At 65.7% G+C, this 221,288-nt stretch carries 225 protein-coding genes and 3 tRNA genes (1 of these 228 running past the window's edge); 124 read left to right on the top strand and 104 right to left on the bottom strand.

The annotated features are described in order from the left end of the window. Positions 1-823, bottom strand: partial view of an aldehyde dehydrogenase gene (gene adh / locus ACYQOP_RS01890; RefSeq protein ID WP_374766856.1) — the 5' portion only. It extends 698 nt beyond the left edge of the window; the window shows 823 of its 1,521 coding nt (coding positions 1-823); the start codon lies at positions 821-823; its stop codon lies beyond the left edge, outside the window. 480 nt (positions 824-1,303) lie between these two features. Beyond that, on the bottom strand, positions 1,304-2,743 hold the full coding sequence (locus ACYQOP_RS01885) for a serine hydrolase (RefSeq protein WP_461220896.1): 1,440 nt from the start codon (positions 2,741-2,743) through the stop codon (positions 1,304-1,306). A gap of 260 nt (positions 2,744-3,003) precedes the next feature. Between ACYQOP_RS01885 and ACYQOP_RS01880 the strand changes: the two genes are divergently transcribed. From ACYQOP_RS01880 to ACYQOP_RS01850, 7 genes are all read left to right on the top strand, one after another. Continuing rightward, the gene (locus ACYQOP_RS01880; RefSeq protein WP_056432306.1) at positions 3,004-3,597 is read left to right on the top strand and encodes a hypothetical protein; all 594 of its coding nucleotides are present in this window, start codon (positions 3,004-3,006) and stop codon (positions 3,595-3,597) included. Between the two features lie 319 nt (positions 3,598-3,916). Further along, positions 3,917-5,083, top strand: a complete 1,167-nt coding sequence (locus ACYQOP_RS01875) for a multidrug effflux MFS transporter (RefSeq protein WP_461225154.1) — start codon at positions 3,917-3,919, stop codon at positions 5,081-5,083. Between the two features lie 30 nt (positions 5,084-5,113). Then, positions 5,114-5,401, top strand: coding sequence for a hypothetical protein (locus ACYQOP_RS01870; RefSeq protein ID WP_419951910.1), 288 nt, complete (start codon positions 5,114-5,116; stop codon positions 5,399-5,401). Then, positions 5,398-5,523 (top strand): hypothetical protein, encoded by a 126-nt coding sequence (locus ACYQOP_RS01865; RefSeq protein ID WP_280136575.1) that lies wholly within the window; start codon positions 5,398-5,400, stop codon positions 5,521-5,523. Before ACYQOP_RS01870 ends, ACYQOP_RS01865 begins: the two co-directional genes overlap by 4 nt. 158 nt (positions 5,524-5,681) lie before the next feature. After that, positions 5,682-5,945, top strand: a complete 264-nt coding sequence (locus tag ACYQOP_RS01860) for a type II toxin-antitoxin system ParD family antitoxin (protein WP_207413206.1) — start codon at positions 5,682-5,684, stop codon at positions 5,943-5,945. Beyond that, positions 5,942-6,241, top strand: a complete 300-nt coding sequence (locus ACYQOP_RS01855) for a type II toxin-antitoxin system RelE/ParE family toxin (protein WP_461220895.1) — start codon at positions 5,942-5,944, stop codon at positions 6,239-6,241. The genes ACYQOP_RS01860 and ACYQOP_RS01855 overlap by 4 nt, the downstream gene beginning before the upstream one ends. A 118-nt stretch (positions 6,242-6,359) precedes the next feature. Then, positions 6,360-6,884: a DoxX family protein gene (locus ACYQOP_RS01850; RefSeq protein WP_461220894.1), complete on the top strand. Its 525-nt coding sequence runs from the start codon at positions 6,360-6,362 to the stop codon at positions 6,882-6,884. Here ACYQOP_RS01850 and ACYQOP_RS01845 read toward each other — a convergent pair. Further along, positions 6,881-8,281 carry a DHA2 family efflux MFS transporter permease subunit gene (locus tag ACYQOP_RS01845; RefSeq protein ID WP_461220892.1) on the bottom strand — a complete coding sequence of 467 codons (1,401 nt, stop codon included), beginning with the start codon at positions 8,279-8,281 and terminating at the stop codon, positions 6,881-6,883. The genes ACYQOP_RS01850 and ACYQOP_RS01845 overlap by 4 nt on opposite strands. A gap of 298 nt (positions 8,282-8,579) precedes the next feature. Here ACYQOP_RS01845 and ACYQOP_RS01840 point away from each other — a divergent pair, with 298 nt between their 5' ends. From ACYQOP_RS01840 to panE, 4 genes are all read left to right on the top strand, one after another. Further along, the gene (locus ACYQOP_RS01840; RefSeq protein ID WP_461220891.1) at positions 8,580-9,464 is read left to right on the top strand and encodes a DUF3313 domain-containing protein; all 885 of its coding nucleotides are present in this window, start codon (positions 8,580-8,582) and stop codon (positions 9,462-9,464) included. Positions 9,465-9,594: 130 nt separating this feature from the next. Continuing rightward, positions 9,595-11,088, top strand: a complete 1,494-nt coding sequence (guaB, locus tag ACYQOP_RS01835; protein WP_461220890.1) for an IMP dehydrogenase — start codon at positions 9,595-9,597, stop codon at positions 11,086-11,088. Positions 11,089-11,315: 227 nt separating this feature from the next. Next, positions 11,316-11,747 (top strand): MAPEG family protein, encoded by a 432-nt coding sequence (locus ACYQOP_RS01830; protein WP_461220889.1) that lies wholly within the window; start codon positions 11,316-11,318, stop codon positions 11,745-11,747. Positions 11,748-11,830: 83 nt separating this feature from the next. Continuing rightward, positions 11,831-12,769, top strand: a complete 939-nt coding sequence (gene panE, locus ACYQOP_RS01825) for a 2-dehydropantoate 2-reductase (RefSeq protein ID WP_461220887.1) — start codon at positions 11,831-11,833, stop codon at positions 12,767-12,769. Between the two features lie 24 nt (positions 12,770-12,793). Here the strand turns inward: panE and ACYQOP_RS01820 are convergent, their stop codons facing one another. Next, complete coding sequence (locus tag ACYQOP_RS01820; RefSeq protein WP_207413194.1) at positions 12,794-12,964, bottom strand: hypothetical protein; 171 nt, start codon at positions 12,962-12,964, stop codon at positions 12,794-12,796. A gap of 198 nt (positions 12,965-13,162) precedes the next feature. On the opposite strand from ACYQOP_RS01820, the gene ACYQOP_RS01815 reads away from it, so the two are divergent. Further along, positions 13,163-14,464, top strand: a complete 1,302-nt coding sequence (locus ACYQOP_RS01815; RefSeq protein ID WP_461225152.1) for an RsmB/NOP family class I SAM-dependent RNA methyltransferase — start codon at positions 13,163-13,165, stop codon at positions 14,462-14,464. A gap of 87 nt (positions 14,465-14,551) precedes the next feature. On the opposite strand, the gene ACYQOP_RS01810 is transcribed toward ACYQOP_RS01815, so the two are convergent. Beyond that, the gene (locus ACYQOP_RS01810; RefSeq protein ID WP_056432338.1) at positions 14,552-14,779 is read right to left on the bottom strand and encodes a hypothetical protein; all 228 of its coding nucleotides are present in this window, start codon (positions 14,777-14,779) and stop codon (positions 14,552-14,554) included. 180 nt (positions 14,780-14,959) lie between these two features. On the opposite strand from ACYQOP_RS01810, the gene guaA reads away from it, so the two are divergent. Then, on the top strand, positions 14,960-16,516 hold the full coding sequence (gene guaA, locus ACYQOP_RS01805) for a glutamine-hydrolyzing GMP synthase (RefSeq protein ID WP_056432343.1): 1,557 nt from the start codon (positions 14,960-14,962) through the stop codon (positions 16,514-16,516). Positions 16,517-16,574: 58 nt separating this feature from the next. Here guaA and ACYQOP_RS01800 read toward each other — a convergent pair whose 3' ends face one another. Beyond that, positions 16,575-17,558, bottom strand: coding sequence for an aldo/keto reductase (locus ACYQOP_RS01800; protein ID WP_461220886.1), 984 nt, complete (start codon positions 17,556-17,558; stop codon positions 16,575-16,577). 98 nt (positions 17,559-17,656) lie between these two features. Between ACYQOP_RS01800 and ACYQOP_RS01795 the strand changes: the two genes are divergently transcribed. After that, entirely contained in the window at positions 17,657-18,559 is a 903-nt protein-coding gene (locus ACYQOP_RS01795) for a LysR family transcriptional regulator (RefSeq protein WP_461220885.1), read from the top strand. A 202-nt stretch (positions 18,560-18,761) separates the two neighbouring features. Then, the gene (locus ACYQOP_RS01790) at positions 18,762-19,772 is read left to right on the top strand and encodes an OmpA family protein (protein WP_461220884.1); all 1,011 of its coding nucleotides are present in this window, start codon (positions 18,762-18,764) and stop codon (positions 19,770-19,772) included. A gap of 116 nt (positions 19,773-19,888) precedes the next feature. On the opposite strand, the gene ACYQOP_RS01785 is transcribed toward ACYQOP_RS01790, so the two are convergent. Next, positions 19,889-21,058 carry a hypothetical protein gene (locus ACYQOP_RS01785; protein WP_461220883.1) on the bottom strand — a complete coding sequence of 390 codons (1,170 nt, stop codon included), beginning with the start codon at positions 21,056-21,058 and terminating at the stop codon, positions 19,889-19,891. Positions 21,059-21,166: 108 nt separating this feature from the next. Here ACYQOP_RS01785 and ACYQOP_RS01780 point away from each other — a divergent pair, with 108 nt between their 5' ends. The 3 genes from ACYQOP_RS01780 to der all read left to right on the top strand — a co-directional run bounded on the left by ACYQOP_RS01780 (position 21,167) and on the right by der (position 24,036). Next, the gene (locus ACYQOP_RS01780; protein WP_461220882.1) at positions 21,167-21,772 is read left to right on the top strand and encodes an NnrU family protein; all 606 of its coding nucleotides are present in this window, start codon (positions 21,167-21,169) and stop codon (positions 21,770-21,772) included. Between the two features lie 127 nt (positions 21,773-21,899). Continuing rightward, positions 21,900-22,613 (top strand): tetratricopeptide repeat protein, encoded by a 714-nt coding sequence (locus tag ACYQOP_RS01775; RefSeq protein WP_311274113.1) that lies wholly within the window; start codon positions 21,900-21,902, stop codon positions 22,611-22,613. 64 nt (positions 22,614-22,677) lie between these two features. Next, complete coding sequence (der, locus tag ACYQOP_RS01770) at positions 22,678-24,036, top strand: ribosome biogenesis GTPase Der (protein ID WP_056432361.1); 1,359 nt, start codon at positions 22,678-22,680, stop codon at positions 24,034-24,036. 3 nt (positions 24,037-24,039) lie between these two features. On the opposite strand, the gene ACYQOP_RS01765 is transcribed toward der, so the two are convergent. From ACYQOP_RS01765 to rpsF, 12 genes are all read right to left on the bottom strand, one after another. Further along, the gene (locus tag ACYQOP_RS01765; protein WP_461220880.1) at positions 24,040-25,164 is read right to left on the bottom strand and encodes a carboxylate-amine ligase; all 1,125 of its coding nucleotides are present in this window, start codon (positions 25,162-25,164) and stop codon (positions 24,040-24,042) included. A 55-nt stretch (positions 25,165-25,219) separates the two neighbouring features. After that, a complete protein-coding gene (locus tag ACYQOP_RS01760) occupies positions 25,220-25,627 on the bottom strand; it encodes a dihydrofolate reductase (protein ID WP_056432367.1) in 408 nt (135 codons plus the stop codon). A 180-nt stretch (positions 25,628-25,807) separates the two neighbouring features. Next, positions 25,808-26,548 carry an SDR family NAD(P)-dependent oxidoreductase gene (locus tag ACYQOP_RS01755; protein ID WP_461220879.1) on the bottom strand — a complete coding sequence of 247 codons (741 nt, stop codon included), beginning with the start codon at positions 26,546-26,548 and terminating at the stop codon, positions 25,808-25,810. An 8-nt stretch (positions 26,549-26,556) separates the two neighbouring features. After that, a complete protein-coding gene (purF, locus tag ACYQOP_RS01750; RefSeq protein ID WP_207413181.1) occupies positions 26,557-28,047 on the bottom strand; it encodes an amidophosphoribosyltransferase in 1,491 nt (496 codons plus the stop codon). 180 nt (positions 28,048-28,227) lie between these two features. Then, entirely contained in the window at positions 28,228-28,827 is a 600-nt protein-coding gene (locus ACYQOP_RS01745; RefSeq protein ID WP_419951895.1) for a CvpA family protein, read from the bottom strand. 130 nt (positions 28,828-28,957) lie between these two features. Further along, the gene (radA, locus tag ACYQOP_RS01740) at positions 28,958-30,394 is read right to left on the bottom strand and encodes a DNA repair protein RadA (RefSeq protein ID WP_461220878.1); all 1,437 of its coding nucleotides are present in this window, start codon (positions 30,392-30,394) and stop codon (positions 28,958-28,960) included. A gap of 188 nt (positions 30,395-30,582) precedes the next feature. Next, on the bottom strand, positions 30,583-31,692 hold the full coding sequence (gene alr, locus ACYQOP_RS01735; protein WP_461220877.1) for an alanine racemase: 1,110 nt from the start codon (positions 31,690-31,692) through the stop codon (positions 30,583-30,585). Between the two features lie 323 nt (positions 31,693-32,015). Beyond that, positions 32,016-33,503 (bottom strand): replicative DNA helicase, encoded by a 1,488-nt coding sequence (locus ACYQOP_RS01730; protein ID WP_056254796.1) that lies wholly within the window; start codon positions 33,501-33,503, stop codon positions 32,016-32,018. A gap of 404 nt (positions 33,504-33,907) precedes the next feature. Further along, complete coding sequence (gene rplI / locus ACYQOP_RS01725) at positions 33,908-34,471, bottom strand: 50S ribosomal protein L9 (RefSeq protein WP_056140488.1); 564 nt, start codon at positions 34,469-34,471, stop codon at positions 33,908-33,910. Between the two features lie 67 nt (positions 34,472-34,538). Further along, positions 34,539-35,603: a hypothetical protein gene (locus tag ACYQOP_RS01720; RefSeq protein ID WP_461220876.1), complete on the bottom strand. Its 1,065-nt coding sequence runs from the start codon at positions 35,601-35,603 to the stop codon at positions 34,539-34,541. 197 nt (positions 35,604-35,800) lie between these two features. After that, the gene (gene rpsR, locus ACYQOP_RS01715) at positions 35,801-36,085 is read right to left on the bottom strand and encodes a 30S ribosomal protein S18 (protein WP_056253899.1); all 285 of its coding nucleotides are present in this window, start codon (positions 36,083-36,085) and stop codon (positions 35,801-35,803) included. A gap of 3 nt (positions 36,086-36,088) precedes the next feature. Continuing rightward, a complete protein-coding gene (gene rpsF, locus ACYQOP_RS01710; protein WP_018045048.1) occupies positions 36,089-36,556 on the bottom strand; it encodes a 30S ribosomal protein S6 in 468 nt (155 codons plus the stop codon). A gap of 364 nt (positions 36,557-36,920) precedes the next feature. Between rpsF and xoxF5 the strand changes: the two genes are divergently transcribed. Next, entirely contained in the window at positions 36,921-38,699 is a 1,779-nt protein-coding gene (gene xoxF5, locus ACYQOP_RS01705) for a lanthanide-dependent methanol dehydrogenase XoxF5 (RefSeq protein ID WP_461220875.1), read from the top strand. A 4-nt stretch (positions 38,700-38,703) separates the two neighbouring features. Here xoxF5 and ACYQOP_RS01700 read toward each other — a convergent pair whose 3' ends face one another. The 3 genes from ACYQOP_RS01700 to ACYQOP_RS01690 all read right to left on the bottom strand — a co-directional run bounded on the left by ACYQOP_RS01700 (position 38,704) and on the right by ACYQOP_RS01690 (position 40,220). After that, positions 38,704-39,369: an MgtC/SapB family protein gene (locus ACYQOP_RS01700; protein WP_461220874.1), complete on the bottom strand. Its 666-nt coding sequence runs from the start codon at positions 39,367-39,369 to the stop codon at positions 38,704-38,706. Positions 39,370-39,464: 95 nt separating this feature from the next. After that, positions 39,465-39,728 carry a PepSY domain-containing protein gene (locus ACYQOP_RS01695; RefSeq protein WP_461220873.1) on the bottom strand — a complete coding sequence of 88 codons (264 nt, stop codon included), beginning with the start codon at positions 39,726-39,728 and terminating at the stop codon, positions 39,465-39,467. A gap of 117 nt (positions 39,729-39,845) precedes the next feature. Continuing rightward, positions 39,846-40,220 (bottom strand): PH domain-containing protein, encoded by a 375-nt coding sequence (locus tag ACYQOP_RS01690; RefSeq protein ID WP_056431548.1) that lies wholly within the window; start codon positions 40,218-40,220, stop codon positions 39,846-39,848. A gap of 115 nt (positions 40,221-40,335) precedes the next feature. On the opposite strand from ACYQOP_RS01690, the gene ACYQOP_RS01685 reads away from it, so the two are divergent. From ACYQOP_RS01685 to dxr, 15 genes are all read left to right on the top strand, one after another. Beyond that, positions 40,336-41,103, top strand: a complete 768-nt coding sequence (locus tag ACYQOP_RS01685; protein WP_461220871.1) for a pyridoxine 5'-phosphate synthase — start codon at positions 40,336-40,338, stop codon at positions 41,101-41,103. After that, positions 41,100-41,567, top strand: a complete 468-nt coding sequence (gene acpS / locus ACYQOP_RS01680) for a holo-ACP synthase (RefSeq protein ID WP_461220870.1) — start codon at positions 41,100-41,102, stop codon at positions 41,565-41,567. Before ACYQOP_RS01685 ends, acpS begins: the two co-directional genes overlap by 4 nt. Positions 41,568-41,627: 60 nt before the next feature. Beyond that, on the top strand, positions 41,628-42,428 hold the full coding sequence (gene lepB, locus ACYQOP_RS01675) for a signal peptidase I (RefSeq protein ID WP_056431539.1): 801 nt from the start codon (positions 41,628-41,630) through the stop codon (positions 42,426-42,428). An 11-nt stretch (positions 42,429-42,439) separates the two neighbouring features. Continuing rightward, positions 42,440-43,252, top strand: a complete 813-nt coding sequence (gene rnc, locus ACYQOP_RS01670) for a ribonuclease III (RefSeq protein WP_461220869.1) — start codon at positions 42,440-42,442, stop codon at positions 43,250-43,252. 49 nt (positions 43,253-43,301) lie between these two features. After that, positions 43,302-44,231: a GTPase Era gene (gene era / locus ACYQOP_RS01665; protein WP_156467881.1), complete on the top strand. Its 930-nt coding sequence runs from the start codon at positions 43,302-43,304 to the stop codon at positions 44,229-44,231. Positions 44,232-44,590: 359 nt separating this feature from the next. After that, positions 44,591-45,514, top strand: a complete 924-nt coding sequence (locus ACYQOP_RS01660; RefSeq protein ID WP_156467874.1) for a class I SAM-dependent methyltransferase — start codon at positions 44,591-44,593, stop codon at positions 45,512-45,514. Positions 45,515-45,545: 31 nt separating this feature from the next. Then, on the top strand, positions 45,546-46,295 hold the full coding sequence (locus ACYQOP_RS01655) for a pseudouridine synthase (protein WP_461220868.1): 750 nt from the start codon (positions 45,546-45,548) through the stop codon (positions 46,293-46,295). 177 nt (positions 46,296-46,472) lie between these two features. Beyond that, on the top strand, positions 46,473-47,537 hold the full coding sequence (locus ACYQOP_RS01650; protein WP_461220866.1) for a 30S ribosomal protein S2: 1,065 nt from the start codon (positions 46,473-46,475) through the stop codon (positions 47,535-47,537). Positions 47,538-47,656: 119 nt separating this feature from the next. Then, positions 47,657-48,580 carry a translation elongation factor Ts gene (gene tsf / locus ACYQOP_RS01645; RefSeq protein ID WP_056431526.1) on the top strand — a complete coding sequence of 308 codons (924 nt, stop codon included), beginning with the start codon at positions 47,657-47,659 and terminating at the stop codon, positions 48,578-48,580. Between the two features lie 244 nt (positions 48,581-48,824). Continuing rightward, entirely contained in the window at positions 48,825-49,547 is a 723-nt protein-coding gene (gene pyrH, locus ACYQOP_RS01640; protein WP_056431523.1) for a UMP kinase, read from the top strand. 161 nt (positions 49,548-49,708) lie between these two features. Continuing rightward, complete coding sequence (locus ACYQOP_RS01635) at positions 49,709-50,194, top strand: BLUF domain-containing protein (RefSeq protein WP_419951888.1); 486 nt, start codon at positions 49,709-49,711, stop codon at positions 50,192-50,194. A gap of 150 nt (positions 50,195-50,344) precedes the next feature. Continuing rightward, a complete protein-coding gene (gene frr, locus ACYQOP_RS01630; RefSeq protein ID WP_056431517.1) occupies positions 50,345-50,908 on the top strand; it encodes a ribosome recycling factor in 564 nt (187 codons plus the stop codon). Positions 50,909-50,957: 49 nt separating this feature from the next. Next, positions 50,958-51,803, top strand: a complete 846-nt coding sequence (locus ACYQOP_RS01625) for an isoprenyl transferase (RefSeq protein ID WP_056431515.1) — start codon at positions 50,958-50,960, stop codon at positions 51,801-51,803. Next, on the top strand, positions 51,803-52,669 hold the full coding sequence (locus ACYQOP_RS01620; protein ID WP_419951887.1) for a phosphatidate cytidylyltransferase: 867 nt from the start codon (positions 51,803-51,805) through the stop codon (positions 52,667-52,669). The genes ACYQOP_RS01625 and ACYQOP_RS01620 overlap by 1 nt, the downstream gene beginning before the upstream one ends. Before the next feature lie 13 nt (positions 52,670-52,682). After that, a complete protein-coding gene (gene dxr, locus ACYQOP_RS01615) occupies positions 52,683-53,852 on the top strand; it encodes a 1-deoxy-D-xylulose-5-phosphate reductoisomerase (RefSeq protein ID WP_461220865.1) in 1,170 nt (389 codons plus the stop codon). A gap of 7 nt (positions 53,853-53,859) precedes the next feature. On the opposite strand, the gene ACYQOP_RS01610 is transcribed toward dxr, so the two are convergent. The 3 genes from ACYQOP_RS01610 to ACYQOP_RS01600 all read right to left on the bottom strand — a co-directional run bounded on the left by ACYQOP_RS01610 (position 53,860) and on the right by ACYQOP_RS01600 (position 56,390). Then, a complete protein-coding gene (locus tag ACYQOP_RS01610; protein WP_461220864.1) occupies positions 53,860-54,339 on the bottom strand; it encodes a DUF2269 family protein in 480 nt (159 codons plus the stop codon). 5 nt (positions 54,340-54,344) lie between these two features. Continuing rightward, the gene (locus tag ACYQOP_RS01605; RefSeq protein ID WP_461220862.1) at positions 54,345-55,643 is read right to left on the bottom strand and encodes an SDR family oxidoreductase; all 1,299 of its coding nucleotides are present in this window, start codon (positions 55,641-55,643) and stop codon (positions 54,345-54,347) included. Between the two features lie 90 nt (positions 55,644-55,733). Continuing rightward, positions 55,734-56,390, bottom strand: a complete 657-nt coding sequence (locus tag ACYQOP_RS01600) for a TetR/AcrR family transcriptional regulator C-terminal domain-containing protein (protein WP_207411510.1) — start codon at positions 56,388-56,390, stop codon at positions 55,734-55,736. Positions 56,391-56,512: 122 nt separating this feature from the next. Here ACYQOP_RS01600 and ACYQOP_RS01595 point away from each other — a divergent pair, with 122 nt between their 5' ends. The 9 genes from ACYQOP_RS01595 (at position 56,513) to lpxB (ending at position 68,217) form a co-directional block, all read left to right on the top strand. Further along, complete coding sequence (locus ACYQOP_RS01595; RefSeq protein WP_461220861.1) at positions 56,513-57,715, top strand: HlyD family secretion protein; 1,203 nt, start codon at positions 56,513-56,515, stop codon at positions 57,713-57,715. Positions 57,716-57,724: 9 nt separating this feature from the next. Next, the gene (locus ACYQOP_RS01590) at positions 57,725-59,302 is read left to right on the top strand and encodes a DHA2 family efflux MFS transporter permease subunit (protein WP_461220859.1); all 1,578 of its coding nucleotides are present in this window, start codon (positions 57,725-57,727) and stop codon (positions 59,300-59,302) included. A 164-nt stretch (positions 59,303-59,466) separates the two neighbouring features. Next, positions 59,467-60,627, top strand: coding sequence for an RIP metalloprotease RseP (gene rseP / locus ACYQOP_RS01585; protein ID WP_056431493.1), 1,161 nt, complete (start codon positions 59,467-59,469; stop codon positions 60,625-60,627). A 353-nt stretch (positions 60,628-60,980) separates the two neighbouring features. Further along, positions 60,981-63,566: an outer membrane protein assembly factor BamA gene (bamA, locus tag ACYQOP_RS01580; RefSeq protein ID WP_461220856.1), complete on the top strand. Its 2,586-nt coding sequence runs from the start codon at positions 60,981-60,983 to the stop codon at positions 63,564-63,566. Positions 63,567-63,613: 47 nt separating this feature from the next. Then, the gene (lpxD, locus tag ACYQOP_RS01575) at positions 63,614-64,678 is read left to right on the top strand and encodes a UDP-3-O-(3-hydroxymyristoyl)glucosamine N-acyltransferase (protein ID WP_207411515.1); all 1,065 of its coding nucleotides are present in this window, start codon (positions 63,614-63,616) and stop codon (positions 64,676-64,678) included. 194 nt (positions 64,679-64,872) lie between these two features. After that, on the top strand, positions 64,873-65,328 hold the full coding sequence (gene fabZ / locus ACYQOP_RS01570; RefSeq protein WP_405030585.1) for a 3-hydroxyacyl-ACP dehydratase FabZ: 456 nt from the start codon (positions 64,873-64,875) through the stop codon (positions 65,326-65,328). Then, entirely contained in the window at positions 65,325-66,137 is an 813-nt protein-coding gene (gene lpxA, locus ACYQOP_RS01565) for an acyl-ACP--UDP-N-acetylglucosamine O-acyltransferase (protein WP_405030586.1), read from the top strand. Before fabZ ends, lpxA begins: the two co-directional genes overlap by 4 nt. After that, a complete protein-coding gene (locus ACYQOP_RS01560; RefSeq protein WP_461220853.1) occupies positions 66,134-67,018 on the top strand; it encodes an LpxI family protein in 885 nt (294 codons plus the stop codon). The genes lpxA and ACYQOP_RS01560 overlap by 4 nt, the downstream gene beginning before the upstream one ends. A gap of 8 nt (positions 67,019-67,026) precedes the next feature. Further along, positions 67,027-68,217, top strand: a complete 1,191-nt coding sequence (gene lpxB / locus ACYQOP_RS01555; protein ID WP_461220851.1) for a lipid-A-disaccharide synthase — start codon at positions 67,027-67,029, stop codon at positions 68,215-68,217. Here the strand turns inward: lpxB and ACYQOP_RS01550 are convergent. Together ACYQOP_RS01550 and ACYQOP_RS01545 are read right to left on the bottom strand one after the other, a co-directional pair. Further along, on the bottom strand, positions 68,195-68,461 hold the full coding sequence (locus ACYQOP_RS01550) for a hypothetical protein (protein WP_207411517.1): 267 nt from the start codon (positions 68,459-68,461) through the stop codon (positions 68,195-68,197). The genes lpxB and ACYQOP_RS01550 overlap by 23 nt on opposite strands. A 172-nt stretch (positions 68,462-68,633) precedes the next feature. Next, positions 68,634-69,398: a cold-shock protein gene (locus tag ACYQOP_RS01545; protein WP_056431479.1), complete on the bottom strand. Its 765-nt coding sequence runs from the start codon at positions 69,396-69,398 to the stop codon at positions 68,634-68,636. A 392-nt stretch (positions 69,399-69,790) separates the two neighbouring features. Here ACYQOP_RS01545 and ACYQOP_RS01540 point away from each other — a divergent pair, with 392 nt between their 5' ends. The 3 genes from ACYQOP_RS01540 (at position 69,791) to ACYQOP_RS01530 (ending at position 72,187) form a co-directional block, all read left to right on the top strand. Beyond that, positions 69,791-70,261: a response regulator gene (locus tag ACYQOP_RS01540; RefSeq protein ID WP_207411518.1), complete on the top strand. Its 471-nt coding sequence runs from the start codon at positions 69,791-69,793 to the stop codon at positions 70,259-70,261. Positions 70,262-70,445: 184 nt separating this feature from the next. Continuing rightward, positions 70,446-71,480 (top strand): Ppx/GppA phosphatase family protein, encoded by a 1,035-nt coding sequence (locus ACYQOP_RS01535; RefSeq protein WP_461225149.1) that lies wholly within the window; start codon positions 70,446-70,448, stop codon positions 71,478-71,480. Continuing rightward, positions 71,477-72,187 carry an RlmE family RNA methyltransferase gene (locus ACYQOP_RS01530; RefSeq protein ID WP_461220849.1) on the top strand — a complete coding sequence of 237 codons (711 nt, stop codon included), beginning with the start codon at positions 71,477-71,479 and terminating at the stop codon, positions 72,185-72,187. Before ACYQOP_RS01535 ends, ACYQOP_RS01530 begins: the two co-directional genes overlap by 4 nt. Before the next feature lie 101 nt (positions 72,188-72,288). On the opposite strand, the gene ACYQOP_RS01525 is transcribed toward ACYQOP_RS01530, so the two are convergent. From ACYQOP_RS01525 to coxB, 14 genes are all read right to left on the bottom strand, one after another. After that, entirely contained in the window at positions 72,289-73,245 is a 957-nt protein-coding gene (locus ACYQOP_RS01525) for a ferredoxin reductase domain-containing protein (protein ID WP_461220847.1), read from the bottom strand. 76 nt (positions 73,246-73,321) lie between these two features. Next, on the bottom strand, positions 73,322-73,699 hold the full coding sequence (locus ACYQOP_RS01520) for a hypothetical protein (protein WP_461220845.1): 378 nt from the start codon (positions 73,697-73,699) through the stop codon (positions 73,322-73,324). Between the two features lie 114 nt (positions 73,700-73,813). Then, positions 73,814-76,699 (bottom strand): EAL domain-containing protein, encoded by a 2,886-nt coding sequence (locus tag ACYQOP_RS01515; RefSeq protein ID WP_461220844.1) that lies wholly within the window; start codon positions 76,697-76,699, stop codon positions 73,814-73,816. A gap of 321 nt (positions 76,700-77,020) precedes the next feature. After that, positions 77,021-78,316 (bottom strand): M16 family metallopeptidase, encoded by a 1,296-nt coding sequence (locus ACYQOP_RS01510; RefSeq protein ID WP_056431456.1) that lies wholly within the window; start codon positions 78,314-78,316, stop codon positions 77,021-77,023. A 6-nt stretch (positions 78,317-78,322) separates the two neighbouring features. Next, complete coding sequence (thrC, locus tag ACYQOP_RS01505; RefSeq protein WP_056431453.1) at positions 78,323-79,735, bottom strand: threonine synthase; 1,413 nt, start codon at positions 79,733-79,735, stop codon at positions 78,323-78,325. Positions 79,736-79,938: 203 nt separating this feature from the next. Further along, entirely contained in the window at positions 79,939-80,373 is a 435-nt protein-coding gene (locus ACYQOP_RS01500) for a DUF4864 domain-containing protein (RefSeq protein WP_461220841.1), read from the bottom strand. Between the two features lie 94 nt (positions 80,374-80,467). Beyond that, the gene (locus ACYQOP_RS01495; RefSeq protein WP_461220840.1) at positions 80,468-81,244 is read right to left on the bottom strand and encodes an SURF1 family protein; all 777 of its coding nucleotides are present in this window, start codon (positions 81,242-81,244) and stop codon (positions 80,468-80,470) included. After that, entirely contained in the window at positions 81,244-81,612 is a 369-nt protein-coding gene (locus tag ACYQOP_RS01490; protein ID WP_207411527.1) for a DUF983 domain-containing protein, read from the bottom strand. Before ACYQOP_RS01490 ends, ACYQOP_RS01495 begins: the two co-directional genes overlap by 1 nt. 151 nt (positions 81,613-81,763) lie before the next feature. Next, positions 81,764-82,615, bottom strand: a complete 852-nt coding sequence (locus ACYQOP_RS01485) for a cytochrome c oxidase subunit 3 (RefSeq protein WP_056431442.1) — start codon at positions 82,613-82,615, stop codon at positions 81,764-81,766. Between the two features lie 164 nt (positions 82,616-82,779). Next, complete coding sequence (locus tag ACYQOP_RS01480) at positions 82,780-83,394, bottom strand: cytochrome c oxidase assembly protein (protein WP_056431440.1); 615 nt, start codon at positions 83,392-83,394, stop codon at positions 82,780-82,782. A 43-nt stretch (positions 83,395-83,437) separates the two neighbouring features. Further along, positions 83,438-83,611 (bottom strand): hypothetical protein, encoded by a 174-nt coding sequence (locus ACYQOP_RS01475; protein ID WP_056431437.1) that lies wholly within the window; start codon positions 83,609-83,611, stop codon positions 83,438-83,440. Further along, positions 83,608-84,570 (bottom strand): heme o synthase, encoded by a 963-nt coding sequence (locus ACYQOP_RS01470; protein WP_311275014.1) that lies wholly within the window; start codon positions 84,568-84,570, stop codon positions 83,608-83,610. Before ACYQOP_RS01470 ends, ACYQOP_RS01475 begins: the two co-directional genes overlap by 4 nt. 154 nt (positions 84,571-84,724) lie before the next feature. Continuing rightward, on the bottom strand, positions 84,725-86,353 hold the full coding sequence (gene ctaD, locus ACYQOP_RS01465; RefSeq protein WP_056452074.1) for a cytochrome c oxidase subunit I: 1,629 nt from the start codon (positions 86,351-86,353) through the stop codon (positions 84,725-84,727). Between the two features lie 107 nt (positions 86,354-86,460). Continuing rightward, the gene (gene coxB, locus ACYQOP_RS01460; protein ID WP_207411529.1) at positions 86,461-87,312 is read right to left on the bottom strand and encodes a cytochrome c oxidase subunit II; all 852 of its coding nucleotides are present in this window, start codon (positions 87,310-87,312) and stop codon (positions 86,461-86,463) included. A 410-nt stretch (positions 87,313-87,722) separates the two neighbouring features. On the opposite strand from coxB, the gene ACYQOP_RS01455 reads away from it, so the two are divergent. The 6 genes from ACYQOP_RS01455 to ACYQOP_RS01430 all read left to right on the top strand — a co-directional run bounded on the left by ACYQOP_RS01455 (position 87,723) and on the right by ACYQOP_RS01430 (position 94,840). Further along, complete coding sequence (locus ACYQOP_RS01455) at positions 87,723-88,631, top strand: LysR family transcriptional regulator (protein WP_056431607.1); 909 nt, start codon at positions 87,723-87,725, stop codon at positions 88,629-88,631. Positions 88,632-88,754: 123 nt separating this feature from the next. Next, a complete protein-coding gene (locus tag ACYQOP_RS01450) occupies positions 88,755-89,228 on the top strand; it encodes a formate dehydrogenase subunit gamma (protein WP_018044994.1) in 474 nt (157 codons plus the stop codon). After that, positions 89,225-90,784: a formate dehydrogenase beta subunit gene (locus ACYQOP_RS01445; protein WP_461220836.1), complete on the top strand. Its 1,560-nt coding sequence runs from the start codon at positions 89,225-89,227 to the stop codon at positions 90,782-90,784. The genes ACYQOP_RS01450 and ACYQOP_RS01445 overlap by 4 nt, the downstream gene beginning before the upstream one ends. A gap of 13 nt (positions 90,785-90,797) precedes the next feature. After that, complete coding sequence (gene fdhF, locus ACYQOP_RS01440) at positions 90,798-93,659, top strand: formate dehydrogenase subunit alpha (RefSeq protein WP_461220834.1); 2,862 nt, start codon at positions 90,798-90,800, stop codon at positions 93,657-93,659. Further along, positions 93,646-94,503: a formate dehydrogenase accessory sulfurtransferase FdhD gene (gene fdhD / locus ACYQOP_RS01435; protein WP_461220832.1), complete on the top strand. Its 858-nt coding sequence runs from the start codon at positions 93,646-93,648 to the stop codon at positions 94,501-94,503. The genes fdhF and fdhD overlap by 14 nt, the downstream gene beginning before the upstream one ends. Before the next feature lie 43 nt (positions 94,504-94,546). Continuing rightward, positions 94,547-94,840, top strand: a complete 294-nt coding sequence (locus ACYQOP_RS01430) for a formate dehydrogenase subunit delta (protein ID WP_207411533.1) — start codon at positions 94,547-94,549, stop codon at positions 94,838-94,840. An 85-nt stretch (positions 94,841-94,925) separates the two neighbouring features. Here ACYQOP_RS01430 and ACYQOP_RS01425 read toward each other — a convergent pair whose 3' ends face one another. Then, positions 94,926-95,855 (bottom strand): hypothetical protein, encoded by a 930-nt coding sequence (locus ACYQOP_RS01425; RefSeq protein WP_461220830.1) that lies wholly within the window; start codon positions 95,853-95,855, stop codon positions 94,926-94,928. 652 nt (positions 95,856-96,507) lie between these two features. Between ACYQOP_RS01425 and gltB the strand changes: the two genes are divergently transcribed. From gltB to ACYQOP_RS01410, 3 genes are all read left to right on the top strand, one after another. After that, a complete protein-coding gene (gltB, locus tag ACYQOP_RS01420; protein WP_461220828.1) occupies positions 96,508-101,220 on the top strand; it encodes a glutamate synthase large subunit in 4,713 nt (1,570 codons plus the stop codon). Positions 101,221-101,227: 7 nt separating this feature from the next. Then, on the top strand, positions 101,228-101,830 hold the full coding sequence (locus ACYQOP_RS01415) for a glutathione S-transferase family protein (RefSeq protein ID WP_461220826.1): 603 nt from the start codon (positions 101,228-101,230) through the stop codon (positions 101,828-101,830). 101 nt (positions 101,831-101,931) lie between these two features. After that, the gene (locus ACYQOP_RS01410; protein WP_056431403.1) at positions 101,932-103,365 is read left to right on the top strand and encodes a glutamate synthase subunit beta; all 1,434 of its coding nucleotides are present in this window, start codon (positions 101,932-101,934) and stop codon (positions 103,363-103,365) included. A 79-nt stretch (positions 103,366-103,444) separates the two neighbouring features. Here ACYQOP_RS01410 and ACYQOP_RS01405 read toward each other — a convergent pair whose 3' ends face one another. From ACYQOP_RS01405 to galE, 3 genes are all read right to left on the bottom strand, one after another. After that, the gene (locus tag ACYQOP_RS01405) at positions 103,445-104,779 is read right to left on the bottom strand and encodes an SGNH/GDSL hydrolase family protein (RefSeq protein ID WP_461220824.1); all 1,335 of its coding nucleotides are present in this window, start codon (positions 104,777-104,779) and stop codon (positions 103,445-103,447) included. Positions 104,780-104,963: 184 nt separating this feature from the next. Further along, positions 104,964-106,190, bottom strand: a complete 1,227-nt coding sequence (locus tag ACYQOP_RS01400) for a lytic murein transglycosylase (protein ID WP_461220822.1) — start codon at positions 106,188-106,190, stop codon at positions 104,964-104,966. Continuing rightward, complete coding sequence (gene galE, locus ACYQOP_RS01395; protein ID WP_056431395.1) at positions 106,187-107,179, bottom strand: UDP-glucose 4-epimerase GalE; 993 nt, start codon at positions 107,177-107,179, stop codon at positions 106,187-106,189. The genes ACYQOP_RS01400 and galE overlap by 4 nt, the downstream gene beginning before the upstream one ends. 188 nt (positions 107,180-107,367) lie before the next feature. On the opposite strand from galE, the gene galU reads away from it, so the two are divergent. After that, positions 107,368-108,234: a UTP--glucose-1-phosphate uridylyltransferase GalU gene (gene galU, locus ACYQOP_RS01390; protein ID WP_461220819.1), complete on the top strand. Its 867-nt coding sequence runs from the start codon at positions 107,368-107,370 to the stop codon at positions 108,232-108,234. Positions 108,235-108,570: 336 nt separating this feature from the next. On the opposite strand, the gene ACYQOP_RS01385 is transcribed toward galU, so the two are convergent. Continuing rightward, positions 108,571-109,479 (bottom strand): N-formylglutamate amidohydrolase, encoded by a 909-nt coding sequence (locus ACYQOP_RS01385; protein ID WP_207411539.1) that lies wholly within the window; start codon positions 109,477-109,479, stop codon positions 108,571-108,573. A 208-nt stretch (positions 109,480-109,687) separates the two neighbouring features. Here ACYQOP_RS01385 and cpdR point away from each other — a divergent pair, with 208 nt between their 5' ends. From cpdR to ACYQOP_RS01365, 4 genes are all read left to right on the top strand, one after another. Next, positions 109,688-110,044, top strand: coding sequence for a cell cycle two-component system response regulator CpdR (cpdR, locus tag ACYQOP_RS01380; protein ID WP_003603128.1), 357 nt, complete (start codon positions 109,688-109,690; stop codon positions 110,042-110,044). 98 nt (positions 110,045-110,142) lie between these two features. Beyond that, positions 110,143-110,415: a glutaredoxin 3 gene (gene grxC, locus ACYQOP_RS01375; RefSeq protein ID WP_207411540.1), complete on the top strand. Its 273-nt coding sequence runs from the start codon at positions 110,143-110,145 to the stop codon at positions 110,413-110,415. Beyond that, positions 110,412-111,287 carry a carbon-nitrogen hydrolase family protein gene (locus ACYQOP_RS01370; protein WP_461220817.1) on the top strand — a complete coding sequence of 292 codons (876 nt, stop codon included), beginning with the start codon at positions 110,412-110,414 and terminating at the stop codon, positions 111,285-111,287. Before grxC ends, ACYQOP_RS01370 begins: the two co-directional genes overlap by 4 nt. A 25-nt stretch (positions 111,288-111,312) precedes the next feature. Continuing rightward, positions 111,313-111,798 carry a DUF1178 family protein gene (locus tag ACYQOP_RS01365; protein ID WP_311275023.1) on the top strand — a complete coding sequence of 162 codons (486 nt, stop codon included), beginning with the start codon at positions 111,313-111,315 and terminating at the stop codon, positions 111,796-111,798. A gap of 18 nt (positions 111,799-111,816) precedes the next feature. On the opposite strand, the gene ACYQOP_RS01360 is transcribed toward ACYQOP_RS01365, so the two are convergent. Together ACYQOP_RS01360 and ACYQOP_RS01355 are read right to left on the bottom strand one after the other, a co-directional pair. Further along, positions 111,817-112,308 carry a disulfide bond formation protein B gene (locus ACYQOP_RS01360; protein ID WP_311275024.1) on the bottom strand — a complete coding sequence of 164 codons (492 nt, stop codon included), beginning with the start codon at positions 112,306-112,308 and terminating at the stop codon, positions 111,817-111,819. Then, complete coding sequence (locus tag ACYQOP_RS01355) at positions 112,305-112,886, bottom strand: YqaA family protein (protein WP_227436446.1); 582 nt, start codon at positions 112,884-112,886, stop codon at positions 112,305-112,307. Before ACYQOP_RS01355 ends, ACYQOP_RS01360 begins: the two co-directional genes overlap by 4 nt. A gap of 143 nt (positions 112,887-113,029) precedes the next feature. Here ACYQOP_RS01355 and ACYQOP_RS01350 point away from each other — a divergent pair. Continuing rightward, positions 113,030-113,116, top strand: a tRNA-Leu gene (locus ACYQOP_RS01350). Between the two features lie 43 nt (positions 113,117-113,159). Here ACYQOP_RS01350 and ACYQOP_RS01345 read toward each other — a convergent pair. The 3 genes from ACYQOP_RS01345 to ACYQOP_RS01335 all read right to left on the bottom strand — a co-directional run bounded on the left by ACYQOP_RS01345 (position 113,160) and on the right by ACYQOP_RS01335 (position 116,786). Further along, the gene (locus ACYQOP_RS01345) at positions 113,160-113,858 is read right to left on the bottom strand and encodes a glutamine amidotransferase-related protein (RefSeq protein WP_461220814.1); all 699 of its coding nucleotides are present in this window, start codon (positions 113,856-113,858) and stop codon (positions 113,160-113,162) included. A gap of 46 nt (positions 113,859-113,904) precedes the next feature. Next, complete coding sequence (gene eat, locus ACYQOP_RS01340; RefSeq protein WP_461220813.1) at positions 113,905-115,281, bottom strand: ethanolamine permease; 1,377 nt, start codon at positions 115,279-115,281, stop codon at positions 113,905-113,907. Between the two features lie 344 nt (positions 115,282-115,625). Then, positions 115,626-116,786, bottom strand: a complete 1,161-nt coding sequence (locus tag ACYQOP_RS01335; RefSeq protein WP_461220811.1) for a ceramide glucosyltransferase — start codon at positions 116,784-116,786, stop codon at positions 115,626-115,628. A 196-nt stretch (positions 116,787-116,982) separates the two neighbouring features. Here ACYQOP_RS01335 and ACYQOP_RS01330 point away from each other — a divergent pair, with 196 nt between their 5' ends. After that, positions 116,983-117,882: a histone deacetylase family protein gene (locus ACYQOP_RS01330; protein ID WP_461220810.1), complete on the top strand. Its 900-nt coding sequence runs from the start codon at positions 116,983-116,985 to the stop codon at positions 117,880-117,882. A gap of 6 nt (positions 117,883-117,888) precedes the next feature. Here ACYQOP_RS01330 and ACYQOP_RS01325 read toward each other — a convergent pair whose 3' ends face one another. Then, positions 117,889-118,482, bottom strand: a complete 594-nt coding sequence (locus tag ACYQOP_RS01325) for a TetR/AcrR family transcriptional regulator (protein WP_461220808.1) — start codon at positions 118,480-118,482, stop codon at positions 117,889-117,891. 88 nt (positions 118,483-118,570) lie between these two features. Here ACYQOP_RS01325 and ACYQOP_RS01320 point away from each other — a divergent pair, with 88 nt between their 5' ends. From ACYQOP_RS01320 to ACYQOP_RS01310, 3 genes are read left to right on the top strand one after another with little or no spacing between them, the layout of a single operon-like run. Beyond that, on the top strand, positions 118,571-119,704 hold the full coding sequence (locus ACYQOP_RS01320; protein WP_461220806.1) for an efflux RND transporter periplasmic adaptor subunit: 1,134 nt from the start codon (positions 118,571-118,573) through the stop codon (positions 119,702-119,704). Continuing rightward, the gene (locus tag ACYQOP_RS01315; protein ID WP_461220805.1) at positions 119,701-120,786 is read left to right on the top strand and encodes an efflux RND transporter periplasmic adaptor subunit; all 1,086 of its coding nucleotides are present in this window, start codon (positions 119,701-119,703) and stop codon (positions 120,784-120,786) included. The genes ACYQOP_RS01320 and ACYQOP_RS01315 overlap by 4 nt, the downstream gene beginning before the upstream one ends. Before the next feature lie 38 nt (positions 120,787-120,824). Next, on the top strand, positions 120,825-123,923 hold the full coding sequence (locus ACYQOP_RS01310) for an efflux RND transporter permease subunit (RefSeq protein ID WP_311275031.1): 3,099 nt from the start codon (positions 120,825-120,827) through the stop codon (positions 123,921-123,923). On the opposite strand, the gene ACYQOP_RS01305 is transcribed toward ACYQOP_RS01310, so the two are convergent. Further along, the gene (locus ACYQOP_RS01305; RefSeq protein ID WP_461220803.1) at positions 123,924-124,619 is read right to left on the bottom strand and encodes an SGNH/GDSL hydrolase family protein; all 696 of its coding nucleotides are present in this window, start codon (positions 124,617-124,619) and stop codon (positions 123,924-123,926) included. Next, positions 124,616-125,137: a tRNA (N6-threonylcarbamoyladenosine(37)-N6)-methyltransferase TrmO gene (gene tsaA / locus ACYQOP_RS01300; protein WP_207411552.1), complete on the bottom strand. Its 522-nt coding sequence runs from the start codon at positions 125,135-125,137 to the stop codon at positions 124,616-124,618. Before tsaA ends, ACYQOP_RS01305 begins: the two co-directional genes overlap by 4 nt. Before the next feature lie 238 nt (positions 125,138-125,375). Here tsaA and ACYQOP_RS01295 point away from each other — a divergent pair, with 238 nt between their 5' ends. Continuing rightward, positions 125,376-126,845 carry an AMP nucleosidase gene (locus ACYQOP_RS01295; protein WP_461225147.1) on the top strand — a complete coding sequence of 490 codons (1,470 nt, stop codon included), beginning with the start codon at positions 125,376-125,378 and terminating at the stop codon, positions 126,843-126,845. A 37-nt stretch (positions 126,846-126,882) separates the two neighbouring features. Here ACYQOP_RS01295 and ACYQOP_RS01290 read toward each other — a convergent pair whose 3' ends face one another. Together ACYQOP_RS01290 and ACYQOP_RS01285 are read right to left on the bottom strand one after the other, a co-directional pair. Beyond that, positions 126,883-129,357 carry a PBP1A family penicillin-binding protein gene (locus ACYQOP_RS01290; protein WP_461220801.1) on the bottom strand — a complete coding sequence of 825 codons (2,475 nt, stop codon included), beginning with the start codon at positions 129,355-129,357 and terminating at the stop codon, positions 126,883-126,885. A 436-nt stretch (positions 129,358-129,793) separates the two neighbouring features. Continuing rightward, entirely contained in the window at positions 129,794-130,984 is a 1,191-nt protein-coding gene (locus tag ACYQOP_RS01285) for a transglycosylase SLT domain-containing protein (protein WP_461220800.1), read from the bottom strand. Between the two features lie 316 nt (positions 130,985-131,300). On the opposite strand from ACYQOP_RS01285, the gene ACYQOP_RS01280 reads away from it, so the two are divergent. From ACYQOP_RS01280 to ACYQOP_RS01230, 11 genes are all read left to right on the top strand, one after another. Continuing rightward, positions 131,301-132,494, top strand: coding sequence for an inositol-3-phosphate synthase (locus tag ACYQOP_RS01280; protein ID WP_461220798.1), 1,194 nt, complete (start codon positions 131,301-131,303; stop codon positions 132,492-132,494). Between the two features lie 23 nt (positions 132,495-132,517). Beyond that, complete coding sequence (locus ACYQOP_RS01275; RefSeq protein ID WP_461225145.1) at positions 132,518-133,414, top strand: hypothetical protein; 897 nt, start codon at positions 132,518-132,520, stop codon at positions 133,412-133,414. Between the two features lie 31 nt (positions 133,415-133,445). Then, on the top strand, positions 133,446-134,630 hold the full coding sequence (locus tag ACYQOP_RS01270; protein ID WP_461220796.1) for a class I SAM-dependent methyltransferase: 1,185 nt from the start codon (positions 133,446-133,448) through the stop codon (positions 134,628-134,630). Next, positions 134,630-135,655: a Gfo/Idh/MocA family protein gene (locus ACYQOP_RS01265; RefSeq protein WP_461220794.1), complete on the top strand. Its 1,026-nt coding sequence runs from the start codon at positions 134,630-134,632 to the stop codon at positions 135,653-135,655. Before ACYQOP_RS01270 ends, ACYQOP_RS01265 begins: the two co-directional genes overlap by 1 nt. A 180-nt stretch (positions 135,656-135,835) precedes the next feature. Then, on the top strand, positions 135,836-137,422 hold the full coding sequence (locus ACYQOP_RS01260; protein WP_461220792.1) for a YcaO-like family protein: 1,587 nt from the start codon (positions 135,836-135,838) through the stop codon (positions 137,420-137,422). Then, positions 137,419-138,264 carry a sugar phosphate isomerase/epimerase family protein gene (locus tag ACYQOP_RS01255; protein WP_056431334.1) on the top strand — a complete coding sequence of 282 codons (846 nt, stop codon included), beginning with the start codon at positions 137,419-137,421 and terminating at the stop codon, positions 138,262-138,264. Before ACYQOP_RS01260 ends, ACYQOP_RS01255 begins: the two co-directional genes overlap by 4 nt. After that, the gene (locus ACYQOP_RS01250) at positions 138,261-139,484 is read left to right on the top strand and encodes a glycosyltransferase family 4 protein (RefSeq protein WP_461220791.1); all 1,224 of its coding nucleotides are present in this window, start codon (positions 138,261-138,263) and stop codon (positions 139,482-139,484) included. Before ACYQOP_RS01255 ends, ACYQOP_RS01250 begins: the two co-directional genes overlap by 4 nt. Before the next feature lie 2 nt (positions 139,485-139,486). Next, positions 139,487-140,260, top strand: a complete 774-nt coding sequence (locus ACYQOP_RS01245) for a PIG-L deacetylase family protein (protein ID WP_461220790.1) — start codon at positions 139,487-139,489, stop codon at positions 140,258-140,260. Next, the gene (locus ACYQOP_RS01240; protein ID WP_461220789.1) at positions 140,244-140,900 is read left to right on the top strand and encodes a uracil-DNA glycosylase; all 657 of its coding nucleotides are present in this window, start codon (positions 140,244-140,246) and stop codon (positions 140,898-140,900) included. Before ACYQOP_RS01245 ends, ACYQOP_RS01240 begins: the two co-directional genes overlap by 17 nt. A gap of 125 nt (positions 140,901-141,025) precedes the next feature. Continuing rightward, positions 141,026-142,084 carry a lysylphosphatidylglycerol synthase domain-containing protein gene (locus ACYQOP_RS01235; RefSeq protein WP_207411564.1) on the top strand — a complete coding sequence of 353 codons (1,059 nt, stop codon included), beginning with the start codon at positions 141,026-141,028 and terminating at the stop codon, positions 142,082-142,084. A 30-nt stretch (positions 142,085-142,114) separates the two neighbouring features. Further along, positions 142,115-143,383, top strand: a complete 1,269-nt coding sequence (locus tag ACYQOP_RS01230) for an ATP-binding protein (RefSeq protein ID WP_461220788.1) — start codon at positions 142,115-142,117, stop codon at positions 143,381-143,383. 10 nt (positions 143,384-143,393) lie between these two features. Here the strand turns inward: ACYQOP_RS01230 and ACYQOP_RS01225 are convergent, their stop codons facing one another. After that, entirely contained in the window at positions 143,394-143,624 is a 231-nt protein-coding gene (locus ACYQOP_RS01225) for a hypothetical protein (RefSeq protein WP_246747866.1), read from the bottom strand. Positions 143,625-143,756: 132 nt separating this feature from the next. Between ACYQOP_RS01225 and ACYQOP_RS01220 the strand changes: the two genes are divergently transcribed. From ACYQOP_RS01220 to ACYQOP_RS01210, 3 genes are all read left to right on the top strand, one after another. Then, positions 143,757-146,234 (top strand): heavy metal translocating P-type ATPase, encoded by a 2,478-nt coding sequence (locus ACYQOP_RS01220; RefSeq protein WP_461220787.1) that lies wholly within the window; start codon positions 143,757-143,759, stop codon positions 146,232-146,234. After that, a complete protein-coding gene (gene cueR, locus ACYQOP_RS01215) occupies positions 146,231-146,680 on the top strand; it encodes a Cu(I)-responsive transcriptional regulator (protein ID WP_461220786.1) in 450 nt (149 codons plus the stop codon). The genes ACYQOP_RS01220 and cueR overlap by 4 nt, the downstream gene beginning before the upstream one ends. A gap of 140 nt (positions 146,681-146,820) precedes the next feature. Then, positions 146,821-147,990, top strand: a complete 1,170-nt coding sequence (locus ACYQOP_RS01210; RefSeq protein WP_461220785.1) for a M20 aminoacylase family protein — start codon at positions 146,821-146,823, stop codon at positions 147,988-147,990. Positions 147,991-148,042: 52 nt separating this feature from the next. On the opposite strand, the gene ACYQOP_RS01205 is transcribed toward ACYQOP_RS01210, so the two are convergent. The 9 genes from ACYQOP_RS01205 to rimP form a co-directional block, all read right to left on the bottom strand. Further along, positions 148,043-148,594, bottom strand: a complete 552-nt coding sequence (locus ACYQOP_RS01205) for a TadE/TadG family type IV pilus assembly protein (RefSeq protein WP_461220784.1) — start codon at positions 148,592-148,594, stop codon at positions 148,043-148,045. Positions 148,595-148,620: 26 nt separating this feature from the next. After that, positions 148,621-149,205, bottom strand: a complete 585-nt coding sequence (locus ACYQOP_RS01200; protein WP_311275047.1) for a TadE/TadG family type IV pilus assembly protein — start codon at positions 149,203-149,205, stop codon at positions 148,621-148,623. Next, positions 149,202-150,743: a TadE/TadG family type IV pilus assembly protein gene (locus ACYQOP_RS01195; RefSeq protein ID WP_461220783.1), complete on the bottom strand. Its 1,542-nt coding sequence runs from the start codon at positions 150,741-150,743 to the stop codon at positions 149,202-149,204. Before ACYQOP_RS01195 ends, ACYQOP_RS01200 begins: the two co-directional genes overlap by 4 nt. Positions 150,744-150,924: 181 nt before the next feature. Further along, positions 150,925-151,950 (bottom strand): tRNA pseudouridine(55) synthase TruB, encoded by a 1,026-nt coding sequence (gene truB, locus ACYQOP_RS01190; RefSeq protein ID WP_311275049.1) that lies wholly within the window; start codon positions 151,948-151,950, stop codon positions 150,925-150,927. 141 nt (positions 151,951-152,091) lie between these two features. Next, complete coding sequence (rbfA, locus tag ACYQOP_RS01185; protein WP_056431290.1) at positions 152,092-152,517, bottom strand: 30S ribosome-binding factor RbfA; 426 nt, start codon at positions 152,515-152,517, stop codon at positions 152,092-152,094. Positions 152,518-152,659: 142 nt separating this feature from the next. After that, positions 152,660-155,575, bottom strand: a complete 2,916-nt coding sequence (gene infB / locus ACYQOP_RS01180) for a translation initiation factor IF-2 (protein ID WP_461220780.1) — start codon at positions 155,573-155,575, stop codon at positions 152,660-152,662. Next, the gene (locus ACYQOP_RS01175) at positions 155,576-156,394 is read right to left on the bottom strand and encodes an RNA-binding protein (RefSeq protein WP_207411574.1); all 819 of its coding nucleotides are present in this window, start codon (positions 156,392-156,394) and stop codon (positions 155,576-155,578) included. Between the two features lie 178 nt (positions 156,395-156,572). Further along, a complete protein-coding gene (gene nusA / locus ACYQOP_RS01170) occupies positions 156,573-158,174 on the bottom strand; it encodes a transcription termination factor NusA (RefSeq protein ID WP_207411575.1) in 1,602 nt (533 codons plus the stop codon). An 86-nt stretch (positions 158,175-158,260) separates the two neighbouring features. Then, the gene (gene rimP / locus ACYQOP_RS01165) at positions 158,261-159,034 is read right to left on the bottom strand and encodes a ribosome maturation factor RimP (RefSeq protein WP_311275050.1); all 774 of its coding nucleotides are present in this window, start codon (positions 159,032-159,034) and stop codon (positions 158,261-158,263) included. Between the two features lie 238 nt (positions 159,035-159,272). Here rimP and ACYQOP_RS01160 point away from each other — a divergent pair, with 238 nt between their 5' ends. Next, positions 159,273-159,920 (top strand): CatB-related O-acetyltransferase, encoded by a 648-nt coding sequence (locus ACYQOP_RS01160; protein WP_461220779.1) that lies wholly within the window; start codon positions 159,273-159,275, stop codon positions 159,918-159,920. Between the two features lie 36 nt (positions 159,921-159,956). Here ACYQOP_RS01160 and ACYQOP_RS01155 read toward each other — a convergent pair whose 3' ends face one another. From ACYQOP_RS01155 to ACYQOP_RS01145, 3 genes are all read right to left on the bottom strand, one after another. Further along, positions 159,957-160,712 carry a hypothetical protein gene (locus tag ACYQOP_RS01155; RefSeq protein ID WP_461220778.1) on the bottom strand — a complete coding sequence of 252 codons (756 nt, stop codon included), beginning with the start codon at positions 160,710-160,712 and terminating at the stop codon, positions 159,957-159,959. Continuing rightward, the gene (locus ACYQOP_RS01150; protein ID WP_461220776.1) at positions 160,661-161,752 is read right to left on the bottom strand and encodes a PD-(D/E)XK nuclease family protein; all 1,092 of its coding nucleotides are present in this window, start codon (positions 161,750-161,752) and stop codon (positions 160,661-160,663) included. Before ACYQOP_RS01150 ends, ACYQOP_RS01155 begins: the two co-directional genes overlap by 52 nt. A 190-nt stretch (positions 161,753-161,942) precedes the next feature. Continuing rightward, complete coding sequence (locus ACYQOP_RS01145) at positions 161,943-162,974, bottom strand: aspartate-semialdehyde dehydrogenase (RefSeq protein WP_018044930.1); 1,032 nt, start codon at positions 162,972-162,974, stop codon at positions 161,943-161,945. Positions 162,975-163,446: 472 nt separating this feature from the next. Here ACYQOP_RS01145 and ACYQOP_RS01140 point away from each other — a divergent pair, with 472 nt between their 5' ends. After that, entirely contained in the window at positions 163,447-164,340 is an 894-nt protein-coding gene (locus tag ACYQOP_RS01140) for a hypothetical protein (RefSeq protein WP_461220774.1), read from the top strand. A 101-nt stretch (positions 164,341-164,441) separates the two neighbouring features. Then, positions 164,442-164,846 carry a hypothetical protein gene (locus ACYQOP_RS01135; protein ID WP_056431263.1) on the top strand — a complete coding sequence of 135 codons (405 nt, stop codon included), beginning with the start codon at positions 164,442-164,444 and terminating at the stop codon, positions 164,844-164,846. 89 nt (positions 164,847-164,935) lie between these two features. Here the strand turns inward: ACYQOP_RS01135 and leuB are convergent, their stop codons facing one another. The 3 genes from leuB to ACYQOP_RS01120 form a co-directional block, all read right to left on the bottom strand. Continuing rightward, the gene (leuB, locus tag ACYQOP_RS01130; protein ID WP_461220773.1) at positions 164,936-166,045 is read right to left on the bottom strand and encodes a 3-isopropylmalate dehydrogenase; all 1,110 of its coding nucleotides are present in this window, start codon (positions 166,043-166,045) and stop codon (positions 164,936-164,938) included. Between the two features lie 97 nt (positions 166,046-166,142). Beyond that, on the bottom strand, positions 166,143-167,627 hold the full coding sequence (locus ACYQOP_RS01125; protein ID WP_461220772.1) for a SulP family inorganic anion transporter: 1,485 nt from the start codon (positions 167,625-167,627) through the stop codon (positions 166,143-166,145). 229 nt (positions 167,628-167,856) lie between these two features. After that, positions 167,857-168,816: a polyprenyl synthetase family protein gene (locus ACYQOP_RS01120; protein WP_419951835.1), complete on the bottom strand. Its 960-nt coding sequence runs from the start codon at positions 168,814-168,816 to the stop codon at positions 167,857-167,859. Between the two features lie 13 nt (positions 168,817-168,829). Here ACYQOP_RS01120 and mtgA point away from each other — a divergent pair, with 13 nt between their 5' ends. Continuing rightward, positions 168,830-169,627, top strand: a complete 798-nt coding sequence (mtgA, locus tag ACYQOP_RS01115; RefSeq protein ID WP_461220771.1) for a monofunctional biosynthetic peptidoglycan transglycosylase — start codon at positions 168,830-168,832, stop codon at positions 169,625-169,627. Between the two features lie 129 nt (positions 169,628-169,756). Further along, on the top strand, positions 169,757-170,326 hold the full coding sequence (locus ACYQOP_RS01110; protein WP_461220769.1) for a hypothetical protein: 570 nt from the start codon (positions 169,757-169,759) through the stop codon (positions 170,324-170,326). 49 nt (positions 170,327-170,375) lie between these two features. On the opposite strand, the gene ACYQOP_RS01105 is transcribed toward ACYQOP_RS01110, so the two are convergent. Further along, positions 170,376-171,617, bottom strand: a complete 1,242-nt coding sequence (locus ACYQOP_RS01105) for an argininosuccinate synthase (RefSeq protein ID WP_056431252.1) — start codon at positions 171,615-171,617, stop codon at positions 170,376-170,378. A 205-nt stretch (positions 171,618-171,822) separates the two neighbouring features. Between ACYQOP_RS01105 and ACYQOP_RS01100 the strand changes: the two genes are divergently transcribed. Next, on the top strand, positions 171,823-172,449 hold the full coding sequence (locus ACYQOP_RS01100) for a 2-hydroxychromene-2-carboxylate isomerase (protein ID WP_056431249.1): 627 nt from the start codon (positions 171,823-171,825) through the stop codon (positions 172,447-172,449). A gap of 72 nt (positions 172,450-172,521) precedes the next feature. Here ACYQOP_RS01100 and ACYQOP_RS01095 read toward each other — a convergent pair whose 3' ends face one another. Beyond that, the gene (locus ACYQOP_RS01095; protein ID WP_461220768.1) at positions 172,522-174,000 is read right to left on the bottom strand and encodes a methyl-accepting chemotaxis protein; all 1,479 of its coding nucleotides are present in this window, start codon (positions 173,998-174,000) and stop codon (positions 172,522-172,524) included. 504 nt (positions 174,001-174,504) lie between these two features. Between ACYQOP_RS01095 and ACYQOP_RS01090 the strand changes: the two genes are divergently transcribed. The 6 genes from ACYQOP_RS01090 (at position 174,505) to atpC (ending at position 180,714) form a co-directional block, all read left to right on the top strand. Beyond that, the gene (locus ACYQOP_RS01090) at positions 174,505-175,200 is read left to right on the top strand and encodes a DsbA family protein (protein ID WP_207411588.1); all 696 of its coding nucleotides are present in this window, start codon (positions 174,505-174,507) and stop codon (positions 175,198-175,200) included. Between the two features lie 273 nt (positions 175,201-175,473). Continuing rightward, a complete protein-coding gene (locus tag ACYQOP_RS01085) occupies positions 175,474-176,043 on the top strand; it encodes a F0F1 ATP synthase subunit delta (protein WP_056431239.1) in 570 nt (189 codons plus the stop codon). Between the two features lie 72 nt (positions 176,044-176,115). Then, positions 176,116-177,645, top strand: coding sequence for a F0F1 ATP synthase subunit alpha (gene atpA / locus ACYQOP_RS01080; RefSeq protein ID WP_056452095.1), 1,530 nt, complete (start codon positions 176,116-176,118; stop codon positions 177,643-177,645). A gap of 161 nt (positions 177,646-177,806) precedes the next feature. Continuing rightward, on the top strand, positions 177,807-178,682 hold the full coding sequence (locus ACYQOP_RS01075) for a F0F1 ATP synthase subunit gamma (RefSeq protein ID WP_018044915.1): 876 nt from the start codon (positions 177,807-177,809) through the stop codon (positions 178,680-178,682). A gap of 46 nt (positions 178,683-178,728) precedes the next feature. Beyond that, entirely contained in the window at positions 178,729-180,189 is a 1,461-nt protein-coding gene (gene atpD / locus ACYQOP_RS01070; RefSeq protein ID WP_018044914.1) for a F0F1 ATP synthase subunit beta, read from the top strand. 123 nt (positions 180,190-180,312) lie between these two features. Next, entirely contained in the window at positions 180,313-180,714 is a 402-nt protein-coding gene (gene atpC / locus ACYQOP_RS01065; protein WP_056431232.1) for an ATP synthase F1 subunit epsilon, read from the top strand. Between the two features lie 9 nt (positions 180,715-180,723). Here atpC and ACYQOP_RS01060 read toward each other — a convergent pair whose 3' ends face one another. Genes ACYQOP_RS01060 through ACYQOP_RS01045 form a run of 4 tightly spaced genes read right to left on the bottom strand, consistent with a single transcriptional unit; the run spans position 180,724 to position 183,511 of the window. After that, a complete protein-coding gene (locus tag ACYQOP_RS01060; RefSeq protein WP_461220766.1) occupies positions 180,724-181,998 on the bottom strand; it encodes a CCA tRNA nucleotidyltransferase in 1,275 nt (424 codons plus the stop codon). Beyond that, positions 181,995-182,252, bottom strand: a complete 258-nt coding sequence (locus tag ACYQOP_RS01055) for a DUF6111 family protein (RefSeq protein WP_056431227.1) — start codon at positions 182,250-182,252, stop codon at positions 181,995-181,997. Before ACYQOP_RS01055 ends, ACYQOP_RS01060 begins: the two co-directional genes overlap by 4 nt. Before the next feature lie 33 nt (positions 182,253-182,285). Next, positions 182,286-182,924, bottom strand: a complete 639-nt coding sequence (locus ACYQOP_RS01050) for a CoA pyrophosphatase (RefSeq protein ID WP_461220764.1) — start codon at positions 182,922-182,924, stop codon at positions 182,286-182,288. Continuing rightward, positions 182,921-183,511, bottom strand: a complete 591-nt coding sequence (locus ACYQOP_RS01045) for a DUF1285 domain-containing protein (RefSeq protein WP_461220762.1) — start codon at positions 183,509-183,511, stop codon at positions 182,921-182,923. The genes ACYQOP_RS01050 and ACYQOP_RS01045 overlap by 4 nt, the downstream gene beginning before the upstream one ends. A gap of 339 nt (positions 183,512-183,850) precedes the next feature. On the opposite strand from ACYQOP_RS01045, the gene ACYQOP_RS01040 reads away from it, so the two are divergent. The 3 genes from ACYQOP_RS01040 to ACYQOP_RS01030 all read left to right on the top strand — a co-directional run bounded on the left by ACYQOP_RS01040 (position 183,851) and on the right by ACYQOP_RS01030 (position 188,087). Further along, positions 183,851-185,998, top strand: coding sequence for a sodium-translocating pyrophosphatase (locus tag ACYQOP_RS01040; RefSeq protein ID WP_207411592.1), 2,148 nt, complete (start codon positions 183,851-183,853; stop codon positions 185,996-185,998). Between the two features lie 224 nt (positions 185,999-186,222). Then, positions 186,223-187,314 carry an alkene reductase gene (locus ACYQOP_RS01035; protein WP_461220761.1) on the top strand — a complete coding sequence of 364 codons (1,092 nt, stop codon included), beginning with the start codon at positions 186,223-186,225 and terminating at the stop codon, positions 187,312-187,314. Between the two features lie 134 nt (positions 187,315-187,448). Further along, the gene (locus ACYQOP_RS01030; RefSeq protein ID WP_461220760.1) at positions 187,449-188,087 is read left to right on the top strand and encodes an HAD hydrolase-like protein; all 639 of its coding nucleotides are present in this window, start codon (positions 187,449-187,451) and stop codon (positions 188,085-188,087) included. Positions 188,088-189,103: 1,016 nt separating this feature from the next. On the opposite strand, the gene ACYQOP_RS01025 is transcribed toward ACYQOP_RS01030, so the two are convergent. The 20 genes from ACYQOP_RS01025 to ACYQOP_RS00930 all read right to left on the bottom strand — a co-directional run bounded on the left by ACYQOP_RS01025 (position 189,104) and on the right by ACYQOP_RS00930 (position 198,704). Then, positions 189,104-190,387: a tyrosine-type recombinase/integrase gene (locus tag ACYQOP_RS01025; protein ID WP_461220759.1), complete on the bottom strand. Its 1,284-nt coding sequence runs from the start codon at positions 190,385-190,387 to the stop codon at positions 189,104-189,106. 187 nt (positions 190,388-190,574) lie between these two features. Further along, positions 190,575-191,105 (bottom strand): GIY-YIG nuclease family protein, encoded by a 531-nt coding sequence (locus tag ACYQOP_RS01020; RefSeq protein ID WP_461220756.1) that lies wholly within the window; start codon positions 191,103-191,105, stop codon positions 190,575-190,577. Next, on the bottom strand, positions 191,092-191,304 hold the full coding sequence (locus ACYQOP_RS01015) for a hypothetical protein (protein ID WP_461220754.1): 213 nt from the start codon (positions 191,302-191,304) through the stop codon (positions 191,092-191,094). The genes ACYQOP_RS01020 and ACYQOP_RS01015 overlap by 14 nt, the downstream gene beginning before the upstream one ends. Then, complete coding sequence (locus ACYQOP_RS01010; protein WP_461220752.1) at positions 191,297-191,617, bottom strand: HhH-GDP family DNA glycosylase; 321 nt, start codon at positions 191,615-191,617, stop codon at positions 191,297-191,299. Before ACYQOP_RS01010 ends, ACYQOP_RS01015 begins: the two co-directional genes overlap by 8 nt. Then, the gene (locus tag ACYQOP_RS01005) at positions 191,617-192,156 is read right to left on the bottom strand and encodes a hypothetical protein (protein WP_461220751.1); all 540 of its coding nucleotides are present in this window, start codon (positions 192,154-192,156) and stop codon (positions 191,617-191,619) included. The genes ACYQOP_RS01010 and ACYQOP_RS01005 overlap by 1 nt, the downstream gene beginning before the upstream one ends. After that, entirely contained in the window at positions 192,143-192,358 is a 216-nt protein-coding gene (locus ACYQOP_RS01000) for a hypothetical protein (protein ID WP_461220750.1), read from the bottom strand. Before ACYQOP_RS01000 ends, ACYQOP_RS01005 begins: the two co-directional genes overlap by 14 nt. Then, positions 192,355-192,915 carry a hypothetical protein gene (locus ACYQOP_RS00995; protein ID WP_461220749.1) on the bottom strand — a complete coding sequence of 187 codons (561 nt, stop codon included), beginning with the start codon at positions 192,913-192,915 and terminating at the stop codon, positions 192,355-192,357. The genes ACYQOP_RS01000 and ACYQOP_RS00995 overlap by 4 nt, the downstream gene beginning before the upstream one ends. Continuing rightward, complete coding sequence (locus ACYQOP_RS00990) at positions 192,905-193,441, bottom strand: hypothetical protein (protein WP_461220748.1); 537 nt, start codon at positions 193,439-193,441, stop codon at positions 192,905-192,907. The genes ACYQOP_RS00995 and ACYQOP_RS00990 overlap by 11 nt, the downstream gene beginning before the upstream one ends. After that, positions 193,438-195,036, bottom strand: a complete 1,599-nt coding sequence (locus ACYQOP_RS00985) for a DNA cytosine methyltransferase (RefSeq protein ID WP_461220747.1) — start codon at positions 195,034-195,036, stop codon at positions 193,438-193,440. Before ACYQOP_RS00985 ends, ACYQOP_RS00990 begins: the two co-directional genes overlap by 4 nt. Next, on the bottom strand, positions 195,036-195,425 hold the full coding sequence (locus ACYQOP_RS00980; protein WP_461220745.1) for a hypothetical protein: 390 nt from the start codon (positions 195,423-195,425) through the stop codon (positions 195,036-195,038). The genes ACYQOP_RS00985 and ACYQOP_RS00980 overlap by 1 nt, the downstream gene beginning before the upstream one ends. Next, the gene (locus ACYQOP_RS00975; RefSeq protein WP_461220744.1) at positions 195,422-195,559 is read right to left on the bottom strand and encodes a hypothetical protein; all 138 of its coding nucleotides are present in this window, start codon (positions 195,557-195,559) and stop codon (positions 195,422-195,424) included. The genes ACYQOP_RS00980 and ACYQOP_RS00975 overlap by 4 nt, the downstream gene beginning before the upstream one ends. Beyond that, on the bottom strand, positions 195,556-195,939 hold the full coding sequence (locus ACYQOP_RS00970) for a hypothetical protein (RefSeq protein ID WP_461220743.1): 384 nt from the start codon (positions 195,937-195,939) through the stop codon (positions 195,556-195,558). Before ACYQOP_RS00970 ends, ACYQOP_RS00975 begins: the two co-directional genes overlap by 4 nt. Next, positions 195,933-196,286 carry a helix-turn-helix domain-containing protein gene (locus ACYQOP_RS00965; RefSeq protein WP_461220741.1) on the bottom strand — a complete coding sequence of 118 codons (354 nt, stop codon included), beginning with the start codon at positions 196,284-196,286 and terminating at the stop codon, positions 195,933-195,935. Before ACYQOP_RS00965 ends, ACYQOP_RS00970 begins: the two co-directional genes overlap by 7 nt. A gap of 1 nt (position 196,287) precedes the next feature. Continuing rightward, complete coding sequence (locus ACYQOP_RS00960; RefSeq protein ID WP_461220740.1) at positions 196,288-196,677, bottom strand: HNH endonuclease signature motif containing protein; 390 nt, start codon at positions 196,675-196,677, stop codon at positions 196,288-196,290. Further along, a complete protein-coding gene (locus ACYQOP_RS00955; protein ID WP_461220738.1) occupies positions 196,674-196,952 on the bottom strand; it encodes a hypothetical protein in 279 nt (92 codons plus the stop codon). Before ACYQOP_RS00955 ends, ACYQOP_RS00960 begins: the two co-directional genes overlap by 4 nt. Beyond that, a complete protein-coding gene (locus ACYQOP_RS00950) occupies positions 196,949-197,236 on the bottom strand; it encodes a hypothetical protein (RefSeq protein ID WP_461220737.1) in 288 nt (95 codons plus the stop codon). The genes ACYQOP_RS00955 and ACYQOP_RS00950 overlap by 4 nt, the downstream gene beginning before the upstream one ends. Positions 197,237-197,253: 17 nt before the next feature. Then, a complete protein-coding gene (locus tag ACYQOP_RS00945) occupies positions 197,254-197,376 on the bottom strand; it encodes a hypothetical protein (protein WP_461220735.1) in 123 nt (40 codons plus the stop codon). Positions 197,377-197,379: 3 nt separating this feature from the next. After that, the gene (locus ACYQOP_RS00940) at positions 197,380-197,829 is read right to left on the bottom strand and encodes a hypothetical protein (protein ID WP_461220733.1); all 450 of its coding nucleotides are present in this window, start codon (positions 197,827-197,829) and stop codon (positions 197,380-197,382) included. Between the two features lie 57 nt (positions 197,830-197,886). After that, positions 197,887-198,546: a hypothetical protein gene (locus ACYQOP_RS00935; RefSeq protein WP_461220732.1), complete on the bottom strand. Its 660-nt coding sequence runs from the start codon at positions 198,544-198,546 to the stop codon at positions 197,887-197,889. Next, the gene (locus ACYQOP_RS00930; RefSeq protein ID WP_461220731.1) at positions 198,546-198,704 is read right to left on the bottom strand and encodes a hypothetical protein; all 159 of its coding nucleotides are present in this window, start codon (positions 198,702-198,704) and stop codon (positions 198,546-198,548) included. The genes ACYQOP_RS00935 and ACYQOP_RS00930 overlap by 1 nt, the downstream gene beginning before the upstream one ends. A 489-nt stretch (positions 198,705-199,193) precedes the next feature. Here ACYQOP_RS00930 and ACYQOP_RS00925 point away from each other — a divergent pair, with 489 nt between their 5' ends. Beyond that, a complete protein-coding gene (locus ACYQOP_RS00925) occupies positions 199,194-199,457 on the top strand; it encodes a hypothetical protein (RefSeq protein ID WP_461220730.1) in 264 nt (87 codons plus the stop codon). Positions 199,458-199,750: 293 nt separating this feature from the next. Here ACYQOP_RS00925 and ACYQOP_RS00920 read toward each other — a convergent pair whose 3' ends face one another. The 3 genes from ACYQOP_RS00920 to ACYQOP_RS00910 all read right to left on the bottom strand — a co-directional run bounded on the left by ACYQOP_RS00920 (position 199,751) and on the right by ACYQOP_RS00910 (position 202,343). Next, positions 199,751-201,232: an ATP-dependent nuclease gene (locus ACYQOP_RS00920; protein WP_461220729.1), complete on the bottom strand. Its 1,482-nt coding sequence runs from the start codon at positions 201,230-201,232 to the stop codon at positions 199,751-199,753. Positions 201,233-201,368: 136 nt separating this feature from the next. Further along, a complete protein-coding gene (locus ACYQOP_RS00915; protein WP_461220727.1) occupies positions 201,369-201,629 on the bottom strand; it encodes a hypothetical protein in 261 nt (86 codons plus the stop codon). Positions 201,630-201,656: 27 nt separating this feature from the next. After that, complete coding sequence (locus ACYQOP_RS00910) at positions 201,657-202,343, bottom strand: S24/S26 family peptidase (protein ID WP_461220725.1); 687 nt, start codon at positions 202,341-202,343, stop codon at positions 201,657-201,659. A 73-nt stretch (positions 202,344-202,416) separates the two neighbouring features. On the opposite strand from ACYQOP_RS00910, the gene ACYQOP_RS00905 reads away from it, so the two are divergent. After that, positions 202,417-202,680, top strand: coding sequence for a hypothetical protein (locus tag ACYQOP_RS00905; RefSeq protein WP_461220724.1), 264 nt, complete (start codon positions 202,417-202,419; stop codon positions 202,678-202,680). Further along, positions 202,677-202,802 (top strand): hypothetical protein, encoded by a 126-nt coding sequence (locus ACYQOP_RS00900; protein WP_461220723.1) that lies wholly within the window; start codon positions 202,677-202,679, stop codon positions 202,800-202,802. Before ACYQOP_RS00905 ends, ACYQOP_RS00900 begins: the two co-directional genes overlap by 4 nt. A gap of 82 nt (positions 202,803-202,884) precedes the next feature. On the opposite strand, the gene ACYQOP_RS00895 is transcribed toward ACYQOP_RS00900, so the two are convergent. Next, positions 202,885-203,130 (bottom strand): hypothetical protein, encoded by a 246-nt coding sequence (locus ACYQOP_RS00895; protein WP_461220722.1) that lies wholly within the window; start codon positions 203,128-203,130, stop codon positions 202,885-202,887. A gap of 290 nt (positions 203,131-203,420) precedes the next feature. On the opposite strand from ACYQOP_RS00895, the gene ACYQOP_RS00890 reads away from it, so the two are divergent. The 14 genes from ACYQOP_RS00890 to nusG all read left to right on the top strand — a co-directional run bounded on the left by ACYQOP_RS00890 (position 203,421) and on the right by nusG (position 210,252). Then, entirely contained in the window at positions 203,421-203,834 is a 414-nt protein-coding gene (locus tag ACYQOP_RS00890; protein ID WP_461220721.1) for a hypothetical protein, read from the top strand. Then, positions 203,831-204,100 (top strand): hypothetical protein, encoded by a 270-nt coding sequence (locus ACYQOP_RS00885; protein WP_461220719.1) that lies wholly within the window; start codon positions 203,831-203,833, stop codon positions 204,098-204,100. The genes ACYQOP_RS00890 and ACYQOP_RS00885 overlap by 4 nt, the downstream gene beginning before the upstream one ends. A gap of 45 nt (positions 204,101-204,145) precedes the next feature. After that, the gene (locus ACYQOP_RS00880; RefSeq protein WP_461220717.1) at positions 204,146-204,418 is read left to right on the top strand and encodes a hypothetical protein; all 273 of its coding nucleotides are present in this window, start codon (positions 204,146-204,148) and stop codon (positions 204,416-204,418) included. Positions 204,419-204,503: 85 nt separating this feature from the next. After that, positions 204,504-204,782, top strand: coding sequence for a DUF2312 domain-containing protein (locus tag ACYQOP_RS00875; protein ID WP_461220716.1), 279 nt, complete (start codon positions 204,504-204,506; stop codon positions 204,780-204,782). Positions 204,783-204,787: 5 nt separating this feature from the next. Beyond that, the gene (locus ACYQOP_RS00870) at positions 204,788-205,354 is read left to right on the top strand and encodes a RusA family crossover junction endodeoxyribonuclease (protein WP_461220715.1); all 567 of its coding nucleotides are present in this window, start codon (positions 204,788-204,790) and stop codon (positions 205,352-205,354) included. Further along, complete coding sequence (locus ACYQOP_RS00865) at positions 205,351-205,530, top strand: hypothetical protein (RefSeq protein ID WP_461220713.1); 180 nt, start codon at positions 205,351-205,353, stop codon at positions 205,528-205,530. Before ACYQOP_RS00870 ends, ACYQOP_RS00865 begins: the two co-directional genes overlap by 4 nt. Then, positions 205,527-205,784 (top strand): hypothetical protein, encoded by a 258-nt coding sequence (locus ACYQOP_RS00860; RefSeq protein ID WP_461220712.1) that lies wholly within the window; start codon positions 205,527-205,529, stop codon positions 205,782-205,784. The genes ACYQOP_RS00865 and ACYQOP_RS00860 overlap by 4 nt, the downstream gene beginning before the upstream one ends. A 173-nt stretch (positions 205,785-205,957) precedes the next feature. Next, positions 205,958-206,533 (top strand): SAM-dependent DNA methyltransferase, encoded by a 576-nt coding sequence (locus tag ACYQOP_RS00855; protein ID WP_461220711.1) that lies wholly within the window; start codon positions 205,958-205,960, stop codon positions 206,531-206,533. A gap of 5 nt (positions 206,534-206,538) precedes the next feature. Further along, on the top strand, positions 206,539-207,345 hold the full coding sequence (locus ACYQOP_RS00850) for a hypothetical protein (RefSeq protein WP_461220710.1): 807 nt from the start codon (positions 206,539-206,541) through the stop codon (positions 207,343-207,345). Continuing rightward, positions 207,275-207,952 carry a hypothetical protein gene (locus ACYQOP_RS00845; protein ID WP_461220709.1) on the top strand — a complete coding sequence of 226 codons (678 nt, stop codon included), beginning with the start codon at positions 207,275-207,277 and terminating at the stop codon, positions 207,950-207,952. The genes ACYQOP_RS00850 and ACYQOP_RS00845 overlap by 71 nt, the downstream gene beginning before the upstream one ends. A gap of 194 nt (positions 207,953-208,146) precedes the next feature. After that, the gene (locus ACYQOP_RS00840) at positions 208,147-208,908 is read left to right on the top strand and encodes a Rha family transcriptional regulator (RefSeq protein ID WP_461220708.1); all 762 of its coding nucleotides are present in this window, start codon (positions 208,147-208,149) and stop codon (positions 208,906-208,908) included. Continuing rightward, entirely contained in the window at positions 208,905-209,255 is a 351-nt protein-coding gene (locus ACYQOP_RS00835; RefSeq protein ID WP_461220707.1) for a hypothetical protein, read from the top strand. Before ACYQOP_RS00840 ends, ACYQOP_RS00835 begins: the two co-directional genes overlap by 4 nt. Next, a complete protein-coding gene (locus ACYQOP_RS00830) occupies positions 209,255-209,518 on the top strand; it encodes a hypothetical protein (RefSeq protein WP_461220706.1) in 264 nt (87 codons plus the stop codon). The genes ACYQOP_RS00835 and ACYQOP_RS00830 overlap by 1 nt, the downstream gene beginning before the upstream one ends. 41 nt (positions 209,519-209,559) lie before the next feature. Next, the gene (nusG, locus tag ACYQOP_RS00825) at positions 209,560-210,252 is read left to right on the top strand and encodes a transcription termination/antitermination protein NusG (protein ID WP_461220704.1); all 693 of its coding nucleotides are present in this window, start codon (positions 209,560-209,562) and stop codon (positions 210,250-210,252) included. A 139-nt stretch (positions 210,253-210,391) separates the two neighbouring features. Here the strand turns inward: nusG and ACYQOP_RS00820 are convergent, their stop codons facing one another. Continuing rightward, positions 210,392-210,670 carry a hypothetical protein gene (locus ACYQOP_RS00820; protein ID WP_461220703.1) on the bottom strand — a complete coding sequence of 93 codons (279 nt, stop codon included), beginning with the start codon at positions 210,668-210,670 and terminating at the stop codon, positions 210,392-210,394. Positions 210,671-210,721: 51 nt separating this feature from the next. Between ACYQOP_RS00820 and ACYQOP_RS00815 the strand changes: the two genes are divergently transcribed. Then, a tRNA-Met gene (locus ACYQOP_RS00815) sits at positions 210,722-210,798 on the top strand. Positions 210,799-210,807: 9 nt separating this feature from the next. Continuing rightward, a tRNA-OTHER gene (locus ACYQOP_RS00810) sits at positions 210,808-210,878 on the top strand. Between the two features lie 279 nt (positions 210,879-211,157). Here ACYQOP_RS00810 and ACYQOP_RS00805 read toward each other — a convergent pair. Further along, complete coding sequence (locus ACYQOP_RS00805) at positions 211,158-212,036, bottom strand: exonuclease domain-containing protein (RefSeq protein WP_461220701.1); 879 nt, start codon at positions 212,034-212,036, stop codon at positions 211,158-211,160. 67 nt (positions 212,037-212,103) lie between these two features. On the opposite strand from ACYQOP_RS00805, the gene ACYQOP_RS00800 reads away from it, so the two are divergent. The 10 genes from ACYQOP_RS00800 to ACYQOP_RS00755 all read left to right on the top strand — a co-directional run bounded on the left by ACYQOP_RS00800 (position 212,104) and on the right by ACYQOP_RS00755 (position 220,948). Then, entirely contained in the window at positions 212,104-212,439 is a 336-nt protein-coding gene (locus ACYQOP_RS00800; protein ID WP_461220700.1) for an HNH endonuclease signature motif containing protein, read from the top strand. A 181-nt stretch (positions 212,440-212,620) separates the two neighbouring features. After that, on the top strand, positions 212,621-213,217 hold the full coding sequence (locus tag ACYQOP_RS00795; RefSeq protein ID WP_461220699.1) for a hypothetical protein: 597 nt from the start codon (positions 212,621-212,623) through the stop codon (positions 213,215-213,217). Then, a complete protein-coding gene (locus tag ACYQOP_RS00790) occupies positions 213,214-214,953 on the top strand; it encodes a terminase large subunit (RefSeq protein ID WP_461220697.1) in 1,740 nt (579 codons plus the stop codon). Before ACYQOP_RS00795 ends, ACYQOP_RS00790 begins: the two co-directional genes overlap by 4 nt. Positions 214,954-214,962: 9 nt before the next feature. Further along, on the top strand, positions 214,963-215,160 hold the full coding sequence (locus tag ACYQOP_RS00785) for a hypothetical protein (RefSeq protein WP_461220696.1): 198 nt from the start codon (positions 214,963-214,965) through the stop codon (positions 215,158-215,160). Positions 215,161-215,195: 35 nt separating this feature from the next. Beyond that, positions 215,196-216,494 carry a phage portal protein gene (locus ACYQOP_RS00780; RefSeq protein ID WP_461220695.1) on the top strand — a complete coding sequence of 433 codons (1,299 nt, stop codon included), beginning with the start codon at positions 215,196-215,198 and terminating at the stop codon, positions 216,492-216,494. 50 nt (positions 216,495-216,544) lie between these two features. Beyond that, positions 216,545-217,693: a S49 family peptidase gene (locus ACYQOP_RS00775; RefSeq protein WP_461220694.1), complete on the top strand. Its 1,149-nt coding sequence runs from the start codon at positions 216,545-216,547 to the stop codon at positions 217,691-217,693. A gap of 97 nt (positions 217,694-217,790) precedes the next feature. Continuing rightward, positions 217,791-219,137 carry a phage major capsid protein gene (locus tag ACYQOP_RS00770; protein WP_461220692.1) on the top strand — a complete coding sequence of 449 codons (1,347 nt, stop codon included), beginning with the start codon at positions 217,791-217,793 and terminating at the stop codon, positions 219,135-219,137. 77 nt (positions 219,138-219,214) lie between these two features. Continuing rightward, complete coding sequence (locus tag ACYQOP_RS00765) at positions 219,215-219,700, top strand: hypothetical protein (RefSeq protein WP_461220691.1); 486 nt, start codon at positions 219,215-219,217, stop codon at positions 219,698-219,700. A 73-nt stretch (positions 219,701-219,773) separates the two neighbouring features. Beyond that, positions 219,774-220,481 (top strand): hypothetical protein, encoded by a 708-nt coding sequence (locus ACYQOP_RS00760; RefSeq protein ID WP_461220690.1) that lies wholly within the window; start codon positions 219,774-219,776, stop codon positions 220,479-220,481. 38 nt (positions 220,482-220,519) lie between these two features. Continuing rightward, on the top strand, positions 220,520-220,948 hold the full coding sequence (locus ACYQOP_RS00755; protein ID WP_461220689.1) for a hypothetical protein: 429 nt from the start codon (positions 220,520-220,522) through the stop codon (positions 220,946-220,948). Positions 220,949-221,288: the final 340 nt, after the last annotated feature.

Genomic DNA, 221,288 nt, shown 5'->3' with positions numbered 1-221,288 from the left:
CATCGGCGAAGAAGATGTTCGGCGACTTGCCGCCGAGTTCCAGCGTCACCGGGATGAGGTTCTGCGAGGCGTATTGCATGATCAGGCGGCCCGTCGTCGTCTCGCCGGTGAAGGCGATCTTGGCGATGCGGGGCGAGGAAGCGAGCGGCTTGCCGCATTCCAGGCCGAAGCCGTTGACGATGTTGAGAGTGCCCGGCGGCAGCAGGTCGGCGATGAGCTCGGCCACGACGAGGATCGAGGCTGGGGTCTGCTCGGCGGGCTTGAGCACCACGCAGTTGCCGGCAGCGAGCGCGGGCGCCAGCTTCCACACCGCCATCAGGATGGGAAAATTCCACGGGATGATCTGGCCGACGACGCCGAGCGGCTCGTGGAAATGGTAGGCGACGGTGTCGTGGTCGATCTCGGAGATCGAGCCTTCCTGGGCACGGACACAGCCGGCGAAGTAGCGGAAATGGTCAATGGCCAGCGGGATGTCGGCGTTGGTCGTCTCGCGGATCGGCTTGCCGTTGTCCCAGGTCTCGGCGAGGGCGATCAGGTCGAGATTCTCCTCCATCCGGTCGGCGATGCGGTTGAGGATGAGGGCGCGCTCGCCCGGCGAGGTGCGGCCCCAGGCCTCCTTGGCGGCATGGGCCGCATCGAGGGCCTTCTCCACGTCCTGCGCGTCCGAACGGGCGACCTCGCAGATGACGCGGCCGGTGACCGGGGAGGTGTTCTCGAAATACCGGCCGGCGACGGGGGCGACCCACTGGCCGCCGATGAAGTTCTCGTAACGGGCCGAGAACGGCGCCTTGGTACCTGACGACAGGAATTCGGGCTTGTTCATGTGCGTTTCCTCCGTGTTGTTCTTGTGTGCGCCAGCAGAAGCCGGGCGGATTGACAAATCAAGATAGACTTTTGGCCTAACCGGCTGGAGCAGCGTCCTCGCCCGGTTCGGTACGTGGTCCTGATTCTATGGCAGGTGACCGACGCGCCCGGTCAGTCTAGCGCCGATCCGGCGGGCTGGCGATGCCGCCGGAGCGGCGCGGAGACCTTCGAACTCGGGTCGATAGGGTTCGGCATGACAATGAGCGGGACGTGCCGTCATCCCGGGGCCGTGTAGCGGAGCCCGGGATCCAGATCCGCCACGAGTCTCGAGGACGGCTCGATCATGCGACCGACCCAGCGACGATGCTGGCATCCGTAGCGGTTCTGGATTCCGGGCTCGCCTTCGGCGACCCGGAATGACGGTCAGGGTGTCGGAACCGGCGTGAAAGTCCCCACAAACCGGACGGTATCAACCCGAGTTTGGGGTCAGGCAAGACACTCACCGTCCCGACGGCAGCCGGGTGAAGCGGCGTGCGGTGATCCGCCGGGCGATGGCCCGATCGATCCTGGGACCGGCCCGTTCGATGCCGTCGCGGTGGATCATCACGCCCGTGGCGCGTCCGTCAGGTTCGATGTCGAAAGCCACGCGGATCGCGCCGTTCTCCGCCACGAAGGCCCTGTCGCTCTCGGCGACGAGGGTGATGCGGGACTCGGCCGATCCCTGACTGACCGCCAGTGCCGTCAGGCGGTCGCCGTCGCGGGTGATGCCCAGGACCGAGCGCGGTCCGGTCCGGTAGAAGCCGACATAGCGGTCGAGAACGGTCTGGCCGACGCTGATCTCAGTGCGCGCCGGCTCGCCCAGATAGAGGGCCGCGAGTTGTCGCGAGAGGGCCTGGGCCGGCACGATCTCGGAATTGCCGAGTACCACGATGGTGAGGCCGAGATCGGGATAGAAATCCTTGATCGCGCTGAACCCGCTGATGAACCCGCCATGCGACCACAGGCGCTGCCCGTAGGCGGTGCCGATATACAAACCGAGGCCGTAGCCGTGGCCGTAATCCGTCACCATGGCCCGGCGCGACGCCTCCGACAGCACACGGCCGGAGAACAGCGCCCTGTCCCAGGCGACGAGATCGTCGAGGGTCGAGGCCAGCATGCCGGCACCCGACGGGGCGCTGGCGGCCAGGGGCAGGGCGTGGCGCCATTCGCCAGAGACGCGGCGGTAACCGTTGGCGCGCCGGGGGAGGATGGCGCCGGGATCGGCGTCCCGGGTCGAGGCCAATCCAGCCGGCGCCAGGATTGCGTCGTTGAGGTAGCGCGCGAAACTCTGGCCGGTGATCCGCTCGATCAAGCCGGCGAGGAGGATGTAGCCGGTATTGCTGTATTCGTGGCCGCTCCCCGGCGGAAACAGCAGGTCCTCGCGGTAGAGGAGGGCCACCGTCTCCATCGGCGAGCGCTCGATCCGCCCGAGTTGCGTCGCGTAGCCCGGCAGGGCGGTGACGTTGGGCAGGCCGGAACTGTGGTTGAGCAGCATCCGGATCGTCATCGCAGCCCAGGCCTGCGGCAGTTCCGGCAGGTAGCGGATAGCGGGATCGTCGAGGGAGAGGGAACCGGCCTCGGCGAGTTTCAGGATCGCCGCCGCGGTGAACTGCTTCGTGATGGAGCCGATGCGAAACACCGTGTCCGGCGTGTTGGGGATCGCCCATTCGCGGTCGGCCATGCCGTAGGCGTGGCGGAACAGAGGGATGCCGTCCCGCGCCACGATCACGGCACCCGAGAAGACGCCGCCCTCCGCATGGGATTCCATCAAAGCGGCGGCCTTGCGTGAGAACGCCTCCGTTTCGCCGTCGATGGCCGTGCCGGGAGCCGGCTCCTGCGCGGTCGCCGCGCCGAGCAGCATCAACATGGCGCAAGCGCCGGCGAGGAAGCGTGAGAGCATAGGGCGCGGTGATCCGTCGGCTGCGATCCTGCCAAGGTTGCGCGGGAATGTGGCGTGGTTGCGCGGGAGCGCCACCCCCCGGTCGACATCGCCGGCATTCCCGCGAAACCGTGATCGGCCTCGGCGCCGAGATCACTGTTTCGCCCCGAAGCTCGGCAACATGGCCCGCCTTCGTGCCGACGGACGAAGCCATCCGTCACGGTCGGACCCGCTCCGCCGATGACGGCCCTTCCCCAACCACGTAACAGGAAGAGACATCCATGAGCCGCACCACTCGCGCCCTGCTGGCAGCGTCCCTCGCCTTCGGTACCTCCGCCCTGGTCTCGCAGGTCAGCTTCGCCCAGGCGCCGCAGAAGGCACCGGCACCCGCCAAAGCCGCCCCAGCCCCCGCCGCTCCCGCTCAGGCCCCCGAGGCCGAGGAGCAGAAGGAGGTCGCCCTGACCCAGGCACTGATCGACGGCCTCGTGGCCGCGCAGCCCGAACTGGCGAAGCTCCCTGGCGGCAACGCGGACAAGCCCGATCCGAAGGTTCAGGCCCAGGCCGTGGCGATCGCGAAGAAGAATGGCTTTGCCAGCGTCGACGACCTGCAGGACGCGGCCGACAGCGTCGAGGCGGTGCTGGAAGGCATCGACCCCGAGACGAAGACCTATGTCGGCGTCGTGCCCCTGCTGAAGAAGCAGCTTACCGCCGTCGAAGCCGACAAGAAGATGAAGCCGAAGGACAAGGCAGCCGCGCTGAAGGACATCAACGAGGCGATCGCCGCCGGTGAGCCGAAGAAGCCGTCCGATGGCAACATCGCCCTCGTCACCCAGAACATCGACAAGCTCGGTCAAGTGGCGGGCGGAAGCCAGTAACGCCACTCGGCATGGCGGGCGACGATGCCGGGCAACCGGGATGCGATCGGGTGACCATCGTCGCCGCCGGCACGGAGACTCGTCTCGAACGCGCATCCCAGCGAAGGGGCGCGCAACCGAAGGTCCGGCCGCGCACTTTCCACCATGATATCGCCGGCCCGGGAGCCGGCGATCGCAAAGAGGCTCAAGACGAGTGACTGTACCCTCGAGGCCGGTTCCGCCGGGCGATCAGCCGGGATCGGCACGGGCTCTCCCGCCCGTCGGACCGGTTTGGAACGGTCCGGGCTTCGGCGAATTCGTCGGCATTGTCGCCCTGATGATGGCGGTGACCGCCATCTCCATCGACAACCTGCTGCCGGCCTTTCCGGCGATCCAGGCGCGGTTCTCGGTCGCCGATCCGAATGCGCTGCAGCTTCTCGTCTATGTCTACATGATCGGGTTTGGCGTGGCCCAGATCGTCTACGGGCCGGTCTCGGATGCGCTGGGGCGCCGGCGGGTGCTGCTCGGGAGTCTGGCGGTCTACGGGGCGGGCACGGGCCTCGCCATGGTCGCGCCGTCCTTCGAATGGCTGCTGGCCGCCCGCGTCATCCAGGGGATCGGGGCGGCGGGTGGGCGCGTCCTCTCCACCGCCATCGTTCGCGACCGTTATTCGGGGCGCGAAATGGCCAGCGTCATGTCGCTGATCATGATGGTGTTCCTCATCGTGCCGATGATCGCGCCCGCCATCGGCGGGGCGATGCTGCTGCTCGGCTCCTGGCACTATGTCTTCGTGTCCATGCTGGCCCTGGCCGGCATCCTCACCCTCTGGTTCTCCTGGCGCATGCCGGAGACGCTGCACCCGGAATACCGGCGTCCGCTCTCGCTGCGCTCCATCGGTCAGGCGGTCGCCCTGACCTTCCGCACCCGCGTGGCGGTCGGCTACGCCACCGCCCTCGGGCTACTGACCGGCTGTATCATGGGCTATGTCGGCTCGGCCCAGCAGGTCTTCGATACCGGGCTCTACCAGCTCGGCGGGCTGTTCCCGCTCGCCTTCGCCCTCGTGGCCGGGGCCATGGGGGCGGCGACCCTCGTCAATGCCCGCCTGGTGCGGCGGCTCGGGATGCGGCCGCTCTCGCATGTGGGCCTCACCCTGTTCGTGGCGGTGGCGCTGGCCCAGGTCGCAATCGGGCTCGCCTATGCCGGGCATCCGCCGCTGTGGCTGTTCCTGACGGTGCTCGCCTGCAACCAGTTCATGATCAGCTTCGCCATGCCGAACTTCAACGCGCTGGCCCTGCAGCCCCTCGGCGAGATCGCCGGCACGGCTTCGTCCTTCCTCGGCTTCTACACGACGATCCTCGGCGCTTTCTGCGGTTTCGTCATCGGTCAGGCCTTCGACGGCACCGTGCTTCCCCTCGGCATCGGCTATGCCGGACTCGGAGGCTCCGCGCTTCTCGTCGTCGCCTGGACCGAGCGCGGGCGGTTGTTCCGGGGTGGGGTGTCGGGGTGAGAATCGCGCCGGTTCGACGGCGACCATAAGTTGAACTTCGAGTCTGCCACGCTTATCGTTGATGGAAAAGCGGGCGATCCGATGAAGCCATCTATGATCGAGCAGACGAAGCTGCTCGCCAACGCGTTGGACCGGGCCTCGACGGCGTGCTTCACGGTCGGGATCGCCACGCCGGTCGCGGGCTTCCTGTACAATGTAGGAAATTTTCGAGCCCTGTCTGGGCCGTTCGAGATGATCGGCGGCGTCCTCGTTTGGATTCTCGGCGCCGGAGGCCTACATCTGGCTGCACGCCGTGTCCTGAAAGGGCTCGATCAATGAGCACCTCCTACGCGATCGCCTTCGTCTTCACGCCGTTACTCGCCGTCGGCGTCGGCTGGCTCGCAGTTCTGCTGCATGAGCGCTCGCTGGCGAAGGCGGAGCGTCGCTCCCCGGGCGAGTGAGCGCCGGCTCCAAGCTTTAACGCCGTCTTCAGCCGGTTTCGTCGGGGGGAGCGGCGCGTCGGCGAAATGTCCTTCGCCGCATAGGGGATACCTGATAGCGATGATCGGGCGATGACCGGTCCTAGACCATGACCTCCGGTAGACAGGGAGCGGCGGCGATGCCGACAAGTGCCGACCTCGGCCCCAGGATCGAGAGCTACGTTTCAACACTCGTGGAGAACGGGCGCTTCCAATCCCGTAGCGACGTGTTGCGCGAGGGCGTGCGCCTCTTGGAGGAGCGGGAGAATCGACTGGCGGCGCTCGACGCTGCCATCGAGCGCGGACTTGCCGATGCCGATGAAGGCCGGCTCAACCCGGCAAGCGAAGTCGCCGCGCGTCTGGCGACGCGGTACGGCAACCGGTCGACCGTCACCGAGGCATGATCGTCGTCTTCGCCGAAACCGCAGAAGCGGATCTGGAACGGATCGGCGATTACATTTCCGGCGACAATCCGGCTCGCGTCGCCGCTTTCGTCCAGGCGTTGATCGCCTGTTGCGAACGTCTGGCCGATGCGCCTCTCGGTTTCCCCGTTGTGCGGCGATACGAGCGCAGGGGCATCCGCGTCCGGACGTATGGAAACTATCTCATCTTCTATCGTGTCGGTGCCGCGACGATCGACATCGTCCACATCCTGCATGGCGCCCAGGATTACGGGCCGATCTTGTTCCCCTCTCCATAGCCATGTCCGATTCGCCTGTTTCCCCAGGTGAATGAGCCCGGTTGACACCCCTTAACGCCGTCTTCAGCCGGTCTCACGCATTCTCCCGATCTCGATGGGTCAGGGACGGAGTTCGCGCGTGTTCGGTCGGAGCCAGGACGGAATCCTCCTTGCGTCGCGCCTGTTGCTGGCGGCGGCGCTGCTGCCCACCGGCATCGCGCGTGCGCTCAACGTCTCGGGCTTCGCGCTGGCGCTGGCCGGGGCCGGGATGCCGTCTCCCAATGCCGTCGCCACGGCGGCCGTGGTGGTTCAGGTCTTCGGGCCGCTGGCGCTGATCCTCGGTGTCCTGCCGCGTATCACCGGTTTCGCCCTGGCGGGGTTCGCCGTCGCGATGGCGGTGCTGCTGCACGGGTTCTGGGCCTATTCCGGCGCGGCGGCGATGACCGAGCGCACCCTGTTCCTGGCCGATCTCGGCCTCGCCGGCGGCTTCCTCATCTACGCCCTCACCGGTCCGGGGGCTTGGAGCTGGCAGGGTTGGCGCCAATCCAGCCGCGAAGCGCCCGTGCGCGCGCCTGCCCGGCCGCAATCCGCCAATGCCAACACGAAATCCGCGAAGGGACCGAAGCGCAGCCCCGCCCGGCCGTCGAGCCGCGCGGCGGCCTAAACGCCCTTCGATGCGAGACGCTGACCCGACACCTCCGCGCCCGCATCCGGCTTCAGCCGCAGGAAGGCGAAGAGGGAAGCGGACGAGATCAGCGCGACGGTAAGGAAGGCGGGCCAGAAATCGCCGGCCTCGATGGCGGTGCGGCCATGCTGCGCGGCGGCCGTCTCAAGGGCCAGGGCTCCGATGGAGACGCCGAGGCTGAGGGACAATTGCTGCGCCACGCTCGCCAGGCTCGTCGCCGAACTCATCTCCCGCTTGTCGAGATCGGCATACGCGATGGCGTTGACGCAGGTGAATTGCAGCGACCTGACGCAGCCGCCGACCAGCAGGATGCCGATGATGAGCCAATGCGGCGTCTGCGCCGTGAACAGGCCGTTCACCGCGAGGAAGCAAGAGGCCACGACGGCGTTGAACAGCATCACCCGGCGGAAGCCGTAGGCTCGCAGGATGCGCGGCCCGATGATCTTGATGAGGAGCGCGCCTGCCGCCGCGGCGAAAGTGAGAAGGCCCGATTGCAGCGGATCGAGGCCGAAGCCGATCTGCAGCATCAGCGGCAGCAGGAACGGGATCGCACCGGTGCCGATGCGGAACAGGCTGCCACCGGTCACCGCCGCGCGGAAGGTCGGGTATCTCAGCAGGTCGAGGCGGATCACCGGATGCTCGACCCGGCGGGAATGGGCGAGGTAGAGCGCGAGCAAGATGGCGCCGCCGCCGAGGCAGCCCCAGGACACGTAATCCGGCAGGAGGTGGCGCCCGAGGGAGGCGAGGCCGAGCATCAGCGTGGCGAGTCCTGTTCCGGATAGCAGGAACCCGAGGACGTCGAGGGGCGGCCGAGTCGGCTCGCGGATGTTCTCGAAATAGATCGTGGACAGCACGATTCCGGCCAAGCCGATCGGGATGTTGATGAAGAAGATCCAGCGCCAGTCGAGATAGGTGGTGATCAGCCCACCCAGCGGCGGCCCCATGATCGGGCCGATCAGGGCCGGGATCGTGAGGTAGGCGAGGGCGCTGACGAGTTCACTCTTCGGCACCGCCCGGAGGATGAGGAGACGGCCGACCGGCACCATCATCGCCCCGCCAATGCCCTGGAACGCGCGCGCCGCGACGAAGGCGCCGAGCGAATCGGACGCGGCGCAGGCCAGCGACCCCGCCATGAACACCACGAGGGCGGCGCGAAAGATCGTGCGCGCGCCATAGCGGTCGGCCATCCAGCCGCTGATCGGGATGAAGATCGCGAGGCTGACGAGATACGCCGTGAGCGCGAGCTTGAGGGCGATCGGATCCTCGTTGAGGCTGCGGGCGATGGCCGGCAGGGCCGTGGCGATCACCGTGGAATCGGTGTTCTCCATGAACAGGGCCGTGGCGACGACGAGGGGGACGATTTGGGATGGGCGCATGGGGATCGCGTAGGTAGCGCGGCTAAAGCCGCCCGGTTCCGTCACGGCGTCGAGGGGGCGCAACTCGGCTCTTGAACGAACATCCACACAAATGATGGTGGCTGTGGATGAGGCGTGCGGTGTCGCACGTGGTGGACGACCGTGACCCACGAGCCACAGGTGCGGGCTTCAAGTCGTCAGGCCGGCATGGCCCGCTTTCGGGGGCGTCGATACGGCCTTAAGCTCAGCAACAATTCGGCTGTCTCGTATCACGTCGGTCGAGCGAGCCACCGCCGCCATTTTGCGCGAAAGATATTGAATGCCCTCGCGGTTCGAAACCTGTCGACGCTCGCCCCTCATCGGTGGGGTTCTGGGCCTGCTGCTCATGGTCGCCGGTTGCGGCACCGTCATTCTCAATGAAAGCGGGTCGCTCACCCGCTACGACCGCCTCAATGGAAGCACCGAAGTGGCGACCGGGGCGAAACTCTATGCAGATCAGCCGACCCTCGCGGCGACGCGGACGGTCCGCATCATCCCGGCGGCATTTCCGGAATCGATCTCCGGGCCCGGTCTCAACAGCGTCGAGCGCCGCCTGATCGCCAACGCGGCCGACCGTGCGCTCTGCTACGAGTTGTCGCTGCGCTACGACGTGGTCTCCACCAAGAAGGCCGATCTCACGATCCGGTCCGCCGTCACCCGTGTGGAACTCACCAACGTCCCGGCCGCCGGCGCGACCATCGCCACCTCGGCGGGAATCACCGTCGCGTCCCAGCTCGGCGTCGGCTTCGCCACTGCTGTCGGCCGCGTGCCGATCCCGCGTATTCCCATCGGCCTCGGCAGCATCACCATCGAGGCCGAAGCCCTCGATAGCCGTCATCAGCAGCGGGCGGCGATGATCTGGGGTGGTGGCGCCAACGCCTTCACCAACCAGGCCCGCTTCTCGGCGGCCGGGGACGCCTACGATCTGGCGGGTGAATTCGGCCAGGATTTCGGCACGCTCCTCGTGACCGGACGCGACCCGTTCAAGGAGCCGCTGTCTATCCCGAGCTGGAATCGCATCCGCATCACCACCCTCGGCGAGGCTCCGCTCGATCCGGATTGCGAGCAGTTCGGCCGCGCGCCCGGCATCGACGGTATGGTCGGCGACTATATCGGCCTGCCGCCGGAATGGACCGACAAGGGCCCCCGCGACCCGATCAACTGAGTTTTCCATTGCGATGCCGCGATCCTGCCTTTGCGCAGGGTCCGGCCCCATGATACTGCGCCGTGCCAACGCATTCGGCGCCGACAGCTGTTTCCAGTCCGGCGCCTCTCACCGTTTCGGGAGTTGGCACATGGCTCGTATCACCGCGGATTCCATCATCGAGGGCCTGACCTTCGACGACGTGCTTCTCCGCCCCGCCGCATCCTCGGTGATGCCCACCGAGGTCAGCATCGCGTCGCGGCTGACCCGCACGATCCACCTCAACATGCCGATCCTGGCCTCGGCCATGGACACCGTCACCGAGGCGCCGATGGCCATCGCCATGGCCCAGAACGGCGGCATGGGCGTGATCCACCGCAATCTCGAGCCGGCCGAGCAGGCCGAGCAGGTCCGCCTCGTCAAGAAGTACGAATCGGGCATGGTGCTCAACCCGATCACCATCCATCCCGACGAGACCCTGGCGGACGCGTTCTCGCTGATGAAGCAGAACCGCATCTCCGGCATTCCGGTGGTGGAGCGCGGCCCCAACGGCTCGCGCGGCAAGCTCGTCGGCATCCTCACCAACCGCGACGTGCGCTTCGCGACGAACCCCTCCGAGACCGTCGCCGAGCTGATGACCCGCGACCGGCTCATCACCGTGCGCGAGGGCGTGAACCAGGAGGAGGCCAAGCGCCTGCTTCACCAGTTCCGCATCGAGAAGCTTCTCGTGGTCGACGACCATTACCGCTGCATCGGCCTGATCACGGTGAAGGATATCGAGAAGCAGGTGGCCTATCCGGGCGCGGTGAAGGACGAGCAGGGCCGCCTCCGGGTCGCCGCCGCCACCACCACCGGCGATAACGGTTTCGAGCGGGCCGAGCGCCTCATCGATGCGGGCTGCGACGTGATCGTGGTCGACACCGCCCACGGCCACTCCATCAAGGTGCTCGACGCCGTGCGCCGGGTGAAGCAGCTCTCCAACACCGTGCAGATCGTGGCCGGCAACGTCGCCACCCGCGACGGCGCCCAGGCGCTGATCGATGCCGGTGCGGATGCGATCAAGGTCGGTATCGGCCCGGGTTCGATCTGCACCACCCGCATCGTGGCCGGCGTCGGCGTGCCCCAGCTCACCGCCCTGATGGAAGCGGTTGAGGCGGCCGACCGCGCCGATGTGCCGGTCATCGCCGATGGCGGCATCAAGTTCTCGGGCGATCTCGCCAAGGCGATCGCGGCCGGCGCGTCGGTGGCGATGCTGGGCTCGCTGCTCGCCGGAACCGACGAGGCGCCGGGGGAGGTGTTCCTGCACCAGGGCCGCTCCTACAAGAGCTACCGGGGCATGGGCTCCGTGGGCGCCATGGCGCGCGGCTCGGCCGACCGCTACTTCCAGGCCGAGGTCAGCGACACCCACAAGCTCGTCCCTGAGGGGATCGAAGGGCAGGTGCCCTACAAGGGACCGGTGGCGGCGGTGCTGCATCAGCTCGCCGGTGGCCTGCGTGCGGCCATGGGCTATGTCGGCGCGCCGACCATCCCCGAGTTCCAGGACAAGGCGCAGTTCGTCCGCATCACCAATGCGGGCCTGCGCGAGAGCCACGTCCATGACGTGACCATCACCCGCGAGAGCCCGAACTACCCCAGCCGCGCCTGACCGCGATACGCAGTCCGATCCGTCCCGTCACCCGGCTTTGGCCGGTGCCGGCGCGGATCGGACTGGCACTCGGCCTCGATGGCGTGCTGATCGGGTCAGACGCATGGCCGAGTGTCACGGGCCTCATCCACCGATCGTCCAACCCGTTCGAACCTCCCGCCATCGTCCTCCCCTGCGCCGGTCCGCTTGCCGCCCTCGGCCGGTGATGCGGACCAACAGGCTTCATCATGACCGTCCAGGCCATTCTCGCCCCCGTCTTCGCGCAGGTTCTGTTGATCTTCGTACTGATGTTTTGGCTCGGCCGCGTGCGCCTGGCGGAGGTCAGGACCGGCTCGGTGAAGGCCGGCGAGGTCTCGATGGGCCAGCGCAACTGGCCGCCCCGCGCGCAGCAGGCAGCCAACGCGTTCTCGAATCAGTTCGAACTGCCGGTGCTGTTCTTCGCCCTGGTGCCGCTCGCCCTCTACACGAAGAAGGCCGATCTTCTCTTCGTAGTCCTGGCCTGGATCTTCGTCGCGTCCCGCGCCGTGCATGCGGGCGTCTACATCACCTCGAACCACGTCCCCTACCGCTTCCAGGCCTATACGCTCGGGGCGCTGGTGCTTTTGGTGATGTGGATCGTCTTCGCGGTGCGCGTCTTCCTCGCTCCGATCGGGGTCTGAGGTTCGGAATTTCCGTTCACGCCTGGAAAGTCGCCGCCCTCGTCCGGTAAAGAGGGAGACTTATCGAGGTTGAGGATCGTCCCATGCGCGTGCTCGTCGTCGGCGCCGGTGCAACCGGCGGATATTTCGGAGCGCGCCTCGTCGAGGCGGGCAAGGACGTCACTTTCCTCGTGCGGCCGGCCCGGGCCGAGGCTCTGGCCGCGTCGGGGCTCCGGGTGAAAAGCCCGGTGGGCGACGTCCACATCGCCGAACCGGCGACGCTCACGGCCGCCGATCTCGCGGCGGGGAAGGGCGGTGGCTTCGATCTCGTCCTCCTCAGCTGCAAGGCCTACGACCTCGACGCCGCCATCGCCGACGTGGCACCGGCCGTCGGTCCCACGACGCTTGTGCTGCCCGTCCTCAACGGCTTGCGCCATCTCGACATCCTCGACGCCGCTTTCGGGCCGGAGCGGGTTCTCGGCGGCTCCTGCGCCATCGCTGCGACGGTGACGGCGGATGGCGAGATCCGCATGATGAGCCCGCTCCATAGCCTCACCTATGGCGAGCGGGCCGGCGGCCGTTCCGAGCGGGTGGAGCGGATCGAAGCCTTGATGCAGGGCGTCGCGTTCCAGGCCCGTCTGAGCGAGGCGATGGTTCTCGAAATGTGGGAGAAGTGGACGTTCCTGGCGACGCTCGCCGGGGCGACCTGCCTGATGCGGGCGACGGTCGGCGACATCGTCGCCGCGCCGGGCGGTCTCGCCTTCATCGAGGCGCTGATGGAGGAATGTCGTGGGATCGCCGAGGATGCCGGCTATGCGCCACGGGACAAGGTGATGCGGAACACGCAGGCGACGCTGACCGCGCAGGGGTCGGCCTTCACCGCCTCGATGCTGCGTGACATCGAAAACCAGGCGCGGATCGAGGCCGATCACATCATCGGCGATCTCATCTCCCGCGGGCGAGAGGGCGCGCACCCGATGCTCGACCGGGTCTACACGCATCTGAAGGCCTACGAGAACCGCCGCGCCCGTGAGGCGTCCTGAGCGGCGGCCCCGAAAGTCGGTCGCTCAGTAGCGCGGGGCCGGCGGGGGCGGGGGCGGGTTGCCGTATTCCAGCTGAGTTTTTGCATCGTAGGGGCGCTGGGGCGGAGGCGTCAGATCGACGGCGGGGGCGGTGGAGCAGGCGGCGACGCTCGTGAGGACGATGCCCGCGAGGGTCAGGGGAATGATGGGCGACATGACGTTTGCGAAGCTCCGTACGTTGACGCAGTGGGCTCTGGCGCAGCAAGGCCACGAGACAGATCCGCCACCCTGCCTGTCTGAGGGCTGATCTCGCCGGAAGCTCGGCTGTAATGTGTCCAACCCCGGCTCAAAGCGTGACCGTATCGCGGCGACGATCGACCGCGGTCACCCTTCCCTAACCTTGAGGATTTCGTCCTGACCCCTCCCGCCCGTCTCTCCGCCGCCATCGAAGTGCTCGCCGACATTGCCGGGCGACGCCGTCCGGCCGCGGATGCCCTCAAGGATTGGGGCCTCGCCCATCGCTTCGCCGGTTCCGGCGACCGCGCGGCCATCGCGAGCCTCGTCTACGACGCCCTGCGCCGCCGGGCTTCATCCGCCTGGATCATGGGGGACGAGGCCCCGCGCGCCATCCTCATCGGCATGCTGCGGCTACAGCACGGACTCGCGGCGCCCACCATCGCCGAGTTGTTCTCCGGCGAGCGCTTCGCGCCCGACCCCCTGACCGACGCCGAGCGCACGGCCATCGCCGAGGGCTCGCTCGCCGATGCACCGCCCCACGTGGCCGGCGACGTGCCGGACTGGATCCTACCCTCCCTCGGCCACCTGTTCGGCGATACCTTGCTCGATGAGCTGCGCGCGCTGGCCCGCCGCGCGCCCCTCGATATCCGGATCAACACCCTCAAGCGCGATCGCGAGACGGCCCTGGCCGGGCTCGCGCATCTGACGCCGGCGGTGACGCCGCATGCCCCGAATGGCCTGCGCATTCCCATCGGCGAGGATGGTCGAGGTCCCGCCCTGCATGTGGAGCCGGAGTTCCTCGACGGCTGGTACGAGATCCAGGACGAGGGCTCCCAGATCGCTGGCGCCCTGACCGGCGCGCGCGCCGGCGAGACCGTGGTCGATCTCTGCGCGGGCGGCGGCGGCAAGACCCTCGCCCTCGCGGCGATGATGCGGAACCAGGGACGGCTCATCGCCACCGACGACGATCCGCGCCGGCTCGCGCCGATCCATGACCGGCTGCGCCGGTCGGGTGCCGAGGCCGAGATCCGCACTCCGCGCGCCGGACGCGCGCGGGCCGATGTGCTCGGCGACCTCGACGGTACCGTGGACCGGGTGGTGGTCGACGCGCCCTGCACCGGTTCGGGGACATGGAGGCGCAACCCCGACACCAAGTGGCGGCTGCGCCCCGGCTCCCTCAGTGCGCGTGTCACGGACCAGGCCGAGGTGCTCGACCGGGCGTCGCGCCTGGTGCGGCCGGGCGGGCGGATCACCTACATCACCTGCTCCCTGCTGCGGGAGGAGAACGACGCGGCCATCGACGGTATCCTCGCACGGGCGAATGGCGGGCTGACGGTCCTGCCGGCCGAGCGGGTGGCTGCCGAGCATGCGCCGGGCCTCGCAGGGGTGGTGCGGTTCACCGAGCACGGCCTGCAGATGAGTCCGGCCCTCACGGGCACGGACGGCTTCTACGTCGCCACCCTGGAACGACGCGGCTGACGCGCCTCGACCGCCGGCCCTCCTTGCCGGGCGGCCGACGACACCGTCGCCTTCGCGCCACCGAGTCGATGGCGCGAAGGTCGGTGCTCAGAAGCAGCGGCGCGTACGCACCATCGTCACCCGGCCATACGGACCCCGACGCTTCGTCACGACCGTCCGGCAGCGGGGGCCCCTGACGACGGTGCGCGAGACGACCCGCGCCTGCTCGATCGCGGTGGCGGGGGCGGAAAGGGTCATGCCGGCGAGCGGCAGAGCCGATGCCGAGCCGATGCCGGCGAGGGTGATGGCTGCCAATCCGAAGAGGGTTGCTCTCATTGCGTAAGCTCCTGTCTGTTGGAAGGGCGGGATGAATCGCGCAGATTGTGTGAATCCTTTGTTAATTGTCCCGCCTTCCGTCCTTCGCTAGGCAGAGGCCACGCCCGATGCATGTGGGCGACGTGTGCCCTGCGGACGCTGCGCGTTGCACCATGGCGGGGCCTCGTCTAACTCCGATCCATGAATACCGACCACGACAAGATCCTCATCGTCGATTTCGGCTCCCAGGTGACCCAGCTCATCGCACGGCGCGTGCGTGAGGAGGGGGTCTATTGCGAGATCGTCCCCTTCACCAAGGCGGCTGAGGCCTTCGCCGAATCGAAGCCGAAGGGCGTGATCCTCTCCGGCGGCCCCGAATCGGTGACGACCGAGGCCTCGCCCCGCACGCCCCAGGTGGTGTTCGATTCGGGCGTGCCGGTCTTCGGCATCTGTTACGGCCAGCAGACAATGGCGGCCCAGCTCGGCGGCGAGGTCGAGGGCGGGCACCATGCCGAGTTCGGCCGCGCCGAGATCGAGATCATTTCGGACTGTCCCCTGTTTAAGGGCGTCTGGCATGTGGGCGAGCATTATCCGGTCTGGATGAGCCACGGCGACCGGGTGACCAAGCTCCCCGACGGTTTCACCACCGTCGCCCTGTCGAAGAACGCGCCCTTCGCGGCGGTGGCCGACGAGTCGCGCAACTACTACGCGGTCCAGTTCCACCCGGAGGTGGCCCATACCCCGCACGGCGCCCTGCTGATCCGCAACTTCGTGCGCGACATCGCCGGCTGCACCGGTGACTGGACCATGGGCGCCTACCGCGAGGAGGCCATCGCCAAGATCCGCGAGCAGGTCGGCAAGGAGCGGGTGATCTGCGGCCTGTCGGGCGGCGTCGATTCCTCGGTCGCGGCGGTGCTGATCCACGAGGCGATCGGCGATCAGCTGACCTGCGTCTTCGTCGATCACGGCCTGCTCCGCATGGGCGAGGCCGATGAGGTCGTGCGGCTGTTCCGCGACCATTACAACATCCCCCTGGTGCATGTTCAGGCGCAGGAGCTGTTCCTCGGCGAGCTCGAAGGCGTCAGCGACCCGGAGATCAAGCGCAAGACCATCGGCCGCCTGTTCATCGACGTATTCGACGAGGAGGCGAAGAAGATCGGCGGCGCCGCCTTCCTGGCCCAGGGGACGCTCTACCCGGACGTGATCGAGAGCGTGTCCTTCACCGGCGGCCCCTCGGTGACGATCAAGAGCCACCACAATGTCGGCGGCCTGCCCGAGCGCATGAACATGCAACTCGTGGAGCCCCTGCGCGAACTGTTCAAGGACGAGGTCCGGGTGCTCGGCAAGGAGCTCGGCCTGCCCGAGGCTTTCGTCGGCCGCCACCCGTTCCCCGGCCCCGGCCTCGCCATCCGCTGCCCCGGCACCATCACGGCCGAGAAGCTGGAGGCTTTGCGGAAAGCCGATGCGATCTATCTCGACGAGATCCGCAAGGCCGGCCTCTATGACACGATCTGGCAGGCCTTCGCGGTGATCCTGCCGGTGAAGACCGTGGGCGTGATGGGCGACGGCCGCACCTACGACCATGTCTGTGCGCTCCGCGCGGTCACCTCGGTCGACGGCATGACGGCGGATTTCTACCCCTTCGACATGGCCTTCCTCGGCCGCGTCGCCACCCGCATCATCAACGAGGTGAAGGGCATCAACCGGGTGACCTACGACATCACCTCGAAGCCGCCCGGCACGATCGAGTGGGAGTGAGGGGCGCGCCGTCGGTTCGATGGGGGCGGGCGCCGGCGAGCGCCCGCGTGCATCCGGGTCAGATGACCTCGATGCCGGCGGTTCCGCCGGCCGCGTAGCGCGCGCCTGCCACAGCGTCCCTGGCGAATAGCGCATCGAGTTCCGCGATCTCCTCCCTCGACAGAGCGAGGTCGACGCCTGCCGCATTCTCTACGAGCCGCGTCGCACGACGGGCGCCGGGGATCGGCACCACGTTGGGCGCCTTGGCCACCAGCCAGGCCAGGGCAACCTGTGCCGCGGTGACGCCGCGCGTCGCGGCGAAGGCGCCGAGCGCCTCGGCGAGGCGCCGGTTTTGCGCGAGGGCTTCTCCCTGAAAACGCGGATTGCCCTTGCGAAAATCACCCTCGCTCAGGGTCTTCGGATCGATGGCGCCCGTGAGGAAGCCGCGCCCCAGGGGCGAATAGGCCACGAAGGTCACGCCAAGTTCGGCGCAGGTCGCCAGCATCCCGTCCTCAGGCGTGCGGCTCCACAGCGAATACTCGCTCTGGACGGCGGCAATGGGATAAATGGCATGGGCGGCCCGCAAGGTCGCCGGGGACACTTCCGACAGGCCGAGCGCCCGGACCTTGCCCGTCTCGACGAGCTTCGCCATGGAGCCGATGGTCTCCTCCAGCGGTGTCTCGGGATTGCGGCGGTGGCAGTAGTAGAGATCGATCGTCCCGACGCGCAAGCGCTTCAGCGAAGCGTCGCAAGCCGCCGCGATATAGGCGGGTGTATTGTCGATCCGGCGCGACCCGGCCGCATCGCGCACGATGCCGAACTTGGTGGCGAGCACCACCCGGTCGCGGCGCTCCTCAAGGAAGCGGCCGAGCAATTCCTCGTTGTGGCCGAGCCCGTAGGTGTCGGCGGTGTCCAGGAAATCGTAGCCGATATCGAGCGCAGCGTTCAGTGTCTCCAGGGACTCGGCCTCATCCGCGGGGCCGTAGAATTCGGACATGCCCATGCAGCCGAGACCAGGGGCGGAGAGGGTGAGGCCTGTGCTGCCGAGGGGACGCTTCTGCATGGGACATTTCCTGTTCGAGGTCGAAGCGAAACCTGACAGGGCCGGGTCCATCCGATAATCTGGACAATCCCGTATGAGCTGCTGAGCGAGTTTCACCAATGCAGCGCGCCGACCTGTCGGATCTCGCCGCCTTCGCGTCCGTGGCGAGCCATCGCAGCTTTCGCAAAGGCGCCACGGAGCTTGGCGTTTCGCCCTCGGCCCTGAGCCATGCCCTGCGTGGCCTTGAGGCGCGGATGGGAGTGCGCCTGCTCCATCGCACCACGCGCAGCGTCGCCGTGACGGAAGCGGGCGCGATTCTCCTGGCGCGGCTGGGTCCGGCTCTCGCGGAGATCGGCGAGGCGGTGGATGCAGCGCGTCTGCTCAGTGCTGAGGTCAGCGGCAGCCTCAGAATCAATGCGCCTCACGTGGCCTGCCGCCTCATTCTCATGCCGCTGGTGACGCGCCTCCTCGTGCGCCACCCGAAGATCGCCGTCGAGATCATCGGCGACAACGCCATGACCGACGTGGTGGCGGACGGTTTCGATGCGGGGATCCGCATGGGCGATCGCGTGGCGAAGGACATGATCGCCCTGCCAATCGGCGGACCGCAGCGTTTCGCCGTCATCGGCTCGCCCTCCTATCTCGACGGGCGCGGGATACCGCGCCGCCCGCAGGATCTCGCTGGCCATGCCTGCATCCGTCAGCGTTTTCCCGATGGCCGCCTGTTCAAATGGGAGTTCGAGCGAGACGGCTCCGCCTGCGACATCGAGGTGGAGGGACCGCTGACCTTCGGGGACCAGGAACTCATGGTCGAGGCGGCGGTCCAAGGTGTCGGCCTTGCCTTCGTCTTCGAGGGCTATGCGGCAGAGGCCCTCGCGCAGGGCCGGGTGAGGCGGCTGATGGAGGAATGGTGCCCGGCCTTTCCGGGTTTCCATCTCTACTATTCCGGGCGTCGGCACGTGCCTTCGACCCTGCGGGCTTTCATTGCGGTGATGCGGGAGGCACCCTCGGGCGAAGCGTGAATGACGGACGCGAGCCCACGCGTTTCGCCCTTCGCCGTCAGCCGGCTCATGGCGTCTTCCCCGGTGGCCTGCCGGCATGCCCGCCTTTTTCCGACGAACCCTCAAGGCCGTCCATCGGACATCCGTCCGACTCGACACCGTGCGCTGGCGTGGCATCTCTTGCCGCCCCCTGAAGGCCCGCCTGCCCGTGAGTCCGTCTAAGATGGCCCGGTCTGTCGGCGCCGTCATCGTGCCGGAGTGGATGATGAACGCATTGAAGCTGGTCTGGATTCTGTTGGCGCTCACCTATGCTGTGAGCGAAAGCAGGGCCGAGCCGGTCGCGGGTCCATCGTCTCCCGGGGGAGGGACCATACCGGGCGCCGTGGCGCTCGACGACATTCCCGTCTCGACCGTGCCCCTCGGCGGCTTTCCCTATTTCGCGCTGCCCGCGGGCTACCAGCCGGTGAACCCGCCAGAGTCCCGCGAATTCGGGCATTTTCCGTTCTGGACGGGCACCGCGCTCCACGACGTCGACGGCAAGGTTTTCCTGTCCCTCATCGGCGCCAAGGACGGCAAGACCTACTCGTCCTATGAGCTGAAGAAGAACATCGAGGCCGTGCTGACCCAGGCAGGTGCTCGAAAGCTCACCGACAGCCAGATGTCCGCGTCAGTGACCGATACCCTGCCGGAGGAGGTCAAGATGGGCATGTATGAAGGCCTCGGTAACGTCTACTCCGAACGGACGCAGACATGGGTGATCCGCCGCCCGGACCGGCAGATCTGGGTGCATTTCGTGCCCGGCAGCAACAACGCGAGCTGGACCATCCTCGAAACAAAGCCCTTCGCGCAGACCGCTGGACTGCTGCCCGCAGACCAATTGAAACAGGACATCGACAAGACCGGGCGGGCGGTGATCCATGTCAATTTCGCCACCGACAAGACCGCGATCCTGCCGGATTCCGCGGCTCAGATCGAAGCGGTGACGAGCCTGCTGAAGACGAATCCCGGTCTCAAGCTGGCGATCAACGGCTACACCGACGAGACCGGGTCCGCCGGGCACAACCAGTCGCTCTCCGATGGCCGCGCCAGGGCGGTGATGGCCAGGCTCATCGCGTCGGGCGTCGCGAAGGAGAGGCTGAGAGCCAAGGGCTTCGGGGCCGCCAGCCCGGTCGCCGCCAATGGCAGCGAGGAGGGCAGGGCGAAGAACCGGCGCGTGGAACTGGTGAAGTTCTGACACGGAGACGTGCGATGCCGCCGGGCCGGCAGGTTCGTCTCCACCGGCACGGTCTCGGTAACGAAGTCCGCCTCATGCCGGATAGGGGCCGGCCGTGATGACGATCCGCTTCCGCCTTACGGCCAGACCTTGAGCGCCAATGGTCTGCGGACGAGGTCCCGGTCCGAGGTCACCTGGCAGCCCTCCCGGCGCAGCGTCACGTAGGTGAGGAGGGCGGTGTCGCCCACATCGTCGAAGTTGCGGCCGGTCGCCTGTGGATCGAGAATCGACGGATAAGCGATGAGGTCGCCCTTGGCCGTGCAGGGATCGTCGTAGAGCGTGGCGCCGGCGAGGAGCAGGCGCGGCTGATCCCAGGTGAGGAGGTCGCGTGACGTCGTCCAGTAGAAGCCGGATTGCGGAACCTTGGCGCCGGCCGCGGCCATGAAGACGGCGATCCAGGCCCCCGTACCGCGATGGCGCACCACCGCGCCCACGGGCAGGCCGAACGGCTCCAGCGGCTTGCATGGTTCGGTGAGCAGGGTCGGCTTGGTGTAGGGATCGGGGAAGGCGGCGGTGAAGCCGAGCCCGGTCCAGGCCCGCCAGCGCGTCGGATCGGACGGCCTGTCGGTGCGGAACAGGCAGGCCCCGGCGGATTGCTCGCTGCCGCCGGAAGACCAGCCGGTGGTGGCGATGAGCACAAAGCGCCAGCGCCCGTCCGCCACGATGTTCGACGGATTGAAGAAGCCCCGCTGCCGGCCCTGGCCGACCTCCTGGCGGAACGGCGCCGCGGCCACAATAGCGGGCGGCTTGGCGCGGGTGAAGCTGCGCCCGCCATCGCCGGAAGAAGCGGCGACGATCGTGTTGTACCAGCACTCGATATAGACCTTCGAGCGGCAGCGGCCCTCGTGCTCGTTGGCCTGGTACTCGTGGTGGAGGAGGGCCGAGACGGCCTTGCCGCCCTCCGTCCATGTGGCCGTGATCCAGGAGCGGTCGTCATAGGCCGCCGGATCGGCCTTCTCGCCGGAATCGAGCACCACGGCGCAGTCGAGCTTCAACTGGTCGAGGCTCGGTCCGCGCAGGGCCCGGTTGTGGTAATGCATGCCGAACAGGGCGATGCCGCCCGCTGAGTCGCGGAAGGCTCGGGCGGAGGCGTCCGGCACGTCCGCCCCGTCGCAGGCATCACGGCCGGCCTTGAAGATCGTCGTCGGCGCTCCGACCAGGGTGAGGGCGGAAAGCGGCGGTTCGGACCGCGCCGCGACCTCTTGAGGAAGCAGGACGAGCAGGAGGAGCGCGAGAAGCCGCGTCATCGGATGAGCCTGGACATCCGCGCCGGTTTGGGTTTTGAACCGTTACAGTCTGCTTCACCCGGCCTGGCGCGGCTCCCGCGATCCACAGGCTCGATTCGAAGGCCCTTCATGCTCATCCTCATCCTCGGTCTCGTGCTGTTCCTCGGCACGCATGCCTTTTCCATGTTGAGGACGAAGCGCGCGGGCGTCATCGACGAGGTGGGCGAGAGCCGGTTCAAGCTCGGCTATACCGTGCTGTCGATCGTCGGCATCGTGCTCATCGCCTATGGTTTCGGACAATACCGCGCGGATGGCTACATCCAGGTCTGGAACCCGCCGGTCTGGACGCGCCATCTCGCGCTGCTGCTGACGCTCCTCGCCTTCATCGCTCTGGCCTCCGCCTACCTGCCCGGTCACATCCGGGCGCGGGCCAAGCACCCGATGCTGCTGGCGGTGAAGATCTGGGCGACGGCCCATCTCCTCGCCAATGGCGACCTCGGCTCGATCCTGCTGTTCGGGAGCTTCCTCGCCTGGGCAGTTATCGCCCGGATCAATGCCAAGCGCCGCGCCCTGTCGGCTGGCGCGGTGGCCGCCCAGCACGGCGCCGTCGCGGCCCCGGCCGGCTGGCGCAACGACGCGATCGCGGTGGCGGTCGGCTTCGTCGTCTGGTTCGCCTTCGCCAAATATCTCCACCCGTTGCTCATCGGCGTGGCGGCCTGGCCGGGGCAGGCCTGAGACCGGCCGCACTCACCGCTCGCCGCTCTCCAAGCTATCCAGTCGCCAAGCCGGCTGCGCTGTGCTACGCGCCGGGCTTGGATTTTCCTCAAGGCCGTCGATCGTATCGCGGTCGGCGTGAGACGATATGGCCGAGAACAACGAGTTCATCCGCGAGGTCAACGAAGACTATCGCCGCGATCAGGTCGCCCGGATCTGGAAGCGCTACAGTGGTCTGATCATCGCTGTTGCGATTCTCGTCGTGGCCGGCGTCGGGGGCTATCGCTACTGGCAGCACGATCAGCGCGTTCGTGCGGAAGCGGCGTCGGAGAAGTTCGAGGCCGCCAATCGTCTCGCCAAGGATGGCAAGGGTACGGAGGCCGACAAGGCCTTTGAGGCGCTGGAAGCCGATGCACCGGGCGGCTACCGGATGCTGGCCCGGTTCCGCTCCGCCACCGAGACCACCAAGCGCGACGCCGCCGCCGGCGCGACCGAGTACGATGCGCTGGCCGCCGACACCAAGCTCAGCGATGGCCTGCGCGACCTCGCCCGCCTGCGCGCCGCCCTGATCCGACTCGACCAGCAGAATCCCGATACCGCGCTCGCCAGTCTCCAGGGGCTCGCCGCCCCGACCGGCGCGTTCCGCCACACCGCTCGCGAAATGCTCGGACTCGTGGCGCTGAAGCGCGGCGAATACGATGCCGCCGGGCGCTGGTTCGACCAGATCGTCGCCGATCCGCAGACGCCGGCGAACCTGCGCCAGCGTATCGAGGTCTATGCTGCCCTCGTGGCCGGCGGTCCGGTCACGGTGACCGCGGCTCCCGCTTCCGAGCCGGCCGCACCCCCGCCCGTGACGCGCTGAGCCGAATTTCGGCACGACGCCTGCACGACGAATTTCTCCGTACGACGACTGAATCGAGACCACCATGGACATGCCGACCGTCGCTATCGTCGGACGGCCGAATGTCGGCAAGTCGACCCTCTTCAACCGTCTGGTGGGCAAGAAGCTCGCCCTCGTGGACGATCGCCCCGGCGTGACCCGCGACCGGCGCGAGGGCGACGTCAACTTCGGCGGATTGGTGTTTCGCATCATCGACACGGCGGGGCTCGAACAGGCCGATGCCGATTCGTTGCTCGGCCGCATGCGCGCACAGACCGAAGCCGCGATCCTCGAAGCCGACGTCGTGCTGTTCGTCATCGATGCCCGCGCCGGCATCCTCCCCGCCGACCAGCCCTTCGCCGAACTGGTGCGCCGGGCCGGGTGCCCGGTGGTGCTCGTCGCCAACAAGGCCGAGGGCGGCACCGGCCTGTCCGGCGCCTACGAGGCGTTCTCGCTCGGCCTCGGCGACCCGATCCCGTTCTCGGCCGAACATGGCGAGGGCATCGGCGAGCTGCATGACGCACTCACCGAGGCTCTGCCCAAGCTCGACGACGAGGAGGAGGGATACGACGACGACCCGTCGAATCGCTCGTTGAAGGTCGCCATCGTCGGCCGCCCCAATGCCGGCAAGTCCACCCTCATCAACCGGATGCTCGGCGAGGAGCGCCTGCTCGTCGGCCCCGAGGCCGGCATCACGCGGGATTCGATCTCCCTCGACTGGGAATGGCGCGGGCGCCGCATCAAGCTCCACGATACCGCCGGCATGCGCCGCAAGGCCCGCATCGACGACAAGCTCGAAAAGCTCGCCGTGTCGGACGGCCTGCGCGCCGTGCGCTTCGCCGAGGTGGTGGTGGTGCTCCTCGATGCCACGATCCCGTTCGAGAAGCAGGACCTGACCATCATCGATCTCATCGAGAGCGAGGGCAGGGCCGTGGTCATCGGCCTCAACAAGTGGGATCTCGTGGCGGACCAGCCCGGCCTGCTGAAGAAGCTGCGGGAGGATTGCACCCGCCTGCTACCGCAGGTGCGCGGTGTCTCCGTGGTTCCGTTGTCGGGGCTTGCCGGTGACGGCATCGACGCGCTGATGAAGGCCGTGACCGAGACCTTCGAGGTCTGGAACCGCCGCGTCTCCACCTCCAAGATCAACGATTGGCTCAGCGCGGCGACCCAGCGCAACCCGCCGCCGGCGGTGGCCGGCCGCCGCATCAAGATCCGCTACGCCACCCAGGTGAAGAGCCGCCCGCCGCACTTCGCCCTGTTCGGCAACCAGCTCGACGGCCTGCCGAAATCCTACACGCGCTATCTCGTCAACAACCTGCGCGAGGCTTTCGACCTGCCCGGCGTGCCGATCCGGCTGTCCCTGCGCACCTCGAAGAACCCGTTCGACAAGGACAACAAGGGCTGAGCCTCACGACCCGCAGGTCGTTTCGCTCAGCCAGTCCACCACGTCGTCCAGTCCCTGGCGGTTGGTGCGGCCCTTCTCGCGCGCGGCCTCGAAAACGGCGATCTGGCGGTCGGCGCTGGTGCCCTTCGCCACGATGGTGCGGGCGCGCTCCACCTCCGCGCCGCAGCCGAGCGCATCGGCATCCGCATCGATGAGAGCCAGAACCTTGTCGAGGGCGTCGGCGAAGGGAAGGGCATCCTCACTGGTTTCGTCGATGATCTCGGCCTCGGTGCCGCTGCGCTGGGTGCGCCAGAGGTTTTCCTCGGCCAGGGCGAGAGAGACACCGTCGAGATCGGCGTTGAGGTCCGGCTGGCGCACGACGCAGCGCACGAGGCAGCGGAAGAGTGCCGCCACCGTGAGAGCATCCTCGAGCCGGGTGCAAGAATCCGCTACGCGAAGCTCCAGCGTGGGAAACTTGATCGACGGACGAAGCGACCACCACAGGAAGCTGGCATCCTGGATCGAGCCGGCCTTGGTCATGATCCGCAGGTAGCGCTCATATGCCTCCGGACCGGAGAAGAGCTGCGGCAACCCCGTTCTGGGCAATTCGCCGAAGGCACTCAGGCGGTAGGCGGTGAGCCCCGTCGGCTTGCCCTGCCAGAACGGGGACGAGGCCGAGAGCGCGAAGAGCAGGGGCTGGAACGGCAGCAGCCGGTTCATCAGGTCGATCCGGGCCGCGGGATCGGGCACTTCCACATGGACATGCATGCCACAGATCAGGCTGCGGCGGCCGGCGAGACCCACATCCTTGAGGATGCCGCGATAGCGCTCGCCCTTCGTCGGTAATTGCCGCGCCCAATCCGCCACCGGATGGGTGCCGGCGGCGAAGACCATAAGCTCGTGTTTTCTGGCCAGACGGCCGAGGGCATCGCGCTGCCCGGCCAGGATCTCTCGCGCCTCGCTGAACTCCGTGGAGGGCGGGGTGCAGACCTCCACCTGACACTGCAACATCTCGCGCCCGATCTCGGGCAGGCGCTCGCTCGCTTCGGTATGGAACGGCTTCACCGACCGCCGCGGCGTCCCTCGCGTCTCGGCATCGGCCAGGAAGTATTCCTCCTCGATGCCGAAACGGTAGCTATGCGCGGTCATGCCATCATCCTGCGAGCGACCTCCATCAACTCGTAGGGCGAAAGGTCGTTGCTCCTCAGCTTCGCAATGCGCCACCCACCAGCCAGGCCGGATCGAACCAGCGGTCGGCCTCGCCATCATAGGGCAGGCGGGTGATGTCCCAGTTCTGGATGTACTTGGCGTAAACGTTCCAGACCGTGATGCCGCCGCCGACGAAGATGCGCCGGCCCGGATAGCGCTTGAGCACCTCTTCCGGGTCCTCGTGGCTGCGGATGACGTCGATGGTGCGGTCCTTGAAGGCGAAGTCCGGCACGGAGGCCACGGTCTTCGGCCCGGCGATCAGCACGTGCCCCATGGTCAGCGCGAAGAAGCGCGTCACGTCCTCGACGAAGAGCGGATCGGTGTTGCCCTCCCAGGGCAGGTGCCCGTTGAGGCCCAACTGGCCGCGCAGGCCGATGGCGCAGATGCAGCGAACGTCGATCATGATGGAAACCTCGATGAAGGCGGGTCACTCCCGCCACCGACCTCATCCTGAGGTGCCGCAAAGCGGCCTCGAAGGAGGGCTCCAGACCGCACTGCGAGTCCTGGAGCCCTCCTTCGAGGCCTTCGCTTCGCTCCAGCACCTCAGGATGAGGTCGCGGGCAGGTTATGGGTGACAGAAAAGCTAAGCCGCCATCTGCGGCGTCAGCACCCGGTCGCTGGGGAAATCGTAGATCTTGCCCGATTGATCCCAATCCGGGCTCGCGAGACGCACGAAATGCGGTGCGAGGTCGTCCGGGGTCTTCAGTGTGGTCTCGTCTTCGCCCGGCATCGCCGCCTTGCGCATGGAGGTGCGCAGGGGGCCGGGATTAAGCAGCATGGCCTTGATCGGCGTGGTCTCGGTCTCCGCCGCGTAGGTGCGCACGAGGGCGTCGAGAGCGGCCTTCGAGACCGAGTACGGCCCCCAATAAGCCTTGCATTTCTGCGCGGCGCCGGAGGTGACGAAGATGGCGCGGCCCGCATCCGACCTCCGCAGCAGCGGGTCGACGGAGCGGAGCAAGCGCCAGTTGGCGGTGACGTTGATGTCCATCACCTGCGTCCAGGTCTTGGGCGTGACGTGGCCGAGGGGCGTCAGATTACCGAGGATGCCGGCATTGCCCACGACCACGTCGAGTTTCTGCCAGCGCTCGTAGATGCTCTGGCCGAGCCGGTCGATCGCGTCGAAATCAGTCAGGTCGAGGGGCACGAGCGTCGCGCTCGATCCCGCCTGCCGGATTGCGTCGTCCAGCTCTTCCAGCGCCCCTTGCGTCCTGGCGACGGCCACGATGTGCGCGCCGGCCTCTGCGAGGGCCAGAGCCGCCGCCCGGCCGATGCCGCGCGAGCAGCCGGTGACGAGGGCGATGCGGCCGTCGAGGAGCTTCGTCATGGGTCGGATCAATCCGCTTCGGCGAGCATCGCGAGACGCTTCGGCCCGGCGATGGCGAGGTCGGTCAGGCCGGTCGGGTAGTCGCCCGTGAAGCAGTGATCGGTATATTGCGGGCAGGATTCATTCCGGCTCTCCTCGCCCATGGCCTTGTACAGCCCCTCGATCGACAGGAAGGCCAGGGAGTCCGCGCCGATATAGCGGCGCATGCCTTCGAGGTCGTGGGTGGCGGCGAGCAGCTTCTCGCGCTCGGGCGTGTCGATGCCGTAGAAATCCGGATAGGTGATCGGCGGCGAGGCGATGCGGAAATGCACCTCCTTGGCACCGGCCTCGCGCATCATCCGCACGATCTTCACCGATGTGGTCCCGCGCACGAGGCTGTCGTCCACGAGGACGATGCGCTTGCCTTCCACCACGGCGCGGTTGGCCGAATGCTTCATCCGTACGCCGAGTTCACGCACCGACTGGGTCGGCTGGATGAAGGTGCGCCCGACATAATGGTTGCGGATGATCCCCATCTCGAAGGGCAGGCCGGTCTCCTGCGCGAAGCCGAGGGCTGCCGGCACGCCGGAATCCGGCACCGGGATCACCACATCGGCGGCGGTGGCGGATTCGCGGGCCAGTTCGTGGCCGATATTCTTGCGGACGGAATAGACGCTCTTGCCGTTCACTACGGAATCCGGCCGGGCGAAGTAGATGTACTCGAAGATACAGGGGCGCATCGGCTGCGACGGCGCGAACCGGATCGATTCGATGCCCTCTTCGGAGATGACGACGATCTCGCCGTTCTCCACGTCGCGGATGAACTTCGCGCCGATGATGTCCAAGGCACAAGTTTCCGAGGCGAGGATGTAGCGGCCGTCGAGTTCGCCGATGACCAGCGGGCGGATGCCGAGGGGGTCGCGGGCGCCGATGAGCTTCTTGTTGGTGAGCGCGACGATGGCGTAGGCGCCCTGGACCTGCCGCAGGGCTTCGGTGAAGCGCTCGACGATGAGGGGCGCGCGGCTGCGGGCGGCGAGGTGCAGGATCACTTCCGTGTCGGAGGTCGACTGCGTGATCGCGCCGTCGCGGACGAGGTCGCGGCGGATGGAGAGGGCATTGGTGAGGTTGCCGTTATGGGCCACCGCGAGGCCGCCGCTGGCGAGTTCGGCGAAGAGCGGCTGGACGTTGCGGAGGATCGTGCCTCCGGTCGTCGAGTAGCGCACGTGGCCGATGGCGGCCGAGCCTTCGAGGTGCTCGATGGTGGAGCGGTCGGAGAACGAATCGCCGACGAGGCCGGGCCGGCGTTCGGAATGGAAGATGTGCCCGTCGAAGGAGACGATGCCTGCCGCCTCCTGGCCCCGGTGCTGGAGGGCGTGGAGGCCGAGCGCCACGATGGCGGAGGCGTCCGGATGGCCGAAAATGCCGAAGACGCCGCACTCCTCGCGCAGCGTGTCCCCGTCCCGGTCCAGCCCATCCACCACGTCGACCGAATGGCGGGCGCTCGCGCTGCGTGCTGACATCTGGTTCTGCGATCCTAAGGTGGCCCGCCGCTGCCGGTTTCGGCACCGTCCACGGACCGGCTTGCATCCTGCGACCGTTTTATGACGACGGCCGCTTCCTGCAAGAAGCCGTCATTTAGTCGGCCTTGGTTCCGCAACCAAGCGGCTTGCCACGCAGATCAGACGCGCTGCGTGAGAAGGTCAGCGTCGTGCGGGCGACTCCGTCCGGCGTTGCGCGGGCGCCGTATCGCCCTCACCGGCCGGCTCGACCGGGTCCGCCGTGCCGTCGCCCTTGGCTTTCTTGAACTGCTTCAGGAACCCTTCCGGGTTCTCCGGCAACTGGGCCACCAGCGCGTCGCCCGATTTCTCGAGCATCGGGCGGCTGCGAGCCTGCGCCGCCCAATCGGGCATCTTGCCCTGAACCAGCCAGGCCAGGAACACCCAGCCGATCACGCAGATGAGGAATCCGCGCCCCGCGCCAAAGACGAAGCCGAGGGACCGGTCGATCGCGCCGATGCGCGAATCGAGGATCATGTCGGAGACCTTCACCGTGATGATCGACACGATGACGAGGGTAAGGAGGAAGATGGTGGCGATGGAAGCCACCAGCGCCACGGTGGCATTGGAGACGTGCTGGCTCACCGTGGGCAGCAGCAGGGGATAGAGCTTCCACGCCACTGCGGCGGCGGCGACCCAGGCGACGATGGCGAGAACCTCGCGCGTCGCGCCGCGGACGGCGGCCAGAAGGGCCGAGATGACGACGATGCCGAGAACGGCCAGATCGAGAACGGAAAACGGCATTGATTGGTATGGTCGCACGGGGCAGAGGGGCTGACGATGGCCTGCTCGTGCGGCTCCCCCTCGCCGCCGCGCCTGTATATCGTGCGGAAACTCGGCCGTCACCCTCCGGTACGCCCTCCCTTCGCGGGCCTCACTCGTCGTCTTCGTATTCGTATCGCGCTGGGTTGCGCTCGGGCCGGCCGCGTTTGGGCGCGCCGCTGGCGATGCCGGCCACGAGATCCGCAATGTGGCGCAGGGCTTCCGTGGGTAGGGAATTGTCGCCGACCTCGTTGCGCCCCTGTGGCGTGACGGCTTTGGCGAAGCCGAGCTTCACCGCTTCCTTCAACCGCGACGGTGCCTGCGCCACCGGGCGGATCGCTCCCGAGAGACCGATCTCGCCGAAATAGACGGTCTCGCCCGGCAGGGCCGCGCCCGACAGCGACGACACCAGGGCGGCTGCCACCGCGAGATCCGCCGCCGGTTCGGTGATGCGCAGGCCCCCTGCGACATTGAGATAGACGTCGTGGGTGCCGAGCCGGATGCCGCCATGAGCCTCCAGCACGGCGAGCACCATGGACAAGCGGTTGGGATCCCATCCCACCACGGCGCGGCGCGGCGTGCCGAGGGAGGAAGGCGCCACCAGGGCCTGGATCTCCACCAGCAGGGGCCGCGTGCCCTCCATGCCGGCGAAGACCGCGGTGCCCGGTGCCGCATGGTCGCGTCCCGCGAGGAAGAGCGCCGACGGGTTGGGCACTTCCGCGAGGCCCCGATCGGTCATCTCGAACACGCCGATCTCGTCGGTGGGGCCGAAGCGGTTCTTCACCGCGCGCAGGATACGGAAGTGATGGCCTTGGTCGCCCTCGAACGAGGCGACGGCATCGACCATGTGCTCCACCACGCGGGGCCCGGCGATCTGACCGTCCTTCGTCACATGGCCGACGAGGATCACCGCCGTCCCGGTGGTCTTGGCGAAGCGGATCAGCGATTGGGCCGAGGATCGGACCTGGGTCACCGTGCCGGGGGCGGATTCCACCGTCTCCGTCCACATGGTCTGGATCGAATCGATGATGGCTAGGGCCGGTGGGCGCCCCTGGCTCAGGGTCTCGACGATATCCTCGACATTGGTCTCGGCGGCGAGATCCACCGACGAGCTCGACAGGCCGAGGCGCTCGGCCCGCAGCCGCACCTGCGCCACCGCCTCCTCGCCGGAGATGTAGACCACGCGCTCACCCGTCCGCGCCATGGCGGCGGTGGCCTGCATCAGCAGGGTCGACTTGCCGATTCCGGGATCGCCGCCGAGCAGGATCACCGAGCCGCGCACGAAGCCGCCGCCGGTGACCCGGTCGAGTTCGCCGATGCCGGAGGGAATGCGCGGGGCCTCGCGGGCCTCGCCGGTGAGCCCTTCCAGAGGAAACACGCGTCCCCGCGCCCGGCTCGGCCGCGTCTTGACCGGCCCGGCCTGCGGGCCGCTCGCGCCCGTTTCCTCGACGATCGTGTTCCAGCCGTTGCAGGCTTCGCAGCGCCCGCGCCAGCGATTGTAGACGGCGCCGCAGGATTGGCAGACGAAGGTCTGGTGGATCTTGGCCATGATCGCCTTTTGAGGAAGCACGGACGACAGTCTGCGGCCATCCAACCCGCGCCCTCATCCTGAGTTGACCGCGCCAGCGGGCCTCGAAGGAGACCTCCAGGGCCGGCGGCGCCATCTGGAGTTCTCCTTCGAGGCCTACGCTTCGCTTCGGCACCTCAGGATGAGGCGGTGGATTTGGAATCGCCGGATCAGTCGGTAGACTCTACATAACGACGAACATATCGTGAACCAAGGCCGGTCAGGATTTCGTAGCCGATGGTGCCGGCGGCGTGGCCTACACTGTCCACATCGAGGGAATCACCGATGAGAACCGCCTGTTCGCCGCGCCGGGCGCTGGGCGCATCGGTGACGTCGAGGATGATGAGGTCCATTGAGATCAGGCCGACGATGGGGCAGGGCACCCCGCCGACGAGGGCATGGCCGCGACCGCTCGCCGAGCGCGGATACCCGTCGGCATAGCCGATGGAGAGGGTGGCGAGCCGTCGCGGACCGGGAGCGGTCCAGCGGGAATTGTACCCGGCGCTGTCCCCCGTCTCCACGTCGCGGATCTGGGCGATCCGCGCGTCGAGGCGGACGACCGGCCGCATCGGGTTCGGGCGTCCCGGCATCGGGTTGCCGCCGAACAAGGCGTAGCCCGGCCGGAGCATGTCGTTCGCGATGCCTGCGCCGAGATAGCAACCGGAAGAATTGGCGAGCGAACCCGGAATGCCCGGAAAGGCGCGGCGTACCGTGTCGAAGTCCTCGCACTGGCGTCGGTTGATCGCCTCGTCCGGCCGTTCGGCGCTGACGAGATGGCTCATCAGCAGGTCGATCCCCGCCGCTGGGATGATCGGGTCTCCGGCGAGAGCCAGGGCTTCGGGGACTGTCAGGCCGAGGCGGTTCATGCCCGTATCGATGTGAAGGGCCGCGGCGAGCGGTCTCCCCGCCTCTGCACCCAGCGCCGCCCATTCCTCGAGTTCCTCGCGCGACCCGAGGACCGGGCGCAGGGTATGTGCGGCGAGGATGGGGCCGCTGCCGGGAGCCAGGCCGTTGAGGACATAGATCGTCGCTTCCGGCAGGAGCGACCGCGCGATGATCGCCTCGCTCGCATGCGCGACGAAGAACGTCCGGCAGCCGGCCTGCCACAGGACCGGTGCGACCAAGGCCAGGCCGCAGCCATAGGCGTCGGCCTTCACCACGGCGGCGCAGGGGATATGCGGGGCCTGCGCGCCGAGCCGGCGCCAGTTCTCGGCGATGGCCGCGAGGTCGATGGTGAGGCGTGCGCCGTGGATGGCGGCCTCCGGATGAGCGATCGACATTGCAGGATCTCGTTCGAGCGCGGTGATGGGGCAGTCTCCGCTGCCTGCAAATCTCATGTGAGGAAGCGGAGTCTACCGTCTCTCGCAGGGTGGACCATAGAGTCGACGGTCTCTGTAGCGCCCTTCGCTCCTCAGGGCGGCGCTAAAGGATTTACATCCGCTCTTTCAAGCGGGCCGCGTCCATCTCAGCCTTGTGGCGAGAGGTTAGGAGCGGGGGTGATTGGGGGTCCCTCGATTGGCTGAGGCTAGGGGACCGATCCCCGCCTCCAACTCCTCCCCACAAGAAGGAGGAGGGTCACCCTCACTCGGCGGTATGGAACCGATTACATGCGCTCCGGCATCCGGTCTTCGCTGGCCAGATCCGAGAAGCGCGTGATGTTGGCGTCGAACTGCAGCTCCACCGTGCCGGTGGGGCCGTGGCGCTGCTTGCCGAGGATGACTTCGGCCTTGCCGTGGACGCGGTTCATCTCCGCCTCCCAGGCGAAGAATTCCTCGGTGCCTTCGCGCGGCTTCTTGTTGTTGACGTAATATTCCTCGCGGAACACGAACATCACCACATCGGCGTCCTGCTCGATCGAGCCCGATTCGCGAAGGTCGGAGAGCTGCGGGCGCTTGTCGTCGCGATTCTCCACCTGACGCGAGAGCTGCGACAGGCCGATGATCGGCACCGCGAGTTCCTTGGCCAGCGCCTTCATGCCGGTGGTGATCTCGGTCATCTCCTGCACGCGGTTGTCGCTGCGCTTACCCGAACCGGAGAGCAGCTGCAGATAGTCGATGATGAGGAGGTCGAGACCCTTCTGGCGCTTCAGGCGGCGGGCGCGGGCGGCGAGCTGCGCGATGGAGATGCCGCCGGTCTGGTCGATGTAGAACGGGATCGTCTGCATGTCCCGGGCGGCATCGGTGATCTTGTAGAAGTCCTCCGGCCGGATGTCGCCGCGGCGGATCTTGTAGGACGGCACGCCCGATTGCTCGGCGATGATGCGGGTCGCCAGCTGCTCGGCCGACATTTCGAGGGAGAAGAACCCGACGATGCCGCCGTTCTTGGTCTCGATCCGCCCGTCGGGCTGCTTCTCGCCCCGATAGGCCTTTGCGACGTTGAAGGCGATGTTGGTCACCAGCGAGGTCTTGCCCATGGCCGGGCGGCCGGCGAGGATGATCAAGTCGGAGGATTGCAGACCGCCCATCTTGGCGTCGAGATCCGACAGGCCGGTGGCGATGCCCGAGAGCTTGCCGTCGCGCTGGTAGGCCTTGGCGGCCATGTCCACGGCGGCAGTCAGCGCATCGGAGAATTTCTGGAAGCCGCCATCGTACTTGCCCGATTCGGCGAGCTCGTAGAGCCGGCGCTCGGTGCCCTCGATCTGGTCGCGGGGCGAGGATTCCACCGGCGCCTCATAGGCGCCGTTGACCAGATCCTCGCCGATGGTGATCAGCCGGCGGCGGATGGCGAGATCGTAGATGGTGCGGCCGTAATCGCCCGCATTGATGACGGTGGTCGCTTCGGCGGCGAGGCGGGCGAGATACTGCATCACCGTCTGGCCACCGAGATCGGCGTCACCGAGATAGGTCTTGAGCGTGATCGGGGTCGCGAGCTTGCCGACCTTGATCAGCGAGGCGGCGACCTCGAAGATCTTGCGGTGGACGTCCTCCATGAAATGCTCGGGCAGGAGGAAGTCCGAGATCCGGTAATAGGCGTCGTTGTTGACGAGGATCGCGCCGAGCAGCGCCTGTTCCGCATCGATGTTGTGGGGCGCGACGCGGAACTCCTGCGTGACGCTCTGTAGGTTTGCCGTCAGGGCGTTGGGCAGGGCCATGGGCTGACTCGAGGCTCCGACTTCTTCGACACCGCGCGGCGATTCCGTCGCCGCATCATTCCGCTACCGCACGACCATGGCCCAGGCATGGTTAGCCGAACCTTAGCCGAATCGCGCGACGCGCCTTTCGCGCCACCCTCTCACCTCATCCTGAGGTGCCCGCTTCAGCGGGCCTCGAAGGAGGGCTCCAGAACCCACCGCGCGAACTGGAGGCCTCCTTCGAGGCCTCCGCTGCGCTCCGGCACCTCAGGATGAGGTGGCCGGGTGGGACGGAGTGCGTGTGACCGAACACGAAAAACGCCTGCCACCCCTTTCGGGATGACAGGCGCTATGCTGGAACAAATCAGGAACCAGTCAACCCCTTCGGGCGACGATCCCCGTTCTCCACCGGTCGTCGAGGCAGCTTACTCGCGGTCGTCGCCGGCCTCGGCGAGAGCGGCGCCGACTTCGAGGCCGAGGTCGTCGAGGTTGAACGCCTCACGCTCGGTGGTCGATTCGCCGCGGGCCTGACGCTCGGCCTCTTCCGGCGAACGGGCGACGTTGACGGTGACGGTCACCTCGACCTCGGGGTGCAGCACCACCGGCACGTTGTGCAGGCCCAGCGTCTTGATCGGCTGGTTGAGGGCGAACTGATCGCGGCCGACGGTGAAGCCCTCGGCGGTGACGACTTCGGCGAGATCGCGGGTGGAGACCGAACCGTAGAGCACGCCGGTCTCGCCCGACTGGCGGATCAGCACGAAGCTCTTGCCCTCGAGGGTCTCGGCGACGGACTGGGCCTCGGTCTTGCGCTCCAGGTTGCGGGCTTCGAGCTGCGCGCGCTGGGTCTCGAAGTGCTTCTTGTTGCCGGCGGTGGCGCGCAGGGCCTTGCCGCGGGCGAGAAGGAAGTTGCGGGCGTAGCCCGGCTTCACGTTCACGGTCTCGCCCATCTGGCCGAGTTTGGCGACGCGCTCGAGGAGGATGACTTCCATGATCTTGGTCCTTGCTGGGGTTGGGTGTGTCGAGAGAGATCCGGCCGCGTGACGCGGGAGACGGGCCTCAGGTTCGTCCGGCGTCTTCCTTGGGACGGCGCCGGTTGAAGGCGGTGTCGGCGAGGCCGAACAGCGTCAGGGCGAAAAGGGCGACGCCCTGCGTGAAGAACAGGATCAGATAGAGCCCGAACAGGAGGGCCATGCGTCCGGGCCGGCCACGGCTGCGGTCGTGGAAGGCGGCGAGGCCCTGCATGGCGAAGGCGGCGGTCAGCGCACCGATGAGGCAGACGCCGAGGACGCCCGGATAGCCGGGCACCAGGGCCAGCACGAAGGCCGCTCCCAGGATGCCGAGGACGGAGCGCGGCATCGCGGTGGAGGGGATGTCGGGCCAGGGCCGAGGCAGGCGGCCGGAAATGCGCACGATCCGGCCCGCGGCCCAGAGATAGAAGGTGAGCAGCACGGCAAGACCCTGCGTCGCCAGTCCGGGGGCGATCGTCGCCAGGGCATCGGCCACCGCGTTCTGCTGGTCGGTGCCGGGTTCGGCGGAGGGCGTCGTCTTCGCATCCGATTCTGGCTGAGTCGCTGGCGTCTCCGTGGGCGGGGCATTCTCTACCGGCGCGGGATTCTCCGTCGTCGAAGGGGTTCCTGCAGGTGCAGCGGCGGGGGGCGTCGCACGGGTCTTGCCCTGCATCGTCACCAGCGTGCGCGTCATCCCGCGCAATTGGGTCTGGAAAGTCTCGAAGTTCGGCGACGCGATGACCGCGATGGCGACGAAGGCGAGCCCGGCCGTGCCGGCGGTCCAGGCGAGAAGCCGCCCGGTCGGGTACCATTCCATGGTGCCGCCGGCATTCGGGCGGCCGAGCAGGGCGAGATAGGCCAGCCACCAGGCCGGCAGCGCCAGATAGGCGAGGAAGCCGAGGCCGAGGAAGGGCTGCAGAAAGGAGAGCGCGATGGCGCCCGTGATCGCAGCGACGAGGGCTGCCTTGTGGCTCCAGCCGAGGCCCACGATCAGGATCGGGAGCGGGGCGAGCAGATAGAGAAGGATCGACAGCAAAGTGCCCTTCAGCAGGACGCCGAAGAGGAGTGCGGAGACGAGGCCCGCGCCGATGCCGATACCGAGAAACTGTGTCATCGATCCCGCTGTCCCGCTGTCCCGGAAAAGGGCAGGGTTAGAGGCGTTTCATTTCGCCCCAACGACGTCCGGCAGCGCGCATGCGGCCGATACGAAGAATGTTTCCGCCGACCTGTGGCAGCGGAAGTGAAGATTCTGCGCCGCCGCGCGGGCGGCAGGCGTCCTGGCCCGGATCGAACCGAGCCAGGACGATGGTCTTACTTGATCACGTAGGGGAGGAAGCCGAGGAAGCGGGCGCGCTTGATCGCCTGGGCGAGTTCACGCTGCTTCTTGGCCGACACCGCCGTGATGCGCGACGGCACGATCTTGCCGCGCTCGGAAACGTAGCGCGACAGGAGCTTGACGTCCTTGTAGTCGATCTTGGGAGCGTTCGCGCCCGAGAACGGGCAGGTCTTGCGACGACGGAAGAAGGGACGACGTCCGCCGCCCGCACCACCACCACCAGCGGCAGGAGCCGCACCAGGTCCAGCACCGAAACCCATGGCTTAGTTCTCCCCGCCGAAGCTGCGCTCGGGACGGTCGCCGCGATCACCGCGGTCGCCACGATCCCGGTCGCCACCGAATCCACCACCACCGAAGCCTTCGTCGTCACGACGACGGCCGCGCTCACGATCCTTGCGGTCGTCGCGGTCGCGCTTCTGCATCATCGCCGACGGCTCGGACTCGAGCTCTTCGACGCGGACGGTCATGAAGCGCAGGACGTCCTCGGAGATCTGCATCTGGCGCTCCATCTCGGCGAGAGCCGCCGGGGGGGCGTCGACGTTGAGGAGCGTGAAATGCGCCTTGCGGTTCTTCTTGATGCGGTAGGCGAGGGACTTCACGCCCCACATCTCGATCTTCTCGACCTTGCCGCCATTGGCTTCGATGACGCCCTTGTAGGTCTCGACCATGGTCTCGACCTGCTGGGCCGTCACGTCCTGGCGCGCCAGGAAGACGTGTTCGTAGAGAGGCATAACGGGCCCTTCATAGCAAAAGGGGCCCGACGGCACGGATGTGCGGATGTCGATCGTCGGGCCGGTTCAACGCGTTTCACCCGGCGCCAAGCCCTTCGAGCCGTTTGAAGGCCCGAGCGGTTGATCGAAGGCGGAGACACGGGACGATGGAGCGAACTCCGCATGCCGGACAAGCCGGCACCGTCCGTTCAGCCCCCAGCCGGAGCGAACGCGAGTTGCGGCGCATAGACGAGTTCGGGCGGGATGGCAAGGATGACGGTACACATGATCGCCCCGATCCCAGCGGCAAGGAAGCCCGCGAATCGATCCGCATCCGATGATAGAGGAGCCGCCGGAACGCGCACGCCATGTTCGAGGATCGCCCATGCGGGACAGCTACCGAGCCGCCGCCCTCCTGTTCTGCATCTCAGCGTCGGGCCAGGCTCTCGCCGACGAGCCCGTGCTGCAGACGGTTGATTACGCCAATACGCGCTATTCGAAGCTCGACCAGATCAATGCCAGCAACGTTAAGCAGCTGCAGGTGGCCTGGACGTTCTCGACCGGCGTCCTGCGCGGCCACGAAGGCTCGCCGCTCGTCATCGGCAACATGATGTACGTGCACACCCCCTTCCCGAACATCGTCTACGCCCTGGACCTCGACAAGGACGGCGTGATCGTCTGGAAGTACGAGCCCAAGCAGGACCCGAGCGTCATCCCGGTGATGTGCTGTGACACGGTCAATCGTGGCCTGGCCTATGCCGACGGCGCGATCATCCTGCACCAGGCCGACACCACCGTCGTCTCGCTCGACGCCAAGTCCGGCAAGGTGAACTGGTCCGTCGTCAACGGCGACCCCAAGAAGGGTGAGACCAACACCGCGACGGTTCTGCCGGTCAAGGACAAGATCATCGTCGGCATTTCCGGCGGCGAGTTCGGCGTGAACTGCCACGTCACCGCCTACGACTCGAAGTCGGGCAAGAAGGTGTGGCGCGGCTACTCGCAGGGCCCCGATGCCGACATGATCATGGACCCGGAGAAGACGACGTCTCTCGGCAAGCCGGTCGGCAAGGATTCCTCGCTGAAGACCTGGGAAGGCGATCAGTGGAAGACGGGCGGCGGCTGCACCTGGGGCTGGTTCTCCTACGATCCCAAGCTCGACCTGATGTATTACGGCTCGGGCAACCCCTCGACCTGGAACCCCAAGCAGCGTCCGGGCGACAACAAGTGGTCGATGACCATCTGGGCGCGTAACCCCGACACGGGTGCGGCCAAGTGGGTCTACCAGATGACCCCGCACGACGAGTGGGACTACGACGGCATCAACGAGATGATCCTCACGGATCAGAAGATCGACGGTAAGGATCGTCCGCTCCTCACCCACTTCGATCGTAACGGCTTCGGCTACACCCTCGATCGCGCCACCGGCGAGCTCCTGGTCGCCGAGAGGTTCGATCCGGTGGTGAACTGGGCTTCCAAGGTCGACATGGACAAGGGCTCCAAGACCTACGGTCGTCCCCTGGTCGATCCGCGCTACTCGCCGGAAGCCAAGGGCGAGGACGAGACCACCGTGGGGATCTGCCCCGGTGCCATCGGCGCCAAGAACGAGCAGCCCGCCGCCTATTCGCCCGACACGCACCTGTTCTACGTGCCTACCAACCACATCTGCATGAGCTACGAGCCGTTCCAGGTGAGCTACACCCCCGGCATTCCCTATGTCGGCGCCACCGTCACGCTCCAGCCGCATGAGAGCGGTCCGGAGACCGGGCGTTTCATCGCCTGGGACGGCACCGGGGGAAAGGTCGTCTGGTCGAACACCGAGCCGTTCTCGGTCTGGTCGGGTGCCCTCGCCACGGCCGGCGACGTGGTGTTCTATGGAACGCTGGAGGGATACCTGAAGGCCGTCGATGCGCGCACGGGCCGCGAACTCTACCGGTTCAAGACGCCGTCGGGCATCATCGGCAACGTGACGACCTACCTCCATCGCGGCAGGCAATACGTCGCCGTGCTCTCGGGCGTCGGCGGCTGGGCAGGGATCGGGCTCGCTGCCGGCCTCACCGATCCGGCGGACGGAGCCGGCGCGGTGGGCGGCTATGCCGGCCTGTCGCGCTACACCGCACTGGGCGGCCAGCTCATGGTCTTCGCCCTGCCCGAATCGCGGGGCTGACGTCTCACGAGACGCTCGTCACGCCCTCGCGTGCCCGGAGCGCGGTCACGATCTCGTCGAAGCTCTTATCCGGGATATGCACGTAGGACACCTCGATCGTATCGATGCCGTCCTCCTCCGTCGGCTGCGCCACGAATTGTACGAGGCGGGAGGCGAAGGGGCTGGACATCGTTCGCAGGGACTCGATGGTGATCACCCCGCGCTTGGCCGTGATGGTGAGGGTCCGCGTCTGCGCCCGCTCGCGGTAGCGCTTCTCCAGGGGCTTCATTCCAGCGAGGATCAGAAGCACGATGACGGTCGTGGCGGTCGCCGCCACATAGAGGCCGGTTCCCGCAGCGAGGCCGATGGCGGCCACGGCCCAGAGTCCGGCCGCAGTGGTGAGACCCTTCACCATCTCCCCGCGCAGCATGATCGTCCCGGCGCCGAGGAAGCCGATGCCGGATACGACCTGCGCCGCCATGCGGGAGGGATCGAGGTTGACGTTCGGGGTGCCAAGGATGTCGGAGAAGCCGAAGGCCGAGACGATGACGATCAGGCAGGAGCCGACGCAGACGAGCATATGCGTCCGCATACCCGCCGCCCAGACGTGGCGCTCACGCTCGAAACCCACGGCGCTGCCGAGCAGCGCCGCGAGGAGGAGACGGCCCAGGATCTCGAAATTGCCGATCACGCGCTGTCCATCCGCTCAGAGCCAGTCGGTCGCTCCTAAGCAGAGACAAGGACGGCGACAATCCTGCCGCCGTCCCTATTCACCTGTCGAAAGACCTATTTGTCGGGCTTCTCGGAGATGATGGCGCCAGTCTTCGGATCCGCGTGGAATTCCATCTTCACGCCGTTCTTCATGCCCTCGCCCTCCCAATGGCCGTCATCCGCCTCGAACTCGGTGATGTCGGTATAGCCGGCCGCCATCAGCTTCTGCTTGACCTGCTCGGCCGGCATCCAGTCCGCGCCGGGCTTGTCCGCAAGGGCAATGCCGGTGGATCCGGCGGTCAGGAGAAGTGCGAGGAGTGCGGATTTCAGGGCTCTCATGGGTTCCTCCGGGGTTTCTTCTGTGCGGTTTTGTTTGCCGTCTAAGGGCAAACACCCACACGGGTTTCCCGGTTCCGGAGAAGAATCGCCTGCGGGAGAGATCAGCCGAGGGAGGAATCACCTGAGGGAGGCGGCGATGGCCTGCTGGATGCCGAGGATGTCGGCGCCGCGCTTGAGCGTCTTCCGGATCGGCTCGGGCCTTCCTGAAACCCAGATCGCCAGTTCCGAATCGAAGTCGAAACTGCCCGCCGTCTCCACCGAGAAACAGGTGATCGCCCGGTAGGGCACGGTCATGTAGGTGACCTTGCGCCCGGTCATGCCCTGCTTGTCCACCAGGATCAGCCGCCGGTCGGTGAAGACGATGAGGTCGCGGATCACCCGGAACGCCACCTGCACCGTCTCGCCCTGGGTGAGAACGCCGCCGAGCGCCTCGTGCACCTCCTGCGGGGAGAGGTCGCTGCCATGGCCGAAGAGCCCGTCGAGAATTCCCATTGCGCCGCCTATCCCGAAAATGCCGCCTTACCCCTATCTAGGGACGAAACGGCCGTGCGCATCGCCTGCCGGTCGTCCTTCGTCGCGGGACGTGCCTGCCGTCCGGAGTTACCTGATGTCCGCCAAAGCACCTGTTCCCCTTCGCCTCGGCGTGAACATCGACCACGTCGCCACCGTGCGTAACGCTCGCGGCGGCATCCATCCCGATCCCGTCGCTGCCGCCCTACTGGCCGTGGAAGCCGGGGCGGACGGCATCACCGCGCATCTGCGCGAGGACCGCCGGCATATCCGCGACGCCGATATCGAGGCGCTGATGGCGCGGCTCTCGGTGCCGCTCAATTTCGAGATGGCGGCCACCGACGAGATGGTGGGGATCGCTACCCGCCTGCGGCCGCACGCCTCCTGCCTCGTTCCAGAGAAGCGCGAAGAGCGCACCACCGAGGGCGGCCTCGACATCGTCGGGCAGGCGGCCCATCTCGCGCCCCGAATCGCCGCCCTGTCGAGTGCCGGGATCTGCGTTTCGCTCTTCGTCGAGCCCGACGAGGCGGTGATGGACGCGGCACTCCGTCTGGAGGCGCCGGTGGTCGAGCTTCATACGGGAAGCTATTGCGAAGCGGTCGCCGAGGGTGACGGCGCACGGGTCGCGCATGAGCTTGCCCGCATCGCGCGGGCCGCCGCCTATGGCTCCGGAATCGGCCTCGAAGTCCATGCGGGTCATGGTCTCGCTCTCGACAGCGTCGGTCCGGTGGCGGCCCTGCCGCAACTCGCCGAGCTCAATATCGGCCACTCGCTCATCGGCGAGGCGATCTTTCACGGGCTGGGTCAGGCGATCCGCGACATGCGCGCCGCCATGGATCGGGCCCGGACGGGGATCGCGGCATGATCGTCGGCATCGGCTCGGACCTCTGCGACATCCGCCGGATCGAACGGTCCCTCGAGCGCTACGGCGAGCGCTTCACCCATCGGGTCTATACCGATGGCGAGCGCGCCAAGTCGGACCGTCGCGCCGCCCGCGCCCCGTCCTATGCGAGGCGCTTCGCCGCCAAGGAGGCCTGTGCCAAGGCACTTGGCACCGGCTTGAGCCACGGCGTTTTCTGGCGCGACATGGAGGTGGTGAGCCTGCCGGGAGGGGCACCGACCCTGCGCCTCACCGGGGGCGCTGCGGAGCGTCTGAGGGCACTGATTCCCGCCGGGCACACGGCCAAGATCCACGTGACGCTCACCGACGATCCGCCCATAGCGCAAGCATTCGTGATCATCGAGGCCTTGCCCTCTTCCCTGCCGTCGCCGATGGCGGATGCTGAGCCGGCCACTGCTCGCGTTGCGGCTCCCGACGGCATGGTCTAGACCGCCGGTCATCACCGACAGTCGATCGGGTTCGCGCGTCGAGCCGGAGATTGCAGACAGATGGAACGAGCGCGCGTGGATCACCAGACGAAGCGAGACCTGAGGGCGGCCGATACGGGCGCCTGGGCGAGCATCAAGGAAACGGTCAAGGTCGGCGTCCAGGCGCTACTGATCGCCCTCGTTGTGCGCACGCTGCTCTTCCAGCCATTCAACATTCCTTCGGGATCGCTGGTTCCGACGCTTCTCGTGGGCGACTACCTGTTCGTGTCCAAGTACTCCTACGGATATTCCAAATACTCGCTGCCCTTGAGCGAGTACCTGCCCTTCAAGGCCGATGGCCGGATCTGGGCGGCCGAGCCCAAGCGCGGCGACATCGCCGTATTCAAACTGCCGAAGGACAATGCCACCGACTACATCAAGCGCGTCATCGGCCTGCCCGGCGACAAGATCCAGATGAAGGCCGGCATTCTCTACATCAACGATGTGGCGGTGAAGCGTGAGCGTATCGCCCCCTACGAGACCACCGGTCCGTACGGCGAGGAGACGAAGGTCGAGCAATATACCGAGACCCTGCCGAATGGCGTGGTGCATCAGGTGATCGAGCGCGAGGGCGATAACGGCTACTGGGACAACACCGAGCCCTATCTCGTGCCGCCCGGCCGTTACTTCATGATGGGCGACAACCGCGACAATTCCACGGATTCGCGCGACCTCGCCAATGTCGGCTTCGTCCCGTTCGAGAATTTCGTCGGCCGTGCCGAGATGATCTTCTTCTCCATCGACGAGGGCACCCCGGCCTGGCAGATTTGGCAATGGCCGGCGAAGGTGCGGTGGGGCCGCATCTTCAGCAGCATCCATTAGGACGATCGACCGTGAGTGAGGAGACGCGTCCTTCCAGCCGGGCGCGTCGCGCACCGCGACCCAAGCCCGGCCTGAACGTGCTCGAAGAGCGGATCGGCCACGTCTTCGCCGACCGTAGCCTTCTGTCGCTGGCCCTGACCCATGTCAGCAAGGCCGGCGGTGGCGGACGGGTGGGAAGCTACCAGCGCCTCGAATTTCTCGGCGACCGGGTGCTCGGCCTCGCCATCGCGGACCTCCTCTACGAAGCCTTCCCGCAGGCCGATGAAGGCGACCTGTCGCGGCGTCTCGCCGGGCTCGTGCGCCGGGAGACCTGTGCCTCGGTCGCCACGGCCTGGGATGTCGGGCCCCATCTCGCCCTCGGCCCGGGGGAGATCCAGAGCGGCGGCCGCCGCAACCAGACGATCCTGGCCGATGCCTGCGAATCGATCCTCGGCGCGGTTTTCCTCGACGCCGGATACGAGACGGCGAAGGCCATCGTGGCCACGGCTTTCGCGCCCGGCACCGACACGGCGGCACCGCGCGGACGCGACGCGAAATCTGCCTTGCAGGAATGGGCGATGGGGCGCGCCCTGCCGATCCCGGTCTACGAGGTCGTGGAGCGGTCCGGCCCGGATCACGCCCCCGTCTTCAGGATCGCCGCGCGTGTCGAGGGCCTCGAGCCCGGATACGGCACCGGCCCCTCGAAACGCCTCGCCGAGCAGGAGGCCGCCCGCCTCGTGCTCGAGCGCGAGGTTCACGGCACGGGCCCTCAGGCCGGCGTCACCCCACGGAACGGAATGGAGACGTCGGCGGACGTCGGTGAAGAGAGCGACCCCGATGCCTGACGATCACAACGATTTCGACGACGAAGACGACCTGCCCCGGCAGGCTCCAATGCCCGAGATCAAGCCGCTACCGGTCATCCCGGCCGATTCGAGCGCCGGCTTCGTCGCCCTGATCGGCGTACCCAATGCCGGCAAGTCGACCCTGCTCAACAGCCTCGTGGGCACCAAGGTCTCCATCGTCTCACGCAAGGTCCAGACGACCCGGGCACTCGTGCGCGGCATCGTCATGGAGGGCAGTGCCCAGATCATCCTGGTGGACACGCCCGGCATCTTCGCGCCCAAGCGCCGCCTCGACCGGGCGATGGTGCATTCCGCCTGGAGCGGTGCCGCCGATGCCGACGCGGTCTGCCTGCTGGTCGATGCCCGCAAGGGCGTCACCGAGGAGGTCGAGGCGATCCTCGCCCGTCTGCCCGAGGTGCGCCAACCCAAGGCTCTGATCCTCAACAAGATCGACCTGATCCCGCGCGACCGGCTGCTGGCCCTGGCCGCCTCGCTCAACGAGCGCATCGCCTTCGCGCATACGTTCATGATCTCCGCGCTCAACGGCGACGGGATCGACACGCTGAGGAAGACCCTGGCCGGGATGATGCAACCCGGCCCCTGGCTCTACCCGGAGGATCAGGTTTCGGACGCTCCGCTCCGGATGCTCGCCGCCGAGATCACGCGCGAGAAGCTCTATGACCGGCTCCACGAGGAGCTGCCCTACCGCTCCACCGTCGAGACCGACCAATGGGTGGTGAAGACCGATGGTTCGGTGCGGATCGAGCAGACGATCTTCGTGGAGCGCGAGAGCCAGCGCTCCATCGTGCTCGGCAAGGGCGGCCAGACCATCAAGGCGATCGGGCAGGCGGCCCGGCGCGAGATCGCCGAGGCGGCCGATCAACCCGTCCACCTGTTCCTGCATGTGAAGGTGCGCGAGAACTGGGCCGATGATCCGGCACGCTATCGGGAGATGGGTCTCGAATTCCCGCGCGGATAGGTGATGGGCTGGTGCGTCACGATACGGTTCGAGGTATCCAGAGCCGCTTCGTGCTGCATTGCCGCATAACTTGCAGTAACGTTCCGCACAGCGTCGCCGTTTTTGAAACGCAGGTTAAAGAACGAGGCCTGTTTGGGATGTTTATGCATGGAAGAGCTTGGCAATGACTTGACACGGTGTTGCCAACCGATTCGCTCGATTTTGTAAATTTATCGGATCTGGCGAAGATAACCTTTTCTTCGGGGCCATCGCCGGCTACCAATCGCGAAGCCGGACTCGATTCCGAGTCGTGGCGCCCAATATCCTTCCTCTTAACGCCCAACTCTCGAGGCGCGCGCGCTGTCGCGCCGGATCCATGAATGATGCCTGCTCCCACCGTCCCGGATGCTGTCTATGGGTCTCCTCCTCCCGAATTGGCCGACGTGTCCGCAGGGGCGGCCCAACTTTCGCCGCTGATCCCCGGTTCTGTCCGCCTCGAAGACATCGCCGAGGGTAGCCTCGAGAGCGTGACCATGCTGGCCCCGGCGGGGACGATCGAGCGTCGCTATGCCTTGTCCCTATCTCTGCGCGCCTTGCGTCCGGGTGGGCGCCTGCGCGCGCTTGCGCCGAAGGATAAGGGTGGGGCCCGTCTCGGCCGCGAGCTGAAGGAATTCGGCTGTGAGCCGGCCGAGACGGCCAAGCGGCATCATCGGATCTGCGAGGTCGCCCGACCCGCCGCGATCATCGACCTCGACGAGGTGATCCAGGAAGGCGCGCCGCGCCACATCGACAACCTCGCCCTATGCACGCAGCCCGGCGTCTTCTCCTGGGACCGGCTCGACCCGGGCACCGCTTTGCTCCTGGCCAACCTGCCGTCGCTTTCGGGCCGGGGGGCGGATTTCGGCTGCGGGATCGGCGTCCTTGCCCGCGCCGTCCTGGCCTCCCAGGGCGTGACCGCACTGACCCTCATCGACATCGACCGGCGCGCCGTGGAGATGGCCCGCCGCAATGTCGGCGACCCGCGCGCGGATATCCGCTGGGCCGATATCCGTTCGGCCGACGTGGTGCTGGAGCGCCTCGACTTCGTCGTCATGAACCCTCCCTTCCACGATGGCGGGATCGAGGACCGTTTCCTCGGCGAGGTCTTCATCCGCCGCGCCGCCGAGACCTTGAGGCCCGGCGGCACGCTCTGGCTCACCGCCAACGCGCATCTGCCCTACGAGGCGCCGCTGAACGCCGCCTTCCGGAACGTCACGCTCAAGGCCTCGGCCGGCGGCTACAAGATTTACGAAGCGCGCAAGTGAAACCACGGGACGTGAAAGTGAGCACCGGTCGTTGAGCAAGAGCCCGAGCCTCAGGCTCGATCGCCTGCTGGCGAATCTCGGATACGGCTCGCGCAGGGAGATCGGCCTTCTCGCCAAAGCCGGCCTCGTCGTGCTCGACGGTGCGCCGCTGCGCGATGCCAGTCAGCGCATCACCGCGACGCCTGATCTGTCACAGCGCATGGTCGTGGACGGCGATCCCCTGGATCCGCCGCCGGGCCTCGTCCTGATGATGAACAAGCCGCTCGGCGTGACATGCTCCCACAAGGAGGCCGGTCCCCTTGTCTATGGGCTCCTTCCCGAGCGCTGGCGCCGGCGTGACCCGGCCCTCTCCACCATCGGCCGCCTCGACAAGGAAACCTCTGGTCTCCTGTTGCTCACCGATGACGGGCCGTTCCTGCACAAGGTGATCTCGCCGAAATCGAAGGTCGCCAAGCGCTACCGCGTCGCCCTCGACCGTCCGCTCAAGGGCGACGAGGTCATGGTGCTGGGGAGCGGATCGATGCTGCTCGAAGGAGAGGACAAGCCCCTCCTGCCGGTGGAGATGGAGGTGGAGGACGAGACCCATGTGGTCGTGACCCTTCACGAGGGCCGCTATCATCAGGTCCGACGCATGTTCGCGGCGCTCGGCAACCATGTCACCGCCCTGCATCGAGACCGGATTGGCGGTTTGACCCTGCCTGCCGACCTGGAGGCCGGAGCGTACCGCATCCTCAGCGAGGCGGATGTCGCGGCCTTGTTCGGTGAGGCGCCGGCTGCCTGATTCGATACCTGCGATGTCCTTCGCATAGCCTTGCCTCGGCGGATATCCTCTGCTAAGGCCCCGCCCATTCCACACGCGGAGCCGGCCTCATGCCTGAATGAGGCGTTTCCGGTGATCGTCCCTTTCGAGGGTCGGTCGCTTCCTCCGCGGCGGCATCAACCGGAAGAGAAAACGATCATGGCCGTTGATTTCACGATGCGTCAGCTCCTCGAAGCGGGCGCCCATTTCGGACACCAGTCCCACCGCTGGAACCCGAAGATGCAGACCTACATCTTCGGTACCCGCAACAACATCCACATCATCGATCTCGCCCAGACCGTGCCGGCCCTTCACCAGGCCCTGCAGGCCGTGAGCGACACAGTCGCCAAGGGCGGCCGTGTGCTGTTCGTCGGCACCAAGCGTCAGGCCGCCGACACGATCGCGGAAGCCGCCAAGCGTTCGGCGCAGTACTACGTCAATTCCCGCTGGCTCGGCGGCATGCTGACCAACTGGAAGACCATTTCGGGCTCGATCGCCCGTCTGCGCAAGGTCGACGAGACCCTCGAAGGCGGCGGTCAGGGCCTCACCAAGAAGGAGCGCCTGATGCTGTCCCGTGAGAAGGACAAGCTCGAGAAGGCTCTCGGCGGCATCAAGGACATGGGCGGCGTGCCCGATCTGCTGTTCGTGATCGACACCAACAAGGAGCAGCTCGCGATCAAGGAGGCCCAGCGCCTCGGGATCCCGGTGGCGGCCATCGTCGACACCAACTGCAACCCCGACGGCATCACCTACGTCGTTCCCGCCAACGACGATGCCGGCCGCGCGATCTCGCTCTATTGCGACCTCATCGCCCGCGCCGCCATCGACGGTATCTCCCGCGGCCAGGGCTCCAGCGGCATCGACCTCGGTGCCTCCGAGGCTCCGACTGCCGAAGAGCTTCCCGAGGAAGAGGCTGCTCTCTCGGTCGAGTCCGGCGCTCTCGATCCGGCCGACGTGGCCGCTCTGGTGGAATCCACCGAGCATTTCGAACTGCTCTCGGCTCCCCGCGGCGCTCCGGACGACCTGTCCAAGCTCCATGGTGCCGGACCGCAGATCGTCCAGAAGCTCAACGATGCCGGCGTCTACCATTACTGGCAGATCGCCGCGATGACCGATGCCGAGGTCGCCAAGGTCGATGCCGATCTGAAGCTCAACGGCCGCATCAGCCGCGATGGCTGGGTCGAGCAAGCCCGTGGCTTCGCCGAGGCTGCTGCCGCCGCCTGATCGCTCAGGCATCCCGGTGACGGGATGCCGCCGATGACGTCGAACCAATCCACGAAGCCCGGCGCTCCTAGCGCCGGGCTCCTTTATCATTTGAGACAGACCCGAAGAGAGGACTCGCCATGGCCAACATCACCGCCGCATTGGTGAAAGAGCTCCGCGAAAAGACCGGCGCGGGCATGATGGACTGCAAGGGCGCGCTGAACGAGACGGATGGCGACATCGAAGCCGCCGTCGACTGGCTGCGCAAAAAGGGCCTGGCCAAGGCCGCCAAGAAGGCCGGCCGCGTCGCCGCCGAGGGCCTCGTGGCCGTCGAATCGTCGGGCCATCACGCCGCCATCGTCGAAGTGAATTCCGAGACCGACTTCGTTGCGCGCAACGACAGCTTCCAGGCCTTCGCCCGTGAAGCCGCCAAGCTCGCCCTCGACACCGACGGTTCGCTCGAAGGCCTCGAGGCCGCTCACTTCCCCGGCGGTTCGACCACGGTCAAGGAGTCGCTCTCCAGCCTCATCGCCACGATCGGCGAGAACATGACCCTGCGCCGCGTGGCCAAGCTCGACGTGACCAAGGGCGTGATCGCGTCCTACGTCCACGCTCAGGTCGCCGACGGCCTCGGCAAGATCGGCGTACTGGTGGCTCTCGAATCGGAGGGCGACGTGGAGGTTCTCTCCACCCTCGGCCGTCAGATCGCCATGCACGTCGCCGCGACGAACCCGGTGGCGCTGGATGCCGCTGGCGTCGATCAGGCCGTGCTCGAGCGCGAGAGCAACATCCTGCGCGAGAAGAATGCCGGCAAGCCGGACCACGTCCTCGCCAAGATCGTCGAGAGCGGCCTGAAGAGCTACTACAAGGAGGTCACCCTCCTGGAGCAGCCCTTCGTCCATGATGGCTCCAAGACGATCACGCAGGTGCTGAAGGAAGCCGAGGGCAAGGCCGGTGCGCCGGTCAAGCTCACCGCTTTCGTGCGCTACGCGCTCGGTGAGGGCATCGAAAAGGAAGAGGCTCCCGATTTCGCCACCGAAGTCGCGGCTGCCGCGCGCGGCTGACGCCGCCATCCTTCTGGATCGACAACTGTTTCCTGGAACGGGCGGTGGCAGCGATGCCGCCGCCCGTTCCGCGTTTTCCGACCGTCGATCCCGCCTCGTCTCTCCACAGGTCCGGCGACCGATCACCGAGATGACATACTAAGACGGTCCTGCCCCTCGACCTTCGCGACCGCCTTGCGATAGACAGCGGGCGCTTCCGATTGAATCGTTCGGCCTTGCGCCGGTGCTTGAGGGGACTGGCGCCATGCCGGAGACCAAACCGTTTCGCCGCGTCCTCGTGAAGCTGTCGGGCGAGGCCCTGGCCGCCCCGGACGGGTACTGGCTGCATCCCCCGCTCCTGGCGGCCCTGGCGGACGATATCGCCAAGACCCTGGAAGCCGGCTTCCAGGTCGCTCTCGTGGTCGGGGGCGGTAACATGATCCGAGGCGCGCGCATCTCGTCGGCGGGGTGGATCGATCGCGCCACCGGCGACTCGCTGGGCATGATCGCCACGGTGATGAACTCCCTCGCCCTTGAGACGGCCCTCAATGCCGCTGGCGTGCCCGCCCGGACGATGTCCGCGGTGTCGATGCCGACGATCTGCGAGACTTATGCGCGTCAGCCGGCTCTGCACCATCTCGACAAGGGCCAGGTGGTGGTGCTGGCCGGAGGCACCGGCAACCCGTATTTTACCACCGATACCGCCGCCGTGCTCCGCGCGGCCGAGCTGCGCTGCGGCGCCGTGCTCAAGGCGACCCAGGTCGATGGCGTCTATTCGGCCGATCCGAAGAAAGATCCCTCGGCGGTGCGCTACGACCGCCTGACCCATGACGATGCCATCGCGCGCGACCTCAAGATCATGGATACCGCCGCGTTCGCGCTGGCCCGCGAGAGCCGCATCTCCATCGTCGTCGGCTCTGTTCATGCCCCCAGTTCGGTCACGGCGATCCTCACGGGGAACGCTCCTTCGACGCACGTCGTGCCCTGACGACATAGTATCTCAAGTATCGGGTTCGTCGTTACGAGTTGATGCGTAGCGGCCTCCCAGTTGCTCGCTCGATTTCGGCATCAGGGTTTATTGAGGATTTTCGCTCTTCCTGTGAAAGGGAACGCCTGCCGCCTGCCCGATGCGGCTGCCGAGCATAGTCGATGCCCTTGTCGCAGTTCGTTTTCTATAGCCGGAATCTCGTCAAGCTGACGGGTGGTTCGATGCGTGACATGGTCAGGGACATCCTGGCCTCCTGCAACCGCTACGATCATGCGTCGGGCATGACGGGCGCCCTCGTGTTCAACGAGGATTTCTTCCTCCAGGCCATGGAGGGCGAGACGTCGACGATCTCGGAGCAGCTCTGGGCTCTGGCGGCGGACAGCCGTCACAGCGGCATGGTTCTCGTCTCTGCCGTTCCATTACAGCAGCGTGCGTTGCGGGGATGGATGGTCGGTTATGCAGGCCGCTCGGAGGCCCTCAACGCCCTCTATCTCCAATACGGTCCCACTGCGAAGTTCGACCCTACGGAGATGTCGGCGGGAGCCATCATCGCGCTGCTCCAGGCGTTCACGGAGCTCGATGCAAACCATTTCGTCCAGCGCTCCGGCCCGCCGGGACTAGCGGAGAGGAAGCCGGTCGCGCGATAGGCAGATCGCGAAGCCGCCTCGCATGGTCAATTTGATCCGCCGCGCGCGCGAACGCCATTTGCGACCTGTCGGATTTTGGTTCATTGAGGCCGCACGCACGGGCCCCGGCGGCCCAAGGCCTTTTCTCTCATTCTCGTCGGGACACACAGTATGGCGACCCCAGAGTTCGACCTGAACGATATCAAGCGCCGGATGCAGGGCGCCGTCAGCGCGCTGTCGAAGGATCTCGGTTCCCTGCGCACCGGACGCGCGACCCCGAGCATTCTCGACCCGATCAATGTCGATGCCTATGGGTCGTCCATGCCGATGGCCCAGGTCGCCACGGTGAGCGTGCCCGAGCCGCGCCTCCTGTCGATCTCGGTCTGGGACCGCAGCATGGTCGCCGCCGTGGAGAAGGCGATTCGTGAATCCGATCTCGGCCTGAACCCTCAGACCGAGGGTCAGACCATCCGCCTGCGCGTTCCGGAGATGAACGAGCAGCGCCGCAAGGAAATGGTCAAGGTCGCTCACAAATATACCGAGGAGGCCCGCGTCGCGGTCCGCCACGTCCGCCGCGATGCGCTCGATCATCTCAAGAAGCTCGAGAAGGAAAGCGCCATCAGCGAGGACGACGAGAAGCGTCAGGCCACCGAAGTGCAGAAGGTGACCGACCAGCACATCGCCGACATCGACGGCGTTCTCGCTTCCAAGGAAAAGGAAATCATGCAGGTCTAAGTTGTGGACTGGTATGGAATCGACGGAATCGGGGACGGGGAGAAGCGCGTTGGGTCGCTCAGAGGGCGCGCGTCAGATCGAGGTATCTGCGGCCGGGGATAGGGACACCGCCAGCGTCGCGGTCGGCCTCGCCTCGCGCGATACCGAGACTTCGGGGTCAGGCCCGTCTCCCGTCACCCGTCCGGCGGCGCCGGCTCATGTCGCCATCATCATGGATGGCAACGGCCGCTGGGCTGCGCGCCGTGGTCTTCCGCGGGTGGAGGGGCATCGCCGCGGCGTCGAGGCGGTGCGCCGCGCGGTCCGCTCCGCGATCGAACTCGGCGTCTCCTATCTGACGATCTACAGCTTCTCCTCCGAGAACTGGCGCCGGCCGCCGGCCGAAATCGCCGATCTCATGGGCCTGCTGAAGCTGTTCGTGCGCCGCGACCTCGCCGAGCTCCACGGCAACAACGTGCGCGTCAAGATTATCGGCGCCCGCGAAGGCCTGAGCACCGATATCGCCGCGCTGCTCGACGAGGCCGAGTCGCGGACCCGCGGCAATACCGGCCTCACTTTGGTGATCGCCTTCAATTACGGCGGGCGCCAGGAGATCCTGCGGGCGGTCCGGACCCTGGCCCAGGCGGTGGCCGACGGGCGGATGAGCCCCGCAGAAATTGGCCTCGAGGCCATCGCTCAAGCCCTCGATACCACCGGCATCCCCGATCCCGACCTCGTCATCCGGACCTCGGGCGAGCAGCGTTTGTCGAACTTCCTCACATGGCAGACGGCCTACGCCGAATACGTGATCGTGCCGGAATTCTGGCCGGATTTCGATCACGCCTGCTTCCATGCGGCCATCGATGAGTATCATCGCCGCGATCGCCGCTTCGGTGGCCTCAGCGGCAAGGCCGGGTGATGGCCTCACCCGGCGACGCGGCATCCGCGCCGAGGCGCGGCCCCCTGGGCGGCCGCGAATTCCAGCTTCGAACGGCGTCCGCCATCGTACTGGCGACCATCGTGCTGACCACGCTGTTCCTCGGCGGCTGGGCCTTCGCCGCCATCTGGCTCATCGCCGGCATCGTCTTCGCGGGCGAATGGATCACAATCAGCCGGATCGCGCCGCTCAGGCCTACCGTTGCGATTACGGGCCTGGGGCTGTTCGCCCTCGCCCTCTGCCTGCGCCTGGATGCTCCGGCACTGGTCTGGCTCGCGGTCGCGGTTCTGACCCTCGTCTCGCTGGTCGTGATCGTCCGGGATTCGGGCGGACGGGGCCGCGTCGTGATCGGCTTTCTCAGTGCCGCGGTGCTGGCCCTGGTACCCCCGGCTTTGCGTGACGACCCGGCCATCGGCATTTTCGGGCCGGCCTGGATGTTCGCCGTGGTCTGGTCCACCGACATCGTCGCCTACATCACAGGCCGTACTTTCGGCGGGCCGAAGCTGATGCCTTCGGTGAGCCCCAAGAAGACGTGGTCCGGCTCACTCGGCGGTCTCGCGGCGGGCATCGCCGCCGGCACCCTGCTGGTGATGGCCGCGCGCTCGCAGGGGTGGAGCAGTCTGGCGAACGCACCCCTCGTCGCGGTCGCCATTACCAGCGCCCTCGCGTCCATCCTGAGCCAGGCCGGCGACCTCGCCGAATCGGGGCTCAAGCGGCATTACGGCGTGAAGGATTCGGGCCGTTCGATCCCGGGCCATGGCGGTGTCATGGATCGGCTCGACGGCTTCTTCGCCGTGGCGGTGCTCGCCGGCCTTTATCTCGTTGCCCACCGCTTGGCGGTGGTCTGAAGGAATCGATCCGTTGACCCATACCGTCACCATCCTCGGCGCCACCGGGTCCATCGGTCGTTCCACCACCGACCTGCTGGCGCAGCATCCCAAGCGCTTCCGGATAGGCGCCCTCGTCGGTGGCCGCGATGCCGCCGCTTTGGCAAAGCTCGCCCGTGAGATCGGCGCGGATTTCGCCGCGCTCGCCGACGAGAGCCAGGGACCCGCCCTGCGCGAGGCGCTGTCCGGCACCGGCATCGCCAACGGGGCAGGCGACAGCGCCGTCCTCGAAGCCGTGGCCCGTGACGCCGATATCGTCGTGGCGGCGGTGAGCGGTGCGGCGGGGCTGCGCCCCACCCATGCGGCCTTGCGCCTCGGCCGTACCGTCGCCCTTGCCAACAAGGAGAGCCTCGTCTGCGCCGGCGACGCCTTCATGCGCGATGCCGCGCGGTTCAAGGCGACGCTGCTGCCGGTCGATTCCGAGCACAACGCCCTGGCCCAGGCGCTCGGGGACGGTCGCGTCTCGGACGTGACCAAGATGACCATCACCGCTTCCGGCGGCCCGTTCCGCACTTGGACGAAGGAACGCATCGCCGCGGCTTCGCCCACCGAGGCGGCGGCTCATCCGACCTGGTCGATGGGAATGAAGATCAACATCGATTCGGCCTCGCTGATGAACAAGGGCCTCGAACTCATCGAGGCGCATCACCTGTTCGCGATCGAGGCCGAGCGCCTCGACGTGATCGTGCATCCGCAATCGATCGTGCACGGCCTCATCACCTGGCGCGACGGCGCCGTGACGGCGGGCCTCGCCATGCCGGACATGCGCGTTCCCATCGCCCATTGTCTCGGCCTCGGCGACCGCCTGACCATCGAGCGGGGACGCTCCCTCGATCTCGCCGCCGTCGGTAGCCTCACCTTCGAGGCGGCGGACGAGGCGCGCTTCCCCTGCCTGCGCATCGCCCGCGCCGCGCTCGCGGAGGGCGGCGCCGCGCCGACGGTGATGAACGCCGCCAACGAGATCGCGGTGGCCGCCTTCATCCGCGGCGAGATCGGCTTCTACGGGATCGCCGAACTGGTGGAGCGCGCCTGCGAGCATTTCGCCCCCGAGTATCGCAGCGCGCCGGCCGACGTGGACGAGGCTCTGGCCATCGACGCCCATGTCCGCGCCTGGAGCGCCAAGTCGCTGCCATCGGCCGCCTGAGGTCCGCTCAGAACAGGGCGAATCGCGGTTTCGCCGTCATCAGCCACACGATGCCGAGCATGGCGGCGAAGGCTGGAAAACCGCAGGCGAACCAGATCCGGTAGAGAGCATGGTAGCGCGGTGGGAGGGGTATCCCCGATCGGGCCGCAGCCATGGCGAGGTCGCGCAGGATCATCTGGATTCTGACCACCGGCAGCCAGAACAAGCCGATGACGACGTAGAGAATCAACGACAGGGCGATCCATCCCTCCGAGAGGGGCCAGCCCACCGCGCGCGCCAGGAGCCAGCCCGTCACCGGTTGGATCACCGCGGCTGTCGCCGTGAAGAGCATGTCGGCGATGACCACCGTCCCCGCCACATGGGCGATCAGGTCGGGCCGCCTCGTGCGATGCGCCATCGTCATGAAGAAGGCGATGCCGGTTCCGGTGCCGAGCAGGATCGTCGCGCCGATGACGTGCAGCCAGCGCAGGAGATCGACGTACTCCATCGGGGTCAGCGCTCGTCGGCCAGCGCATAGGCCACGAGGGCCAGCATCGCCCCGGGCAGGGTCTTGAGATAGGCGCCTAGGGGATCGAGCCAGAGGCCGGCGGCGATGGCCGAGCCGAAGAAGAGGTAGACTCCAGTCATCGCCACCATGCCGAGGGCGGCGAGCGGCATGGTGCGCCTGACAAGGATCGCTCCCCCCAGCGCCAGGTCGACGAGGATGCCGGCGAGCACCGTGACACGCGCGGTCGCCGCATCGATGCCGTGGGCGGTCATCGCCGCCATCGCGGCGTCGAGATGCGTCAGGGCGATCAACCCCGAGAGCAGCCAGAACAGCGAAAGCGTGGCGAGGATGGCCGGCTTCAGCAGCCAGAGCCGGCCGAACCAGCGTTCCTGCACGCCAAATGGCATCCGGCGAAGGCTGTCCGACAGCGAGGAAAGCGGAGCTCCGGTGACCTGCATCCAGGCGGTCGGGTCTCCGGTCACGCCGGCCTCGATCTGGATCAACGCCGTGGTGCGGATGGGCGTCCGCCAGCCGAGACGGCCGACGAGGTCCCCGATGCGGAACCCGAGGCGAAGGAGCGGGGAGGGCATCGGCAATGCGAATGCGGCGGTGGGGCGTCCGAGCCGGGCGCGAAAGGCCGCGACGATCTCCGCGAGGGAGTGGCTCCGCTCTTCGACGAGGTCGTAGCTCGCGCGCGGACCGATCCGGCCCTCTACCGCTAGCAGGACCGCCTCCGCCACATCGTCCACATGGACGGTCTGGATCGGCTGCAGATCGGACATGCCGGTGAAGGCGACCGGGAGCGATGCCAACGCACGGATGAGACCGGTCGCCCCGTACGAGATTGGCGACAGGACCAGTCCCGGTCTCAGGATCACCCAATCGAGATCAAGGGAGGCCAGGTTCGAATCGGCTTCCGCCTTGCTGCGCATGAATTCGGTGGCGGCGTTCAGAGCGGCTCCCGCCGCCGAGACCTGGACGACGCGCACGGTGCCCAGCTGATGGCAACGGGCAAACAGGGCGCACATGGCGGTCGCCTGAAGAGCGCGGACATCGTCGCGCGGGCCGTCCTGCAGGGCGCCCGCGCAATTCACCACGGCATCGATGCCCCGCAGCGTGTCGCTCCAATCCTCCGGCGCGACGAGCCGGGCGATGTCGTGCTCGATCCAATCTGCTTCGGGACGGTGCAGGCGCGCCGCCCGGACGTCTCGCCCGAGACCCGTTACCGCATGCCCGGCGGCGAGGCAGCGGGAGACCACGGCCGAGCCGATGAGGCCGTAGCCTCCGAGAACCAGGATTCGCATAAGGGGTGACCTGCCGTTCCGGTCGCGTCGCGGGCCGACCTTGCCCGGATCGCCTGAATCAAGCGTGACCTCTCGTCATGCGGCGGGTCGTCAATCCTCGGGTCCATAGGCCGCGAAGAACACACGGATGGCTTCGGTCACGCGGGTCCCGATTTCGGCTTCGGTCACCGGACCGCCCGCCGCGAAGAGCAGCCGCGTGAGTAAGCCCGCCTGGCACAGATGCAGGAAGTGCTTGGCCGCGAGTTCCGTATCGGCGCGGCGCAGGCGGCCCGCCGCGACATGACGGTCGAGATAGGCGGTGAGCCTCGCGACGCCCTGCGCCGGTCCCGCTTCGTAGAAGGCCTGGCCGAAGCGTGGAAACTTCTCTGTCGCGCCGATCACCATGCGGATGATCGCCACGTGGTCCGGGCGTATCATGTGGACGAGGTAGCTCTGCCCCAGGCGGGTGAGCGCGCCGCGTACATCCGGATCGTCGGCATCGAACTGGAACAGAGCCTCGGCGAGGCAGCGCTTTTCCTCCAGCGTCAGGGCCTCGAACAGAGCCTCCTTGCTGTCGAAATAGACGTAGAGCGTGCCTTTCGAGACGCTGGCCGCCTTCGCGATCTCGCCCATGCTGGCACCGTCGAAACCAGAGGCCATGAAGACCGAGCGTGCGCCGTCGAGGATCTGCCGACGTTTATCCGTCTCCGGCGCGGAGCGGGTGCTCGCCTTCTCGACCGTCGGGCGCTCTGCCTGGACTGCACTCACCGCTCACCCCAATTGACCGAACCGTTCAGTCATCATACCTAAGGGAAACTCGCGGCGTCGGTCAACCTGATGCCGATAATGACCGAACGGTTCGGTCAATTCGTTGATCCTGGGACCAGACCATGTCTCTCCGTGACGAAGGCAGTCATCCTGCCGCCCCTGGCAGCGGTGAGCAGCGGAACGACGCAGCACCACTGGCGACTTCGGTCGTTGCGCATTCCCCGGTGCCGGTCGCCGCCACGGTGGCAACGCCGCCGAAGCCGCGGTTGCTCCGCAAGGCCATGATACTGACCGTGCTCACGCTCGCGCTCGCGGGCGGCGGCTACAAGGGCTACGAATGGTGGACAGTCGGGCGCTTCTTCGTCTCCACCGACGATGCCTACGTCCAGGCCGACATCTCGATCCTGGCGGCCAAGGTTCCCGGCTACCTCGCCGCGGTTCCGGTAAAGAACGGGCAGGCGATGCGGAAGGGCGACGTGATCGCCCGCCTCGACGACGGCGATTATCGCCTCGCCGCCCAAGCCGCGCATGACAAGCTCCTGACTCAGCAGGCTACCATCGCCCGCATCGGCCGGCAGGTGGAGGCCGCACAGGCGCAGCTCCTCCAGAGCGCGGCGCAGATCGATGCGGCCAAGGCCGATTCCATCCGCGCCGCCGCCGATTACGCCCGGCAGCAGCAGCTGGAGAAGGTCGATTTCGTCGCCAAATCGCGGATCGAGCAGGCCCTGGCCGATCGCAACCGCACCGAGGCCACGGTGAAAGGAGCCGAGGCGAACCTCGCCATGATGAAGGCCAATGTCGAGGTCCTGCGAGCTCAGGGCCGGGAGGCGGAAGGGCTCGCAGCCGAGTTGAGGACCGCCGAGGACAGGGCCGACCGCGACCTCGCCTTCACGGTGATCCATGCGCCCTTCGACGGTGTCGTCGGCAACAAGGCGGTGGAGGCGGGCGCCTATGTTGCGCCGGGCTCGCGCATCGCCGCCCTGGTCCCCCTGGAGAGCGTGCGGGTCGACGCGAACTTCAAGGAGACGCAGGTCGAGCGGATGCATGCCGGCCAGCAGGTCCACATCGCGGTGGATGCCTATCCGGGCCGTGACATCGTCGGCGAGGTCGAATCGCTATCCCCGGCCTCGGGCTCCGTCTTCAGCCTGCTGCCGCCCGACAACGCCACCGGCAACTTCACCAAGATCGTGCAACGCCTACCGGTGCGCATCCATGTGCCGGCGGACGTGGCGCGGGAAGGGCTCCTGCGTCCCGGCCTCTCCGTCACCGTGCGCGTCGATACCCGTGGCGAGGACGAACCCGTCCGCACGGCGTGGCGGCATTAGGGGCCGATCATGGCCGATACCGCCACCATCGCGCCCGCACCCGCCGCCGAGCCGCCCCTCGATCGCCGCCGCATGGTGGCCTTCGTCTGCATGGTGTTCGGGATGTTCATGGCCATCCTGGACATCCAGATCGTCTCGGCATCGTTGGCCGAGATCCAGGCCGGGCTCTCGGCCTCGGGAGACGAGATCCCCTGGGTCCAGACCAGCTACCTCATCGCCGAGGTCATCGCGATTCCCCTGTCGGGCTTCCTGTCGCGGGTGATCTCGACCCGGTGGATGTTCGTGGTCTCGGCCGGCGGCTTCACCCTGATGAGCCTGATGTGCGCGACCTCGACCTCGATCAACGAGATGATCCTGTGGCGCGCGCTGCAAGGCTTCATCGGCGGCGGCATGATCCCCACCGTCTTCGCCTCGGCCTTCACGATCTTCCCGCCCTCCAAGCGTCCCATCGTCTCACCGATGATCGGCCTTGTGGCGACGCTCGCCCCTACGATCGGTCCGACGGTGGGCGGCTACCTGACGGATGCGTTCGACTGGCACTGGCTGTTTCTCATCAACGTGGTGCCGGGCATCGTCGTCACCGTCTCGACCTATCTGCTCGTGGATTTCGACGAGCCCAACCTCGACCTGTTCAAGCGCTTCGACTGGTTCGGTCTCGCCTTCATGGCCGCCTTCCTCGGCTGCCTCGAATACGTGCTGGAGGAGGGACCGAATCACGATTGGCTCCAGGACGAGGCGGTCTTCGCCTGCGCCATCACCTGCGTCGCCGGCGGTATCGCCTTCTTCTGGCGCGCGCTCACGGCGGCTGAGCCCATCGTCGACCTGCGCGCCTTCTCCGACCGCAACTTCGCGGCGGGCTGCATCTTCAGCTTCGTCCTCGGCATCGGGCTCTATGGCCTGACCTATCTCTACCCCGTCTATCTCGGACGCGTGCGCGGCTACTCCGCCTTGCAGATCGGTGAGACGATGTTCGTCTCCGGTCTGTGCATGTTCGCCACCGCGCCCATCGCCGGCCGGTTCTCGGGCAAGGTCGATCCGCGCATCCTGATGGGGATCGGCTTCACCGGCTTCGCCGCCGGCACCTGGATCGTCACCGGGCTGACCAAGGACTGGGATTTCTGGGAATTGCTGCTGCCGCAGGTCCTGCGCGGCTGCTCGCTGATGCTATGCATGATCCCGATCAACAACATCGCGCTCGGCACGCTTCCGCCTGCGCGGATGAAGAACGCGTCCGGGCTCTACAACCTCACCCGCAACCTCGGCGGGGCGGTGGGCCTCGCCCTCATCAACACCGTGTTGAACGACCGATGGGATCTGCACCTCGCCCGGCTACACGAACGCTTCACCTGGACGAACAATTCCGTGCTGGAACGGCTCGACATGACCCGCCGGCAGTTCGATGCGCTGGGCCTCGACGGCAACGCCATGGCCCTCAAGACGATGATGAACACGGTGCGGATGCAGGGGCTGGTGATGGGCTTCACCGACGTCTTCCTGGTTCTGACCTTCCTTTTCCTCGCCATGGCCTGCGCGACCCCGTTGATCCGCCGGCCGCGTGCCGCCGCGCCAGCGGGAGGCGGGCATTGATGCGGTCGTCATCGCCCGGCCCTTAACCGTCCACCGAGGAAAGCGGGGACGGGAGAGCCGCATGCGACGATCTCACCGGCCCCGCCCGGTTTGCGTTCGCTCGTCCGCGATCCGATCTGCTATGGACGTGTGTTGGCCCCTCGCGAGGCCCTGAGGATCGACGAATGGACTTTCTAGCTTCGATGGGGGGAACCGCCTCCGGCTTCTTCGGGTCGGTGATCCCCTTCGTCATCGTGCTCAGCATCGTGGTCTTCGTCCACGAGATGGGCCATTTCCTCGTCGGTCGCTGGTGCGGCGTCGGCGTTCACGCCTTCTCCATCGGCTTCGGTCCCGAGCTCTTCGGCTTCAACGACCGGCACGGCACACGCTGGAAGGTGTCGGCGATCCCGCTAGGCGGCTACGTCAAGTTTCATGGCGACGCCAATGGCGCCAGCGTGGCCGATCCCGCCGCCCTGGCGCGGATGACGCCCCAGGAGCGTGCGACGAGCTTTCCCACGCAGAGCCTGGGTAAGCGGGCGGCGATCGTGGCTGCCGGCCCCATCGCCAACTTCCTCCTCGCCATCGCGCTTTTCGCCGGGGCGATTTACTTCGTCGGTCGCTACGAGCTTCCGCCGCGCATCGATGGCGTAATGCCAGGCAGCGCCGCGGAGCGTGCCGGATTCCAGCCCGGCGACGTGGTCACGTCCATCGACGGGGCGAGTGTCACCAACTTTCTCGACATGCAGCGCACCGTTTCCGGAAGCGCCGGCGCCAGCCTCGCCGTCACCGTGGATCGCGGCGGCGAGACCAAGACCCTGACCGCCGTGCCCGACGCGGTGGAAGAGCGGACCCCGTTCGGTAAGCATCGCCTCGGCCGCCTCGGCATCAAGGGGCCGAACGGTGCCGATGCCCAGGTTCGGCATTACGGCCTGTTCCAATCCCTCGGGCTCGGCGTGTCGGAGACCTATTTCGTCGTCGACCGCACGATGAACTACCTCGGCAAGCTGGTGACGGGCCGCGAATCCGCCGATCAGCTCTCCGGTCCAATCGGGATCGCGCGCGTCTCGGGCGAGGTCGCCAAGGTCGGTGGCGTCGGGGGGCTCATCGGCCTCGTGGCGCTTCTCTCCGTCTCGATCGGCCTGCTTAACCTTTTTCCGGTTCCCCTCCTCGATGGCGGGCACCTGTTGTTCTACGCGTTCGAGGCCGTTCGCGGCCGCCCGCTGAGCGAGAAGACCCAGGAGATCGGGTTCCGGATCGGGCTCGCACTGGTCCTGTTCCTCATGCTGTTCGCCGCCTGGAACGATATCCTGAACCTCGGTGCGTCCTGGTCCGGCCGGGGCTCCTGACCGGACGACGCCGTCTCGGCGGCCGCTCGGAGCAGGCCTCTCGCAAGGTTGTGGATTTCTCCACAACATATTGATTGCACTCGATATTCGAAAAGCCCGCCCGGTCACCGGAGCGGGCTTTTTGCTGCAAATTGACGATTGATTCACCTTATCGAGCGATGAACGGGAACCGTTAAGTGACCGGAAGGCCACGTCTCCCCAAAATCCCCCCTACAGCCCAGGTCCGAGCGTTTGCTTCGCTCGGGAAACTCGGTAGAAGCTGAGCTTGGGACCAGGTGACGGGACGGTCGGATAACGACCGCCTGTCTGCGGGTGCAAACCCGGACTGTTAATAAATAGAGACGGGCGATTACATGATGTCGATGACGGGGAAGCGCCGGCGTAAGTCGGCCGAACGGACCATCGTCCTAGTCGCTGCCGCGGCCGCAGGGCTGGTTCTGGGCGGCACGGCTCAGGCGCAGCAGATCGTCGTCCAGGGTAACAAGCGCGTCGATGCCGACACGATCCGGTCCTACGTGACCGGTACGGCCTCCGGATCTCCCGAAGAGGCCCGCCGCAACCTGCTGGCGAGCGGCATGTTCTCCGACGTCAAGGTCTCGCGCAGCGGCGCCGGGACGGTGGTGACGGTTCGCGAGAACAACCTGATCAACCGGGTCGTGTTCGAGGGGAACAAGAAGGTCGAGAAGGGGACGCTCGAAGCCGAGGTCGAGGCGAAGGCCCGCGGCGGTTTCAGCGAGGGCATCGTCCAGGCCGATCTTCAGCGCATCCGCGAAATCTACCGCCGCGCCGGCCGTGGCACCGCCAAGGTCAGCTTCCGCACCGTCGATCTGCCGAATGGCCGTATCGACCTGATCTACGTGATCGAGGAAGGCGACAAGACCGGCATCAAGGCGATCAACTTCGTCGGGAACAGCGCTTATTCCGAGAGCAAGCTGCGCGAGCTGATGAGCTCGTCGGAGATGAACTTCCTCTCGTTCATCAAGACATCCGACGTCTATGATCCCGACCGGATCACCAACGATCTCGACCTCGTGCGCCGCTATTACCTGAAGAACGGCTATGCCGACTTCCGCGTGGTGAATGCCGATGCGCGCTACGTCGAAGGCGAAGGCGATGCCGGCTGGGTCATCACCGTGACGGTGGATGAGGGCCAGCAATACACCGTCGGCGCGGTGGCCATCGATTCGCGTCTGCCGGGTGTCGACACCCAGATCCTCGACGGCGAGGTCCGCGCTGCCGTGGGCGACGTCTACAATGCCGAGGATGTGGAGAAGACTCTCTCCGGCGTGACCAACCAGGTTGCCCGCCAGGGCTTCCCCTTCGCCCAGGTTCGCCCGACCGGCCAGCGCGACCGCGCCACCCACACCGTGGCGCTCGGCTTCGTCGTCGAAGACGGCCCGCGCGTCTATGTCGAGCGCATCAACATCCGCGGCAACACTCGTACCCGCGACTATGTCATCCGCCGCGAGCTCGATATCACCGAGGGCGACGCCTATAACCGCGTCCTGACCGATCGTGCCGAGCGTCGCCTCAACGGCCTCGGCTTCTTCAAGAAGGTCCGATTCTCCAACGAGCCGGGCTCTTCCGCCGACCGCGTGATCATCAACATCGATGTCGAGGATCAGCCCACGGGTTCGTTCTCGGTGGCAGGCGGCTACTCCACCCAGGACGGCATCATCGGCGAAGTCTCGGTCTCCGAGTCGAACTTCCTCGGTCGTGGTCAGTACGTTCGTGTCGCCGGCACCGGCGGCCAGTACTCGCGCGGCGTCGATTTCTCGTTCACCGAGCCATACTTCCTCGGCTACCGTCTCGCCGCCGGCTTCGACGCCTTCTACAAGTACAGCGATCTGACCCGCTACTCGCGCTATGAGACCACCGTCTATGGCGGTCAGATCCGCGTCGGCCTGCCGATCACGGAAGAGTTCGGCGTCACGCTGCGCTACTCGCTCTACAACACCGAGTTGACGATCCCGAACAGCACCAAGCGGCCGTATAACGACTGTTCGAACCCGATCCCCGGTTTCACGGCGGTGAACCCGGCGGGCACGATCGATCCCGTCTCCGGCCTCAACACGGGTGGTCTGGCTTCCTACCCGAACAACTGCGCCTTCAATGGCGAAGCCTCGATTGCTCTGAAGGGTTCGACTGGAAACACGCTCACCTCGCTTGCCGGTGTGACGCTTGCCTATTCGACGCTGGACAACCTCGCCCAGCCGCGGAACGGCCTCTATGCCGAGCTGAAGCCAGAAATCGCCGGTCTCGGCGGTGACTCGAAGTTCTTCCGCGTGGCTGGCGACGTTCGCTACTACAAGGAATTCTACGAGGACGTGGTCGGTTTCGCCCGCTTCCAGGGCGGCCACATCTCGCCGCTCACCGACGAGAAGCTGCGCATCACCGATCAGTACTTCCTCGGCCCGTCGCTCGTTCGCGGTTTCGCGCCCAACGGTATCGGTCCGCGCGACGTCGGCAGCGCCGACTCCCGTTCGAACGCTGTCGGCGGTACGACCTACTTCGGCGGTACGCTCGAAGTTCAGTTCCCGATCTACGGTATTCCGCGTGATCTCGGTCTGAAGGGCGCCGTCTTCGCCGACGCCGGTACGCTGTTCGGCTACAACAGCCGCACGCAGTTCAACGTGAACGGCGACGCGATCATCAACGGCATCGCCCCCGGCGGGGCCTGTGCCTACACGGCGCTGGGTGCCGGAGCGATCACCGTCGAGCCGGAATGCCTGAACGTCCGCGACAAGATGACGATCCGCTCCTCGATCGGTGCGTCCATCCTGTGGAACTCGCCGCTCGGTCCGATCCGCTTCGATTACGCTTACGCCCTGACCAAGGACGAGGGCCAGAAGATCTACAACGCCGATGGCAGCTTCCTTGGCCGCGTGGGCAAGGATCAGCTCCAGGCCTTCCGCTTCTCCGGCGGTTCGCGCTTCTGAGCCAAGACGCACGGGCTTCATTCTCGAAGCCCGTGCGTTGTCGCATCATGTCTGATCCCATCTTCTTCGCATCCAGCACGGCCCTCAGCCTCGGTGACATCGCCGGGGCTGCAGGCATTTCGCTCCCCGAGGGAGCGGATTCTCAGCTGATGGTCAGCGGCGCGTCTCCTCTCGAGACCGCCGGCCCGAGCGACCTCGCCTATATGGACAATGCCCGTTACGGCGATGTCCTGGCCCAGACGAAGGCGCTGGCGTGCCTCGTCTCGCCGCGCTTCGCGGCCAAGGTTCCCGCATCCACGGTGGCGCTCGTCACGCGCGATCCCTACCGGGTCTATGCAGGCCTGTTGGCGCGCTTCCACCCGGAGGCCATGCGGCCGCTTTCGCAATTCGCCACCGAGGGCGTATCACCGGGCGCCCATGTCCATCCAAAGGCGCATCTCGAAGACGGCGTCATCGTCGATCCCGGCGCCGTGATCGGTCCCGGTGCTGAAATCGGTTCAGGGACCGTCATTGGACCGAACGCCGTCATCGGTCCGAATGTCCGCATCGGCCGCGACTGTTCCATCGGTGCGGGGGCGACCCTGGCCTATGCGCTGGTCGGCAACCGCGTGATCCTCCATCCTGGTGCGCGCCTCGGCCAGGACGGGTTCGGCTTCGCCATGGGGCCGGGCGGGCACCTCAAGGTTCCCCAGACCGGCCGCGTCATCGTGCAGGACGATGTCGAGATCGGTGCCAACACCACGATCGATCGCGGTGCCGGCCGCGACACCACGATCGGGGAGGGGACCAAGATCGATAACCTCGTCCAGATCGCCCATAACGTGGTCATCGGCCGCCACTGCGTCATCGTCTCCGGAGTCGGCATTTCCGGCTCGACCACGCTGGAGGATTACGTGGTCCTCGGCGGTCAGGTCGGCGTGGTCGGGCACCTCCGGATCGGCATGGGCTCGCAGATCGCCGGTTCCTCGAACGTCAATCGCGACGTCCCGCCCGGAAGCCGCTGGGGTGGTACGCCGGCAAAGCCCGTGCGTACTTGGTTCCGTGAGCTCACGGCCCTGGCCCGGCTCGCGGAGAAGTCCGGGCGCGACACGAGCGAGCCGCAGAAGGATTGAGAGAGATCCAAGACCGGTCGCATGGGATTGCCGACCGGTCTCGGATCGCCGACGTCATCCCTCCGCAAGACTTCGCAACCGCAAGACTTGCATCGGGTGGCGTTTATGCCGAAGACAACATTCCATTTTTCAGGGGATGAGGCGAGGCGTCAGGGGCGCCGGCGCGCCATGGGATTGTTCGATCGATGAGTGACATGCCGAAAGATCTGGGCTCGGCCGACATCCAGAAGATCCTGGAACTTCTGCCCCATCGCTATCCGTTCCTGATGATCGACCGGATCATCGAGATCGACGGGGACCGTTCCTGCATCGGCATCAAGAACGTGTCGTTCAACGAGCCGCAATTTACCGGGCATTTTCCCGGTCTGCCGGTCTTTCCGGGTGTTCTGCTGATCGAAGGCATGGCCCAGACCGCTGGCGCCATCTGCTGCCAGCACATCAAGACAGATGACATGCGGGCCAAGCAGGTCTTCTTCATGACCATCGACAAGTGCAAGTTCCGCAAGCCGGTCGTACCGGGTGACACGGTGCGGTATCATATGACGAAGATGAACCAGCGCCGGACCATGTGGTGGTTCCGGGGCGAGGCCCGCGTGGGCGACACCCTCGTGGCGGAAGCCGAGATCGGTGCCATGCTGGTGACGGAGTGAGCGACGTGGCTGAAATCCATCCGAGTTCCGTTGTCGAGGATGGAGCCACGATCGGCGAAGGCGTCCGCATCGGCCCCTTCTGTCATGTCGGACCGGATGTGGTTCTGGGCGAAGGCTGCGAACTCATCAGCCATGTCGTCGTGGCTGGGCGAACCGGCATCGGTGCCCGCACCAAGCTCTATCCCTTCGCCTCCATCGGACACCCGCCGCAGGATCTGAAGTTTCGCGGCGAGGTGTCGACGCTGACGATCGGCGCCGATTGCCTGATCCGTGAAGGCGTCACCATGAATCCCGGTACCGCCGGAGGCGGGCTCGAGACGACCGTGGGCGACAAGTGTACCTTTCTCGCCAATTCCCATGTGGGCCACGATTGCCGTGTGGGCGATGGTGTCGTCTTCTCCAATAACGTCATGCTCGCGGGCCATTGCACTGTTGGCGACCACGCGATCCTCGGTGGCGGCGCCGCGGTGATTCAGTTCGCGCGGGTCGGCGCCCATGCTTTCGTTGGCGGTCTCTCCGGACTGGAGAACGATTGCATCCCTTACGGCATGGCGCTCGGCAATCGCGCGTATCTGTCTGGCCTCAACATCATCGGGCTGCAGCGCCGTGGTTTCGCGCGTGAGGACATCCATGCCCTGCGCCGGGCCTATCGCCTGCTCTTCGCCCAGGAGGGCACCTTGATGGAGCGCGTCGAGGACGTGGCGGCGGAGTTCGAGTCGCATCGTGCGGTGGCGGAGATCATCGCCTTCATCCGTGAGGGCGGTAAGCGCTCGATCTGCACCCCGCGTGAGAATTCGGGCTCGGCTTGACCGCCTCTCTCCAGCCGGTGTCCCTCCTCGATCCGCATCCGGAAGAGCGTCTGGTTCTGGTGGCGGGGGCCGGCCGGCTTCCCGAACTGGTGGCCGACTCTCTCGACAGGGCGGGGCGCTCGTTTCGGGTGCTGGCCATTCGCGGCTTCGCCGAACGTCCGATGCGCGCGCGAGCCGACGCCACGGTCGATCTCCTCGACATTGCCGGTGCGCTGGCCATCCTGGAGGCCTGGGGGCCGGCCTGCGTCATACCGGTGGGCGGAGTCTCACGCCCCAATCCGGCGGCGATCCTCAATGCCGCGGCGGCGTTGCGGAACCGCGAGGCGCTCAGAGCCATCTCGGGGGGAGGGGACGACCGGTTGCTACGGGGCGCCCTCGTCCTCCTTGAGGATAACGGCCACCGCGTCGTCGGCATCCATGACGTGGCGCCGGACCTCCTGAGCCCGGAGGGGCAACTCGGCCGGCTCGCTCCCGACCTCGCGGCTCAGGCATCCATCGCGACCGGCTGCAATATTCTCGCGGCGCTGGCCGCCCATGATGTCGGCCAGGCCATCGTCGTGGCGGCGCAACGGGCGCTCGCGGTGGAGGGACCCGAGGGAACGGACCGGATGCTCGCCCGTGCGCGCGCCCTCGGCCGCAAGCCCTTCGGATTAGGCTCAGCCCAGCCGGGCACCGTGCTGGTCAAACTCGCCAAGACGGGCCAGGATCTGCGGGTCGACCTGCCGGCCATCGGTCCGCGCACGGTCAAGGCCGCCGCCGCGGCGGGCTGCGCCGGTATCGCCATTCAGGCCGGTTACACCCTCATCATCGACAGGAACGCCACGGTGGCCGAGGCCGACCGCGCGGGACTGTTCCTCATCGGTTTGCGGATCGAGGCATGAATCGCGGCATGACGACCACGCCGTCCAAACGAATTTGGCTCGTCGCCGGCGAGGATTCCGGCGATCAGCTCGGCGCCAAGCTGATGCGGGCGCTGTCGGACCTCTCCGATGGGCCTGTGGCGTTCGGTGGGGTCGGTGGCGAGGCCATGGCGGCGCAGGGCTTCGTCTCCCTGTTTCCCCTCGATGACGTGGCGGTGATGGGCTACCTGCCCGTGGCTGCGCGCCTGCGCACGCTCCTGCGCCGCATTCGGCAGACCGTGCGCGACATCGTCGAATCGCGTCCCGACATTCTCGTCATCATCGACAGTCCCGGTTTCACCCACGCCGTGGCCTCACGGGTGCGAAAGCGCCTGCCGAGCCTTCCCATTGTCGATTACGTCTCTCCCAGCGTCTGGGCGTGGAGACCCTGGCGCGCAGCGAAGATGCGGCCTTTCATCGACCACGTCATGGCGCTCCTGCCCTTCGAGCCGGACGCGCATCGCAGGCTCGGCGGCCCGGACTGCACCTATGTCGGGCATCCGCTCATCGAGCGACTCGCTGAATTGCGCCCGAAAGCCGACGAGGCAGCGGCTCGGGAGGGGACGCCCCCGACCCTCGTGATCCTGCCCGGCTCGCGCCGCTCCGAGATCGAGCGGCTGATGCCAGTCTTCGGTGCCACCCTGGATCTGCTCGTCCAGCGCTACGGGCCGATCGATGCCGTGCTCCCGGCGGTCACGCGCCATCGTGCGATGATCGAGCGCCTGGCCCTGTCCTGGTCGCGGCCGGTGACCATCGTGCATGGGGAGGCGGCGAAATACGCAGCCTTCCGGCGATCTCGTGCCGCTCTGGCGGCTTCGGGCACGGTCACCCTCGAACTCGCTCTCGCCGGCGTGCCGATGGTGGTGGCCTATAAAGTTTCGCGGCTGGAGGAGGCGGTGGCACGGCGGCTCATCCAGGTGCCGACCATCGTGTTGCCGAATCTGATCCTCGGCGAGAATGCCATGCCCGAATTCATCCAGGCCGAATGCACCCCCGGCCGCTTGGGCGAGGCCATGCTCCCGCTTCTCAAGGGCGGCGAGGCTCGTGACGCGCAGGTGCGGTCGCTTCAGCGCATCGACGGGGCGATGCGTCTGGCCGGCGATGACGAACCGAGTCGCAAGGCAGCCAGGATCGTGTTGTCGATGGCGCGCCCGCCCGTCAGCGGATCGTCGTCGGCATAGCCGCTTTGGGTCGCCCGCTTCTCATCGCCTCGGAGGCTTGGACGGCGCTGGGCGGTAGGGCCCTCTCGTCCGCCTTGGGCGACGATGACAGGGAGGGCAGGTCCGGGCTTGTAGCGTTTCGTTCGCGTCCGAAAGCGTAGCCTGCATTCACGCCGGCATAGAAGCCAGTGAAATCCTCGGCCTTCGCCAAGCCGCTGAAAGCCAGTTGCAGGCACAAGCTCATCGTCAAGAAGACGGCACGCATCGCTGCTCTCAGCACCTGAAATGTCTCACCGGATCGACGGGCCGGATCCTGTCATCCGGTCGTTCCGACGATGCTGACGACGAAAAACGGCGACCCGAAGGCCGCCGTCATGTCTCTTCGATGATCTCGAAGGCCCCGCGAACGCGACCTTCTCGAGAGGCATCGACGTCGATCAGTAATCGGCGTTGATGCTCTGGGCCTCGCGGCCCTTCTGACCGTCGATCACGCTGAGGGTGACCTGCTGGCCTTCGGCGAGGGACTCGAGCCCAGCGCGCGACAGAGCCGAACGGTGCACGAACACGTCCTTGCCACCGTCATTCACGGAGACGAAGCCGAAGCCCTTGGCCGGATCGTACCACTTCACGGTGCCGCTCATTTCGACCGAGGGTCCGCTGGCGAAACGACCACCGCCGCCGCCGGCTCCGCCACCGCCGCCGAAGCGATCGTTGCCGCCGCCGTAGCCGCCGCCACCGCCGCTGAAGCGGTCACCGCCGCCGAAACCACCGGCGCGGGGTGCAGGCGCACGACGCGGGGGCTCAGCTTCGGCCGTCGACGTGTCGACGCTGGTCACGTCCGTGACCTGCGGACCCTTCTGGCCCTGCGCGGTGTGGACGGTCAGGCGCGTGCCGGGGAGGAGGTCGGCATGGCCGGCGGCCTCGACAGCGCGGATGTGAAGGAACGCATCGCCCGAACCGTCAGCCAGTTCGACGAAGCCGAAGCCCTTCTCCTTGTTGAACCACTTGACCGTCGCGTCGCGCTCCGGCCCAGAAGGAGCGGCTGCCGCACGGGCCGGACCGCGATCGAAACCGCCGCCGCCACCGCCGTACCCACCGCCGAAGCCACCGCTCGGGGGTGCCTGATCCGGCCAGCGAGGCTCGGCACCACCCTCATCGAAGCCGCGCTTCTGCGGCCCCCTGAAATCACGACCACGTCCCATCGAAAGCTCGCAAAAACCGTCCGCCGACCATCTGTCATCGAATACCGGGTGCGCGCCGTCCCAGACGGGCGCTTCACCACACTATCATCACTCTCGGCAGCGGTGACCAAGAATAACGCCATAGTCCTGACTGAATCTGGGCTTCATCGCAAGATGCTTGTCGCCCCTCTCGGTAAGGTTCCTCTGATTTCCTGCGGCAGATTACGCAATCAAGTCCGGGCGAAGCGCCCCGGCGCGCCGGCAGGGCAGTGCGTACAGAATCCCCAAATGTCATGCGGCTGAACGACTTCGCGTCTCGAATTTTTCTCGGTCGCGTTAGGAAAATGCAAATCGATGGCCGTTAAGATGCGCCGAGGCACCTGCGAAAACAGGTGGCCCGGAACCTCTGTCCGATGATCGCTACCCCATCATTTCCGGATCTTTCGGCCCTCGTCGTCGACGAGAGCCTCTATATCCGCCGAATCGTTCGCGACATGCTGATGCGCGTGGGGATCAAACGCGTCCTCGAAGCCCCCGATGGTGCGGAGGCGCTCGGCGTGTTGGCGGAGAGCAAGCCGGACATCACGATCATCGATTGGGATCTGGCGATTCTGTCGGGCGAGGAGTTCATCCGGCTCGCGCGCACCCCCACCACCTCGCCGTCGCCCACCGTGCCGATCATCCTGATGCTGGCTCAGCCCCGCCGCAACGTCGTGGACCGCGCCATCTCCCTCGGGGTCAACGAGATCATCGCCAAGCCTTTCTCACCGAAGACCTTGTGGTCGCGTCTGGACGAAGTCATCAATCGGCCGAGACCGTTCTCCCAGGTGAAGAGCCTGCTGCGGCCTGTCCCCAGAATATCGGCTGCCGGCAAAGGTCTCTAAGCCGATCATAGATCGAGGCTTTGCACTGACGCCCAAGGCCTGTAGGCTTCCTATCGAATGATGGCCGGCCTATCCGGTGGGGCCACGATCGAGGATTCCGGCAAGGCCGATGAGGGAAGAGAGTGCCGCCATGACGCCGGCCCGCCCCATGGCCGGCACGACTTCACCGAATGCCGCCCCCGCCATGCCGGATACGGGTCGTTCACCGGCGGCGGGATTTCGCCCCGGACGGCGTAACACCTATGCCGCCCTCGACCTGGGGACCAACAATTGCCGCCTGCTGATCGCCGAGCCTGCCTCCCATGGCTTTCGCGTGATCGATGCGTTTTCCCGGATCGTCCGCCTCGGTGAGGGGCTCGGGACGTCCGATCGTCTCAGCGATGCCGCCGTGGAGCGAACTCTGGAGGCTTTGCGGGTCTGCCGCGCCAAGATGGAATCGCGTGGCGTCGCCCGTGCCAAGATCATCGCCACCGAGGCGTGCCGGCTCGCCGTGAACGGGGCCGATTTCGTGGCGCGCGTACGGGACGAGGTGGGCCTCGACCTCGAGATCGTCGATCGGCAGACCGAGGCCTATCTTGCGGTCACCGGTTGTGCGGCCCTGGCCGATCCTTACTCCGAATCGGTCGTCATCTTCGATATCGGCGGCGGGTCCACGGAAATCGCCTGGCTCGACGGCGCGGCCACGAACCCGTCGGCGGACCCCACCTTGCGAATCCGCGCTTGGGATTCGCTTCCCGTCGGCGTCGTGACGCTGGCCGAGCGGCACGGTGCCGCCGACGTCACACGCCTAATGTTCGAGGGCATGGTGGAGGAGGTGGCCGACATGCTGTCGCGCTTCGCCATCCGCGCCGCACCCGCCGCGAATGCCCGGCATTTCCATCTTCTCGGCACCTCGGGAACGGTGACGACCCTTGCCGCCATGCATCTGCGTCTCGCGCGCTATGAGCGCCGCCGCGTCGATGGGCTGTGGATGAGCGATGGCGACGTGAGCGATGCCATCGACGATTTGCTCGACACCCGCCTGGACCAGCGGGCAGACAATCCCTGTATCGGTCGCGATCGCGCCGATCTCGTCCTCGCGGGTTGCGCCATTCTGGAAGCGATCCGCCGGGCATTCCCCTCCGAACGGCTTCGCATCGCCGACCGGGGGCTGCGCGAAGGTCTCTTGATGAACATGATGCGCGAAGACGGCGTCTGGCGCCGCGGAGGCTACCGTTGACCGACAGGCGTGGCGCGGGCGGCGGGTTGCGAGGCGATCTCAAGCAGCGGGTGAAGACGGGGCGCGGCCGCACTGCATCTCAGAAGCGGTGGCTCGAACGGCAACTCAACGATCCCTACGTGGCGCGGGCCAAGCGCGAGGGCTACCGCTCGCGCGCCGCCTTCAAGCTCTTCGAGATCGACGAGCGTTTCAAGATCCTGAAGCCGAACCAGAAGATCATCGATCTGGGCGCGGCGCCCGGAGGCTGGTCTCAGGTCGCCGCCAAGATCGTCGGGCCGAGCGGCCGGATCGTCGGCATCGATCTTCTCGAAATCGAGCCGATGGTCGGCGTCGAGTTCATCACCCTGGACTTTCTCGATCCCGACGCTCCGAAAAGGCTGATCGATCTCCTCGGCGGTCAGGCTGATATCGTCATGTCCGACATGGCGGCCAACACCACCGGCCACAAGCAGACGGACCATCTGCGCATCATCGGCCTGGCCGAGACCGCCGCGGAATTCGCCCGTGAGGTGCTGGCGCCCGGAGGCACCTATCTCGCCAAGGTGTTCCAGGGTGGGACTGAGGGTACCCTGCTCGCCGACCTGAAGCGCGACTTCACCCTGGTGCGCCACGTGAAGCCTTCGGCGAGCCGTGCCGATTCGAGCGAGCTCTACGTGCTGGCCACCGGGTTTCGCGGGTCGGCGGAAGCTGTCGAGGAAAACGCTTGATATCTGGCGGCGGCGAGTGGGCTCATGGTTGTCCTCTCATCCGCCGAACCGGCTGATCGCGATCGGCCGGGATCGGCGCCGCTCACAGCGACGCTTCGCGGCTAAAGACCCGGCGGGATCAGGATCGGGTAGCACCGCGCTCCGGCACCCGCAGCCAGAACCTCGACGGCGCCCACGGTGGAGGTATCCCCCGCCACATGCACGACATCGGTGGTCTTCAGGCCACTGAGATGCGCCGTGAGGGGACCGGGACGCACGTCCGGAGGCCGCTGCCTCATCCTGTCGGCGACGAGGGTGATCCGCGACACACCCGTGGCCTTGAGCCAATCGAGCGACGGACGCATGTACAGGTCGAGGGGATCGCTGGCACCGATCACCACCACGATCTCGCGGTTGGGCTCGATGTAGCGCGCCGCCCGGGCGATCGACCAGATCGGGGCGAAGCCCGTCTCCCGGCCCACCAGCAGCAGTCGGCCGCCGCCGGGGCGATAATAGCCGCGCCCGACCGGTCCCTTGATCTTGACCGGATGTCCGAGAAGGATCTCCTCGCCGAGGGCGTGAGTGATCGCGTTGCACGCATGTCCGAGGCGGAGGTGGAAGACGAGCTCGTTGAGCTCCGTCGTACCGTCGAGGCGCAGGGTCGGGCTCACGTCGATCGGCTCGAAGCCTTCGAACGTGGCGGTCACTTGGTGACCGGGCTCGAGATCGAGTCGGCGCGTGATCGTGACGACGACCTCGATCACATGGGCGCCGAGCGGCGCGATCTGCGTGACCGTACCGACCCGACGCGCCTGCGCGGCCGGCTTCACTTCGGCGAAGACGAGGCTTTCGCCCGCCTTGGAGGGGCGGAGTGAAGAGAGCTTGACGGGTTCGGCCCGGTGCAGACGGGCCTGCGCCCGGCGCGGCGAAGGGTTGGAACCCTGCCCGAGAAGATGGGAACCGTGCAGACCGGTCGTGGGGGCGATGACGCCGTCGGCAAGGGCGGCTTCGAGCGGCGTATCGCCGGTCGAGACCCGCACGGCCTTGCCGTTGACGACAAGCGAGCAGCGCGCGCTCATGGTCGAGCCTCGGAGGATGAGAGAAGTCGAAAGGAGGCCGGCGTCGGGTGACGTGCGCCGGCCGATGGCGGATACCTCAACGAGGTCCGTCGAGAAGCTTGTCCACGAGGACGGCCCAGCGGTCACGCACGGCACGGGCTTCCGGCGACAGCGGCTCCGGTCCGGCAAGGCGTTCGACGCTGGCGCGGATGCCGGCGTTCTCTTCCCGCTCGGCCCGCAGCACCGCCTTCATCACCAGGATCTCTGAACGCAGCCGCGCCAGATCGGTGTCGAGAGCGATCTCTTCGACCGCCTCCACTACCGGCTCGGCTGGCAAAGCCACCGGGGAGGCGTCCGCGCGCTTCGGGGTGGCGCCGGTGCGGATCGGCCGGGCCATCAGACGCCTGACGATATCCGAGCCGAAATCCTCGCCGTGACCGAATTCGTTGCCTAATCGCAATGCCGCTTCGGCCATCACGCCCGCCTCCTGACGAACGGCAAGTCATGCCGCGCCGTTCGATCCATCTCGATCGTGACGATGCGCGATCATGGTTAAGGGACGTTTAATTCAACCGTGACGGTTTGGCGATCAGGCCGCTTCCGGCGCCGCGCCGACCAATTGGCGGGCCTGAAGCATCGACATCGGATCGCCGAATGCCGTCCCCTGGGCGTATTCGCAACCGAACTCGGCCAGGGTCTGCGCGTCGGATTCGTTCTCCGCCCCATCAGCGATGATGGCGAGGCCAAGTTCCTGGGCCATCTTCACGATGGAGCGCAGCATGACCGATCGCCCGCCCGCCATCTGGCGCACGAATGTCGGGTCGATCTTGATCGTGTCGAACGGGAACCGCTGGAGATAGGACAGGGCCGAGTAACCGGTGCCGAAATCGTCCAGCGACAGGCCGGCGCCGAGTTCGTGGATGCGGCTCAGCATCTGGGCCGCATATTCCGGGTTCTCCATCACCAGACCCTCGCCGAATTCGAGCTTGAGCGAACCGGGCAGCACGCCCGACCGGGCCATGATCGTCTTAACGTCATGAAGCAGGTCGTGTCGGAGTATCTGCCGCGAGGAGACGTTCACGCAGGCGAAGATCGGGGGATCGACATCGAGCGATCGCTGCCAGGCCGCGAGTTCGAGGGCGGTGCGCTCCAACGCGAAGATGCCCAGCGTGACGACGAAGCCGCTCTCCTCTGCGATCGGCATGAAGGTGGAGGAGGGGATACGGCCGAGCTTGGCGTGATCCCAGCGCAGGACCGTCTCGAAACCCGCCACCGTGCGGTCCTCGAGGCGGACGACGGGCTGGAACAGCACCTTCATCTCGTTGCGCTCGATCGCCCGCTGCAGGTCGGCTTCGAGCATCAGCCGGTCGCTGCGCTCGTTGCGCATGGAGGCACGGAACACTTCGGTGCGGTCGCCGCCGTTGCGCTTGGCCTGGATCATGGCGATCTCGGCGTTCTTGAAGACGTCTTCGCGTTTGAGGGCGGTGCCGACCTCATGCAGGACGATCCCCACCGAGACCGTGAGGAAGATCTCGCGGTCGGCATAGGTGATGGGCGTGGCGATCGCCCGGCGGATCATGTCCGTGAAGGCGATGATGCGGTCGGGCTCCCGCTCCGACAGCAGGATCAGTCCGAATTCATCCCCGGCGATGCGGGCCAAGGTATCCTGAGGGCGCAGCAGCCGGCCGAGACGGCGCGACAGGGTGAGCAGGATCGAATCGCCAGCCGAGAGGCCGATGGCATCGTTGATCGCCTTGAACCGGTCGACGTCGAGGAGGATCGTCGTCGGCTTCAGGCGCGCATCCTGACTCGCGAAGGCGAGGGCGGCGTCGAGGCGGTCGTTGAACAATTCGCGGTTGGGCAGGCCGGTGAGGCTGTCATGAATCGCGTCGTAGAGCAGGCGCTCCTCGGCCGTCTTCACTTCGGTAACGTCCGAGATGGTGCCGACGATGCGAATGACTTCGCCGTCCGGCCCGATCACCGGCCGTGCCTTCAGCCGGTACCAGACATAGAGGCCTTCCGTGGAGCGGAGGCGGAAATCGTGAACGATGCGGCCGCGCCGCTCTTCGATCACCGTGTCCAGCGCCGTCGAATAGCGGTCCACGTCGAAGGGATGGACGAGGCCGAGCCAGTTCGAGGCCGGGCCCTCCAGGGTGCCGCGCTTCAGGCCGAGCTGGCTCTCGATCTCCTGGCCGGCGAAGACCCGGTCTCCCGGGACATCCCAATCGAACACCACATCGCCGGCGCCCGTCAGGGCCAAAGCGCGGCGCTCTGTGTCGGAGACCAGGGAATGGGTCATCCCGCCCCCGGTGAAGGCGTGCTGCATCACCGTGAAGCCGATGAGCATGACGATCAGGACGAGACCGCCGATCAGGGCCGGTTGGACGAGGTCGCTGCCGATCTGTCCGGTGATGGCGAAGCCCGCAGCCACGACCCAGACGAGAAGGAGGAACCAGGTCGGTACGAGAAGGATCGCGCGGTCGTAGCCGTTATGAATGGCCAGATAGACGATCAGCAGCAGGCCGACGCCGGCGACGGCGGCGATGGAGATGCGGGCAACGCCGGCCGCTACCGGCGGATCGAAGACCGCAAGGCCGACGAGGCCGGCGAGAAAGGCGAGCCAGAAGAACGCCACGTGGCCGTAGCGTACATGCCAGCGGCTGAGGTTGAGATAGGCGAACAGGAAAACGAGGAGCGTCGCGCCGAGCACGGCCTCGGCGGATGCGCGATAGACCCGCTCGGCCACCTCGGTGACGGGAAAGACCCGCTGCAGAAAGCCAAAGTCGATACAGGCATAGGCGAGAACGGCCCAGGCCAAAGCCGCGGCCGCCGGAAAGATGATCGCACCCTTCACCACGAAGATGATCGTGAGGAACAGGGCGAGAAGGCCGGCAATACCGATGATGATGCCCTTGTAGAGCGTCAGGCCGGTGGATTTCTTGCGGTAGGCTTCCTGGTCCCAGAGATAGACCTGCGGCACGTTCGGCCCATGCAGCTCGGCCACGAAGGTCACGGTCGCGCCGGGATCGAGGGTGATGACGAACTGGTCGGCTTCCGGGTTCTCGTCGCGTTCGGGCCGGATGCCCTGGCTCGCCGTGATCGCGGCGATGCGCGAGCCTCCCAGATCCGGCCAGATCACCCCCGACCCGACGAGACGGAAATGCGGGGCCACGAGAACCCGGTCGATCTGCTCGTCGGTGTCGTTGGTGAGCGCGAACACCATCCAGTCCGGTCGTGCGCCGCTATCGCGAGCCTTCACCACGATGCGGCGGACGATGCCGTCCTTGCCGGGGGCGGTGGAGATCTGGATCAGGTCGCCATCGGAGCGGTAGCGCTCGATCATCGGCGTCAGGTCGATGGCCGGAGCGTCGAGGGTCACCCGCACGGCCTCCACGGCCGAAGCCGGCGCTCCCGTTACCAGGATGCCGATCAGCAGGGAGACGAAAACGTTGAGGACGTAGAGCGATCTGCGCAACGGGCGAGTGTTCCGGCCGGGCGGGCACTGATGAGGAATACGGCTCAGCTTGTAGCCCAGTCGTACCGGCGGGGGGGTCCACGGACAAGGCGAGCGGTCTGCCTCGCATTGCGGCACCCACTGCTTCTTGGCGTAGCGCCGAGGAGGATGGGATCGCGCTCCTTTGCGGCCAAAACAAGCCGGTAACGCTTCACGATGGTGGAGCTTCACCGCCAAAATGCTGCGCGCGGCGGCATTGACGGGGCAGGACCCATTCCGACCAGGAACTTTCCGTTTTTCTGTTCCCGGTCCGGCGCATCCGCGTCGAACCGGGAACGCTGCTCAGCTTGCCTGAAGCACGCCCCTCATCTTCTCCAGGGACGGAAGCTTTTTGATCGGCCCGATCGCCGCCAGCGTCGGAGCGCCCGAGAGCAGACGCAAACCCGCCGCTCTCACATCGTCCACGGTGACGGCGTCGATCTTGGCGATGACCTCCGGCGGCGGGATCACCCTGCCCCAGGCCAGCATCTGGCGGGCATTGCGTTCGATCCGACCGCCGGGGGTCTCCAGGGCCGACAGCAAAGCCACCTTCACCTGGGCCTTGGCGCGGGCGACCTCGACCGAATCCGCGTCACGCGCCGCCTTCGCCGTGGCGGCCAGGGTCACGTCGACGAGTTCGGCGAGATCCGAGCCGGACGTGCCGGCGCCAATGCCGAACAGGCCGCAATCGACGAAGGACCAGTGGAACGCCTGGATCTCGTAGGCGAGGCCGCGGGTCTCGCGCACCTCGTGCCAGAGCCGTGAGGTGAGACCGCCGCCGAGCACCTGCGCGAACATGTGAAGGGCGTAATAGCCTTCGTCGCGAAAGGAGAGGCCGGGCAGGCCCAGCACGAGATTGGCCTGTTCGAGCTTTTTCTGGATCCGCTTCTCGCCGCCGACATAGGTGCCGGGGACCATTTCCGGAGCGACCGTCGCCGGCATCCCGCCGAAATGGTGCTCGGCCGCCTCGACGATGGCCTCGTGGGAGATGGCGCCCGCTGCGGCCACGACGATGCGGTCCGGGGTGTATTCGCGGGCGAGATAGGCTTCGATGGCATCGCGGTCGAAGCTCGCGATGGTCTGCGGCGTGCCGATGATCGGACGGCCGATCGGCTGATCCGGGAAAGCCGCCGCGGTGAAGGCCTCGTAGACCACGTCGTCCGGCGTATCCTCGATGGCGGCGTATTCCTGCAGGATCACCCCCTTCTCGCGGGCGAGCTCGCCAGCGTCGAAGACCGATCGGGTGAGGATGTCGCCGATCACGTCGAGGGCGACGCCGGCATCCTCGCCGAGCACGCGCGCGGTGTAGCTGGTACCCTCCGCGCTGGTGGCGGCATTAATGTCACCGCCGACATTCTCGATGTCCTCGGCGATCCGGCGGGCGGAGCGGGTCTCGGTTCCCTTGAACGCCATATGCTCGATGAGATGGCTGAGGCCGCCCTCATCGGCCCGCTCGTGGCGCGATCCGGCGCCCACCCAGACTCCCAGTGTCGCGGTCGCGACACCCGGCATCGTCTCCGTGGTGACGGTGATGCCGTTGGAGAGGCGGGATACTTTCAGGCCGGGAGAGGCGCCATGGGTCGCGAAATGCTGGTTCATGCTGTCTCAGTTCCCGGCCGTGATGCGTGAATGTGCGCGGATGAAGGCTTCCACCGCCGCCTGGTCGTTGGCGACGCGGTCGAAGCGCTCCTTCCGATCCAGCAGGTCGGCGAGATGCGGCGGCAGCACGGGGCGTAGGCCGCCCGTCGCCTGGGAGACCGCATCCGGAAACTTGGCCGGATGAGCGGTGGCCAGGGCGACGACCGGCGTCTTCGCATCCTTCTCGAGAAGGCGGCGGCCGGCGTGAACGCCGATGGCGGTGTGCGGGTCGATGACCATGCCGATCTCCCGGTGCACCCGTGCGATCTCGGCGATGACGGCCTCTTCGGGGACCGAGGCCGCGTCGAACTCGTCGCGGACGGCTTTGAGTACCGTCTCGTCGAGATGGAAACCGCCCGACTGCTTCAATCCGGCCATCAGCCGCGACAGGCTGGACGCGTCGCGGCCCAGGGCCTCGAACAGAAGCCGCTCGAAATTCGACGAGATCTGGATGTCCATGGAGGGCGAGGTGGTCGGCTGAACACCGCGAACTTCGTAGGCACCGTGTTCCAGGGTGCGGGCCAGGATATCGTTGGCGTTGGTGCCGATCATGAGGCGTTCGATGGGAAGGCCCATGCGCTTGGCGACCCACCCGGCGAGGATGTCGCCGAAATTGCCTGTCGGCACCGCGAAGGAGACCGGGCGGTGCGGTGCGCCCAGGGCCACGGCGCTCGTGAAGTAATAGACCGCCTGCGCGGCGACTCGCGCCCAGTTGATCGAGTTGACGCCGGAGAGCCTCAGCTCGTCGGCGAAATCCGCGTGCTGGAACAACGCTTTGACGATGTTCTGGCAATCGTCGAAGTTACCGTCGATGGCGATGGCGTGGACATTGTCCGCCCCCACCGAGGTCATCTGGCGGCGCTGCACCTCGGAGACGCGGCCATAGGGAAACAGGATGAAGATATCGACCTGATCGAGCCCGCGGAAAGCCTCGACGGCGGCGCTGCCGGTATCGCCCGAGGTGGCGCCGACGATGGTGGCGCGCGAGCCGCGGGACCGCAGGACGTGGTCCATCAACCGGCCGAGAAGCTGCATCGCCACGTCCTTGAACGCCAGCGTCGGACCGTGGAAGAGCTCCAGCAGAAACAGGTTGTCGTCGAGCTGCACCAGCGGGCACACCGCCGGGTGGCGGAACGTGGCGTAGGATTCCTCGATCATCCGGTCGAGATCGGCATCCGCGATCTCGCCGTCGATCAGCGGCCGCAGGACGAGCTTGGCCGCATCGGCATAACGCTGTCCCGCCAGTCCGGCGATCGCGTCACGGGAAATCTGCGGCCAGCTCTCGGGCAGGTACAAACCGCCGTCGCGGGCGAGACCGGCGAGGAGAGCATCGGAAAAGCTGAGGGGCGCCGCGGCGCCGCGGGTCGAAACGTGTAGCAAAGGGGCCTCCGGGAAGGGCGCCGGTCTACACGATGTGGGTCGGTCTGTCGAAAGCGGGAAATTGCCGCCTGCGCGAAGAGAGTCTGCGGGCCCGCGACGGGGACGCCGAGGGACGGGATCGATCGGCGCGTCCGAACCTCATCGAGAAACCGCTCGACCCACGCCTTCGTTCGGCGCCGAGGTATGTCGACCGGTTCATCCTCTTACGCGGCGCTGCCCGGCGCCTTGACGAGGCGGCATCCGCTGATCCGCCAATCGCCGTCGCTCTGCTTCTCGAGACTGTAGAGCGCCATCCAGTCGATACCGTTTTCGTCCTGCAGCTTGACGCCGAGAGAGATGCCATCCTCGCCGCTCTCTTCCACACGATCGATGCTGAAGCTGCGGGCGCGGTAGACGGCGGCGTATCCCTTCCGCACCATCTCGATGAATGTCTCGGGCGAGGTGAACATCCCTTGGATCGACGGGGCGGCCTGGGCATAGGCCATCGCCGCGTCGTCTTTGCGGAACGCCTCGATCTGCCGCTCCACAGCCGCCCGAGCTTTCAGCTTCGCCGCTTCGTCGGCGGCATGGGCCGGCGAGGCCGAATGGCTCGCGGCCAGAGACAGGAAACCGATCAGCAGTGAGGAGACAGCGCGCATGGATCACACTCCGCAATCGGGGCGACCCTGTGCAGGATAGCGCGACGCTTGCCGCCGACAAGAGCCGGCGATCTTCGGCGACGAAGAGCCAGAGCTAGCGGGCCGGGTTCGCTGCCGTATCGTCCCCCATGTCGGAGAGACGTTTCCAGGCGAAGACGCCGAAGACGCCGACGAGGCAGGCCGCGATGCCGAACCACGTGAAGGCATATTGCATGTGGTTGTTGGGAAGATCGACCCGGAGTTGTCCCCCCTTCGGCCAGCCGCCGGGATTGGGCGTGGCATCGGCCTCGATGAGGTAGGGCATCACGGTCAGCCCCCGAGCCGCAGCGATGCCGTCGATGTCGCGATGGAACCACTCGCCCTTGGCGGGCTCCGGCGGCGGAACGAACATGGTGCGGGTCTCCGGACCGCGCAGCATGCCGGTGATCGTCGTCGATCCGGCGATCTGCCCCGATGGGCGCCGCGCCGGGCTTTTCAATTCGGTGGGGACGAAGCCACGGTTGATGATGACGAGACTTCCATCATCATCCCGCTTCAGTGGCGTCAGCACGTAGAAACCCTGCAGGGCATTGCCGGGTACGGCGCCGGCCGCGAGACCGTGGACCAACGTCTCCTGGTCGTTCAGCAGCGTCCCGGTCACCCGTACGCGCTTGAACTCGTCCCGCGCCACGTCCCAATCCCCGCGCGCCGGGAGAGGCGCGGGAGGCTCGACACGCGAACGGGCCACGATGCGGCCGATCAGGGCTTCCTTCTCGCCCTTCCGCTGCAACTGCCAGATTCCAAGGCTCAGCAGAATGGCGAGGCAGATCAGCGAGACGATGCCCGGGGCGAGCAGCGACCGCAGGGCACCGGGACGAACTTCCGTCGACATCAGCGAAAGCGCCCCTCCTCGGCTTTATTGGCGAACTGCAAGGCGGCCAGCATCCCCTTCAACGGTCGAACCAGCAGCAGGCTGAGACCGACCGAGAGGGTGATGGCCACGGAGGCATGGACCCAAATCGGCGGTTCGAAGGTGATTTCGAGCCAAAGCGCCAGCCCGACGACGACGATGCCGACGATGGACATGACGAAGAAGGCCGGCCCGTCGCCGGCATTGAAGGTCGAGTAGTCGAGACCGCAGACCTCGCAGGACGGTTTAAAGGTCAGGAATCCGTCGAACATCGCACCCTCGCCGCAGCGGGGGCAGCGGCAACGCAATCCGGTCGGGATGGGAGGCGGTAGCGGCCGCTGCTGATTCACGATGCATGCTCCTCGGCGACGGACATGTCTGTCCTCTGCCGCATATGGGAAACCGAACTATCCATCGCACGAAAAAGGGCGGCTCGCGCCGCCCTGTTTCTCATACCTGTGTCGCTTCGCCGTACCGTTCGGCCGTGATCGGGCCGACGCCTCAGTGAGCCGCCGTGCCGGCGCCCCAGACGTAGATCGAGGCGAACAGGAACAGCCAGACCACGTCGACGAAGTGCCAGTACCAGGCGGCGAACTCGAAACCGAGATGCTGCTGGACCGTGAATTGGCCGAGATAGACCCGGTAAAGGCAGATCGCGAGGAAGATCGTCCCGATGATGACGTGCGCGCCGTGGAAGCCCGTCGCCATGAAGAAGGTGGCCGAGTAGATGCTGCCAGAGAAGCCGAAATGCGCGTGGCTGTACTCATAGGCCTGGCAGGCCGTGAACAGCACGCCGAGGATGATCGTGAGCCACAGGCCGTATTTCAGACCCTTGCGGTCGTTGTTCAGCAGGGCGTGGTGAGCCCAGGTGATGGTGGTGCCCGAGGTCAGCAAAATCAGGGTGTTGAGCAGCGGCAGATGCCAGGGATCGAACGCCTCGATACCCTTCGGCGGCCAGGTGCCGCCCGTGAAGTCCAGGCGCGTGGTCTGGATCGGGTCGGCCGTGTAGAGGGCGGCCTCGAAATAGGCCCAGAACCAGGCGGCGAAGAACATCACCTCGGAGGCGATGAACATGATCATGCCGTAGCGGTGGTGAAGCTGCACGACGCGGGTGTGGTCGCCGGCATTCGCCTCGTGGACGACGTCACGCCACCAGGCGAACATTACGTAGAGCACGCCGATCGTTCCGGCGCCGAAGATGTAGGGACCGGGGCTGAGCGTGCCGATCTGAAGGCTCTTCATCCAGAACACGGCGCCGAACGCCATGAGGAAGCCGGAGAAGGCACCCAACAGCGGCCAAGGGCTCGGGCTCAAGATATGGAAGTCGTGATTCTTGGCGTGCGCCTCGGCCATCTTAACTCTTCTCCTCACCCCGGGCCCAATGCCGCGAACGGCTCTGACCTTCTGAACGTTCGGCTACACCGGAACCCTTAATCGGGACGGCGCAGTGTTGTCACGCTTGAGACCTCAAAAATCTGGCGCGTCGAAAACGCGTCCCGCCAAAATTTTTGATGGCCTCAGAAATTGGTTTTCGCATTCTTGCCGTCCGTCGTCGCGAGCGCGGCCGAGGGCTGGCCATTCTTCGACGCGAAATACGTATAGGAGAGCGTGAGCTCCTGCAGGTGGGCGGTGTTCGAGTCGGCTCTCACGGCCGGATCGATGTAGAACACCACTGGGAAATCCATCGTCTCCCCGGGCTGGAGCGTCTGCTCATTGAAGCAGAAGCATTGGATCTTCACGAAGAAGCTCCCCATCAGTCCCGGCTGGACGTTGTAGGTCGCGATCCCCGTCGAGGGGGTCGTCCCCGTATTCTTCACCCGGAAGAACACGGTCTTCGTCTCGCCGAGGCGAACTTCGATCTTCGGCGTCTCGGCGACGAAGCGCCAAGGCAGGGTCGACGCGACGTTCGTGTCGAGATGGACGACCATGCTGTCATCCGTGGCGACCTGCGTCGATGCAAGCCCGACGCGAGGCGTGCCGTCAAAGCCGGTGGCCTTGCAGAACATGTCGTAGAGCGGCGCCGAGGCGAAGGCCAAGCCGATCATGCCCACCGCCAGACCCGCGCAGGCGAGGGCCGTGACCGAGGCCTTGCGGTTCGGATTGCCGCTTCGCGGGCTTTTCACGTCGGTCATGATGACGTCCGACTTTCTTCGCTGAACGACCCGGTCGATGCGGTCACAGCGGGCGATTGAGGATCTGCGGTCCGAGCTTGGCGATGGTCAACGCGTAGAAGATGGCCACGAGGACGAACAGCACCGTGGCGATGGCGATGGAGCGCCTGCGCTGGCGCTGGCGCTCTTCGGGCGTCAGCTGCCGCGGCGGAGTGGATTTACCCGGCACCGAGGTCACGCGAGCACCGCACGGAACAGTCCCAGGCCCTGCTCGGCCAAGACCGCCGAGAACAGCAGGAAGAGATAGAGGATCGAGAAGCCGAACATGCCGAGCGCGGCCTTGCGTTCCGCCTCGCCCTCACGGTTGCGGTAGACGTGGACGCTGAAGGCCAGCATCCCGAGGCCGCCGAGGAAGGCGGTGACGCCGTAGAGCCATCCGCCGAAGCCGAGGAAGACCGGGGCGAGGCCCACCGGGAACAGCAGGATCGAGTAGTAGATGATCTGGCGCCGTGTGGATTGAGGCCCGGCGACGTTCGGCATCATCGGGATGCCGGCCTTGGCGTATTCTCCCGCCTTGATGAGCGCGAGCGCCCAGAAATGCGGCGGCGTCCAGATGAAGATGATGAGGAACAGGACCGTCGATTCGATGCCCACCGATCCCGATACGGCAGCCTGGCCGATCATCGGGGGGAGGGCGCCGGCGGCGCCGCCGATGACGATGTTCTGCGGCGTCGCCCGCTTCAGCCACATGGAGTAGACGACCGCGTAGAAGACGATCGTGAAAGCGAGCAGCGAGGCGGCCAGCCAGTTCGAGGCGAGGCCGAGCACCAGGACCGAACCCACCGACAGGACGAGGCCGAAGGCCAGGGCTTCACCGGGCTGGATACGGCCGCCGGGGATCGGGCGCGTCGCCGTACGGGTCATCACCGCGTCGATATCGGCGTCCCACCACATGTTGAGACAGCCGGAGGCACCGGCGCCCACCGCGATCATGAGGAGAGAGATCACTCCGACGACCGGCTGGATCTGGACATGGGACACCACCATGCCGACCAGCGCCGTGAAGATCACCAGCACCATCACGCGGGGCTTCAAGAGCGCGAAGAAGTCCGAGACCTCGCCGCCCACCATCATCGGGGCGGGGGCGAAATCTTGCGGCTCGGCGGCAGCAGATACGCTGTTCGACAGGCTCGTCATGGGTACCTGATGCTGTTGTCGGTCTGGCCGGGGTTCGGATCACGCCGTCTGAGGCGCCGCCCTTTGCGGGACGCCCCTCGCTGGGAGAGGCATCCGGGAAAGAGCGAGGACCGCTGGCGCGGTCCTCGCAATCCGTATCGTTTCGGTTCGTGTCTTAGTGACCGTGCTCGTCGACGATGGTCGGGAGGGTCTCGAACTGGTGGAAGGGCGGCGGGGAGGAGAGCGTCCACTCGAGGGTGGTGGCGCCTTCGCCCCAGGGATTGTCTGCCGCGCGGACCTTTGAGCGGAAGGCGAGAACGACGCCGATGAAGAACACCACCATGCCGAGGGCGAAGATATGACCGCCCCAGGTCGAGACCTTGTGCCAGCCGGCGAAGGCCTCCGGGTAATCGGCGTAGCGACGCGGCATGCCGGCCAGACCCAGGAAGTGCATCGGGAAGAACAGGATGTTCGCACCGATGAAGGCGAGCCAGAAGTGCAGCTTGCCGGCCCATTCCGGGATGACGTAGCCGGTCATCTTTGGGAACCAGTAGTAGACACCGGCGAAGATGATGAACACGGCGCCGAGCGACAGGACGTAGTGGAAGTGCGCCACGACGTAATAGGTGTCGTGCAGGTACTTATCGACCGCCGAGTTCGCCAGCACGACGCCGGTGACGCCGCCGACCGTGAACAGGAAGATGAAGCCGACCGCCCAGTGCATGGCGGCGGTGAAGCGGATCGAGCCACCCCACATCGTCGCGATCCAGGAGAAGATCTTCACGCCGGTGGGCACCGCGATGACCATGGTGGCGAAGACGAAGTAGGATTGCGTCTGGAGCGACAGGCCGACCGTGTACATGTGGTGCGCCCACACGACGAAGCCGACGACGCCGATGGCGACCATGGCGTAGGCCATGGCGAGGTAGCCGAAGACGGGCTTGCGCGAGAAGGTCGAGATGATGTGCGAGACGATGCCGAAGGCCGGCAGGATCATGATGTACACTTCGGGGTGACCGAAGAACCAGAACAGGTGCTGGTAGAGCACCGGATCACCACCGCCGGCCGGATCGAAGAAGGTCGTGCCGAAGTTGCGGTCGGTGAGCAGCATCGTGATCGCGCCGGCGAGGACCGGGAGCGACAGGAGCAGCAGGAACGCGGTGACGAGCTCAGCCCAGGCGAACAGCGGCATCTTGTGCAGGGTCATGCCCGGCGCGCGCATGTTCAGGATGGTGGTGATGAAGTTGATGGCGCCGAGGATCGAGCCAGCACCGGAAAGGTGAAGGGCGAAGATCGCGAAATCGACGGAGGGGCCGGGATGGCCCGAGGTCGAGAGCGGCGGATAGACGGTCCAGCCGGTGCCGGCGCCTGACGTTCCCGGCGCGCCTTCGACGAAGAGCGAGCAGAGAAGGCTCGCGAAGCCGGAGACGGTGAGCCAGAACGAGATGTTGTTCATGCGCGGGAACGCCATGTCCGGCGCGCCGATCATGAGGGGCACGAACCAGTTGCCGAAGCCGCCGATGAGCGCCGGCATCACCATGAAGAACACCATGATGAGACCGTGGCCGGTCACGAACACGTTGTAGGTGCCGGGATTCGAGAAGTACTGCAGGCCGGGCTCTTCCATCTCCATGCGGATGCCGAAGGAGAGGAACGCGCCGATGATGCCCGCGCAGAACGCGAACAGGAGGTAGAGAGTGCCGATGTCCTTATGGTTGGTCGACAGGAACCAACGGGCGAAGAAGGACGGCGTATGGGAGGCGTGGGCGTCGTGATGCCCTGATTGTGCTGTGGCGGTTGCCATCGATGCAGACCCTGTTCAGGTTTCTCTAAATCTCTCGATTTGCGAATGAACCGGCCCGATCAAGGGCCGGTCCAGCCGGAGCCGTCGAGCGGCGCCGGAAAAAGCCGCTACTTGGCTTCTGCGAACTTCGAACCGTCGTCGAGGCGGGCGAACTTGGTCTTCCCCTCTGCGAGCCAGGCCGCATAGGCTTCGTCACTCACCACCTGCACCGTGATGGGCATGTAGGCATGGCGGGCGCCGCAGAGCTCTGAGCACTGGCCGTGATAGGTGCCCTCGCGCTCGGCCTTGAACCAGAACTGGTTCAGGCGGCCGGGGATCGCGTCGATCTTGAAGCCGAAGGACGGCATCGCCCAGGAATGCAGCACGTCGGCGGCGGTCACCTGGATCTTCACGATCTTGTTCACCGGGACGACCATGTCGTTGTCGGTGCCGAGCAGCTTGGGCTGCTTCTCTTCGTCGATATTGGCGTCGAAGGTGAAGCCGCCGCCATTCTCGACCGCCGGGTACTCGTAGGACCAGTACCAGGCATGGCCGATCACCTTGACGATGACGTCGGCCTTCGGATCCGAGAGCTGGGTGCGGAGCAGGCGGAACGAGGGGATGGCGACCGCCACGAGGATCAGCACCGGGACGATCGTCCAGGCCACTTCGATCATGGTGTTGTGCGTGGTCTTCGAGGGGACCGGGTTGGCCTTCGCGTTGAACTTGAAGATGCAGTAGATGATCAATCCCAGCACGAAAGCCGAGATGCCGAAGGAGAGCCAATGCATCCCCTGCTCGAACGTGTGGATGTCCCGCGCGTTCTCGGTGACGGCGACCTGACGGTCCATCTGCCACGGCTCGGGCTGGCCGATGCCGGCCGCCAGGGCAGCTGAAGAAACGAGGGTGGTGCCGAGCGCAGCAAGAGCGCCCGCAGCAAGTCCCCATGATGACCGGTGTTGCGCCTGCGTGGTCCGCATGTGCCTCTCGTGGCTCCCCTTTGGTATCGTTCTACGTCGTCCCGAAGCGTCTTGCGACTTTTGACGTCGCGCGCAAGTCCTCGCTTAACGGGAAAGGCGGACCTCGGATGTGAAATCCGGGTCGCCATTGCGGGTGTCAGACCACATGGAGGTCGATGGCGCAACCGCAACAGCGTCGCATGGTTGTGCCTTTCCCCGTAGTGCAGCACCCGTGGAGCCCGAATGACTGGGGGAATCAAAGCAATTTTGCTCGACGGCAAACTTAAATTTGTATTGCCGCCGTCTTCGACCGTGAATCCCTCGCCAGTATAGCGCGGTTCCCGCTATGGAGAGTGACCGGCTCCGCGGGAGACATGCGGGCGCATATTCCGGGAAGCGAATTCGGGGATGAACACCATAAGGTCGTGGCGGTGATCGAACGCCTCGAATTCCTCCTTGCCCTGGCTCGCGAGCGGCATTTCGGCCGGGCCGCGCAATTCTGCAACGTTTCCCAGCAGACGCTCTCGGCCGGAGTGAAGCAGCTCGAAGAGCGGCTCGGCGTCCTGCTGGTGGAGCGCGGTTCCCGATTCCAGGGTTTCACCCCGGAAGGTGAGCGTGTTCTCGACTGGGCACGCCGGATCGTCGGTGATGCGCGCGCCATGCGGGAGGAAGTCGCGAGCCTGCGCCGGGGATTGTCGGGCACTCTTCGCCTTGCGGCGATTCCCACCGCTACGCCGATCGTCGCCTCGCTGACCACCCCATTCCGCGCCCGCCATCCCGACGTGCGATTCTCGGTGCAATCCACCACCTCCGGCGAGATCGGCCGGTTGATCGCCGACCACGAGATCGATGCCGGGATAACCTATCTGGAGAACGAGCCGCTCGGCAAAGTCATTGCCGTGCCGCTCTATCGCGAGCGTTACCGCCTGCTCACCGCGGTCGACGGCATCTACGGAATGCGGGATTCGGTGACCTGGGACGAGGTCGGCCGTCTTCCTCTCTGTCTTCTGACGCCCGATATGCAGAACCGCCGCATCGTCGACCGCCATCTCCAGAATGCCGGTTGGAACGCCGAGCCGTTGCTGCAGTCGAACTCGATGATCGTCTTGTTGACCCATGTCCGCACGGCCAAATGGGCCAGCGTGATGCCCGCCGTTCTCGCCGACAGTTTCCGCCTCAGTGAGCGGGTCCGCTCCGTGCCCATCGTCGAACCCGATGTCAGCCACATGATCGGGCTCGTCGTGCCGGAGCGCGATCCGATGACACCGCTCTGTGCCGCACTCATCGTCGAGGGGCAGGCGATCGCACCGACGATCGCCGAAAACATCTCGTCACTCTGAGTTTTTGCGCCGCACAATGGAATTATAACAAAAAAGCATTGTCGAACGACCGAACCGGACGATTGATTCATGGGTGGAGATATACCACCTTGGAATGACAACAAGTTCATCCGGGTAGGAACAATGCTGCAGCATGAGCCATGGAGCGCGCAGCGTGCGGCCGGCATCATCGCCGACCATACGCATCTCGAAGGCGCCACGCTCCCCATCCTCCACGCCTTGCAGGAAACCTTTGGCTACGTCGACGAGGGCGCTGTTCCGCTCATCGCGGACGCGCTGAACCTGTCGCGGGCCGAGGTGCATGGCTGCATCACGTTCTACCACGACTTCCGCCGTGCCCCCTCGGGCAAGCATCAGGTGAAGCTGTGCCGCGCCGAGGCCTGCCAGGCCATGGGATCCGACGCCCTCCACGCGGATATCCTTGCCCGCCTTGGCATCGATTGGCACGGCACGACGCCGGACGGCCAGATCACGGTGGAGCCGGTCTACTGCCTCGGCCTCTGCGCCAACGGCCCGGGCGCCCTGGTCGACGATGAGCCGCTGGCGCGCCTCACCGCAGATTCCCTGGAATCGGCCCTCACGGAGATGAAGTCGTGAGCATCACCATTTATGTCCCGCGCGACGCCGTCGCGCTCGGTCTCGGCGCCAACCGTGTCGCCCGCGCGATCTTCGCCGGCGCCGAGCGCCGCGGTCTCGACGTCACCATCGTCCGCACTGGCTCGCGCGGGATGCTGTGGCTGGAGCCCATGGTCGAGGTCGCGACGCCGGAGGGCCGCATCGCCTACGGTCCCGTCACGCCCGGCGATGTCGACAGCCTTCTCGATGCCGGCTTGGTGAATGGCGGCGAACATGCCCTTCGCCTCGGCAAGCCCGAGGAGATGCCGTATCTCGCCCGGCAGCAGCGTCTGACCTTCCATCGCTGCGGCGTGATCGATCCCGTCTCGGTGGAGGATTACCGGGCGCATGGCGGCTATAACGGCCTGGATGCCGCGCTGAAGCTCGATGCCGCCGGTATCGTGGCCCAGGTGCGCGATTCCGGCCTGCGCGGACGCGGCGGTGCCGGCTTCCCCGCCGGCATCAAGTGGAACACGGTGATGCTCGCCCAGTCCGAGCAGAAATACGTCGTCTGCAATGCCGACGAGGGCGATTCGGGCACCTTCGCAGACCGGATGATGATGGAGGGCGATCCCTTCAACCTCATCGAGGGCATGACCATCGCGGGCATCGCGACGGGGGCCACGCGCGGCTACATCTATCTGCGCTCGGAATATCCGCAGGCTTTCGCGACGCTGAAGGAAGCGATCGTCAATGCCAAGTCCGCCGGCTATCTCGGCGACAACGTGGCGGGCTCGGGCAAGGCCTTCCACCTCGAAGTGCGCCTGGGCGCCGGCGCCTATATCTGCGGCGAGGAGACCTCGCTGCTGGAGAGCCTGGAGGGTCGTCGCGGCATCGTCCGGGCCAAGCCGCCGATCCCGGCACTGAAGGGCTTCCTCGGCCAGCCGACCCTCGTCAACAACGTCATGACCTTCACGGCCGTGCCTTACATCCTGGAACATGGTGCCAAGGCATATGCCGATTACGGCATGGGCCGTTCGCTCGGCACGCTGGCGATCCAGCTCGCCGGCAACATCAAGCATGGCGGCCTCATCGAGTTCGCGTTCGGCATCACCCTACGCGAGATCATCGAGGATTTCGGTGGCGGCACGCAGAGCGGCCGTCCGGTCCGGGCGGTCCAGGTTGGCGGCCCGCTCGGGGCCTACTTCCCCGACCATCTCCTCGACACGCCCCTCGATTACGAGGCGATGGCGGCCAAGAAAGGCCTCGTCGGCCATGGCGGCATCGTGGTGTTCGACGATACCGTCGACATGGCCAAACAGGCCCGCTTCGCTTTCGAGTTCTGCGCAGTGGAATCCTGCGGAAAGTGCACCCCCTGCCGCATCGGCGCGACGCGCGGCGTCGAGACGATGGACAAGGTCATCGCCGGCATCCGCCCTACCGAGAATCTCGCCGTCGTGGCCGATCTTTGCGACGTCATGACCGACGGGTCGCTCTGCGCCATGGGCGGGCTCACACCGATGCCCGTCATGAGCGCGATCACCCATTTCCCCGAGGATTTCCAGCAGCGCGGACCGATGTCCGTGGCTGCTGAATAAGGAGGCGCGACCCATGGCCCTCATCAAAGAGATCGATTACGGCACCCCGATCCGGGTGAACGAGCAGACCGTCACCCTCACCATCGACGGTATGAGCGTCACCGTTCCCGCCGGCACCTCGGTGATGGCGGCGGCGATGCATGCCGGCACGCAGATCCCCAAGCTCTGCGCCACCGATTCGCTGGAAGCCTTCGGCTCCTGCCGGCTCTGTCTCGTGGAGATCGAGGGGCGGCGCGGCACGCCGGCCTCCTGCACCACCCCGGCCGAGAACGGCATGGTGGTCTCGACCCAGACGGATAAGCTCGCCAAGCTGCGCAAGGGCGTGATGGAGCTCTACATCTCCGATCACCCGCTCGACTGCCTGACCTGTGCCGCCAACGGCGATTGCGAATTGCAGGACATGGCCGGCGCGGTCGGCCTGCGCGACGTGCGCTACGGCTATGACGGCGCCAACCACGTGAAGCCGTCCTCGGACCAGTACCTGGCCAAGGACACGTCCAACCCGTATTTCACCTACGATCCGTCGAAGTGCATCGTCTGCAATCGCTGCGTCCGCGCTTGCGAAGAGACGCAGGGCACCTTCGCGCTCACAATTTCGGGCCGAGGCTTCGACAGCCGCGTGGCCGCCGGCCCCACCGACTTCTTCAACTCCGAATGTGTCTCCTGTGGCGCCTGCGTCCAGGCCTGCCCCACGGCGACGCTTCAGGAGAAGTCGATCATCGAGCATGGCCAGCCGGACCATTCCGAGATCACCACCTGCGCCTATTGCGGCGTCGGCTGCTCGTTCAAGGCCGAGATGCAGGGCACCCGCATCGTCCGCATGGTCCCCTACAAGGGCGGCAAGGCCAATGACGGCCATTCCTGCGTCAAGGGCCGCTTCGCCTACGGCTACGCCACGCACAAGGACCGCATCACCAAGCCGATGATCCGCGACAAGATCACGGACCCCTGGCAGGAAGTGTCGTGGGAGGTCGCGATCGATCGCGCCGCTTCCGAGTTCAAGCGAATCCAAGCCCAGTACGGCAAGGATTCAGTGGGCGGCATCACCTCGTCGCGCTGCACCAACGAGGAAGCCTACCTCGTCCAGAAGCTCGTTCGCGCCGCCTTCGGCAACAACAACGTCGATACCTGCGCCCGCGTCTGCCACTCGCCCACCGGCTACGGCCTGATGTCGACGCTCGGCACGTCGGCCGGCACGCAGGATTTCGCCTCGGTGGCGCATTCTGACGTGATCCTCGTCATCGGCGCGAACCCGACCGACGGTCACCCGGTTTTCGGCTCGCGGATGAAGAAGCGCCTGCGTGAGGGCGCCAAGCTCATCGTCGCCGATCCGCGCAGGATCGACCTGGTGAAGTCGCCCCATATCGAGGCCGATTACCACCTGCCGCTGAAGCCCGGCTCCAACGTCGCCTTCATCAACGCGATGGCGCATGTCATCGTCACGGAAGGGCTGATCGACGAGGCCTATGTCCGCGAGCGCTGCGACCTCGGCGATTTCGAATCCTGGGCTCGTTTCATCGCCGAGGAGCGTCATTCGCCCGAGGCCCAGGCCGACAAGATCGGCGTGAAGCCCGAGGATATCCGGGGCGCCGCCCGCCTCTACGCCACCGGCGGAGCCGCGGGCATCTATTACGGTCTCGGCGTCACCGAGCACAGCCAGGGCTCGACCATGGTCATGGGCATGGCCAACATCGCCATGGCCACCGGCAATATCGGCATGCTGGGCGCCGGCGTGAACCCGCTGCGCGGACAGAACAACGTCCAGGGTTCGTGCGACATGGGCTCGTTCCCGCACGAACTGCCGGGCTACCGCCACGTGTCGGACGACGCCACCCGCGAGACCTTCGAATCGCTCTGGGGCGTTTCCCTCGACAAGGATCCGGGCCTGCGCATCACCAACATGCTCGACGAGGCCGTCGATGGCGCCTTCAAGGGCATGTACATCCAGGGCGAGGACATCGCTCAGTCCGACCCGGACACGCACCACGTCACCGCCGGCCTGATGGCGATGGAATGCATCGTCGTCCAGGACATCTTCCTGAACGAGACGGCGAAATACGCCCATGTCTTCCTGCCGGGCGCGTCGTTCCTTGAGAAGGACGGTACCTTCACCAATGCCGAGCGTCGCATTTCCCGCGTCCGCAAGGTGATGCCGCCACTCTCCGGCGTCGGTGATTGGGAGGGCACGATGCTGCTCTCGAACGCCCTCGGCTATCCGATGAACTACTCGCATCCGAGCGAGATCATGGACGAGATCGCCTCGCTCACCCCGAGCTTCAAGGGCGTGAGCTTCGCGAAGATCGACGAACTCGGCTCGATCCAGTGGCCGTGCAACGACGCCGCTCCCAACGGTACGCCGATGATGCACGTGGACCGGTTCGTTCGCGGCCTCGGCAAGTTCATGATCACCGAGTACGTGGCGACCGAGGAGCGCACCGGACCGCGCTTCCCGCTCATCCTCACCACCGGCCGCATCCTGTCGCAGTATAATGTCGGCGCACAGACGCGCCGCACGGAGAACTCGCGCTGGCACGAGGAGGACGTGCTGGAGATCCATCCGTTCGATGCCGAGGTTCGCGGCATTCTCGACGGCGATCTCGTGGCTCTCGAGAGCCGCTCCGGCGACATCGCCCTGAAGGCGATCGTCTCCGAGCGGATGCAGCCGGGCGTGGTCTACACCACGTTCCACCATGCCAAGACCGGTGCCAATGTCATCACCACCGACTACTCGGACTGGGCCACCAACTGCCCCGAGTATAAGGTGACGGCGGTACAGGTGCGGCGGACGAACCGTCCGTCGGATTGGCAGGCGAAGTTCTTCGAGGAGGACTTCTCGCTCACGAGAATCGCGACGCAATTGAATGCTGCCGAGTGAACGGAACGATCTGAACGACATCGACGCGCCGGCTCCGACGAGCCGGCGTGTCCCGACCCTGGTCGTGGCCTACGACGATCCCACGGCCCGCGAAGGGCATCGCGATCTTGCCGTCGAGATGCCCATCAACCTCGTCTATGGCAGCGTGCCCTACGCCGTCATGATGACGACCCCGTCCGACCTCGAGGATTTCGCCTACGGGTTCAGCCTCACCGAGGGGATCGTCGAGTCCGCCGACGAGATCAGGTCGGTCCAGGTCGAGGACGGAGACGTGGGATTGCGCCTCGTCGTGGATCTCGCTCCGGGGCGGTTGCGCGAGCATCTTGCCCGGAAACGCGCCATCAGCGGTCGCACCGGATGCGGCGTCTGCGGCATCGACGATCTCGCGGCCCTGCCGAAGGCAGAGCCGCGTTCTCACGCGATGCAGGTAGTCGGGATCGAATCGATCCAGCGCGCCCTGCTCGGAATGGGCGATGCGCAGGTTCTCAACCACACGACCCGCGCCGTCCATGCCGCGGCCTGGGCGGATCGGAACGGCAATCTTCTCGCCGTCCGCGAGGATGTCGGGCGCCATAACGGCCTCGACAAGCTGATCGGTGCGCTGATGCGGGCCGGGACCGATCCCAACGATGGCTTCGTCGTCATCACCAGCCGCTGCTCGTTCGAGATGGTGGAGAAGACTGCGACCTTCGGCGCTGCCGTTCTGGTGGCGATCTCCGCCCCGACCTCCCTCGCCATCGACCGGGCGCGACTGCACGACATCACGCTCTGCGCCATCGCCCGGTCGGACACCCTCACGGTCTTTTCCGGCCGTGAACGTCTTCGTTTTGCCGCCGAACGCTAAGTCGCGCGCGGCCGATCCTTCACCCGTCGACAGAGCCAGTCCCATGAGCGCCCTGACCACCAACGACAAGCTCGTCCGCATGGCGAACCAGATCGCCGGCTTCTTCAGATCCTATCCGGATGACGAAGCCGTGGCGGGTATCCACAAGCACATCGTGGCATTCTGGACGCCGAAGATGCGCCGTGCCCTCGAAGCCTATGGCCCGACCGAGGGAAGCAACCTCGACCCGCTGGCGTTGAAGGCGATCACGACTTCGCCGAGCCAGAGCGACAGCCCCGTCCGGGCGGCTACGAACGATCCCCATTTACAGGGCGCCGGCGCGAGCGATGCTGGCTGATTGGCCGCGAGCGTGTTCAAGAAAAAGGCGCCGAGCCTTCGTCGCTCGACGCCTTTGTTCGTCTCGGTAGCGATGATGACGTCGGCTACTCGGCCGGACGGTCGCCTTGCTGATCCTTGTCGGTCGATCCCGGTACGACCGTCGCGCCACCGATGACCCGAACGGCTTTCCTGTCCGCAGGTGGATCGCTCCACGCCTGAGCCTTGGGCGAGGGAGCCTGCGCGGCGTCTCGGCGGGGCTGATTCGCGGCGGGTGTCGAGGGTTCGACCTTCGGCTGCTCGATGGCGGCAACCGGAGGCGTGGTGGTCCGGGCCTCGGACGTTGCGTCCGTCGCGGCCGGGGAGGGGACTTCCGGAGCGAGCCGGGGCGCTGCCGGCTTCGCCGGCGGGGCCAACCTGGTGACTTTGCGGGCAGGCGCCGGTTCTACCGGGCGTCTCGCGTCGCCGGTGCGGGCATCGGGGTTGAGCCCCAACGGGTTGCGATCGGCGGGTTCCGCGCGGGCGGGGGTGTCTGGGCGCGCCGCCACGTCGAAACGCGGCTGCCGGCTCACGCCATCTCCGTTCGGGATCCTGCCGGGGGGAACAAGCCGTGCCGCCTCGCGCATCGGTTGACGGGGCTGCTCGTCCGCCTCGGTCCAGCCATAGCCGGGCGCCGCCGGACGGGCGACGGGAATCGGTGCGGGCGGCAATGGTGCACCCAGACGCTGGCGGTCGAGGACTGCGCCGTCCCGTGCATCCACGAAGAGCCGCACCCTGTCGCCATAGGGGCCCGTTGCTTCGACGATATAGGCACGGCCGTCGAATCGCGGCCGCGTCACCTCGGTGAAGCCGCGGTCATTCAGGCGCCATACGACGGCGCGAGGGGGAAGGATAAGGTCGGGCTCGTAACCGTATTGCGCTTGAGCGGTGACAGTCCCGAGGGCCGACAGGGTGATGAACCCCGCCAGCATGGTCAGGCCGATCTGAGACCGGCTGAACTTATGGGAGCGCACAGGCGCCCTGCGGCTCGATTCCATGGTGCCTCGTCTTGCTTGGTCGTTCGTTCCGTAGCCTACTGTTGACGCAGGTCTATGGAGGTCTCCGTGCGGTCCATCACCCCGCATGCCGCTTGTGCTTGGCGAGCCCTGTAGAGCGCCCGATTGGGGCGGGAATGCGGGTGAAGCGCGGCAAGTCGCGGGCGATCGGTATCCGTCGGTTTCTCGGCCCTGTCACCGATCCCGCTGTCAGCATCGGCCCGTGTTGTTGACCTCAAAACGTATGCATGGTCGCAGCGCGCATCAAACCTGTCCAACACGCGCGCGAGCCTCTTGCTGGAGCGTTTAAAATCTGTCACCTTCTGTAATTAGGACAGTACGGCTGTCCCATTTTTTGGCAGGGTGTTCCGGCGGCGATTCGTCTCCGAGGACAATTGCCGTCGAGGAACGCGGAAGGTCTCGAGCGGGTGTCGAATCTCACGAAAAAACGAGATTCCAAGCCGGTCGCCATTACGGCGATCCGGGCCCGCACGGCTTGAACTCAAGCCGGCGTTGAGCCCGCGGAGTGCGGGCGCTTCCTTACCGAAGGTCCTGCACGAATCCGACCGCGTCGAGGTAGGGGCCTGAGTGCCGGATGGCATTCGGGCATGAAACATGCTCGCATGCGGGCACGGACGAATGAGGCTGAGGGGTTATGAGCATGGCCGCATCTGAGGTTGCCGGGATCGTCCAGAACCCGATCCCCGCCACGCGGGACGGCGTCGCGCCGCTCGTCGTTCGCGATTCCGCCCTGCCGCATAAGCAGGGTCTTTACGATCCGGCCCGCGAGGGCGATGCCTGCGGTGTCGGCTTCGTGGCGGACATGCATGACCGGCGCACCCATGCCATCGTGGCTCAGGGCCTGCTCATCCTCGAGAACATCGACCATCGCGGCGCCGTCGGCGCCGATCCGAAGATGGGCGACGGCTGCGGCATCCTCACCCACATCCCGCATTTCCTCCTGAAGGAAGAGTGCGAGGGCCTCGGCATCGCTTTGCCCGAGCCCGGCCATTACGGTGTCGGCCAGTTCTTCATGCCGAAGGACGAGGAAGGCCGCCGCATCGTCGAGGAGATCGTTGAGAAGTCCCTCCAGGACGAAGGGCTCCCCTTCCTCGGCTGGCGCGACGTGCCGGTGGATTCGAGCGACCTCGGCGTGCGCGTCAAGGAGACGGAGCCGCACCATAAGCAGGTCTTCATCGGCCGCCCGGCCGCGATCACGGACGAAGACGCGTTCGAGCGCCGTCTGTTCATCGCGCGCAAGGTCATCTCGAACAAGGTCTACGGCCTCAACGATCCGCGCGTGAAGGCCTATTACCCGGTCTCCGTCTCGACCCGGACCATCGTCTACAAGGGCATGGTTCTGGTCACGCAGCTCGGCCATTACTTCAAGGACCTGCAGGACGAGCGCTATGTCTCGGGCCTCGCCCTCGTGCACCAGCGTTTCGCCACCAACACCTTCCCGACCTGGCAGCTGTCGCACCCCTACCGGATGGTCGCCCATAACGGCGAGATCAACACCCTGCGCGGCAACGTGAACTGGATGGCGGCGCGTCAGGCCAGCGTCGATTCGGATCTGTTCGGCAACGACATCTCGAAGCTCTGGCCGATCTCCTACGAGGGCCAGTCCGACACGGCCTGTTTCGACAACGCGCTCGAATTCCTCGTGCAGGGCGGGTACTCGCTCGCCCATGCCATGATGATGCTGATCCCGGAGGCCTGGGCCGGCAATCCCCTCATGAGCGAGGAGCGCAAGGCGTTCTACGAGTATCACGCCGCCCTGATGGAGCCGTGGGACGGCCCCGCAGCCGTCTGTTTCACCGATGGCCGCCAGATCGGCGCGACCCTCGACCGCAACGGCCTGCGCCCCGCCCGCTACATCGTCACGGAAGACGGCCTCGTCGTGTTGGCCTCCGAGATGGGCGTTCTGCCGATCCCGGACGAGAGCATCGTCGAATCCTGGCGCCTGCAGCCCGGCCGCATGCTGCTCATCGACCTGAAGAAGGGTCGCATCATCTCCGACGAGGAGATCAAGAGCGAGCTCGCCGCGGCCAATCCCTATGCACAATGGGTCAAGAACACCCAGATCGTGCTGGAAGACCTGAAGCCCGTCATCCCGCGCGCCTCGCGCTCCGACGTGTCGCTGCTCGATCGGCAGCAGGCGTTCGGCTACAGCCAGGAAGACCTCAAGCTGCTGATGGCCCCCATGGCCGTCACCGGCCAGGAGGCGGTCGGCTCCATGGGAACCGACACGCCGCTCTCGGCCCTCTCCGATAAGCCCAAGCCCCTCTACACCTACTTCAAGCAGAACTTCGCGCAGGTCACCAATCCGGCGATCGACCCGATCCGCGAGGAGGCCGTGATGAGCCTCGTCTCGTTCATCGGGCCGCGCCCGAACCTGCTCGACATGGAGGGGGCTTCCCGCAAGAAGCGCCTCGAGGTCCGTCAGCCGATCCTGACCAACGGGGACCTCGAGAAGATCCGCTCGATCTCCCATTTCGAGGACCGTTTCGACACCAAGACCCTCGACATGACCTTCCCGGCCGAGTCCGGCGCCGTCGCCATGGAAGGCGCGGTCGACCGGCTGTGCGACCGGGCCGAGGCGGCGGTGCGCGGCGGCTACAACATCATCATCCTGACCGACCGCGGCGTCGGACCGGACCGTATCGCGATCCCGGCTCTGCTGGCCACGGCGGCGGTGCACAACTACCTGATCCGCAAGGGACTTCGGACCTCCGTCGGTCTCGTGGTCGAGTCCGGCGAGCCGCGCGAGGTGCATCACTTCGCCTGTCTCGCGGGCTACGGCGCCGAGGCGATCAACCCCTATCTCGCCTTCGAGACGGTGATCGCGATGAAGGACGAGTTCCCGCCGGATCTCACCGACGACGAGATCGTCTATCGCTACATCAAGTCGATCGATAAGGGTCTGCTCAAGGTCATGTCCAAGATGGGCATCTCGACCTACCAATCCTATTGCGGCGCGCAGATCTTCGACGCGATCGGCCTGAACTCGTCCTTCGTCGCCCGTGACTTCTTCGGCACGAAGACCACGATCGAAGGCATCGGCATGGCCGAGGTCGCCGAGGAGACTGCCCGTCGTCACGCCGACGCGTTCGGCGACGCTCCGGTGTTCCGTCACGCCCTCGATGTCGGCGGCGAATATGCCTACCGCCTGCGCGGTGAGAGCCATACCTGGACACCGGATTCGGTGGCCACCCTGCAGCATGCGGTGCGTCTCGGCCTGCCCGAGCGCTACCGTGAATATGCCCGGCTCGTGAACGAGCAGGAGAACCACCTCAAGACCATCCGCGGTCTGTTCCGCATCAAGCAGGCGGCCGAGCTCGGCCGGGCGCCCGTCGACATCTCCGAGGTCGAGCCGGCTGTGGACATCGTCAAGCGCTTCGCCACGGGCGCGATGTCCTACGGCTCCATCTCGAAGGAAGCCCACGAGACCCTCGCCATCGCGGTGAACTCGTTCGGCGGCCGTTCGAATTCCGGTGAGGGCGGCGAGGAGGTCGAGCGGTTCAAGCCGATGGCCGACGGTCGTTCGCGTCGCTCGGCGATCAAGCAGGTGGCCTCCGGTCGCTTCGGCGTGACGACGGAGTATCTCGTCAATGCCGACATGATGCAGATCAAGGTCTCGCAGGGCGCCAAGCCCGGCGAGGGCGGTCAGCTGCCCGGCCACAAGGTCGACGCCAAGATCGCCAAGGTCCGCTACGCCACCCCTGGCGTCGGCCTTATCTCGCCGCCGCCGCATCACGACATCTACTCGATCGAGGATCTCGCCCAGCTGATCTTCGACCTGAAGAACGTCAATCCGGCCGCCGATGTGTCGGTGAAGCTCGTCTCCGAGGTCGGTGTCGGCACGGTCGCCACCGGCGTCGCCAAGGCGCGCGCCGACCACATCACCATCTCGGGCTTCGACGGCGGCACCGGCGCGGCGCCGCTGACCTCCATCAAGCACGCGGGCGGGCCATGGGAGACGGGTCTCGCCGAGACCCAGCAGACCCTGGTGCTCAGCCATCTGCGCGGTCGTGTCGTGCTTCAGGCCGATGGCGGCATCCGCACGGGCCGGGACGTGCTCGTCGCGGCTCTGCTCGGCGCCGACCAGTTCGGCTTCTCCACCGCGCCGCTCATCGCGGCCGGCTGCATCATGATGCGCAAGTGCCACCTGAACACCTGTCCGGTGGGTGTGGCGACGCAGGACCCCGTCCTGCGCAAGCGCTTCAAGGGCACGCCGGAGCACGTGGTGAACTACTTCTTCTTCGTGGCGGAGGAGTTGCGCGAGCTGATGGCGGAGATGGGCTACACCAAGCTCGAAGACCTCATCGGTCGCGCCGACTTCCTCGACACGCTGGAGGTCATCAACCACTGGAAGGCGAGGGGCCTCGATTTCTCGAAGCTCTTCCACCGTCCCGATGTCGGCCCCGACGTGGCGATCCGCCATACGGAGAAGCAGAAGCACCCGATCGACACGGTGCTCGACCGCCGCCTGATCGAGGGCGCCAAGGCGGCCATCGAGACCGCCGAGCCGGTGGTGCTCAACGAGGTGATCCGGAACTCGGACCGCACGGCTGGGGCGATGCTTTCGGGCGTCGTCGCCAAGCGCTACGGCCATGAGGGATTGCCCGACGACACCATCACGGTGAACCTGTCCGGCACCGCCGGCCAGAGCTTCGGAGCTTGGCTCGCCGCCGGCATCACCGTGGTTCTGACGGGTCATGCCAACGATTACGTCGGCAAGGGGCTCTCGGGTGGTAAGCTGATCATCCGGCCGAGCGACGGGTTGCGGTCACCCGCCGGGCGGACGATCATGGCCGGCAACACGGTCCTGTACGGGGCCATCGCGGGCGAATGCTACATTCGCGGTTCGGCCGGCGAACGCTTCGCCGTGCGGAATTCCGGCGCCATCACGGTCGTCGAAGGCATGGGCGACCATGGCTGCGAGTACATGACCGGCGGCGTCGTCGTGTCCATCGGCGAGACCGGGCGTAACTTCGCGGCCGGCATGTCGGGCGGCATCGCCTACGTGCTGGATGCGGACGGCTCCTTCGCCGCGCGCTGCAATCTCTCGATGGTCGATCTGGAGCCCATCGAGGAGGAGGACGACGTCATGCGTCGCTTCCACCAGGATGGCGACCTCGAGACCAAGGGCCGCGTCGATATCCTGGCCGACATGTCCGGGCACGACGAGGAGCGGCTGAGCCAGCTCATCACCAATCACCTGAAGTACACGGGGTCCCCGCGTGCCAAGGCGATCCTCGATGATTGGGCGGGTTACCGCACCAAGTTCGTGAAGGTGATGCCGGTGGAATACCGCCGTGCCCTGCGCGAAATGGAGATGGCGCGGATGCCGGTGGCGGCTGAGTGAGGCCGGTATGCGGATCTACGGTGATCTCGTCTCGGGCAATTGTCTCAAGGTCAAGATCGTCGCCGATTACCTCCGCCTTTCCTATCGCTGGGTGCCGATCGACATTCTGAAGGGCGAAAGCCGAACACCCGACTACCTGTCCCGCTTTCCGGCGGGGCAGGTGCCGGGGGTCGAATTCGAGGACGGCCGGTGTCTGGCCCAATCGAACGCGATCATCCGCTATCTTTCCCGCGGGAGCGCGTTGATCCCGTGTGACGCGTTCCTCGCGGCGAAGATGGACGAGTGGCTGTTCTGGGAACAGTACAGCCACGAGCCCGCCATCGCGGTCTGCCGGTTCGACATGCGATACCTCGGCAAGCCGAAGGAGGCGCGCGATCCGGCCCGTGTGGCTCGCGGCGAGGCGGCTTTGGACGTGATGGAGCGCCATCTCGGCGGTGTCGAGTGGCTGGTTGGAGAAGAGCTCAGCGTCGCGGACGTGTCGCTCTTCGCCTATACGCAATGGGCCGATGAGGGCGGATTCGACCTCGCGGCGAGACCGTCGATAAGGGCGTGGCTCACCCGTTGCACGAATGTTTTCGAGCGCGCCGACCACAGGCTGAAGACGGGTTAGTCGGCGGCACCGGGCGGCACAACAGGGATGACGAGCTGAGGCGGACCGGGCCGGTCAACCGCCGCTCGACGGATCAGACAGACTCGCGAAAGACGATCACGATGGGCAAGATCACGGGTTTCCTCGAGTTCGACCGGCAGGAGCAGAAGTACCAGCTCGCAGCGGACCGCGTGCGACACTTCCGCGAGTTCACGCTGCCCCTCGACGAGCACGACCTGAAGAAGCAGGCCGCGCGCTGCATGGATTGCGGAATCCCGTTCTGCCATGGGCCGACTGGCTGCCCCGTGCACAACCAGATCCCGGACTGGAACGAGCTCGTCTTCCAGTCGGATTGGGAGGAGGCCGCGCGCAACCTCCACTCCACCAACAATTTCCCGGAATTCACCGGTCGCGTCTGTCCCGCGCCGTGCGAGGAGGCCTGCACCCTCAACCTCGAGAACCAGCCCGTCGCGATCAAGACGATCGAGCAGGCCATTGCCGACCGCGCCTGGAACAACGGTTGGGTAAAGCCGGAAATTCCTGCGTCCCGCACCGGCAAGAAGGTCGCCGTCATCGGCTCGGGACCGGCAGGCATGGCCGCTGCGCAGCAGCTCGCGCGCGTCGGCCACGACGTTCATGTCTTCGAGCGCGAGCCGAAGGCCGGTGGTCTGCTGCGCTACGGCATCCCCGACTTCAAGATGGAGAAGCGCCATATCGACCGGCGCGTGAAGCAGATGGAAGCGGAGGGCGTGACCTTCCATTACGGCGTCAATGTCGGCGTAACGAAGCCGCTCGACGAGCTCACCGCCGAGTTCGACGCGGTGCTCTTCGCCGGCGGCGCCGAAGATCCGCGCAACCCGCAGCTCCCCGGCCAGGAACTCGCCGGCGTGCATTACGCGATGCCGTTCCTCGTCCAGTCGAACCGCAGGGTGGGTGCCGAGCCGATGCCGGGCAACGGCGAATTGCCGATCCTCGCCACCGCCAAGAACGTCGTCGTGATCGGTGGCGGCGATACGGCGTCGGATTGCGTCGGCACCTCCTTCCGCCAGGGCGCCCTCTCGGTGACGCAGCTCGACATCCGGCCGCGTCCGCCCGAGCGCGAGGACAAGCTCTCGGTCTGGCCCTACTGGCCGACCAAGATGCGGACCTCGTCGAGCCAGGCGGAGGGCGCCGAGCGCGAGTTCCAGGCCGCTACCCTGCGCCTGGAAGGCAACAAGAAGGGCAAGCTTACCGGCGTGGTCTGCACCCGCGTGGATGAGAAGCGTCAGCCCATCCCCGGCGGTGAGTTCACCCTGCCGGCCGATCTGGTGTTCCTCGCCATCGGTTTCGCCGGTTCGGTTCGCAAGGGCCTACTCGAGGAATCCGGCGTCGTCATGGACAAGCGCGGCAACGTCACCGCCAACGAACTCGATTACCGGACGTCCAACGAGAAGATCTATGCCGCTGGCGACATGCGCCGTGGGCAGTCCCTCGTGGTCTGGGCAATCCGCGAAGGCCGCCAGGCGGCGCGCTCCATCGACGAAGCCCTGATGGGATCGAGCGTCCTGCCGCGCTGAAACCCAAGGTCCGGGGCCGGCTCCATGCCGAGCCCCGGCACCGGATCTCTTCGCGCTACCCGGCGCAGACGTGCTGGGATCAGCCCGGCGGCCATTTGAAATCGTCGGCCCGGCCCGGCTGTGGCATCGGCGCCGAGCCACGCTGAAGCACCCGCTCCACGTTCCCCGATGCGTCGCCGTCGCGCGGCCGCCCGCTCATTAGAGTCCCGCCCGGCGTCACCTCTGCACGGCCGAGGGGAATGACCGGGCCAGCCGCCGGTTTCACCGGCAGGGCCGGGATACCCGGGGGCTCCGGCAGGCTCGGCAGCATCGAGGTGATCTGGCGATCGATCGCCGCGGTGTCATCGAGCTTCGGGGCCTCACCGTCCAGGAGGGGACCTGGAACCGTCGCTACGGGCGCCACCGTCGGCGCCTCCGTGGGGTTCGTGCCCATGAGACGCTTGAGTTCGACATCGGCGAAATGCGCGACCTTGCGGGAGCCCGCCTTGGTGAAATGCACGCCGTCCGACGTCCGCAGCTTGGCCTCCTGCCCCTCCAGGTCGGGCCCCGTCATGGTGAAGCGATTGCGATCGTCGACGAAGCCCGGCCAGATGTCGACATAAGTCCCGCCCGCCTTCGCCACGCGGTCGCGGATGAGGTCGTTGATGGTGGCGATGTCTTTCGTCAGCGGCTCGCTGCGCATCGGCGGCGCGCCGACCCAGATGAAGGGAATCTTTTGGGCGGCGAAGACCTTGGCCAGGGCATCGACGCGGTCACGGTAGATCTCGCGCCAGCGTTCCGTTCCCGGTTCCACGGTCTCGGTTCCCTCCCGTATCGGCTGTCGGTCGTTGGCGCCGAGCATCACGACCGCGTAGGCGACTTTCGGGCTGGTTTTCAGAAAATCCTCCGCCGCCTTAGGCCAGTCGACCACGTCTTTCCGGACGAGACCGCTATCGGCCTTCGAACGGTCGAGGATCGCCACGTCGGCATTGTCCTCGAACACGTCATCGAGGCCACGGCCGAGAGAGTTCGCCAGCGAATCGCCGAAGACCGCGATGCGGATCGACGGCTCCGCCTTGGGCTGGACCGGTTTCGGCTGGGCGACCACGGGGGCCGGACGCGGCCGCCTCGTATAGGAGCGCTGGCTCTCCCCGATCGTCGGTGGCCGCGGCCGGGTGGGTCGGGCCGATGGCACGGGCGCGGGGGTCGGTTGTACCTGCTGCGGACGATCTTCCCAGGGCCAGTAGAACTGACGCGGCGCCTCCTGCGGGGGAGGGGCGTAGCGCCGGTTGGCTTGGCGGCCACCGTAATCCCCCTCCTCGCGCGGCCGGCGGCGCGGCGCGTAGTAAGAATCGCCGCGAGGGGTATCGTAGGAATCGCCCCATTGCGCCGCGGCGAACGGGCCAGAGGCGAAGAGCAGGGGCGTCGCGAACAAGGTGAGGAGGCAAACACGGAGAAGAGCGTCCCTCACCTGCCCCGCAACGGCCACCCCGTACGCTACGTTCTTGACTGTCCTTGGTGCCACGCTGCGACCTGCCTGCTGATCGTCGAAGGACGAGACCGTGCCATCCTATCGGACGATCGGCCCCGCGTCTAAATCCGCCTCACGAGGCGGAGCATCAGGGGCGCGCCGTGATGTGTTCGAGGAGGGCGGGCGTGGCGTAGCCGTCGGCCACGAGGCCTTCCTTGATCTGATATTGGCGGACCGCCTCCCGCAGCTTCGGTCCGGCTCGGCCATCCGCATCGCCGGCATAGAGGTTTCGGGTGGTCAGGGCTTTCTGCAGTGCCTGCAGGCCCGCTTTGTCGAGGCGTGGCGCGCCGGTCGGCCAAGGTGCCGCCAGTGGCGGCCCGCCGGCAAGACGGTCGGCGAGATGGCCAACGGCGAGCGCATAGGAATCCGAGGTGTTGTAGCCCCGGATCACCTCGAAATTGTCGGTGATCAGGAAGACCGGGCCGCCCGAGCCGCCGGGCAGGAACAGGCTGGCCGCACCCGATCCCGGCAGCGCCTCGCCATCGATCCTGCGGACGCCCCGTCTGGCGAAGTCCGACAGGTCCGCCCGATACGTCGTCAGGTCGAATCCGCCTGGAAGCGTCACGGCATAGCCCCAGGACAGGTCGCGGTTCCAGCCGAGAGACTGGAGATAGCCGGCGATGGAGGCCAGGGCATCCGGCTCCGATCGCCAGATGTCTTGGTGACCGTCCCCGTCGAAATCCACCGCATGCTTCAGGAAGGTCGATGGGAGGAACTGGGTCTGGCCCATGGCGCCGGCCCAGGATCCCTTCATCGCCTCGGGGGCGATGTCGCCGCGCTGCAGAATCGTTAATGCGTCGAGGAGCTCGTTCCGGAACAGCGTGCCGCGAAAGCGCGCCTGCGCCAGGGTCGCCAGGGCGCGGATGGTCGGGACGGTCCCGCCGCTCGCTCCGAAATCCGACTCGACCCCCCAGAAGGCGAGGACGATCCAGCGCGGGACGCCCGTCCGGGCTTCGATCGCCGCCAGCGTGGTGGACAGACGGGCCGCTTGTGAGCGACCCCGTGCGATCCGCCCGGTCGAGACCGCGCCGACGAGGTAGTCCCAGACGGGGCGTCCGAACTCCCCTTGAGCGGTGGTTTTGGCGAGGATGCCGGGATCGGGCGAAGACACGCCGCGAAACGCCGCGTCGAAGGTCGCAGCACTGACCCCGCGCGCCTCGGCATCGGGTCGCAGGGCATCGACGAAGCTGCGAAACGAGGCGTTTGCCGCCGCATCCGGTTTGGCAGGCGGTGCCGGCCGAGTAGAATCCTGGGCCCTACTCTCCGCTGCAAGAACTTCGCAGAGGGCGATGGCGGCGCGGAGGGCCGTCTTCATAGGCGGTTGCGCCGAGCCAGGGTCTCTTCCCAGGCGAGGGCCTGGGCCACGATCCCGTCGAGGTCGTCGTAACGTGGCTGCCAGCCCAATTCAGCGCGGATCCGGTCGGCCTTCGCCACGATCTGCGCCGGGTCGCCGGGCCTGCGCGGCGACAGCCTCACTTCGAAATCACGGCCCGAAATGCGCTTGACCACCTCGATCACCTCGAGGACCGAGTAACCGCGCCCGTAGCCGCAATTGAGAGTTTTGCTCGCGCCACCCGAACGTAGATGATCGATGGCGACGCAATGGGCATCGGCGAGATCGGAAACCTGGATGTAATCGCGGAGGCACGAGCCGTCGCGGGTGGGGTAATCCGTACCGAACACGCTCAGATGACTGCGCCGGCCCAGCGCCGCCTGAGTGGCGACTTTGATGAGATGGGTGGCTTCGCTTGAAGATTGGCCACTGCGTCCGCGCGGATCGGCACCCGCGACATTGAAGTAACGCAGGATGACGTAGCTGAAGCCGTGGGCCTTGGCCGCGTCGTCGATCATCCACTCGCTCATGAGTTTCGAGCGGCCGTAGGGGTTGATCGGCGCGGCCACGAGGTCCTCCGGCACCGGGACGATTTCGGGCTCGCCGTAGATTGCGGCGGTGGAGGAGAAGATGACGTGCTTCACCCCGCCATGCACCGCAGCCTCGATGAGCGCCCGGGTCTTGACCGTGTTGGCCAGATAGTAGCCGAGAGGGTCGGCCACCGAATCCGGCACCACGATCTTGGCGGCGAAATGCGCCAGCACATCGATTCCGTGTTCGGCGATGACCCGTTTCACCAGGGCCTGATCGGCCACGTCGCCCACCACCAACGTCACGTCCGGGGGAAGCACCCAGTCGAAGCCGGTGGACAAATCATCGATGACGACGATGTCCTTGTGGCCGGCATCCAGCAACGCCAGCACCATGTGGCTGCCGATATATCCCGCGCCGCCCGTCACCAGAATCGCCATGGCCCCACTTCCATTCCCGCGCACGTCGCGGAAGATATACCTTAAACCCTCCGTGTGATCATGCGGCGCTTTAGGCTAAGTCGGGCGTGGAAATGGTTTTGTTCTTGCTCGCTCCATCACGACAACGTGCTATCGTCCCTCGCCTCCGGGTTGTTCCCACCGCATTTTAAGAGACCGGGTCCCGCTTGATGAAACCGATTCGTAAAGCCGTCCTGCCTGTCGCAGGGTTGGGTACCCGCTTCCTGCCCGCCACCAAGGCCGTCCCGAAGGAAATGCTCACCGTGGTCGACCGGCCGGTCGTCCAGCATGTGGTGGACGAGGCGCGCGAGGCCGGGATCGAGCATTTCATCTTCGTCACCGGCCGCGGCAAGGCCGTGATCGAAGATCATTTCGACATCGCCTTCGAACTCGACCGCATGCTGCAAGAGCGCGGCAAGGAGGCGATCTACGAAGAGTTGAAGCGGGATCTTCCGGCTGCCGGACAAACGAGCTTCACCCGCCAGCAGGCTCCCCTCGGCCTCGGCCATGCGGTCTGGTGTGCCCGCGAGATCGTCGGCGACGAGCCCTTCGCCGTGCTGCTGCCCGACATGCTGAGCAAGGGCTGCATGCAGCAGATGCTTTCCGCCTATGAGCGCCATGGCGGCAACGTCATCGCCGTGGAGGAGGTCAAGCCGGAGGAGACGCATCAATACGGTATCGTCGGCGTCGGTGAGACCTATGGGCAGACCTTCGAGATCAACGGCATGGTCGAGAAGCCCAAACAGGGCACCGCGCCATCGAACTTCATCATCTCCGGGCGCTACATCCTGCAGCCGGAGATCTTCTCGATCCTGGAGAAGGGCGAGAAGGGTGCCGGCGGCGAGATCCAGCTGACCGACGCGATGATCAAGCTGGCCGAGAAGCAATCCTTCTTCGGCATGCATTACGAGGGGCGGACCTACGATACCGGTTCTAAGCTCGGCTTCCTCACGGCGAACATCGCCTACGCGCTGCAGCGTAAGGAACTCGCCGAGCCGCTCAAGGCCGAGATCGCCCGGCTGCTCAAGGACCATTGAAAGAAGGCTCAGGAGGAGTACGCGCAAACCGAGATTGTCGAGCCAAGACCTGCAAGCTGCGCCGTACGGTGCGTGCGACGCGGGCATGGCATGCACCGAGTGCAGACTTTCGACGGCGAAACACTCTTGCGCTTTGTGCGGCGCACTGTACTTTGTGCATTGCGAGATCGCGATGGCGTCGCGGTCCCGTAGCCCTTCTTGGGCGTTTCCTCCCTAGACTTCGGGCCGCTCTTCGGAGCGGCCTTTTTTCTTGGGAAATCGGTTTGTGATTTGGCGGTTTGTGATTTGGCGGTTTGTGACTTGAGAGGTTTGCCCGCGCGGCAGAACCCATCCGGTCTATTCGGCGGCGATCCTGCGGAGTGTCAGGCTGTCCATTTCCTCGGCCACAGCCTTCACCACCTCGCGTAGCGTCCAGACCAGATCCGCGAACCCCTGCGTCACCGCGAGGTTGCTCTCGTTCATATAGAGCCCACGGTTGATCTCGATCTGAAGCGCGTGGCGGCCGATATTCGGCTCCCCGTAATGTTCGGTGATGAACCCGCCCGCATAGGGCTTGTTGCGCAGGGTGCGGAAACCGCGCGCGCGCAGATGATGCTCGAACGCCGCGATCAGGATCGGCGTGCAGCTCGTCCCGAACCTGTCGCCCAGCACGAAATCGGCCTTCGCATCCTCGTCGCGGGGGAGGCTCGAGGACGGCATCGAATGGCAATCGATCAGGATGGCGTGGCCGAAGGCACGTGCGGTGCGCTGGATGAGGCCGCGCAGGGTACGGTGATACGGCTTGTAGAGCTCCTCGATCCGCGCGACCGCTTCCTCCACGGGGAGCCGCGTGCGGTAGATCTCCTGTCCGTCGGCCACCACCCTCGGCACCGTACCGAGGCCGCCGGCGACACGCATGGACCGCGTGTTGGCGAAGGGCGGAAGGCGGCCGTCGAACATGCGCGGGTCGAGCTCGTAGGGCTCGCGATTTACGTCGAGATAGGCCCGTGGGAAGTTCGCGCGCATGAGCGGCGCGCCGAGATCGACTACGGGCGCGAACAGGCGGTCGACATAGGCGTCTTCCGAGCGGCGGAGCGCCAACGGGTCGAGGCGTGAGCCCGCGAGGAAGGCTTTCGGATAGACCGCCCCGGAATGAGGCGTGTTGAACACGAACGGAAGCGTGTGCTCGCCCGGCTCGTCGATGGCGAAGGGCGGTACGAAATCTCCCGGATTCGCTGCATTCCAGCGAGGGCTAGGCTCGGTCATCGCGGCGTGTGCGCCCAGGTGCTGGAAGGGAAACGCATGGCCACACTTTGCGGCGTGTGACGGTGCGTGTCCACTGCGACACCCCCCGTCGCGAAGTGATCGGTGTGCCGTCCTGCACCCGGTCCGGGTGCCAATCTCAACACCTTGTTTACCAAGTCTGCGCTTTATGAAAAGAACACAGCGACTCAAGGGTGCGGGACACCGACCGATGAAGATCCTCCTGGCCGAAGACGACAACGACATGCGCCGGTTCCTGGCCAAGGCGTTGCAGAATGCCGGCTATGACGTGCTGTCGTTCGATAACGGCCTCTCGGCCTATAACCGCCTGCGCGAGGAGCCCTTCGAACTGCTCCTGACCGATATCGTGATGCCGGAAATGGACGGGATCGAGCTGGCGCGCCGCGCCACCGAACTCGATCCGGACATCAAGGTCATGTTCATCACGGGCTTCGCGGCGGTTGCCCTGAACCCGGATTCGAAGGCTCCGAAGGACGCGAAGGTGCTGTCGAAGCCCTTCCACCTGCGTGACCTCGTCAACGAGGTCGAGAAACTGCTGGCGGCCTGAAACCGATTCGCGCGTCGGCGCAATGATGCCTTCGCGGTAGGAAGACGTCCGCCATTCCCCTATATGCTCAGGGGAGCGAAGCGGGACGTCTGCAAACCATGCCTCCGGTGACCATCTACACGACAGCCTGGTGCCCTTACTGCACCGCCGCCAAGACCTTGCTGCGCGAGAAGGGCGTGACCTTCACGGAGGTCGACGTCGAGAAGACTGTCGGCTCCCGTGCGGCGATGACCCAGCGTGCGGGCGGCCGAACCAGCGTGCCGCAGATCTTCATCGGCGAGACGCATGTGGGTGGTTGCGACGACCTCTACGCCCTCGACCGGTCAGGCAAGCTCGATCCGCTTCTGTCGACCGAGGCGCCGCAATCATGAGCGACGGTTCGCCGACGGAACAGGACAAGACCGAGCCTCGCTTCGTCGCGGCCTGTGTCCAGATGCGGTCCGGGCGCGATCCGCTTGCCAATCGGGATGCCGCCGTCGCCCTGGTGCGAGAGGCTGCGTCCCAGGGGGCAGACTACGTACAGACACCGGAAATGACCTCGCTGGTGGAGCGGGATAAAGCCAGCCTGTTCGCCAATGTGCGCGAGCAGGACGAGGACGTGACCCTCGCCGCCCTGCGCGATGTGGCCTGCGAGCGCGGCATCGTCGTCCATATCGGCTCGCTGGCCGTGCGGAACGGCGACAAGATCGCGAACCGCGCCTTCCTCATCGATGCGGAAGGCGCGATCACCGCCTCCTACGACAAGCTCCACCTCTATGACGTGGACCTTCCCAACGGCGAGCGTTGGCGCGAATCCAACACCTATACCGCTGGTGCCTGCGCGGTCGTCGCCGAGACGCCCTGGGCGCCCCTCGGGATCGCGATCTGCTACGATCTGCGTTTCCCGGCCCTGTACCGGGCTCTGGCGGAAGCCGGGGCGACGATTCTCAGCGCTCCGGCCTGTTTCACCAAGCAGACGGGCGAGGCGCACTGGCATGTCCTCCACCGCGCCCGCGCCATCGAGACCGGATCGTTCATGATCTCGGCCGCCCAGGGCGGTCGCCACGAGGACGGACGCGAGACCTACGGCCACTCGATCATCGTCGATCCCTGGGGCAAGGTGCTGGCGGATGCCGGCGGTGCCGAGCCCGGCGTGATCCTTGCCGAGATTGACCTCGCCCGCGTCACAGAGGCGAGGGGGCGGATTCCGGCCCTCAAACACGCGCGCCCCTTCACGGTCGAGCGCGTCGGGCGGGCTGGGTGACCATGCGTCCGGTCCAATCCCGCCCATGATCCGCTACACGCTCGTCTGCGATAACGGACACGATTTCGAGGGCTGGTTTCGCTCGAGCGATTCCTACGACGCTCAGGCGGCGGACGGTCTCGTGGAATGTCTCGCTTGCGGCTCGACCCGGGTCGCCAAGGCCATGATGGCGCCGGCGCTGGCGAAGACCGTGGCTCAACTGCCTGGTCCGAACCGCGCCCTCGCAGAAGCGTCGCCCACCGATCCTGCCGCAGCACCGTCGGCCGAGCGACTGCCGATGGCGGAGCCGGAGCGGCAGCTGCGCGCGCTGATGCGTGCAGTCCGCGAGCACGTGATCCGGACGGCCGACAATGTCGGTCCGCAATTCCCCGAAGAAGCGCGGCGCATGCATTACGGCGAGGCCGAATCTCGCCCGATCTACGGCGTCGCCAGCCCTTCCGAGGCCCGTGCCCTCGTGGAGGAGGGGATCGACGTGGCCCCGCTCCCCGCCTTGCCCGGCGACCTCAACTGAAGATTCGCCGCCGCCCGTTCAGCGCTTGAGGGCGGCCGTTCCGGCGATGGAGGCCAGGATGAAGGCGATGGCCGCATTCCAGCCGGCCAGCGAGATGCCGAGGAAGCGCCAGGCAGCGGTGGAGCAATCGGCGACCCGTGTCGCCTTCAGGGTATCGAGGAAATCCCCGACATCGCTGGGATTGGCACCGCTGCCGCCGCCGCAATCGGACGGGCCGGCCCAGAGCGCCCATTCGGCACCGGCATGATAGACGCTGAGGCCCGCACCATAGAGCAGGCCGAGAGCAGCGATCCCGAGGATCAGCCGCGTCACGCGCTCCGGGGTGAACAGGGCCAGCAGGGCCAGCGGGATCGCCGCGTAATAAGGCAGGCGCTCCGTCAGGCAGAGCTTGCACGGCACGTAGCCGAGGACCCACTGGAAATAGAACGCTCCGGCAATCGCCAGGACGGACCCGATCAGAACCGTCAGGGCGGCGCGGCGTAGGCGGAGGAGGGCGGAGTAATCGATCACAGCAGCACCTTGAACAGGACGAAGCCGAGGATGATGACGGCCACCGTGATGGCCGCGACGACGTTCAGATGCCGGTCGAGGACGGCGCGAATGGATACGCCGTAGCGCTTCAGAAGCCCAGCGAGGAGAAAGAAGCGCGCGCCTCGTGTGATGAGCGAGAGCAGCACGAACCAGAACAGGTCGTAATGGGCGAAGCCCGACGTGATCGTCACCAGCTTGAACGGGATCGGTGTCAGGCCCTTCAGCAGGATCACCCAATGCCCGTACTGGGCGTAGGAGGCCTGAAAGCTCGCCGCCTTCTCGTTCAACCCATAGAGCGAGAACAGCCAGACCCCGATGGAATCGTAGAGCAGCGCGCCGATGGCGTAGCCGAGCAGACCCCCGGCCACCGACGACAGGGTGGTGATCGTCGCGTAGAACCAGACCTTGTCGGGCCGGCTCACCGCCATCGGCACCAGCATCACGTCGGGGGGGACCGGAAAGAACGAGCTCTCCGAGAACGCCACCGCACCGAGCGCGTAGGGGGCCGACGGCTTGCCCGCGAGCGCGAGTATCCACTCGTAAAGGCGGCGGATCATGAAGAGCTTCTATCCGATAGGGGAGGGCGCGAGGCCCTTTGAGCACAACCCGGCCGGAGTTGCGAGCGGGAACCACCGCGGCGCGGTCTCGCTGCAAAACCCCTCTGGCCGTCGGCGCGATCCTGTGCCATGAGGCGGATGTTGCGGGCGTGGTGGAACTGGTAGACGCGCCGGACTCAAAATCCGGTTCTGGTGACAGAGTGTCGGTTCGATTCCGACCGCCCGCACCAATCGTCCCGGCAACGCAGGCTGTAAGCCAGCCCTGGGCAGCCCCTACCTCGATTGCAGGAAATGGCGGATCCAGCCGCCAACGCGGGGAGCATCGCTCTCGCCGCGCAGCGATGCGATGGCCGCTGCTTGAAACGCTTCGTCGTGGGGCTCAGTCGGCCGGTGCCCGGCAATCAGAGCCGTGGCGTAATCGGTTTCGAATTCAGGGTGGACCTGGAACGAGATTGCCCGGCGTTGCGGGTAAGACAGGATGCCGTAGGGCGTGAAGACGTTGCCGCCGAGAACGCGCGCGCCCGAAGGGGGGACGATCACCTGATCCTGATGGATCGCCGGCACCGAGATGCGGGTCGCGTCGTCCATCCAGTCCGCGCGTTCGAACAGGTCATAGGTGTGGAGGCCGATGCCCCAGCCCTTGGCCGATTTCTCCACCGTGCCGCCGAATGCCGCCGCCAGGATCTGGTGACCGAAGCAGAGCCCGACGAGCTTGGCGCGCCCGTCGACGTCGCGCAGGAAGCTCTTCAGCGGCGCGATCCACGGCAGGTCGTCATAGACGCCCGCCGCCGATCCCGTCACCACGAACGCGTCGAACGCCTCGGGGGCGGTGGGAAACCGTCCCTCCGCCACCGGAAAGATCGTGACATCAGCGGGGTCGCCGAGGAGCCTCTCCACCATGCGGCCGTAGGACGGGTAGGATTCGGCTAGGCGAGCGGGCGGTGCGCCCGCCTCAATGATACCAATTTTCATCGCTGCCTTATGGCTAAGCCCCGCGCGTGATGCGAGCCCCAGCCCCTCAGATAGCCGGATCGAGCGTCGGGGCGGGAACGGTTGCGACCGGCTTTGCCAGGAAATGCGAGGCGGAAACGGCCACGACCATCACGGCCAGGAAGATCGCGAAGATCACCGGATTGAAGACGACCAGGGCGATGAAGCAGATGCCGGCCATGGCCAGGGCGAAGGCGGGGGCGATGGGGAAGAACGGTGCCCGGTAGGGACGAGCCAGATCGGGCTCGCTGCGGCGCAGCTTGAACAGGGCCGCCATGCTCATGCCGTACATCACCAGCGCGCCGAACACCGCCATGGTGACGATGCTCGCGGTGAGGGACTGGCCCGCGATCTCGATGAGGTTGTCGCTGTAGATGGCGGCGATGCCGACGAGGCCGCCGGCCACCGTCGCCACGTGAGGAGTCTGGAAGCGGGGATGCACCTTGGCGAGGAAACCGGGTAGGTAGCCGGCGCGGCCGAGGGCGAAGATCTGGCGCGAATAGCCCATGATGATGCCGTGGAACGACGCCACGAGGCCGAACAGGCCGAGCCAGACCAGCATGTGCAGCCAGCCGCTCGACTCGCCCACCACCGTCTTCATCGCCTGGGGCAGCGGGTCGTTGAGGTTGCTCAGGGTGCGCCAGTCGCCCGAGCCGCCAGCGAAGATCATCACGCCGAAGGCGAGGACGGTGAGCGTCAGCACGCCGGTGATGTAGGCGATGGGGATCGTGCGCTTGGGGTCCTTGGCCTCTTCCGCCGCCATGGCGACGCCCTCGATGGCGAGGAAGAACCAGATGGCGAAGGGAATGGCCGCGAACATGCCGCCGATCGCGGCGAGGCTGAATGTGGATTCCCCGGCCCAGCCATGGGCGGCGAAATTGGTGAAGCTGAAGGCGGGGGCGACGACGCCCATGAACACCAGCAACTCACCCACCGCCAGGATGGTCACGAACAGCTCGAACGTGGCGGCGATCTGCACCCCGACGATGTTGAGGGTCATGAAGATCAGGTAGGCGGCGAGCGCCGCGTGTTTCGGGTCGAGGCCCGGAAACTGGACGTTGAGATAGGCGCCGATGGCGAGCGCGATGGCAGGCGGTGCGAAGACAAATTCGATCAACGTCGCATAGCCCGCGATGCAGCCGCCGATCGGCCCGAAGGCGCGCCGGCTATAGGCGAAGGGGCCGCCGGCCTGCGGAATGGCCGTGGTGAGTTCGGTGAAGCTGAAGATGAAGGCGACGTACATCGCCGCGATGAAGGTCGTCGTCACCAGGAAGCCGAGCGTGCCGGCGCTGGCCCAGCCATAGCTCCAGCCGAAATACTCGCCCGAGATCACGAGGCCGACGGCGATGCCCCAGAGATGGAACGCGTTCAGGCCCTTATGCAGGCCGGTGGATTCGCTTTGCATGGTGGGTTCCCGTCATCGGCGAAGGCTGCCGTCGGGGAATGGCCAAGCAAGAGTTTTGCCGTACGAGAAAGAGGGCGTGCGAAGCCCGTATCCGGTCAAAGCTCGGAACTCAGGTGAGAGCGCGATGGTGTGACATTCGTCGGCACACCTCCGTCATTCCGGGTCGCCGACGGCGAGCCCGGAATCCAGAACCACCGAGGCTGCCATGTCGAGCACAGGTTGCGGCTCTGGATTCCGCGCTCCGCTCCGCGGACCCGGAATGACGGTGAGGGGACAAAACTCCAGAGACTGTATCGAATAAGTCTGTGCCGTTGAGCCGGGTTCGGAGTCCGCCGTATCCGCCGTCAGGCCGCGGTGGCGCGGGTGCGCAGGCGCGGCGTCTCCTTGGGGCGGATGTCCATGGCGTTGCCGCGCCAGACGATGGCGCTCTGCATCCAGGCGCTCACCCACATGATTGGGAGGATGGCGTCGCGAAGCAGGAAGGCGAGGAAGAGCCGGGGCGAGCGGTGCCACCCGGCGCGGGCCGCGAGCGCGTATTCGGCCCCGTACCAGAGCATCGCCATGATGATGACGCCGGTCAGGACTGGAGTGCTGGGAACGCAGAGGGCCGCGATCGCGAAGGGCAGCACCGTGCCGGAGCCGATCTCGGGCGCGAAGAAGTGCGGGAAGGTGACCCGGCGCAGCCGCGCCCAGCGGACCTGCCGCGACCAGACCTCGCGGAACGCGCGGGTGCCCAGGGGCTGGTCGAAGGGCGACGCCACGAGGTGGACCCGCTTGCCGGCCGCGCGAACGAGCTTCGTCGCCGCCGCATCCTCGGCGATCTCGGCAGCGAGCGCACGTATTCCGCCATGCCCGTCCAGGAAGGGCTTGTGCCAGAGCATGCTCTTGCCCTGCGCGAAGCCGAGGCCGAGGCTTTCGCCGGTATATTGCCAGCGTGCCTGGAGCGTATTGAGGAAGGCGCATTCCAGTTCGGCGAAGAAACCGTGCGGCCGTGCGCCGATGGGCGTGGAGCAGACGAGGCCCGTATCGGGCCGCCACGACGCCTGCAGCCGCTGTAGGTAGTCCGGCGGCATCAGGACGTTGGAATCGGCCAGCACCACCCATTCGTGGCGGGCCGCCTCCCAGCCCCGCACGCAATTGTTGAGCTTGGGATTGTCGCTGATCCGCTCGTCGCCGACGATGAGCCGTGCCGGCACCGTGGGATGGGACGCCATCAGGCGGTGCAGGAGCGGCACGATGGGATCACGGCCATCGGCGACGCAGAAGATCAGCTCGTAATCCGGGTGGTCGAGATGGAAGCCGCGCTCGAGCATCTCCTCGCTGAACGCTTCGAGGCCGCAGACCGGGCGAACGAGGGAAATGGGCGCGGCGCTGGGAAAGCTCGGGGTCCCGCGATTCCGGCCAATGCGCCATGCGGCGATGGCGATGCTGAGGAGATTGACCGAGGTCAGTGCGGCACAGAGCGAGAGCGCGACGATCGCGCCGGTCTCGATACTGCCGAACATGCCGCGCTCCCTCCGGGCCTCCGCCACCTGACGGAACCAGCCCCTGCCCAAGGCCGTAACAGACGGGCTATTTCAGTCGTATGACAGCGGCGCGGCCCCGATCTGCCGCCCCTCAGAGGGAAGGCCAGGGCGTGAGCGAGACGAGACCCGTGGCCATTCGCGGAACTGCCGTTCGGCCCGGCCGGTTCGATCCGGCATGACCCCGCCCATCGTCGTTCACCTTGCCTATCAGGCCGTCCTGCCGGAGGGGCATCGCTTTCCGATGCGGAAATATGGCCGTCTCGCCGAAACGCTCGCGGCGCTCGGCCTCGCCCCCGCCGGTTTCGTCAGACCGGAGCCGGCCGACGCGGACATGCTGAAGCGCGCGCATCGATCGGATTACGTCGATGCCGTCCTGTCCTGTTCGGTCTCGCGGGAAATCGAGCGCGAGATCGGCCTTCCGGTGGATGAGAGCGTCGTGGCCCGCTCGTGTGCCTCGGCCGGCGGCACCCTCGCGGCGGCGCGGCTCGCGCTGGAACATGGCCTCGCCGGCAGCGCCGCCGGCGGAAGCCACCATGCGCGGCGGGAGACCGGCGCGGGTTTCTGCGTGTTCAACGATGTCGCCGTCGCCGCCCTGGCGCTTCAGGACGAGGGCGCGATCCGCCGGGCGCTGGTGGTCGATTGCGACGTGCATCAGGGCGACGGCACCGCCGATTGCCTCGCCGGCTCACCGGACCTGTTCACGTTCTCGGTCCATGCGGAGAAGAACTACCCGACGCGCAAGATCCCCGGCGACCTCGATCTGGGCCTCGTAGATGGCGTCGACGACGCGGCCTACGCGGCCGTTCTGGCGGCGCATCTGCCGGGCCTGCTCGACGGCCTCTCGCCGGACATCGTGTTCTACAATGCGGGGGTCGATCCGCACATGGACGACCGGCTCGGGCGATTGGCCCTCACCGATGCGGGCCTCGCCGCACGGGATCGCTACGTCATCGGAGAAGCACGCCGGCGTCGCATTCCCCTCGTGGCTGTGATCGGCGGCGGCTATGCCACCGATATCGACGCCCTGGCCGCCCGCCACGCCCTCGTCTTCCAGGCCATGGCCGCCCTCGCGTGAAGCCGCTCAGGGCGTCCCGCACGCATCCGGCGGGATCTCGCCCTCGGTCACGCAGCGCGCCACCTTTTCAAGGCCGTCGAAGAGCCGTTCGAGCTGCGCGCCCTCCATGGAATGGAAGCCCAGCGTCCGGGTGATCAACAACCCCAGTGTCGAGAACACCAAAGCTGCGCCGATCCCCGGACAGGTCTCGATCTTCTCGAGGCCGGCGAGCCGTTCGCGGAGGAACGCGTTGAAGCCGGCGAATGCCTCTGGATTCTCTGCGGAGGCCAGCAGGAAGGCCCGCGGGAAGCCCTCTTCCTCAGCGTAGACCTGCCTCGCATGGGCGATCAGCGCGAGGGGGAGGGCCGAGGGACCCGGAACCTGCTCCGCTTCGAGCCGGGCAATGCCCTCCTTGACTTGCCTGAGCTTGCGCTCGGCCATGGCCGTGATGAGCGCTTCCTTCGAGGAGAAATGGTGGAGGACCCCGCCCTTGCTCAAGCCCGCCTCCGCCGCGACCGCGTCGATCGTCAAGGTGCGCGTACCCGCACGACGGATCAGGCTCTCGGCCGCATCGAGGATGATGCTCGCCCGGTCCTCGCGCCGTGTGCGCGGCTTTGCCATGTCATCGCCTTTTAGAAACCGTCTGGACGGTCGGTAAGATACCCGATAGAGAAGCGGTTCGATAGAGCTTATCCGGAATGGGGTCGTGGTGTCTGGTCTGACCAAGTCCATTCGACGAATCCGTGGCGCGGGGGCGGTCACCCTCCTCGGCCTTGCGGTCTCGGCCTCGCTTCCGGCTTCTGCCAAGGAGGCGGAGGACGTCTCCGCTGCCGGCGCGGCCAAGCAGAGCCTCGCCATCGTCCGGACGGCGAAGGCCGAGCGCAGCGCCATCTCGGCCGATCTCGTCTTCACGGGCGACATCCAGGCCCAGTCGCAGGTCAACGTGGCGTTCCGCAACAACGGCAAGATCGCCACGCGACTGGTGGAGGTCGGCGATCACGTCACTGCCGATCAGGTCCTGGCCAAGCTCGATCCGCAGGAGCAGCGCGCCAACCTCAACAACGCGCAGGCCGCGCTGACCTCCGCCGAGGCGCTGCTGACCCAGGCAAAGGTCAATTTCAAGCGCCAGGAGATGCTGCTCTCCAGCGGATACACCACACGGCCGAGCTATGACGATGCCGAGCAGCAACTCCGCACGACCCAGGCCTCGGTCGAGTCCGCCAAGGCGGCACTGGGCACGGCCCAGGAACAGTTCTCCTACACCGATCTGAAATCGGGCGTGGACGGCATCGTCCTCAGCCGGAGCTTCGAGGTGGGGCAAGTGGTCCAGGCGGGCCAGACCGTTCTCACCATGGCCGAGGACGGGCCGCGCGACGCGGTGTTCAACGTATTCGAGGCGGTGCTCGCGACCCCGCCCGAGAGCAAGCAGATCGACGTCACCCTCCAGGCGGACCCGAAGGTGAGAACCGTCGGCACGGTGCGGGAGATTTCCCCGAGTGTCGATGCCGCCTCCGGCACCGTGCGAGTCAAGGTCGGGCTGAAGGATACGCCTTCCGCCATGACGCTCGGGGCCATCGTCGTCGGCACCGGCAAGTTCCGGCCGCAGACGGCCATCGTCCTGCCCTGGTCCTCGCTCTACCGCTGGGAGAACGCACCGGCCGTGTGGGTCCGCGATCCGGCCAGCGGCAAGGTCGCGCCGCGCAACGTGACCATCGACCGCTACTCGCCCAACACCATCGCCCTGTCCGGCGGTGTCGAGCCGGGCGAGGAGGTGGTCATCGCCGGTATTCAATTCCTCCGCCCGGGCCAGACCGTCTCGGTTGCCGAGGAGATCGGCCGATGATCCATTTCGGCTTACGCCTGACGCTGATCGCAGCGGTCGTGTCCACCCTCGGTGCCTGCCATGGCGAGGATGAGAATGCCGGCCCGCCTCCGGTGCGGCCCGTCCTCTACACCGTGGCCAAGCCCATCGACACGATCGTATTCGGGCCGTTCGCGGGCTTCGTGGCCCCCCGCTACCAGTCCGAGATCGGATTCCAGATCGCGGGCCGAGTCATCGCCCGCGACGTGACCGTGGGGGATGTGGTCAAGAAGGGCCAGCGCATCGCCGCCCTCGATCCCGTCGTCACGCGCTTCGCCCTGACGCGGGCGGAGGCGGAACTCGCCGATGCCACGGCGCAGGCGGAGAACGCCATCGCCACCGAGGCGCGGCAGAGGCGGCTCATCGCCAATGGCAACGTCACCCAGGCCCGGCTCGACAGTGCCGTGGCGAGCCGGGACACGGCCCAGGCCCGTCTCGCCCAGGCCCAGGCGAACCTTCAGAAAGCCCGCGACCAGATGGGCTATACCGAGCTGCATGCGGATTTCGACGGCGTCGTCACCGTCCGTAGCGCGGAGGTGGGACAGGTGCTCTCCGCGGGACAGGCGGTGGCGACCCTGGCGCGTCCCGAAGAACGCGAGGCGGTGGTCGACATCCCCGAGGATCTCGTGGGGGCCATGCCCAAGGACGCGGTCTTCACCGTGGCGCTCCAGAGCGCGCCCGACGTGACGGCCACGGGCAAAGTCCGCGAGGTCTCGCCCTTCGCCGATCAGAAGACCCGCACCCGCCGCATCAGGATGACTCTGCTCAAGCCACCGGACGCGTTCCGCCTCGGCTCCACCATCACGGTCGGACTGTCGCGCCACATGGCGCCGCGTTTCCAGTTGCCGGCGACCGCCGTCTTCGAGGCCGACGGGCGAAGTTCGGTCTGGATCGTCAACGAGGCCGGGGATGCCGTGTCCCGCCGCGACGTCACCGTCGCGGACAGGAACGGCGAGCGTGTCTCCATCACCGAGGGGCTGAAGCCCGGGGAGCGCGTCGTGCTCGCCGGTGCCCGCAGTCTCGGTGAAGGCCAGCGCGTCCGCCTCGCCGACACATCTCAATAGCCGCGCCGATCCGAACAGCGTCACGCGAGAGCCGCCCCGTGAAGAACTTCAACCTGTCCGAATGGGCGCTCGAGCATCGCTCCTTCGTCTGGTTCCTGATGCTCATCTCGATGCTGGCGGGCTTCCTCGCCTACGAGAAGCTCGGCCGCGAGGAAGACCCGCCCTTCGCCATCAAGACGATGATCGTGCAGGCGCGCTGGCCCGGCGCCACGATCAGCGACACGCTCGATCAGGTCACCGAACGGATCGAGAAGGAATTGCAGCAGATCGATGCCGTCGATTTCAGCCGCAGCTACACTACGCCGGGCCAGACCACGGTCTTCGTGCAGCTGCGTGAGACGACGCCGCCCAAGACCATCCCGGGCATTTTCTACCAGGTCCGCAAGCGTATCGGCGATATCGGCAGCACCTTTCCGCAAGGGATCCAGGGGCCGTTCTTCAACGACGAGTTCGGCGACGTCTTCGGCAACGTCTATGCGTTCACCGCCGACGGCGTCTCCATGCGCCAGCTTCGCGACTATGTGGAGCGGGTGCGCGCCGACCTGAAGAAGGTCAACAATGCCGGCAAGATGCAGCTGCTCGGCGCGCAGGACGAGGCGATCTACCTCGACTTCTCCACCCGTAAGCTCGCCGGCCTCGGCGTCGACCAGGCCGCCGTCATCGCGACGCTGCAGGCGCAGAACGCCATTGCCCCCTCCGGCGTGATCCAGGCCGGGCCTGAGCGCGTCTCCGTGCGTGTCGGCGGTCAGTTCGTCTCCGAGGACAGTCTCAAGACCATCAACCTGCGGGTGAACGACCGCTTCTTCCGCCTGTCCGACGTTGCGGAGATCTCGCGCGGCTTCACCGATCCGCCGACCGCCCTGTTCCGGTTCAACGGCCAGCCCGCGATCGGCCTCGCCATCGCCATGCAGCCCTCCGGCAACCTGCTGACCTTCGGCCACGACCTGAAGGCGCGGATGAAGAAGCTCGAAGGCGAGCTGCCTTACGGCGTCGGCATCCACCTCGTCTCCGACCAGCCGAAGATCGTCGAAGAGGCTGTGGGCGGCTTCACCAAGGCGCTGATCGAGGCCGTCGTCATCGTCCTCGGCGTCAGCTTCATCAGCCTCGGATGGCGCGCGGGGCTCGTCGTCTCGTTCTCCATCCCCCTCGTCCTCGCCGTGGTCTTCGTGGTGATGCAGGTCATGGGCGTCACGCTGCAGCGCATCTCGCTCGGCGCCCTCATCATCTCGCTTGGTCTCCTCGTCGACGACGCCATGATCACGGTGGAGATGATGGTCGCGCGGCTGGAGGTGGGCGACACCCTGAAGAAGGCGGCGACCTTCGCCTACACCTCCACCGCCTTCCCGATGCTCACCGGCACTCTCGTCACGGTGGCGGGCTTCCTGCCCATCGGCTTCAACGGCTCGGCGGCGGGCGAGTACACCTACAGCCTGTTCGTGGTCATCGCGGCGTCTCTACTGATCTCGTGGGTGGTGGCGGTGCTGTTCGCGCCGCTCATCGGCGTGAAGCTGCTGCCGAAGACCATCAAGAAGCACCACGACAAACCGAGCTTCCTGCTCCGTACCTTCCGCGCCATGCTGCTGCCGGCCATGCGCTTCCGCTGGATCACCGTGGCCTTCTGCGTCGGCCTGCTCGGCCTGTCGCTCTACGGCATCCAGTTCGTGCAGCAGCAATTCTTCCCGGCCTCCGACCGTCCCGAGATCCTCGTGGACATGACGCTGCCGCAGAATGCCAGCATCGCCGAGACCAAGGCTCAGATGGACCGGTTCGAGGCCACGATGAAGGGCGATCCCGACATCCTGCGCTGGAGTTCCTATGTCGGGCAGGGCGCGGTGCGCTTCTATCTTCCCCTCGACCAGCAGCTCGGCAACGCGTTCTTCGGCCAGATCATCGTAGTGACCTCGTCGCTCGAGGCGCGCGACAAGATGATCCAGAAATTCGAGGCGCTGGCGGCCAAGGAATTCGTCGGTACCGACGTGTTCGTCCACTCCCTCGATCTCGGCCCCCCGGTGGGCCGCCCGATCCAGTACCGGCTGAGCGGACCCGATCTGCAGAAGGTGCGGGGCCTCGCGCTCCAGCTCAGCAACATCGTCGCCTCGAACCCGAATGTCGGCCTGCCCAACCTCGACTGGAACGAGCCCGGCAAGGTGCTCAAGGTCGAGATCATCCAGGACAAGGCGCGCCAGCTCGGGGTCACTTCGGAGGATATCGCCGGCCTGCTCAACGGCATCGTCGGCGGCCGCGCGATCACGCAGGTCCGCGATTCGATCTACCTCGTGGACGTCATCGGCCGCGCCCAGGCGGTGGAGCGCAACTCCGTCGAGACGCTCCAGAGCCTGCAGGTGCCGCTATCGAACGGCAGCGTCGTGCCGCTGCTCGCCTTCGCCACGGTGAGCTACGAACTCGAACAGCCCATCGTCTGGCGCCGCGACCGCCTGCCCACCATCACGGTGCGGGCGGCTATCGTGAACGACACCCAGGCCCCGACCATCGTCAACGCCCTCGATCCGGCCATCAAGGCGTTCGAGAAGACCCTGCCGGACGGCTACACCCTCGCGGTCGGCGGTGCGGTGGAGGAGAGCGCCAAGGGCAGCGGACCCATCGCGGCGGTGGCGCCTGTGATGCTGCTCGCCATGGCGATGTTCCTGATGATCCAGCTTCAGAGCTTCCAGAAGTTGTTCCTGGTGGCGAGCGTGGCGCCGCTCGGCCTCATCGGCGTGGTGGCGATCCTGCTGCCCTTCGGCAAGCCATTGGGCTTCGTCGCCATCCTCGGCGTGCTCGCCCTCATCGGCATCATCATCCGCAACTCGGTGATCCTGGTGATGCAGATCGACGAGTACGACCGCGAGGGCTACGCCCCGTGGGATGCGGTGGTGGAGGCGACCTGCCACCGGATGCGGCCGATTCTGCTCACGGCCGGGGCGGCGAGCCTCGCCCTCATCCCCATCGCCCGCGAAGTGTTCTGGGGGCCGATGGCCTATGCCATGATCGGCGGCATCATCGCCGCCACCTTCCTGACCCTGTTCTTCCTGCCCGCCCTCTATGTCGGCTGGTACCGCATCAAGGCACCCAAGGGAGACAGGCCGGAAGGCGGTGCATCGACGGCGCCGGCGGCGCCCCATCACGCTGGGGCCTGATCAGGGCCTCGCCGCGCAGAGAGCGGGCTCCAGGGCCCGCATCACGCGGCGGTAATCCGCGATGTGCAGATCGTCGCGCAGGGTGTCGGGCAGGGCGAACCCGGTATCGCCGTCGCGGAGCTCCGCGAAAGGATCCGCATAACCGCAGGACAGGCGTTCGCACAGGACCCTGATCCGGGCGGAATAGGCCGCTACCGCCGCCGGTTCGAGGCGCTTCGCCACCGAACGCGAGATGGGCGGAATGGCGGCGACCACGACGCGGTCGCTTTCGGCCTGCAGCCGTTTCACGATCCGCTCCACCGATTCGTCGAAGATCTGGGCCGTTCTGTCGGACAGCGGCTTCTTCTTCCGCAGAAGATCGTTGGTTCCGATGAAGGCCACCACCGCGCGGGGGCGGGTCTTCACGGACAGGTTGGCAACGAGATCGGCATAGACGGAGGCCGAGGCTCCGCTCACACCGGCATTGACGATCTCCGCGCCGCAGACCCGCTGCGCCGGGTTCTGCAACTCGGCCTGCGAATCACCGGCGAGGAGGATGTAGCCGTCCGGTGCATCGTCGAGATGGGCCTGGATCGAAGGCAGCCGGTCCGTGGCGTAGAGCCGGGTGTTCAGGCGCAGGGGCTTCTCGATCCATCCGATGGCGAAGCCGACGCCGAGGATCGCCAACCCGGCAAGACCCAGGCGCAGAGCCCTCACCGGGCCGCCCCCGACCCGTCCACGATTTTTGCCGTGCCGGCTCGGTCGATGGTCGCCTCCGGCCGCGAATCGGTGCTGGCGTAATAGGGCTTGATGTCGAGGAGCGGCGTGCCGTCGAGGCAGTCGAGCCCTCTGACTCTCAGGGTCGTCCCCTCGATGCCGAGGAGTTCCACCACGGACAGCGCGATGGGGTTGGGCCGCGCCGGGGAGCGCAGGGAGAACGTGCCCCGGCTGCCCTCCGCATGGCGCGGCATCTGGCGCACGATGTCCCGGGCCGCCCGGTCCATCCAGTAGAGCACGATGAGGTGGCTCGCCCCCTCCACGTTCTGCAAACCGGGAGCGAATGCGGCATCCACCTCCAGGGTGCAGATGGCGTCGGTCTGAAGCCCGTTCTTCGGGCATTCGGCGCGGGTCGCCCATGGGGTCCGGACACGGCCGATGAAGTAGAGCCCGGCATCGTGGGAGGCGGGCAGCGTGACGGTCTCTTCGCCGGGCCGCCGGTCGATTGGGTCGCTCATCTTGCGCATCGGTTTTGGAGAGGCGTTACCCGGCGGGACCGCGCGAGCCGTTCGAAGCGAGCATGTCGGACAACTCGCCCCCGTGCGCAAGCCGGTCGACAACGAGCCGCCATGCGGGCCGCATCGTTCCATCCACGGCCGGCGGGGTATAGGTTTCCGTCGGCAATTCAATCTGCCCAACCACCTACGGGCCGAAGCCTTTCGAGGAGAGAGCGTGACCACCAGCGAATGGCGCCCGATGGAATCCGTGGGCGATGCCGAGACCGCCGTCGACCGCCTCGCCGCCTTGTACGCGGGTGCGATCCAGTCGCTCCAGACCGCCCTGACCCGCTACCTCGACGGGGGCGCCGCGCCGGACCATGCCGAGCGGCTTCAGTTCCGCTATCCCGAACTACGGATCACCTATCACCCGTCCGGGCCGATCCCGCGTTTTTCCCGCGCGACGGCGAAGTTCCAGTCTCCCGGCACCTACGCCACCACGGTGACGCAGCCGGCGCATTTCCGCCCGTATCTGCTGGAGCAGCTGACGCCCCTGGTGCGGGATTACGGCGCTACATTGGAAGTCGGCCTGAGCGCCCAGGAGATTCCCTATCCCTACGTGCTGGAGCCCGGCGCCAACCTTTCGGGCAGCGGGATCACCCCGCGCGATCTGGCGACCTACTTCCCCGTCCCGCTGCTCTCGGTGGTGGGTGACGAGATCGCCGACGGCCTCTGGGTCGCCCCGGCGGAGGAGCCGAAGCCCCTGGCGCTGTTCGACGCGATCCGGGTCGATTACTCCCTGCGCCGTCTCGTCCATTACACCGGCTGCGACTGGCGCGACGTCCAGCCCTGGATTCTGCTGACGAACTACCATCGCTACGTCGACGGCTTCATCCGGCACGGTTTGGAGCAGCTCGCCAGCGGAAAGGATGGCTACGAGCGCATGATCCTGCCGGGCGGCATCACCGTCTCGCGGGCGGAGGCGGCGAGCATCGATCCGGCGGCCCTCATTGCCGCCTCGCCCTGGCACAAGTTCCAGATGCCGGCCTACCACCTCGTGGCGCGCGGCCCCGACGGGTCGATGCAGGGCACGACGTTGGTCAACATCGGCGTCGGCCCCTCCAACGCCAAGACGATCACCGACCATCTCGCGGTCCTGCGTCCGCATTGCTGGCTGATGGTCGGTCATTGCGGCGGGTTGCGGCAGTCGCAGACCATCGGCGACTACGTCCTCGCCCATGGCTACCTGCGCCGCGACCGCATCCTGGACGAGCTGGTTCCGCCGGACGTGCCGGTGCCGGCTTTGGCCGAAGTCCAGCTGGCGCTCCAGGCCGCCGCCGCCAACGTCACCGGCGAGACCAGCGACGACCTGAAGCGCCGCCTGCGCACGGGTACGGTGGTGACCTATGACGACCGCAATTGGGAGCTCCGCTTCAGCCAGGAGCGGCGGCGGATCAACCTGTCCCGCGCCATCGGCGTCGACATGGAGAGCGGTACGATCGCGGCGCAGGGCTACCGGCTGCGGGTTCCCTACGGCACGCTCCTCTGCGTCTCCGACAAGCCGCTCCATGGCGAGATCAAGCTGCCGGGCGCGGCCAACGCCTTCTACGAAAGAGCTGTGGCCGAGCACCTGCTCATCGGCCTGTCCGCCCTCGATATCCTCCGCGCCGACCGCAACGGCCTGCATTCGCGCAAGCTGAGGAGCTTCGACGAGCCGCCGTTCCGCTGACCGGTCCCAGACGGGAAAAGCCGGCGGATCGCAGGTATCAGCGCTCGCGCCGCCACAGGCCGGCGCGCTCGGAGCGAGCCTGCTCTTCGGCGGCCAGAAGGTCCGATGGGGCATCCTCTGAGGCGCGCGCGCCGCCGGCCGTGAGGATCAACGATGCGAGGTCGTCGCCGTCGATCTGGCAGCGCAGGCCCGCAGGCTGGGCCTCGTCGACCGCGCCGTTGGCCGCCGGCTCGCAGACGACTTCGCGCCGGCGCAGATAGCGGGCGAGCTGGCGTGCCAGGGCACCGCGTTCGCCATCGACGCCGAGGAGGCGCACCGTCCGGCCGCGGAACGACAGGGTTCCGGTATCGATCACCTCCGGCACGCCGCGCAACGCCCCGGCGGCGGTGGTTTCCTTGGCGGCGGGGGCCGGCTCGGCGCGGGCGGTGGAGGGGCGCTTGCGCCGCGAAGCCATCTGGACGGTGGCGCGCTGGGTGAAATCCTTGAAGATCGCCGCCGGCAGGTCGCCGCCGCCGACCTTGTTCATCGAGGTGTTGTCGTCGTTGCCGACCCAGACGCCGACGACGAGGTCCGGCGTCACCCCGACGAACCAGGCATCGCGGTAATCCTGCGTCGTCCCGGTCTTGCCGCCCACCGCGAGGTTGGTGATCCGCGCGGCCCGTCCGGTTCCGCTATCCACCACGGCCTGGAGCGAATCCAGCATCATCGCGCGGCTCTCGCCCGGCAGGGGCGTCGTCGGTTTGGAATCGGGGCGCAGGTAGAGCGGGTCCGGGCCAGGTCCGCGAATGGCATGGACGCCGTAGGTGTCGAGGGGCTGGGCGCTCGCCAGCACACCGGCATAGGCCCGTGTCATCTCCAGTAGGGAGACTTCGGCCGAGCCGAGGGCGAGGCTCGGAACGTTGGGAAGATCGGACGTGACGCCGAGCTTGCGCGCGGTCTCGATCACCGAGGCCATGCCGATCTCGTCGGCCAGCTGCGCGGCGATGGTGTTGATCGATTGCGCGAAGGCCGTGCGGAGAGGGACCGCCCCCCGGAAACGGCCGCTCGCATTCTGCGGCTCCCAATCGCCGATTTGGATCGGCCGGTCCACCAGCACCGTCTCCGGCGAGAGGCCCTTCTCATAGGCGGTGAGGTAGACGAACAGCTTGAACAGCGAGCCGGCCTGACGCTTGGCCTGGATCGCCCGGTTGAACTGGCTGTCCTCGTAGTCGCGCCCGCCCACCATGGCGAGGATCGCACCCTCCTTGTTCAGGACGACCATGGCGCCCTGGCTCGCCTTCTTCTTCGCCCCTTCCGCATCGAGCCGGCGGGCGACGACGCCCTCCGCCAGGCTCTGCAGATCGAGGTTCAGGGTGGTGCGCAGCGTAACGTCGCCGGCCGTGTCCGACAGACGCTTGGCGTCCGCCGACACCATGTCGAGGAAGTAATTGGTGCCCGGCGGAGTCTCGGGCGGGGTCCGCAGGGTGATCGTCTCGGCGCGCGCCTTGTCGGCCTCGGCGGCGGTGATCGCGCCGGTCTCGACCATGGTCTGCAGCACGATGTCGGCGCGCTCCTTGGCGCCGCCGAAATTGCGCGTCGGCGCCAGTTGCGACGGCGCTCGGACGAGGCCCGCCAGCATCGCCGCCTCGGGGAGCGTCAACGCCTTCGCGCCCTTGCCGAAATAGCGCCGCGAAGCGGCGTCGATGCCATAGGCGCCGGCCCCGAAATAGGCGGTGTTGAGATAGCCGAGGAGGATGTCCTCCTTCGACATCGTGCTCTCGACGCGTAGGGCCAGGAACGCTTCCTGGATCTTCCGGCGCAGCGTCTTCTCCTGGGTCAGGGAGGTGAGCCGGACATATTGCTGCGTGATGGTGGACGCGCCCTCGCGCACCCCGCCGCTCACGGTGTTGCGCCAGAGCGCCCGCACCAGCCCGCGCGGATCGACTCCCCAATGCGAGTAGAAGCGCCGGTCCTCAATGGCGACCACGGCCTGGGCGAGATGGGCCGGCATGTCGGCCGCGGTCAGCTTCTGGCCCTGAAAGGCGCCGCGCGTGGCGAAGACCCTTCCGTCATCCGCCTCCACCGTAAGGGCGCGCTGGCCGCCTTCCGGCACCACCCCGCCGAGCGGGGGCAGGGTCGCGAAACTGTAGAGGACGAGGCAAGCGACGAAGACGACGGGGAGGGCGAGGGCCGCGAGGCCGGCGGCGAGGTAGGGCCGTTGCCGCAGACGGCCGCGCCAGCCCGATTGTGGCGTCTGCGCCGCCGGAGCGCTCCCTGCCGCAGGCGGAGTGTCCGTGCCGCTCGTTCGCGCGGAGGCGGCGCCTGCGGTGAGCTTCGCACCGAGGGTGCCGAGCGTTCGGCCCGCAGCGCGCCCCGTCGAAAGCAGGCCGCGTGCGAGGCCGCGTAAGGCCGTGACGAGAAGGAAGCCGAGATGCCTGAACAGGACACGGGCCGCTTGTCCGGCTTCGCGGGCGGCGGTTCGGGCATCCGGCGTTTCGCCGGTCTTCGGCCGTTCCGGTTCTTGATCTGTCATCGGCCGCCGGTGGTCATCCAGGAGCACAGGTCCCGTCGGCTTACCGTCGGCGCTGGCTTGGCGGTTCTAGACCGGAAAGAACCTTGGACGCCATGCCGGAAGCGGCGTCGCCAGGGCTCCGAACTCGGGCAAAATGCAGAGACGTGCTCACCAGAGCTTTCTGAGGTTTGTCCCTCGCCGTCATTCCGGGTCGCCACAGGCGAGCCCGGACCCGGAGGGCCGCGCCAGAGGCGTGCAATCCAGAACCGCCGACGCTGCCATGTTGAGCACGTGTAGCGGCTCTGGATTCCGGGCTCCGCTGCGCGGCCCCGGAATGACGGAGGTGTGTTCATGAATGTCATAGCCTACTGCGCTGGCCTGCGTTCGGACCCCCAGCGGCATCACTCCGATTCAGCGGCCCGGTTCGCCGCCCGAGCGACGAATCTCGGCCGAAGCTTTATTCTCTCGGCAAGGCCTCGGTGACCTGCATCCGCCCGGTCGGGGCCGAAACGCGCAGGCTCGCATCGAGGAGGGCCGAGGCCTGGCTCGGATCGCTGTTCGTCTCCGGGGTGACGTCCTGGGTGCCGACCAGGGCGGTGACGCCTTCATACTGGTCGAGCCGTCGGTCGATCATGTCGCCGAGACGCTCGCGGACTTCAGCGACGGTGAGGCTGCGGCGGTGCTTGCCGGCCTTCGCGGTGAAGAGGCTGCGGTTGGCGCGGGCTGCGGCGCGGAAAGCCTGCTTGGCCACGAGGTCCGGGTTGTCGTCGCTCAGCGTCAGGAACTTGCCGGCGCTCGACGTCCCGAGGAAATGGGCGAGATAGAGTTCGGAGGTCTTCAGTTCGCGGCCGATGCGCTGCTCGATACGGGCACGGTCGCGCTTGATCAGCTCGCCGGCCATCAGGGCCGCCACATAGGGGTCCTGCCGAAGGCGCAGCACGCGGGTGCGGGTGGCCTCGTCCTGGATCGTGATCGCGCTGCCGCGGCCGGTGATGGCGTTGGCCTCGGTCTCATAGCCGTAACGGGCGCCATAGGTCCGCACCAGTTCGAGCCAGGTGGCGGAGAGGAACTGGAACAGGCCCTCGGCCGAAGAGGTCGAGGCCTTCACAGTGGTCGAGAAGCTCGATTCCTTGTCGGCCAGCGCCATCATGTAGACCGGATCGACCCCGGTCTCGGACGACGCCTTCAGGATTGTCTCGACGATGTCGCGCGGCACATTCATGTCGCCGAACCGAAGCACGTCCCGGCCGTCGCTCTCGCGGCTCTGGGGAAGCGAGGCGAGGTCGTTCTCGATCAGGCTGGCCGTCGCAGGTTCCTGGTCGAGGAGGGGAACCCCATCCCAATCCGTGGGTTTGTCGATTGTGGCCGCCGCGAAATCGTTGGCGACGTAGGCGCGGATGTCGATGCGGTCATGGGCGGTCGCTGCCGGCGCCAGTGCGCTCTGCGGCAAACCTGAGCCGAGCAGCAGGCCGATCGCGATCTTCGCGATGGTGATTTTTGCCGATACCGTGGCGCTTGCCTTCTTCCTGCCGCGAAGGGAGCCGGGCTTCAGCCAAGCCACCGTCTCGTCACGATCCAGGGTCTCGTTAGGCACGAGACGGCACGCGTCGTCGGCGCGATGCGCCGGCTCCGGGAAAAGCCCCATCATTGTTCCTTGTTCGTGCCGCGGCGTTCTAGGACGCGGCTTCGATCAGTTCAGCGAGCGGACATCTCGCTGGGAGCTGTGACCAAAATGGGACAGCTCCGTGATTCAAGCGTGGCACGCTTAAGGAACGGTTAAGGCTATGATTTAACGATATTTTAAGTAATCGTTCGGGCGCGGTTCAGCGTGGCCGCGTCAAAAAGGCATTCTGGCCGGGGTTGGAACGAAGGCTCCGTAGCCCAGTTACGATGGTCCCAGAGGGCGATCTCGAAATATCGACGAGACACGCCCCGATGGACCCATTGAAGGAAGCCTTTTTCCAATGAGCATGCAGACCGGTCGCCGCGTCGGCGTTGCCTTCGTCGGTATGGGTGGCGCCGTCGCCACCACCGCCATCGCCGGCATCGAGATGATCAAATCTGGCTCGAACCGCCTCGACGGATTGCCCCTCGCGGGTCTCTCGGTCGCGGGATTGGCCGATTACAAGGATCTCGTCTTCGGCGGCTGGGATCTCAACGACGACGATCTCGCCTCCGCCGCCACCGGCCACGGTGTGCTCACCAAGCAGGATATCGAGAACGGCGCCCAGGTGCTGAAGGGCATCAAGCCCTGGCCGGCTGTCGGCAGCGCCAAGTTCTGCAAGAACATCGAGGGTGCCAACCGCATCGTCGCCGCCGATCACCGCGAGGCGGTCTCCGTCATCGCGAACGACCTTCGTCGTTTTCGGCTGGAGAGCAATCTCGACGAAGTCGTCGTGATCAACCTCGCCTCCACGGAACGCTGGCCCAACCTGGATGCGCCCGCACTGAACTCCCGCGAAGCTTTCGAGAAGGGTCTCGATACCAGCGACGAGGCGATCAGCCCGGCGATGCTCTACGCCTATGCGGCGATCCAGAGCGGCGTGCCCTACGCCAACTTCACCCCGAGCGTGGCCGCAGACATCCCGGCCCTGCTCGAACTCGCCCGCGAGAACGGCGTGCCGCTGGCGGGCAAGGACGGTAAGACCGGCCAGACCATGATGAAGACCGTCCTGGCGCCGGCCCTCAAGGCTCGCGCCCTCCACGTGGATGGTTGGTTCTCCACCAACATCCTCGGCAACCGCGACGGTCTCGCCCTGAACGACAAGGATTCGCTCCAGTCGAAGCTCAACACCAAGGGTACGGTGCTGGATTCGATCCTCGGCTATCCGGTCGAGGACCATCTGGTCCACATCCACTATTACCGTCCGCGCGGTGACGACAAGGAAGCCTGGGACAATATCGACGTCACCGGCTTCCTCGGTCAGCGGATGCAGATCAAGGTCAACTTCCTCTGCAAGGATTCCATCCTGGCAGCCCCCCTGGTGATCGAGATCGCTCGCGTGCTCGACCTCGCCAAGAAGCGCGGCGAGAGCGGCCCGCAGGAGCAACTCTCCTCGTTCTTCAAGGCGCCCATGGTCGCCAACGGCCACGGACCCGAGCACGATTTCGGCAAGCAGCAGCACATGCTGCTCGAGTGGCTCGGCGGCCAGCAATGATCACGTCCGATACGGGGGGCGGCATGGCCGCCCCCTTCGCGCTGCGCGAGTTGTTCGTCGAACTCAACGACCTCAAGCGCGTGCATTCCGCCGGCCGTATCGGCTCCATTGCCGAGCGGCTGTTCGCCCAAGGGTGGTCGGCGCTGACGGGCGGCGCCGATCCTGAGACGGTTACCATCGACATCACCGCCAAGGCGCTCGCGGCCTCCCGGCTCTGCGACCTCGACGCCGCTTTTCTCGCCTCCGCCGGTCTCGACGAGGCGGAAATCGGCGACGTTCTGACGTCCGGACTCGACGCCGTCACCGCAACGGTCGACCCCGAACTGAAGCGGCGTCTGGCCGTCGCGTTGCGCTCGAACGAGGGGTTGCATGGCGGTCCTTTGCCCGCCTTCGTGGCGGCACTGAGCCACCAGCCGCGCGCCGGCGTGACCTGTCCGGGCAAGCCTCGCATCCTGCTCGAGCCGCCCGAGAACCATGCCGAACATTGCCTGATGGTGGCGGTCTACGGCGTCGTCCTCAGCCCCTTTTACCGGGCTGATCCCACACTGGTTTTCCTGGCGGCCATGAGCCACCACTTCCACAACGCGGCAATGCCCGACGCCGGCTTCACCGGCGAAATGCTGCTCGGCGACCACCTCGCTCCGATCATGGCGCGGACCACCCAATGGGCACTCGACGAGTTGGACGCCCCCTTGCGCGAGACGGTGGAGCGTGCGCGCGCCATCCTGCCCGACGATGCGACGGCGGAGGGTCGCGCCTTCCACGCCGCCGATTGCATCGACCGGGTTCTGCAGATTTCACAGCACCTTAGGGCCGCATCGCTGACCATGGACACCGTGCTGGTGGAGATGGAACTGGTCCATGCCGGTCCGGTGAAGGGCTTCCACGACCGGGTCCTCAGGGACATGCGGATCCCGTGATGGTTCGTCGCCGCATGACGGGACATCACAGATGATCCCGTTCGACCTCCTTTCCCCGGAGACGGGGAACGCGCTCAAAGCCGATACGCCGCATTCCCTCCGCGACGTCGTCACCGGTGAGCGCTGGCCGGTCATCGACGGGATTCCCTATCTGCGAATTGGCCGCTTGGAGCTTCTGGGCGCAACGCTGGACCTGCTCGATCGGGATAAACACGAGCTGGCACTGGAGGGTCTGCTCGCCGATCAGGACGATTGGTGGACCGGCCCGCCAGCAGATCCCCTCGATCTTCATGCTCTTGTGCGAGATCGCGACAGGGCGAGCCTGCGGGACGCAGTGCGGTTGCTCGGCTGGGGCAGAGTCGGCGACTATTTCCTGCATCGCTGGACCGATCCGACCTTTCTCGCTGGCTTGACGTTACTCGAAGCGCATTGGAACGACCCCGTCTGCGCGTTCGAATTTGCCTGCGGCATCGGCCATTACCTGCGCGAGATGCAGATGCGCGGCGTCAAGGTGGCCGGGGCCGATGTCGTTTTCGCCAAGCTCTGGGTCGCCCGGCACTGGGTCGTCGGCGAGAGGGCGCAGCTCGTCTGTTTCGATGCTGCGTCACCGCACTGGCCGATCCCCGGCGCACCCGTCGATCTCGTCGTGTGCAACGACGCTTTCTACTTCCTCGATGACAAGCCCGGCATTCTCGAATGCCTTCGCCACAATGCTGGCGACGATGGTTGGCTCGTTCTCAGCCACATTCACAATGCCGAGCGGCCCGGCTTCTCGGCCGGTCGCGCGGTCTCGGCCGAGGAGATCGAGGACCTGTTTCCCGATGCCCTCGTCTATGATGACGACGAACTCACCCGTGCCCTCGTGGAGAAGCGCGCGCCCTCGCCACAGCGGCCGTCCGACCTTCGCCACGTGGAAGCGTTCTCGGTGGTCGCCGGTGCGGGGATGCGGCCTGCACCCCGCGCCATCCTCGACGGACTGACATGGCCCCATGAAGGGACGTCGCTCCGGTTGAACCCCCTCTATGAGCCCGATCCTTCCGGCGGCTACGTGGTCGCATGGCCCTCGGATCGCTACGAGGCCGAATATGCCCCCAGGGTCACCTATCCGCTTCGCTCGGAAGGCCCGGAGACCCTCGACTGGGTCGGGGGCGAGCAATCGCCGCACGAGGATCGTGTCCGCCGCCGTGAATTCGTCGACCTGCCGGAGCGCTGGTGATGGGTGATTCCATCGGATGGGGCATCGTCGGCTACGGCTGGGTGGCACGGGATTACATGGCTCCGGGCATCCGCGCTGCGGGTCATCGGCTCGTGGCCGTGTCCGATCCCGGAGAAGCTTCGCGCGCCGCTGCCGAGCGAGAAGGCGCGCGTGCTCATCCTGACCTGGCCGGATTGCTGGCCGAGCCGGAGGTCGAGGCCGTCTATGTGGCGACCCCCAATCACCTCCACCGTGAGGCGGTCGAGGCCTTGGCGGCATCGGGCAAGGCCGTGCTGTGCGAGAAACCGATGGCGGCCTCGCTCTCCGATGCCGAGGCCATGGTCGCGGCTGTGCGAAATGGTGGCATCTTCTACGGCACGGCCTTCGACCAGCGCCATCATCCGGCCCACCGGGCCATGCGCACCGCGATCCGCGACGGGCGCGTCGGCGCCGTGACCACCATGCGCATCGTCTATGCCTGCTGGCTCGATCGGGCTTGGACCTCGTTCGCCGGCCAGGACAATTGGCGTATCGACCCGCTCAAAGCGGGCGGCGGCGCGCTCATGGATCTGGCTCCTCACGGCATCGATCTCGTCGATTTTCTTCTCGATGAGTCGATCGAGGATATCGCCGCTCTGACGCAGGCAAGGGCACAGGACTACGCTGTCGACGACGGCGCGCTCCTCATCGGCCGCACCGGCTCCGGCATCCTCGCCAACCTGCACGTCGCCTATAATTGCCCGGATGCCCTGCCGCGTCGCCGTCTCGAAGTCATTGGCACCGGTGGCGCGCTCACGGCTGTCGATACGATGGGACAGGTGGCCGGGGGCACACTTTTCATCACCGATGGTGCGAGTGGGCAGACCGAGCGGGTCGCCTTCGATGCCGAGGCCTCGCCCTTTCTCGAACAGGTCCGTGCCTTCGGCTCTGCCCTGCGCCGACCCGCCGAGCGCGACGCATACAGCGCTGAGCGCGACCTCCACACGATGCGGCTGCTGACGCGGGCTTATGCCGGCTGTCGGAGTGCCCGGGTCAACGAGGACTAGATCGGGACGCAACCCTTCTTCCTAACGTGGTCTCATCCTGAAGGTGCTGCCAAGCTGCTTCGAAGGACTTTTCCCAGGATCACCCTCGGCTCTGGGAGCCCTTTCGAAATCGCAGCTTAGCTGGGGCACTGCGGGGTGAGGTCGGCGGTTGGAATTACCTGAACCTGAGGGACGATCGACGTGAGCGAACACGACCAGGACGCCAGGGCGCGTGATCCGCGCATCAAGGCCCCCCGTCCCTACACCTACGGCGGGCCACGCATCATCGAGGGTCTGCCAGCGTCTTTGCCCGAGCCGGTGCGTGCCTATCTCGACATTCTTCCGAAGGGGCGCATCGTCGGCTTCCCTCTGGCCCCTCTCGACCGCACGGGTATTCCGGTCTGGTTCGTCTCGCTGTTCCTCGACGATCCGTTCTTTATCGGCGCCATGCCGAGCGGCATCGGCTACGGCGCCACCGATGACGAGGCGCTCATCGGCGCGGTCGCGGAGATCGCCGAGAATCTGATGCCGTCGCTCGCGGTGATGCCGCGTAAGAAGGAACGGGGCTCCTACAACGACCTCGCCAAGGTGTTTGGCGCCGCGGCGGTGGCGGACCCGCTCACCCTGTGCCTGCCAGCCGGTTCCCCGGTCAGCCGGGACACGGTTCTGGAATGGACGCCGAGCGTCCGGCCGCGCACCGGCGAAACCGTGCTGATGCCCCTCGACATCGCGGCCACCGATTATTTCGAGCTGTCGGAAGGCTACAAGCCTTTCACCAACCTGATCACGAACGGCCTCGGCGCCGGGCCGGACGTCGATTTCGCCCTGGGCCACGGCCTGCTCGAACTACTTCAGCGTGACGGCAACGGATTGCTGTTCCGCGCCCTCGACCAGGGCGTCATGCTCGATCTCGACGGGATCGGTCCCGAGAACAGGGCGATGCTCGACCGTCTCGACGATCTCGGTATCCGCGCGCTGCCGAAATTCGCCACCGACCAGTTCGGTCTCACGAACATCTATGTCGTCGGCTACGACAGGAATCCCGCCGATGCGCCGGTCCCCGTCGCCCTCTCTGCCTGTGGCGAAGCCTGCGACCCGGACCGCGAGCGGGCCCTCCGCAAGGCACTCCTTGAATTCCAGGCGGCCCGCGTTCGTAAGGCCTTCGGGCATGGTCCACTGAGCTTCGCCGAGCGGGTGACGCCGCCGGGCTACGTCCAGGCTTTCATCCAGAAGGCACTGCCGAGCCTCGATCTGGAAGAGAGCCGTGCCCTGAGGGCAATGCTGGAATGGATCGTCCTGCCGCCTGAGGGCCTGCGCGACGTCCTGAAGGACAGTGTCTATTCCGAGCGAAGCACGAAGGCCTTCACCGATCTGCCGACCGCCCCGGCACCGGATGGCCATGCTCGCGGCCGCATCGCCCGCGAACGTCTCGAAGCGTCGGGTTTCGACGTTCTCTATGTCGATTGCTCGCCGCCGGGCGGCGGCGTCGGCGTGGTCAAGGCGATCGTGCCAGGGCTGGAGGTCGAGACGATGAGCTATCACCGCATCGGCGAGCGCAACACCGCCAAGCTCATCGAGCGGGATCATCCGCTGATTTCATTCGGCGAGCCCAGCGAAACGAGGCTGCCCGTGCGGCTTACGCCCGAAGCGATTGAGCGTCTCGGCGGCCAGCCGCTCTTCAACGTCGCGTTGGCAGACGAAATCGTCGGGCGCCATTACCCGCTCTATCGCGAGCCGGAATCGCACCACGCGCCGTTCCGTCTCGAGCAGCAGGGACGCGCCGCATGAGCCTGCGCTTCGCCTACAATACCAACGGTACGGCCAACCATCGCCTGGACGACGCCATCGATCTCATCGCCGATGCCGGCTATCAGGGCGTGGCGCTCACCCTCGACATCCATCATCTCGATCCGTTCTCGGAGAATTGGATCCAGGAGGCCCAGCGCCTGTCGAGCCGCCTTCAAAGGCTCGGCCTCGGGAGCGTCATCGAGACGGGTGCCCGCTTCCTCCTCGACCCCAAGGCCAAGCACGAGCCGACCTTGGTAAGCGGCGACGCTTCCGGCCGCGCGAGGCGCATCGGTTTCCTGAAGCGCGCGGTGGACATCGCCGTCATCCTGCATTCCGAAGCGGTTTCGTTCTGGGCCGGCGTGCCCAAACCCGGCATCGATCGTGATGAGGCCCGGCTCTGGCTCGGCGAGGGCATCGCCGAGATCGTCGCCTATGCAGCAGAGCAGGGTATCGTCGCCTGCCTGGAGCCCGAGCCGGGCATGCTGATCGAGACCCTCGACGATTTTGCCGACCTGAAAATCGAAGGCCTCAGGCTTGCTCTCGATACCGGTCATTGCCTCGTCACGGGCGAGCGAGACCCGGCCCTGGCCGTAGCGGAATTCGCCGACCGCATCGGCACCGTGGCGATCGAGGACATGGCGCGCGGAGAGCATATCCATCTGCCCTTCGGCGAGGGCGACATGGATGTCCCGAGCGTCCTCGACGCCCTCGACGGCATCGGATTCCAGCGCCTCGTCTGCGTCGAACTCTCCCGCGAGAGCCACCGCGCCGATGTGATGGTGCCGATATCGCTCGATTACCTGCGGACCTGCCGCAACCACAAAGCCGAGGTAAGCGCGTGAGGATCTGCTTCGTCAGCCGCCGTTATTTTCCGGCGATCTCAGGCATGAGCGTCTACGCGCAGAACCTTCTGCGCGAACTCGTGGCCGCCGGCCATGACGTGACGATGGTCAGCCAGTACCGGGGCGACGCGTTCGGCACTCGTGTCTATGGCGGTGGGCCACCGCCATCCGTGCCGGGCGTACGCGTCATCGGCCTCGAACAGGTGGGCGAGCAGACGAACGGCGATTTCGAGCGCGACATCGACACGATGGTCGAGACCATCGTGTCAGAGCACCGCGAACGGCCGTTCGACGTGCTCCATGCGCAATACGGCTATCCGACCGGCTGGGCGACGCTACTCGCTTCGAAGCGGATCGGAATTCCCAACGTGGTCTCGATCCAGGGGGGCGATGGCCACTGGGTCGGCTCCTGTTGCGAGACCCATCGTATCGCCATGTGCGAGGTGCTGGCCCATGCCAACGCCCTCCTCATCGGTGGGCGCTCCTTCGTCGAGGAGGTCTGTGATCGACTGGGTTCCGACCCGGACCGTTTCACGATCGTGCCGGGCGCCGTGGACACTGCGCGCTTCACACCCGGTGCCGCCGGACATGCGGGCCCGGTTCGACTGTTCTATCATGGTCGTGTTGATCGCCGGAAAGGCGTGCTCGACTTCATCGACGCCCTGGGTCTGTTGCGCGCGCGCGGAGTCCCGCTCGAGACGACGATCTCCGGCATCGGGCCGGACGTGGATTCCTCGAAGGCACGCGCCGCTGAATTGAACTTTTCCGAGGCCGAAATCCGCTTCACCGGCTACGCCGATTACGACACCGTACCCGACCTCTACCGCCAGGCGGATGTTTTCATCTCGCCGACCTATGCGGAGGGTTTCTCCAACACGATCCTCGAGGCCATGGCGGCGGGGCTCGCCGTGGTCTCCACCCATGCGGTGGGCGTGTCCGACTGCCTGCGCGACGGCGAAAACGGCCTCCTGGTACAGCCGGGCGACGTGGCTTCTCTGGCGGATGCGCTTCAGCGCGTCATCGAGGACAAGAGCTTGCGCCAGCGGCTTGCAGCGGACGGGCTCGATGAATGCCGCCGCGTCTATTCCTGGACCGCCGTCGGTCGCCAGATCATGGACATCTATGCCGAAGTGGTCGGCCAGCGGCCGCATACGACGTTCGATGAGGTTCTGCCACACGATCCGAACTGCCGCTTCCGCGCAGAACCGCATCTGCTCTGACCATGCCCGTCGCCCTCGCACTCTCGCCTCATCTTGATGACGCCGCCTTCTCCTGTGGCGGCACTCTGGCAACGCTGGCCGATGCCGGCTGGGCGATCCTAATGGCGACGATCTTCACCGCCTCCGTCCCCGATCCCAAAGGCTTCGCGCTCGCTTGCCAGACCGACAAGGGTCTAGGTCCGGAGGTCGACTACATGTCGCTTCGGCGGGCCGAGGATCGACGAGCAGCAGAGGCGCTCGGCATCGCTCCTCCTTTGCATCTCCCGTTCCGCGAGGCCCCCCATCGCGGTTACGGCGCGCCCGCTGACCTTTTTGCCGCTCCAAGGGATGACGATGACATCGTCGGTGCGCTCGCCGATGCGGTCTCCGCACTTATCAAAGACGTGTCGCCCGATCTCATATTCGCCCCTCAATCCGTGGGCGGCCATGTCGATCACGTCCAGCTAGTCCGGGCCATTGGTCACGTGGCGGGGGATGCGCCCATCCTGTGGTGGCGGGATTTCCCCTACACGGTGCGTCATACGCAGCCGCAGGAGCCGTTTGGGGCCCGCTTCGCCAAATTGCCCGAGCACGCGGTTCACTATTGTGCGAGCGCGGAAGAGAAGAAGGCGCTCGCCTGCGCTGCCTACGCCACCCAACTCGGATACCAGTTCGGCGGCGTCGAGGGTCTGCTGCGCCGGCTCGCAGACGAGGCACGGTCAGAGCGGTTCCGACTCGCGGGCGTGCTCCCCCAGCAAGTCGCCGTGTTGTTCGAGGATCATGCTACCGTTTCCTGAACCGACCCGGCCCAAGAGCTTGGCCGATCCGGAGCAGGTCGCTATCCGCCGCTCACTCCTGGAGGCTGATCGCTTCATTCCCCTGCGCCGCCTGGCGCACTCGATCGCCATCGAACGATCGGCGGAGGTGCCGGATCCCGATCCACTCGATGGCGGTACGGAAGCGCGGCTCCTCCTTCTCCTCGAAACACCGGGCCCCGGCATCGGCCGTACCGGCTTCGTCTCCCGTGACAACCCCACCGGGACCGCCGCCAACCTGTTCCGCTTCATGGCGGAGGCTGGCATCGCTCGGCGCGAGAGCCTCATCTGGAACGCAGTACCCTGGGTCATCCACGCGCCGGGAGCCGTCAACCGTGCTCCACGGAAAGCCGAGATTGCGACGGCCACCACCTATCTCGCTTCCCTCATCGAGATGCTTCCGGCACTCGAGGTCGTTGTCCTCGCCGGCCGTGTTGCTGGTCTGTCGCGTGAAACGCTCCGGCGCCTGCGGCCGGTGATACCGCTCATCGCCGTCCCGCATCCGAGCCCAACCTACGTTTGCACGTCGCCAGAGGTCGCCCAACGGATCGCTATCGGGCTTAGCGAGGCAGCTGCGATCCTGCGGGGGATCTCTTCGTCACCAACTCAAGAGGGCAGATGACTGGCCTTCCGGACACAAAGACCCTAAATGCCGGGTCACGGGCCGCGGTCCGGCAAAAGCTCGGTCCCGTTCCACGCCGCCGTCGAGGTTGGTCGGGAAGGCCGGCGGAGGCGGACGCCGACGACATGAATTTTGCGGGAGAGCATCAGCGGCGCGCCGAGTCCGAGGCGGCCAGCGCCTTGGCGACGTCCGAGGCCGAAGATTGCGCGCCGCCCGTGCCCAAGCGCTCCTACAAGAACCGATACGCTTGGCTGGGCACCGCTGCCAGCATCGTCATCTTCGCCGTGTCGCTCGGCGTGCTGTGGAAGCTCTCTCAGCAGGTCACCTGGGCCGAATTGCACGCGGCTTTGACGGCGGCGACCGGTGAACAGCTCGGCCTGGCCTTCCTGTTCGTCGGGGTGAGCTATCTCTTCCTCACCTGCTACGACGCTCTCGCACTCCGCCAACTCAAGATCAAAGTCCCCTACAGGACGACCGCGCTCGCCTCGTTTACCAGCTACGCCGTGAGCTTCACCCTGGGGTTCCCCCTCCTGACAGCGGGGACGATCCGCTATTGGATCTACTCGAAGAAGGGGTTGAGTGCGTCGAAGATCGCGGCGCTCACCGTTATCGCCGGCTTCACCTTCTGGCTTGGCATGGGCGTTGTCCTCGGGCTCAGCCTCGTCGCCGAGGCCGGACAGTTGGCGGCGCTGACCTTTACCAGCATACGCCTCAACCAGGGTGTTGGCTTTGCGGCCCTGCTCATGGTGTTCGGCTATCTCGGCTGGGTCTCGCTCAAGCGCCGCCACGTGAGGGTGAAAGGCTGGTCCCTGGAACTGCCCGGCGCCACAGTGTCCATGAGCCAGATGGTGGTGGGCATTGGCGATGTCTGCGCGGCAGCGGCCACGCTCTACGTCCTGCTTCCGGCGGGTTCGACCATCGGTTTCACGACTTTCGTCGGCGTCTACGTGCTAGCGGCCATGTTGGGTATCGCCTCGAACGCGCCGGGCGGGCTCGGCGTGTTCGAGGCCACGATCCTCCTCGCCCTGTCGAGCCTGCCACGAGATCAGGTCCTCGGCTCGCTGCTGCTGTTCCGGGTTTGCTACTACCTCGTTCCCTTCGTCGTCGCCCTGGCGATGCTCGGATTCTACGAGATCGTCCGGCGTATGCGCGAATCGTCTCCTTCCGCGTCTGATGGGTCCTAAGCAATGTCTCCAATCCTGGAACGCTAAGCGATGGCCCGGGGCGCGCGAAGATCGGCCTGGATCGGCGCAGGGATCGCCGTCGCGATTACGACCTCGGCCGCTTCCCTCAAAGGTGATCTCAATGTCATTACTATCGCCTTTGGAGCGGCTGCCATCGCCGCCGGTGGCCTTGCCGGCAGTCTGAGCCGGCCCCGAACAGTCGCTCTCCCGGAGAGAACCGCTCGCCAGCGGCATTCCATCGCCGAAGCCCTGCTGGCGAACATCCCCGATCCGGTGATCCTTGTGGATCGGCGCAGCGTGGTCATCGAAGTCAATCCGGCAGCACGTACGCTTCTGCCGGCATTGAAGGTCAAGCACCCGCTTTCCTTCGCCTTGAGAGCCCCAGACGTACTGGACGGGATCGAAGAGGTGCTCCGCACGGGCGCCCCGCTGAAGACGCTCTACACGACGCGTGTGCCGACGGAACGGGCCTTCGAGGTTCAGATCGGCGCGCTGCCCATGCCGGACGGGCCGGGGGGCGGACAGCCCAACGTGGTCCTGTTCCTTCGCGATCTCACAGCGGCGCGTCGCCTCGAGGCGATGCGGGTCGATTTCGTCGCCAATGCCAGCCACGAGCTTCGCACGCCGCTCGCCTCACTTCTGGGTTTCATCGAGACCCTGCAGGGGCCGGCTAAAGGCGATGCACCCGCAAGGGAGAAATTCCTGGGCATCATGAAGACCCAGGCACAGCGCATGGCGCGCCTCGTCGATGACCTGCTTTCGCTCTCTCGTATCGAGTTGCGCGAGCACGTTCCGCCGACACAGATCGTCGATCTCGGTCAGATCGCGCGGCAGATGGTGGATATGCAGGGGCCGCTAGCGCGCGAGCGCGGCGTGACCATCACCCTCGACGCGCCGGACGCCGCCTATGCGGTTCTAGGAGAACGCGACGAACTCACTCGCGTGGTCGAGAATCTCGTAGAGAATGCGGTCAAGTACGGCGGCGGCAACGTGGTGGTCGGCCTCGAACGGACCTTGCGCTCGGCATTCGGAAAACCACTGATCGCACTGAGCGTGAAAGACGACGGACCCGGCATCGCGCCCGAGCATATTCCCCGCCTGACCGAACGGTTCTACCGGGTCGATGTCGCATCGAGCCGCCAGAAGGGCGGGACAGGCCTCGGCCTCGCCATCGTCAAGCATATCGTCAATCGCCACAGCGGCAGGCTCGTCATCGAGAGCGAACTCGACCGGGGCACGACCGTCCGTGCCCTGCTCCCGGAACAGCCATCGACCGGAGGAGCGTCGACGACCGGATGATCCGGGTCGGTCAGTTCCGGCTGGTGCCGAGGCGCCTATATTGCGCCTCAATGATGGCCTTCAGCACAGGCAGGAAAGGCGAGGGGCTCAAGCGCTGGTCGACGGCACGGTCCAGCATGCTGAGAGCAGCCACCTGCTTCGCCGGGCCGGGAAACGTCGCGAGATAGGTCTCGATACAGGCATTCGCCTCTGCCTCACCCGCCGGGATGTCGGAGGTGATCAGCGCGCTCAGGGTTCGCATGCAGGTGTCGAGAGGCTGTATCATCGCCTCCCTATGACAAGGAAACGCCCCGGACGCCATGCACACGCGACGTGATGAGCCATGCGTCGCAGCCTTGACCTTCCCACGATGGGAAGCCCCACATAGTCGTCCATGGATAACGTGATCGCTCCCCCGAGGCAGCGTCCCGGCACGGGACGTCGTCTCACTCTTCCCGTTGCCGGCATGAGCTGCGCGTCCTGCGTCGGCCGCGTCGAACGGGTGCTCGCCGCACTTCCCGGCGTATCGGAAGTGTCCGTCAATCTCGCCACCGGACGGGCCAGCCTCATCCTCCACGGCGACCCTGCCCATGCCGTCGCTGCCATCGGAAAGGCCGGTTACGAGGTGCCGGAGGCGGTGACGGAGTTGTCTGTCCGTGGCTTATCCTGCGCCTCATGCGTCGGTCGCGTGGAGCGCGCGCTTCGCGCCGTCGCCGGTGTGACGATGGCCAACGTGAATCTTGCCACCGGGCGGGCGACGGTGCGCCATGCTGACGGCGTCATTACGATCGCGGATCTCATCGAAGCCGCGAACGCTGCCGGTTACGACGCATCGGGCATCGAGAACGGGGGAGGGGACGCGCAGGCGAACCGGCAAGAGCGCGAGACCATCGGCCTTCGGCGGGATCTCATCTTCTCAGTCGTGCTGTCGGCGCCCATCGTCATCCTCGACATGGGAGGACATCTGCTCCCTGGCTTCGGCGACGCGATCCATGCCCATTTCGGAGACGCAGCCGGAATGGTGCAGGCCGTTCTGGCGACGCTCGTCCTGGCGTGGCCGGGGCGGCGCTTTTTCCGTCGAGGGATTCCCGCTCTATTGAACGGTCATCCCGATATGAACGCCCTCGTCGCTCTCGGGTCGGGAGCGGCCTATGTCTACTCCCTGGTTTCGGTCCTCGCTCCCCAGATTCTGCCGCCGGGAACGGCGCATCTGTACTTCGAGGCCTCCGTTCTCATCGTCACCCTGATTCTCCTCGGCCGCGTCCTTGAGGCCCGCGCAAAGGGGCGCACGGGGGCGGCGATCGCACGCCTGGTCGCCCTGGCGCCTTCCACGGCCCGAATCGTGCGGGACGGCCGCGAGGACGACATTCCCCTGGCTGACTTGCGGCTCGGCGATATCGTTCGAGTCCGCCCGGGGGAACGTGTGGCTGCGGATGGAGTGGTTGTAGCGGGTAGGAGCTTCGTCGATGAGAGCATGATCACCGGCGAGCCGGTGCCCGTGGCGAAGGACGAAGGCGACCGCACGGTGGGCGGCACGCTGAACACCAATGGCAGCCTCGATCTGCGCGTCGACACGATCGGCGCGCAAACGGTGCTGGCGCAGATTGTAACAATGGTCCAGGCGGCGCAGGGCACCAAGCTTCCGATCCAGGCTCTCGTCGACCGGGTGACGGGTTGGTTCGTCCCGGCGGTTCTCGGCGCTGCGTTGGTGACGTTCCTGGCGTGGCTGGCATTCGGACCGAGCCCCGCTCTCGGCTTCGCCCTCGTGAACGCCATCGCCGTTCTGATCATTGCCTGCCCCTGCGCCATGGGGTTGGCGACGCCGACCTCGATCATGGTCGGCACGGGGCGTGCGGCAGAACTGGGCGTGCTGTTCCGCAACGGTGCCGCCTTGCAGGCTCTCCGCGACGCCAAGGTCGTCGCCTTCGACAAGACCGGGACGCTCACCGAGGGTAAGCCCGCACTCACCGACTTCGTGGTGGCACCGGGCTTCGAGGCGGATACAGTGCTGGGACTTGCAGCATCCGTCGAAGCCCGCTCGGAGCATCCGGTCGCGCGCAGCATCGTCGATGCGGCTCTGAATCGGGGCCTTACTCTCATTCCTCCAGATCGATTCGAGGCTTTACCCGGCCACGGTGTCGAGGGGAGCGTCGACGGGCGGAAAGTCATCGTCGGTGCGCGACGCCATATGGACAGGCTCGGCATCTCCGTGGCCGATCTGGCGGAAGCTGCATCCCGGCTGGAGGGTACGGGAAAAAGCCCCCTCTACGTCGCTATCGGGGGACGGATCGCCGCCCTCGTCGCCGTATCCGACCCTATCAAGGTAGGTGCAGCCGAGGCCGTCTCGGCGCTCAAGGCACAAGGTTTGGTCGTCGCCATGGTGACGGGTGATGCGCGGGGAGCTGCCAGCGGCGTCGCGGCAAGGCTCGGGATCACCGAGGTCGCCGCCGAAGTGCTCCCCGGCGGTAAGGTCGAGGCCGTGCAAGCCTTGCGGGCCCGGTTCGGACCTGTGGCTTTCGTGGGGGATGGTATCAACGATGCGCCAGCCCTCGCCGAAGCCGAGATCGGCATTGCCATCGGGACCGGTACCGACATTGCCGTGGAGAGCGCCGACGTGGTGCTGATGGCGGGTGCTCTATCCGGCATCGTCTCCGCCATTGCGCTCTCGCGTGCAGTGATGCGCAACCTCGCGCAGAACCTGTTCTGGGCTTTCGCCTACAATGTGGCCCTGATCCCGGTGGCGGCGGGCCTGCTTTACGTTTTCGGCGGACCCCTGCTGTCGCCGGTTCTGGCCGCGGGCGCCATGGCACTGTCGAGCGTATTCGTCCTCGCCAACGCCCTTCGCCTCCGGCATGCCGGAGATCGGGGATGAGCGGTTCCGTCACCATCGGCGAGGCGGCGAAGGCCACGGGCGTCTCGGCCAAGATGATCCGGTATTATGAGGAGACCGGCCTCCTGCCACCGGCAGACAGGACGGCCTCCGGTTACCGGCTCTATGCCGAGAACGACTTGCACACCTTGCGCTTTGTGCGCCGATCCCGTGATCTCGGCTTTTCCGTTGAGGATATCGCCGGCCTCCTCGCCCTTTGGCAGGATCGCGGACGTGCCAGCGCCCAGGTGAAGGCCCTGGCCGTGCACCATCTGACGGATCTGCGCCGCCGCATCGCCGAGTTGGAGGCGATGGCTCGCACCCTGACGTCGCTTGCGGATCATTGCAGCGGTGATTCCCGGCCGGATTGCCCCATTCTCGATGACCTCGCCGCAGAGCATTCGCCACAGTCACGAAGTCCTCGCCGGACGAAGCCGCTCTCCCGCTAGCCCCTGGCGCCACGTTCTGCACATGATCCGTCGGCCGCAGCCTTTTAAATCGATCTAAATGGCCTCGCCTTTGCTGGGATGCGCTATGGTCGGGAGGCTCTGCCCGAGACGAGCCAAGACGCGCGAAGAGACGTGACACCATGCCCATCGTCGACCGGATCGCAGCTCTGGCGGATGAGATCACCGCATGGCGGCACGACCTCCACGCCCATCCGGAGCTGCAATACGACGTCCATCGCACCGCCGGCTTCGTCGCCGACAAGCTGCGGGATTTCGGCTGCGACGAGATTGCCACCGGCATCGGTCGCACCGGAGTCGTCGGCCTCATCCGGGGGCGGTCGCACGGTTCGAACCGTGCCATCGGCCTGCGCGCGGACATGGACGCGCTACCGATCCAGGAGGTGCGGGATCTGGCCTATCGTTCCACCGCGCCGGGGCGGATGCATGCCTGTGGCCACGATGGCCATACCGCGATGCTTCTCGGCGCCGCCAAGTACCTCGCCGAGACCCGTGATTTCGACGGGACCGCAGTGATGATCTTCCAGCCTGCGGAAGAGGGCGGCGGCGGCGGCGAAGCTATGGTCCGAGACGGAATGATGGAGCGTTTCGGCGTCGAGACCGTCTATGGCCTGCATAATATTCCAGGCCTGGAACTCGGCCGTTTCGCGATCCGTCCCGGCCCGATCATGGCGTCCACCGACCGCTTCACCATCACGATCGAAGGGCGCGGCGGCCATGCCGCGCAACCGCATCTCGCCATCGACAGTGTTCTCGTGGCGAGCCATGTCGTGATCGCACTGCAATCGGTGGTCGCTCGTAGTATCAACCCGCTGGAAAGTGGCGTGGTGTCGGTCTGTGCCCTCGAAGCCGGCGATGCCTTCAACGTACTGCCCCAGCAGGTGACCATGCGGGGCACCATGCGCGCGCTTTCGAAGACGGTGCGCGCCACCATGCAGGAGCGCATCGGCGCCATCGTGGCGAACACCGCCGCCGCCTACGGTGCCAGCGCCCGCGTGGATTACAGCGGCGGATATCCGGTGACCGAGAACCACCCGGCCGAAGCGGATTTCATCGCCGACGTGGCGGCGGGCATCGTAGGCGAGGAACGAGTGGAGCGTGATGTCGCGCCGATGATGGCGGCGGAGGATTTCTCCTACATGCTGGCTCACCGGCCCGGCGCCTATATCTTCCTGGGCAATGGTGACAGCGCAGGCCTCCACCATCCGCATTATGATTTCAATGATGCCGCGATTCCGTACGGCGCCTCGCTCTGGGCTCGGGTAATCGAGACGGCGCTGCCAGCTCGCTGATCGTCTCGGAGACAGCAGGCCGTCGCAGCCGCCACGGACTGCGATTGATCTGTCACGTTGCGGGGCAGGGCACGCCACCGGGGAGTATGATCTCCTTCCCGTTGGTGGCGCGAACCGGCCAAGTCACTTCTTTCTCGAACGAGAAGGAGGTCAACGCCGGAAAGACAGGAAAGACAGGCTTATAGGAGATCGTCATCTTTGCGATGACATAGCGAGCCCGCTTCGTAGCTTCCGATGGGGGTGGCGCACCAAGGATCGTGGAAGCTGCATATTTCGGGGCGTTGACCGCCGTGCTCGAGCAGACCTTGGCTATGAGGGATCCGTCGTTCTGCTGGTAAACGCCCGCCGCCGTGAGGACGATCTTTGCTCCGCTGGCGTCGTAGGGCGCCATGATGTTGCGGCCAAGTTTATAGACGCCCTCTATCTCCGTCGTGGTCAATGTCGTTCGGGAGATCAGATCCGCCATCGAACGCGCGGCGCGATTGGCATGCTGTCCTGTCGTGTAAGCACGCGGCAACTCGATCGAACCCATGAAAAGCAGAATCATCACGGGGGCGATGAGGGCGAATTCCATGGCGGAAACGCCCGACTGGTCGGTGATCATCCGTCGACACTGAATGATCGCCCGCATCAATTCGCCTGACATTTTCCCTGCGCGTATGGCTCCGCGCGAAAGACCACCATCGAACGGATCATTTGCTCGTTGTTGGGGAGAGGCGGCAGCATCAGCTTCGACGTTGGAAAATAGCGAGGTATCGCCGCGATCGCGCAGATCGTCACGATGTCGTCTCCGTTGGGACACTCGAACTTCTTTCCGAAGCCCGTCGCTATCGACTGGCTCACATTATCGTAGGGCGAGCAGGTCACGAGGGTGTTGCTGCTCTCCGTGGCAGTGACCTCGATCTTGATCTTGTCCGTGCTGCAGTCGAACAGCGTGGCACCTCTACACATTTCCTGAATGAGCCGGATCGCTGGACTACTACTGTTGGATCCTTGCTGAAACGTGCCGGTGAAGACGGCCCGCGCCGCCCGATCGAGGGCGTTGTCGAACGAGATCTGGGCGACCATCAACATGGCGCCTTCGATCAACGCACCGAGCAGCATGAAGAACGGAACACCGACGATCCCGAACTCGACCGCCGTTACGCCGCGACGATTGCCTGGAAAATCCCGGAATGAGCGCGAAAGCAGGCGTGACGGCCAGCGGATCCTCATCGCGAAATCCGCATCTCGCTCATCTGCGACCCAATAGCCCTGAAGGCGTCGGTCAGCGTCGCGGAATTCTGGACATCGTAGAACTTGTCGGTGCCGCTCGCACAGTTGCGGAGGATGTCGCTGGCCCCTTCCGTTACCTCGACGCGGACCGTGAAGATGGTGATACCCGCATTCTTTATGTTCGTGCAAAGGGTTGAGAGCCGTGCATTCATGGCAGCCGTCCGGGTCGCGGTCGTGTTGGCATTGGTCCACATACGATTTTGCCAGCTGAAGCCGAGGCCAGAATAGATCGATGCATTCGCGGACGAGCTGACAGAGGAAGCGTTCTGTCCGTCCGTCATCAGGATCACGAACTTCCGAGTGTTCTTTTCGTCATACGGCACACCCTCCGCGAAGGGGCCGTTCGGCGACAGCAGATGCCATCCCCAGACCAGACCCATAGCGATGTTCGTATCGCCGACGATGGTCATCGCGTTGATCGCGTTGGTGAGCGTAGATTGTGCCGTGGTGAGGCGCGTGATGGGCTGGAGCTCGCATCCGGAATTCGGCCCGTAGCGATAGGGGACGGTGTCGCTGATCCGGCCCTTTTGTAAGATGGGATTCCTGGAATATTTTGTGATCTGGCCCTGCCGCGTCCGATGGTCGGCCACTGTCGATGTGGTCGTGTAGTCGCTCATGTAATCGTTGACGGCGTTCCAGTCCTTGTCGGATTCGTCGGGTGCGAAGAAGGGCACGAACAGGGTATTGGGATTGGCGATCGACGGCGGTGTATCCTGAACGTCGTAGGGCGCTGGCCTGCTCTCGACGCACCCGCCCCAAGCGACCCCCATTTGGCGGAAAAGGGTCAGGCGGTTCGCCGGGGAGACAAAGATACTCGAGTGATAGGAGGCCTTCGCATCCTTATCGAGCCATGACTGGGTTGCATTCGATGGACCGACATTCACGGTCATCGAGAACGGGACGATTCCGATTTTCAGGGCGTTGGGCTTAGCGGGATCGGCCTCTCTGAACAGACTCGTGACAAGGTCGTTAGCGGCTGCCTTCAAGTTGGTGATCTTCGAACCGCTCATCGATCCGGTATTGTCTAGAACGAGAGCGATCTCGAGATTGCCCGACCCGCGTATACCTGCTGCCGTGACTGAGACAGGGAAGGAATTATAGCCCGCGATCCTAGTCACGCTGGTCGGGCTCTTGGCGATGACCGAAACGGTGATCGTATTCTCCACCCGTGCAACAGTGACCTTCGTGTCGGCGTCCACCAACCTGGGAGCGGCAGCCCTGATCTGGTTCTCGGCCCTGGTCTGAAGCTCGGCAGTTGTCGTGGCCACCGGGAGCTTGAGCAGCGAGATAACTGTTGAATCGGCGGCATCCTGAAGACCCTGTTGGGCCATCGAATTCACGCCGTAATCGATCACCAATCCCGACAGCATCAGCAGGGGAACAGCGAGCAGGCCGAAGAAAATGGCGATCGCACCGTCGGTATCCCGGCGGAAGCGCGTCAGCAGGATCGTTGCAGAAAGTTCGCTTCGGCTCGTCATAGAGCCACGCGTAGAACGAACTTTCTAATGGAAAAGTAAATCTCTCCCGCCAACGGCTGTCGGCGAGAGATAAGGATATGTGAGCGTCAACAACTCGTAAGTTAAACGGAAGAATTTGAGCCCGTCGATACAATCGGCGCTCGACAAGATACTACTATCGGTAGCAGTGCTTCTACCTATTTCACGACTGACGCGCGGTACCACCAAGGTGGAAAACGCGGTGCGGGACGAGTTCACCGCGCTCGACATCGCCTACGGCCACGAGGATGCCGCCGCAGGTCGCAAAGGCCTTGCCTTCCGTTGGGGCATCTTGTCCCCGCAGCAGGACGGGTTGGCCCCGCATGAGCCGTAACGCCATGTCCCGTGAGACGGCCACCGAAACGACCGCATCGAGCGCAGTCTCCACCGGACGGAGATGTGCGGCGTTTCCATCCGGTCCACCCTCTTCGAGGGTGGCGACGAGGCAGGCCTCAGCCTCCGCGAAGGGCCCGACGCGCGTGCGGCGCAAGGCGGAGACATGCCCGTAGCAGCCGAGCACCCGGCCGAGATCGCGGGCGATGGCGCGCACATAGGTGCCCTTGCCGCACTCTGCCGCGATGATCGTGCGATCGGGCGTATGTTCCACCACGGAGAGATGGTCGATCTGGACCGGACGCGCCACGAGCTCCACCACTTCGCCGTCGCGAGCGAGATCGTAGGCACGTTCACCGGCGATCTTGATCGCCGAGTAGCGCGGCGGCACCTGCTCGATGGCTCCGACGAAGGCGGGCAGCGCGGCCTCTACGAGCGCGCGGTCCGGCCGTGTGTCGCTTGTCGCAACCGGACGGCCTTCCGCATCGTCGGTATCCGTCTCGATGCCCCAGGTCACGGTGAAGATGTAGGCCTTGCGGCCATCCATGACGAAGGGGACGGTCTTGGTCGCCTCGCCGAGGGCGATAGGCAGGATGCCGGAGGCCAAAGGATCGAGCGTTCCGGCATGGCCCGCCTTCTTCGCATTGAAGGCGCGCTTCACCACCGCGACCGCATGGGTCGAGGTCATTCCGACGCCTTTGTCCAGGATGACCCAACCGTTCACATCGCGACGCTTGGGCCTATCGGAGGCTTGGCCGCGCTGCTGGCGGCGACCCTGTGAGGGTCTTTCCTCGCCGGAACGGTGGGGCGACGGAGTGGCGACGTCGGGATTCTCGATCGTCGGATCGTTGATCATGATGTCCTCGTCGGCGGCGCGATGGAAGCGGCAGCTTTGGCAGCCCCGTAATCCCTATCGACGCCAGGGTCAGTTCTTGATGGGGTGTAACGCGAGGCGTCCGCTTTCCGGGTCCAATGAACCTCGTCGAGATGGCCGAACCTACGCGCCTGCGTCCGGCTCGTCCGCATCGCGCGGCTGCGATTCGAGATCGCGCCGCACCTTCTCGGACCTGAGAAGGGCGTCGATCCGATCCGCTTCGTCGAAGGTCTCGTCTCGCAGGAAGCGTAGATCGGGCGCAAATTTCAAATTCACCCGGCGGGCAACTTCCTGACGCAGTGCTTTCTTGTTGCGTTCAAGAGCCGCGATAACCGGTTTCTCGTCGAGGCCGCCGAGCGGCATGATGTAGGCCGTGGCGATCTTGAGATCAGGCGACATACGCACTTCCGGCACGGTAATGACATGCGAGCCCAGGACAGGATCCTGGATGTCGCCGCGCTGCAGCACTTCTGCGATGGCGTGGCGGATAAGTTCGGCCACGCGCTGCTGGCGCTGTGAAGGGCCGCTGGGATTGGGTTTCTGAGCCATTGTCGCTTGGGTCTCGGATCCGGGATCGCCTGGACTGGGCGCCCCGTTTTGCGGGGGCGCTCAGACGTACCGGCCGTCTGCAAAACAAAACGGCGGCTGCAGCGCGCGCTGCAGCCGCCGGGTTCGTCAAGCCGCGTCGCCTTTAGAGCGTGCGGCGGATCTCCTCGACCCGGTAGCACTCGATCGTGTCACCCGCACGCATGTCCTGGAAGTTCTCGAAGGACATACCGCACTCGTAACCTGAACCGACTTCCTTCGCGTCGTCCTTGAGGCGCTTCAGCTGAGACAGCTTGCCCTCGTGGATCACGACGCTGTCGCGGATCAGGCGGACATGGGCGCCACGCTGCACGACACCGTCGGTGACGCGACAACCGGCAATCTTGCCGACCTTCGACACGTCGAAGATCTGCAGGATCTGCGCCTCACCGAGGCGCTCTTCGCGCAGGGTCGGCGGCAGCATGCCCGAGAGGGTCGCTTTGATGTCATCCACGAGGTCGTAGATGATGTTGTAGTAGCGGATCTCGACGCCCTTGTTCTCGGCCGACTCGCGTGCTTCCTTATGGGCACGCACGTTGAAGCCGATGACGACGGCCTTCGAAGCCTCCGCCAAGGTCACGTCCGACTCGGTGATGCCGCCGACGCCCGCGAGCAGAATGCGCGCCGAAACCTCGTCGTTGCCGAGCTTTTCCAACGCGCCGATGATGGCTTCCACCGAACCCTGCACGTCGCCCTTGATGACGAGAGCCAGTTCCTTGCGGCCGAGGCCTTCCTTCAGGTCGCGCATCATGTCCACGAGCGAGCGGTTCGCACCGCCGGTTCGTGCAGCAATCCGCTCACGCTTCTGACGGGCGCGATACTCGGTGACTTCGCGGGCACGGGCTTCGTTCGGTACCACCGCCACGCGGTCGCCCGCATCCGGAGTTCCGTTGAAGCCGAGTACCTCCACCGGCACCGACGGGCCGGCATAAGGGATGCTCTCGCCCTTGTCGTCGATGAGGGCGCGGACACGCCCCCACTCGGCACCAGCAACGACGATGTCGCCGGTGAAGAGGGTGCCGCGCTGCACGAGCACCGTGGCGACGGGACCGCGACCGCGATCGAGCTTGGCCTCGATGACCGTACCCTCGCCGTCGCGTGCCTCGTTGGCACGCAGGTTCAGGATTTCGGCCTGCAGCTGCAGACCCTCGAGGAGATCCGGCAGACCGTCGCCGGTCTTGGCGGAGACTTCGAATTCCAGGGTCTCGCCGCCCATGGACTCGACCTGGATGTCATGCTGCAGAAGCTCGGTACGCACCCGCTGCGGGTTCGCATCGGGCTTGTCGATCTTGTTGATCGCCACGATGAGCGGCACGCCGGCCGCCTTCGCGTGGCTGATCGCCTCCACCGTCTGGGGCATGACACCGTCATCGGCCGCCACCACGAGCACGACGATATCCGTCACCTTGGCGCCACGGGCGCGCATGGAGGTGAACGCCGCGTGGCCGGGGGTGTCGATGAAGGTGACCATGTCACCGGATGGCGATGCGACCTGATACGCGCCGATATGCTGCGTGATGCCACCGGCTTCGCCGGAGACGACGGCCGTCTTGCGGATGGCGTCGAGCAGCGAGGTTTTGCCGTGATCGACATGGCCCATGATGGTCACGACGGGCGGACGCGGATCGAGATCCTCTTCGAGATCCGGCTCGTCGTTGAACAAGCCCTCTTCGACATCGGACTCGGCGACGCGGCGTACGGTGTGGCCGAGTTCCTCGGCGATGAGCTGGGCAGAATCCGAATCGATCACGTCGGTGATCTTGTGGATCTCACCCTGCTTCATCAGCAGGCGAATCACGTCCACGGCCCGCTCCGACATGCGGTTGGCGAGTTCCTGGATGGTGATCGTCTCGGGGATCGTCACCTCGCGGGAGAGCTTCTCTTTCTGCTCCACCTGCCGGTTGCCGCTCATGCGCTGCTGGCGGCGACGGAACGAAGCAACGGAGCGTGTACGCTCGTCCTCGCCCGACGTGGCGGTGGCGATGGTCAGGCGCCCACGATTACGGTCGCCGCCCGGCTGCTTGGGTGTCTTGGGCGGCGTGATGATCTTAAGCGGCATGCCGGGGCGGCGGATGACGCGCTTCTGCTCGCTCTCCTCCTCGGCAGCCTGAGGCCGACCCGGCGCGCGGGCGGCAGGCGTCGCACCGGCCGGACGTGCGGCCGTGGCAGCGGTGGGAGCCGCCTCGGGCTCGGGTGCGGGAGCCGGGCGGGCCATGAAGTTCAAATCGCGCGGCTTGCGCACGTCGGCCGTGATGGTCTTGCGCGGCTCTGCAGGCGTCGGGCGAGCCGTCAGAGGGGGACGGGCAGCGGGAGCTGCCGGACGCGCGGGCGCCGCAGCCTGCGGTGCGGGAGCGGGTGCTGCCGGAGCGGGCTTCGGGGCCGACGAGATCGGAGCCGAGACAGGAGCCATCGGCACGGTCTTGGAAACGGGCCGTGCGGGCGCAGACGGAGCAGCTGCGGCAGGAGCCGCCGCGGCGGCTTCCTTGGCTGCGGCTTCGGCAGCGCGAGCCGCCTCGCGAGCAGCCTCTTCCTCGGCACGCAGGCGAGCCTGCTCCTCGGCGCGCTGACGCTCCTCTTCCTGGCGGCGACGCTTCTCGGCCTCGCGCTGGCGGGCTTCCTCAGCCTCGCGAGCACGCTGCGCTGCAGCCTCTTCCTCGACCTTGCGGCGGGCTTCCTGCTCACGGCGCTGGGCATCGGCGAGGGCAGCGGCGCGTGCATCGCGCTCCTGCTCGCTCAATGTCCGAAGCACGACGCCGGACGCCGCCCGCTGGGCGGGACGCGGGACCGCGGGAGCGGGCGGCGCCACACGGGACGCCGGAGCGACCGGTTGCGTTTCGCGAACGGGAGCGGCCGGTGCCGCCCCGATGACACGGCGCTTCACAGTCTCGACCACGACCTGCTTGGAGCGGCCATGGGAGAAGCTCTGACGCACCGTTCCCTGCTCGATCGGGCGCTTCAAGGACAGCGGCTTCGAGGGGGGTCGTGCCTGCGTCTTGTCGCCCGGATTATTCGTATCGCTCATTCAGTCCAAACCCTGAGGGTTTCCATCGTCCCGTGAACCGGCAAACTGCTGTGCGCCGGGTAAATCCGTCTCGTCGTCGTCCTGCAGAGTCGAAGCGGTTTGCCCTGCTCGGGCGTAACCGGCCTCCTCGGCTGTCGTAGGCTTGCCCTCGAAAGAGCGTAGCCGACGCCAACGCGCAAGGCAGCCGGTGCTCCCGACTCCTGCGACAAGCGCCGCATGTATCACATGATCCCGACCCAAGGCCATGTCCAATTCTGCATTGGACAAATCATCGATGACCGGGACACGGGATATGGCATCGCCATGCCTCCGGTGCAATGCCGCGGCGATCTTCCTTCTACCGTCCGCGCTACCGTCGGAGGCTTGAATCACCGCTGCGACACCGGCCTTGTCCGCAATGGCGGACTCGACCTTGGCGAAACCGGCGACCAGGCAGCCTGCCTTGTTGGCGAGGGACAGGGATTGGCGCAGGTCTTCCCGCAGGATCGCTGCGATCCTGTCACCGAGGTCCGCCGGTGCGGCCGCATCCTTGGTCTTGAAGGCGCGTTGGAACAGCCGCTTCTTCAGCGCGGCTTCGACCGTGACGCGACTGGCAGTGAGCCATGCGCCGCGTCCTGGCAGTTTCGCCTTCAGATCAGTCACCACTTCCCCGTCGGGAGACAGAACGAAGCGGATCATGCCTTCCGGATTCTGCGACATTCGGGTGACAAGGCATGTGCGCATTGCATTGCGCCGACCGCGCCCGAAGCCGGAATCGAGTAAAGTGCTCGGCTCCGGCTCAGCGGCATCTTGCGCTGCATCTGCGTATTCGCCCGTCATATGGCGGTTGGACCCTTCTACGTCTTGGGCTGTTCGGCCGTGCCGGACCTGCCAAGTCACGTTAAGGCAGGGTGGCGATTCGAGGCCCGGGCACCGACCCGGTCGTTCTGCGCTTGGACGTTGTCGTCACCTTCTCCCTCGATTTCGTCGAGGGAGAAGGCGGTGAAGTCGCCTGGGATCAGACTGCCTCGGGTTCCCCGTCGGTCTGTTCGCCCTCGTCAGCCTCAACGGGTGCTTCGATCCAACCAGCCTTGACGCGAGCCGCCATGATCATGGCCTCAGCCTCGGCACGGGAGATTTCGAACCCGTCGAGATAGCCCGCATGTTTGGTGGCCTCGGGGCCGCGTCCCTCGGTGTAGCCCACGAGATCGTCCGTGGCGCAGCCGGCGAGATCTTCGACCGACTTCACGTCGTTCTCCCCGAGGGCCACCAGCATCGGCGTGGTCACGCCATCGATCTCGCGTAAGTCGTCGGCGACGCCGAGTTCCTGGCGCTTGGCATCGAATTCGGATTCGACGCGGGCGAGGTGATCCTGGGCGCGAGCCTGGATCTCCGTGCCGCTTTCCTCGTCGAGACCCTGAATGTTGGCGAGTTCGCCCGGCTCGACATAGGCGATTTCCTCGACGTTCCGGAAACCCTCCGCCGCGAGGAGCTGACCTACCGTCTCGTCGACGTCGAGGGCCGCCATGAAGACCGCGGTCCGCTCGGCGAACTCCTTCTGGCGCCGCTCCGATTCCTCGGCCTCGGTCAGGATGTCGATGTCCCAGCCGGTGAGTTGCGAGGCGAGGCGCACGTTCTGGCCGCGACGGCCGATAGCCAGCGAGAGCTGATCGTCGGGCACCACCACCTCGATGCGGTCGGCCTCCTCGTCGAGGACCACCTTGACCACTTCAGCGGGCTGAAGCGCATTGACGATGAAGGTCGCCTGATCCTCGGACCACGGAATGATGTCGACCTTCTCGCCCTGCAATTCGCCCACGACCGCCTGGACGCGGGAGCCGCGCATGCCGACACAGGCGCCGACGGGGTCGATGGAGCCGTCCCGCGAGATGACGGCGATCTTGGCGCGCGAGCCCGGATCGCGGGCCACCGCCTTCACTTCGACGATGCCGTCGTAGATCTCTGGCACTTCCTGGCCGAACAGCTTGGCCATGAATTGCGGGTGGGAGCGCGACAGAAAGATCTGCGGGCCACGCACTTCGCGGCGCACGTCGAACAGGTAGGAGCGGATGCGGTCGCCAGGGCGGAAGGTCTCGCGCGGGATCATCTCGTCACGGCGCACGATGCCCTCGCCGCGACCGAGATCGACGATGACGTTACCGTACTCGACCCGCTTGACCAGGCCGTTGACGATCTCGCCGATGCGGTCCTTGTACTCGTCGAACTGACGGTCGCGCTCGGCGTCACGCACCTTCTGAACGATGACCTGCTTGGCCGATTGAGCGGCGACGCGGCCGAAATCGAAGGGCGGCAGCGTGTCGGAGATCACGTCCCCCACGAGCGCGCCCGGATTGTAGCGCCGAGCCTGATCCAGCGTGACCTCGCGGGCGTCGTTCTCGACCTCGTCCACCACCACGAGATGGCGGGACAGGCGGAGCGCGCCGGTCTTGGGGTCGATCTCTGCATGGACATCCGTCTCCGCGCCGTAACGGGAGCGAGCGGCCTTGGCGATGGCCTCCTCCATGGCGTCGATGACGATGGAGCGGTCGATCACCTTCTCGCGGGCGACCGCTTCGGCAATCTGCAGGAGTTCGAGTCTGTTGGCGCTGACGACAGCCATCGGATTTCGTCCTTCTCTTCGTCGTATGTTCTTCTCGGAACCCTCAGCGCGCCATCGGGCGCCCGCCGGAGTTCCGAACGAATGCTCTAATGAAGCTTGCCGTCGTCCTTGACCCGTACCGCCTTGGTGCGGACTGGCTTGGCCTTGTTGGCCCGACTTGCCTCGGTCTCGATCTTTTCCGGCTTGGGCTTGGCCGACGCCTTGGGCTTCAGCGGCCGCTCGACCTTTTTCTTGAGAGGGACGGGAGGCGCGACTTCAGCCTCGTCACCCTCCTCGCTCTCGTCTTCGTCCTCATCGTCCAGCATCGGCGGCGGCCCGCCGCCACGTCGTAGCGATTCGCGCACGAGATCGTCGGTCAGGACGAGATAGGCGTCGCCCAGATCGCGAAGGGGCAGGTCGATACGGCTCGGAAGGCCCTCCTTCACGTCGGGCAGATCGATCGGCACCGTGAGGCCATCCGGGTTGGGTGCTCGGATGATCCCGCGAAACCGCTTCCGGCCGTCGAGGGGTATCGCCAACTCGATCTTGGCTTCGTAGCCGGCCCAACGCTCGAAATCGACGGCCCGTACCAGCGGCCGGTCGATGCCGGGGGAGGAGATCTCCAGATAATAGGCCTTGCCCACCGGGTCATCGAGATCGAGGAGGGGAGAGATCGCCCGGCTCACGGTCTCGCAATCGTCCACCGTCATGGTGCCGTCGGGCCGCTCGGCCATGATCTGCACGGTGCAGCCATTGGCGCTCGACACCCGCACCCGGACCACGCGATAGCCGAGGCCCTCGATCGAAGCCTCGATGACCTGCACGACCCGTGCGGCGACGCCGGTCTCGGTGATCAGACGTTTTTCGGAAGTGTCCGCCATGCTGCGCTGTACGTCCGGCCTTGCGTGAAGCGATCCGGTGCGAGAGGCATTGCGGCAATAAAAAAGAGCGGACCCGGTGGGGCCCACTCCCGAACCGCAGCCTCAAGACTGCAACCAGAACTGATGCTCTATAGCTAATCCGATCGTCGCCTCGTTTCAAGCTATTTCACGTGGGCGTTCCTCGGTAGAGCGCGCCCATCCCGCTTCTTCTCCAAACCCTTTTCAGGGAGCTCCGACCATGACTGCCGATTCGTCATTCGGACCCGATCCAGCCTGCCTTCACCCCGTCCCGGGACACAGCCGCATCACCTTCATTCGTAATCTTCAACTGCCGCCGAATGTCGAGGTCGGCGCCTACACCTATTACGACGACCCCGCCGGCCCGGAGGCCTTCCTCGACAACATCCTCTACCACTTCGCCTTCCTGGGCGACCGCTTGCGAATCGGTCGCTTCTGCGCGTTTGCGGCGGGCACACGCTTCCTCATGAACGGGGGCAACCACCGCCTCGACGCGCCCTCCACCTACCCGTTCGTCATCTTCGGCAGCGCCTGGGCCGGACGCTTCCCCGGAGAGATGGCCTTTCCCAACCGGGGCGACACGGTGATCGGCAACGATGTCTGGCTCGGCTACGACAGCACGATCCTACCGGGAATCCGCATCGGCGATGGTGCCGTCGTTGCCGCCAAATCCGTGGTCACCCGAGACGTACCCCCCTACGCCATCGTCGCCGGCAACCCGGCCACGCTCGTGCGTATGCGCGTACCGCCCGACATCGCCGCGCGACTCCAGGCCGTGGCATGGTGGGACTGGGATGCGGAGCGGATCACCCGGTGCCTGCCGGCGATCAGTGGTGGGGATGTGGCGGCGTTGGAGGCCTCGGTCTAATGCCGGCTTGCCTGTCGCCCTAGTCTTCTCGCCCACTTACGGGGCGGCCGATGCATCCTCCTCCAGGGGAAACAGGCTCGGTCTCCAAAATGGTTCGAGGGGACTTCCGACGATGGTCTCAGCTTCCCAGCGATGCAACAGGGTGGCGAGAGCGTCCCGATCGTCGGCCATGAGCGGCTCGCCGATGAGGCAGGTCCGGTCGTTGATCAACTGCCAGTGCGCATCCTCCATCACGGCCCCGTTGCAGTAATGCTTACCTATCTTGGACCAGATCGTCCGAGCCTCATCGAGTTCGCCGAGCGCAATGCAGGCGACGAGATGCCAGTCCAGACCGAGACGTCCGACCGTGGCGGGACGGGTGCGGGCGAAGTCGAGACACTTTCGCGTCGTGTCCAGGGGGCGAAGGATCGCCAGGGCATCCGCTTCGACGCGGGTGAGGAAATCGTCGTAGATCGTCGGGTCGGACCAGAACCAGCCCTGGCCACCCTCGAAGCCTTCAGAACGGGCAATCCTTTCGCTGCATCGCCCGAGTGAGGACGATGAACGAACTCGGGGCATGAAGAACTCGACGAGGTACCAGCTTGCAACGCAATAGGCCGGATTGCTCGTCCGATCGAGGTGGATCAATCGTCCTATAGATTCGATGGGGAGAAGCCAGAAGGAGTTTCTACCAGCAGCGACAAGATCAATATTTTTGTCGATCAAATTCTTGGCAAGGCCTTTAATTTGTTTAATGGTCGTCATTTTATCGGCCTCACTTGAATGATAATTATACCATTTGATTGCGGCCAAAATTTCTTGGCGGATCTGGCTAGAAACAACGCTCTTTTTGAGCTTAGCCCCGCCGATCCAGTTTTATAATCATAGACGCAGACTGTTTGATTTGGTGAGAGTTCGAAAAGATCGAGGCGTGCTGAACCCTTTTCTCCATAATCTGCTTCATCGCCGGTACTGCTTATCGAAAATTCGACGCGCACATCGGGATAAGCCCTTGCAATGAATGTGTGTGCGATATCGACATGGATCATGGTGCCGAGTTGCTGTCTCGTCAGAAGGGGATTCAAGGCTGTCAGCCGTTTCGTCGCCTCGTCCGTTACGGCTTGCACTTCGGCGTTGCGTGGACAAGCTTGGTCTAGTGTCGTCTGATCGACCGGACCAACCCAAATGAGGGGAAGTTTTTTGTCCGGATCTGGGTCGAAGTCGTAGCGCAGTGCCGTTCTGCCCGGTGCCTTGCCGAATCCTGGCCTCCGAGCTTCCAGATAGGTGAAGAGAAGCGCCGCCGCTTCAAGAGTGACCTTGACGGCCGGAGCGACGACGAAAGCCGGCAGAAAGACCTGTTGTATTGTGGGCTGGGATTGCGATTCGGATAACGCGAACGCGCCACGCGAGAGAACCTCTCCCGATGCCCCGTCGCGGATGGTCTGAACGTCGCCCGAATTCTCGAAAATCCTGCTTTCGCCATCCGGTGTGACGACGGCGTGCTGGTCGTCCCACTCTCCGCGTCCCGAGCGAATACGCAGCGATAGAATCCGAGCCCCGTTATTGGTGACGGTTTCCTCTCGCGTGGACCTGCCTGACGTGCTTCCGTTATCGATGGAGGATCGGAGTGTCTGACCGGTTGATGGACGATCGGTCAGGCGACTGCCTCCGACGCCTCCGTCGGAGACCCACCGCCCACCATCGCTTTGGCCGGCGGGCGCACGGGGCTGGGCTGGATCGTACTTCCGGTCCAGGCTCTGTTGGAGTCGGATCAGTTTTGTCTCCGTCGCCAGTATGGCGAGTTGGCGACGGAGGGTTTCGGCTTCATGCCCGCGTTTGGAAGTGCCCCACATCGCGATCACCAATGTTCGTGTTTTGTTCTAATACTGGCTATCCTAAAATAGGAACATTTTCAATTGAAATGCATCTCCTCCTGCTTCGTTAGGGGGATTGGCCATAAAAAAACGCCGCCCCGTGAACGGGACGGCGTCAATGACAATGGCCGGTCGGTGGGTTTCGGCCCGAGGACTGGAAGTGGAGTGATCAGGCCGCCGCCCGCTCCTTCAGGAGCTTCCGGTTGATCAGCATCTCGGCGATCTGCACCGTGTTCAGGGCCGCGCCCTTGCGCAGGTTATCGGCGACGCACCAGAACGAGAGGCCGTTATCGACCGTCGAATCCGCGCGGATGCGCGAGACATAGGTCGCGTCCTCGCCGGCCGCCTCGTGCGGGGTCATGTAGCCGCCGGGCTCACGCTTATCGACGACCAGGATGCCCGGTGCCGAACGCAGGAGGGCAGTCGCCTCCTCGGGCGAGATCGGATGCTCGAATTCGACGTTCACCGCCTCGGCATGGCCGATGAACACCGGCACGCGCACGCAGGTCGCCGTCAGCTTGATCTTGGGATCGAGCATCTTCTTGGTCTCGGCGACCATCTTCCACTCTTCCTTGGTGGATCCGTCGTCGAGGAACACGTCGATTTGCGGGATGACGTTGAAGGCGATGCGCTTTGGGAACTTCTCCATGGTCATCTGGCCAGCGGTGAAGACCGAACGGGTCTGTTGGAACAGCTCGTCCATGGCTTCCTTGCCGGCGCCGGAGACCGACTGATAGGTCGCCACCACCACGCGGGTGATCTTGGCCACGTCGTGCAGGGGCTTCAAGGCGACGACGAGCTGCGCCGTGGAGCAGTTCGGGTTGGCGATGATGTTCATCTTCGAGAAGCCGGTGATGGCTTCCGGATTCACTTCCGGAACGATCAGCGGTACGTCGGGATGGTAGCGAAAGGCCGACGAATTATCGATGACGACGCAGCCGGTCTGGCCGATGCGCGGCGACCATTCCTTCGACGTCTCGCCGCCGGCGGACATCAGGCAAATATCGGTGTCGGAGAAATCGTAGGTGTCGAGCGCCTTCACCTTCAGGATCTTGTCACCGAAGGAGACTTCCTGCCCGGCGCTGCGGCGCGAGGCGATAGCCACGACCTCATCGGCGGGGAACGCCCGCTCCGACAGGATGTCGAGCATCTCACGGCCAACATTGCCCGTGGCACCGACGACGGCGACCTTGTAACCCATCTCTCCAACTCCGCTTCGTGATGCCCTGGTTCCCCGCCAGGGCCGGGCTCATCGCCTCGGCACCGCCGGCAGGGTCGTTGGCAAGTCTCCGTGTACCGGTCCCATGAGAATCCGCAGGGTTTCCCGGTCACGACCTGATTGACCGGCCGGCTGCGAAAACGCGTCGTCCCGCGGACTTGCCGGCACGCCCCGTCCCGTTCGACCCTTCGATAGGACCACTTTGACTTCAAGCGGCGGAGCAAGACGCCTCGTCTCCGCGACTGTCAAGAGTTGCGCTGCATGCGAGACTTTCGTCGCGGCACAAACAGGACCTGCCGATAGACGCAACGTGTATCGGGCAACGATTGATTCACCGCAAAATCGAAAACCCTCATCCGGTCACCCGGTGTGAAACCCGGCCTACGCAGCCTCGAGAGCATGGTCGCTCCCACGTGGCGAAAGCCTCCAGAAGAGTCACCGGTTTCAGGGTTTCATGCATCGCATCGCCGTACAGGACGAAACCAGCCATCGGCTCCCCAAGCGCAAGGCTCGCTCGTCATTGCGGCTTGCCGTGCCTTGTGTCGCGGCACTCGCCTGTGTCGGCGCAGCCGGGCAGTTCGTCGGTGGTGAGCCGAAACACGATGAGACGAAGTCGGGGGCGATTGTGTCGACCGACACGAATGCCCAGCCGTTCGTCCCCACCGCCGCCGTGAATGTTCGCCAGGCTCTGCCCATTGCCGAAACGGCCCCGCGTTATCGGCTCGACGATCCTGACGCCCTCGATCAGGCGAAGATCGAGCCAGCACGGATCAACCCGGCCACGGGCCAGAGGGAGGACCGTCTCTCACAGGGTAAATTCGACGCGGCGGAGTCACCCTATCTCAGCCTCACCGTCACAGAGGGCTCCACACCTCCCGTGAGCCTGTTCGTCACCATCGCCCGACGGGCCGCGGACGGGCAGGGACTCGCCGTCGTACGATCCGGCGAACGAGGGTTGATCGCTACCAAGTTCGGTCCGCTCGAAACCTTGGAAGCCACGTTGAGCGGTCCGGTGACGCGGATCTGTACCGGTTTCTCCAATGCGGGGCAGAGCGGGCTGATTCCACTGACCCCGCGCATCGATGGCTGGCTCTGCGCTCCGTTGAGCCAGCCGCCGGAGCCGCGCGCCATCGTCTGCGCCCTGGACAAGCTCGTTCTGAATGGCCAAGCTTCCGCAGGCCTCGAAGCGGCGTATCGCGTGTTCGAGGAACGGCGGGTGGAGGGCTGCGCGCCGCGTGTCGCGGCCGTCCCCAACCGAGAGGCCGCCGGAGAAACCGGATCGATCTCGAAACGCCGCATCCGACATAATGAGGCGAAACTGCGGCGAAGCGACCAAGCGCGGCCTTAGGCCGGGAACAACAGCGCCGCTGGCACGTCTACTCACCATGAATGGCCGAGTTTCTTAAGGAAATCGGGCCTAATCTCACACAGGTTCAACGAAGGTCCGTCATGCGCACTGCCACGATTGCCCTGATGGGCGCACTCACCCTTACCGCTGTCGGCGCGAGCACCGCTGTCGAGGCGCAGGGTCGTTACGCCCCCGGTATCCGCGTCAGCCAGCCGCTGCCGATCCGCATCCGTCCGCGCAGCTGGCTCGATGCCGGCAACGTCGTCGAGGCGAATAACGGTTCGATCAGCAACCCGGCGACCAACCCGCACTTCATCACGGCCAGCTACCTGAATTCGCCGCCCTACGGCCGAAACGATCGCTTCGGCGGTGCGATCTTGCCCGATCCGATCACCAACGGCCCGTTCGTGGGCGCCCGTTCCAGCGCGATCCACAACATCGACTTCTCCGGTGTCGATGCGATCGACCCCACCTCCTACGTCTCTCGCAACGGCAACCCCTACTAAGGGCAGTCGTCGGACGATGGACCGAGAAAGGCGCCGACCCGGTTGGGTCGGCGCCTTTTTCATGTCCGGACGAGACCGCTGTTCGCGCTTCAGCGCACCCGCGACTTGAGAGCCGCCACGACGGCCTCGCCCATCCCGGCGGTCCCCAGCGGCGTCACGCCCTCTCCAGCGATATCCTTCGTGCGGGCACCCGCCGCGAGTGCATCGGTGATCGCGCCGTCGAGTAGGTCGGCCGCCTCGCCGAGGCCGAACGAGTAGCGCAACGCCATGGCGAGCGAGCCGATCATGGCGATGGGGTTGGCGAGATCCTGGCCCGCAATATCGGGTGCCGAGCCATGGACCGGCTCGTACAATGCCTTGCGGCTTCCCTTCGAATCCACTGCTCCGAGCGAAGCGGAGGGCAGCATGCCGAGGGAGCCCGTGAGCATCGCCGCTACATCCGAGAGCACGTCGCCGAAGAGGTTGTCGGTCACGAGGACGTCGAACTGCTTCGGGCGGCGCACCAGCTGCATGGCGCAATTGTCGGCGAGCACATGCTCGAGCTCGACATCGCTGTAATGCTCGGAATGGACCTTGGTGACGACCTCCTTCCACAGGACGCCGGATTTCATCACGTTGTGCTTCTCGGCCGAGGCCACGCGGCCCGAGCGCTTGCGCGCCAGATCGAAGGCCACATGGGCGATCCGCTCGATCTCGCCCGTGGTGTAGACCTGGGTATCGACGGCGCGCTTGGTACCGTCGGGGAGGGTGGTGATTTCCTTCGGCTCACCGAAATAGACGCCGCCGGTGAGTTCGCGCACGATCATGATGTCGAGACCCTCGACGAGCTCGCGTTTCAGCGCGGACGCATCCGCCAGCGCCGGGTAGCAGATCGCCGGCCGCAGATTCGCGAACAGGCCGAGATCCTTGCGGAGCCGCAGAAGCCCGGCCTCGGGACGGATGTCGTAGGCGACGCCGGACCATTTTGGGCCGCCCACCGCGCCGAGCAGGATCGCATCCGCCGCGTCCGCCCGCGCGAGGGCCTCGTCGGTGAGGGGCACGCCCTGAGCGTCGATGGACGAGCCGCCGACGAGGTCGGTCTCGGTCTCGAACGTGGCGAGACCGGTCTCGGCGAGTGCACCGATCACGGTCTTCACCTGGGCCATCACCTCCGGGCCGATGCCGTCACCGGGGAGGAGGAGGAGCTTGTAGGCGGTCATGGGAGCACTCGCGGGCAAGGGGTGATGCGTCGCGCGGCTGTAGCGACGGGCTCGGGCGCTTGGCAAGTCTCCCGCTCGATCCCACTCTTCCCGTCGCTCAGTGACCCGGCCCCGCGAGGGCCGCCCAAGGCTTCTGATGAGTGCCGACCCGGTCGACGAGGGTGGTCGTCGCCGTGTTCATTCCGACGATCTCGACGGGTATGCCGTGGTGCCGGAATTTCAGCACCACCCTGTCGAGGGCACTGATGCTGGTGATGTCCCAGAAATGCGAGGCGGAGAGATCGATCACCACCCCGGTCAGGTCGTCCTCGCGGAAATCGAAGGCGGAATGGAACGCCTCCGCCGTGGCGAAGAAGATCTGGCCCGTCACCCGGTAGGTACGGATGCGGCTGGCCTCGTCGCGTACCGACGACATACCGAAGAACCGCGTCACCTTGTGGGCGAAGAACAACCCCGAGAGAACGACCCCGAACAGCACACCCTTGGCAAGGTCATGCGTCGTCACGACGACGGCCACCGTTCCGAGCATCACCGCGCTCGAACTCTTCGGGTGGGTCAGCAGCGTCCGCACGGAGTTCCACTGGAAGGTGTTGATCGAGACCATGATCATTACCGCGACGAGGGCCGCCATCGGGATTTGCGCCACATAGGGGCCGAGAACCACGATGAGGAACAGCAGGAACGCGCCCGCCCACAGCGTCGAGAGACGGCCCCGCCCGCCGGACGAGACGTTGATGACCGATTGCCCGATCATGGCGCAGCCGGCCATGCCGCCGAAGAGACCGGAGGTGACGTTGGCGAGGCCCTGGCCGGCGCATTCGCGGTTCTTGTTGGAGGTCGTGTCGGTCATCTCATCGAGGATGGCCGCAGTCATCATGCTCTCGAGCAGGCCGACCATCGCCAGGGTGAGGGCGTAGGGCAGGATGATCTGCAGTGTCTCCAGAGTGAACGGCACCTGGGGGAGGGCGAAGACCGGTAATTCGCTCGGCAGGGCACCCATGTCGCCCACGGTCCTGATGTCGAACCCGAACCAGACCGAGATTCCGGTGAGAGCGAGGATCGTGATCAACGGTGAGGGGACGGCCTTCGTCAGGTAGGGGAGGCCGTAGATCATCGCGAGGCCGATGGCGGTCATGGCGTAGACGACCGGCCCGCGGCCGATCAACTCCGGCATCTGCGCCAGGAAGATGAGGATCGCCAGGGCGTTGACGAAGCCTGTGACCACCGAGCGCGAGACGAAGCGCATGAGGTTGCCGAGGCGCACGGCACTGGCGACGATCTGGAGCAACCCGGTGAGAATGGTGGCCGCGAACAGGTAGCCGAGTCCATGCTCCTTCACGAGCGTGACCATGACGAGGGACATGGCGCCGGTGGCAGCCGAAATCATGGCAGGACGCCCGCCGGCGAAAGCGGAAATGACGGCGATGCAGAACGAGGCGTAGAGACCGACTTTCGGGTCGACGCCCGCGATGATCGAGAAGGCGATGGCCTCAGGGATCAGCGCCAGGGCGACCACCGTGCCGGCCAGGATTTCACGCGTGACGTCGGGAGCCCACTCGCTCCGGAAGGACTGACGGTTCATGGGGAATGGCTTTCATCGTCCCCGCGCGCGAAGCGTCGACAGGGACAGGCATCTTGATGACCGGGCGCTCAAGCGCTCACCGGGCACGGACGGAACACGATTCGGTAGGCTTAAGCCTACGGCGGCGTCAGGCCGAGAAAATCGATGAACCGCTTGAGATGCATGAAGGCCTGATATCACGGACCTGCCGCAATGCAACATCGCGGCAGAGTTCAGTGGGGCGATCGCATCACACTTTGCGGGCGACCGTGAAGCGTGCCGCTTCGCGCAGTGTCTGGGCTTTGTCGCCCCAGGAAGAAACGGCCTCTTCGCACATGCCGACGAGGCGGTCGCATTCTGCCCGGGCGCCGTCGATGCCGAGACGATCGACGAGTGTCGCCTTTCCGGCATCCTTATCCTTGCCGGTAGCTTTGCCCATCGCTTCGGGAGAGGCTTCGCGGTCGAGGATATCGTCGGCGATCTGGAAAGCTTGGCCCAAGGCGAGGCCGTAGCGCCATAGGGAGGCACGCTGATCCGGCGTCGCACCGCCCACAAGGGCACCCGCATCCACCGAGAAGGCCAGGATGGCGCCGGTCTTCATCGCCTGAAGCTGCAGCGTGTCCTCGACATCGAGGGAGACGGCGCCGAAGCGACCTTCCGCCCCGAGATCGAGGATCTGGCCGCCGACCATGCCGCCGAGACCGGACGCCTTTGCAAGGCCGAGAACGAGGTCGGCACGGATCGACGGATCCGGCTGCCAGGTCGCATCTGCCAGAATCTCGAAGGCCAGCGTCTGCAGCGCGTCGCCGACGAGGATGGCGGTCGCCTCGTCATAGGCCTTGTGGACCGTAGGCTTGCCCCGGCGCATGTCGTCGTCGTCCATGGCCGGCATGTCGTCGTGGACGAGGGAGTAGCAATGGACGAGCTCGATGGCCGAACCGGCGGCCAGCGCCCCGGCCTCGGAGCCGCCCAGCATCCGCGCCGTCTCCACCGCCAGGAACGGGCGCAGACGCTTGCCGCCGCCGAGCACGGCATGGCGCATGGCCTCCATCAGCCGCGTGGGACGCGTGATCTCGCCCGTCTGCGTCTCGGGACCGAGGCGTTCGGCCAGAAACGCCTCGACGGCGTCGGCCACGCTCGAAAGCTTGTGGGAAAACGCTTGAGATGCGTCCGCCTTGACCGAAGCGTGGGATGCTTTTGGTGAGGTCATCGTAAGAAGGGCCTTGGTCAAGAATGGGCGCGTCGTTGTGCGGGAGGTACGGATTCAGGAACGGCGCGACGGTGCGGCAGATGACAGCGATTCGCGATCACGCCATGTGCGCGATCTCGATTCCATCCGCCAAGGACGAAGGAAGCATTGGGTGAGGCGGCTGGTCGGCCTCTTCATGCTGCTCCCCGTCATGTTGCTGGCCCTGATTCTTGTTCTGGGGCTCGTCTATAGTGCGCTGACGCCGCCCTCAACCCTGATGCTGGCGCGATGGTTGACCGGCAAACCCGTGAGCCGCGAAGCGGTCACCCTGGACGCGATCTCCCCGCTCCTGGTCCAGGCCGTCATCGCTTCGGAGGATCAGCGCTTCTGCCTACATAACGGCGTCGATTGGGGCGCCCTGCGCGACGTGGTGGATGACGACGAGGGGCCTAGCCGCGGCGCCTCGACGATCTCCATGCAGACGGTGAAGAACGTGTTCCTCTGGCCCGGCCGTTCGGTCATCCGCAAAGGAATGGAGATTCCCCTCGCCGTTATCGCCGACACCCTATGGGGCAAGCGGCGCATGATGGAGATCTATCTGAATATCGCCGAATGGGGGGACGGTGTGTACGGAGCCGAGGCGGCGGCGCAGCGCTGGTTCGGAAAGAGCGCGCGGAACCTCAACCGCAGCGAGGCGAGCCTGCTCGCCGCCGTTCTGCCGAACCCGATCCAACGCAATGCGGCCCTGCCATCTCGCGGAGTGCGTGCGGTCGCCACCCGCATCCAGGGGCGGATGAATGGGGTCGGTGGATTGATGGGCTGCCTTCGCTGAATCCAGACACGTGGAGGCTTGCCGCAACACGTGTCATAGAGCCGTCCATTCTCCGGCAGGCGGCCGGGGCCGGCCCGTGATGGGGCGGATGCGAGACACGACGAATACAACACCGATAGCGGACGCGACATGGCCGACAGCACAACCTTCGACCTCACCCTCGAGCGGATCGCCCTGATCCGCCGGATGGTGGTGGCCTGGAACCCGGCCGGGCAAGGCGCGCCCATCGTGCATCCCGACGCACCCTATGGCAGCACCGACCGTGACGGCGACATCTTCAACGTCACCGGCGACGATGATGGGGCGGACGAGGAACACCGGGCGCTCGGCGACGCGCTCGCGGTCTTCATCCACAATGCCGTGTTGAAGCCGGGCCGCTACGCGTATCACAACACCCTGGCCAAGCTTTCGTCGGACGATGTCGGCGACGTGTTTCGCGACGAAGGGACGGGCGAGACGCCCGAGCACGTCACCTTCGATGTGACGGCCGAGCATCTGGCGCTGGTGAGGAAGCTGAACATCGTCTGGGACGACGGCCGCGACGTGCCAGCCTTCGACACGGCCGAGCCTTATGGAACGGGGACCGAAATACCGGCGGTGCATCACGAGATGCAGCCGGCCCTGCAGATCTTCCTGCGCTATGGCGATCTCGGCCCCGGCCCCTTCGGTAAGGCGGGCAACCGCTGGTCCGCCGTCTAAGCGCTGCGTAAACCCCTCCCCGCGACGGGGGAGGGGTGGATTGCGAGGCCTATGCCCCGAGCTTCTTCTTGCGCTGAGCCAAGGTGCGTAGCCGCAGGGCGTTGAGCTTGATGAAGCCCGCCGCGTCGCGGTGGTCGTAGGCCACGGCGCCCTCCTCGAAGGTGACGAGGTCCTGGTCGTAGAGCGAGTTCGGGCTGGTGCGGCCGATGACGTGGATGCCGCCCTTGTAGAGCTTCAGCCGAACCTCGCCGGTGACCATCTCCTGGCTCTTGTCGATGAGGGCCTGGAGCATCTCGCGCTCCGGCGAGAACCAGAAGCCATTATAGATCAGCTCCGCATATTGCGGCATGATCTGGTCCTTGAGGTGCGCCGCGCCGCGATCCAGCGTAATCGACTCGATGGCCCTGTGGGCCGGCAGCAGGATCGTGCCGCCCGGCGTCTCGTACATGCCCCGGCTCTTCATGCCGACGAAGCGGTTCTCCACGAGGTCGAGGCGGCCGATGCCGTTGTCATGACCGAGCTGGTTGAGCTTGGCTAATAGGGTGGCAGGGGTGAGGCGCTCGCCGTCGATGGAGACCGCGTCGCCCTTCTCGAAGCCGATCGTGACGATGGTCGGAGTGTCGGGGGCCTCTTCCGGCGAAAGCGTACGGGAATAGACGTAATCCGGCACCTCATCGGCCGGGTCCTCCAGAACCTTACCCTCGGAGGAGGCGTGAAGAAGGTTCGCGTCCACGGAGAACGGGCTCTCGCCGCGCTTGTCCTTGGAGATCGGAATCTGGTGCTGCTCGGCGAAAGCGATCAGCTGTTCGCGGCTCTTGAGATCCCATTCGCGCCAGGGGGCGATGACGGTCACATCGGGCTTCAAGGCATAATACCCGAGCTCGAACCGGACCTGATCGTTGCCCTTGCCGGTGGCGCCGTGACAGACCGCATCGGCGCCGAGACGTTCGGCGATCTCGATCTGCTTCTTGGCGATGAGCGGGCGGGCGATGGAGGTGCCGAGGAGATAGACGCCCTCGTAGACCGCGTTGGCGCGGAACATCGGGAAGACATAGTCGCGAACGAATTCCTCGCGCAGGTCCTCGATGAAGATGTTTTCCGGCTTGATGCCGAGCAGCTCAGCCTTCTTGCGCGCTGGCTCAAGCTCCTCGCCCTGTCCCAGATCGGCCGTGAAGGTGATGACCTCGCAGCCATAGGTGGTCTGCAGCCATTTCAGGATGATCGAGGTGTCGAGGCCACCGGAATAGGCGAGCACGACCTTGTTGACGGGCTTCGGATTCACGTCTGACATCGGGCTCGCTTCGGTTCTCGTGGAGTCGGGGCGACTTATCAGCCGACAGCCGCGTCGTGCAACCGGCATGCCGCAGGAGACGTTGCAGAGGTGTTCGCTCCCGCTTTCCACCACCGCGTCAGCGGAGCCCGTTACTGCCCTGGCCCCGACGCCCGAAACTGCGTAATTCAACCTCGCTTGTCACCCCACGCCGGAGATTCGACGAATGCCGCGACGGCCGACCCTCGAATTCTGGTACGAGTTCTCTTCCACGTATTCCTACCTGGCGGCCATGCGGATCGACGAGATGGCGGAAGCCGCCGGCGTCGAAGTGCGCTGGCGGCCCTTCCTCCTTGGCCCGATCTTCGCCAGCCAGGGCTGGAATTCCTCGCCCTTCAATCTCTTTCCGGCCAAGGGACGGCATATGTGGCGGGATGTGGAGCGCGAGGCGGCGAGGCAAGGCCTGCCTCCGTTGAAGCGGCCCGACCCGTTCCCGCAGAACAGCTTGAGCGCGACCCGTGCAGCCACCTACGGCATGGATCACGACTGGCTCGTTCCGTTCTCGAAAGCCGTCTACGAGACCCAGTTCTCTCTGGGGCGCTCCATCGCCGAACCGCCGGCCATCGTGGGGGTCCTCAACGGGCTCGGTCTCGATGGCACCGTGATCCTCAAGGCTGCGGCCTTGGAGGGCAACAAGGGGCGTCTGCGCGTCAACGGCGAAGAGGCACGCTCGCGCGGCATCTTCGGCGCCCCGACCTTCCTGACCGGCGATGGCGAGCTGTTCTGGGGTAACGATCGGCTGGAACAGGCGCTTGCCTGGGCGATAGGCGACCGGCCGGGAGCAATGCGTTAGGCGCTTCGCCCCCGGCCAAAGGAGGGCGCGGACGTCGTTGGAGCGAAGCGTCGAGGGACCGGCATTGGGAACTTAGGCAGCTTCCTGAGAGGCGACCCTGACCTTCTGAGTGGCCGAATCGACCTCTTCGGTGGAGCGGGCAATCTCACTGAGGCTGCTAGTGATCTGGCCTACGCCGTTGGAGGCGGTCTGCATGCTCGCCGACATCTCGCGGGTCACCGCGCTCTGCTCTTCGACCGCCGCCGAGATCGCGCTCGCGACTTCGTTCAGGGTCATGATCGTGTCCTGGATCGAGGTGATGGCCCCCACCGCATCCTGAGTCGCTTGCTGGGTCGACATGATCTGAGCGCTGATCTGCTCGGTCGCCTTGGAGGTCTGGGCGGCCAAAGCCTTCACCTCGGTCGCGACCACGGCGAAGCCCCGACCCGCTTCTCCCGCCCGTGCCGCCTCGATCGTCGCATTGAGGGCGAGCAAATTGGTTTGCGCGGCGATGCCCTGGATCAAGGCGACGACTTCGCCGATCCGGGTCGCCGCGCCCGAGAGACCGGCGATGATGGTGCTGGTTTTCTCGGCCTGCTTGACCGCCTGACTGGAGATCTCGGAGGCGTGGGTCACCTGCATGCTGATCTCGGACACCGAGGCCGCGAGCTCTTCGGCGCCGGACGCCACGGTCTGGATGTCGCAAGAGACCTGAGTCGAGGCCTGAGCGGCTTGACCGGCCTGTAGCGACGCGCCCGAAGCGGCACCGGCGATGGCGTTGAGGTCGGTGGCAATGGAGATCTGCAGAGCGGCGCGGCGCTGGCGCTCCAGCACCTGCCGCGTGACGTCGATGCAGAATTTGACGACCTTCAGCGGGCGTCCGTCCCGGTCGAAGATTGGGTTGTAGGTCCCCTGGATGAAGACCTCGCGGCCACCCTTTGCGATCCGCCGATACTCGTCGGCCTGATACTCACCTCGGCCGAGTTCATCCCAGAAGCGCCTGTACGCCGCGCTAGCCCGCAGATCGGGACCGACGAACATGCTGTGGGGCTGGCCCTGAATCTCGGACAGGTCGTAGCCCATCACGTCGAGGAAGTTCCGGTTGGCCGTGAGGATGGTGCCGTCGAGGGCGAACTCGATGACCGCCTGCGAGCGGTCGAGGGCTTTGATCTGGCCCTCATGGTTGATCGAGCGCATCACGCGCTCGGTGATGTCGGATGAGAACTTGACGATCTTCTCGGTCTTTCCGTTGCGACCGAGGATGGGATTGTAGGTGGCCTGCAACCAGATCTCGCGCCCGCCCTTGCCGATGCGCTTGAACTCGCCGGACTGGAAGGTGCCGGCGGCCAACGCGCTCCAGAAGGCCTTGTAATCCTGGCTATCCCGGAACGCCGGCTCGACGAAAAGGCTGTGATGCTCGCCCTGGATCTCGGACAATTCGTAGCCGATCGCGGCGAGAAAATTCCGGTTTGCAGTCAGTACGGTGCCATCGGTATCGAACTCGATGACCGCTTGCGAACGATCCAATGCGGCGATCCGTGAGCGGAAATCGGTATTCGAAAAAAAGTTCATCACCCTATTTGACGCGTAAGGGTTGTGGCGGGCCGCCGCGCTCAGCCCTGTGTCATTCGATATGGGAGATTCCCTATCAATTGAGTTAACAATCCCTGCGACGAATTGTGAAAACTAGAAAATTTCCGTCACGGCTGCGCTATAAAGATTACGAATAACTGTTGTTGCTTAATTCTGGCGCACAAAACTCCAATATGCTTTTAGTTTATCGCAGTGCGGCTCAATCTATCCCCCGAGTATTTCATTTTAATCTGCCAGAAAGTTCATCGGATATGCGCGCTGCGTCAGAATACACGAATGTTGCTTGGAATGTGAGGGGGGATCATTCGAGGCACTCTTTGTGAGGAGTTAGAAAAATATTTCATCGACGGGATGCGTGCGACCTCCGGAGCGAGCACTCCTCTCGGGGGAGCAACGGTCTGGATACCATCTCGAACCGGGATTAAGAGGCGCGACACGCGACGCCGAATGATCGGTGATCCCGCACCTTCGAGGCCCGTTCGCATGTCCATCGACCGTCGAAAGTTCCTGGCCGGTTCCGCGAGCCTGGCTTTCCTTGTCGCGTCACTCCGCGGCGGCCATGCCCAGGGCTACGGCCAGACCTTCAAGGTCGATAACGACGATGGCCGGCCAATCGCGAACACCCGGCTCCCGGGTGAAATCGTCGGGGAAATCCCTGCTCTGAAGGGCGTGACCTATGTGGGGGCCCGCGAGGCGGAGATCACGCTCTACGAGTTCTTCGACTACAATTGTCCGTATTGCCGGAAGGCGGCGATCGACATGACGTCTCTCGCCGCGAGCGATACCGCTTTGCGAATCGGGCTTATCAACAATCCGATTCTCTCGCCTCAATCGGCTCAGGCGGCGAAGGTCGCATTGGCGATCCAGCGCAAGATGGGGTCGGCCGCCGCCTGGACGCTCTATCAGAAGCTGCTCGCCAGACCCGGCCGGATCGACGGCACCGGCGCGCTTCAGGTCGCCGCCACCTTGGGCGTGCCCGCCTCGGAGCTCGAGACGATCGCCGATAGCGACGAGGTGCGTCTCGCGTTGAAGGCGCAGATGCGCATGGCGGCCGATCTCGGTCTCGTGGCGACTCCCTCCTACGTGCTCGGCAATACCGGCCTTCTCGGACATCCGGGTGCGAAGTCCCTCGCTCGGATGATCGGGGCCATGCGTCGCTGCGATCAGATCGCTTGCTGACGGCCTGAACTTTCGCCGGCGGCCTGACGCCTCACCTTCGCCATCGTTCTCGCGGATTGGATATGAGTGCACGACCGCGCGCCGCACAAGCTTATGCAGGCCCGTCTTCGTCTTGCGCCTCCCCAACACGCATGCTAGGCCCTCGCCGCGCCGGGAGGACGGGTTTCAGACCTGTATTTCGAGGCGGTTCCCATTCCTGACGGTTTCAGAGCCGACGCCGAGAACGGTGTCACGGGCCGGAACCTCGGGCCGGATTAAAAGAGAGAGTGGCGCGTGGCGCAGACTAGTTCCGAGGCGGGTTCCCCGGTTGCAGGCGTAGCAGGTCGCTATGCCTCCGCACTGTTCGAGCTGGCCCGCGACGAGCGCCAGATCGATGCGGTCGCGGCGACCCTGCAGAGCTTTGATTCCCTTCTCAAGGAGAGCCCCGATCTGGCTCGCCTCGTTCGCAGCCCGGTTTTCACCGGTGAGCAGCAGGAAGCCGCCATCGGCGCCATCCTCGACAAGGCCGGTCTCACCGGCCTCGGCGCGAACTTCATCCGGCTCGCGGCCTCCAACCGCCGTCTTTTCGCGCTGCCCGACATGATCCGCGCCTTCCGCCGTTTGGTGGCGGAATCGAAGGGGATCGTACGTGCCGAGGTGACCGTGGCCGAACGCCCGTCGGACGCCGTTCTCGAAGAGATCAAGGCGTCCCTGCGCGATGTGGCTCGCTCGGAGATCGACCTCGATCTGCGCGTCGACCCGGCCCTGATCGGCGGTCTCATCGTCAAGATCGGCAGCCGGATGGTGGATGCATCCCTGCGTACCAAGCTCAACGGTATTCGACTCGCGATGCGGGAAGCCTGAGGTCGGCGCTTCGGCGCAGGCCCGCTCCCGTTTCTCCACAGCAACTTCGTTTCGATTTAAAGAGGCCAGACGATGGACATCCGCGCTGCCGAGATCTCCGCGATCCTGAAAGAGCAGATCAAGAATTTCGGCCAGGAAGCCGAGGTAACCGAGGTGGGCCAAGTGCTCTCCGTCGGTGACGGTATCGCCCGCGCCTACGGGCTCGACAGCGTCCAGGCCGGTGAGATGGTCGAGTTCGAGTCGGGCGTGCGCGGCATGGCCCTCAACCTCGAGCAGGACAACGTCGGCATCGTGATCTTCGGGTCGGATCGCGACATCAAGGAAGGCCAGACCGTCAAGCGCACCGGCGCTATCGTGGACGTTCCGGTCGGTAAGGCGCTGCTCGGCCGCGTCGTCGACGCCCTCGGCAACCCGATCGACGGCAAGGGCCCCATCGCCACCACCGAGCGTCGCCGCGTCGACGTGAAGGCTCCCGGCATCATTCCGCGCAAGTCGGTTCACGAGCCGATGGCCACTGGCCTCAAGGCCATCGACGCCCTGATCCCCGTCGGCCGCGGCCAGCGCGAGCTGATCATCGGCGATCGCCAGACCGGCAAGACCGCCATCGCCCTCGATACGATCCTGAACCAGAAGCCGGCTCATGCCGGCACCGACGAGAACGCCAAGCTCTATTGCGTCTATGTCGCAATCGGTCAGAAGCGCTCCACCGTCGCACAGTTCGTGAAGTCGCTCGAAGACAACGGCGCGCTCGAATACTCCATCGTCATCGCCGCGACCGCTTCGGACGCTGCGCCGATGCAGTTCATCGCCCCCTTCGCCGGCTGCGCCATGGGCGAGTATTTCCGCGACAACGCCATGCACGCCGTGATCGTGTATGACGATCTCTCCAAGCAGGCCGTCGCCTACCGCCAGATGTCGCTGCTGCTGCGCCGCCCGCCGGGCCGCGAAGCTTATCCCGGCGACGTGTTCTACCTGCACTCGCGCCTGCTCGAGCGCGCCGCCAAGATGGGCGATGCCGCCGGTAATGGATCACTGACCGCGCTTCCTGTCATCGAGACCCAGGCCAACGACGTTTCGGCCTACATCCCGACCAACGTGATCTCGATCACCGACGGACAGATCTTCCTCGAGACCGACCTGTTCTACCAGGGCATCCGCCCGGCGGTGAACGTCGGCCTCTCGGTGTCCCGCGTGGGCTCGTCGGCCCAGACGAAGGCGATGAAGAAGGTCGCCGGTAAGATCAAGGGTGAGCTCGCCCAGTACCGCGAGATGGCCGCCTTCGCACAGTTCGGCTCTGATCTCGATGCGTCGACCCAGAAGCTCCTGAACCGTGGCTCGCGCCTCACCGAGCTCCTGAAGCAGCCGCAATTCTCGCCGCTGAAGATGGAAGAGCAGGTCGCGGTGATCTATGCCGGCGTGAACGGCTATCTCGATGCTCTGCCCGTGTCGAAGGTCCGTCCCTTCGAGGACGCGCTGCTCTCGACCCTGCGCACCAAGCACGCCGATCTGCTCACCAAGATCCGTGACTCGAAGGATCTGTCCGACGACAGCGCGAAGACGCTGAAGGGCGTCGTCGAGAGCGTCGCCAAGTCGCTGGCCTAAAGCCAGTCGATGATCCCCTCCCTTAGCGGGGAGGGGACTGGGGTGGAGGTGTGCCGGACCGGCCGAGACCTCTTCGACACCACCCCCACCTCCGGCTCTTCCCCACTCAAGGGGAAGAGAGATGGCGTCGAACCGCACCGAACGGATCTGGAAGTCACCCCATGGCGAGTTTGAAGGATCTGCGTAACCGCATCGCTTCGGTGAAGGGCACGCAGAAGATCACCAAAGCGATGCAGATGGTCGCCGCCGCCAAGTTGCGGCGCGCCCAGAATGCCGCTGAGAATGCCCGTCCCTATGCCGAGAAGATGTCCCAGGTGCTCGGCAACCTCGCCGCGAACCTCGTCGGCGGTGTCCAGGGACCGAAGCTCCTGTCCGGCACGGGCGCCGACAAGGTTCACCTGCTGGTCGTCTGCACGGCTGACCGCGGCCTCTGCGGCGGCTTCAACTCGTCGATCGTGCGTCTGGCCCGCGAGCACATCCGCACGCTGACGGCCGAAGGCAAGACGGTGAAGATCGTCACGGTCGGCAAGAAGGGCTACGACCTCCTGCGTCGCCAGTATCGCGACCAGATCATCGAGAGCCGTGACCTGCGCGGCAACAAGCCGGTGGATTACGAGTTCGCTGCCGAAATCGCGCAGAGCATCATCTCGCGTTTCGACGACGGCGAGTTCGACGTGGCGACGCTGTTCTATTCGCGCTTCCGCTCCGTCATCGCCCAGGTGCCGACCGCCCAGAAGCTCATCCCAGCCGAGCTGCCCGCAGCCGGCGGTACCGCTCCGGATGCAGCTCTGGAGTTCGAGCCGAGCGAGGAAGCGATCCTCGACACGCTCCTGCCGCGCAACCTCACCGTCCAGGTGTTCCGCGCGCTCCTCGAGAACGCGGCCTCCGAGCAGGGCGCACGTACCGGTGCCATGGATTCCGCCACGCGCAACGCGGGCGAGATGATCAAGAAGCAGACGCAGATCTACAACCGCACGCGTCAGGCCATGATCACCAAGGAACTCATCGAAATCATCTCGGGTGCCGAAGCGCTCTAAGCGCTCCCCGTCGCCCTGACCGCAACATATTCGAAGGACCCGTAACATGGCGAACACCGCTCTCCCCGGCGCCGGCTCCAATAAGGTCGGCAAGATCACCCAGGTCATCGGCCCCGTGGTCGACGTTCACTTCGACGGCCACCTGCCGGAGATCCTCAACGCCCTCGAGACCAAGAACAACGGCAACCGCCTCGTCCTCGAAGTGGCCATGCAGCTCGGTGAGAGCACCGTGCGCTGCGTCGCCATGGACACGTCGGAAGGCCTCGTTCGTGGCCAGGAAGTCACCGACACCGGCGAGGCCATCAAGGTGCCGGTCGGCTTCAACACCCTCGGCCGCATCATGAACGTCATCGGCGAGCCGATCGACGAAGCCGGCCCGATCCAGTCGGACACCCTGCGCGCCATCCACCAGCCCGCGCCGTCCTACGCCGAGCAGTCCACCGAGTCGCAGATCCTGGTCACCGGCATCAAGGTGGTCGATCTCCTCGCCCCCTACGCCAAGGGCGGCAAGATCGGCCTGTTCGGCGGCGCCGGCGTCGGCAAGACCGTGCTGATCATGGAGCTCATCAACAACATCGCCAAGGTGCACTCGGGCTACTCGGTGTTCGCCGGCGTCGGTGAGCGCACCCGCGAGGGCAACGATCTCTACCACGAGATGATCGAGTCCAAGGTCAACATGGACCCGAAGGAGAACAACGGCTCGGCCGAAGGCTCCAAGTGCGCGCTCGTCTACGGCCAGATGAACGAGTCCCCCGGTGCCCGCTCGCGTGTCGCGCTCACCGGCCTCACCATCGCCGAGGATTTCCGCGATCAGGGCCAGGACGTGCTGTTCTTCGTGGACAACATCTTCCGCTTCACCCAGGCCGGTTCGGAAGTGTCGGCTCTTCTCGGCCGCATCCCCTCCGCCGTGGGCTACCAGCCGACGCTGGCCACGGACATGGGCGCCCTGCAGGAGCGCATCACCACCACTACCAAGGGCTCGATCACCTCGGTGCAGGCTATCTACGTGCCGGCCGACGATCTGACCGACCCGGCGCCCGCCGCCTCGTTCGCCCACTTGGACGCCACCACCGTGCTCTCGCGCTCCATCGCCGAGAAGGGCATCTACCCGGCCGTGGATCCGCTGGACTCTACGTCGCGGATGCTCAACCCCGCCGTCCTCGGCGAGGAGCATTATGACGTCGCCCGCCGCGTCCAGCAGACGCTGCAGCGCTACAAGGCCCTGCAGGACATCATCGCGATCCTGGGCATGGATGAGCTCTCGGAAGAGGACAAGCTCACCGTTGCCCGCGCCCGCAAGATCGAGCGCTTCTTCTCGCAGCCCTTCTCGGTGGCCGAGATCTTCACCGGCTCGCCCGGCATCCAGGTCCCGCTGGCCGATACGATCAAGGGCTTCAAGGGCCTCGTGAACGGCGATTACGACGACCTGCCGGAGGCGGCGTTCTACATGGTCGGCACGATCGAGGACGCCAAGGAGAAGGCGAAGAAGATCGCGGCTGCGGCCTGATCCATCGAACGCCAAGGCCTTCCGCCGAAATGGCGGACGGCCTGACCCGACAATCACGGCGCGGCCTTCTCGGGACCGCGCCGCTTTTCCAACACGACAACCCGAAGCGGGACCTCCCTCGCCATGGCCACCTTCCAGTTCGATTTCGTCGGTCCCGAGCGGACGGTCTATTCCGGCCAGATCGAGGCCGTGCAGCTTCCCGGCATCGAAGGGGAGATGACCGTTCTTCCGGGCCATGCCCCCGTCCTGACGGCGCTCAAGGTGGGCGTGATCGTGATCAACGAGGCCGGCCATGCCGGTAAGCGCGTTCTCGTGCGCGGTGGCTTCGCCGATATCGGACCGACCATGGTCACCGTGATCGCAGAGCGTGCCAACCCGTTCGAGGAGATCACGCCCGATTCGCTCGACAAGGACATCGCCGCCCTCGAGTTGCAGCGCGATGCCACCGAGGATTTCGCCAAGAAGGACGAGATCACCGGCCAGATCGTCCAGCTTCAGGACGCCAAGGTCGCCCTCAACTTCTAACGTCCTTCGCTACGCTCCGTCACACGAGCGGGCGTGAGTCACCGCATGGTCGAGGAGGAGGGCGCGCTCCTCCTCCCCGGTAAGACATCCCCGCTCGAGCCAGAGAGAGCGGCTCGCGGAGAGACCCCGACCCACTGAACGGCCTGGCGGGATGCCTGCCGTGATGAGGTCGCCCCCGCTGAGGGGAAAGGTCGGCGCGGCAGACGTGCCATCGAGCAGGCGCCTCAGTTCGCGGCGAGCCTCCGTGTCGATTCGGTTCACGTTCGTCTCATCCATGGCCGCGACGACCAGCGCTAGGCCGCTTAGATCCTCTGTCGCCACGAGCCGACGCATCTCGATGGCTCCCACGCTCTCCAGGCGCGCGATTGCCCGTCGTGCAGCCGCGTAGGCGCACAAACGGGCATGCTCCTCGTTCGATAATCGCAGCTTCTGTCGCAGACGGTCCGCATCGTCGTCGTTGTCGACGGCCAAGGCAGCGAGCGAGTTCACTGCCATCATCGGGCCGCCATGATCCAACGTCGATGCGATGGCGCGTTCCAGGCGATCGACGTGACCCTCGGCGCTGATGATACGCGCGAGCAGCCCGGCCTTCTTCATCGCCGCGACCGCCTCGAGGGCGCCTGGCGCTTCCAGGAGTTTCAGAAATTCCGCACGGACCCGTTCCCGCGAGAGGGTATCGAGGGCCTCCGCCGCATCGCGCGCGGCCTGTAGGCCATCCGCGTCCGGCGCTCCGATCCCGTAACGGGCGTGGAAGCGGAAGAAGCGCAGGATGCGCAAGGCGTCCTCGCGGATGCGGGTCGCCGCTTCACCGATGAAGCGGACACGGCCCGCCCGGAGATCCTCTTCGCCTCCGGTCGTGTCGTGGAGTTCGCCATCCGCGCTCAGGGACAGGGCGTTGATGGTGAAGTCGCGACGCTCCGCGTCACGGGTGAAGTCCCGTCCGAACCTGACCACCGCGTGCCGGCCGTCGGTCTCGACATCCTCCCGCAGGGTGGTCACCTCGAAGGCCCGTCCGGCATGGAGGAGGGTGACCGTTCCATGCTCGATGCCCGTTGGGATCGCCCGGACGGAACCAGCCGCCGCGCGCCGAATCGTCTCCTGCGGCAGAAGAGTGGTGGCGAGATCGATGTCCGATCCCATCTGGCCGAGCAGGGCATCGCGCACTGAGCCCCCGACGATCCGTGTTTCCTCTCCATCCGCCCTCAGCACGGAAAGCACGTGCGAGACGGCTGGATCCACGAGAAGGGCATTGAGCCCCTCCCGCCGGAGATCGCGACCAGTCATTGGAAATGGCCCGGAACGACCTGTCCGTTTTCGATCCTGGGTGGGACGTAGCCGCCGCGATGCTTTTCGCCCGCCAGACCGGCAATGATGAAGGACAGGATCACCAGAGCGAGCCCTCCCATGGTCAGTCGAAACACGAACCCTTCCCAATGGGCGCCGTGGCTCGGGTTGCGGCCTCTGATCGTGAGATAGAGGCCGAACAAAATGAAGGGCAACAGGAAGATCAGGACTTCTTCGACGAGGCGGCGGATCATGGAGCTTTCGCTGGGCGAGGGAAGGCCGTCATGTCACGGAAACAGGCGTTCGTGGAGATTGTTCACGATCCCCGCCGTCACACCCCAGATCATGCGGTCGCCGAAGGGGATGGCGTAGTAGCGTCGCGGGCGATCCTGCCATAGCCCGACGCCGAGGCGCCGACGGACCGGGTCCATCAGGCGGCCCAGCGGGACTTCGAACACCTCCGCCACCTCCGCCGGGTCTGGGGCGAGCCGGATTTCTTCGGTGCAGAGCCCCACCACCGGGACCACGAGGAATCCCGTCGCCGACAGATAGGGGTCGAGATAGCCGAGGATGCGGATGTCGTCAGGCCGAAGGCCGATCTCCTCTCGGGCTTCGCGCAGGGCGGCATCCGCCGGGTCTCGGTCCGAAGGTTCGATCTTACCACCGGGAAAGGCGATCTGACCGGAATGGTCGCGCAGGTGCGATGCCCGCACGGTGAAGAGCACCGCCAGTTCCTCGTTCCTGACGACGATAGGCACCAGGACCGCTGCTGACCGGTGCGGTTTTACCGGAGGGGTCGCGATGCCGGCTGGATCGAGGTCGTGGTCGCCGCGCGGGTTCGAAACGGGGTCGTCGGCTTTGGGTGGAGTAGGGGAGAGGCCCCGCCCGGCCCTGTCGAGCAGGTCCGACAGCGCGTCGAAGCTCATGCGCCTTCGCTGCGAGCGATAGGGTGAAACCCGCCGCCGCCGGCGATGCCGAACCACGACACACCATCGACCAGGCGTTCCTCACCCAGCGCCAGCAGGTCGTAGGTCGTTGCGCGGGTGAGAAGCGCCCAAAGGCCACGGCGGATATGGATATAGGGGCGCAGACCGCCATCCCCGCCCTCCTCGAACCGCAGAGCATGATCGGCATCGACGGTGACGAGATCGTCGACATTCGTGCGGAACGCGATGCGCCGGGTCTCGCCCTCACCTTCCACCGCCATCTCCACTGCGGCGAAGGGCGCATCGTCCACAACGATGCCCACGCTCTCCACCGGCGTCACCAGCACGATGCGGCCATCGGGCTCTCGCCGGAGGATAGAGGAGAACAGCTTGACGAGGGCCGGGCGGCGGATCGGTGAGCCGTTATGGAACCACGTTCCATCCGCCGCGATCCGCATGTCGATTTCACCGCAATAGGGTGGGTTCCATCGCTCGACGGGCGGCAAACCCCGTTGGGGTACCCCGTTGAGGGCGAGGCTGAGCCGGGTCAGGGCCGTGTCCGGTGGCGGTTGTTCCGACTGGGTCATGGCTTCAGGAAATAACGTGTTCCCACATTTTTGAAACCGTCCCAATCCATGGGAATCGATGCCCTAGCGTGAATCAATGCGCAAAGTTTCGCTGCGCCGCGTTACGAGTTCGGTAAGAGACGAAGAGGTTCGAATGCGAGTGATTTCAATCAAGCGCTTAGTGAATTGTGCAACGCAGCAATAATCGCAAGTGAAAGAGCTAAGCAGGATTTGCTCTTGCCGCGGAAGTTTGGCAATCAGAGCAGGCATCCCAGGGAGGGAATGCCTAAAACGCATCAAGCGTCTCGTCCCATAACCAGCCGAGCTACGTCATCACGATAACAACGCAAGGACGGTAGAATGACCGCATTGTTGCTTATCATCTTGGGCGGGCTATGCGCCGTCGCCTACGGAATCATCACGATCAACGACGTGATGAAACGCGACGCCGGCACCCAGCGGATGCAAGAGATCGCCGGGGCGATTGCGGAAGGGGCACAGGCCTACCTGCGCCGGCAATACGCTACCATCGGCATCGTCGGCGTGGTTCTGTTCGTGGCGCTCGCCTATTTTCTCGGGCTGAAGGTCGCCATCGGCTTCCTCATCGGCGCAGTCCTCTCCGGAGCGGCCGGCTTTATCGGTATGAACGTGTCGGTGCGCGCCAATGTCCGGACGGCGCAGGCGGCCTCGACCTCCCTGGGGGCTGGGCTCGACGTCGCATTCAAGTCCGGTGCCGTCACCGGCATGTTCGTTGCTGGTCTCGCGCTCCTTGGGGTCGCGCTCTACTACACCTTCCTCACCCGCGTTTCGGGCCTCGCGCCCGCCAGCCGTGAAGTCATCGATTCCCTGGTGGCGCTCGGCTTCGGCGCCTCGCTGATCTCGATCTTCGCCCGTCTGGGAGGCGGTATCTTCACCAAGGGCGCCGATGTCGGCGGCGACCTCGTCGGCAAGGTCGAAGCCGGGATTCCGGAAGACGATCCGCGCAACCCGGCAACCATTGCCGACAATGTGGGTGACAATGTCGGCGATTGCGCCGGCATGGCGGCCGACCTGTTCGAGACCTACGCGGTGACCGTCGTCGCCACCATGGTGCTCGCCGCGATCTTCTTCGCCGGTCAGACCGATATCGCCGGACGCAACGTGCTGGAGGCGATGCTGCTCTATCCGTTGGCCATTGGTTCGGCCTGCATCCTCACCTCGATCGCCGGTACTTACGCCGTTCGGCTCGGCGCCAACCAGTCGATCATGGGCGCGCTCTACAAGGGTCTCATCACCGCCGGCGCACTCTCCATCGTCGCCATCGCGCTGGTGAATTTTGCGCTGTTCGGTGGATTCGCCACCGAGTTCAAGACGAATGCCGGCGTCACCTTCACCTCAGGCGGATTGTTCGGCTGCGCGGTGATCGGCCTCGTCATCACGGCGCTCATCGTCGTCATCACCGAATACTACACCGGCACGAACTTCCGCCCGGTGAAGTCGATCGCCGACGCCTCCGTCACGGGTCACGGCACCAACGTGATCCAGGGGCTCGCGATCTCGCTCGAATCGACGGCGCTGCCGGCGCTCGTCATCGTGGCGGGCATCATTGCCACCTATTCGCTGGCAGGCCTCTTCGGCATCGCCATCGCGGTCACGGCCATGCTCGCGCTGGCCGGGTTCATCGTCGCCCTCGACGCGTTCGGTCCCGTCACCGACAATGCCGGCGGTATCGCCGAGATGGCCGGTCTGCCGCCGGAGGTCCGCAAGTCCACCGACGCGCTCGATGCCGTCGGCAACACCACGAAGGCTGTCACCAAGGGCTATGCCATCGGCTCGGCCGGTCTCGGCGCCCTCGTCTTGTTCGCCGCCTATACCAGCGACCTCAACTACTTCATCGCCAATGCGAGCCCGACCCAGTACCGCTTCTTCCAGGGCGTGAGCGTCGATTTCTCCCTGTCGAACCCCTACGTCGTCGTCGGCCTCCTGCTCGGCGGGCTCATCCCGTTCCTGTTCGGCGGCATGGCGATGACGGCGGTCGGCCGTGCGGCCGGTGCCGTGGTCGAGGAGGTGCGGCGCCAGTTCCGCGAGAAGCCCGGCATCATGGCGGGCACCGACCGTCCAGATTACGGGCGGGCCGTCGACATGCTCACCCGCGCGGCGATCAAGGAGATGATCCTCCCGTCGCTCCTGCCGGTTCTTTCGCCCATCGTCATCTTCTTCGTGATCCAGGCGATTGCCGGCAAGGACCAGGCCTTCGCCACGGTGGGCGCATCCCTGCTGGGTGTGATCCTGACCGGGCTCTACGTGGCGATCTCGATGACATCCGGCGGCGGCGCCTGGGACAACGCCAAGAAGTACATCGAGGACGGTCATCACGGCGGCAAAGGCTCCGATGCGCACAAGGCGGCGGTGACCGGCGACACCGTAGGCGACCCCTACAAGGACACGGCCGGCCCTGCCGTGAATCCCGCGATCAAGATCACGAACATCATTGCCCTGCTCCTGCTCGCAGTGCTGGCCCACCTCTGAATCTTTGCCGGAAGGGCGTTCGCGGAGTCAAAGCTCAGGCAGATGCCGGAAAGGTGATTGCCGGGGCGATGATCCCGGGCGTGGTGGCGTGCGGCGGCGCACAGGCGGTGTCCGATGCTCCGGCCGTCCCCCTGACGGTCTCCCGTCAGCGCTATACCTACGGGCAACGAAGGCGCGGCCGAAGCGGTCGCGTCTCCATTGTCGTAGTCTGACGAGAGATCTTCATGCCCTCAATGCACGATCCGATCCGCATCGGCGCGATCGACTCGAAGAACCGCATCTTCATGGCGCCGCTCACCCGTGCCCGTGCCACGAGGGAGCATGTACCCACCCCGATCATGGTCGATTATTACAGGCAGCGGGCGAGCGCGGGCGTGATCCTCACCGAGGCGACGGGCATTAGCCAGGAAGGGCTCGGTTGGCCCTTCGCGCCAGGTATCTGGTCTGACGAGCAGGTCGAAGCCTGGAAGCCCGTCGTGAAGGCAGTTCACGAGGCCGGAGGCCGAATCGTCTGCCAGCTCTGGCATATGGGCCGCATCGTGCATCCGAGCTTCAATGGCGGGAAGGCGCCGATCTCGTCTTCCGCCACTACTGCGCCGGACCACGCCCATACCTACGAGGGCAAGAAGCCCTACGCCCAGGCGCGTGCCCTGCCGATCGAGGAGATTCCGCGTCTCCTCGCCGATTATGACCGCGCCGCGCGTAATGCCATCGCGGCCGGGTTCGATGGCGTGCAGATCCACGGGGCGAATGGCTACCTCATCGACCAGTTCCTGCGTGACAACAGCAATCACCGCGATGACCGCTATGGCGGCTCTGTCGAGAACCGCATCCGCCTGCTGACGGAGGTCACCCAGACCGTGGCCGACGCCATCGGGAAGGACCGCACGGGCGTGCGCCTGTCACCGAACGGCGAGATCCAAGGCGTGGACGATTCGAATCCGGACGCTCTGTTCGGGGCCGCTGCTGCCGCGCTCGGCAAGATCGGTATCGCTTTCCTCGAACTGCGCGAACCCGGCCCGAACGGGACCTTCGGCAAGCCGAACCATCCGCCGGTCGCGCCCGTGATGCGGAAGGCTTTCGGCGGCCCGCTGATCCTCAATTCGGATTACGATCCGGCCGCCGCCGAGGCCGCCCTCGCCGAGGGCAAGGCCGACGCCATCGCGTTCGGCCGGCCGTTCATCGCCAACCCCGATCTCGTCGAGCGGATCGCGGAGCATGTGCCGCTCAACAAGGACGAGCAATCGACCTGGTACAGCCAGGGACCGGAAGGGTATATCGACTACCCGACGCGCACCGCGTCGAAGGCGGCCTGACGCGGTCCTTCTAGACCTCGATGGGTTCGACTCATCGAGGTCTGTCCGCATTACTGCGTGGCGCCGGCTTCGGGGCCGCATGAGGTTCCTTTTCCTCAGGGGAGCTGAACCATAACGGGCGACCCACCGGCGTGATGCGCACATCCTACAAGCTTGCCATCTTTGACTTCGACGGGACGCTTGCCGACACGTTCACGTGGTTCTGCAGCGTTATCAACGACGTCGCTGTTCGCTATCGTTTCCGGCAGATCGATCCGGCCGAGACCGATGCGCTACGGGGTCTTTCGGCCCGCGCCCTCATTCGTGAGCTCGACGTATCGCCCTGGAAGTTGCCGTTCATCACGCGGCACATGCACGGACTCGCGTCGCGCGACATCGCCACGATCTCGCTGTTTCCCGGGATACGGGACATGCTCTGCAACCTCGACGAAGCAGGCGTCACCCTCGCCATCGTCAGTTCGAACAGCGAAGCCAATGTCCGGCATGTCCTCGGACCCTGCGCCCTACGCTTCCGGCATTACGCCTGCGGCGCCTCGATGTTCGGTAAGGCCAAGCGCCTGAACGCAGTGATGCGAAGGGAGGGATCGCTTGGCGGTGCCATCTATATTGGCGACGAATTGCGGGATCACGATGCGGCCAAAGCCGCGTCCTGCGATTTTGGAGCCGTGACCTGGGGGTATACGCGAGGAGACGCGCTGGTAACCGCTCGCCCCGACATGGTTTTTCGACACCCCGCCGATATCGTGGAGACGATAGGAACGGCGCCGGCCTGACGATACCCCTCACCGGCATCGAACTTGCTGGGTGTGAGGATGTCTTCAGGGAAGTCGTCCCGATGCATAGCCCAAAGCCGGAGCAACACCCGAGAAACCGACACCCTCTGTTGCCACGGATCTCGGCAATGGCCGCTGAGCGACCAGCTCATCCGTCGAATCGGGACGATCCCGGTGCAGGCGGGCAAAACATGCGGCGGTGTACTTTGCCCGGTGGGCGAACGATCAACGGTCTGATCGACGGGCTGAAAAACGCCTCTCGCATCGAGGATCAGTACGCGGCGTCCATGATCGTCTCGGAAGTCATTACTCGTCTTCGACATTCCGAGGACGCTTGGGGGTGACGTGTTCGGCCTTCAAAGGCGAGACGTGTCACACAGCACCCACTCGCGACGCGCTGGCGGTCTCAGTATTTCCGAATGACCACGAGATGATATCCCGTCGCTCTCTCAGTCCTCCATCATCCGCAGAACCTTTTCCCCGAAAAGGCGGACGACGCAGAGAACGAGGACGGGAACCAGGGCGATAGCCCCGATATTCGGGCCCAAAAGAAAGGAAAGGCCGACTCCGAGGCCGGCTGTAAAAGCAGCTGGTACCATGGTGAACTCACAAATCGGTTTCGTTGGCTGGCGAAGCAATTCATCCCTAGCCGCATTAAAATGCTATTCAAAGCAGAAAAATTCCAGTTTTAATGTCGATTAATACGAAATATCTTTCCTACAGGATTAAAGTCTCTCATAGGACTTGAGCCTAGGTCTGCTGTGCCCCGTGCACGCCCTCGGCTTTCCATGATCGAGTAACCGCTTGATGTGGCTCGAAACTCAATTGGAGTCAGCGGACCGAAAGGATGGCTGCCGACGACAGCAGTCAGTCTTGGCCGCTGATGGCCAAAGCATCGCGCCTTGAGCACCAGTTTGACCGGCTCGGCTTCCCATGGGGCTTGGTTTTGTTGAGTAAATGTCGTCCTTCGACGTGGAAGACGTATCACCTAAGCTCAAGTGGCGCCCATCAGGCGCTCACGAGCTGGCCCATTTGCGTGGATGGCTAGGGCGGGAGGATTCGAACCTCCGAATGGCGGTACCAAAAGACAGCCCACGCATGTTATAAGCCTTTCCACCGTTTGACTTTTTCAGGTCAGACCGCCGCCCCTGTGCCGGCAATTGTGCAATGATCGGTTGGCCCGTTGCGGCGTCGACCTCTACGGAAAAACCTGTGCCGGGAACTGTGCGGACAGGGTGCGCACGCTCGCGGCGGTCCTCGACTTCCAGAAACGCATAAGCGCGCTCGGTCTGGACGACGCTACGGTGCCCGAGCTGATCGCGCACCATCTCCATCGGCCACTTCTCCTCTTGAAGGAGTCGGCACCCGTGGGTCCGCCGGAGATCATGCCAGCGGAGAGCTTTAACCTTCGCCCGCTCGGCCGCCCGCTTCATCCCACGGTCGAGGTGGTTGAACCGGTCGCCATCGTTGTCGGTGCCGGTGGCGACAGCTACCGCTCGCAGCGCGCCACGGCGGGTGGTCGTTGCCCCGTGATGAAAGACGTAGGGGCTCGTTAGGTGACGGGGCATCGTCTTGAGCACCGCAACGGCCGGCGCCAGCATGATGACCGTCCGCTCTCTCTTGCCCTTGGCCGTCTCGGCAGAGACAACGATCTGATTCCTCGCGAGGTCGATCTGCGACCAGGTGAGCGAGAACTGCTCCTCCATACGCAGGCCGGTGTAGATAGCGAACGTCATGGCGTCCCGAACGTAGGGTAGGGCGCTTTCCATCAAACGAGCTTCCTCCGCCCGCGTCAGGTAACGCGTCCGCGGCGGGCTCTCGCTCAGGCCGCGGCGGGACCGCTGCTTGATGAAGGGCGTCACCGGGTTCGCGTCAGCCCACTCGTTCTCGATGGCGAAGCCGAAGATGGTCGATAGGCAGGCCAGATCCCGGCGCACGGTTGGTGCCGACGTCCCCATGGTCCGGCGGGCCGTCTCGAAATCCTTCAGGTCTTTCGGCTTCAGGTCGAGAAGCAGGCGTGAGCCGAAGTGTTGGTTGAGCCATGTGATCGACACGCCATACCGGCGCAGCGTGTTGGGTCGCAGGTTCGGGCCATGCTCTTTGATGAAAGCGGCGATCACAGCGTTCACCGTCAGCCTCGGCTTCCCGCCCCACGCCTGGGCTTCGAGGTCGTTGAGCCAGATCCTAAGACGGTCGCGAGCAACGCTTTCAGATCTTGTTCGCATGGACTCGCGGAGGTCTTGGCCGTTTTTCTGGACCCGCCCCCACCACGTCTTGCCCCTGAGATAGATGTCGGCCATTCCGGTACCGTCCTCGTCGAAGCATCCCACCACTGACGCACGGCCCGAAGGTCGAACACCCAACTTGATCCAGGGCCGAAAGGCTGTCGAGCGCCTGGTACCCGGCCCGCGGCGGCCCGCCTGATCCAGTGCCGCTCCGTGAAGCCGAATTCCTCGACGAGCCGAGATGCGCTGACTTGCTGGGTCATCACGTCACCTCCTGATCAAGCTTGTCGAGCCAGTGCCGGCTAGGGTCGATCTTGTCGGCCCGAGCGCGATCCATGGCGAAGAATTCGTCGTCGAGGCGCTTCATCTCGGCCTCGGCCGCCTCCAGCGCGGCGACCATTTCAGGCTTGGCCCATCGGCCGCTGGAGCTAGGCGCGTCTGAAAAGGCGTTCCATCGGCGCTCTGCCCGGTCTTTTGCGAGCCCAAGGCGCAGGAAGTCATCCGCCGCACCGTGCTGAGCAATGTGCTCAACGAAGGCGCAGGCGAGTTCCGGGCTGACGGCGAACACCTCGCCCTTGACCCGCACCTCGTGAAGCGCGGCGTGGGCTGCAGCTTCCAGGGCCACGGCATCATCAAAGGGCACGGGCCAGTAGCCATGCACCTTCAGCTTCCGGCCGCGCCCAACCTGCAGCGTCGAGCGGCGTCCCACCGGATTGATGGACCGGCCGATCTTCACCTCGTCGGAGTTGCCGTCCTCGCCGATGACGTAGAGGTAGCTCCTAGCCTTCGCCACGGTTCGCCTCCTTTATTTCGGGAGCGAGAGCGGAGCGGCCGAGGTCGGTGCGGCGGAACATGCCGAGGCGCGCTCCTTCAATGAGGCCGAGCCTTTCGAACTTGATCCGCCACGCCCTAGTGGATGGGTAGGCATCCCATTCGTCGGGCACCTTCGATAAGGCTAGACGCGCAGCCTTCGTCAGCTTCACCTCACTCATCCCCCTCTCCCTTCGTTGTGGTCGAAAGGGCAGAGCGGCCGGCGGGGGTGAGGCCGTGAACCTCATCGATCAAGCCGAGCGCACGTAGCCGCCGGATCTTCTGCTTGCGGAGGCCGATGCCGGATTGGAGATCGCGCAACCTGGAGGCGTCCGCTTCCGTGAAGGGCGGAGGCTCCATGTTCGGCGCAGCCTTCAGCTTCACGACTTTGCCGTATCGGGATGTTGCGTACTGTCTAGCGTGCGCGGCGGTCGCTGCTACCACGGTGACCTTCCGGTTCGTGTCTCGGTCGATGTAGGCGGTGAATGCTGGCATCAGCCTCGACCTCCTTCTGCGGGCGGTAGATTGTCCCCATGGCCTGCCTCCTTGACGGATTTCTCGACGAAGGAGCGGGCGGCAGAGGCGTCCCCCGATTGCTGGACTAGGGCGTGTAGAAGGGCGGCCAGGATGGCGAGGGGCAGGGTCGCTGCAGTCTCCTCGACCGACGTCAGAAGCTCGAAGCGAATGCGCGCGGCAGGCTCGCCGGGAGCCCACTTCGTGCCGTTCGAATGAAGCGTGAATTCCTGCCCCGGCAGCACCTTGGCGACCAGCGCGAGCGCGGCGTCTATGGAGGTGGTGTAGGAATGGACGCGAGAGCCGACCGCCCAACTGTCAGCCCGAAGGTTGCAGTTGCAGGCGTCAATCTTCGTGTCTTCCTGGCCGGCTGCGACGAGGCGGCGCCCCTCCACGATGGCCTGCCACCACGGATCGTTCGGCAGCACTGTGGCGTGGATCGCCTCATCCAACTCCCGGCTTCCAGCCTTCGCCTCCTCCACCAGAGCAATGAGCGCGCGCAAGGTCTCAGCGGTTGGCATCGGCGGCCTCCTTGTCGGCAGGCTTCTCGTCAGGATGAAGCGGGAAACTAGGGTCGAAGGTGCGCAGGAACCGATGGGCGTCCGCGCCATTCAGCGTGAACGTCCGGGGCCGGGGCGCCTTCTTCAGGGTCTTCCCGCAGTCGCCGCAGGACACCGATCCGTTGCGGTTGCCGACGCGCATTGTGTGAGCGCACCTCGTCATCGGGCGGCCTCCTTGTCGAGGGGAAGGGCGGGGGCGAGCACATCCGGCCAGGGAGCTAGCCAGCGCCAGGCGTCCATGCCGAGGAGGGTAACCTCTTGGCCGTAGGACCAATCGCCGTCGATGCAGGCGATGTCGTAGGTGGCCGACGCCTCGGACCACGTCTGAAGCCACTGCTCACCCTCGCCGTTGTAGCGAGGCTTCCCATCGCGGGCCGTGACGTGCCACCGTCCGTCCTCCGCCGCGCGCGCCGTGTCTTCTGCTAGCGCGGAGCGGTGGATGAGGGAGCCAACCTCCTCCAATGGCATCCAGCCATCCCAACAGCCATGAAAGACGCCGTAGATCGAAGTCCCATTGTAGTGGAGGATTGTGTCGAGAGAGCCCGGCTCGTCCTCGTCCCCGTGCCCAAGGAGGATTGTGGCGATCCATCCATGCGGCATAGCGCTGTTGGGTTTGTGCTTGGCCACAATTGGGAAGCCTTTCGGGGCATCCTTCATCGGGCGCCATGCCGACGCCTTCGTCTCTTCCGACGAGCGCAGCGCCTCAGCTTCAATCGCCATGGGGAGGCTCCGGGTTGGTGAGGGCTGCGAGTGCATCTCGGGCACGAGCGGACCGGGATTGCGCCGCGAGGTTGTATCCGTCTAGGAACTGTTTCATCTCGGCGCCCATAGGCTCTTGGCCTTTGATGGCACCCCAGTGATCGCGGGCTGCGATAGCTTCCAGCCCAGCCCGCATCGTCGCGATCTCCCCCTCCGCCTGGGCGAGTTTGGAAGTGAGCCGGGCGGCCTCGGTCTCGGCACGATTGGCGCGGAAAAGCGCATAAGACGCGCGCCGGCCAGCTTCTTTGCGAGCCTCCAACCAGAAGGCGGCTTCCCGCTCTCCTCGCGCCACGCGAGCCGCCATAGGCCCTTCGACGATTTGCATTCGGCGGTGGAGCTTACGATTGGTTTCCTTTAGCCGCTCCGCCTCCTCGGCCCTGGCTATCGCCGCATCCCGTTCGGCCCGCAGGGTTTCGTTCTCGGTGCGGAGGGGCTCGATAGCCTCATTAAGAAGCGGGCGAATTGCCTTCCAGCCATCATGGCTCATGGCGATCTTTCCGCCGTGGATGCTGATGCCTTTGTCGCCCGTCCATGCCGCTTGTCCGAAGGCGGCGATAATCCGGTCTTGGATCTGCGTCCGCGCCACGGCCTCCCGCTCTCCCAGGCACGGTGGTGTTGGGGTGGGAGTCGTGCGGCCCTCGCGATGCTAGAGGAAAGCTGTTCGACGGCTTCAATGCGCCGGCCGATCCAGCGCATCGCGTTGACGGCCATGGAGTTGCCCAGCGACTTGTAGCGAGGGCCGTCGGCCATCATCCCGCGCGAGGTCGGGACGAGGGTGTAGCCGTCGGGGAAGCCCTGAAGGCGCTCGCATTCGAGGGGCGTGAGACGGCGGACGGCCCAGCCCGTCAGTGTGTGTGGGATCGCGTTGGGACAGATGCCCCGATCCTCGCCCATTCCGCCCGACTGCAACGACATGGCCACGTCATCGGCCGTGCCGTTTCGCAGATCATAAGCGATGGCCTCGGCCTGCGGAGATGATGACGAGAGCGAGCCGGCCCGATCCCACGTGACATCGGGGTCCTGACGCGAGTTGAAGGCGATTGCCGGCGGATGAGCGCCAGACGCCAGCGGATGACACGGGTCGCCCGCCTGCGGATTGCAGCGGTTCGCAGCGCTGGTGATCTGCGTCGTGTCGAAGGCGATCGGCAGAAGCGCATCGGTGCAATCGCTGTCGACGCCCTTGGCGCTGTCCCGCGCCCGAAGCGTCTGCGCCACGAACGTTTCGCTCTCGAAGTCCATTCGCCCGCAGGGGCCGCCATGGGCGCTCAGCGCTGTGGCGACGTCTATCGGACCTCGGGTGTCATTGCCGCCGAAGGCAATTGGGACGATCGGCGTTCCCCGGCCCGTTCCGTCCTCGGAAGCGTCGAAACCTTCGGCCCGCAGCGAGTGCGAAACGCCGGCGATCAGATGCCCGTTGGTGTCTCCCCCGTCGGGTTGCCCGCAACGGCGGCCAAGGCTTCCTGTAAGGCTGGCGGCAGCAATCGCCCCCGCTTCTCGGCGCGGCGCAAGATCCCCGCGCAGGCTCGCGCGCTCAAAAAGTACCGCTGCGGCACGGCGCCAGTCTCCAAGATATCCGACAACGAACACACGCCGCCGGCGCTGGGGAACAGCTCGCTCGAATCCGAGTGTTCGCATGTACTGAGCGTCAAGCACTCGGTAGGCGACGCCATACCCGAGTTCGCCCATGCCCCCGAGAATGGCACCAAAGTCCCGTCCTCCGTTCGATGACAGGACGCCGGGGACGTTCTCCCAGACCAGCCATCTGGGGCGCAGGCGCTGAGCCAGCCTAAGATACTGGAGGGCCAGGTTGCCACGGTCGTCTGCCAAGCCGCCTCGGAGGCCTGCGACCGAGAAGGACTGACAGGGGGTTCCGCCCACGAGAAGGTCGATTGTACCGTACTGGCCGTCTTGGATCGTCGTGAAGTCGCCATGCAGCGGCACCTCTGGATAGTGGTGGGACAGCACGGCGCGCGGCGCGGCGTCGATCTCGGAGAAGAACTGCGGCTGCCAGCCGAGCGGGTGCCACGCCACGGTGGCCGCTTCGATGCCGGAGCAGACAGAGCCATAGCGGAGCCCAGCCATCACGCCTCCTCCCCTGAGCTTTTGGAAGGTGAGGTCGGGGCGTTAATGGCTGCGCGGGCACGGCGGAGGTCGCCAAACGTTACACGTGCAAAGACGGTGCATAGCGCATCGTCGGCCCAATCATCCATCCATGGCTGGTAGTGAGTCACGAACGGTGCCAATGCCGCCCGAACCGGGTCTGCGGGGGATGGGCGAGCGGAGGCGGCAGAGAGGGCGGCGAGAGCGTCAGAGCGGTGCTTTAAGTAGGCCAGATCAGCCTGCCAATCGCGCTCAGGATACTCGCCGTTCCAGCCTTCGCCGGACGCCTGGAAGCCGGCATCATAGGCCTGCTCTAGGGTTAGTTTCGCCTCGCGCTTCGGGTTCGGGTTGGTGAGGGAGGGGGGGGTCATGCTCGGTCTCCAGCCCAATCAGAGAGGCGGTCAAAGGCGAGGCCGGCGGCTTCGCCAGCAAGTTCGGTCAGACGGAGGAAGGGCAGCGTGGGGATGGCCACGAACCTGCGGAAGCGGCGGGAAAGGCGGGTCATGAGCGCGCCCTCGCTGGTGACCGTTCCTGCGCCTCGGGCTGACTGTTCGGTCGCGTCAGAACGGCGAAGGCGCGGGCCAGCAAGCTGGGGCGCCGGGCTTGCCGCGGAACGACCCGCAGCTGCGTGACCACGGCGCTCGGCCGGGCGTGCCCCTCGTCCGCAGCGAAGCGCCGGAGCAGGGACACCAGGCGGCAGGCCTCTGCCGTGGCGGCCGCATCCGCATCGATCGCCGCAACCGCCTTGGTGGTCTCAGGGCAGTCCGATGGGACGCCAATGCTGCTGGCGAGGCGTCGGCTGCGGTCCTGGCGGAGCGCGGATGCTTCGAGGCCAGCAGCGAGCGCCGCGAGATCGAAGCCGGAAAGGTCGGGCCCGCTCAACATGCCGGGGCTCCGTGGGCGGATTCGATTGCCGCCATGACGCGGAGGACGCTGGTCTTACCCTTCGCCTCATGGATCCGCCGATAGGCCGAGAGCAGGTCGCGCTCGTCGGGCGTCACCTCCTCGAGCATGGGATCCGCGAAGGTCTGCGGGTCGAGGGCGAGCGCTGTGGCGATGGCGGCCCGCCGCTCGAGCGACACGAACTCGTGGCCGCGCTCGTACCGGCTGATGCGCGCGTGGCAGACGCCGATCTTGGCGGCGAGCTCGCGCTGCAGGATGCCCTTGCGCTTCCGATGGTGGGCGATCAGGCGACCGACCTCGCGGTCGCCAGAGTTGACGAGGCTCGTCATATCAGCGGTCCCTCTTGTAGGCGATTTCGGTTTTCGGGCAGCTGCGAGTGGCCGAGCGCTGCGGTGCGAACTTCTGGAAGCCGCGGCCCTGAAGCCGAGTGGGCGGGCGGATGCCGAGGTGATTGTCCTGGCGGCGCTTCGCCTTGGCGATGTCGGCGACGTCCTGCCGGGTCTTTTCCGTGTGGCACGGGGAGCAAAGGCACTGGCAATTCTCCAGCGTCGGCTCTCCGCCCATCTGATCGGGGATGACGTGGTCGTAGGCGTGCTTGCCGGGGGTGAGCGGGCAACCACAGCGGATGCCACCTTCCAGAATCCTCTCGCACTCGCCGCCGGCACGGGCCCATGCAGCGCGGCGGACGGCCTTAGAGAACTCAGTGCGGCTGCCACTCATTGCTTCACCCCGAGCGCCATCAGCGCCTCGTCGAGAAGCTCGCCCGCCTTAGTGGAGAGCGCCGAATCCGTGCCGGGATCCCGGCAGTCCTTCCGGGCCGCCTTCAGCGCAGCCTCAGCCTTGCCGATAGCGTTGATCGCCTGAGCGACAGCGCTCGCGCGCTTCACACCACCGGGCCAGATGAAGGTCGCCTCCTCGGTGTCCTTCGCCTTGATGGTGATCCAGGCCTTGCCGTCATCACGGAGGCCGAACTCGGCTGCCAGGGTGATGCTCATTGCACCGCCTCCGGAGCCCGGTGGCTCGTTACCGGCCAGACGACCGTCTGACGTTCCCCGGCCGCGTCGTGGATGGCCCAAGCCAACTTCCGAAAGCGATCAACTCGGCGCACGTCGGCGGCGCATTTCAGGTCAAAGCCGAGGGCAGAGTTCACCGCCTCGTTGACCCGGCGCCAGTCTCCGCCAAGCACGTGGTCACCGCCGGCGATGATCAGCGCGTACAGGACCGCCAGGGACCGGGTTGTCGCCTTGCCGCTCTCGGCCTCGGCCATGAACAGCGTCATGATCGGATGCTCTGCGGTCATGACCACACGCTCCAGAGCCAGAGCGAGCCGGCCGGCACGCCGACCAAGACGAAGATGGCCACGGCGAGGACTGCGAGAGCGCTCATGTCGAACGGGGCGGCATCGTGATGCGCAGCCATGGCTCAGGCTCCCGCGCAGTTGGTGAAGCCGAGCTGATAGTCCGGCGTCATGGGCGGGAGGCTGGCCGCGAGGGCGGCGCCATGGGCGTGAGCGGCGGCGACCAACGGATCCGCGCGGCGGGCCCGGCAGGAAGCGGCCACCTCGTTCTCGCTGAGGCGATTGCGCAGGGCGACCACCAGGGAGGCGGCCGTGCCGTTCGCGGCGCCGGGCCCACCAAGCGCTTCGGCGAAGGCCGTGCGCGTGTCCTCGACAGCGCCCTCGAAGGCGGCCCGAAGGCGCTCCACGGCGCGCTGACCGTTGCCGTTGTCGAAGGCCGCACCGGTGGCGCCCTCGAAGGACAGTTTGGTGACTGCCTGCATCAGGGCGTGGGAGGCGCGGGCCATTGCCTCGACCTGAAAGGCGAGGTCGTCGGCGTTCATTGTGGGATCGGTGTTGCGGAACGACGTGCTCATGGCAGCCTCACACGGCGAGAGAGCGGGAAGAGGGCGGGTCGAAGGAGGAGGCGGGCGCTACGGCGCTGGCGCGAGGCGCGGCCGGTAGCCGGTGCCTCCGTCGAATTTGCTGACAATGATCCGGCCAGCGCCGGCGGCATGGAGCGCATCGGCGACAAGGCGGCGATCCTCAGCGGAGAGGCTGACGCTGGCGAAGGCCGTGCGGGGATTGACGGTGGCGGTCCGCAGATGGGCGGCTGCAGCGGCCGCGCGGGCCGCGCCATCACCTTCGACCGACTCGAGCCGGCAGAGGGCGTCCACCAGCGAATCCGGTGTGATCTCGATGGCGCGGCCAGTGGGCGGGGCGACGCCAGCGATCTCATCTAGCCGGGCGAGGCCGACGCAGAAGCCGTTCAGTTCACGCCGGCGAAGGAACCGGGCGAGGAAGGCAGCGTCCTGGGCCCCGGGAGCGAGGTTGACGTAGCCGGACTGGCTGTTGCGGACACGCTGGGAGAGCAGGCGGTCGGCGCGCACGGCCTCGTCATCACCCTTGATGAGCAAAGCCATCGCCGCCTTCTGGAAGCGGTTTAGCTCGCAGACGGTGAAGCGGGCGGCCGGGCGCTTGGCGTCAGCCTTATCCTTGGCGATGCGATCGGCCTTGCGGCCCTCAACTTCGGCAGTGACGTAGCGCTTGCGCCGGCGGGAATCTCCAAACGCGTGACTGAGCGTCGAGGTCATCAGTGCCTCCACGTGAAGGAGGCGGCGTTGCGGCGAGCAGTGCGGGTCCGGTGCTCGCGCAGACCTTCGAGATGGAGCGCAATACACCCGAGGGCGCACACGAACAGCGGGACGTAGATCGACGAGTAGGGGATGAAGTGGTCGAGGAACGCGGCCATGGCTCAGGCCGCCTTCTGGGGATAGCGAGGCGGGGAAACGCGCTGCCACGCTGGAGGCTTGCCGGCAGGCAACCGCCGGGCAATCGCGGCTTCGCGAATAAAACGGCGCGACTGCCTACCGTCGATGATCGCGGCAGCCCGCATCGCACTCCGGTAGGAGTCGGCGGGCCGAGCGCCCTTCGAGCGCTTACGCTTGGTCGTGGGCTTCTTATGCGCGGCCTTAGCCGCTTGAGGGGCAGCGTCGGCGCTGAGGCGCGCCAGACGGCGGTTCATGGTTCGAATGAGTGACACGGGCTGGCTCCATCACCGTGAGGCAATGGGAGCAAGGTACATTAAGTACCCATGCAGTCAAGTACGTTTCGTACCCATTCTCGACGGCTTTGCGGGCGTAATGCTGTCCACACCAATCCACAGGGCCCAGTTGCACCCTTATCGTGTTCCTGTTTTGTTCTTCAAAGGCCGCTCGGGCACAGGAATCGGACAGCAAGTATGGCAACCCAGACCATCCACGTCGTGCAGACCTTTTTAGTGAACGAGCTGGGGGAGTTCGGAGCCGAGGAGCCGAAGGCCGTCAAAACGGCAGAGGCCGCACGTGAGGCCGCCCGGAAGGCGTACGAGATGGGCAAGCCAGCCATCGCATTCTCCCGGACCGGAGATCCGAGCATTGGGGAGTACGGCTCACCGACAGTGCTGATTCAGGCCGGAGAAATTCCCGAAGACATCCTAGAGGCATTCTGCGGCGAAGGCATGTGAACAGCGCTCAAGCGAGAGGCAAGCCGATGACCAAGCGAGAAACCTACGTCGTTCAGACCTTCACTCGCAAAAGCAGCGGCATGCTCGTGCTAGGGCCGCTTATACCCTGCAAAGATGCCGACGAGGCAAGGAGCGTGGCAGAGGCCAGAGTCGAAAGCCGAAGGGCAGCGGGAGCTGCGGCCTTCTACCGTACGGTGGCAAGCGAATTCGACGAAGGGGAAGCTTTCGCCTTCGCTACCTATGGGAGCGTACCGCGAGGGGTGGCGGACGCGCTGCCGTTTTGAGGCGCAGGGTTAAACGCTGAGAGCTTTTCTAATGGTGTTGGCTACCGCCCTAACCTCGGTCTCATTCGCACTAAGCCATAAGTTAATAAATGCAGACGATACGATTGAACTTGCGATGAGACCAGATTTTTGTCCGACTTGACTGAAAAGAAGATGAGGGTCCCTATTCGTGAGGGCGACCTCTTTGATAACATTTTTCACCATCTGGTCCTTCTCGGGGGCCAGATGAAGTCCAACGGCCACAACCATCGCAAGCTCGTCGATGTTCGCATGAACGTGATTGAACACTGCAGCCTCAGGCACGCCGCCTGGCAGCTTTATTACGCTTAGCCCCTCGTCCTCTGCGTGTATGCTGTCGCCGTCGAGAATACAAATTGATTTTAGCTTCTTGACGGACGGGTCCCTCATGTGGTGCAAATGTATATGGTACGCTTGGGACTGACCGCTAACTGCGTAGACCCCGATTTGATCAAACACATCCTCAAGATGCCGCCTTATAATATTATCCACTATTTCCTTGGCAAAATCGTCTTCGACAAATATGGCAAGCCCCTCCTCAACACGGCCGGTCATTGCTCGAAGAGCGTCAATTGAAATCCGTCCCTGTCTAACCTTGCCTTCAATCGAATACCATATTCCCTCCGCGGGAAGTGGGAGCAGGGCATCCTCCGAGTGTGTTGTAAAGATCGTTTGAACAGAACGCCGGTCGGCAGCGTCGATAAGATACTCAACCATCCTCCTGACGGCCACAGGATGCAGGCCGTTTTCTATTTCCTCTATAAGTATAAGCGAATTTTTGGGCGTGTTCTCGATCAGGGACACCATTCTGATCACAGACGACTCGCCTGCGCCAAAGTGGAACTCGGAGTAGCTGACAGTTCCATCGCCCCCGATGTAAAAGTCCTTGCCCTGAGCAAGTGAGGCAACCTCAAAGGACGATATGTCTTTGCCCAGTATTTTCGCTACATGACCAATAATGTCATTTGAGATATTTATTCGTTTGCCAATGTGCCGGTAACTGGGACGAGCCAGCTTTTTGAATTCCGTCCGCTCGCCTGCCGGCACAGTTCGTGTGATGCCAAAGTATTCCACCGGCCTTTCAGCAACAGAGTCCCTCGCCCATTTCTTGTTTTTAAATCTCGCCGTCCTTGGAACAAGCTGATGTGGGTTCTTAGTTTTATCTACAAGTTCGAACGTAACGCCCCAATCAGCCATTGAATCGTCACCAAGTGAGCTTTTTGGGAAAAATATCGCAGGCTTCGTGTTTTTATACGCTAACGCAGCCGCACCAAGGATTGAAGATTTACCGCCACCGTTCGCTGCAATGAGTGCGGTTACCGGGAACTCAAAATCTACCGTCTCACCTTCAAACGCCCGGATCTTTGTGATCTTCATCCGCCGCAGATAGAAGCCGAAATTGGCTTCTTTGACCTTCTGAAGCAGGTCGCTAATCGTGCTGTGTCGGATTTCTGACTGGTAGTTTTGCGCCACGATTAACCCCATCATCCCCCAGGCTGGCGGGCTCGGCAGCCCGGGATTGCCCGGCCGAAAGCCCTCCACTGGGTCGTCCCGTCGAAATCAAATTATTCCGCCGCCCAGCCCCGGCCTGAGAGGCCTCGTAGCCCGGTCACTGCACCGTCCCACCCTCAGGCGCCTGCAGCAACCGAAGAGCCTCGCCTAACAGCTGATGCAGGTCGGCCAGCGTCTCGACACCGACAGGAACGCCGACTCGCTGTCCCTCGATTGTCTCGAAGAGAATGATGGCTAGCATTTCCCCAACCATCAGTTCCGGCTCTGGCAGGCAAATCGGTAGGATGAAGTCCCCCTCCGTGCCCGGCGGAAAGACCTCCTGGGCTTCGCTGGACCGGAAGGGTTTCTTCTCAGCCATCACCGTCCCCGCTTCTGAATAGGCCTATCAAGCGACAGCATTGGGTTCGTCTTTCACTCGGTACCGCCGCTCGATTTCCTTGCCGTTCGCAATGCGCTCCACTTGCTTCGCGGGTATGATCAAGTGAACAGCCCCCGCCCGCAGTATTTTCATGTTCTTCATGGGTCGAGCATTAAAACTTTCAAGATCATAATAGCCCTCTTCGGCCCCCTTAAGGATGCGCTTCAGGTAGCGCTTTCCTTCTCCGGTGATTACTAGGGCAACCTCATCAAGCAATAACTCTGGCGGTGAAGCTGTATTCTTTACGATGACTATATCGCCAGGATCGTACTTCGGTAGCATCGAATCGCCCCACACTTCGTAGGCCGATACGTCGGGCGGCAGCGGCACGAGGACCTCAACCTCGACGACCTCATCGCCGTAGGCCTGGCTGAGATTTGTATCGACCTCGCCCCCGGCGCCAATAAGCCCCGATATCTGCGCGACGCTTTTACGTTCAGTCCCGCCCTCGCCGCTAACAAGCCAGATCCAGGAAACCTCGAACGCCCTACCGTACACCCGCGCATCCTCGACGGTGTAATCCCGGAGGCCCGCTTCCCGCGCCTTGTACGTGTTCTCATTCCACCGAAAATGCTTCGCAGCAGCTCTCGGGCTTTCAAAATTCGCTCGTTCTCTCGCGAACTTTAGGCGGCTTGCACGATCGGTCGGTTCCATAGACAAGATGTACCCGTCTTCCTGGGTACATATCGTCTTGCGCCGGTGTGGGTACTCATGGTACCCAAAGCGCATGGACACGTTTCGCTCGCTCATCAATGCCTACGGGCTCGGCGACTTCGCATCTGACATCGGTGTCCACGAGAACACCGCGAAGCAGATGCGGAAGCGCGACTCTGTAGCGCCCGAGTATTGGGACGCCTGGGTTCGGGGTTCGATCGTGCGCGAGCGCGGTGATGTCACCTACGAACGGCTGGCAAAGATCGCCGCCTCCCGGCGTCCTTTACCCTCAACATCTCAGGTCGCGGCCGCTTCTGGTGAGGGCGTTGCGGCATGAGTGCCGCAGCCCGCCTATGCGTAGTCGCTGCGGTCGCCTTCGGCATCATCGCCGGCATTGGCCTCGGCAAGCGTCAGACCGCCCCCTTCGAGACCACCATTCCGTGGAGCGCTGCGCGATGAGCGCCGCCCATGCCCTCATGGAGCGTTTCGCGCTCCTCTCGCGCTCGGCCGGCTGTGGTGTTCAGCGTCGCTGGTCGAGCGCTCAGCTATCCAGCCGGACGAACATCGGCCGCTCTCCGATCGCTCGGGCCACGACGTTCCGTGCCGCGTGTGCCGCGCCGGCCAGTTCCGGATCCAGCTGCGTCACCCCCAGCATCGCCTCGGTGACGTGCCGCGTCAGGTCAGCTGCCGCCTTCGGATCCCTTTCGATCTCCCGCTTCACCAGCCACGACACCATGGCGTGCATCGCCAGGATAGTCGCGCTGCCCTGTGTTTCTTCCTCGTCCATCGGTTTCACTCCTTGCGCTGATCTCGGCGCTACTCAGGCCCTCTTGGGCGTTTCCTCCCCTGGACTTGCCGCCTCGCTTAACCGCGGGGCGGCCTTTCCTCGGGTCGCTCGTGCTTTGTCTTCGCGCGCCGGCCTTCGCCTGCCAGCCCATGCCGGTCGCGCATCCCTCTACCGTGTTGCTTATCGGCTTCCGCTTAACTCCTCAGCTTTGGTCCGCACCTCCTCTGTCGATGACCAATCGACCACGGGAGACTGTTCAAGTGCGGACAATTTTTGCCCGGAAACGGACAATGCATAGCGCTGCTAACCTCACCAGCCCGATGCTGGACGCGCTGGTTAAACATGCCGAGCGCCGCACGGGCTCTCGCATGCTCGCCTACGACAAGGTGGCGCGCTCCATCGGCGCGACATCGTCTTGGGTCCGGAAGTTCCTCGGCAATCAGCCCGTCAGGCTCGACGCCGACACCTTCCTTCGAATTCACGCGACCTATCAGGCCAACTGCGACCGCTGGGACGCTCAAGCTGACGAAGATCGAGCGGCGTTTTTCGCCCTCGGGAGGGAGGACGATGGAATGGATCAGGGCACGAACCCGAGCCTTCATGTGGGGCAGGGCGCGAGCGCTACGGACGGCGGGCGAGCCGCTCCCGTGGTGGCTGCGCTGGTGGATCAGGGCACGAAGCGACTGACCGGCGGTCGCTCATGATCGCCGAAGCAGAGATCACCGATACCGGCATCGCCGCTATGACGGATCAAGGCCGGGTCACCGTCGACTTCGTGGACGGCGTTGGCCGGTGTTCGCTCGTCATCGAGGTGATGGCCGCCGGCACCTACCACGTGCCCCTCGACATCGACGCCATCGACCACGTCCAGGGCGTCGCGCAGCGGGCCTACTTCCACGCCCTGTGTTCCGCCGTTCAGGCGGGAACCGAGCCCGCCTTGCTGCGGCGCCGACTGATCCCCTCGACCTGACGTATCCGCCGGCGGGCGGGTCCCGCCAGATTTTAGGAGATCCCTATGTCCACCATCGCACTTGGTCAGACAGTTAAGGACGCCATCACGGGCCTCGAGGGGGTCGTCGTTGCCCGGTACGAGTATCACTACGGCTGCACGCGCCTCAGTGTTCAGCCAACCGGCCTGGTGGACGGCAAGGCCGTCGAATCGTTCTGCGAAGATGAGCAGCGCTTCCTCGTGCTCGATCGTCCGAACATCCTCACAGTCGCGCCGCTGACGAATGCCCCTGGTGGCGATCGCCCGTCTCCGCCGGTCCGGACCGCCCCTTCGCGCTAGCCGCAAAAGAAAACCGCCCGGGCCCCATCCGCGAAGCGGGGCACCGAGCGGCTGATGTCGAAACATCGCTCTTGGAGAAGTTCAGATGACCACAAGCACAGCCGCATCGCAAGCCCCGGCAGTCGATGCCTCGTCAGTCGCCGCCGACCAGCTGAAGAGCATCATCGAGCGGATCGAGCGCCTTGAGGAAGAGAAGGCCGGCCTCACGAGCGACATCAGCGATGTCTACGCCGAGGCCAAGGGCGCAGGATTCGACGTGAAGGCCCTGCGCAAGATCATCGCCCTTCGCAAGAAGGACCATGCGGAGCGCACCGAGGAAGAGGCGATCCTCGAGCTCTACATGCAAGCCCTCGGGATGGTGTGAGCGTCATGGAAGCGCTCTCCCCCTCAGCACAGCGCCGGCTCAGCCGTCGCCTCAAGCCGGAAGAGCGCCCCTGCTACACGCAGAGGCGGATCGTCCGCGAGGTGACGGTCTGCTTCCCCATGCCGCCCTCGGCGAACAAGCTGTACGCTAACCGTGGGCCGCAGGGCCGCATCAAGACGACGGCCTATCGCGCCTGGCGCAACGCGGCCGTCCTGTCGGCCAGCGTGGCTCGCCCCACGCCTGGGCGCATCTCCGGGCCCTGCGACGTCGTCATTCACCTTCCGCCGTTCCAGGGCGACACCGACAACCGCATCAAGCCCTGCCTCGACGCGGCGAAGGAGATGGGTGTCATCGCCGACGACGGCCAGGCCTACATCCGGAACGTCCGCGCGATCCGTGAAGGGGAGGGCTCTCTCGTCCGCCTCGTCTTCACGATGCTTGCGATCGATCCCATCGCCGTCGCTGAGGCTGAGCTGCGCGCGAAGGAGGGCATGTCGGTCGATTACATCGCTGCCGCTCAGGGCCTCACGGTCGGTCAGGTGCGCGCCATCCTCGCGGGAGCTGCATCATGACTGCCGCTGAAGCGATGGCCCTGCGGAAGTGGCGCGAGCTCAAGGACACATCGACCATTGTCGCCGAGATGACGGCGACGGGTCTGAAGGTCGATCAGGCCTGGGTCTACAAGATCATCGCCGACGACCAGAACCGGCGCTACCGCGCCCGCGAACTGGCGAGGCTGCAGGCATGAGCACCTTCTCCAACCACAGCGCCTTCCGTCCGGGCCGCGCTCGCGAACTGCAGGTCTTAGACCTCAACGACATCCGCGCCGTGCTCCCGCTCGAGGCCGATGCCGCTGCCCTCGCGGTATGGCGTGCCATGCGCGATACCGCTGCGGTGTCATCAGCCCTGCGCGCGCTGGAGGCCCTTCCGGCGGCCGTCCGTGAGCACGTCCTGTCCATGGCTGCAGCGATCAGCGCCAAGCCGACTCGGAGGGCGGCATGATTCCATCAGGACATACCGCCGTCATGTCTGGCCGGCGTGAGCCCCCGGATAGCCTCGACTTTTTTCCAACGCCGCCTTGGGCGACGCGAGCGCTGCTCTCGTATGTTCTGGGGCTCAGTAGCGACGAGTTTCTATCCTCAACCGCATGGGACCCGTGCTGTGGCGAAGGCCACATGGTCGGCCCGCTGCGGGAATACTTTTGGCTCGTCGAGGGCACCGATGTCTTCGACTACGGCAAAGGCTTCGACGTCGCCGACTTCCTAGCTGAAGATGGCCGGTCGGCAGATTGGATCATTACCAACCCGCCCTTCAAGATCGCTGAGGCTGTCGTTCTTCAAGCGCTCTCCCGCGCCAAGGTGGGCGTTGCCATGCTGGTCCGTTCGGTCTGGCTTGAAGGCACCGGCCGCTACGAGCGCTTATTCCGCGTGCAGCCGCCTTCGATCATCGCGCAGTTCTGCGAGCGCGTACCAATGACGAAGGGGCGCTGGGATCCCGGCGCCAGCACTGCGACGAGCTACGCCTGGATTGTGTGGCAGGCCAAGCCGCGGCCTCTGCCACCGATATTCACCTGGATCCCGCCCGGTTGTCGCAAGGGCCTGTCTCGTCCGGACGATGCAGGGCGCTACGGCGTTCAGTCCGACGTCCCACTGTTCGCCGATCCGACGGGGGATAACGAAGCGAGCATGGCCGATGCGCCGTCTTTGCCTGCGGACTCAGAACTCCGCACCTTCCTCCCGGCTGCGGAGTAGGGGCCATGAGCATCACCCCCGAGATGATCGATGCCATGGTCGCCGCGGGCCTCACCCGTGAGCAGATGGCTGCGCTGATGAAGGCCAGCCTCGCCCAGGCCGAGGCTGCGCAGGCTGAAAAGCGTGCGAAGGCTGCCGCGAAGAAGCGCCGTCAGCGCAGCGTCCTGCCTGCTATGTCCCTGCATGTCCCGGGGACATCGGGGGACACACGGGGACAATTGGGGACGGAGGGGGACAACCCCGCCGCCCCCCTTCATGGCCCCCTCTCTCCCCCTGCACCCCCTCTCACCCCCCTTAATCCCCCCACCACCCCGGTTTCCCCCTCGGAAGCTGACGCTTCCTCTGCCCCCCAGGGGGCTCGGGTCAGGGGAACGCGGTTGCCGGTCGACTTCGGCACGAGGCCCGAGGCTCGGAGGGCCTGCGAGGAGTTTGGCCTCACCGGTCGGGCGATCGACGAGGCGCTGGCCGAGTTCCACGATTTCTGGGTCGGCGTGCCCGGAGTCCGTGGCACCAAGCTCGATTGGGTGGCGACGCTCCGGAATCGCCTCCGAGAGACCGTCCGGCGGCAGGCGCCAGCCCGCGCATCGCCGATGACTGAACGCGGCAACGGCTTCGGCCACCTAGCAGCCCAGAAACGCGCAGCACGCCAATCGGAGGGCGCCCATGACCACGCTACCGAGCGTCACACGGATCGCACCGTTTGTCCCTCTGACCCGCGAACAGCGGGAGCGCCTGACGGCGATGCGCGAGGCGGCTACGGCGACGGCCCCGGGCAAATACTCGATCTCGCAGCACGGCGCGCCTACGGCTGAGGAGCGGGCTTGGCTGGAGCCATACCGGGCCGACCTGCATCAACTGCTCCGCCCCGGCACCCGACGCGAGATCGACGACCGGATGCACGTCTTCCTCGGCGGATTCTCGCAGCTCAAGTCGCTGGACGATGAGAGCGCGGCCATGATGCTCGAGAACTTTGTCGAGGCGATGGAAGGCCTGCCGCTCGAAGTGGTCTCCCGCACCTGCAAGGCCTGGAACCAGAAGAAGATCAAAGGGGTGGACTACCGCTTCCCGCCGACGCCGCCTGAGTTCCGGGGTGCGGCCGACGACATCATGGCCTTGCTCCGCGTCGAGCGCCGGGACGTCGAGGTCGTGTTGTGCGCCCTGCCGGCGCCAGCGCCCCTGCCAGAGCCGACGGATGAGGAGCGCGAAGCCTGCGCCAACGCGGCCGCCGAACTTGTGAAGGTCATCGCCGATGCCGGCGCGAAGTTGGATGCGGAGCTTAGCGAGGCCAGCGCGACGGCCGGCCGAATCGAGCAGCTGGCCTATGTCCGCCGGTTTCAGGCAGCCGAAGCGGAGCGCAAGGCACGGATCGCGATGATGGCGGCGGTAGAGGGAGCGTCAGCAACCCCCGCCCCGGCATGAGAACGGGAGTAGAACATGCTCCTGTGATCGGTGGGGACAAGCACCCGCATTTCCTTGCGGTCTAAGCGGATTGTCCCAGAGTGAAACGACTACCGGCGGCGGGGCCGCATCCGACCAAAGAGCACCCCGCCGCCTTCTCCGACCCCTCGTTTCCGCGAGGGACCAGCGACCACCACGAAACTGAGGGTTTCGAGATGACCGAGAGCGATATGCAGAGCGGCGGCGCCGACCGTCAACCGATCGTCCGCGTGATGGACGGCGAGGTGCGCGCGGACAGCCGAGACGTGTCGGCCTACTTCCGCAAGCAGCACAAGAACGTCCTCCAGGCCATCGCGAACCTGGAATGCAGCGACGGGTTCCGCCGGCTGAATTTTCAGCCCATAAAAATCAATGACTTAAAGGGTGAGAGCACCTCCCACGTCGAGATGACGAAGGACGGCTTCGCGTTCCTGGTGATGGGCTTCACCGGCGCGGCCGCCGCGGTGTTCAAGGAGGCCTACATCGAGCGCTTCAACGCCATGGAGGCGAGGCTGCGGGCCCGGCCAGCTGTCGATACCATGGCGATGCTCAACGACCCGGCGGCCCTACGCAATTTGCTGCTCGCCAACACAGAGAAGGTGCTGGCCCTACAGGGCAAGGTGGCCGAGCAGGCGCCGATCGTGGATGCCTACGCCCGCATCGCCGAGGCGGACGGCTCCCTCTGTATCCGCGACGCCGCTAAGACCCTGCAGGTTCGGCCGATCGATCTCACGAACCACCTCATCGCCAAGGGGTGGATCTACCGGCGCCCTGGATCGAAGGAGTGGAGCGCGTATCAGCCGAAGCTCTCGTCGCTTCTTATGAAGCACAAGCTTGCGACCATCCCGCATGAAGACGGCCATGACCGGGTTCGCACACAGGTCCGCATCACGCCGAAGGGCATCGGGCGCCTCGCAGTTGATCTGGCGCTGTCATGAGCGCGGTCTTCACGACCTCCAGGCCGCCGCGCATTCATCCCGGCTCGCCCGAGTGGCGCGCGGCCCTGTTCGGCCAGGCCATTGCCTACGCAGCGCACCTCACGGGTCCGATCTGCCCGTATGCCCTCGGCTCGCACCTGCATCGGTTCCTCGGACAATCGGAGGAGCAATGCGGGGGAGAAGCCCTGGACGCCACCGTCATGCTGATCCGCACTGGCCTCTTCACCATCAACACGATGGATGAGGACGGGAGCCTGATCTTCGGCGGTGAGACTAAGCTGACCGTCACCCCGATGCTGACGGCCTATCTCTACGGTGACCCCGACGATGAAGAGGAGGAGGCGTAATGCTCCCATCTCCTCACATCACCGACCACGCGCTCCTCCGCTGGATGGAGCGCGTGCATGGGGTCGACGTAGAAGCTTGGCGCCGGCTGATGCTGGACGACCTGCGCGACGCCTTGGATGCCCACGACGGCCGGCACATCCCCGGCAGGGCGGCCTTCATCCTCTCTCCCACGGGTGAGAACGTCGTCACCGTCATCGGCGCTGGTCAGGCGCTAAGCCCCTACCAGGCCAAAACGATCGCAGTGGCTCGGGCTGTTGCCTGAGCTGCTCACCATCCTCTCGTAGCGTATCGAGGATCGACACCATGACGAACAAGCAACGTCGAGCACAGCGCCGTCAACGTCAGCGCGAGAAGCAGATGAAGGCGGTCAAGCGGTCTACGGCCGTCAACATGCAAACGGTCCGCGCCGGCGCACACACGGCGGCGCGTGAGCCGATGGACCGCTTCGAAGTGGACCACGACCGGTCCTGGTACGTCATCCGTGCCTTGCCGCGCTGGGCCAACCGCGCGGCCGAACAGATCCGCGAATCTGGCACTCCCGTGTTCGAGGCACGTGAGGCGGTACGGCTGGTCTCGGAGATCGGCAAGGTGAGGGTAGCGCTCATCCCCGTGCTGCGCCGGCTCCTCTTCATCGGCGTGCAGGACTGGCAGGAGCTGAAGCACGTCGAGAGCCACCCTGGCGTCTACGACGACGCGACCGGTTACCGCCGCAGCGGCATCGTCGAGCGGCCCGGCGGCGGACACATGGTCATCGCTCCCAACGACCTTCAGAACTTCGCGGACAGCATCACCGGCCACGGTGGCGACGCCGACGCAGCGCGGGGCTTCCTCTACGAGATCGGGCAGAGCGTGCGCGTCGCAGATGGACCATTCGCATCCTTCAACGGGACCGTCGAAGAGATCGACCCGCGAACCGGTCGACTGAAGGTCTCCGTCAGCATCTTCGGCCGCTCCACGCCTGTGGAATTGGAGCAGAAGGCAGTAGAGGCGGCTTGACTTCGCGCGCGCGCGCGACATTGTAGCGGGCAGGATATCCCGTCAACGGCGATAGCGCGGCGCGCAGTCTGGCCTTTTCGGTGACCCGGCCCACGTCAGATTTGGCGAGGCGCCGGGATTGTCGCGCCTTCCGGCGGAGCTACCCCCACCATCCGGCTGCACGCCCGGCCTGCACCAAGAAATTGCCGAGCGTCCCTAGAGCCGCAATCGTCGCGATCCATCGTTCGTAGGTTCCCAATCGAACCTTGTTGCGCACAACAACCTGAGACCCATCCCAGTACAGCTGCATCGTTCTCTCGTGAACGCCCAGCAGCGCCAGCCCTTCAAGGCTAATGGCGGACACATCCTTGGGCCATGCCTTCGGTCTTTCGTTCAAAAGCGCGACCCCGCGGATTCGGGCCCAATCTTCTTCGCTCATCCTCGGCGCCATGGATGGAGCTTCGTTCTTAGTCATCCGATTTTCCCTCGACGTGGCGTAGCGCAGTCCGGTAGCGCGCCAGGCTCATAACCTGGAGGTCCTCGGTTCAAATCCGAGCGCCGCAACCATCATCACCTATCGGCCTGCGCTGGGCGCAATCAGGTCTCCAAAGCCTGAGATCAGGGTTCGACTCCTTGGGCCGGTGCCATCTTCATCTTTGCGAGGCCCAGCATGTTCGGCATGTTCAACCGCCGCCGCGAGGATGAGCAGCGACGCAAGCGAGAGGCGGAGGACCGCGCTCGCCGTGCCCGCTTCGAGAACGACTCAGCCGGCATAGGCGGTAGCTACCCCTGGCCGCTCGGTATCTCAGGCGCTGGTGGTCATGTTGCCCACTCTGCCGATTGCTCGTCTTCCGACAGTGGTTCGTCGTCCAGCGATGGCGGTTCGTGCGGTGGTGGCGATTGAGCCTTCGACCGCACAACTAGGATCACGCGATTGTGGAAAGCATGGCGAGGAAGTCGCTTTCTCGCATGATCCTGATCGGGTGACCTTCAGTAATCATTTTCTCCGCCTTCATGTGCTTTACGCTCTTCCCGGAAGAGCCCACTCTCCGGGCATCTTGATCCCCAACGACCAAAAGCGTGGTGACCTTCGTCACCGATGGCGCCACTGCGTAGCCTGCGGTAGCGGCCAGAACTGCCATCTCGCTCTTCAGCATCGAGAGATTGCCCGTCATAACGAGAACTTCCCCGGCCAAGGGACCGTCGGAAACCCCTGCTTTCGTTTGTCCTTCTCGGTAGGAGACGGAGTGAGGTACGCCGCCAATCGGAAGTCGAACCCGATTCGTCCATCCCTCAAGATCTATGCCGCTATCGGCAATCGCTCGCGCCATGATGATGCCGGCCGCTCTAGCGTCCTCGCGAGCGTCGTGGTGACGAAATTGGATACCGAAAGCTGTTGCTAGGTTCCGTAGCCCGTACCCGCCACCCGATCCCGCGAACTCAGACCACGACCGTCTGGCGACCATGACGGTATCAAGCCAGTGACAGTCGAGTGGTGGATGGTTGTGCTTGATCGCCGCTCGTTGGAATGCCGTACGATCAAAATGGTGATGGTGGATGACAATGTTCTTCGTCAGAGCCCGCGATATTACCGGCAGCAGGTCTGACATTTTCGGCGATCCTGCCACGTCTTCCGCCGTTATGCCGTGAATGGCGACATTCATCGGATCGAAATAGTCTTCTGGGTCGATGAGGAAGTGCGCGTCCGACACTGGAAGGCCCCCTTCGAACCTCACCAATCCTACGGCGCAGATGCTGGCCATGTCAGGGTTCGCAGTTTCGACGTCCAGTGCGATGAAGTTCATGCCCGCCCTCCAATGAGCCGCTTTGCGAGCTCTGGCTGGATACAACCACAACTCGTTGAGGCTGACGATGCCCCGCCTCACGACCCTCAAGCCTCGCCTCGGAACCCTAGACACCCGCACGGCTATACCGACACCTAAGGTGGCGGATGCCGAGCTACTGACACCCGAGCACGCTGCCTGGCGCCAAGAGGTACTGAAGCGTGCAGGGTGGAAGTGCCAATGGCCTGGATGCGCTGCTCACGGCAGGCGAGGCGGCGTCCGGCTCTATGCTGACCACATCGTCGAGAGGCGTGACGGCGGCGACCCGCTGGACCCACGCAACGGGCAGGCTCTCTGCCCCCCTCACCATGGCCGCAAGACCGCTGCTGAGCGGGCGCGACGCATGGGGGCGACGCAGGCCTAGGCCTGAAACGCGACGCCTTCCCTGGGCGATCCTGGATGATCCTAGCCCATCCATCCGCAGGGGTAGGGGGGGGGTCGAAAGTCCACCGGTCTAGGGGTCGGCTACCGCATAGGGTCGCATTCGCAGATTTTTTCCTGGTGGGTCGTGTTGGTTGGTGCGGAGTAGTGCGGACATAGCAGTCATGGGAAAGGCAAAAAAACCTATCGACTGGGCTGGTGTCGAGCGCGACTATCGCAAAACTGAGTTGTCCGTCAGAGAGTTATCGCGCTGGTACGGCTGCGATGAGAAGGCGATCAGACTCCGTGCGAAGGCCGGCGAGTGGGTTCGCCCCGGCGCGAGCACTCCGCGGCCTACTCCGCAGGATCCGCAACCGCTCGCAGACGCAGTTGAGCCGATTGTCGAGCGGATCCGTCCGAAGAAAGGCGATGAGCCTGTCAGGCCCGAAGCCATTCTTGATCGCGGTCGCGATCTCGTCGTCCGCATGATGGACGAGCTTGAGGTGACCACCTCCTACATCGACGAGATGGAAGAGCAGATCCTCTCGGACACGAAGGGCAAGAACGACGGCCCGCGGCGCGAGGCGATGCTGAAGGCGGTGAGCCTGTCCACCCGGGCGGGCACGCTGAAGAACCTCGCGCTGGCTGCGAAGACGCTGGCCGAGGGCAATGTCCCCGACGGCAAGAAGAAGCAGCGCCAGGCCGGAGCAGACGAATCCACTTCAGCCGGCGGGAAGTTCGCACAACGCAGCGGCCCGCGGCTGGTAGCCAGTAACCCATGACCGAACGGCCCGAATGGACGACCGCATGCCCCGATTGGGAGAAGCGCATCGTTGCCGGTCGATCGCTGATCCCGTTCAAGCCGCTGTTCCCCGGGGCGGCAGCCGATGCCCTGGCAGTCTTCAAGGCTCTTCGGGTCGTCGATCTGCCGGGCAAGCCAACCTTCGGTGAGGTGAGCGAACCCTGGGTGTTCGATTTCGTGGCTGCCATCTTCGGCGCCTACGACGATGAGACCGGGCAGCAGCTGATCCGGGAGTTCTTCCTCCTCATCTCGAAGAAGAACACCAAGTCGACCATCGGCGCCGGCATCATGCTCACGGCGCTCATTATCAACTGGCGGCACGAGGAAGAGGTGCTGATCCTCGCGCCGACGATCGAGGTGGCGCAGAACAGCTACAAGCCGGCCGCCGCGATGGTGCGGGCGGATCCGGAGCTTGATGCGGCACAAGGGGAGGGCGGGTTCCTCCACGTTCAGGACCACCTCAAGACCATCACGCATCTCAGCACCCGGGCGGCGCTGAAGGTGGTCGCGGCGGACACGGATACGGTGTCGGGCAAGAAGGCCGGCCGCATCCTGATCGACGAGCTCTGGATCTTCGGCAAGCGGCCCAAGGCGGACGCCATGCTGAGAGAGGCTACCGGCGGTCTCGTGTCGCGGCCCGAAGGGTTCGTCATCTCGCTCTCGACGCAGAGCGATGAGCCGCCGGCCGGGGTGTTCAAGGCGAAGCTGGACTATTTCCGCAACGTGCGGGACGGCAAGGTCAAGGATCCCAAAAGCTTCGGCCTGCTCTACGAATTTCCGAAGGCGATGGTGGAGGCGAAGGCCTACCTCGAGCCCGACAACTTCTACATCACTAACCCCAATATCGACCGGTCCGTGAGCCGGGAATGGCTGGAAGACGAGCTCCGCAAGGAAGAGGACAAGGGCGAGGACACCCGCCGTACCTTCCTCGCGAAGCATTTGAACGTCGAAATCGGCATGAACCTTCGGGCCAACCGCTGGACTGGTTCCGAGTTCTGGGAGCAGCGCGCCGACGCAGCGCTCCGATGTCTGCCGGAGGATGCGCGAGCCGGCCTACGAGCCCTCCTCGACCGATGCGAGGTGGTCACGGTCGGGATCGACGGCGGCGGCCTCGACGATCTGTTCGGGCTGACGGTGCTGGGCAGGGAGAAGGTGACGCGCGACTGGCTCGCCTGGACCCACGCCTGGTGCCATATCGGCGTCCTAACGCGGCGCAAGTCGATTGCGACGAAGCTGCAGGGTTTCAAGGCGGCGGGCGAGCTGACGATCGTCGATGACGAGCTCGGCGACATCTCCGCCATTGTGGAGATCGTGTCGGACGTAAAAGAGCGCGGGCTTCTGGCCTGCGTCGGCGTCGATCCTGCGGGCCTCGGCGAGTTCATTGAGGCCATGGCCGAGATCGGGGTGACGCAGGAAGCGAAACTCCTCGTCGGCGTGCCCCAGGGCTACGGCATGATGAACGCCATCAAGACCGCAGAGCGGAAGCTTGCGAACGGGACGCTCCGTCATTCTGGCTCAAGCCTCATGGCCTGGGCGGTGGGCAACTTGAAGATCGAGCCGACCGCGACCGCCATCCGGGCGACGAAGCAGAATGCCGGCGACGCGAAGATCGACCCGGTGATGAGCCTCTTCGATGCCGTCGTGCCGATGTCGCTGAACCCCGAGCCCGTGAATACGCGCTCCGTCTACGAAGATCGCGGCCTGCGGGTCGCCTGAGGAGGCGGCATGCAGCCATCCGACGAGCGGCCCGCCGCTCCGCCCATCACCATCTCGACGCAGATCTTCCGTGAGGTCATCGGGGCTATCGGTGCTGGCCTCGCGGGCTATGGCGCGTGGCTTCACTATCAGCCGGCCGGGTTCATGGTTGGCGGCGGCGTGCTGGTTGGGCTCGCGGTCGTCGGGACACTCCGTGGGAACGGGTGATGAGAGGCCTGTTCTCTGCGATGCTTGGAGGCGGGATGAATGCCGCCGCCGAGCGCGAGGTGACATCTTGGGAGCCGGACGACGATCGCTGGTATGGCGAGGCTGGCGGCTCGGCCACCTTTACCGGAAGGCGCGTGACGCCGGACATCGCCCTGCAGTTCTCGGCTTTTTACGCAGGCACGCACCTTCTCGCGAAGACCTTGGCTTCGCTGCCCTTGCGGATGTACCGGAAGGATCCGGCGACCGGGAAAAGCTATGAAGCTCCCGAGCACCCGCTGAACGACCTGCTGGAGTACCAGCCGAACAGGTGGCAGACGGCTTGGGATTTCCGGGCCATGCTCATGATGCACTTGGTGATGCGCGGGAACGCGTACGCCGAGATCGTATCGGGCCCCCGAGGGTTCGCGGATCGCCTTGAGCCTATCCATCCGGATCGCGTGACGGTCGATCGCCTTCCCGACCGGACGCTGCGATACACGGTCTCCGAGGAAAACGGCAGGTCTCGGCGCCTACTTCAAGATGAGGTGCTTCACCTTCGGACCGCGTTCGCCCCCGGCCTGGTGGGCATCGGTCCCATCGCTCACGCCCGGCAAACGGTTGGCCTCGCCCTCGCGACGGAGGAGCATGGCGCCCGGCTCTTCTCGAATGGAGCCCGGCCTTCCGGCGTCATCACCGTGCCGAAGGGGTGGAGCGACGAGGCGTTCAAGCGCTTCAAGGAGGATTGGCGCCGGACATATAACGGCCTCTCGAACGCCGGCGGCACACCCATCCTTGAGGATGGTGCTGAGTTCAAAGCGATCAGCCTGACGGCGGAGGACGCACAGTTCCTCGCGACGCGCCAGCATCAGATCGAAGAGGTGTGTCGCTGGCTCGATGTGCCGCCCGTGCTGGTGCATCACGTGACGAAGACGACGTCCTGGGGATCAGGCGTCGAGGCCATCATGCTGGCCTTCGTGAGAAACAATCTGAAGCCGTGGCTCGATTGCTGGACGCAGGCAATCCGGCGCGACCTCATCCTCGCTCCGCGGCTCTATGAGGCGCGGTTCGACATCGAGGATCTGATCCGGGGCGATTCAAAAGCTCAGGCCGAGTTCTTCAGCCGCCTCGTCCTCAACGGCGTTTTGACCCGGAACGAGGCCCGCGTCGCCCTGGGCTACAACCCGCTGCCCGGCCTCGACGAACCCCTAGAGCCCAATACGGGCGCCACCTCGGACAAGCTGCCCGGCAACGGCGGCGGCGAGCCGAACAGCGCCGCCCTGCTCGGCCACAACGGCGGACCTTCCTTGGAGGAGGCCGACGCACCCGCCGCGCAGGAAGAGGAGTCCGAAGAATGACGAGCCGCTTCCCACATCTCCGTTCGGCCCTGATGTCTCAGGTCTGGGCCATGGACCCGGTCTGGCACTCGCTCATGGTCGAGATGATCGAGAACCGCGCCGAAGGCATCGTCATCACACCGGAGCAGGTGAGAGAGCGGGCCGGCCGGCATTCGCAGCTCGCCGACGGGTTGCTGATCGCCGGCGTCGATGTGCCGAACGGCATGACTGCGATGTTCGAGGTCAGCAGCTCGGGGCGTATCTACGCCGCCCGCGGCGGGTCTTCACGTGTGGCCGGCGACGCTGAGCCCGGCAGTCTAGTCGCGGTCATCAATGTGATGGGCGTGGTCGCGCATCATGCAAGCCAAGTCGACAACATCAGCGGCCCGGGCGGGACCTCGACGGCCCGCGTCGGACAGAGCTTCGATGCGGCCATGGACGACCCGGCAGTGAAGGCCGTCGTGTTCCACATCGATTCTCCGGGCGGCGGCGTGGCGGGTGTTCAAGAGCTAGCCGACAAGATTTTCGCCGCGCGCGGGCGGAAGCCGATCATCGCACAGGTGAACAGCACCGCGGCGTCGGCCGCCTACTGGATCGCGGCGCAGGCTGACGAGGTGGTCGTGACGCCGAGCGGGCAGGTGGGCTCAATCGGCGTCTACGGCTCGCACCGCGACATGTCGGCCGCTGCCGAGAAGGCCGGCATGAAGGTCACCTTCTTCGCTTACCCCCCGCAGAAGGTTGACGGGAATCAGTTCGCGCCGCCGTCGGCTGAGTTCTCCGAGAAGGCGATGGCCGACGTGAAGACGGTCTATGGCCAGTTCGCCGGCAGCGTCGCGCGGGGCCGGAACGTAAAACGGTCTGACGTCGAAGAGGGATTCGGCAAAGGCGGTGTCGAGCTTGCGGGAAGCGCGCTGAAGCTTGGCATGGTCGATCGCATCGCCACCATGGAAGACACGCTGCGCCGCGTCTCTCGCATGAAGGTATCACCGGCGGGAGCAAGGGCCGACGCTGGCGCAGACACCCTCCGTGCCGAAGCCGGCTCAGATGAACAGGATGGCGCCGACGGCGCCGAAGCGCCTGCTCCGGAGGATGCTCCCCCGGCACCCGATGAGCCGGCAGCCCCCATCGAAGACGCTGCCGCCAACGCGGCACGCCAGGCTGCTGACGAGCGCGATGCGTTCCGCCGCCGGCGCCACGCCTTTCGCTCTCGCTTCGGCTGAGCAGCACCCCTTTCCGAGATGCGCCCCACGAGCCGCCGGGCCGTGGGCAGACTATCCGCGCCCATGATCGCCCGGCGAGATGACGGAGCATATCAACATGTCCATCAAAGCACTTCGCCAGAAGCGCGCTGACCTCGTGAAGGAAGCGCAGGGCGCCTTCGATCTCGCCGCGAATGAAGCTCGCGGTCTTTCCGCCGACGAGTCGTCGCGCGTGGACGCCATCGAGACCGAACTCGCGGCCCTCGACAGCGATATCGGCCGCGTGGAGCGACACATGGAGCGCCAGCGCGCAATCGGCGGCGCGGCGGACGACAATGAGGCGGCGGACCGCCGCAGCGCTGGCGACCGCCACCAGGGCTCTGGCTTCTCGTCCCTCGGCGAGCAGATGCGCGCTATCATGGTCGCTGGCCGCCCGGGTGGTCAGGTCGATCCGCGCCTGCAGGCGTTCGGCGAAATGTCGGCCGGCCCGACCGGCATGTCCGAGGGTATCGCAGCGGACGGCGGCTGGCTTGTCCAGTCCGATTTCGCCAACGACCTGATCAAGGCGACCTTCGAGGGCGGCCAGCTCGCCTCTCGCGTGCGCAAGATCCCGATCGGCCCGAACTCCAACGGTATCCGCGCCAACGGCGTCGACGAGACCAGCCGCGCCAACGGCTCGCGCTGGGGTGGCGTTCAGGCGTTCTGGACCGAGGAGGCCGGCCTCAAGCGCGAGAGCCGGCCGAAGTTCAAGCGCATCAGCATGGAGCTGACCAAGCTCGTCGGCCTCTGCTACGCGACCGACGAACTGCTGCAGGACACCACCGCCCTCGCAGCCTGGATCGACCAGGCGTTCGAGGAGGAGTTCGTGTTCCGCATCGAGGACGCGATCATGAACGGCACTGGTGCCGGCATGCCGCTGGGCTACCTCAACAGCGGCGCCACCATCGTCGTCCCGAAGGAGGTCGGCCAGGGCGCCAACACCATCGTTGCCCAGAACATCCTCAAGATGTGGGCCCGCATGCCCGCTGCCTCGCGCAAGAACGCGGTCTGGATCGTCAACCAGGACGTCGAGGTTCAGCTCTTCCAGCTCATGCTGCTGGTCAAGAACGTGGCTGGCACCGAGAACGTCGGCGGCCTCGCCTTCCCGCAGGTGACCTACGTCCCGCCCGGCACGAACGGGAACGAGTACGGCACGCTGATGGGGCGGCCGGTCATTCCGGTCGAATACGCTGCGACCCTCGGCACGGCCGGCGACATCCAGCTCGTCGACCTCTCGCAGTACCTCGCGATCGACAAGGGGCCGATCCAGAAGGCCTCTTCGATCCACGTCCGCTTCATCTACGACGAGACCTGCTTCCGCTTCGTCTACCGGTTCAACGGCATGCCGGTTTGGCAGCAGCCGATGACGCCGTACCGCGGCACCACCACGCAGTCTCCCTTCGTCACGCTCGGTAACCGCGCCTAAGCGGCCCGACCCGTCGGCGGGGCTCAGGCCCCGCTGGCTCACCCTCACGATCCATTGCCTTCGCTGGGAGAATAGCGATGCCCAAGTCAAACTTTGCGACGGCCGTGAAGGTCGTCGAGCTTCTGCCCGCCGCCGCCGATGCGGCCGGCCGGTCTTCCGACATCATCAGCCTCAAGAACGCGACCTTCGCCACGATCCTGGTCTTGCTCACGCAGGGCAACGCCGCGCCTGTCACTCTCACGCTGATGCAGGCGCAGGACGTGGCCGGCACTGGGGCCAAGCCCTTCGACAAGCCGATCCCCATCTGGGCGAACCTCGACACCGCAGCTAGTGACACCCTCGTCCGCCAGCCCGACGGCGTCTCCTACGCCAGCGGCGCCGCCGTGAAGAACAAGCAGGTCGTTTTCCATATCGACCCGGCCCAGCTCGACGTGAACGGCGGCTACAAGACCGTCTTCGTCACCACGAGCGCTTCGAATGCGGCCAACCTCAACAGCATCCTCGCGATGCTCGAGGGCCACCGCTACCAGGCCGCCACGCTCCCCAGCGCGATCATCGACTGATCCGCGACGCCACCGGTGGGCCAATGGCTCACCGGTGTCTTGTCCTGTCGCCTGACCCTCGGGAGCAAATCCTATGTTCGTGAAGCAGCTCATCGGCCGGATGGCCAACACCGTCGTCGAGATGCCCTTCGCCGCAGCCACTTCGAACATCGCCGCAGGCACGTGCGTGCTCGCGACGGAGGATGAGGTCGCTGCGGCTGGCCTGGAGATGCGCCCGACGACTATCTCCGCAGAGCCCGAGGTGCTTCCGGCCGGGTATCGTACGGAGGTGACGGAGGTCGGCGGGTTCGATCTTTTCGACGCCGGCGGCGTGCGGCTCAATCAGGAGCCATTTGCCAACATGCCAGCGCTACTCTCGTTCGCCCATGAGCGGGCCGCTCTGATGGCCCCGGTGGCCGTCCTGATCCCGCTGAGCCAGATCCCCGGCACCGAGCCGGCGCTCATCAACTTCGCCGATTATCGCTTCGAGCCGGCAGAGGGCGGGGGCTACTTCTTGTTCGACCCTGCGGGGGTCCAGCTTGGCGCCGATACGGTTGCCGATGAGGAGGCGGCCCGACTGGGGCTTCGTCAGCATTATGCCGCCGCGCGCGGGCTGACGCTGGAGGAGTTGGAGGCCGAGGAGGCGCGCCCCGGCATGCTGTCCACGATCGCAGTGCCGGATGATTGGCGCTCGCTCCACCACACGCAGAAGCGCGCCCTGGCGCAGCGGATCTCCGGAGAGCCGGTCGGCGCCACCGCTGCAGCCGAGCACATCATCGAAGAGTACCTGACGCGCCCCTGAAGCGCGTCGCCTTCCCTCTGGCCGGTTGAGTGCACGCCATGCGCCTGATCAGCACCGTCATGTTGGGGCTACTACTTGCGACCGCCGTCGCAGCACAGGGCCAGCTGTCCAACGGCTACGAGGCCGTACGCAGCGACCCAGTGGCCACGCTCGCTATGCCGTTCATTCGGTCCGGCAGCGGCGATCCCATCATCTTCAGCGGAATCACGACCACGGCGAAGCAGTTCGCCCTCGCGAAGCCGGCGGACGCGACCTCCTATCGCTTCGTGAACCCGTGCAACGTCGATGTCCGGATCCGAAAGGTGTCGAGCATGTCGGAGAGCGTCACGCTCACCACCGGCACCCGCTTCCTAGCGCGCTCATCAGAGACGTTAGGCACGAGCCAGCCGACGTTCGTGTCCATCATCGCCACTGCCGCCCCAACCGGCGAGTGCGCGCCTGAACTCCAGTATGGGCGAGGCGGCTGATGCGTGTCCTCTGGCTTCTCGCCTGCCTCTCCATCAGCCTGATCTCTCCGGCCGAGAGCAACCTGCGCTCTGCCAGTCCCATGATGGGCGACGGGGTCCAACGCACCGGCCCCGCTGGCCCTCAGGGCGAGCCGGGTGCGGTTGGGCCGCAGGGCAATCCTGGCCCGTCGGGCGTTATAGGGCCGAAGGGCGACAATGGCGCTACTGGAAGCGCAGGCCCCCAAGGACCGGCAGGAGCGAAGGGCGATGCGGGTGCAGTTGGTCGTGCTGGTGATCCTGGTAGTGCCGGTCCTGTCGGGCCTGCAGGATATCCTGGCGCTACGGGACCTGTCGGTCCTGC

The sequence above is a fragment of the Methylobacterium sp. CM6247 genome, assembly GCF_054817925.1.
The sequence above is the reverse complement of the archived record's forward strand: the minus strand, read 5'-3'. Positions and strand labels throughout refer to the sequence as shown.

Excerpts from the sequence above, each read along its gene's own strand:
- ACYQOP_RS01885 (WP_461220896.1), bottom strand. The coding sequence starts at position 2,743 with ATGCTCTCACGCTTCCTCGCCGGCGCTTGCGCCATGTTGATGCTGCTC.
- ACYQOP_RS01880 (WP_056432306.1), top strand. The coding sequence starts at position 3,004 with ATGAGCCGCACCACTCGCGCCCTGCTGGCAGCGTCCCTCGCCTTCGGT.
- ACYQOP_RS01875 (WP_461225154.1), top strand. The coding sequence starts at position 3,917 with ATGGCGGTGACCGCCATCTCCATCGACAACCTGCTGCCGGCCTTTCCG.
- ACYQOP_RS01865 (WP_280136575.1), top strand. The coding sequence starts at position 5,398 with ATGAGCACCTCCTACGCGATCGCCTTCGTCTTCACGCCGTTACTCGCC.
- ACYQOP_RS01860 (WP_207413206.1), top strand. The coding sequence starts at position 5,682 with ATGCCGACAAGTGCCGACCTCGGCCCCAGGATCGAGAGCTACGTTTCA.
- ACYQOP_RS01855 (WP_461220895.1), top strand. The coding sequence starts at position 5,942 with ATGATCGTCGTCTTCGCCGAAACCGCAGAAGCGGATCTGGAACGGATC.
- ACYQOP_RS01845 (WP_461220892.1), bottom strand. The coding sequence starts at position 8,281 with ATGCGCCCATCCCAAATCGTCCCCCTCGTCGTCGCCACGGCCCTGTTC.
- ACYQOP_RS01840 (WP_461220891.1), top strand. The coding sequence starts at position 8,580 with ATGCCCTCGCGGTTCGAAACCTGTCGACGCTCGCCCCTCATCGGTGGG.
- guaB (WP_461220890.1), top strand. The coding sequence starts at position 9,595 with ATGGCTCGTATCACCGCGGATTCCATCATCGAGGGCCTGACCTTCGAC.
- ACYQOP_RS01830 (WP_461220889.1), top strand. The coding sequence starts at position 11,316 with ATGACCGTCCAGGCCATTCTCGCCCCCGTCTTCGCGCAGGTTCTGTTG.
- panE (WP_461220887.1), top strand. The coding sequence starts at position 11,831 with ATGCGCGTGCTCGTCGTCGGCGCCGGTGCAACCGGCGGATATTTCGGA.
- ACYQOP_RS01820 (WP_207413194.1), bottom strand. The coding sequence starts at position 12,964 with ATGTCGCCCATCATTCCCCTGACCCTCGCGGGCATCGTCCTCACGAGC.
- ACYQOP_RS01810 (WP_056432338.1), bottom strand. The coding sequence starts at position 14,779 with ATGAGAGCAACCCTCTTCGGATTGGCAGCCATCACCCTCGCCGGCATC.
- guaA (WP_056432343.1), top strand. The coding sequence starts at position 14,960 with ATGAATACCGACCACGACAAGATCCTCATCGTCGATTTCGGCTCCCAG.
- ACYQOP_RS01800 (WP_461220886.1), bottom strand. The coding sequence starts at position 17,558 with ATGCAGAAGCGTCCCCTCGGCAGCACAGGCCTCACCCTCTCCGCCCCT.
- ACYQOP_RS01795 (WP_461220885.1), top strand. The coding sequence starts at position 17,657 with ATGCAGCGCGCCGACCTGTCGGATCTCGCCGCCTTCGCGTCCGTGGCG.
- ACYQOP_RS01790 (WP_461220884.1), top strand. The coding sequence starts at position 18,762 with ATGGCCCGGTCTGTCGGCGCCGTCATCGTGCCGGAGTGGATGATGAAC.
- ACYQOP_RS01785 (WP_461220883.1), bottom strand. The coding sequence starts at position 21,058 with ATGACGCGGCTTCTCGCGCTCCTCCTGCTCGTCCTGCTTCCTCAAGAG.
- ACYQOP_RS01780 (WP_461220882.1), top strand. The coding sequence starts at position 21,167 with ATGCTCATCCTCATCCTCGGTCTCGTGCTGTTCCTCGGCACGCATGCC.
- ACYQOP_RS01775 (WP_311274113.1), top strand. The coding sequence starts at position 21,900 with ATGGCCGAGAACAACGAGTTCATCCGCGAGGTCAACGAAGACTATCGC.
- der (WP_056432361.1), top strand. The coding sequence starts at position 22,678 with ATGGACATGCCGACCGTCGCTATCGTCGGACGGCCGAATGTCGGCAAG.
- ACYQOP_RS01765 (WP_461220880.1), bottom strand. The coding sequence starts at position 25,164 with ATGACCGCGCATAGCTACCGTTTCGGCATCGAGGAGGAATACTTCCTG.
- ACYQOP_RS01760 (WP_056432367.1), bottom strand. The coding sequence starts at position 25,627 with ATGATCGACGTTCGCTGCATCTGCGCCATCGGCCTGCGCGGCCAGTTG.
- ACYQOP_RS01755 (WP_461220879.1), bottom strand. The coding sequence starts at position 26,548 with ATGACGAAGCTCCTCGACGGCCGCATCGCCCTCGTCACCGGCTGCTCG.
- purF (WP_207413181.1), bottom strand. The coding sequence starts at position 28,047 with ATGTCAGCACGCAGCGCGAGCGCCCGCCATTCGGTCGACGTGGTGGAT.
- ACYQOP_RS01745 (WP_419951895.1), bottom strand. The coding sequence starts at position 28,827 with ATGCCGTTTTCCGTTCTCGATCTGGCCGTTCTCGGCATCGTCGTCATC.
- radA (WP_461220878.1), bottom strand. The coding sequence starts at position 30,394 with ATGGCCAAGATCCACCAGACCTTCGTCTGCCAATCCTGCGGCGCCGTC.
- alr (WP_461220877.1), bottom strand. The coding sequence starts at position 31,692 with ATGTCGATCGCTCATCCGGAGGCCGCCATCCACGGCGCACGCCTCACC.
- ACYQOP_RS01730 (WP_056254796.1), bottom strand. The coding sequence starts at position 33,503 with ATGGCCCTGCCCAACGCCCTGACGGCAAACCTACAGAGCGTCACGCAG.
- rplI (WP_056140488.1), bottom strand. The coding sequence starts at position 34,471 with ATGGAAGTCATCCTCCTCGAGCGCGTCGCCAAACTCGGCCAGATGGGC.
- ACYQOP_RS01720 (WP_461220876.1), bottom strand. The coding sequence starts at position 35,603 with ATGACACAGTTTCTCGGTATCGGCATCGGCGCGGGCCTCGTCTCCGCA.
- rpsR (WP_056253899.1), bottom strand. The coding sequence starts at position 36,085 with ATGGGTTTCGGTGCTGGACCTGGTGCGGCTCCTGCCGCTGGTGGTGGT.
- rpsF (WP_018045048.1), bottom strand. The coding sequence starts at position 36,556 with ATGCCTCTCTACGAACACGTCTTCCTGGCGCGCCAGGACGTGACGGCC.
- xoxF5 (WP_461220875.1), top strand. The coding sequence starts at position 36,921 with ATGCGGGACAGCTACCGAGCCGCCGCCCTCCTGTTCTGCATCTCAGCG.
- ACYQOP_RS01695 (WP_461220873.1), bottom strand. The coding sequence starts at position 39,728 with ATGAGAGCCCTGAAATCCGCACTCCTCGCACTTCTCCTGACCGCCGGA.
- ACYQOP_RS01690 (WP_056431548.1), bottom strand. The coding sequence starts at position 40,220 with ATGGGAATTCTCGACGGGCTCTTCGGCCATGGCAGCGACCTCTCCCCG.
- ACYQOP_RS01685 (WP_461220871.1), top strand. The coding sequence starts at position 40,336 with ATGTCCGCCAAAGCACCTGTTCCCCTTCGCCTCGGCGTGAACATCGAC.
- acpS (WP_461220870.1), top strand. The coding sequence starts at position 41,100 with ATGATCGTCGGCATCGGCTCGGACCTCTGCGACATCCGCCGGATCGAA.
- lepB (WP_056431539.1), top strand. The coding sequence starts at position 41,628 with ATGGAACGAGCGCGCGTGGATCACCAGACGAAGCGAGACCTGAGGGCG.
- era (WP_156467881.1), top strand. The coding sequence starts at position 43,302 with ATGCCCGAGATCAAGCCGCTACCGGTCATCCCGGCCGATTCGAGCGCC.
- ACYQOP_RS01660 (WP_156467874.1), top strand. The coding sequence starts at position 44,591 with ATGATGCCTGCTCCCACCGTCCCGGATGCTGTCTATGGGTCTCCTCCT.
- ACYQOP_RS01650 (WP_461220866.1), top strand. The coding sequence starts at position 46,473 with ATGGCCGTTGATTTCACGATGCGTCAGCTCCTCGAAGCGGGCGCCCAT.
- tsf (WP_056431526.1), top strand. The coding sequence starts at position 47,657 with ATGGCCAACATCACCGCCGCATTGGTGAAAGAGCTCCGCGAAAAGACC.
- pyrH (WP_056431523.1), top strand. The coding sequence starts at position 48,825 with ATGCCGGAGACCAAACCGTTTCGCCGCGTCCTCGTGAAGCTGTCGGGC.
- ACYQOP_RS01635 (WP_419951888.1), top strand. The coding sequence starts at position 49,709 with ATGCCCTTGTCGCAGTTCGTTTTCTATAGCCGGAATCTCGTCAAGCTG.
- frr (WP_056431517.1), top strand. The coding sequence starts at position 50,345 with ATGGCGACCCCAGAGTTCGACCTGAACGATATCAAGCGCCGGATGCAG.
- ACYQOP_RS01620 (WP_419951887.1), top strand. The coding sequence starts at position 51,803 with ATGGCCTCACCCGGCGACGCGGCATCCGCGCCGAGGCGCGGCCCCCTG.
- ACYQOP_RS01610 (WP_461220864.1), bottom strand. The coding sequence starts at position 54,339 with ATGGAGTACGTCGATCTCCTGCGCTGGCTGCACGTCATCGGCGCGACG.
- ACYQOP_RS01605 (WP_461220862.1), bottom strand. The coding sequence starts at position 55,643 with ATGCGAATCCTGGTTCTCGGAGGCTACGGCCTCATCGGCTCGGCCGTG.
- ACYQOP_RS01595 (WP_461220861.1), top strand. The coding sequence starts at position 56,513 with ATGTCTCTCCGTGACGAAGGCAGTCATCCTGCCGCCCCTGGCAGCGGT.
- ACYQOP_RS01590 (WP_461220859.1), top strand. The coding sequence starts at position 57,725 with ATGGCCGATACCGCCACCATCGCGCCCGCACCCGCCGCCGAGCCGCCC.
- rseP (WP_056431493.1), top strand. The coding sequence starts at position 59,467 with ATGGACTTTCTAGCTTCGATGGGGGGAACCGCCTCCGGCTTCTTCGGG.
- bamA (WP_461220856.1), top strand. The coding sequence starts at position 60,981 with ATGATGTCGATGACGGGGAAGCGCCGGCGTAAGTCGGCCGAACGGACC.
- lpxD (WP_207411515.1), top strand. The coding sequence starts at position 63,614 with ATGTCTGATCCCATCTTCTTCGCATCCAGCACGGCCCTCAGCCTCGGT.
- fabZ (WP_405030585.1), top strand. The coding sequence starts at position 64,873 with ATGCCGAAAGATCTGGGCTCGGCCGACATCCAGAAGATCCTGGAACTT.
- lpxB (WP_461220851.1), top strand. The coding sequence starts at position 67,027 with ATGACGACCACGCCGTCCAAACGAATTTGGCTCGTCGCCGGCGAGGAT.
- ACYQOP_RS01550 (WP_207411517.1), bottom strand. The coding sequence starts at position 68,461 with ATGCGTGCCGTCTTCTTGACGATGAGCTTGTGCCTGCAACTGGCTTTC.
- ACYQOP_RS01545 (WP_056431479.1), bottom strand. The coding sequence starts at position 69,398 with ATGGGACGTGGTCGTGATTTCAGGGGGCCGCAGAAGCGCGGCTTCGAT.
- ACYQOP_RS01540 (WP_207411518.1), top strand. The coding sequence starts at position 69,791 with ATGATCGCTACCCCATCATTTCCGGATCTTTCGGCCCTCGTCGTCGAC.
- ACYQOP_RS01535 (WP_461225149.1), top strand. The coding sequence starts at position 70,446 with ATGCCGGATACGGGTCGTTCACCGGCGGCGGGATTTCGCCCCGGACGG.
- ACYQOP_RS01525 (WP_461220847.1), bottom strand. The coding sequence starts at position 73,245 with ATGAGCGCGCGCTGCTCGCTTGTCGTCAACGGCAAGGCCGTGCGGGTC.
- ACYQOP_RS01520 (WP_461220845.1), bottom strand. The coding sequence starts at position 73,699 with ATGGCCGAAGCGGCATTGCGATTAGGCAACGAATTCGGTCACGGCGAG.
- ACYQOP_RS01510 (WP_056431456.1), bottom strand. The coding sequence starts at position 78,316 with ATGAACCAGCATTTCGCGACCCATGGCGCCTCTCCCGGCCTGAAAGTA.
- ACYQOP_RS01500 (WP_461220841.1), bottom strand. The coding sequence starts at position 80,373 with ATGCGCGCTGTCTCCTCACTGCTGATCGGTTTCCTGTCTCTGGCCGCG.
- ACYQOP_RS01495 (WP_461220840.1), bottom strand. The coding sequence starts at position 81,244 with ATGTCGACGGAAGTTCGTCCCGGTGCCCTGCGGTCGCTGCTCGCCCCG.
- ACYQOP_RS01485 (WP_056431442.1), bottom strand. The coding sequence starts at position 82,615 with ATGGCCGAGGCGCACGCCAAGAATCACGACTTCCATATCTTGAGCCCG.
- ACYQOP_RS01480 (WP_056431440.1), bottom strand. The coding sequence starts at position 83,394 with ATGACCGACGTGAAAAGCCCGCGAAGCGGCAATCCGAACCGCAAGGCC.
- ACYQOP_RS01470 (WP_311275014.1), bottom strand. The coding sequence starts at position 84,570 with ATGACGAGCCTGTCGAACAGCGTATCTGCTGCCGCCGAGCCGCAAGAT.
- ctaD (WP_056452074.1), bottom strand. The coding sequence starts at position 86,353 with ATGGCAACCGCCACAGCACAATCAGGGCATCACGACGCCCACGCCTCC.
- coxB (WP_207411529.1), bottom strand. The coding sequence starts at position 87,312 with ATGCGGACCACGCAGGCGCAACACCGGTCATCATGGGGACTTGCTGCG.
- ACYQOP_RS01450 (WP_018044994.1), top strand. The coding sequence starts at position 88,755 with ATGCTGCAGCATGAGCCATGGAGCGCGCAGCGTGCGGCCGGCATCATC.
- fdhF (WP_461220834.1), top strand. The coding sequence starts at position 90,798 with ATGGCCCTCATCAAAGAGATCGATTACGGCACCCCGATCCGGGTGAAC.
- fdhD (WP_461220832.1), top strand. The coding sequence starts at position 93,646 with ATGCTGCCGAGTGAACGGAACGATCTGAACGACATCGACGCGCCGGCT.
- ACYQOP_RS01430 (WP_207411533.1), top strand. The coding sequence starts at position 94,547 with ATGAGCGCCCTGACCACCAACGACAAGCTCGTCCGCATGGCGAACCAG.
- ACYQOP_RS01425 (WP_461220830.1), bottom strand. The coding sequence starts at position 95,855 with ATGGAATCGAGCCGCAGGGCGCCTGTGCGCTCCCATAAGTTCAGCCGG.
- gltB (WP_461220828.1), top strand. The coding sequence starts at position 96,508 with ATGAGCATGGCCGCATCTGAGGTTGCCGGGATCGTCCAGAACCCGATC.
- ACYQOP_RS01415 (WP_461220826.1), top strand. The coding sequence starts at position 101,228 with ATGCGGATCTACGGTGATCTCGTCTCGGGCAATTGTCTCAAGGTCAAG.
- ACYQOP_RS01410 (WP_056431403.1), top strand. The coding sequence starts at position 101,932 with ATGGGCAAGATCACGGGTTTCCTCGAGTTCGACCGGCAGGAGCAGAAG.
- ACYQOP_RS01400 (WP_461220822.1), bottom strand. The coding sequence starts at position 106,190 with ATGAAGACGGCCCTCCGCGCCGCCATCGCCCTCTGCGAAGTTCTTGCA.
- galE (WP_056431395.1), bottom strand. The coding sequence starts at position 107,179 with ATGGCGATTCTGGTGACGGGCGGCGCGGGATATATCGGCAGCCACATG.
- galU (WP_461220819.1), top strand. The coding sequence starts at position 107,368 with ATGAAACCGATTCGTAAAGCCGTCCTGCCTGTCGCAGGGTTGGGTACC.
- ACYQOP_RS01385 (WP_207411539.1), bottom strand. The coding sequence starts at position 109,479 with ATGACCGAGCCTAGCCCTCGCTGGAATGCAGCGAATCCGGGAGATTTC.
- cpdR (WP_003603128.1), top strand. The coding sequence starts at position 109,688 with ATGAAGATCCTCCTGGCCGAAGACGACAACGACATGCGCCGGTTCCTG.
- grxC (WP_207411540.1), top strand. The coding sequence starts at position 110,143 with ATGCCTCCGGTGACCATCTACACGACAGCCTGGTGCCCTTACTGCACC.
- ACYQOP_RS01370 (WP_461220817.1), top strand. The coding sequence starts at position 110,412 with ATGAGCGACGGTTCGCCGACGGAACAGGACAAGACCGAGCCTCGCTTC.
- ACYQOP_RS01365 (WP_311275023.1), top strand. The coding sequence starts at position 111,313 with ATGATCCGCTACACGCTCGTCTGCGATAACGGACACGATTTCGAGGGC.
- ACYQOP_RS01355 (WP_227436446.1), bottom strand. The coding sequence starts at position 112,886 with ATGATCCGCCGCCTTTACGAGTGGATACTCGCGCTCGCGGGCAAGCCG.
- ACYQOP_RS01345 (WP_461220814.1), bottom strand. The coding sequence starts at position 113,858 with ATGAAAATTGGTATCATTGAGGCGGGCGCACCGCCCGCTCGCCTAGCC.
- eat (WP_461220813.1), bottom strand. The coding sequence starts at position 115,281 with ATGCAAAGCGAATCCACCGGCCTGCATAAGGGCCTGAACGCGTTCCAT.
- ACYQOP_RS01335 (WP_461220811.1), bottom strand. The coding sequence starts at position 116,786 with ATGTTCGGCAGTATCGAGACCGGCGCGATCGTCGCGCTCTCGCTCTGT.
- ACYQOP_RS01330 (WP_461220810.1), top strand. The coding sequence starts at position 116,983 with ATGACCCCGCCCATCGTCGTTCACCTTGCCTATCAGGCCGTCCTGCCG.
- ACYQOP_RS01325 (WP_461220808.1), bottom strand. The coding sequence starts at position 118,482 with ATGGCAAAGCCGCGCACACGGCGCGAGGACCGGGCGAGCATCATCCTC.
- ACYQOP_RS01315 (WP_461220805.1), top strand. The coding sequence starts at position 119,701 with ATGATCCATTTCGGCTTACGCCTGACGCTGATCGCAGCGGTCGTGTCC.
- tsaA (WP_207411552.1), bottom strand. The coding sequence starts at position 125,137 with ATGAGCGACCCAATCGACCGGCGGCCCGGCGAAGAGACCGTCACGCTG.
- ACYQOP_RS01295 (WP_461225147.1), top strand. The coding sequence starts at position 125,376 with ATGGAATCCGTGGGCGATGCCGAGACCGCCGTCGACCGCCTCGCCGCC.
- ACYQOP_RS01290 (WP_461220801.1), bottom strand. The coding sequence starts at position 129,357 with ATGACAGATCAAGAACCGGAACGGCCGAAGACCGGCGAAACGCCGGAT.
- ACYQOP_RS01285 (WP_461220800.1), bottom strand. The coding sequence starts at position 130,984 with ATGATGGGGCTTTTCCCGGAGCCGGCGCATCGCGCCGACGACGCGTGC.
- ACYQOP_RS01280 (WP_461220798.1), top strand. The coding sequence starts at position 131,301 with ATGAGCATGCAGACCGGTCGCCGCGTCGGCGTTGCCTTCGTCGGTATG.
- ACYQOP_RS01275 (WP_461225145.1), top strand. The coding sequence starts at position 132,518 with ATGGCCGCCCCCTTCGCGCTGCGCGAGTTGTTCGTCGAACTCAACGAC.
- ACYQOP_RS01270 (WP_461220796.1), top strand. The coding sequence starts at position 133,446 with ATGATCCCGTTCGACCTCCTTTCCCCGGAGACGGGGAACGCGCTCAAA.
- ACYQOP_RS01265 (WP_461220794.1), top strand. The coding sequence starts at position 134,630 with ATGGGTGATTCCATCGGATGGGGCATCGTCGGCTACGGCTGGGTGGCA.
- ACYQOP_RS01255 (WP_056431334.1), top strand. The coding sequence starts at position 137,419 with ATGAGCCTGCGCTTCGCCTACAATACCAACGGTACGGCCAACCATCGC.
- ACYQOP_RS01245 (WP_461220790.1), top strand. The coding sequence starts at position 139,487 with ATGCCCGTCGCCCTCGCACTCTCGCCTCATCTTGATGACGCCGCCTTC.
- ACYQOP_RS01240 (WP_461220789.1), top strand. The coding sequence starts at position 140,244 with ATGCTACCGTTTCCTGAACCGACCCGGCCCAAGAGCTTGGCCGATCCG.
- ACYQOP_RS01235 (WP_207411564.1), top strand. The coding sequence starts at position 141,026 with ATGAATTTTGCGGGAGAGCATCAGCGGCGCGCCGAGTCCGAGGCGGCC.
- ACYQOP_RS01230 (WP_461220788.1), top strand. The coding sequence starts at position 142,115 with ATGGCCCGGGGCGCGCGAAGATCGGCCTGGATCGGCGCAGGGATCGCC.
- ACYQOP_RS01225 (WP_246747866.1), bottom strand. The coding sequence starts at position 143,624 with ATGCGAACCCTGAGCGCGCTGATCACCTCCGACATCCCGGCGGGTGAG.
- ACYQOP_RS01220 (WP_461220787.1), top strand. The coding sequence starts at position 143,757 with ATGGATAACGTGATCGCTCCCCCGAGGCAGCGTCCCGGCACGGGACGT.
- cueR (WP_461220786.1), top strand. The coding sequence starts at position 146,231 with ATGAGCGGTTCCGTCACCATCGGCGAGGCGGCGAAGGCCACGGGCGTC.
- ACYQOP_RS01210 (WP_461220785.1), top strand. The coding sequence starts at position 146,821 with ATGCCCATCGTCGACCGGATCGCAGCTCTGGCGGATGAGATCACCGCA.
- ACYQOP_RS01205 (WP_461220784.1), bottom strand. The coding sequence starts at position 148,594 with ATGATCACCGACCAGTCGGGCGTTTCCGCCATGGAATTCGCCCTCATC.
- ACYQOP_RS01200 (WP_311275047.1), bottom strand. The coding sequence starts at position 149,205 with ATGAGGATCCGCTGGCCGTCACGCCTGCTTTCGCGCTCATTCCGGGAT.
- ACYQOP_RS01195 (WP_461220783.1), bottom strand. The coding sequence starts at position 150,743 with ATGACGAGCCGAAGCGAACTTTCTGCAACGATCCTGCTGACGCGCTTC.
- truB (WP_311275049.1), bottom strand. The coding sequence starts at position 151,950 with ATGATCAACGATCCGACGATCGAGAATCCCGACGTCGCCACTCCGTCG.
- rbfA (WP_056431290.1), bottom strand. The coding sequence starts at position 152,517 with ATGGCTCAGAAACCCAATCCCAGCGGCCCTTCACAGCGCCAGCAGCGC.
- infB (WP_461220780.1), bottom strand. The coding sequence starts at position 155,575 with ATGAGCGATACGAATAATCCGGGCGACAAGACGCAGGCACGACCCCCC.
- ACYQOP_RS01175 (WP_207411574.1), bottom strand. The coding sequence starts at position 156,394 with ATGACGGGCGAATACGCAGATGCAGCGCAAGATGCCGCTGAGCCGGAG.
- nusA (WP_207411575.1), bottom strand. The coding sequence starts at position 158,174 with ATGGCTGTCGTCAGCGCCAACAGACTCGAACTCCTGCAGATTGCCGAA.
- rimP (WP_311275050.1), bottom strand. The coding sequence starts at position 159,034 with ATGGCGGACACTTCCGAAAAACGTCTGATCACCGAGACCGGCGTCGCC.
- ACYQOP_RS01160 (WP_461220779.1), top strand. The coding sequence starts at position 159,273 with ATGACTGCCGATTCGTCATTCGGACCCGATCCAGCCTGCCTTCACCCC.
- ACYQOP_RS01150 (WP_461220776.1), bottom strand. The coding sequence starts at position 161,752 with ATGTGGGGCACTTCCAAACGCGGGCATGAAGCCGAAACCCTCCGTCGC.
- ACYQOP_RS01145 (WP_018044930.1), bottom strand. The coding sequence starts at position 162,974 with ATGGGTTACAAGGTCGCCGTCGTCGGTGCCACGGGCAATGTTGGCCGT.
- ACYQOP_RS01140 (WP_461220774.1), top strand. The coding sequence starts at position 163,447 with ATGCATCGCATCGCCGTACAGGACGAAACCAGCCATCGGCTCCCCAAG.
- ACYQOP_RS01135 (WP_056431263.1), top strand. The coding sequence starts at position 164,442 with ATGCGCACTGCCACGATTGCCCTGATGGGCGCACTCACCCTTACCGCT.
- leuB (WP_461220773.1), bottom strand. The coding sequence starts at position 166,045 with ATGACCGCCTACAAGCTCCTCCTCCTCCCCGGTGACGGCATCGGCCCG.
- ACYQOP_RS01125 (WP_461220772.1), bottom strand. The coding sequence starts at position 167,627 with ATGAACCGTCAGTCCTTCCGGAGCGAGTGGGCTCCCGACGTCACGCGT.
- ACYQOP_RS01120 (WP_419951835.1), bottom strand. The coding sequence starts at position 168,816 with ATGACCTCACCAAAAGCATCCCACGCTTCGGTCAAGGCGGACGCATCT.
- ACYQOP_RS01110 (WP_461220769.1), top strand. The coding sequence starts at position 169,757 with ATGGCCGACAGCACAACCTTCGACCTCACCCTCGAGCGGATCGCCCTG.
- ACYQOP_RS01105 (WP_056431252.1), bottom strand. The coding sequence starts at position 171,617 with ATGTCAGACGTGAATCCGAAGCCCGTCAACAAGGTCGTGCTCGCCTAT.
- ACYQOP_RS01100 (WP_056431249.1), top strand. The coding sequence starts at position 171,823 with ATGCCGCGACGGCCGACCCTCGAATTCTGGTACGAGTTCTCTTCCACG.
- ACYQOP_RS01095 (WP_461220768.1), bottom strand. The coding sequence starts at position 174,000 with ATGAACTTTTTTTCGAATACCGATTTCCGCTCACGGATCGCCGCATTG.
- ACYQOP_RS01090 (WP_207411588.1), top strand. The coding sequence starts at position 174,505 with ATGTCCATCGACCGTCGAAAGTTCCTGGCCGGTTCCGCGAGCCTGGCT.
- atpA (WP_056452095.1), top strand. The coding sequence starts at position 176,116 with ATGGACATCCGCGCTGCCGAGATCTCCGCGATCCTGAAAGAGCAGATC.
- ACYQOP_RS01075 (WP_018044915.1), top strand. The coding sequence starts at position 177,807 with ATGGCGAGTTTGAAGGATCTGCGTAACCGCATCGCTTCGGTGAAGGGC.
- atpD (WP_018044914.1), top strand. The coding sequence starts at position 178,729 with ATGGCGAACACCGCTCTCCCCGGCGCCGGCTCCAATAAGGTCGGCAAG.
- atpC (WP_056431232.1), top strand. The coding sequence starts at position 180,313 with ATGGCCACCTTCCAGTTCGATTTCGTCGGTCCCGAGCGGACGGTCTAT.
- ACYQOP_RS01060 (WP_461220766.1), bottom strand. The coding sequence starts at position 181,998 with ATGACTGGTCGCGATCTCCGGCGGGAGGGGCTCAATGCCCTTCTCGTG.
- ACYQOP_RS01055 (WP_056431227.1), bottom strand. The coding sequence starts at position 182,252 with ATGATCCGCCGCCTCGTCGAAGAAGTCCTGATCTTCCTGTTGCCCTTC.
- ACYQOP_RS01050 (WP_461220764.1), bottom strand. The coding sequence starts at position 182,924 with ATGAGCTTCGACGCGCTGTCGGACCTGCTCGACAGGGCCGGGCGGGGC.
- ACYQOP_RS01045 (WP_461220762.1), bottom strand. The coding sequence starts at position 183,511 with ATGACCCAGTCGGAACAACCGCCACCGGACACGGCCCTGACCCGGCTC.
- ACYQOP_RS01040 (WP_207411592.1), top strand. The coding sequence starts at position 183,851 with ATGACCGCATTGTTGCTTATCATCTTGGGCGGGCTATGCGCCGTCGCC.
- ACYQOP_RS01035 (WP_461220761.1), top strand. The coding sequence starts at position 186,223 with ATGCCCTCAATGCACGATCCGATCCGCATCGGCGCGATCGACTCGAAG.
- ACYQOP_RS01030 (WP_461220760.1), top strand. The coding sequence starts at position 187,449 with ATGCGCACATCCTACAAGCTTGCCATCTTTGACTTCGACGGGACGCTT.
- ACYQOP_RS01025 (WP_461220759.1), bottom strand. The coding sequence starts at position 190,387 with ATGGCCGACATCTATCTCAGGGGCAAGACGTGGTGGGGGCGGGTCCAG.
- ACYQOP_RS01015 (WP_461220754.1), bottom strand. The coding sequence starts at position 191,304 with ATGAGTGAGGTGAAGCTGACGAAGGCTGCGCGTCTAGCCTTATCGAAG.
- ACYQOP_RS01010 (WP_461220752.1), bottom strand. The coding sequence starts at position 191,617 with ATGCCAGCATTCACCGCCTACATCGACCGAGACACGAACCGGAAGGTC.
- ACYQOP_RS01005 (WP_461220751.1), bottom strand. The coding sequence starts at position 192,156 with ATGCCAACCGCTGAGACCTTGCGCGCGCTCATTGCTCTGGTGGAGGAG.
- ACYQOP_RS01000 (WP_461220750.1), bottom strand. The coding sequence starts at position 192,358 with ATGACGAGGTGCGCTCACACAATGCGCGTCGGCAACCGCAACGGATCG.
- ACYQOP_RS00995 (WP_461220749.1), bottom strand. The coding sequence starts at position 192,915 with ATGGCGATTGAAGCTGAGGCGCTGCGCTCGTCGGAAGAGACGAAGGCG.
- ACYQOP_RS00990 (WP_461220748.1), bottom strand. The coding sequence starts at position 193,441 with ATGAGCCATGATGGCTGGAAGGCAATTCGCCCGCTTCTTAATGAGGCT.
- ACYQOP_RS00985 (WP_461220747.1), bottom strand. The coding sequence starts at position 195,036 with ATGGCTGGGCTCCGCTATGGCTCTGTCTGCTCCGGCATCGAAGCGGCC.
- ACYQOP_RS00980 (WP_461220745.1), bottom strand. The coding sequence starts at position 195,425 with ATGACCCCCCCCTCCCTCACCAACCCGAACCCGAAGCGCGAGGCGAAA.
- ACYQOP_RS00975 (WP_461220744.1), bottom strand. The coding sequence starts at position 195,559 with ATGACCCGCCTTTCCCGCCGCTTCCGCAGGTTCGTGGCCATCCCCACG.
- ACYQOP_RS00970 (WP_461220743.1), bottom strand. The coding sequence starts at position 195,939 with ATGTTGAGCGGGCCCGACCTTTCCGGCTTCGATCTCGCGGCGCTCGCT.
- ACYQOP_RS00965 (WP_461220741.1), bottom strand. The coding sequence starts at position 196,286 with ATGACGAGCCTCGTCAACTCTGGCGACCGCGAGGTCGGTCGCCTGATC.
- ACYQOP_RS00960 (WP_461220740.1), bottom strand. The coding sequence starts at position 196,677 with ATGAGTGGCAGCCGCACTGAGTTCTCTAAGGCCGTCCGCCGCGCTGCA.
- ACYQOP_RS00955 (WP_461220738.1), bottom strand. The coding sequence starts at position 196,952 with ATGAGCATCACCCTGGCAGCCGAGTTCGGCCTCCGTGATGACGGCAAG.
- ACYQOP_RS00950 (WP_461220737.1), bottom strand. The coding sequence starts at position 197,236 with ATGACGCTGTTCATGGCCGAGGCCGAGAGCGGCAAGGCGACAACCCGG.
- ACYQOP_RS00945 (WP_461220735.1), bottom strand. The coding sequence starts at position 197,376 with ATGGCTGCGCATCACGATGCCGCCCCGTTCGACATGAGCGCTCTCGCA.
- ACYQOP_RS00940 (WP_461220733.1), bottom strand. The coding sequence starts at position 197,829 with ATGAGCACGTCGTTCCGCAACACCGATCCCACAATGAACGCCGACGAC.
- ACYQOP_RS00935 (WP_461220732.1), bottom strand. The coding sequence starts at position 198,546 with ATGACCTCGACGCTCAGTCACGCGTTTGGAGATTCCCGCCGGCGCAAG.
- ACYQOP_RS00930 (WP_461220731.1), bottom strand. The coding sequence starts at position 198,704 with ATGGCCGCGTTCCTCGACCACTTCATCCCCTACTCGTCGATCTACGTC.
- ACYQOP_RS00925 (WP_461220730.1), top strand. The coding sequence starts at position 199,194 with ATGGCAACCCAGACCATCCACGTCGTGCAGACCTTTTTAGTGAACGAG.
- ACYQOP_RS00915 (WP_461220727.1), bottom strand. The coding sequence starts at position 201,629 with ATGGCTGAGAAGAAACCCTTCCGGTCCAGCGAAGCCCAGGAGGTCTTT.
- ACYQOP_RS00910 (WP_461220725.1), bottom strand. The coding sequence starts at position 202,343 with ATGGAACCGACCGATCGTGCAAGCCGCCTAAAGTTCGCGAGAGAACGA.
- ACYQOP_RS00905 (WP_461220724.1), top strand. The coding sequence starts at position 202,417 with ATGGACACGTTTCGCTCGCTCATCAATGCCTACGGGCTCGGCGACTTC.
- ACYQOP_RS00900 (WP_461220723.1), top strand. The coding sequence starts at position 202,677 with ATGAGTGCCGCAGCCCGCCTATGCGTAGTCGCTGCGGTCGCCTTCGGC.
- ACYQOP_RS00895 (WP_461220722.1), bottom strand. The coding sequence starts at position 203,130 with ATGGACGAGGAAGAAACACAGGGCAGCGCGACTATCCTGGCGATGCAC.
- ACYQOP_RS00890 (WP_461220721.1), top strand. The coding sequence starts at position 203,421 with ATGCATAGCGCTGCTAACCTCACCAGCCCGATGCTGGACGCGCTGGTT.
- ACYQOP_RS00885 (WP_461220719.1), top strand. The coding sequence starts at position 203,831 with ATGATCGCCGAAGCAGAGATCACCGATACCGGCATCGCCGCTATGACG.
- ACYQOP_RS00880 (WP_461220717.1), top strand. The coding sequence starts at position 204,146 with ATGTCCACCATCGCACTTGGTCAGACAGTTAAGGACGCCATCACGGGC.
- ACYQOP_RS00875 (WP_461220716.1), top strand. The coding sequence starts at position 204,504 with ATGACCACAAGCACAGCCGCATCGCAAGCCCCGGCAGTCGATGCCTCG.
- ACYQOP_RS00870 (WP_461220715.1), top strand. The coding sequence starts at position 204,788 with ATGGAAGCGCTCTCCCCCTCAGCACAGCGCCGGCTCAGCCGTCGCCTC.
- ACYQOP_RS00865 (WP_461220713.1), top strand. The coding sequence starts at position 205,351 with ATGACTGCCGCTGAAGCGATGGCCCTGCGGAAGTGGCGCGAGCTCAAG.
- ACYQOP_RS00860 (WP_461220712.1), top strand. The coding sequence starts at position 205,527 with ATGAGCACCTTCTCCAACCACAGCGCCTTCCGTCCGGGCCGCGCTCGC.
- ACYQOP_RS00855 (WP_461220711.1), top strand. The coding sequence starts at position 205,958 with ATGGTCGGCCCGCTGCGGGAATACTTTTGGCTCGTCGAGGGCACCGAT.
- ACYQOP_RS00850 (WP_461220710.1), top strand. The coding sequence starts at position 206,539 with ATGAGCATCACCCCCGAGATGATCGATGCCATGGTCGCCGCGGGCCTC.
- ACYQOP_RS00845 (WP_461220709.1), top strand. The coding sequence starts at position 207,275 with ATGCGCGAGGCGGCTACGGCGACGGCCCCGGGCAAATACTCGATCTCG.
- ACYQOP_RS00840 (WP_461220708.1), top strand. The coding sequence starts at position 208,147 with ATGACCGAGAGCGATATGCAGAGCGGCGGCGCCGACCGTCAACCGATC.
- ACYQOP_RS00835 (WP_461220707.1), top strand. The coding sequence starts at position 208,905 with ATGAGCGCGGTCTTCACGACCTCCAGGCCGCCGCGCATTCATCCCGGC.
- ACYQOP_RS00830 (WP_461220706.1), top strand. The coding sequence starts at position 209,255 with ATGCTCCCATCTCCTCACATCACCGACCACGCGCTCCTCCGCTGGATG.
- nusG (WP_461220704.1), top strand. The coding sequence starts at position 209,560 with ATGACGAACAAGCAACGTCGAGCACAGCGCCGTCAACGTCAGCGCGAG.
- ACYQOP_RS00820 (WP_461220703.1), bottom strand. The coding sequence starts at position 210,670 with ATGAGCGAAGAAGATTGGGCCCGAATCCGCGGGGTCGCGCTTTTGAAC.
- ACYQOP_RS00805 (WP_461220701.1), bottom strand. The coding sequence starts at position 212,036 with ATGAACTTCATCGCACTGGACGTCGAAACTGCGAACCCTGACATGGCC.
- ACYQOP_RS00800 (WP_461220700.1), top strand. The coding sequence starts at position 212,104 with ATGCCCCGCCTCACGACCCTCAAGCCTCGCCTCGGAACCCTAGACACC.
- ACYQOP_RS00795 (WP_461220699.1), top strand. The coding sequence starts at position 212,621 with ATGGGAAAGGCAAAAAAACCTATCGACTGGGCTGGTGTCGAGCGCGAC.
- ACYQOP_RS00790 (WP_461220697.1), top strand. The coding sequence starts at position 213,214 with ATGACCGAACGGCCCGAATGGACGACCGCATGCCCCGATTGGGAGAAG.
- ACYQOP_RS00785 (WP_461220696.1), top strand. The coding sequence starts at position 214,963 with ATGCAGCCATCCGACGAGCGGCCCGCCGCTCCGCCCATCACCATCTCG.
- ACYQOP_RS00780 (WP_461220695.1), top strand. The coding sequence starts at position 215,196 with ATGAATGCCGCCGCCGAGCGCGAGGTGACATCTTGGGAGCCGGACGAC.
- ACYQOP_RS00775 (WP_461220694.1), top strand. The coding sequence starts at position 216,545 with ATGGACCCGGTCTGGCACTCGCTCATGGTCGAGATGATCGAGAACCGC.
- ACYQOP_RS00770 (WP_461220692.1), top strand. The coding sequence starts at position 217,791 with ATGTCCATCAAAGCACTTCGCCAGAAGCGCGCTGACCTCGTGAAGGAA.
- ACYQOP_RS00765 (WP_461220691.1), top strand. The coding sequence starts at position 219,215 with ATGCCCAAGTCAAACTTTGCGACGGCCGTGAAGGTCGTCGAGCTTCTG.
- ACYQOP_RS00760 (WP_461220690.1), top strand. The coding sequence starts at position 219,774 with ATGTTCGTGAAGCAGCTCATCGGCCGGATGGCCAACACCGTCGTCGAG.
- ACYQOP_RS00755 (WP_461220689.1), top strand. The coding sequence starts at position 220,520 with ATGCGCCTGATCAGCACCGTCATGTTGGGGCTACTACTTGCGACCGCC.